Consider the following 223,600-nt stretch of genomic DNA (forward strand, 5'->3'; position numbering starts at 1 on the left):
TCACCGCGTTCACGGCTTGCGGGACCCTGGGCATCGCCCTCCATCGCACGACGTTCCGATGCCATCGGATCGTGCTCGAGGATTTCGCCCTTGAAGATCCAGACCTTTACGCCGCAGATGCCGTATGCGGTTTCGGCTTCAGCCGTACCGTAATCGATGTCTGCACGCAGGGTGTGGAGCGGAACGCGACCTTCGCGGTACCATTCGGTACGAGCGATTTCGGCACCACCGAGACGGCCGGCGCAGGTGATCTTGATGCCTTCGGCACCCAGACGCATGGCCGACTGAACGGCGCGCTTCATGGCGCGACGGAATGCGATACGACGCTCGAGCTGCTGGGTGATCGACTGAGCAACCAGCGTTGCGTCGACTTCCGGCTTGCGCACTTCAACGATGTTGAGGTGCGTTTCCGAGTTCGTCATCGTCGAGATCTTCTTACGAAGCTTCTCGATGTCTGCACCCTTCTTGCCGATGATCAGACCCGGACGAGCCGAGTGGATCGTGACGCGGCACTTCTTGTGCGGACGCTCGATGACGACCTTGGCGATGCCGGCCTGCTTGAGCTCTTCCATGAGGTAGGCGCGGATCTTCAGATCTTCATGCAGAAGCTTGCCGTATTCGGCGTTGTCTGCAAACCAGCGGCTATCCCAGGTGCGATTGATCCCGAGACGGAAGCCAATCGGATTGATTTTCTGACCCATTATGCGGCCTCCCCTTTGGCTTCGACTTCACGCACCACGATGGTGAGGTGCGAGAACGGCTTTTCGATGCGCGAAGCGCGGCCGCGGCCACGAGCGTGAAAACGCTTCATGGTGATCGACTTGCCAACATAGGCCTCGGCGACGATCAGCTGATCGACGTCGAGATCATGGTTGTTCTCAGCGTTGGCGATCGCGGACTCAAGGGTCTTGCGGACCGTGCCTGCGATGCGCTTACGGGAGAATTCCAGGTCAGCGAGAGCGCGCTCGACCTTCTTGCCGCGGATGAGCGCGGCAACCAGGTTGAGCTTCTGGGGGCTGACGCGGATCGTGCGGGCGACTGCCTGCGCTTCGTTGTCTTTCAGCCGGCGTTCGGCTTTTGCCTTGCCCATCGTTACTTCCTCTTCGCCTTCTTGTCCGCACCGTGACCGTAATAGGTCCGGGTGGGAGCGAATTCACCGAACTTGTGGCCGACCATGTCTTCGTTGACAGAGACGGGCACATGCTTGCTGCCGTTGTAGACGCCGAAGGTGAGACCTACGAACTGCGGCAGGATGGTGGAGCGACGGCTCCACATCTTGATCACTTCATTACGACCTGTCTCGCGAACCTTCTCAGCCTTCTTGAGAAGATAGCCGTCGACGAACGGGCCTTTCCATACTGAACGAGCCATTTCTGACTACCTCTCTTACTTCTTCTTCAGGTGGCGCGAGCGCATGATGAACTTGTCGGTCGACTTGTTCGAGCGAGTCCGCTTGCCCTTGGTGGGCTTACCCCACGGGGAAACCGGGTGGCGACCACCGGAGGTGCGGCCTTCACCACCACCGTGCGGGTGGTCGACCGGGTTCATGACGACACCGCGGTTATGCGGGGTCTTGCCGCGCCAGCGGGTGCGACCGGCCTTGCCGTCGTTGGTGTTGCCGTGGTCCGGGTTGGAAACGGCGCCGATGGTGGCCAGGCAGGAGCCCGGAACCAGACGCTGCTCACCCGAGTTCAGGCGCAGGATCGCCATGCCGGCATCGCGGCCGACGAGCTGGACGTAGGTGCCAGCCGAACGTGCGATCTGACCGCCCTTGCCGGGCTTCATTTCGACGTTGTGAACGATCGAACCAACTGGGATGTACTGCAGCGGCATGGTGTTGCCAGGCTTCACGTCAACGGCCTTTTCAGACGCGATGACCTTGTCGCCGGCAGCGATACGCTGCGGTGCCAGGATGTAAGCCTGTTCGCCGTCCGTGTAGGTCACGAGAGCGATGAAGGCCGAACGGTTCGGGTCGTATTCCAGGCGCTCGACGGTGCCTTCGACGTCGAACTTGCGACGCTTGAAGTCAACCAGACGATAGGTGCGCTTGTGACCACCACCGATGAAGCGAGCGGTGATGCGACCGTAGTTGTTACGGCCACCGCTCTTGGAGAGACCTTCCGTCAGCGCCTTGACCGGCTTGCCCTTCCAGAGGCCAGAGCGGTCGACGATGACCAGCTGACGCTGGCTCGGGGTCGTCGGATTGTAGCTTTTCAATGCCATTGTTCTTGTTCCCTACCTCAGACGCCCGTCGACACGTCGATGGACTGACCTTCGGCGAGCGTCACGACGGCCTTCTTGACGTCCTTCTGCTTGCCGGCGAAGCCGCGGAAACGCTTAGTCTTGCCCTTGCGGACGAGCGTATTGACGGCGGTGACCTTGACGCCGAAGAGAGCCTCGACAGCAGCCTTGATTTCCGGCTTGCTGGCACCCTTGGCGACGTTGAAGACGACCTGGTTGAACTCAGACACCATGGTCGACTTTTCCGTGATCGACGGAGATACGATCACGTCGTAGTGGCGAAGATCCGTCATTTGAACCGCTCCTCCAGAGCTTCCACAGCAGCCTTCGACAGGACGAGCTTGCCGCGGCGCAGGATGTCATAAACGTTGATGCCCTGAACCGGCAGAACATCGATGTTCGGGATGTTCGAAGCGGCGAGCTTGAAGTTGCTGTCGATTTCGGCACCGCCGATGACGAGAGCGTTGGTGAGGCCGAGCGAGGCGAAGGTACCGACGAGCAGCTTGGTCTTGGCTTCAGCCGCAACAAGGTTGTCGACGATGATCACGTCTTCCGACTTCATCTTTGCAGAGAGGGCGTGGCGCAGAGCGAGCGCACGAACCTTCTTCGGCAGGTCATGGGCGTGGCTGCGAACAACCGGGCCATGAGCCTTACCACCGCCGCGGAACTGCGGAGCGCGGGCCGAATGGTGACGAGCACGACCGGTGCCCTTCTGCTTGTACATCTTCGAACCGGTGCGGGAAACTTCCGAACGGCCCTTGGTCTTGTGCGTACCCTGGCGCTTCTTGGCCAGCTGGTAGCGGATCATGCGCGCGATCAGATCTTCGCGGGGATCCAGACCGAAGATTTCGTCCGACAGAGAAACCTTGCCGGCGTCCTTGCCCTCGAGGGTCTTGACGTTGAATTCCATGTTCTTGGCTCCCTTACTTCGCCGACTTGACGGCGTCGCGGACGATGATCCAGGAACCCTTGGAACCGGGAACAGCGCCCTTCACAAGGATGAGACCACGATCTTCATCGGTCGAAACGACTTCGAGGTTCTGGGTGGTGACGCGGGTCTGGCCCATGTGACCAGCCATGCGCTTGCCCTTCCAGACCTTGCCCGGATCCTGGTTCGAACCGGTCGAACCATGCGAACGGTGCGAAACGGAAACACCGTGGGTCGCGCGCAGACCACCGAAGTTGTGGCGCTTCATGGCACCAGCAAAACCCTTACCGATCGTCGTGCCCGTGACGTCGACCAGCTGGCCGGCTTCAAAATGGCTCGCGGTCAGCTGTGCGCCGACATCGATGAGGTTGTCTTCGGAAACGCGAAATTCGACGAGCTTGGCCTTGGGCTCAACGCTCGCAGCGGCGAAGTGACCACGAAGGCCCTTCGACGTGTTCTTGACCTTCGACGTACCGGCACCGAGCTGAAGCGCTACGTAGCCGTTCTTGTCGGCCGTGCGCTGAGCTACGACCTGTACGTTATCCAGACGCAGAACTGTTACCGGGATATGTTCGCCGGCGTCGTTATAGACGCGGGTCATTCCCACTTTCTGTGCAATCACACCTGAACGCATTGGTTCATTCCTCTTGAGAGTCGCGGCCGGGAAAAGTGATCCAGGCCTTTCCTCTTTGTTTAAGGATTCCACTCAGGCCCTTCCGAACCATCGGGTTTCCCGTTTCGAGAAGTCGTTGGCAGGTCTTGCCACGTACCTTCCTTGTTATTACGGCTCTCGCCGGAATCTCTTCTTAGAGCTTGATCTCGACGTCTACGCCGGCAGCCAGGTCGAGCTTCATCAGCGCGTCCACGGTCTGCGGGGTCGGGTCTACGATGTCGAGAAGACGCTTATGCGTACGCATTTCGAACTGTTCGCGGCTCTTCTTGTCGACGTGAGGCGAACGGTTGACAGTAAATTTTTCAATGCGTGTCGGGAGCGGTACCGGGCCGCGAACGCTTGCACCGGTGCGCTTGGCGGTCGAGACGATCTCCCGCGTAGAGGCATCGAGAACCCGGTGATCAAACGCCTTGAGGCGGATGCGGATATTCTGGCCGTTCATTCGACTTGTCCTTGTTTCTTTTCTTGCGTCCCGCATACGCAGAGACAGTGAATTACCATGACTGGCCGGCCCCAAATTTTCAAAAATCACAGCGGACACGCTTGGCGCCGCTGTCACTCTTTGTCGTCATGAGGAGCCCTGCCGAACTCGACCCGTCACCAGGCCTTAAAAACTGCAGCGCTTAGAACTGCGGTGCAAATCACCGCGCGATTCTGATCGTGGCCGGCGACATACACCGCAATCGGCCGCTCGTCAATCCGCCTAGCCAGACGAATTGGCGACATGCGCATTGTCTGCATGACTGGCTTGCACCAACATTCAGACGGAAACGAAAAGCGGCCTCGGACACGAGGCCCGAGGCCGCTCTTTAAAAGGCTTACTCGATGATCGAGGCGACGATGCCGGCGCCGACGGTACGGCCACCTTCGCGGATAGCGAAGCGCAGCTTTTCTTCCATCGCGATCGGAACGATCAGCTCAACAGCAACCGTGACGTTGTCGCCCGGCATAACCATTTCCGTGCCTTCCGGAAGCGACACGATACCGGTCACGTCCGTCGTGCGGAAGTAGAACTGCGGACGGTAGTTCGTGAAGAACGGCGTATGACGGCCGCCTTCTTCCTTCGTCAGGATGTAGGCTTCTGCCATGAACTTCTTGTGCGGCTTGACCGAACCCGGCTTGCACAGAACCTGACCACGCTCGACGTCGTCACGCTGAATACCACGAACCAGTGCGCCGATGTTGTCGCCGGCCTGGCCCTGGTCGAGCAGCTTGCGGAACATTTCAACGCCGGTAACCGTCGTCTTCTTGGTGTCGCGGATGCCGACGAATTCGACTTCTTCGCCAACCTTGACGATACCACGCTCAACGCGGCCGGTCACAACCGTACCACGGCCAGAGATCGAGAACACGTCTTCGATCGGCATCAGGAAGGGCTGGTCAACCGGACGCTCAGGCGTCGGGATGTAGGCGTCAACAGCGGCCATCAGCGCGCGAACTGCGTCTTCGCCGATTTCCTTGTTGCTGTCGTTCAGAGCAGCCAGAGCCGAGCCCTTGACGAACGGGATGTCGTCGCCGGGGAAGTCGTAGGACGACAGGAGTTCGCGAACTTCGAGTTCGACGAGTTCCAGAAGTTCTGCGTCGTCGACCTGGTCAACCTTGTTGAGGAAGACAACGATCGCGGGAACGCCAACCTGACGGGCGAGCAGGATGTGCTCGCGGGTCTGCGGCATCGGGCCGTCGGCTGCCGAGCAAACCAGGATCGCGCCGTCCATCTGGGCAGCACCGGTGATCATGTTCTTGACGTAGTCGGCGTGGCCGGGGCAGTCGACGTGCGCGTAGTGACGGTTGGCCGTCTCATACTCGACGTGTGCCGTCGAGATGGTGATGCCGCGTGCCTTTTCTTCCGGAGCTGCGTCGATCTGGTCGTAGGCCTTGAACTCACCGAAGTACTTGGTGATTGCTGCCGTCAGAGACGTCTTGCCGTGGTCGACGTGGCCGATCGTGCCGATGTTGACGTGCGGCTTGTTGCGCTCAAACTTACTCTTTGCCATTTTCGGCTCTCCATTTCTTGGTCCCCATCAGGGGAAATTCAGTATTCAATTGGATGGGCGGGGTATCCCGGTCACTTCTGACCGGAATACTTTGCCTGGATTTCAGCAGCAACGTTCGACGGGACCGGTGCGTAGTGATCGAAGGTCATCGAGTACTGGGCGCGGCCCTGCGACATGGAGCGCAGGTTGTCGACGTACTTGAACATGTTGGCGAGCGGGACGTGAGCATTGATCACGATCGCGATGCCGCGCTGTTCCTGGCCCTGGATCTGGCCACGACGGGAGTTCAGGTCACCGATTACGTCACCGACGTAGTCTTCCGGCGTCACGACTTCCACCTTCATCATCGGCTCCAGCAACTGGGCGCCGGCCTTCTTGGCTGCTTCACGGAAGCAAGCACGCGAGGCGATTTCGAATGCGAGAACCGAGGAGTCGACGTCGTGGAAGGCACCATCGATGAGGGTGGCCTTGACGCCGAGCATCGGGAAGCCTGCGAGCGGACCCGAAGACAGAACGCTTTCGATGCCCTTCTGGACGCCCGGGATGTATTCCTTCGGAACAGCACCGCCGACGATCTTGGACTCGAACTTGAAGTCTTCGCCATCCGGGTTCGGTTCGAAGACGAGCTTGACACGCGCGAACTGACCGGTACCACCGGACTGCTTCTTGTGCGTGTAGTCTTCTTCGTGCGTCTTCGTGATGGTTTCGCGGTAAGCAACCTGCGGAGCACCAACGCTGGCTTCGACCTTGAACTCGCGACGCATACGGTCAACGAGGATGTCGAGGTGAAGTTCACCCATGCCGGCGATGATGGTCTGGCCGGATTCCTGGTCGGTCTTGACGCGGAACGACGGGTCTTCAGCAGCGAGGCGATTGAGCGCGAGGCCCATCTTTTCCTGGTCGCCCTTGGACTTCGGCTCGATCGCGATCTGGATGACCGGCTCCGGGAATTCCATGCGCTCAAGGATAACCGGCTTCAGGGGATCGCAGAGCGTGTCACCTGTGGTGGTTTCCTTGAGGCCTGCGAGAGCAACGATGTCGCCTGCGAAGGCTTCTTCGATGTCTTCACGGGAGTTGGAGTGCATCTGCAGCATACGGCCGACGCGCTCGCGCTTGTCCTTGACCGTGTTCAGAACCGACACGCCCTTTTCGAGCTTGCCCGAGTAGATGCGTGCGAAGGTGAGCGAACCAACGAATGGGTCGTTCATGATCTTGAACGCGAGCATAGCAAGCGGCTCGGCATCATCTGCATGACGCTCGATTTCGGCTTCCGTCTTGAAGTCGATGCCCTTGATCGCCGGAATGTCCAGCGGAGAAGGCAGATATTCGACAACGGCGTCGAGGAGCGGCTGAACGCCCTTGTTCTTGAAGGCAGTGCCGCAGAACATCGGGTGGAACTTGACGTCGATGGTGCCGCGGCGAACCAGGGCACGGATCTTGTCGTTGTCCGGCATGATGCCGTTCAGGTAGTCTTCCATCGCCTGTTCGTCGATCTCGACAACGGTCTCGATCAGCTTTTCGCGATATTCGTCTGCCTTGGCCTTCAAGTCTTCCGGGATCTCGACAACGTCCCAGGCAGCGCCGAGGGACTCGTCACGCCATACGAGGGCGTTCATCTCGATCAGATCGACAACGCCCTTGAATTCGGTTTCTGCACCGATCGGGAGCTGCATGACAACAGCGGTGGCGCCGAGACGGGTCTTGATCATCTCTACCGAGCGGTAGAAGTCAGCACCGGTCTTATCCATCTTGTTGCAGAAGATCATCCGCGGGACGTTGTACTTTTCAGCCTGACGCCAGACGGTTTCGGTCTGCGGCTCAACGCCAGCATTGGCGTCGAGGAGAGCAACTGCACCGTCGAGAACGCGCAGCGAACGTTCGACTTCGATCGTGAAGTCAACGTGGCCGGGGGTGTCGATGATGTTGAAGCGGCGCATCTTGCCGTCGCGACCCTTCCAGAAGGTCGTCGTGGCAGCGGAGGTGATCGTGATGCCACGCTCCTGCTCCTGCTCCATCCAGTCCATGGTGGCTGCGCCGTCATGAACTTCGCCGATCTTGTGAGACTTACCGGTGTAGTAGAGGATACGCTCGGTGGTCGTGGTCTTGCCGGCGTCGATGTGCGCCATGATACCGAAGTTGCGGTAGTCTTCGATTTTATATTCGCGAGCCATAACGGACTGCCTTTCAATATTTAATCGGTGGATTACCAGCGGTAATGCGAGAAGGCGCGGTTTGCATCGGCCATCTTGTGGGTGTCTTCGCGCTTCTTGACGGCGCTACCGCGGTTGTTCGCTGCGTCGAGCAGCTCGCCGGAGAGGCGGTCAACCATAGTCGTCTCGTTGCGCTTGCGGGCAGCAGTGATGAGCCAGCGGATCGCGAGAGCCTGACGGCGCTCCGGACGAACGTCGACCGGGACCTGGTAGGTTGCACCGCCGACGCGGCGCGAACGAACTTCAACATGCGGCGCGACGTTGTCGAGCGCCTGATGGAAGATCGCAATCGGTTCCTGCTTGGACTTGTTCTGAACGACGTCGAAGGCACCATAGACGATGCTTTCAGCCACGGACTTCTTGCCGTGAAGCATGATGGCGTTCATGAACTTGGTGACGACGAGATCGCCGAACTTCGGGTCCGGATTGATTTCGCGCTTTTCTGCACTGTGGCGACGGGACATACTATTTGTCTCTCAACGGTTAGGACGCTTTAGAACGCGGAGGACCTCGCGCAGCGCCGGTATCTGATTAGATGAAGAGCCGAAGCTTACTTCGGACGCTTCGCACCGTACTTCGAACGGCGCTGCTTGCGGTTCTTGACGCCCTGGGTGTCGAGTACGCCGCGGATGATGTGGTAACGAACGCCCGGCAAGTCCTTTACGCGGCCGCCACGGATCATGACGACAGAGTGTTCCTGCAGGTTATGGCCTTCACCCGGAATGTAGCCGATGACTTCGAAGCCATTGGTCAGACGGATCTTGGCAACCTTACGGAGAGCCGAGTTCGGCTTCTTCGGGGTCGTTGTGTAGACGCGGGTGCAAACGCCGCGCTTCTGCGGGTTTTCCTGCAGAGCAGGAACCTTATTGCGCTTTACCTGTGCCTGACGCGGCTTGCGGATCAGCTGGTTTACGGTAGGCATATACCCATCCCTTGCAAAATCTAGTCTCAAGCCCTTTCAGGCCCTTGTGGTTTGCCGTTTCCGGCGGCGGCCGCACAGTTTTCTTCATGCGCAAAATGTGGCCCGATCCGTTTTCGCGGATGGACCACAAAGAACAGAGGACGCACTGCTGGAGTGCGTCGTGCGAGCAGCATTTCTGTCGTCAACGTGCGTTTGGAGACCTGTTTGAGACGAACTTCAGGACGCGTCGTCCCGAAAAACCCGGTCTCACATGGGCTCCGATGGCCGGGGTACTACTGTTTTCCCCCCTCAACGTCAAGTCACATCTGAGAATTAATGGCCACAGCGCCCTGCTCCGCCGGGAGTCTCGGCCTTTCCGCGGGGGAAAATGACGGGGTCGAGACGATTTGGCTTGGCTTGCGGTTGGAAACTTCTAGATAGGTACAGGCAGAGGGTCAATCACCCTGCCCGGCTGGTCGAATCGGCCAAAGCCCGAGAATCGATCGCCACAACAGGAAGACCAGGCGCCATGATCACCAGTCCCGACAATGACAACAACCGCGACGAGCCGATGGTGTTCATCGTGATTGCCAAGGCCTACGAGACCGAAGGCGGCCAGCCGGTCGACCTGCACGTGATGCTGACGGCCCCCGATGACGATTCCGCCGTGCGGCTAACGCTGAACGCGCTGTCCGAGGAAGGCTTCATCGAGGCTGATCTCGACCAGATCGGCATGATCACCGGCGCACCGGACGAAGAGCCGCATGCTTCTGCCTATCAGGGCGCGCTCGAAGGCGAAGTCGCGATCATCCGCTTCACCTGAGCTTGCCAGCACAGCCCTGTCTAGCCTGAGGCCGGTCGTCTTGACCGGCCTTTTTGTTTGTCCGCTCCAGGGCCTGCTCTCATCGCCTGAGATGCGTTCTCGAGGCGCCTCACCGCCGATCAGCATCGTTGCCAAGCCAAAACGGAAAAGGCCGCCCGGATTGCTCCGGGCGGCCTTTGATCTTTGAACCCCTGTCGCCGATTACTCGGCGGCCGGTGCGCTTTCGCCGGCGAGGTTCTGCAGCATCGGGGTCGCAACGTCTGCGCCCGTGCCCTTCTTGCGTTCCTCGAGGATGAGGTCGTCGCGCGAAGAGGCGATGCGGCGGATCTGTGTCATGGTGCCGCCGGTACCAGCCGGGATGAGGCGGCCGACGATGACGTTTTCCTTGAGACCCTGCAGCGTGTCGGTCTTGCCGGCGATCGCAGCTTCCGTGAGAACCTTGGTGGTTTCCTGGAAGGATGCGGCCGAGATGAACGACGGCGTCTGCAGCGAGGCCTTGGTGATGCCGAGAAGGACCGGATCGCCGTATGCGGGCTTCTTGCCTTCTTCAGCCAGGCGGTCGTTGTTGTCATCGAGCTCGATGCGGTCGACGTTGTCACCCACGATGTAGTGGCTGTCGCCCGCGTCGGTGATCTCGACCTTCTGCAGCATCTGGCGAACGATCACCTCGATGTGCTTGTCGTTGATCACAACGCCCTGCAGTCGGTAGACTTCCTGGATTTCGTTGACCAGGTACGAGGCGAGTGCCTCGACGCCCTTGATCGCCAGGATGTCGTGCGGAGCCGGGTTACCGTCGAGGATGTAGTCACCCTTTTCGATGTAGTCGCCTTCCTGAAGGTGGAAGGGCTTGCCCTTCGGGATCAGGTATTCGACAGGCTCGACACCGTCTTCTGCCGGCTCGATGATGACGCGACGCTTGTTCTTGTAGTCGCGGCCGAGGCGGATCGTACCATCGATCTCAGCGATGATGGCGTGGTCCTTCGGACGACGGGCTTCGAACAGTTCGGCAACGCGCGGCAGACCACCGGTGATGTCCTTGGTCTTGGCGCTTTCCAGCGGCGAACGTGCAAGCACGTCACCCTGGGAAACCTTCTGACCAGGCTCGACCGACAGGATCGCTTCGACGGACAGGTGGAAGCGGGCTTCGCCACCACGTGCAACCTTCAGAACGTTTCCGCTCGCATCCTTGATGACGATCGCCGGCTTCAGGTCGGCACCGCGTGGCGTCGAGCGCCAATCGATAACCTGACGCTTGGTGATACCGGTGGATTCGTCGGTTGCTTCGAGCACGGAGAGACCGTCGACGACGTCCTCGAAATGCACGATACCCTCGACTTCCGTCATCATCGGGCGTGTGTACGGATCCCACTCGGCCAGACGCTGGCCGCGCTTCACCTTGTCGCCATCGTCGACGAAGACCTTCGAACCGTAGGCTACACGCTGCGAGGACCGCTCGACACCACGTTCGTCGAGGAGCATCACGGCCATGCTGCGGCCCATGGCGATCAGGGTGCCATCGGAATTGCGCAGCATGTTGCGGTTCTTGATCTGAACCGTACCTTCGTACGAGGCTTCCAGGAACGACTGGTCGACCACGGTCGCGGTGCCGCCCAAGTGGAAGGTACGCATGGTCAGCTGGGTACCCGGCTCACCGATGGACTGTGCAGCGATAACGCCGACGGCCTCACCCATGTTGACAGGCGTACCACGAGCCAAGTCGCGGCCGTAGCAGATCGAGCACACACCGGTCTGAACTTCGCAGGTCAGAGCAGACCGGATGCGGATCGACTGGATGCCAGCCTTCTCGATATCCACGACATGCGGCTCAAGGATCATCTGGCCGGCATCGACAATGCGCTCACCCGTGACCGGATGATCGATGTCGTCGAGAGCCGTACGACCGAGGACGCGGGCGCCGATGGAGGCAACGACCTGACCGGCATCGACGATCGCCGTCATGGTGAGGCCCTTGTCGGTGCCGCAATCCACGAGGTTGACGATGCAATCCTGGGCCACGTCGACGAGACGACGGGTCAGGTAACCAGAGTTCGCGGTCTTCAGAGCGGTGTCTGCGAGACCCTTACGGGCACCGTGGGTCGAGTTGAAGTACTCGTTAACGGTCAGACCTTCCTTGAAGTTCGAGATGATCGGCGTCTCGATGATTTCACCCGACGGCTTGGCCATGAGGCCGCGCATGCCGCCCAGCTGGCGCATCTGGTTCGGTGAACCACGGGCGCCCGAGTGGGACATCATGTAGATGGCGTTCATCTGCTTCTGGCGACCCGTTTCCGGATCGAACTCGACGGCCTTAATGCGGGCCATCATGTCCTCGGCGACCTTTTCGGTTGCCTTGCCCCAGGCGTCGACGACCTTGTTGTACTTTTCGCCCTGAGTGATCAGACCGTCATTGTACTGCTGCTCGTATTCCTTGACCAGCGTTTCGGTGTCGCCAACGATCTTCGCCTTGGTTTCCGGGATGATCATGTCGTCCTTGCCGAACGAAATGCCAGCCTTGCAGGCGTGGGTGAAGCCGAGCTGCATGATCCGGTCGCAGAAGATGACCGTGTCCTTCTGGCCGCAATGACGGTAGACCGTGTCGATCATCTTGGAGATGTTCTTCTTGGTCATTTCCTGATTGCAGGTTTCGAACGGCACGTTGACGTTCTTCGGCAGAAGTTCGCCGATGATCATGCGGCCAGGCGTGGTCTCATAGATCTTCGAAACCGGCTTGCCTTCGGCATCGACGGTCTTGAAGCGGCCACGGATCTTGGCATGCAGGGTGACGACCTTGTTCTCCAGAGCATGGTGCAGTTCGCCCATGTCGGAGAAGGCCATGCCTTCGCCCGGCTCGTTCTGGTTCTGGATCGACAGATAGTAGAGGCCGAGAACCATGTCCTGCGACGGAACGATGATCGGTGCACCGTTGGCCGGGTGCAGGATGTTGTTCGTCGACATCATCAGGACGCGGGCTTCAAGCTGAGCTTCGAGCGACAGCGGCACGTGAACGGCCATCTGGTCGCCGTCGAAGTCGGCGTTGAAGGCCGTGCAGACGAGCGGATGCAGCTGGATGGCCTTGCCTTCGACCAGGATCGGTTCGAAGGCCTGGATGCCCAGGCGGTGCAGCGTCGGTGCGCGGTTCAGGAGAACCGGATGCTCGCGGATGACCTCGTCGAGGATATCCCAGACTTCCGGCTTTTCCTTTTCAACCAGCTTCTTGGCCTGCTTGACGGTCGAGGAGTAACCCTTGGCGTCGAGGCGAGCGTAGATGAACGGCTTGAACAGTTCGAGCGCCATCTTCTTCGGCAGGCCGCACTGGTGCAGCTTCAGTTCCGGACCGGTCACGATGACCGAACGGCCGGAATAGTCGACGCGCTTGCCGAGAAGGTTCTGGCGGAAGCGGCCCTGCTTGCCCTTGAGCATGTCGGACAGCGACTTCAGCGGACGCTTGTTGGCACCGGTGATGACGCGGCCACGGCGGCCGTTGTCGAAGAGCGCGTCTACAGATTCCTGCAGCATGCGCTTTTCGTTGCGGATGATGATGCCAGGAGCGCGCAGTTCGATCAGGCGCTTCAGACGGTTGTTGCGGTTGATGACGCGACGATAGAGATCGTTCAGGTCAGACGTCGCGAAACGGCCGCCGTCCAGCGGAACCAGCGGACGCAGGTCCGGCGGGATGACCGGCACGACCTTCATGATCATCCATTCCGGGCGGTTGCCGGATTCCATGAAGTTCTCGACGATCTTCAGGCGCTTCATCAGTTTCTTCTGCTTGAGATCCGAGGTGGTCTCGGCAAGCTCAGAACGCAGGTCGCCAGCGATCTTCTCGAGGTTCATCGAGGCCAGCATCTCATAGATGGCTTCAGCGCCGATCATGGCGGTGAACTGGTCCTCGCCGAACTCGTCGACGGCGATCATGTATTCTTCTTCGGAAAGAAGCTGGTTTTCCTTGAGCGAGGTCAGGCCCGGCTCAGTGACGATGTAGTTCTCGAAGTACAGAACGCGCTCGACATCCTTCAGCGTCATGTCCAGCAGCGTGGAGATGCGCGACGGCAGCGACTTCAGGAACCAGATATGGGCAACGGGAGCAGCGAGCTCGATATGGCCCATGCGCTCGCGGCGAACGCGCGACAGCGTGACTTCAACGCCGCACTTTTCGCAGATGATGCCCTTGTACTTCATGCGCTTGTACTTGCCGCACAGGCACTCGTAGTCCTTGATCGGTCCGAAGATACGCGCGCAGAAGAGACCGTCACGCTCGGGCTTGAACGTACGGTAGTTGATGGTTTCCGGCTTCTTGATCTCGCCGTAGGACCACGAAAGGATCTTCTCCGGGCTCGCGATCGAGATCCGGATGGAGTCGAAGTGCTGAGCCGGCACCGACGGGTTGAAAAGGTTCATGACCTCTTGGTTCATGCCTGTCTCCTTTTGGGGCTAGAAGCCCTCTTTCGGGTCTCGGTGGCGGCGGATTCCCGGGATGCCGCACCAGACCCTCAAATGACAATAACCGCGAAATGCGGCGAAACTCCCCTTCCCGTCCCGTATTTGGCCGCGGGTCAGTCAGGGGATGGCGTGCGCGGCTTGAACCACGCACGCCTTTGTCAAAGCGTTATTCGGCTGCGTCCGGCAGCTGACCGTCTTCCGGCAGGAGCTTGGAGTTCTCGAGTTCCACGGAAAGGCCGAGAGAGCGCATTTCCTTGACGAGAACGTTGAAGCTTTCCGGAATACCGGCCTCGAAGGTGTCGTCACCGCGGACGATCGCTTCATAGACCTTGGTACGGCCGGCCACGTCGTCCGACTTCACCGTCAGCATTTCCTGCAGGGTGTAGGCGGCGCCGTAAGCTTCCAGAGCCCAGACTTCCATTTCCCCGAAGCGCTGACCGCCGAACTGCGCCTTACCACCGAGCGGCTGCTGGGTGACGAGCGAGTACGGACCGATCGAACGAGCGTGGATCTTGTCGTCGACCAGGTGGTTCAGCTTGATCATGTACATGTAGCCAACGGTGACCTTACGGTCGAAGGCTTCGCCGGTACGACCATCATACAGAACCGACTGACCCGACGGATCGAGACCAGCACGCTCCAGCATCGAGGAGACGTCGCTTTCATGCGCACCGTCGAAGACCGGGGTGGCGATGGATACGCCACGCTTGGCTTCTTCGGCGAGCTTGACGAGCGCGTCGTCATCGAAGTGCTTCACTTCGTCATGGGCTTCCGACTCGTAGATCTCCGTCAGTTCCTTGCGAAGATCGGTGATGTCGAGGTGCTTACGGTAGTCTTCAAGCATCTGACCGATCTTCTTGCCCATGCCGGCGCAAGCCCAGGCAAGGTGGGTTTCGAGGATCTGACCGACGTTCATACGCGAGGGAACGCCGAGCGGGTTCAAGACGATGTCGACATGGGTGCCGTCTTCGAGGAACGGCATGTCCTCGGCCGGTACGATGCGCGACACGACGCCCTTGTTGCCGTGACGGCCGGCCATCTTGTCGCCTGGCTGGATCTTGCGCTTCACAGCGACGAAGACCTTGACCATCTTCATGACGCCCGGGGGCATTTCGTCGCCGCGCTGGACCTTCTCGACCTTGTCCATGAAGCGCTGTTCAAGGCGCGACTTGGATTCGTCGTACTGGCCACGGAGCGCTTCGAGTTCGCCCTGCACCTTTTCGTCTTCGACTGCGAACATCCACCACTGCGAGCGGGGATACTCGGAGACGACGGCGTTGGTGAGTTCGACGCCCTTCTTGAAGCCCTTCGGGCCTGCAATCGAGACCTGGCCACGCAGCATGTCGATCAGACGGCCGTAGACGTTACGGTCGAGGATCGCCTGCTCGTCGTCGCGGTCCTTGGCGAGGCGTTCGATTTCCTCGCGCTCGATCGCCATCGCACGTTCGTCCTTTTCAACGCCGTGGCGGTTGAAAACGCGAACTTCGACGACGGTGCCGAAGGTGCCCGGAGGCATGCGCATCGAGGTGTCGCGAACGTCGGAGGCCTTTTCACCGAAGATGGCGCGCAGAAGCTTTTCTTCCGGCGTCATCGGGCTTTCGCCCTTCGGGGTGATCTTGCCGACCAGGATGTCACCAGGAGCAACTTCCGCACCGATGTAGACGATACCGGCTTCGTCGAGGTTCTTCAGCGCTTCTTCCGAAACGTTCGGAATGTCGCGCGTGATTTCTTCCGGACCAAGCTTGGTGTCGCGGGCCATGACTTCGAATTCCTCGATGTGGATCGAGGTGAAGACGTCTTCCGAGACGATACGCTCCGACATGAGGATCGAGTCCTCATAGTTGTAGCCGTTCCAGGGCATGAACGCGACGAGCGCGTTGCGGCCGAGAGCCAGGTCGCCGAGGTCGGTCGACGGACCGTCCGCGATGATGTCGCCCTTGTTCAGGATGTCACCGACGGTGACCAGCGGACGCTGGTTGACGCAGGTGTTCTGGTTCGAACGCTGGAACTTCTGCAGACGGTAGATATCGACGCCCGACTTGGACGGATCGAGATCTTCCGTGGCGCGGATAACGATACGCGTCGCGTCGACCTGGTCGACCACGCCGCCGCGACGGGCACCGATGGCGGCGCCGGAGTCACGGGCCACGATCGGCTCCATGCCGGTTCCAACGAACGGGGCTTCGGCACGCAGAAGCGGCACGGCCTGACGCTGCATGTTCGAGCCCATGAGAGCGCGGTTGGCGTCGTCGTTTTCGAGGAACGGGATGAGAGCGGCCGCAACCGAAACCAGCTGCTTCGGCGAAACGTCCATCAGGTTGATGGTGTCGCGCGGGGACAGCATAACTTCGCCAGAGTGACGGCAGACGACGAACTCTTCAACGAACTGGCCATCGGCCGTCAGTTCAGAGTTGGCCTGGGCGACGTAGTACTTCGCTTCTTCCATAGCGGAGAGATAGACGACGTCCTTCGTCACCTTGCCGTCGATGATCTTGCGGTACGGGCTTTCGATGAAGCCGTACTTGTTGACCCGGGCAAAGGTTGCGAGCGAGTTGATCAGACCGATGTTCGGGCCTTCCGGCGTTTCGATCGGGCAAATACGGCCGTAGTGGGTCGGGTGAACGTCGCGGACTTCGAAGCCTGCGCGCTCGCGGGTCAGACCACCCGGTCCAAGAGCCGAGAGACGGCGCTTGTGGGTGATTTCCGAAAGCGGGTTCACCTGGTCCATGAACTGCGACAGCTGCGAGGAGCCGAAGAATTCGCGGACGGCAGCAGCAGCCGGCTTGGCGTTGATCAGGTCCTGCGGCATGACGGTGTCGATTTCGATCGACGACATGCGTTCCTTGATCGCGCGCTCCATGCGGAGCAGGCCGAGACGGTACTGGTTTTCCATCAGCTCGCCGACGGAGCGAACACGACGGTTGCCGAGGTTGTCGATGTCGTCGATCTCGCCCTTGCCGTCACGCAGTTCGACCAGCATCTTGACGACGGCCAGGATGTCGTCCTTGCGCAGAACGCGGACGGTATCCGGGCAATCGAGGTCGAGACGCATGTTCATCTTGACGCGACCAACGGCCGACAGGTCGTAGCGCTCGCTATCGAAGAACAGCGACTGGAACATGGCTTCCGCCGAGTCCATGGTTGGCGGTTCACCCGGACGCATGACGCGGTAGATGTCGAACAGAGCGTCCTGACGGTTCTCGTTCTTGTCGGCCGACAGCGTGTTGCGGATGTAGGCGCCAACGTTGATGTGGTCGATGCCGAGGATCGGGATTTCCTCGAAGCCGGACTCGAGGATCTGCGGAAGCGACTTTTCGTCGATTTCCGCACCGGCTTCCATGTAGATTTCACCGGTCGACATGTTGACCAGGTCTTCGGCAAGGTAGTTGCCGAACAGGTCTTCGTCGGAGGCCTTCAGGAACTTGATGCCCTTGTCGGTCAGCTGACGCAGAAGACGCGGGGTGAGCTTCTTGCCACCTTCGACCACGACTTCGCCGCTATCGGCGTCGACGAGATCGGAAATGGCCTTCGCACCCTTGAGGGTCTCCGGGTTGAACGGGAAACGCCAGCCCTTGCCATCACGCTCGTAGACGGACTTCGAGTAGAAGGTCGACAGGATTTCTTCGCCGTCCATGCCAAGCGCCATCAGCAGCGAGGTCACGGGGATCTTGCGGCGACGGTCGATACGGGCGTGCACGATGTCCTTGGCGTCGAATTCGATGTCGAGCCAGGAACCGCGATACGGGATGACGCGGGCAGCGAACAGAAGCTTGCCCGAGGAGTGGGACTTGCCCTTGTCGTGGTCGAAGAAGACACCCGGCGAACGGTGCATCTGCGAGACGATAACGCGCTCGGTGCCGTTGACGATGAAGGTACCGTTGTTCGTCATGAGCGGCATGTCGCCCATGTAGACGGACTGTTCCTTGATGTCCTTGATCGAGCGTGCGCCCGTATCCTCGTCAATATCGAACACGATGAGGCGCAGCGTGACCTTCAGCGGTGCGGCATAGGTCAGATCGCGCTGGCGGCATTCATCGACGTCGAACTTCGGCGGCTCGAATTCGTAGGACACGAATTCCAGCATGGACGCGCCGGAGAAATCGGTGATCGGGAATACAGATTTGAAAACGGATTGAAGCCCCTCTTCGGGACGGCCGCCCTGCGGCTCGTCGACCATGAGGAACTGGTCATAAGATGCCTTCTGAACCTCAATGAGGTTCGGCATTTCTGCGACTTCTGGAATTTTTCCGAAAAACTTGCGTACGCGCCTGCGACCGTTAAAGGTAAGGGTCTGAGCCATCGTCGCTCCTTGTCAGTTTGCACCCGGGCCTGCAACAGACGGTGACCGCTGGCCAGGCGGCTCCGTCAAAAAATGGATCGCTCAATCTCGTCTCGAGATCCGGGCGGCCGGCCGGTTTGCCGGGCACGCGGGTCAAGACCATCCTCTTGAGAACCCATTACCCAGGAACCGGTTTCATACGGTTCCTGGGTAATATGTTCGGAGGAAACGGGCGGGAGAAGGAAACCTTCCCCCGCCGCATTCCGATATTACTTAACGTCGACCTTAGCGCCGGCGTCTTCAAGCTTCTTCTTGAGGTCAGCAGCTTCAGCCTTCGAAACGGCTTCCTTGACAGCCTTCGGAGCGCCTTCGACGAGATCCTTGGCTTCCTTGAGGCCCAGGCCGGTGATGGCGCGGACTTCCTTGATGACGTTGATCTTGTTGGCGCCGGCATCCGTCAGGATGACGTCGAATTCAGTCTTTTCTTCTTCAGCCGGAGCAGCAGCAGCGCCACCGCCAGCAGCAGCAACGGCTACAGGAGCAGCAGCCGAAACGCCCCACTTTTCTTCGAGCAGCTTGGAAAGCTCAGCGGCTTCCAGAACGGTCAGAGAGGAGAGGTCTTCAACGATCTTTGCGAGATCAGCCATGTTACTATTTCCTTATAGATGTTCGGTTCGACACGAACGGGTTAGGGTATGAACAGCGAAAAACCGCCTTACGCGGCTTCGTCCTTCTTTGCATAGGCCGCAAACACGCGAGCAAGCTGAGCTGCCGGTGCTGCCACAACGCCTGCGATGCGGGTTGCCGGGGTCTGAATCATGCCCAGCAGCTTTGCACGCAGTTCGTCCAGCGAAGGCAGGGTCGCAAGCGACTTGACTGCATCTGCGGACAAGGTGGTTGTTCCCATGGCGCCACCGAGGACAACGATCTTGTCGTTGGTCTTGGCGAAATCCATGACGACCTTCGGAGCCACAATCGGATCAGCGCTGAATGCAATCAGCGTCTGGCCCTTGAAGAGATCAGTGATCCCTTCGGCTTCCGTGCCCTGAAGAGCGATCTTGGCCAGGCGGTTCTTCGCGACTTTGACGGTGCCGCCAGCAGCGCGCATCTTCGAACGAAAATCGTTCATCTGCGCAACCGTGACACCAGCATAGTGGGCCACAACAACCGAACCGGAAGCCTTGAAGACTTCGTTCAGTTCTGTGACGAATTCGCGTTTTTCCGCTCTTTCCACTGTCTGTCTCCAGTTGATGGGACCGCAATCCTGCAGGCCCCACCGGGTTTGCCTTTGCCTCAGGGGATCTATTGAGAGATCCCAAGCGACGCTTGAGGATCCTGTCCCCTCCGGTTGGACTTAAGCGTCCAGCCAAAAGGCGAATAAGGCTCGAACCGAACTTCAAGACGTCATCAGACGTTTAAATACCGGATCTCACCCGTCTCATGCAGGCAAATATTAAGGCCCTTCGGCCGCCCACAATCTCGGACAGGAGTGCCTGGCTTTTGACACCAGGCATTTCCGGCCCCGAAAGGCCGGAAACTTGGTCAGGCCGGAGTTTGCACTCCGGCCGAATTCATGATCAGGCGACCGTGGACGGGTCGATCTTGACGCCCGGGCCCATGGTCGAAGAGATCGCTACGCGCTTGACGTAGTTGCCCTTGGCGCCAGCCGGCTTTGCCTTGACGACGGCGTCAGCGAAAGCCTTGATGTTTTCTTCGAGCGCCTTGGCGTCGAAGGAAGCCTTGCCGATGCCGGCGTGGATGATACCAGCCTTCTCGACGCGGAACTCAACGGCACCGCCCTTGGAAGCCTTGACGGCGCCAGCGACGTCCATGGTGACCGTACCGACCTTCGGGTTCGGCATCATGCCACGCGGGCCGAGAACCTTACCGAGGCGACCGACGAGCGGCATCATGTCCGGGGTGGCGATGCAGCGATCGAAGTCGATCTTGCCGCCCTGGACGATTTCCAGCAGGTCTTCGGCGCCGACGATGTCTGCACCAGCAGCCTTGGCTTCATCAGCCTTGGCGCCACGTGCGAAGACGGCGACGCGAACGTCACGGCCGGTACCGTTCGGCAGGTTGACCACGCCGCGGACCATCTGGTCTGCGTGACGCGGGTCAACGCCGAGGTTCATGGCGATTTCGATCGTTTCGTCGAACTTGGCGACGGCACGTTCCTTGACCATCGAGATGGCGTCGGAGAGGGCGACCAGCTTGGTCGGGTCCACGCCTTCGCGGATCTTCTGAATACGCTTTGCTACCTTGGCCATGATCAACCTACCACTTCCAGGCCCATGGAGCGGGCAGAGCCCTCAACCATCAGCATTGCGCCCTCGATGTCGGCGGCGTTCAGATCCTTCATCTTGCCTTCGGCAATTGCGCGGACCTGCGCCTTGGTGATCGTACCGACCTTCGCACCCTTGCCCGGAGTCTTCGAGCCAGAGGTGATCTTTGCTTCCTTCTTCAGCCAGTAGGTGACCGGCGGCTGCTTCATTGCGAAGGTGAAGGACTTGTCCTGGTAATAGGTGATGACGACCGGGATCGGCATACCCTTTTCCATTTCCTGCGTGGCGGCGTTGAACGCCTTGCAGAATTCCATGATGTTAATGCCACGCTGACCAAGAGCCGGGCCGATCGGCGGGGACGGGTTAGCCGATCCTGCCTTGACCTGGAGCTTGAGCTGGCCTGCAACTTTCTTAGCCATTACTCTCTGCCTTTCATTTCAGACCGGTTGCCCGATCCCATATGCCAGCATTCGCTGGCGGCTGCGGTTGCGTGGTACGTCTGGACGGTCCGGCTTAGAGACCGCCATCCTCCCACGCGGGTCGGGGAGCTGCCTCCCCTTCTCCGATCAGACCTTCTCGACCTGACCGTATTCGAGTTCGACGGGGGTCGCACGACCGAAGATCGAGACCTCGACCTTGAGGCGCGAACGCTCTTCGTCCACATCCTGGACGATCCCGTTGAAGGAGGCGAAGGGACCGTCGGAGACGCGAACCTGTTCGCCGATTTCGAAGGATACGGAGGACTTCGGACGCTCTACGCCTTCCTGGACCTGGCCCAGGATGCGCTCAGCCTCGAAATCCGGGATCGGAACCGGCTTGTTGTCGGAACCGAGGAAGCCCGTAACCTTCGGGGTATTCTTGATCAGGTGGTAGGCTTCGTCGGTCAGGTTTGCCCGCACCATGACATAGCCTGGGAAGAACTTGCGTTCGCTATCCACCTTGCGGCCGCGACGAACCTCGACGACCTTTTCGGTCGGAACGAGGATCTTTTCGAAGAGATGATCAAGACCCTTCTGCTTGGCCTTGTGCTCGATGTCTTCCGCGACCTTCTTTTCAAAATTTGAATACGCGTGGACGATATACCAACGTGCCGCCATGTTCGTTCCCGCCCGATTAATTGCCGACGCTCAGCACGAGGCTGAGCAACCAGCTGATCAGCTGGTCCGCGCCGAAGAAGAACAGCGCAGCGAAAAACACCATCGCCAGGACCATGAGCGTCGAAATCATGGTCTCGCGACGCGAGGGCCACGTCACCTTGGACGTCTCGGAGCGAACCTGCTGCAGAAACGCGAATGGATTACCCTTGGATGCCATTTAATGCCCACGCATTTACGGCGCGTAAAGCCGACCTTGGTCAGCCCCACGCACCGCGTGTCTGTTTGAACCCTACATAGAGACCGTTTCCCCTTTTCACAAGAGGAAATGTTCTCCAGCACTTTTTCGGCTTTGCCAGATATTTACGCTCGTCGCGGCCCTAAAGCGCGCCGTGCGACTTGGCAGGGGCAGCCGGGCTTGAACCGACGACCTGCGGTTTTGGAGACCGCCGCTCTACCAACTGAGCTATACCCCTAAGCCTTACACCGGACAGAAACGCTCCCGTCCGAGGCATGACGCACCCTTTAAGGCGGGCGCGCCGGATTGGCAAGTGTCTTTTTTCGGCTTTTCACCACTGCCGTCAGTGACATCGCTTACCACTGGCGCTCGAAGCGCGCATTGAGGCGGGCGTTCGGCTTGTGGGCCAGATCAGACAGCGTCGCATTGAGCCGGATACCGGGGCGAAGGTTCTTTTCCAGGCCGACCTCCGCCCGAAATGGTGCCTTGTTGTCCATGAGAATGCCGCCGGTCACGATGGTGTCAATATCACTGAATGCCAGGCGCAGATCCTGCCTTGCCAGGAAGGCTGATTCTCCGTTGCTGCGTCGTCCGGCTTCGAATGTCCGGTTGAGCGACACGACCGCCGGCCCCTCGGCGGTGATGGTCCGAGACTGGCGCAACGCCGCCCGGGCAGCACCACTCACGAGATCAAGGCGGACACCGACGGACGCCGGCGCCACATCGCTCTTTCTGACGTCTACCTCGCCCCACAGACGCAGCGGCGGATGGACGGTCCCGGATTGGCTTCCCGTTGATAGGCGCAGATTTGATTCGGAGCCGAATCGCGGACGCCCGGGCAAGTCGAGCGCAAGGCCGGTGCGGATGCCGAGATCCTCCGGCGAGCCCGTGGCGCTCCAGACAAACGGGCTCTCCTCCGCCTTGGCCGCGGTCGAAGAAAGAGCGAGCGACATCAACAGGGAGATGCAGACAGCGGCGACTGGTGATTTCAGGGCCATGTTTTGCGGGTCCACAGAATGGAGCGCGGACTTGGCCACACTCGCGAATCACGATCGTTTCAGTGGTAACCACATCTGGACCGGACCAGAAGGACCGCTCCTGCATGGGAGCCATGCGGCGGCTCCGTCAGGAAATTCCCGACACGATCCGTGTTGAAAAATGGTCAGAGAGCCGCCGCTTGCCAGACTCTCCGCTTTGACTGATACTCGTCTGCGGCGCCCCGCGGAGGACAGACATGATCCGTATCAGCAATGCCGCCCTGCCCGGCTCGGAATTCGACGACAGTGACCTGACTGAAGCGCGCTTCACCGATGTGTCGTTGAAGGAGGCAGTGTTCAGCAATGTGGATCTCGGGCGCTGCCTGATCACCGATGCCAATGCCGACCAGATGGTCGTGCGCAACGTCGCCATGAACGCGGTGGTGATGGAAAATGTGGTGATGCATACCGCAAGCGTCACCCATGTGGATCTCAATGGCAGCACGATCCGCTTTGCGAGCCTTGCCGATACTTCGATCGCCGAATGCGATCTCACCGGAATGACGATCAATGGTTATCTGGTGACGGATCTGTTGCGGCTTGCAGAAGAGCAGCTCCTCGAAAGGGCGTGAGCTTCCCTCACCCATCAGACGAGACGGCTCACCTCATAACCGCGCTCTCGGTAGCGGTCCCTCATTTTTGCAAACATGGGGTAGAGTCGAGCGCCTCTCCTGAACCATGAAAGATAGAGTGTGGGATTGGCCAACCACCATCCGGGCTTCAACTGTCTGGACGCCTCTGCACGATCCCAGAACTCTTGATCAGGCACGCCTGTATAGGACACACCAGCGAGCCACGGTGTGATCAAGGGGTTATGTGCGGCAGTGAATTTCTGTCTGTATCTCAATGAGACATCGTCACCCGTCGAGCAAACCGCGACATCTCGCCCCTCGCCGAACTGGTCGGCTGTGCCGTCCAAAATGACACCATCATCAAGCATATTCCAGGAGTGGTAGAAGATCGGGCGGCCATCCGGCAATGCGTACACCCCATCAACCCGCCGCCAACCGAATTGATGCTCAATGAAGCAGGCCACCTCGTAACAGGCGCCCCAGCACCCGGCGCCCCTCATTTCGTGGCGAAAGCTCTGGATCGAATTGGTTTGCCCGGCGCTGATCTGCATCTTGATCCCTAACGAAAAAAGGCCCCGCTGTTTCCAGCGGGGCCTCATTATCCCTTGCGGGACAGTATTACTCGATGATCGAGGCGACGATGCCGGCGCCGACGGTACGGCCACCTTCGCGGATAGCGAAGCGCAGCTTTTCTTCCATCGCGATCGGAACGATCAGCTCAACAGCAACCGTGACGTTGTCGCCCGGCATAACCATTTCCGTGCCTTCCGGAAGCGACACGATACCGGTCACGTCCGTCGTGCGGAAGTAGAACTGCGGACGGTAGTTCGTGAAGAACGGCGTATGACGGCCGCCTTCTTCCTTCGTCAGGATGTAGGCTTCTGCCATGAACTTCTTGTGCGGCTTGACCGAACCCGGCTTGCACAGAACCTGACCACGCTCGACGTCGTCACGCTGAATACCACGAACCAGTGCGCCGATGTTGTCGCCGGCCTGGCCCTGGTCGAGCAGCTTGCGGAACATTTCAACGCCGGTAACCGTCGTCTTCTTGGTGTCGCGGATGCCGACGAATTCGACTTCTTCGCCAACCTTGACGATACCACGCTCAACGCGGCCGGTCACAACCGTACCACGGCCAGAGATCGAGAACACGTCTTCGATCGGCATCAGGAAGGGCTGGTCAACCGGACGCTCAGGCGTCGGGATGTAGTCGTCAACAGCGGCCATCAGCGCGCGAACTGCGTCTTCGCCGATTTCCTTGTTGCTGTCGTTCAGAGCAGCCAGAGCCGAGCCCTTGACGAACGGGATGTCGTCGCCGGGGAAGTCGTAGGACGACAGGAGTTCGCGAACTTCGAGTTCGACGAGTTCCAGAAGTTCCGCGTCGTCGACCTGGTCAACCTTGTTGAGGAAGACAACGATCGCGGGAACGCCAACCTGACGGGCGAGCAGGATGTGCTCGCGGGTCTGCGGCATCGGGCCGTCAGCAGCCGAGCAAACCAGGATCGCGCCGTCCATCTGGGCAGCACCGGTGATCATGTTCTTGACGTAGTCGGCGTGGCCGGGGCAGTCGACGTGGGCGTAGTGACGGTTGGCCGTCTCATACTCGACGTGTGCCGTCGAGATGGTGATGCCGCGTGCCTTTTCTTCCGGAGCTGCGTCGATCTGGTCGTAGGCCTTGAACTCACCGAAGTACTTGGTGATCGCTGCCGTCAGAGACGTCTTGCCGTGGTCGACGTGGCCGATCGTGCCGATGTTGACGTGCGGCTTGTTGCGCTCAAACTTACTCTTTGCCATTTGAATGCTTCCTGTGAACGAAACGGGGTTGCCCCGGCGAACCGGTTTGGTCCCGCCGTTTAAGGCTTTCATGCGCAATGCGCAAGCGTTAAATGACAAGCCTTCCGGAGGCCGAAATACAGGGTTTCCACAGCCGAATCCTGCCGCCGCGCAAAGCACTTCACGCAAGGAGAGGCAACGGTGGAAAACCGTTTAAAAATCAGATGTTAGGGCTGGAAGGTGTCTGGAGCGGGTAACGGGAATCGAACCCGTGTATTCAGCTTGGAAGGCTGCTGCTCTACCATTGAGCTATACCCGCATATTCAGATCCGAGGACGAATGGTGGAGAGAGTTGGATTTGAACCAACGTAGGCTGAGCCAACGGATTTACAGTCCGTCCCCTTTAACCACTCGGGCATCTCTCCATTCTTTCGTCCGGATCTGGCGACCAAGCTTTGTAGTCCAGACCAGAGTGCGTCGCCCCCTGATCTGCGGCGGGTATATGACGGCCCAACCGGCTCATGTCAACACGAAGTTTGACGAAAAATTCCGAAAAGTTTCATAGGCCCGACACACACGGGATTTTCCGCACAGGTCTATGCCCGCCCCTTGCCCATGGTTATAAGAGCGCATGGCCAAAGATCCGAAAATCGACAAAACCGCCCGTGACACCCATTATGCGACGCTGCGCCGACAGGTGCGCGATGCCAAGCGTGAGCGGGGCGAAATCCCCACTCCCGGGCCGCAGAAGCCGCGCAAGAGCAATGCTGACTGGACGCCGCCGAAGCTCGCGCCGGAGCAGGTTTTGCTCTACGGCCTGCACACCGTGCGCGCCGCTCTCGACAATCCCGAACGTAAGCTGATCAAGCTTTCGGCGACGCAAAATGCATTGGTGCGGCTTGAGATTCCATCTGTGGAAAACCTCGGCATTCCCTTCGAGACGGTGACACCGCAGGATCTCGACAAGATCCTCGGACCGGAAGCGATCCATCAGGGTGTCATGCTCGAGACGCGGCCCCTGCCCCCGCGCCGGCTTGAGGCACTGAAGGACAGCCCGCTGATCCTCGTGCTCGACCAGGTGACAGACCCGCACAATGTCGGCGCGATCATGCGCTCCGCGGTCGCCTTCGATGCAGGCGCCGTCATTACCACGCAACGGCATAGCCCGACGGAATCGGGTGTGCTGGCGAAATCTGCCTCGGGCGCGCTGGAACTGATCCCCTATATCCAGGTGACCAATCTCGCCGATGCGCTGAATGAGCTGCACAAGCTCGGTTTCTTCTCGGTCGGCCTTGATTCGGAAGGTCCGGCACCGATGGAAGGCACGCTGACAGGCGACCGCATTGCGCTGGTGCTGGGATCCGAGGGCAAGGGGCTGAGGCAGAAGACGCGGGAAACCGTCTCCGCCCTCGCCCGCCTCGACATGCCCGGTGCGATCAAGTCGCTCAACGTATCGAACGCCGCTGCGATCGCGCTCTATGCATCGCGCCAGCATCTGGCGACCAAGGGCTGATGAAGCTCGTCTTCACCGACCTCGACGGAACGCTGCTCGACCATGACAGCTATTCCTTCGAGGCGGCATGGCCGGCGCTTGACCTCCTGCAGTCACGGGGCATTCCCCTGATCCTGGCGAGCAGCAAGACGGAAGCCGAGATGCGTCCGATCGCGGAAGCGATCAGGATTTCCTATCCGATGATCGTGGAAAACGGCGCGGGCGTTGTCGGCCTTGGCAAAGACGATGCGCCTCACGATCGGCATTCGTCGAGTCCTTACAGCCACCTGCGTTCTTTTCTTAGGGAATTACCTAAGGAGCTCGGCGCCTGTTTCGAAGGCTTTGGCGACTGGGACGTTGCGCGTGTTTCCGAGGAGACGGGACTGCCACTCCGCGCAGCCGAACTCGCGCGCCAACGGCACTTTTCCGAGCCGGGGCGCTTTACCGGCACCGAGGCGCAGAGAGAGGCCTTTATCGGACTTCTTGACGCGCGGGGTCTCACAGCCGTTCAAGGCGGGCGCTTCTTCACCCTGATGCCTAAGACCTCGAAGGCCGAGCGCATGGCGGAGGTGGTCTCGCATTTTCAGCGCCAAGTGGCAGAACCTGTCCGCACCGTGGCGCTCGGCGATGCGCCGAATGATCTCGCCATGCTGGAAGCCGCCGATTGCGGCATCATCATCGCCAATCCCGCACACAAGGCCTTGCCGGTCACGGAACGGGAAAGACAGGGGGCGATCCTGCGCTCGGAACAATCCGGCCCGGAGGGCTGGAACATCATGATCCATCAACTCGTTGCCACGGGGTTTCTCTGAGCCGGCCGCAACCGGCGTCATCACGAAAGGACTAGAACATGGCGGATTTTCACCAGAATGGCGTGGTTGCCACCCTGCACAATCTCAGGGAGCGCTCGCTGGAACGGATGGAGAAGGAGCTCTCAGTCTTTTCGGCATCGCGACCGATCACGCTTATCCTGCCGTCGCTCTATTCCGAGCTCGAGGCCCCGGCCCTCGAGAACATTGTTTCCGAACTTTCCCAGGCGCCCTACATCGCGGAAATCGTCATCGGCCTCGACCAGGCGGATGAGGACCAGTTCCGGCGCGCCAAACAGTATTTCTCACGCCTGCCGCAGAAGCATACGATCCTCTGGCATGATGGGCCGCGGCTTCGCGCCGTGGACGAGAAGCTGAAGGCGGAGGACCTTTCGCCCGACCAGCCGGGCAAGGGGCGCAATGTCTGGTTCTGCATGGGTTATGTGCTGGCGTCCCGCCAGGCAGGCGTCGTGGCCCTTCATGACTGTGACATCACCACTTATTCGCGCGACATGCTGGCGCGGCTCGTCTATCCCGTCGCCAATCCGCGTTTTCCTTACGTCTTTTCCAAGGGCTACTACCCGCGCATTGCCGATCGGTCGCTGAATGGCCGGGTGACGCGGCTGTTGGTGACCCCGCTGCTGCTCAGCCTCGAAAAGGTTGTCGGTCACCATCCCTACATCGATTACCTCAAGGCCTTCCGCTATCCGCTGGCCGGCGAATTCGCCATGCAGACGCAGATCCTCTCCGACATCCGTATTCCATCGGACTGGGGGCTGGAGATCGGCGTGCTGTCGGAGCTGTGGCGCAATTATTCCAACCATTCGATCTGCCAGGTGGATATTGCTGACGCCTATGACCACAAGCACCAGCCGCTGTCGCCCGAAGATGCGGCCAAGGGCCTGTCGCGCATGTCTGTCGACATCACCAAGGCGCTGTATCGCAAGCTTGCGACCGATGGCGTGGTGTTCAGCCAGGATTCGTTCCGCACGCTGAAGGCGACCTATTACCGGACAGCACTGGATCTGGTGGAAACCTATTATCACGACGCGCGGATGAACGGGCTGACGACCGATCGCCACCGGGAAGAACAGGCGGTTGAGCTCTTCGCCGCCAATCTAATCGAGGCGGGTCAGGTCTATCTCGACAAGCCGAACGCCACACCCTTCATGCCGAGCTGGAACCGCGTGCAGAGCGCCCTGCCCGACCTGTTGCGCGACATCCAGGAGGCCGCGCGCCTCGACGCAGAGGATTGATTCTCGAGCCTTCCTGTCGCCCTGTCACATGGACGGGCGGCAGGTGAGTTCGCCGTCGACGGCGACAAGCGACGTACCGGTGGTCGAAAGCTTGCGCTCGACGGGGTAGTCGATGACGCTCGGCCAGGCCTCGATGTCCTTGGCTGCGTTCGGATCCGCGTCGATGGCCGGCTGGTAGGCGGCGCGGCAATCCGGCATGGCGCGATCGGGCTTGAGGCCAAGCTCCTGACGAATGGTTGCCGCGCAGGTATCTGCGGCAGCGATGAGCGAGCAGGACGCCGCGTAGGTGCGCCTGTAGCGCAGGGTGAGATCTTCGCCGACCAGCGTCAGGCCGGCAAACTCGCCAGCCACCACATCATCCATCAGGCGCGTCCCGGTGCGGGCATCATAGATCACGAACGGCAAGCCACCATTCCAGCCATCGGCACCGCGGAAGAAGGCGTAAGGGCCGACTGCGCCCCAGATATAGCCAGCCGTATCATCCTCGATCTTGCGATCGAGCGTGGGGTTGAGCTGGCATGGGCCTTCCGAGGAGGCGATGTAGAGACCGGCAGCTCCCTTTTCGCCGAGGTCGAGTTGCTTCAGGGCGAAATTCGGGTAGCGCAGACAGGTGAGCTTGCCCTTCATGTCGAAGCCGGTGTCCTTCTCGGCCAGTTCCACCTCGGCGCGTGTCGCGCGATCGAACTGTCCGGTGGCTTCTCCGGCATCGCGACAGGTGACGGGCGCCATACGGCCGACGGCGAACTGCAGTTCCTCGCCCTTGCCGCGCAATTCATAGCGACCGTCCGAATACCAGAAACCGCTGGCAGCGGTCTGCTGCGGAAGCGAGAACTTCAATCCATCGGGAAGCGTGACGTCTGCCGCCTTTTCGCTGAAGGTCACGGTCAGGGAGGTGCCGTCCTCACAGCTGTATTTGATGTTTGCCGCCCGGCTTTCCACCGGAAGGATCAAAACGGCTGTCGCGGCCAGAGCCAGGCCGGCCAAAATCGGTACGCGCATCGGGTCTCCCTCGGCTGTTGGCCGACCATGCCAAAGAATTGCCCGCAAGGACAATGGCAAATGCGATCAATTCTGATGAGAAGTGGTGCCCCCGGCAGGGTTCGAACCCGCGACCCCCTGATTACAAATCAGGTGCTCTACCAACTGAGCTACAAGGGCAGTGGCCGCTGTTTAGGCGGAAATCGATTTGCGGTAAAGCAAAAAATCAGCGCAAGGTTAGCGCAGATGGTGAATATCCACGCCTCTCCCAGGCTGATCACGCCACCGGGAGCCGAACCGTTTTGGGGGCGAAACGGCTTGTGGTTACAGGTAGATGTCATGTACCACTTGGCGACATTTCATCAGGGCTCGCCATGTCTCGCACGTTCCGGTCGCTCGCCTTCATCGCTTCCAACACGGACGAAGCCCAGGCTTCGTGCCAGGAACTGATTCGCCTCTACGGCCATACCGAACCGGCCGAGGCCGATGTGATCGTGGCGCTGGGCGGCGACGGCTTCATGCTGCAGACGCTGCATGACACGATGAACAGCGGCAAGCTGATCTACGGCATGAACCGGGGCTCGGTCGGCTTTCTGATGAACGAGTATTCGACGGACAATCTCACCGAGCGAATCGCGGTCGCTGTCGAGAATGATTTTCACCCGCTGAAAATGACCACCAGCAATGCCGATGGTTCGAGCTCGTTTGCGCTTGCGATCAACGAGGTCTCGGTGCTGCGGCAATCCTATCAGGCGGCAAAGCTGCGAGTGGTGATCGACGGCAAGGTGCGGCTCGAGGAGCTGATCTGTGACGGGCTGATGGTGGCAACACCCGTCGGTTCGACCGCCTATAACCTTTCCGCCCATGGGCCGATCCTGCCGCTGGAAGCACCGCTTCTCGCGCTCACGCCCGTCAGCGCCTTTCGTCCGCGCCGTTGGCGTGGAGCGCTGCTGCCGAACAAGGTGACGGTGGTGTTGGAAGTGCTTGAGCCGGAAAAGCGTCCGGTGAACGCGGTGGCGGATCATACGGAGGTCAAATCGGTTCTGAGGGTGGAGATTTCGCAGTCGGAGGAAACTACGGCACGCATCCTCTCCGACCCTGATCGATCCTGGTCCGACCGGATCATCGCCGAACAGTTTTCCGATTGAGGTTCTGATGAAGGTATTCAGCTCGGCCGCATTGCTGCTCTCGCTCATGCTCTCGTCTCCGGCGGTCGCAGACGAGATCGACCAATTGCCGCTGACGGCGACTTTCGTGATCAGCGGCGGCTATTGGGAATCGGGGCCCGAGGGCGTGGCCGGTGTCGAGACTGATGTCACGGCCGGCGAGCGCGGCTATTACAAGCTGGTCGCCATCCGCCAACCGGACCGGACGGCGCGCATTCATCTGCAGATGGTCGCCTCTGCCGAAAGCGGCTTGCGGCTTGTCGAGAGCGTGGAGCTCGAAGAATTAACCGCGCTCAAGCCGTACGTCACCGGCATTCGACCGGAAAGCATGACCGGGGTCTCCGGCACGCCCGGCTTTTTCGCCACCGTTTATCTCAAGACGACGCCAGACACCGACCGGGTCGAGGAATGGACCGTGTTGATCGACGAGCTCGGCGACATCAGGGTGGAACGGGCGAGCAACTGAACGGCTGCCCTGTCGACCGGATACAAAAAAGGCGGAGCGCCCGGCGCCCCGCCTTTTGTCATTCAAGAGCCGATCACTAACATCAGTCGATGTCTGAAACCTCGGAGGCCTTGCCGCTGATGCGGTGCGCAAGCGCTGCTTCCATGAACTCGTTGATTTCGCCGTTCAGTACGCTATCCGGATCCGTGCTTTCGACGCCTGTACGCAGATCCTTGACCAGCTGGTAGGGCTGCAGGACGTAGGAGCGGATCTGGTGACCCCAGCCGATATCCGTCTTGGAGGCGGCTTCGGCATTGGCGGCTTCTTCGCGCTTCTTCAGCTCGACCTCGTAGAGACGGGCACGCAGCATGTCCCAAGCCTTGGCACGGTTCTTGTGCTGCGAGCGTTCCTGCTGGCAGGCAACCGCGATGCCGGTCGGGATATGGGTGATACGCACGGCCGAGTCGGTCGTGTTGACGTGCTGGCCGCCGGCGCCCGACGAACGATAGGTATCGATGCGGCAGTCGCTTTCGTTGATCTCGATGTTGATCGAGTCATCGACAACCGGATAGACCCAGATCGACGAGAAGGACGTGTGACGGCGGGCGTTCGAGTCGTATGGCGAGATGCGGACCAGGCGGTGAACGCCGGATTCCGTCTTCATCCAGCCATAGGCATTGTGGCCCTTGACCAGAATGGTCGCGGACTTGATGCCGGCTTCTTCGCCGTCATGCACTTCCAGCACTTCCACCTTGAAGCCCGAGCGTTCGGCCCAGCGGGTATACATGCGCAGAAGCATGTTCGCCCAGTCCTGGCTCTCGGTGCCACCGGCGCCGGAGTGAACTTCGATATAGGTGTCGTTGCTGTCGGCTTCGCCAGACAGCATGGCCTCGACCTGGCGGCGAGCCGCCTCGGTCTTCAGCGCCTTCAGCTGGTCTTCGGCGTCCTTGACGACGCTTTCGTCGCCCTCTTCCTCACCCATCTCGATCAGCTCGATGTTGTCGTTCATCGCCTGTTCGAGACGCTTCACGCCAGCAATGCTGTCATCCAGCTGCTGGCGCTCGCGCATCAGCTTCTGGGCTTCCTGGGCATCATTCCAGAGGTTCGGGTCCTCTGCCTTGTTATTCAACCAGTCCAGTCGTCTTATCGCCTGGTCCCAGTCAAAGATGCCTCCTCAGCAGGCTTATGGCCTGCTTGATTTCGTCGACGACATTCTCGATTTCATTGCGCATGCGTTGCGTTCTCAACCTCTGAAACTGGTGAAAATCTGGCCCCTCGCATAGTTGCGCCCGGCTCTGATGTAAAGAGCCGGGCAGCGACTGATGGCAAGGAGGGGGTTAGAACAGGCCGCCGGAACCCGAGGTCACGGCCTGATTGGCCTGCGGCGAGTCGCGCAGGATCTCTTCCGGCGGCGCATAGCCGTCCATGCCGATGATCGAGAGCGTATCGGCCGGGCCGGTGCCGGGTTTGAAGGCTTCGATGATCGTGTCCTGCTCGCCCTCAAGAGCAAACATGCCGGTGGTGCGATTGACCGGGATGAAGCTCATGCCTTCCGGAACGAAGAACTTGCCCGGCGGCGTATTGGCGGTCGCCATCTGCATGAAGTCGTTGAAGACGGGGGCTGCAAGCGAGCCACCGGTCGAGCCACGGCCGAGCGGAGCCGGCGTGTCGAAGCCGATATAGACCCCGGCCACGAGATCCGGCGTGTAACCGACGAACCAGGCGTCCTTTTCGTCATTCGACGTGCCCGTCTTGCCAGCGACCGGACGGTCGAGCTTGATCTTGCCGGCAGCCGTTCCGCGCGTGACAACACCTTCCATCATCGAGGTGATCTGGTAGGCGGTCATCGGATCGAGAACCTGATCACGGTTGTCGACGACGAGAGGCTCTTCCTGGCCGTTGAAGGCCTCGGCGTTACAGGCCTCGCAGATCCGGTCTTCGTGGCGGAAGATGGTCTTGCCGTGACGGTCCTGAATACGGTCGATCAGCGTCGGCTTGATCTGCTTGCCGCCGTTGGCGAACACGGCATAGGCTGAAACCATGCGCAGCACGGTGGTTTCACCAGAGCCGAGCGACATGGCAAGCACCGGGTTCATCTTGTCGTAGATGCCGAAGCGTTCGGCATATTCCGCCACCAGGTTCATGCCCATGTCATTGGCAAGCCGAACCGTCATCAGGTTTCGCGACTTCTCGATGCCAAGACGCAGCGTCTGGGGACCGGCCGAGCCGCCGCCGTAGTTTTGCGGACGCCAGACCTGGCCGCCCGAGACAAACTCGACAGGAGCGTCGAGAATAACCGAAGCCGGGGTGTAGCCGGTGTCGAGCGCTGCCGCGTAGACGAAGGGCTTGAAGGACGAACCGGGCTGGCGCATGGCCTGGGTGGCGCGGTTGAACTCAGACTGTGAATAGGAGAAGCCACCGGCGAGCGCGAGTACGCGGCCGGTATGCGGGTCCATGGCGACGAGACCGCCCTGTACCTTCGGTAGCTGGCGCAGACGATAGGCGCTTGCACCTTCTTCCAGGGCTTCGACATAGACGACGTCACCCGGCGCGAGGACGCCTTCCGGCGACTTCGCAGATTTGCGGTCACCGGTTGCCGAGCGATAGGCCCATTCCATGTTGTCGGGTGCAATGCGACCACGGGCGCGTTCGGCAACCACCTTGCCGCCTGCTTCCTTGGCGGGCTGCAGGCCGATATCGACGCCATCTGCGGCCACGTCGAGGACGACGGCTACCTGCCACTCCGGCACATCGGCAAGTGCCGGGATTTCGGCGAGAGGAACGCCCCAGTCGCCTTCGACCGGGATCTGCTTGATCGGGCCGCGGAAACCACGACGCTGATCATAGGTCAGCAGTGCCGACTGCAAAGCCTTGCGGGCCGAGATCTGCATCTGCGGGTCGAGCGACGTGCGGACCGAGAGGCCACCTTCGTAAAGCGACTTGTCGCCATACTTCTCGATGATCTGGCGACGGACTTCTTCAGCAAAATAGTCGGAGGCGAAGAGTGACGAGCCGGAGCGGCGCAGATTGACGCCGAGCGGCTGCTTCTTGGCATCCTCGGCTTCTTCGCGGGCGACGAAGCCATTCTCCACCATGCGATCGATGACCCAGTTGCGGCGCTCGAGCGCTGCTTCGGTGCGACGGAAGGGATGATAGTTGTTCGGTCCCTTGGGCAGGGCCGCGAGATAAGCCGTCTCGGCAATCGTGAGTTCGGTGACCGACTTGTCGAAATAGGTGAGTGCCGCGCCCGCGATCCCATATGCGTTCAGGCCGAAGAAGATCTCGTTGAGATAGAGTTCGAGGATCTTGTCCTTCGAATAGGCCTGCTCGATGCGGAAGGACAGGATCGCTTCCTTGATCTTGCGGTCCATGGTCTGGTCCGACGACAGAAGGAAGTTCTTCGCCACCTGCTGGGTGATCGTCGAAGCACCGACCGGGCGGCGGCCGGAACCGAGGTTCTGGACGTTGACCAGGATGGCGCGACCGAGGCCGTAGATATCGACGCCCGGGTGGTTGTAGAAATTCTTGTCTTCGGCCGAGAGGAAGGCAGCCTTCACACGGTCCGGGATCGCCTGGATCGGCAGGAAGAGGCGGCGCTCGCGGGCGTATTCCGCGACCAGCGCGCCGTTGCCGGCGTGGATGCGCGTTGTCACCGGCGGCGAGTAGCTGGCCAGAACCTCATAATTCGGCAGGTCCTTGGTCACCCCGTTCAGATAGACGGCGACGACGGCCGCGACGCCGAGCGCCAGCACGGACGCCAATCCGAAGAGATATCCAATCAGTCTGATCATGTTTCCGCTACCGGCTCTGCTTCAGGTTTCGCGCGCCGCGACGAGCTTCGCACACCCTGTGGCGTTTTGCACGTCATGCCATGGTTGGCAAGTCATGCAGATTTCCTGCACATGCAGGACGATTCGACAATGCCCGGCCCGTGCGATCTTCCTGAATAACGGGCACAATGTGAGGAAAATAGGGCCGCCCGCCGCCGAAGCGCGGCTCGCTCACAGGTTCATTCCGGGGTGTGGCCTAACCGCCATTGGCGAGATCAGGCTGCCGATAGCGCTTGATCGCGTCGACCAGCAAACCGGCTACCTTCTCCCGCCAGACAGGATCGAGCAGCAGCTTCTCGTCGTCCTTGTTGGAGAGGAAACCGAGCTCGAGCAGCACCGAGGGCACATCGGGCGCCTGGAGCACGCGGAAGCCGGCATGACGGTGGGGATTGTTGATCAGCGAAATCTGGCCGTCGAAGGAGCCGACCACCGCCTGGGCCATGGCGATCGAGAAGGCCTGGGTCTCGCGCCGGGTCAGGTCGAGCAGGATGTCGCCGACCTCGGCTTCCGTTTCGGTCGGAAGCTCGACGCCACCGATCGTATCGGAGAAGTTTTCGCGCTCGGCGAGCTGGGCGGCCATATGGTCGGACGCCTTGTCGGAGATCGTGTAGACGGTAGCACCTCGGATATCGGCCTGGCGCAGCGTGTCGGCATGCAGCGAGATCAGGAGATCCGCGCCCTTCTGCCTTGCGATCAGGACCCGCTCGGACAACGACAGGAACTTGTCGGTGTCGCGCGTCATGACGGCGCGGATGCCGGGCAGGCCTTTGAGCTTTTCGTTGAGGATCTTGGCAAAGGCGAGCGTGATGTCTTTTTCCGACGCCTTGGTCGACGCCCCCGTGGCGCCGGCATCAATGCCGCCATGACCCGCATCGATCGCGATGACGAACTCGTCAGCCGCTGCTGCAGCGACGGGCACCGCGTCGGTCACGGCCGCGTCTGACGACTGCCCCGTCCAGGCCTGGCCGGACACGAGTGCTGCGAAATCCTGTTCGGGAACCAGCTCAGCATCGAGCACCAGTCGGTAGCCATCACCATTCTCGTTCGGCTTCACGTCTGCCGTCACAAGGCGTGCGGGACGGGCAGCCGTCAGGACGAGACGGGCGGAGGCCGCGTCCATTGATCCGTAGCGAATGTCGCTGAACAGGCCGGTGGCCTTCAGGTCGGCCTTGGCAAAGGCAAAGGCGGTCGCCGGCAGATCGACGACGATCCGGTCCGGATTGGCGATGTAACGGGTCTCGATGGTCGGTGGCCGGTCGAAGTCCAGAACGATGCGGGTGCGAGCTTCGTCACCGGCAATCCGCGCGCCAAAGGCGACCAGCCGGTCGGATGGCACGACGGCCGTCACGGCCCGGGCGAGATCGGGCACGACCGACAGGGGCGCCACGACAAACAGGCTCGTCGCCAGAACGATTCGGCTCCAGAGCGCGAGTTTTCGTCCCGCCGACCGCGCCAAAACTCTTCTCAAATCCTGCCCCCCGTCATGGTCGCAACAAAACTGTGACCTTAATCACAAGTCGCACAGTGCGCCATTTTCCCAGATTGTCCGCCGCATGCTTCGTTGTGCCGGCCCGATGGCTGTTAAAATTGCGGTTAACAACCGCTTTTTCCCTCGGAATCACACAGAGTGAAGCACTTCCCCTAATTCACTGCCATTATGGCATAAATCCGTTTGCTCTTGCTATTGTGACGTAGAAAACATACAAGGCAAACGAGGGATAAAAGTGCAAACGGGATAGAGTTTCCGCCTACGGCTGCCAACCTCAGACAATGGAATTGGCGCCTGTTCAACCGGACATTCATCTGCCGTCTCCGCATTTTTTCCTGAAACTGGTTCAACACGCCGGCAAGGGTCGGCACAGCATCGGTGGCTCTCCACCAAAAGCTCTTCACCGAGCATTCATCGGACCCCGAGGGGTCCATATCATTGTCGTTGACGTACGGTTTTTGATGTCTTTGCAGCAGGTTGACATGACCAGGAACGGATCGGGATCAGAAAGTGTCCCGTTGTCCGTCCGTATGCTGCAAACCCGGTCCTCCGTGCGTCTACATCTATATCCGGCGCACAGTCCGCTAGGTTCCAGCCGCTTTAAAGTTCAGCGCGCGGGTGGACCACCGACCGAGGGCGCCGAGGAGCACAGCTTAAATGGCAGACAAAATGCTAATCGACGCGTCTCACGAAGAAGAGACGCGCGTTGTCGTCGTTCGCGGTAACCGTATTGAAGAATTCGACTTCGAATCCCAACACAAGAAGCAGATACGCGGCAACATCTATCTGGCGAAAGTAACGAGGGTCGAGCCCTCGCTGCAGGCCGCTTTCGTTGACTACGGCGGCAACCGCCACGGCTTCCTGGCCTTCGCCGAAATTCACCCCGACTACTACCAGATCCCGCTCGCCGACCGTCAGGCGCTGCTTCGTGCGGAAGCCGAAGAGCATCGCAAGGAAAACGACGTCGAGGGCGACGAGGTCTTCAACGACCCTGCCCTGCAGGATCAGCCTGACATCGGCATCAACACCATCAATTCGGTTGCCTCGGCAATCGTCGACGACGTTGCGGCAGAACTCGCGGCCGAAGCCGACGCAGATGTCGCCGCTGCAGCCGCTGTCGAGGAAGAACACGTCGCCGAAGAGCCCGCTGCCAAGGCCAAGCCGAAGCGCGTTCGCAAGCCGCGCGCCAAGAAGGCAGCCACTGAGGAGACCGCTTCCGAAGAGGGCAGCGAAGGTTCCGACGATGCTGAAGGCGGCACGATCGCTGCCATGGTCGACATGGACGAAATCTCCGAGGAAGCCGGCGGACGCCGTGGCGGCCGTCGTGACGATGATGACGGCGACGATGATGACGACGATCACATCGAGGAAAAGGAAGAAATCGAATCCGTTGGCGCAGAAGACGCCATGGAAGAGGTTCCGGATCGCGTCCAGCGCAAGCCGCGCAAACAGTACCGCATCCAGGAAGTGATCAAGCGCCGGCAGATCCTGCTGGTGCAGGTTGCCAAGGAAGAACGCGGCAACAAGGGTGCAGCGCTTACCACCTATCTGTCGCTCGCCGGCCGTTACTCGGTCCTGATGCCGAACACGGCGCGTGGCGGCGGCATTTCCCGCAAGATCACCCAGCCGACAGACCGCAAGCGTCTCAAGGAAATCGCTCGCGGCCTCGAAGTGCCGCAGGGCATGGGCGTGATCCTGCGTACCGCCGGTGCAAACCGCACCAAGGTCGAGATCAAGCGCGACTTCGAATATCTGATGCGCCTTTGGGAGAACGTCCGCACGCTGACGCTCGCTTCGACTGCGCCGTGCCTGGTTTATGAAGAAGGATCGTTGATCAAGCGCTCGATCCGAGACCTCTACAACAAGGACATTTCCGAGATCATCGTCTCGGGCGAAGAAGGCTATCGTGAAGCGAAAGACTTCATGAAGATGCTGATGCCGAGCCATGCCAAGGTGGTTCAGCCGTATCGCGATCTGCATCCGATCTTCGCGCGCTCGGGCATCGAAGCCCAGCTCGACAAGATGCTGCAGCCGCAGGTGACGCTGAAGTCCGGTGGTTACATCATCATCAACCAGACGGAAGCGCTCGTCTCCATCGACGTCAACTCCGGTCGCTCGACCCGCGAATACTCGATCGAGGACACAGCCCTCCAGACGAACCTGGAAGCCGCGGAAGAAGTGGCTCGTCAGCTTCGTCTGCGCGACTTGGCCGGCCTGATCGTCATCGACTTCATCGACATGGAAGAAAAGCGCAACAACCGCGCTGTCGAGAAGAAGCTGAAGGATTGCCTGAAGAACGACCGCGCCCGCATCCAGGTCGGCCGCATCTCGCATTTCGGCCTGCTCGAAATGTCGCGCCAGCGCATTCGCGCCTCGGTTCTGGAATCGACCACGCAGGTCTGCCCGCATTGCGCAGGCACCGGCCTCATCCGCTCGCAGTCGTCCGTTGCCCTGCATGTCCTGCGCGGCATCGAGGAGTTCCTGCTGAAGGCGACGACACACGACATCATCGTGCACACGACGCCTGAGACTGCGCTCTACCTGCTCAATCAGAAGCGTGACACGATCGTCGATTACGAAGGCCGCTTCGGCGTTTCGATCGTCATCGACGGCGGCATGCCGGCGCAACATGGCGGCTCGCAGCACTTCACCATCGAGCGCGGCGAAGCCGTCGAGAACCCGGTGAAGATCGAAAGCCTGATGTCGCTCCTCCCCGAGATCGAGGAAGAAGACGACTATGTTCCGGAGCCGGAGGAAGAAGACGAGGAAGAAGTCGTCGTCGCTGCTGCCAAGGCCGAGAGCGCACCGCAGCCGGCGCGCGCCGACAGCGAAGAAGGCAATCGCAAGCGCAAGCGTCGTCGTCGTCGTCGCGGCAAGAATGGCCAGAACGGCAATGGCACCCATGCCGATGCCCAGAATGGTGACAACGGTGCCGACCTCGATGACGAGGATGGTGACGAGGGCGAGGACGATGCCGGCGAAAGCAATGGTGAGATCCGCGCTGTCGAGGCCGAAGGTGATGGCAATGGCGACGACGCCCAGAAGCGCAAGCGCCGCCGTCGCGGCAAGCGCGGTGGCCGTCGCAATCGTCCGGGCGAAGAGGGCTCGCTGGAAGCTTCCGACGAGAACGACGACAATGGTGACGGCGACGATGCCGAAGACCAGTCGGACGACGCCGTAGCCGCAGAAGCCGTCGAGGCAGTTGTCGCCGACGTCGCCGCGGAGGCTCCGGCAGCTGACAAGCCGAAGCCGCGCCGCACACGCAAGGCAAAGTCTACCGCAGAGCCCGAAGCTGTGGCCGAGGTGGCACCTGCCGCTGTTGTCGCTGCGCCGGTGGCACCTCTCGCCGAGACCGTCGTCGAAGAAGCACCGGTTGCCGCACCGGCTCCGGTCGCTGCACCGGCCCCTGCTCCGGCCGCCGAAGAGGCAAAGCCGGCCCGCGCCAACCGCGAATCCAACGTGGCATCGTCCGAACCCGTCGTGACCTCGGTCAAGGCTACGGAAGACAGCACCGATGCCAAGCCCAAGAAGGGCGGTTGGTGGCAGAAGCGCGGTGGTTTCTTCTGAAACCCGCGCGGTTGTGATTGAATGCAGAAAGGGCCCTTCACGGGGCCCTTTTTTTGTCTCCAGGATCCGGCCAATCAGGCGCGGAGACGTGCGCGTTTCATCACCGATGTCGGACCACCGGCGAAGGTGGTGTCATAGGCGTGGGCATAGCCGCATTTCTCGGCCACGCGGATCGATGCCGCGTGCTCCGGCGCCAGGATACAGAGCGTGTGGTCATGAGGATTGTGTGCGTCCATCCAGGCGTGGGCAGCCAGCATGACCTCGGTCGCAAGCCCGCGGCCATGGACAGATGACACCAGGGCCCAGCCGGCTTCGGGTTCCGGCCCGAGCGGCGGATCCATGTCCCGACGGAAATCGGCGAAACCCGCTTCTCCGATATAGTGGCCATTCACCCGGTCCTCGATCACCCAGTAGCCGAAGCCGAGCGCGTGCCAATGGCCGATGTAGCGGAGAAGCCGCGACCAGGATTCGCTCGCGGTCGAGGGGCGGCCAGTGATGTGGCGATAGATGGCTTCCTCCTGCCACATGGTGACCATCGGCTCGAAATCGTCGACGCGGTGGGCCCGCAGACGTGTGCGTTCGGTCAGAATGTCAGGCGCCGCGGCGAGCGAAGTGATCCGCTTGATTGTCATGTCCGGATCCCCTTTCAGTTCAGGCCACTGACTTCAGAGACTGAATCACCTGGCTCTCACTCTGATTCAGAAACTCGCGCGAAGCCGTTGATCGTGAATCCATTTCGCTCAATGCCTAAGCGCTTTTCGGGAGCCAATTTTCCAGCCGATCGGTCGCCTCGACCATCTCCGCCATGGTGCCGGCGTAGGATAGCCGCATCGCCAGATGGCCCTCCACCGGGTCGAAGTCGCGGCCGGGTGTGACCGCCACATCCGTTTCGGCGAGGATGCGCCTGGCAAAACCCATGCTGTCATTGGTGAAGCTGCTAGCATCGACATAGGCGTAGAAAGCGCCGTCCATTGGCGAGAGCAGCGGCAGGCCAAGCGCCGGCAGGCGGGCCATCAGGAAGTCGCGGTTGGCCTGGCAGGCGGCCTTGTAGTGCTCCAGCTCGTCGGTCGCGCTCAGGGCCGCGAGCGCTGCGATCTGCGAGAGTTCCGGGGCCGAGATATAAAGGCTCTGGGCGACGCATTCGACTGGGCGCACCAGCTCTTGCGGCAGCACCATCCAGCCGATGCGCCAGCCCGTCATGCAATAGTATTTGGAGAAGGAGTTGATGATGACGGCATCGTCGCCGATCTCCAGCGCCGTCGCCTCTTCCGAACCATAGGTCAGGCCGTGATAGATCTCGTCGGAGATCAGCGTGATCCCCTGCCCCTGGCAATAGTCATAGACCGCCTTCAGCTGCGCCTTGGTCGTCACGGTGCCGGTCGGATTGGCGGGGCTTGCGAGCAGCACGCCCTTGAGGCGGACACCCGCCTCGGCTTGCGCCTTTTCCAGGCTTTCCGGCGTGAGCGTAAAGCCGGTGTCCGGGCCGACGGCGACTTCGATTACCTTCAGGCCGAGGGCTGACAGGATGCTGCGATAAGCGGGATAGCCGGGCCTTGCGATCGCTACGGCATCGCCAACGTCGAACAGCGACAGGAAAGCGAGGTTGAAGCCTGCAGACGAGCCGGTGGTGACGACGATGCGGGTCCAGTCGACGGAGACATTGTGACGGCGGCGGTATTCCTCGGCGAGCGCCTGGCGAAGGCCAGTCATGCCCAGCGCATCGGTATAGCCTATGCGGCCGCCTTCCAGTGCCTTGCGGGTGGCTTCAAGCGCTGCCTGGGGTGCCGGATGGCCAGGCTGGCCGACGGCCATGGAGATGACCGGGCGCCCTTCCTGCCGCCGGCGGGTGGCTTCCGCCAGGATATCCATGGCGTGGAAGGGTTCGACAGCACTGCGCTTGGAAATGGAAATCAACGGAAGGCTCCTCGGTCACATGCCAGACATTTGCCGCAAAGCGCGTGGCATCACAATGGAGAGGCTGGACAAGGCGGTGCAAAAAAGCCATTCCGCAGGAAAGCATCAGGCTTTAGGCTGGGCGAAAGCCGGCCTGCGGGATGAAACGCCTGTGGTTGAAGACGACAGACGGCAGCAAGGACGAGGAACGACATGGCCCTGAAATTCAAGATGATCGCCAGCGCGGGTATCGCGCTTCTCCCGGCCCTGATGCCGCTTCCGGCAAGCGCGCTTGACGAGGCGCAGAAGAAGGAATTCGGCGAGTTCATCCGCGAATACCTGATCGAAAACCCGGAGATCATGCTCGAGGTACAGGACGCCCTGCAGAAAAAGCAGGACGAGATCCGCTCGCAGCGCTCGGCCGAGGCTCTCTCGACCAATCAGGATGCGATCTTCAACTCGGCTTATGATCTGGCCATCGGCAATCCGAAGGGCGACGTCACCGTCGTCGAGTTCTTCGATTACAATTGCGGTTATTGCCGCCGTGCCCATGCCGACATGGAAGCCGTGATCGAAGAGGACAAGAATGTCCGCTACGTCCTGAAGGAATTCCCGATCCTCGGACCCGACAGTGAAGCGGCCCACAAGGTGTCGGATGCCGTGCGCAAGCTGTCGCCTGACGATTACGGCGCCTTCTTCCGCGCCATGATGACCCAGGACGGCCGCGCCTCGGAAGAGAGCGCGATTGCCATTGCCGGCGAGCTTGGCATTGCCGAAGAGGCGATCCGCGCCAAGATGGAAGAAAGCCCGAACACCGACCAGGTGCAGGAAGCCTACAAGCTGGCGACCAGCCTCGGCATCACTGGCACGCCCTCCTACGTGATCGGCGACGAGACCGTTCCGGGTGCCGTCGGAAAAGAAGCGATCGAGGCCAAGGTCGCCAATATCCGTACCTGCGGCAAGGCCACCTGCTGAGACAGATCCTGCACCACCTTACCCTCCGATCTTAACCCTTCCCCGGTTTTCCGGGGACGGTTTGGCGTGATCACGGCAAAGGGCTTTCCCTGCAGGGGCTCTCGGTCTATAGGAGGCGGTTGAAAGTCGACGGAAGCGTAGATGAGCAAAACCATTTTCGTGCTGAACGGCCCCAATCTCAACATGCTGGGAAAGCGGGAACCCGGGATCTATGGCGGCAAGACGCTCGCCGACATCGAGGCGGAGTGCATCGCCGCCGGTGCCGAGCTCGGCCTCACCATCGACTTCCGCCAGTCCAATCACGAGGGCACCCTTGTGGACTGGCTGCATGAGGCTGCCGACAAGGCTGCCGGCGTCGCCTTCAATGCTGGCGCCTATACGCATACCTCGGTCGCGCTGCATGACGCGATCCGTGCCATCTCGCCGATCCCGGTGATCGAGGTGCATATTTCCAACGTGCATGCACGCGAGGAATTCCGCCACAAATCGATGATAGCGCCCGCGGTAAAGGGCGTCATCTGCGGTTTCGGACCTCATAGCTACATCCTGGCGCTTCAGGCGCTGAAAACAATCACGCAATAACAGGAATACAGGACATCCACCCATGGCTGAAAAGAAGTCGGGCATCGATCAGAAGCTGATCCGCGATCTCGCAAACATCCTCAACGACACGGATCTCACCGAGATCGAAGTGGAGCAGGACGACCTGCGCATCCGCGTCTCGCGCAACGGCACCCCTGTGATGATGCCGCAGCAGATGCAGGGCTATGCCTTCCAGGCGCCGGCCGCACAGGCTGCTGCTCCGGCCGCCGTCGCTGCACCCGCTGCCCCTGCCGCCCGCGACCTCTCCAACGCTGTCACCGCACCGATGGTTGGTACCGTTTACCTGTCGCCTGCTCCGGGCGCGCGCGCCTTCGTCGAAGTCGGCCAGATGGTCAAGGAAGGCCAGACGCTGCTGATCATCGAAGCCATGAAGACCATGAACCAGATCCCCTCGCCCAAGTCCGGCAAGGTCGTCGAGATCGTTATCGATGATGCAAGCCCGGTCGAATACGGCGAGCCTCTCGTGATCATCGAGTGATCAGATGAGCGGTATCTCGAAGATCCTCATCGCCAACCGAGGCGAAATCGCGCTGCGCGTGCTTCGCGCCTGCAAGGAGCTCGGCATTGCGACCGTGGCGGTTCATTCGACCGCCGACGCCAATGCCATGCATGTGCGCCTTGCCGACGAAAGCGTGTGCATCGGCCCGCCGCCGTCGCGCGACAGCTATCTCAACATCCACCAGATCGTCGCGGCCTGCGAAATCACCGGTGCTGACGCAGTCCACCCGGGCTACGGCTTCCTGTCGGAAAACGCCAAGTTCGCCGACATTCTCGATGCCCATGGCATCACCTTCATTGGACCGACGGCGGAGCATATCCGCCTGATGGGCGACAAGATCACGGCGAAGAAGACCGCGGTCGAACTCGGCATCCCGGTCGTTCCGGGTTCTGCCGGCGAAGTGAAGCCGGAAAACGCGCTGGAGATCGCCCGCGAAATCGGCTTCCCCGTTCTGATCAAGGCGACTGCCGGTGGCGGTGGCCGCGGCATGAAGGTGGCCAAGACCGAAGAAGAGCTGGAAGAGGCCGTTTCGACCGCCCGTTCCGAAGCGCTCGCTGCCTTCGGCAACGACGCCGTCTACATGGAAAAGTATCTCGGCAAGCCTCGCCATATCGAAGTTCAGATCGTCGGTGACGGTGCGGGCAACGCCATCCATCTCGGTGAACGCGACTGCTCGCTGCAGCGCCGCCACCAGAAGGTCTGGGAAGAGGCGAATTCCCCTGCCCTCAATGTCGAGCAGCGGATGAAGATCGGTTCGATCTGCGCCGAAGCCATGAAGAAGATGAAGTACCGGGGCGCCGGCACGATCGAATTCCTCTACGAAAACGGCGAGTTCTATTTCATCGAAATGAACACCCGTCTGCAGGTGGAGCATCCGATCACCGAAGCCATTACCGGCATCGACCTCGTGCATGAGCAGATCCGCGTCGCTTCCGGCGCCGGCCTCTCCGTCACGCAGGACGAGATCGTCTTCTCCGGTCACGCCATCGAATGCCGTATCAATGCCGAGGATCCGCGCACCTTCGTGCCGTCGCCCGGCACGATCACGCATTTCCATGCACCGGGTGGTCTTGGCGTTCGCGTCGATTCCGGCGCCTATGCCGGCTACAAGATCCCGCCTTACTATGACAGCCTGATCGGCAAGCTGATCGTGCATGGACGCACCCGCGTCGAATGCATGATGCGTCTGCGCCGCGTGCTCGACGAATTCGTCGTCGACGGCATCAAGACGACGCTGCCGCTCTTCCAGGATCTCGTGTCCAACCAGGACATCGCCAATGGCGACTACGACATCCACTGGCTGGAGAAATACCTGGCCGAAACCTCGGCCAAGTAAAGACAATGGCTGGGCGACGCAGCAGGGACCGAAGCATTACGCCGGAGCTCCTGCTGCGCGCCTATTCCATCGGGATGTTCCCGATGTCGGATGCCGCCGACGACCCCGAACTGTTCTGGGTCGAGCCGGAGATCCGGGGGATCATTCCCCTCGACGACTTCCACGTCTCCTCAAGCCTGGCCAAGGCGATCCGTAAACGCCCCTTCGACATCCGTTTCAACACCGCCTTCGACCAGGTGGTGGACAAATGCGCCGAAGCCGCGCCTGACCGGCCGAGCACCTGGATCAACCAGACCATCCGCGAACTCTACGGCGCCCTGCATCGCCTCGGCCATGCGCACAGCGTCGAGGCATGGGAGGGCGAGGAGCTGGTCGGCGGTCTCTACGGGGTTTCGCTGGGGTCTGCGTTTTTCGGCGAGAGCATGTTTTCGCGGCGTACGAATGCGTCGAAGATCTGCCTCGTGCACCTCGTGGAGCGCTTAAGAGAACGCGGGTTTACGCTGCTCGACACGCAGTTCACCACTGAGCATTTGAAGACGTTCGGGGCGGTGGATATCCCGAAGGAAGCCTATGGGCTGTTGCTGGACAAGGCGATGGAGAGCGAGACGGTTAGGTTTTGAGGGTGGGTGTAGCTATGATTGCCCAGTGTAACTGGTTAGCAATTTGGAGCCGTCTTGAATCTTTGACAATCCGAAGGAACCACAACCTACCGAAATCAAACTTCTTTTTGATGAATTCGTTTAAACAATGCGGCCGCCCAAAATGCCAACGCCACAGAATAAAGACATCACAATCCTTCAATTAAAAATTGTCATCGTGGCCGTTGTAATTCCGTTGCTGTTTTTCGCTTTCTCTTTTGTTTTCAATATAAATTATGTTCTAAATTCCATTTATTTCATCATACAAAGCGCAATATGCGTCCTTATCCCATTTTTTAGCAAGGGCGCTCCATCTCTGAGAGTATCTCTGAACAACATGGCTTTATCCTCTGCCTTCTTGGTAGTTCAGTATTTTGTTTTAAGTGAAGAAATAGGCTTCCCGTTTGTTCTATCGTCAATTCGAATTATTCATCCCTACGATCTACTTTTTTCGAACATATTTACAGGTTATTTTTTTTCATCCTTGGGACTTACACTGTCTTTAGCCCAAAGAACTTTATTCAGGAACGAAGATTCCGACTCGAAAAACCTTTAACGGTGTCGGAACCCGTCGTCCTGCATTTGAGGGCCTGATCGCGGCATGGCAAACGCACCCGAAATCCCCGCCCAATACGTGATTGCTCAAACCTCCGGCTGGTCGATCAACCATCGCGTCAATTCTGCGCTGCCCGGATATCTCATGATTGCCTCTTTGCAGAAGACGAATGACCTCTCAGACTTGCCCGCAGATGCGCTGGCAAACATGGGCAGGGTGTTCGCATGGGTGCAGTCCGCACTGATGGGCCTCGGTGCTCGCCGGGTGTACATCGCCCGATACGGCCACTCGCCGGGCTATCCGATCCACTTTCACGCCATCCCGATCTACGATTGGGTCGAGGAGCTTTTCTGGACGGACGTTCGCTATCGAGCGCTTGGGCAATTTGCCGAGGGTCCGGGCGAAACACCGACAGATGGGGCAGAATTGACATTCTTCGTGTGGCGGGAGTTTTGCGAGCGCGCCGATCCACCTGCCATAGAAGGCCCCTCTGTCTCCGAGACGATTCGAATTCTCAGGGATGCCATCAAGCTCCAGTGATGGGCTGGCACACAGTAAATCTACCCACGCACAAATGCCGACCGCTCCCTCAAATTTTCTCCTTGAGCCGGACCCAAGGTCATAGCCTAAAACCGTCTCAACCGATGACGGAGGTGACATGGCTGACGACTGGACAAACGGGATCTGACTGACCGGCAGCGCAGTGTGCCAAGCGCGCTGGACTGACCGTGCGGGCGCTCAGGATCTATGAGGCGACGGGGCTTCTTGCTCCTCGGCGGACGGAGAAGAACTGGCGGCTTTATGGGGCGCAGGATCTGGCGCGGCTCACCGAAATCCTTGCGCTGAAGCCTTTAGATGAGCGTCGCCTAACCGGCCTTCCGCCTCCTCGGCCGCTTCAGCCTCCCCCGAAACAGCCCCCGCTTCTCGATCGGCTCAAAGACCGCTTCAGATCCTTCCGGATCCAGGATCTCGTTGTCGGCGAGCCAGCGTTCGATGTCGGACATTTCGGGGGTCTCGTACGGCTTCAGTGTCTCGACATGCGATCCTGCATTCTGCGCCCGCAGCATCTCGATTGCGGCAATCAGCGAGCCGAATTGATGGATCGCCTGATCGATGGCGTCAGGCGTAGTGCCCAGATGCTCTGCCAGCAGATCATTCCTGAAGCTCACGATCCTCATGGAAAGCTGTTCTGAATTGCCCGCCTCCAGGGCGACGTCGCATTCCTGGTCGAAGCGCATCGATCGGTTGTTGATGTTGGACGAGCCGACGCGAAGGTATTGGTCGTCTGTGATCATCAGCTTTGCGTGCACGTAAATCGGCTGACCCTTTGCCGTGATCGGGTGATAGATCCTGAAACGTCCGAACTTGTCGTGGCGGCGCAGGGATTCGACGAGGCGCGCGCGGGCCGTGTCCATGGCGATCTGGCCCAGCCAGTTGTCCGAGGTGGTCGGATTGATCAGGACGAATTCCGGCCCATCCGGCTCGGCGAGCCTTCGTGCGATCGTTTGCGCCACGGCGCGCGAGGCGAAGTACTGGCTCTCGGCATAGACCATGCGTTGGGCGGCGTTGATCATGTCGATCGTGAGATGCTCGATCTCCGTGACGGCGGTCTCGTCCTGATAGGCCGGACTTGTGCGGGCAATGGCGAGGTCGACCGTGCCGAAGGAGAAGTGCGGGGCGCTGTCCTCAGGGGTCGGAACCGTCTCCACCAGTGGCACGTCCTTGCCGCCTGCGCGGGTCCACCGTTGGCGACAGAGTTCGCCGAGCGCATGGGCGGCCGGCCCCGTGAACCGGCTCGATATGTCATGCCAGGGACCATAGGGCTTGCCGTTGGGGCGGCGGCGGTCGGGATTGTCGTCGAGATGCTCGCGCGTGTCCCATCGATCGAGCGTCACGTCGATACCGCCGCAATAGGCAACGGCATCGTCGATCACCAGCATCTTCTGATGATGGGAGCTGCCCAAAGGGTGCTTGCCATCCAGGCGAACGGAGATCTGCCGGTTCCATTTCCAGCGCAGAAGATAGGGAAGGTTGGACGGCCTTGCCCAGCTGGCGAGCGGTGCCGGGCTCCACAGCAGGATCCTGATTTCGAGACCCGGCGTGCGACGCGCAAGCCAGAGGAGGAAGTCCCCCACCCCACGCGGGGCTCCATCATCGACCTTGGGGTGACCAAGCGTGATGGACGCATCGAAATCCCAGCCGACAAAAAAGATCGACCGCTTGGCCGCCATCATCGACGCCCGGACCGAGGCGAAATAGTCATTGGCATCGATGAGGATCGAAAACTCGTCGGCTTTCTCGATGCGCCAGCAGTTCTGGGAAGGCGAGAAGATCGTGGGAAGCGCCATCGGATACTCCAGACACGGGGTCGCCACACTCGGCTAGCGCAATGGGGGCGATCCGTCCAGTCCGCAAAACACGGTCTGAACACGACGGGGAATGAAGTTCGATGCTTAGCACGCCTCTGAATGGCTATTGGCTTAGGTGACGCTCAAAGCTAGGCCAAATCAATAACTCTCGATGCTACCATCAGCGAACACCGCCTTGGTCACCCGCAGTATCGCTTTCGCTACGCCGGTAGATACAGGCCCCTGCAGTTTGTCAAAAGGCTCATTTGAAATAAAAGGATTGTCTTGCCAAAAGTAAAAAGAGTCGCTTTCGGCTGTTCCCCCTGGCGCAATCTTGATGTCTAGTTGTGAAGTCCCGTCAATGATAAGAACTCCGAATGCATCCTTGATCTGGAGGGTGTGCTCGACAGCGACCAAGGTTTTACCTGAGGCATTTTTAAACGTTGGCTGCAACTCCACCCGGCGATTGAAAACTTGCTTGTCAAAGTCCTTTTCTTGCACCCGCAGCGCCACATTCACCAACTCGATCTGGCCAGCGCTTCTATTCCCGTCACCATCAGGCGCCGCAACCTTTCCCGTAGCGATGGAGGTATCTATCGCATCGTAACATGTAAGCCTCTTGAGGGAATCCGCCTCCGTCTTGCAACGAGAAAGGTCCGCTTCAACATCAGCGAATGCCGGAAAAGTGCCGAACGACAGCACCGCAACTATTACAAAACGACGCATATGCTCCCCCTACTTATACGAATGGTTGCAAGTTTACAGACTGCGAGTCAAGGCGCCGTAATGCGCGATGGCGGCGGGAGACTGGACTAAGAACACTGCCGGACGTGTTTGTAGCCCCGGTGCAGCTCGTGAAATATGCAGTCTTCCCCACCCGCGCAACCAAACTCTTCCCCAGTCGTTCCCCCTTCGAAGCACCAGACGCGAAGGGAGCAGACGATGGCAAAAAATGATGCGACGGTGACGTATGATGGACCGGCCGGTGGGTGGGGGTCGCTTCGCGGGATTGCCCGGATCGTTGGCAAGGAAGGCATCAGCCCGGGGGCCATCGCCACCCTTCTGGAGCAGAACAAGCCGGGTGGCTTTGCCTGTGTCTCCTGCGCCTGGACGAAATCGGCCGACCACAAACCCGTCGAGTTTTGCGAGAACGGCGCCAAGGCAACGCTTTGGGAGCTGACCGGGCGGAAGGCGGGGCCAGACGTCTTTGCCCGGCACAGTGTGACGGAGCTCAAGTCCTTCAGCGATTACGATCTCGAGCAGCTCGGGCGGCTGACGCACCCAATGCGTTATGACCGGGCGAGCGATCATTATGTGCCCTGCTCCTGGGATGAGGCCTTTGCCGCGATCGGGCAGGAGCTTCGGAGCATGGATCCGAAGAAGACGGTGTTTTACACCTCCGGGCGGGCGAGCCTGGAGACGGCCTATTGCTGGGCGCTGTTTGCCCGGGCCTATGGCCACAACAATCTGCCCGACAGCTCCAACATGTGCCATGAGACAACGTCGGTCACCTTGAAGAAGGTGATCGGCTCGCCTGTCGGCACTGTCGTGCTCGATGATTTCAAGCATTGCGATGCGATCTTCTTCTTCGGCCAGAATACCGGCTCGAACAGCCCGCGCTTCTTGCATGACCTGCAGGCGGCGGTGAAGCGCGGCTGCCGGATCGTGACCTTCAACCCCGTGCGTGAGCGCGGGCTGGAGCGCATGATCAATCCGCAGGATCCGGTGGCGATGGTGAGCGGTCGCGAGACCGAGCTTTCCTGCCAGTATCATCAGGTCAAGCCGGGCGGCGATATCGCCGTGCTACTCGGGCTTTGCAAGCATGTGCTCGCCGCCGATGATGCGGCGCAAGCCGATAATCGCGCGGTTATCGACCGCGCCTTCATCGCCGAGCATACGGTCGGGTTCGAAGCGTTCGAAGCGCGCGTGCGGCAGGTCGAGTGGTCGGAGATCGAGGCTGTTTCCGGGCTCACCCGGGCGGCGATCGAGGCGGCGGGCGCGGTCTATGTCGAGGCTGACAGCACCATCGGCATCTATGGCATGGGGCTCACCCAGCATGTGCACGGCTTCGAGAATATCGCGACCTATATGAACCTGCTGCTGATGAAGGGGAATATCGGGCGCAAGGGGGCCGGCATGTCGCCGGTGCGCGGGCATTCGAATGTGCAGGGGCAGCGCACGGTCGGCATTGCCGAGAAGCCGGAACTGGTGCCGCTCGACCGGCTGGCAGAGCTCTTCGATTTCGAGCCGCCGCGCGAAAAGGGCATGAACACGGTCGAGGCCTGCGAAGGGATCCTAAAGGGCGAGGTGACCGCCTTCATCGGGCTTGGCGGCAACTTCCTGCGGGCGATCCCGGAACAGCGGGCGATGGAGGAAGCCTGGCCGCGTATGCGGCTGACGGTTCAGATCGCCACCAAGCTCAATCGTGGTCATCTGATCAATGGCGAGGTCGCCTATCTCCTTCCCTGCCTGGGTCGCAGCGAGATGGATCTGCTGACCGGCAAGCCGCAGGTGGTGTCGATGGAGGACAGTCTGAGCTCGGTTCACGGCTCCGTCGGCAAGCGCAAGCCGGCGAGCGATCAGCTGAAGTCCGAGATCGAGATCGTCAGCCGGATTGCCCAGGCGACGCTGCCGGAAAACCCGAAGATGATGTGGAGCCGCTGGGCGCGGGATACCGCTCTGGTGCGGGACCTGATTGAGCAGACCTATCCGGACCAGTTCAAGGACTTCAATGCCCGGATCTTCACGCCCGGTGGTTTTTACCGGGGCAATTCCGCCCGCGAGCGGCAATGGAAGACGGAGAGTGGCATGGCGGAGTTCGTCACGCCCGAGATGCTCTCTGCCACCGGTTTTGATGCGGCACCGGGCCGGATGAGCCTGATCACCATGCGCAGCAACGACCAGTTCAACACGACGATCTATGGCTATAGCGACCGGTTGCGCGGCATCGAGGGTAAGCGCGACGTGCTGCTGATCAGCCCTCGCGAGATCGAGCGCCACGGATTGACGGTCGGGGAACGAGTGACGCTGGTCACCGATGCCGGGGACGGTATCGACCGCCGGGTCGGCGGGCTGGAAGTGCTTCCCTTCGATCTGCCGGATGGCTGTGTCGGTGGCTACTATCCGGAGCTCAATCCGTTGGTGCCCCTCTCCCACCATGACCGCGCCTCCAAGACTCCGGCCTACAAGTCGGTGCCTGTGCGGATCGAACGCCTCGGCTGATCCGCCCCAGCGGACCGGCGAAATCCGGACCAGACATCAAAAGATGGAACAATGTCGCTCCGCGCGTGTTGCGCCGAAAGGTCGCAAGTGCCGCGGGGGGACAGTGTGCTCGGGGCAAACGACGAATTCTACGCCGGACTGGGGTGGCAAGCATGAACCTGGATATCTATTGCGGCCCCGCGCCGTCGCCTGAGACACTGTGGAGCACCTGGAATTTCGATCCGCCGCTGCTCGCCGCCATCGGCGCCGTCTTTGCGCTGCTGGTCATTTCCGCCGACAACGGGCGTCAGCGGCTGGCGGCCATCACCGCCCTTGTCGTCATGCTGATCGCCTTCGTGTCACCGCTCTGCGCGCTGGCATCCGCGCTGTTTTCGGCACGAGTGCTGCATCACATCCTCCTCGTGACCTTCCTTGCGCCGCTCGTCGTGCTGTCGATCCCGCCACGCTCGAGGGAGCGCCAGCTTCTGCCGGCACAACTCTCGTTCATCGTGCACACGATCCTGATGTGGGTCTGGCATGCGCCGGGTCCCTATCTCTTCGCCCTCTCCTCGCCTGCCGCCTACTGGTTGATGGAGCTGACGCTGATAGGCTCTGCTCTCTGGCTCTGGGCGGATATTCTGTCACCGCGTCGCTCGGCGGGGGCAGCGCTTGCGCTTCTGCTCGGCACCACGATCCAGATGGGCATGCTCGGGGCACTTCTCACGTTTTCGCGCGAGCCCCTCTTTGCAGCGCATATGGATACGACGCATCCCTTCGGGCTTTCGCCGCTTGCCGACCAGCAGCTGGCGGGACTTCTGATGTGGGTGCCGGCCGCCCTTCCCTATCTGCTGGCCGCTTTGCTCAGACTGCGCAGCGTCTTTGCAGGGCGAAGCTTCGATAGCGAGGCGCCACGCTGATGATTGCGCTTCTGAAGTTCGTGCATATTGCGGCCATCGCCATCTGGACGGCCGGGCTGATCAGCCTTCCGAGCCTCTATGTGCAGCGGGCGCATGTGACAAGCGATGATGCGCTCTATCGCATGCAGCGCATGACGCGCTTTGCCTTCGTGGCGCTGATCTCGCCGGCGGCCTTCATCGCGGTCGCAAGCGGCATCGGCCTCAGCTTCCTGAGAGATGTGTTCTCCCCATGGTTTTCCTGGAAGCTCGCCTTTGTCGGCCTGCTGTCAATGTTCCACGTCTATTCGGGGCTGGTGGTGATCCGGCTGTTCAAGGACGGCGAGGTTTATCCGGCCTGGCGCTTTGTGCTGGCGACCGCAAGCTGCTGCGCCGTTGTTTTGGCGATCCTGGTGCTGGTGCTTGCCAAGGAGGCGCCTCAGGTCTCCCTCCCGGCAGTGATGTACGAGCCGGGTGGGCTGAAGCGCCTGCTCGATCCGATCAATCCTTGGGCGACACCATGAGGCCGATACCGTGATCGAAGATCAGCTTGCCGCCATGCCAGCCGGCAATCCCCGTCAGAATGGCTGCCAGAACCGAGAGCAACATCCCATGCGGCAGAACAACGTTTGCATCGATGAGGCGCAGGCCCCAGTTTGCACCGGCAACCGAAATCAGGGTGATGGCCGCAATCGCATGAGCCCAGCTGGCGGCGCGGGCGCGAATGCCAGGCACGAGCAGCAGTTCCGCCGTTCCGACGAGGCCCGCGGCGACACCCGCCCCAAAGGCCGTGCCGGAGGACCAGAGGCCGACACGCAGCCAGAAGGGGTCCGCCGTGAACCAGTAGAAGACATCGACGGCGAGCGTGCCGAAGACGAGGGCAATCGGGAAATGCACGCTCATCGCATGCAAGGGATGACCGGCGACGGCTACCGCGGAGGTCTTGTCCTTTTCTTCCAGCTGTTCAATGACGGGATTGGCAGCGTCGGTCTGAGATATTTCGGCCATGGGGGTTCTCCGTTTGCGGGGAAAAGGTCGGTGACCGGCGGAATGTTCCATCGCCTTGCGCCGCTCTCTCTGGGCGCTCTGTTTCTCACCTCCTGTTCCGGCGATCTCTCGGCACTTGATCCGGCCGGGCCTTATGCAGGTGCGATCGCCAATCTCTGGTGGATCATGCTTTTCGGGGCCGGATTGATCCTGTCGCTGGTGCTTGTCCTCTTCTGCCTCGTCTTCTTCAAACCAGGCTTCGGTCGCAGCCTCTCGCCCAAGGGCTGGATGATTGCCGGCGGCCTGTTCCTGCCTGTTCCCGTGCTCATCGCGTTGATGACCTATGGCATGGCGCAAGGGGAATATCTGATCGGCGCCTGGCAAAACGAGCCTGTTGTCGCCCGCGTCGAGGCGCGCGGCGCCATGTGGCGCTGGGAGTTCGGCTATCCTGACATGGGCGCCGATATCGCAACCGACGGGACGCTGCATATTCCGGCTGGTGGCGTGGTCGAGGTTCGGGTCACCAGCGCCGATGTCGTGCACAGTTTCTGGATCCCCAGGCTTGCCGGAAAGATCGATGCCGTGCCGGGACATGAGACCGTTCTGCGCATCCGGGCCGATGTGCCGGGGCGCTATGGCGGCATCTGCGCCGAATATTGCGGCACCGGCCATACCGGCATGCGCTTTGCCGTCGAGGCCCATCCGCCCGAAGTCTACCGCCAACGCCTGACCGCGCTTTCCGCAGGAGTGCCCGCACCATGACCGACGCCAGACCCGAGACCGGGTATCAGACACCAGGGTCGGCGATCCGGCTGCACCATCAGCTGGATGCGATCTGGGGATCGGGGCGCGGATGGCAACGGTTTTCGGCCGTGAACCACAATGTCGTCGGCATGCGCTTCATGGTGACGGCGCTGGTGTTCTTCGCCATTGGTGGCGTGCTCGCCATGCTCATCAGGGCGCAGCTTGCCTCGACCAACAGCGCCTTCCTCGATGCCGCCCAATATGCCCAGGTCTTCACGATGCATGGCGTCATCATGATGTTCCTGTTTGCGATCCCCTTCTTCGAGGGACTGGCGATCTATCTGTTGCCGAAGATGCTGGGCGCACGCGATCTCGCCTTCCCGCGCATGTCCGCCTATGGCTACTGGTGTTATCTCTTCGGCGGCTCTTTCCTGGTCGCAGCGCTAGTGTTTGGCATTGCGCCCGATGGTGGCTGGTTCATGTATACGCCGCTCTCGTCCAGGCCCTATTCGCCGGGGATCAATGCCGATGTCTGGCTGCTCGGCATTACCTTTGTCGAGATTTCGGCGCTGTCTGCGGCCATCGAGATCATGGTGACCATCCTGAAGGTTCGCTCACCGGGCATGTCGCTCACCCGCATGCCGATCTTTGCCTGGTACATGCTGGTGGTGGCGGCGATGATGCTGATCGGCTTTCCGCCGCTGATCCTCGGCTCGATCCTGCTCGAAGTGGAACGGGCCTTCGACCTGCCTTTCTTCGACCCGACGCGGGGCGGCGATCCCCTGCTTTGGCAGCATCTGTTCTGGCTGTTCGGCCATCCCGAGGTCTACATCATCTTCCTACCCGCCGCCGGCGCGCTCTCGACCATCATCCCGGTGCTGTCGCGCACGGGACTTGAAGGCTACGGCCTGATCGTGGCGGCGATCGTTGCCATGGCGTTCCTGTCTTTCGGGCTGTGGGTGCATCACATGTATACGGTGGGCATTCCGCATGTGGCGCTTTCCTTCTTTTCGGCGGCAAGCGCGCTGGTTGCCATCCCCACGGGGATCCAGATCTTTGCCTGGCTTGCCACCATGGCGCATGGCAAGCCGCGTTATTCGATCCCGATGCTGCATGTGTTCGGGTTCTTCTTTGTCTTCGTGGCCGGCGGCCTCACCGGTGTCATGCTGGCGATGGTGCCCTTTGACTGGCAGGCGCATGACACGCATTTCGTCGTGGCGCATCTGCATTACGTGCTGGTGGGCGGCTTCGTCTTTCCGATGATGGCAGCGGCCTATTACTGGCTGCCGCACATCACCGGGCGCCAGCCGGTGCAGCATCTGTCGAAACCCGCCTTCTGGCTGATCTTTATCGGCTTCAACGTCACCTTCTTCATCATGCACCTGACGGGCCTGCGCGGCATGCCGCGACGGGTGTTCGAATATCCGCAGGCGGCCGGATGGGAGGTTTTGAACTTCATCTCGTCGGTCGGCGGCTTCGTCATGACCATCGGCTTTGCGCTGGTGGCGCTCGACCTGATCATGCTCATTCGTCACGGCCGACCATTTCGCCGTGATCCCTGGGAGGCCGGCACGCTGGAATGGGCAACACCCACGCCGCCGCCGTCCTACAATTTCGGCTCCCTGCCGCATATCGACCGCCGCGCCGATGCGCTCGAGCCGCAGACCCTTGGCCCGGAGCTTGCCGCTGGGGGTGGCTATCTCGGCTTCGTGCGCAATGGCTGGATGGAAACGCTCACCGTCGACATGGTGACCGGGCGGCTCGACCATGTCGTGATCCTGCCCCGTCCGACCTATCTGCCGCTCTGGACGGCGATCGCGACAGCCGTCTTCTTCGCGAGCCTGCTGACCAAGCTCTACTGGCTGACGCCCGTCGCCCTCGTCGCCGTCATCATCTTCTTCTTCCTCTGGACGCCGGATACGGGGCTGAAACAGGAGATCGGCCCGCTGGACATCGGCCTTGGCGAACGGGCACTGCATCACCAGGAAGTGGCGCAACCACCATCGTGGTGGGCTGTCGTCTTTGCGCTTGCGGCGGATGCAACGGCCTATACCTCGCTCATCTTCGGCGCATTCTTCCTGTGGCTTTCCGCCCCGAACTGGCCGCCGCCGGATCTCGATTTCACCTTCGTGGCGCCCTCGCTGGTCGGGGGACTGGCGCTGGTTACAGCCGCCGTCGCCGGACGGCTCGCCGACGGGACACCGGGCCGGACGGTCGCGAGCCTCTCGCTTGCGCTTGCAGCCCATCTCGCAAGCGTTGCAGCCGTTGCCGTCATCCTGATGTCGATCCCGGCACCGACGGGACATGCCGCCTCAGCCGCTGCCTTTGCGGTTGCCGCTTATGTGGTACTGCATACGGGCATCGGGGCAGTGCTGGCACTCTATGGGCTGTGGCGCTGGCGAGCCGGGTTTATCGGGCCGGCGCGGGTGCTGGACCTCAGGATCGGTCAGCTCTGGCACGACTATACGGCGGTCGCTGGCCTCATCGGGCTTGCCTTCCCCTTCGTGCTGCAAAGCCTGACCGGGATCGGAGGGCGATGAGATGAAGGCTCCCGCTTTTGTACTTCTGCTGACAGGCTTCGTGCTCTGGGCCGGCGCCTTCCTACTGCTCTACGCCGCCCAGGCGACCGGCTGCCACCTCGGCTGGCACCAGATCGAATTCGGACCAATCTCGGGGCTGCGGCTGCTTCTGGCAGTGATGCTCGTCCTGGTGCTGGTGCTGATCGGCGGGCTTCACTGGTATGGGAAGCGAACGCTCGGTGAACCGCAGACGGATGAGGCGAAACTGCTGATGAAGATTGCGGGCATGCTGCAGGCGGCAGCCCTTGTGTCGACGCTGATCACCTATGGCGGGGTGTTGTGGCTGACCTTGTGTTGAGTGGGGCAATCATCCCCGTCTAGCGGCATCGATCTTCGCCAGATCGATCTTGCCCATCTCCATCATCGCTTCGAAGGCGCGCTTCGCCTCCGCGCCCCCGGCAGCCATGGCTTCGGTCAGGGTTCGCGGCGTGATCTGCCAGTTGATGCCCCATTTGTCCTTGCACCAGCCGCAGGCGCTCTCTTGACCACCATTGCCGACGATGGCGTTCCAGTAGCGGTCGGTCTCCTCCTGGTCTTCGGTCGAGATCTGGAAGGAGAAGGCTTCCGAGTGCTTGAAGGCGGGGCCGCCGTTCAAGCCCATGCACGGAATGCCGGCGACTGTGAAGTCGACGGTCAACACGTCCCCCGCCTTGCCCGAGGGATAATCAGAAGGGGCGCGATGAACGGCTTTCACCGCTGAGTCGGGGAACACGGTCGAGTAGAAGCGCGCCGCCTCTTCGGCGTCGCGGTCGTACCAGATGCAGATGGTGTTCTTTGCAACGGTCATGGCTTTCCTCCCCGATGAGATTTCCAGTCACTCCAGGTGACGCCACCCGAATCGAGCGCCGGCTGCACAGGGTCGCCGTGATCCCGCTTATTGCGGGATCGGCGCTCTCATCGTGCAGACGAGGCCGGTCGGGAGGTATTCGACGCTGACCTGGCCGTCGAAATCGGCGGCGAAGATCCGCGAAATGAGCTTCGAACCAAATCCTTCCGTCTTGGGCAGATGGACATGCGGTCCGCCGCTTTCCTGCCAGACGAACTGGAAGGCTTCGTCGGGATTGTCCGCCTTGCGATCGACCTGCCAGCGAATGTCAATCTTGCCATTGCCATCGGAAAGCGCGCCGTATTTGGTGGCGTTGGTGGCAAGCTCGTGGATGGTGAGCGCTACCGTCAGGGCGTGTTTGGCGGTCAGGTCAAGATCGTGACCTGAAATCGAGAAACGCTGCTCACTCTGCACATGCGGGCGCAGCGCGTTTTCGACCACCGCACGGATCGGTGCATCCTGCAGGGCCTTGGTCGAAATCATGTCATTGGCCTCGGCGAGTGCCTGCAAGCGGCCGGTAAAGGCATCGCGACGATCGCGGATATCGTCGCCTTTCAGCGTCTGACGGGCGATAGCGCTAACCACGGCGAGCGTGTTTTTGATGCGGTGTTGCAGTTCACCGTTCAATAGCTCGAGCCGCTGCCGGGCATCGGTGACGTCGGAGATGTCCTTGGATATCGACAGGATGTGGGAAGGACTGCCATCGGCGTTGAAGATCGGCGCCACCTGAACATCCCAGAAGCGGCTGTTGCCCTTCACGGTGTTTGCTTCACCCACAAAGCGGGAGGGCTTGCCGGCAATTGCCGCTTCCACGGCCTGCCTGGCGGCGGTGTTGCCATCGCCACTCCAGAAATCCGGCCAGGGGCAGCCCTTGAGCGGCGCGAAATCGTCGACTTCCATGACCCGCTTGCCGCCTTCGCTCATGAACTGCAGGCGGCCCTGGAGATCGAGCACCTTGATGCAGTCACCGCAGCCACTCAGGACCGCTGCAAGAAATGCGTCGTTGCCGACCAACAGCGGATCAGCCGCCGTCAGTTCGCCTACCATGCTGTCAACGGAACCAGCCGTCGTTGTGGACTGCATCACAGGGTCAGTCATTTCTCATATCAGCCCAATTGAGACAGAAAATCTCTGCCGGAATCCTTGCTATCAAAAACGACAAGTAGCAACCCAGAAACGTCACTCCGGGGCACGTGAAGGCTCCGTCAGTTCACGGTCAGGTCTGCCGTTTCGCCGAAGGCGATGATCAGCTTGGGGCTCGTCATGTCGCCGCTCTCCTCGTCGACCTGGATGGAATAGGCGGCAACGCCAAGGTGGCGGGCGGACATAGCGGTGGCGATCTTCTCTGCCGAGGCGGCGCTAGAGGCTTGCCGCATCTCGCCGGGCACGATGTTGCCGCGGTTCTTCTTGAACGGCAGGACGATGAATTTTTCGGAGAGAGACATGGGAGAACTCCTGTTCGTTCGCTTCTTGTTCTCCCTATTGGGGAGGAAGTCAACCACGAAGCGTCTTGCAGTTGAGGCGCCGGCAGGGAGCCGCTGTCGTTTATCCGAGAACCCTTGTTCTCCGGTCACAGACCGGTCGAAGGGCGGTTTGCGGGAAAAACACGTGCCCCGTCCGGTGGTCCGGGATTGCAGCTATCGCGCCTGGCTTGGCCGACCTTGATGGCCTCAGAAGAGGCCGACGCCCGGAGGTGGGGTCACAGGGGTCGTCGGCGGCGGCAGGGGCTGGCCTTCAGGGACCAGATCGTCCTGCTGGAGGATGTCAGCCTCCGGCAGAGGGCCGCCGATCACCTCGCTGGGGACTTCCACCGGCGCATCAAGCGGCGGCAAAGCCGTCTGGTTGGGATCTCCGCCCGGGACAGTCGCGAGGGACGGGTCTGTGGCAGGCTGTGTCGGATCGGTGGTCGGTGCCGGCGCTGTCGCCGAAGCCGGTTTGGCGGGCTCAGGAGCCGGCTTTGCCACGGCCTCGACGCCCGGCGGTGGCGGAACCTCCGACGTCGTCTTGCAGCCGGTCAGCCAGACGTCATAAATCGGGTGTTCGACGGCGTTGAGTGCCGGGCTATCGGCGAACATCCAGCCGGAGAAGATGCGGCGGATCTTGCGGTCGAGCGTGATCTCGTCGACCTCGATGAAGGCATCGATCTTCTGGGCTTCGCTTTCGTCACGCGAATAGCAGATCTTCGGCGTCACCTGGAGGGCGCCGAACTGGACCGTCTCGTTGACATAGACGTCGAATGTGGTGATGCGGCCGGTGATCTTGTCGATGCCGGCGAATTCGGCGACGGGATTCTCGAGGCGGGCGGCATCGGCCTTGCCGGCCAAGCCGACTGATGCTGCGGCGGCAAGTCCGATAACCGGAACGGCCCATGCCCATGCACTCAATTTCATCGTCACGCTCGCTTTCGTGGATCCACTGGCCCAAATCGACCGGAAGCCAGATACAAGAAGGGCCTCGTTCAAGAGGCCCTAATGCCGGATTATGGCCAAATCGGGTATCAGCCGCCCGGCGTCCATGCGTCGTAGTCGCCGGTGACACGCGGACGCTCGCCGGTGGCGGAGATGGAACCCTGCGGACGGTAAGCGGCAGCCGTGCCCGTCGGGTTCGGGCGATGCGCCTTTTCCCACTCGCGAGGCTTGTAGTCTTCCTTCGACGGCGGGGTGTCGGTGCGGTAATGCATCCAGCCGTGCCAGCCGGAGGCAATCTTCGAGGCTTCGGCATAACCGTTGTAAATGACCCAGCGCTTCGGCTGGCCCCAACTCGTCATCGGGCCTTCATAGTACACATTGCCAAACTCGTCTTCGCCGACGCGCTTGCCATGACGCCAGGTGAAGAAGCGGGTCCCCATGGTCTGACCGTTCCACCAGGTGAAGATCTGCAAGAGAAGCTGCTTCATCGTGTATCCTTGGGCAATTACCGCAGGCCGCAGGACGGCCTTGTCGATCCTGTCTCGCTTATGCCGCCTCACTCTCGGCTTGTCCAGTGATTCCCCGTCGCACCCCCTTCATTTCAGCTTCAACTTGAAGCCGATATGGGAGGGCGTGAAGCCGAGCCGCTCGTAGAAGCGGTGAGCGTCCGTGCGCACCGCATTCGAGGTAAGCTGTACGAGACGCATGCCGTCGGCGCGGGCCTTGTCGATGGCGAAATTGATCATGACAGCCCCGATGCCCCTGCCCCGCATGTCGGCCCGTGTCTGCACGGCCTCGACGATCAGCGAGGATGCACCCCGCGCCGTCATGGTTGTTGTCACCATGGTCTGGAAGGTGCCGACGACTTCGCCGTCAAGCTCCGCGACATAGAGCGTTTCATTCGGGGACGTCGCGATCTTGCGGAAGGCGGCGCGGTAGTCGGGCAGCGCCTCTGGATGGGTGGTGTCGCCATGGCCGCCGAGCGGGTCATCGGCGAAAAGGGCGATGATCGCCTTTAGATCATTCTCGGTGGCTTCCCGGATCGTCGCTGTTTGCACTTGCATGCCTACCCTGTCCTTGCGCTAGTTAGGCTTTCCATAGCGATCCCGGGGGACTTCTTGATGACAGGCATGCGACGACTGGTGACAATTCTGTGCGTAACCCTTTCTGCCATGGCGGCCGAAGCGCAGGAGGGCGGACGCAAGGCGATTGCCTATGTGCAGGCGCCGGAGATGAGCTCCGGGCTCTGCGCGGAAAAGGATGCGGCCAGCGCCATCGACTGCGCCGTCAAGCAGTGCATCGAGGGCGGCGGGACGGTCGAGGCCTGCGAGGTGAATGCGGTCTGTTCTCCCGGCAACTGGAGCGTCGACATCTTCATGATGGCCGATGGCGGGCCACACTGGCACCAATTCTCTTGCGGCTGGCAGACGAAGGAACTCGCCATCAAGGCCGCCGACCTCGCCTGCAGCAATGCCAAGCAAGACGGCCTCATCGAGTGCACGGCCGTGCAACTGATCGACGAAGACGGCAAGGTGACGGAACCGCCCTTCAACTGAGCGAAAGGCAGACAAGAAAAAAGCCGCTCACTTGAGCGGCTTTTCCATGATCACAGCCTCGATCCCGCTGTCGGGACCGCCGCAGTTCTCGGTACGGTCGACCTCGACGAAATCATGCGCCTCATAGAAGGCGATCGCGCCGGCGTTCTGAGGCTCGACTTCCAGCCGCAGGATTTCGGCATCGGGAAAGCAGGTCTCGATCTCGGCGAAGAGATCGCGGCCGATGCCCTGGCGCTGGTGGTCGGGATGGACGTAAAGCTGGTGCAGGATTGCGGTCTTGGTCAGCTTTTCCGACACTGCCGCGAAGGCCATGCCGCCGATCCGCTTGCCGTCGTCGGCGACGAGATATTCGCCGCCCTTGACGTGAATACGCCGCTTGATCTCGGCCGGCGAATGCCAGGCGGCGATCAGCTCGGCGACTTTGGCCGGTCCGTAGAACCGGTCATAGGTCGCGTGGAAACTCTGCGTCAGCAGGGCGCGGAGCGGTTCGACATCCCGGTCGTTGGCCGTGCGGACGAAGAACACCGATCTTACTCCTCGACGATGCCGAGCTTGGCCTTGACGAGTGCCTGGACGGCCTGCGGATTGGCCTTGCCGCCGGTCGACTTCATCACCTGGCCGACGAACCAGCCGGCAAGCGTCGGCTTGGCCAGCACCTTGGCGACCTGGTCGGGGTTAGCGGCAATGATCTCGTCGACGGCCTTTTCGATGGCGCCGGTGTCGGTCACCTGCTTCATGCCGCGGGTTTCGACGATTTCGGCTGGGTCACCCCCCTCGTTGAAGACGATCTCGAAGAGGTCCTTGGCGATCTTGCCGGAGATGGTCTCAGACTTGATCAGGTCGATGATGCCGCCGAGCTGGGCGGGCGAAACCGGAGTCTCTTCAATGGTTTTGCCAGCTTTGTTCAAGGCGCCCAGCAAGTCGTTGATGACCCAGTTGGCGGCCGTCTTGCCGTCGCGACCGTCGGCCACGGCTTCGAAGTAATCGGCAATCGCCTTTTCCGAAACGAGCACGGAAGCGTCGTAGACGGAGAGGCCGAGTTCGGCAACAAAACGTGCCTTCTTGTCATCGGGCAGTTCCGGCAGGTCCTTCTTCATCGCTTCGATGAAGGCGTCGTCGAATTCGAGCGGCAGCAGATCCGGATCGGGGAAATAGCGATAGTCATGCGCATCTTCCTTCGAGCGCATCGAGCGGGTCTCGCCCTTGCCCGGGTCGAAGAGACGGGTTTCCTGGTCGATCGAGCCACCATCCTCAAGGATCGCAATCTGGCGACGGGCTTCGTATTCGATGGCCTGGCCGATGAAGCGTATCGAGTTGACGTTCTTGATTTCGCAGCGCGTGCCGAATTCGCCGCCCGGCTTGCGCACGGAGACGTTGACGTCGGCGCGCATCGAGCCCTCGTCCATGTTGCCGTCGCAAGTGCCGAGATAACGCACGATCGAGCGCAGCTTGGTCATATAGGCCTTGGCTTCGTCGGACGAGCGCATGTCGGGCTTCGACACGATTTCCATCAGCGCGACGCCGGAACGGTTCAGGTCGACATAGGACATGGTCGGATGCTGGTCATGCATCGACTTGCCGGCATCCTGTTCCAGATGCAGACGCTCGATGCCGATCTCGATATCCTCGAAGTTGCCCTGGCGGTCGGGGCCGAGCGAGATGATGATCTTGCCCTCGCCGACGATCGGATCCTTGAACTGCGAGATCTGGTAGCCCTGCGGCAGGTCCGGATAGAAGTAGTTCTTGCGGTCGAAGATCGAGCGCTTGTTGATCTGCGCCTTCAGGCCGAGACCGGTGCGCACGGCCTGGGCCACGCATTCCTCGTTGATGACGGGCAGCATGCCGGGCATGGCGGCATCGACGAGTGAGACGTTGGAATTGGGCGCATTGCCGAAGACGGTCGAGGCGCCGGAAAACAGCTTGGAATTCGACAGCACCTGGGCATGGACTTCCATGCCGATGATGACTTCCCAGTCACCGGTGGCACCGGGGATGAAGCGTTTCGGATCGGGCGTGCGGGTGTCTACCAGGGTCATCGGATGCTCGTGTCATGCGTGGACGTGTTGTCTCGTGAGGTAGAGCAATTGGGCCGAAGGTGCAAGGCTGGAGAGGCCTCAACAGCCTGCGTTTCAGGACTGAGCCAAGCGAAGTCAAACATTAAGGCATCACGGGCTAGGAAGCATCATGTCTGTCACCACACTCCCCTTGCCAGCCTTGCTGGGCATCCTCATCATTGCCTGGAACTTGGGCGTGCTCGGCCTCTTCGGTCTCGATAAGCGCGCAGCGATCCGTGGCCTGTGGCGCGTGCCCGAGCGACGGCTTGTGATCGCGATCATTCTGTTCGGGGCCCTCGGCGCCTTCATCGGTCAGCGATTGTTTCGTCACAAAACGCGCAAGGCACCGTTCAACTGGTTGGTCCCGGCGATGCTGACGATCCAGATCATCGCGTTGGCAGCGCTCGGCCTCATGCGCTTCTCTCAGAATTCCTGGCCGTAGCCGGTGCCGCCTTCGTCCGACAGCAACTTCGAAAGACCGACCGATTGCACATCCCGATCGAGCTTCGGATTGTAGCTGACCGTCAGCCAATTCACCGAATAGCCGCGCTTCTCGAAGAATTTCAGCGCATCACCGTTCATGGCGTGGGTCTGGAGCCGGGCGACGGAGAAGCCTTGCGCCTTCATGCCCTCCTCCACCGCATTAAGGAGAGCCGTGCCGAGACCCCGCCCCTCAAAATGCGGATCGATCCAGAAGTCAGTGATCGTTTCATCCATGTCCTCCCGGGCGGCCCAGCCAGCGGGGATGCCTGATGCGTCGACGATCGTGATGGTGATCCAGCCCTCTTCCGCAAAGCGCGCAAAGGCATCGCGGGCGTTGGCGGCCATCTCGGCAGCCTCGCCGACCGAGGCCATCGCCTTGCGCCAGGCGCGCATGCCGATCTCCGTCAGGAGCCCTGCGTCGCCCTCGCGAGCCTTGCGGATCGTGACCATCCTCACCTCTTCGTTGTGACCAGTAAAACACCAGTGATGATTCTTGACCAGAGTGTGTGTCCTCAACGCAATGGACGCGAAAGTCGGCGCCATGTTATCTGCATTCCGTCTACAGGAGTTTTGATGTTCGGTTTGTCCGAGTCCCGGTAAAGGCCCTGCCCCGCCCCTTTGGGAGCGTACGGCCAGGGCCAGAAAACGAAGCCCCGACGCCACGCGGCGCCGGACACGTTTTCATGCGCGCTTTTCAGCGCGCTTCTCCGGACATCACACCATGGACATTTCCCGCACGGATCAGCGTATCCTTCATCTCATGGCTCAGGGCGGATGGATCGAACTCCACCGCGATGACAGACGCAAGATCGAGAAGGCCTTGTGCTTCTCCCGAGACGGCTGGCTCTATCCCGGCTTCGACATCGAACTCTTCCGGCGGCTGAAACGCCTGAAGGCGATCAGCTCGAAACAGGGAAAGCCTTATCGGATCACCGAACGGGGCTTGAGGCTTGTGAGGGCTGAGCTGGATAACAGGTGAGCGCTGCCTACAGGGCACTTGCCTGACACTACACGCGTAGTTACATTATAGCATGAGCTACGCATGGGACGCCGGGAAGAACGTCGCCAATCAGATCAAGCACGGGATATCCTTCGAGGAAGCCTGCCTGATCTTCGACGGAGACGTTCTGACCGGTGTCGACAGCCGCCGAGATTACGGCGAGACCCGCCGCATCAGCATTGGCGCGATTGAGGGGCTTATCGTGATCGCGGTCGTTCATACGGATCGAGACGGTGCCATCAGGATCATCTCAGCGCGACTGGCGAACCGGAAAGAAAGGCAGAAATATCATGACCATCTCCGCCGCGCGTCTTAAAGAGCTGCAGGCGCGGGCCGATAAGGATATCGACTACAGCGACATTCCGGAGCTCGATGATGCCTTTTTCGAGACCGCAGAGCTCGTTACGCCGTCGGCCAAGACGCAGATTACGGTTCGCGTCGACAGCGATGTGCTGGAGTGGTTCCGCCAGCAGGGCAAAGGCTATCAGACGCGCATGAACGCCGTGCTGAAGGCTTACATGGAGAGCCAGCGCCGCCGCTCCCGCTAGAACACCTGCTGCATCTTCACCTTCTCCACCATCATGCCCATGGATGGGGAATGCTGCATGCCGCGCCAGACGATGGAAAATCCTAAGTCCTTGTAGAGCCGGATGGCGCTTTCGTTTGCGGCGTGGGTATCGATCCTCGCCCGCTTCAGACCTTCGGAGCGCATCTCGCGTAGCGTCGCCGAGACAAGGGCGGAACCGATGCCCAAGCCCTGATGGGCGGGGCTGACCCAGAGATCGGAGATATAGTCCCGCGCGCCTTCGCGGGCGGTCCAGCCGGCGATCTCGCCACCGAGTTCGCCGATGGTGATCAGGCTGAAACGGTCCTGAGCAAAGCGGCGGAAGCTTAGGCGAATACGCACCATCATGTCGACGCCATAGGCGTTCAACACCGGATTGGCCGCCCATGCCTCGAAACCGACACGGCCGACGCTTTCTGCATCGGCCGCGGTCATGTCCCTGATGACGAAGTCCTTTACCACCACTTGGCCGGCGTGAACTTGCCGGCTGCCTGTTCGATGACATGGGCGGTCTTGAAGAGGGTTTCCTCCTCAAAGGGCTTGCCGATGACCTGAAGGCCGAGCGGCAGGCCCTTGCTGTCGAGGCCGGCGGGAACGGAGATACCCGGCAGGCCCGCCATGTTCAGCGTGATGCTGAAAACGTCCTGCTGATACATCTTGACCGGATCGGCCGCGAGTTCCTTGTCGCCGATGGCGAAGGCAGACGACGGCGTGATCGGCGTCAGGATCGCGTCGACGCCGGCTTCGAAGGCGAGTTCGAAGTCGCGCTTGATCAGCGTGCGGACCTTCTGGGCCTTCAGGTAATAGGCGTCGTAATAACCGGCCGACAGCACATAGGTGCCGATCATGATGCGGCGCTGAACTTCCTTGCCAAAGCCGGCAGCCCGGGTCTTTTCGTACATGTCGGCAATGTCTTTGCCATCGACGCGCAGGCCGTAGCGGACGCCGTCGTAACGGGCGAGGTTCGACGAGGCTTCGGCAGGTGCCACGATGTAATAGGCCGGAAGCGCGTATTTCGTGTGCGGCAGGGAGATGTCGACGATCTCGGCACCAGCTTCCTTCAGCCAGGCGATGCCCTGTTGCCAGAGCGCCAGGATCTCTTCCGACATGCCGTCAATGCGGTATTCGCGGGGGATGCCGATTTTCATGCCCTTCACGGAGCCGCCGATGGCCTTTTCATAGTCCGGCACGGGCAGGTCGACGGAAGTCGTGTCCTTCGCATCGGTGCTCGCCATGGACTTCAGCAGGATCGCGGCATCGCGCACGTCACGGGCGATCGGACCGGCCTGGTCGAGCGACGAGGCGAAGGCGACGACACCCCAGCGCGAGCAGCGGCCATAGGTCGGCTTGATGCCGACGGTGCCGGTGAAAGCAGCCGGCTGGCGGATCGAGCCGCCGGTGTCGGTTGCGGTCGCACCTGCGCAGAGATGGGCGGCGACGGCAGCGGCCGAACCGCCGGACGAGCCGCCCGGAACCAGCTTGTCGTCGGAGCCCGTCGCTTTCCACGGGTTCACGGCCGGGCCATAATAGGAGCTCTCGTTGGACGAGCCCATGGCGAATTCGTCCATGTTAAGCTTGCCGAGCATGACGGCGCCGGCGTCCCACAGATTGGTGGTGACGGTCGATTCATATTCCGGCTTGAATCCATCGAGGATGTGGCTGCAGGCCTGGGTATGCACGCCCTTGGTGGCGAATAGATCCTTGACGCCGAGCGGAATGCCTTCCAGCACGCCGGCCTTGCCGTCGGCGATGCGCGCGTCGGACGCCTTTGCCATGTCGCGGGCGATGTCGGGCGTGACCGTAACATAAGCGTTCAGCGCGCCATTCGCCTGATCGATCGCGGAGAGATAGGCATCCGTCAGTTCGACGGCCTTGATCTCCTTTGCGGCGAGTTTCGCGCGGGCTTCGGCGATGGTGAGGCTGGTCAGTTCGCTCATGGTCGTTTCACTTCAGACTGTCTTCGCCCATAGGGGCGGGAAATTCGGGAGGCTGGCTCAGGGGGTAGAGGTCGGCCTTATTCGACGACCTTCGGCACCTGGAAGAAATTGCGGTCGGTGGCCGGCGCATTGGCGACAATGGCATCGGCCTTGTTACCGTCGGTGACGACGTCTGCGCGCTTCTTCATCGCCATGGGCGTAACCGAGGTCATCGGCTCGACGCCCGTGACGTCCACTTCGTCCAGTTGCTCGACGAAGCCCAGAATGCCGTTCAACTCTCCGGTCATGCGCGCGGCATCCTCCTCACTCACAGCGAGGCGGGCAAGGCGGGCGACGCGCTTGACGGTGGCGAGGTCAACAGACATGGCATTCTCCGGATAAGCTGTTTTCTTCGCTATAATGGCCGTCAAGCGCTGAGGCAACGGGGTTTGTCAGACCTCGACGGCGGAGCCTGCCTGCGGGGCGACGACGCGGGTGCGGGTTCCGTCCATGCCAGCGACGAATTTCTCCGGCGTCTGGTCGATGATCGGGAACGATCCGTAGTGGCAGGGGATCGCGGTCTTGAAGTCGAAGAAGCGCTGGCAGGCCAGTGCCGCGACTGCGCCGCCCATGGTGAAGCGGTCACCGATCGGAACGAGACCGACATCCGGCTGATGCAGTTCGTTGATCAGTTTCATGTCCGAGAAGATGTCGGTGTCGCCCATGTGGAGGACCGAGGCTTCGTCCTCGAAATGCATCATCAGGCCGTTTGCATTGCCGAGCGCGTGGGAAACGCCATCTTCGGTCACTTGCGCTGAGGAATGAAGTGCATTGGTGAAGGTGACCGTGAAGCCTTCGAAATGGATCGTTCCGCCGGTATTGCCCATTTCCAGCTTGTCGACACCCTTGGTGCCGAGCCAGGCAGCAAGATCGGCATTGGCCAGAACCGTGGCGCCGGTTTCCTTGGCAAGCTGGACAGTGTCGCCGACATGGTCGCCATGACCGTGGGTCAGCAGGATATGGGTGATCCCCTTGGTCATGTCCTTCCGGTCGAGACCGGCAAAGCCCGGATTGTGGGTCAGGAAGGGGTCGATGAGGATCGAGGCCTTGGCCGAGTCGAGGCGGAAGGCGGCATGGCCGAGCCAGGTGATTTTCATGATGTCAGTCTCCGGTCTTGAAATGTCGTTCGGAATATATGGCAAGCCGGGCCTTCGGCAACGGGGCGTCGAGTTGCCTCGCCGGTCCGGACGGTTTAAGCGACGAGCATGACAGCCGTAGCGCTGAGTGCAAGAAAGGAACGACCATGGCCGATGACGACTACGTGTATGACGAGGCGACCGGCGAATGGCGGCCTGCATCCGAACTTGCAGCAGCGGCTGCGGCCAAGCCCACTGCCCGCGACGCCTCCGGGACTGAACTTGCCGATGGCGATTCGGTGGTTCTGATCAAGGACCTCAAGGTCAAAGGTGCCGGCCAGACGCTGAAGCAAGGCACAGTCATCCGCTCGATCCGGCTGACGGATGATCCCGAGGAAATCGACTGCCGCTTCGACGGGATCAAGGGCCTCGTGCTCAGAACCGAATTCGTGCGCAAGCGCTAAAGAACAGGACGGGCGGCATGGCGACGCTGACGATCGAGGAACTGGCGGCACAGTTGAAACCCGGCGAGGCAATTGCCGGGCTCGACCTCGGCACGAAAACCATCGGGCTGTCGGCCTCCGATCTCGGTCGGCGCTTTGCCACCCCTCGCCCCGTTATCAAGCGTGTGAAGTTCACGCAGGATGCCGAGGTGCTTCTCGCCTTTGCTGCCAAAGAGAAGATCGTCGCCTTCGTGATCGGGCTGCCGGTCAACATGGACGGCTCGTCAGGGCCACGCGTACAGGCGACGCGGGCCTTCGTGCGCTCGATGTCGGAAAAGACCGATATCCCCTTCGTCTATTGGGACGAGCGGTTGTCGACGGTGGCTGCCGAACGGGCGCTGCTTGAAATGGACGTGTCACGCGCCAAACGCAGCGAACGGATCGATTCCGCCGCTGCGAGCTTCATTCTTCAGGGCGCGCTGGACAGGCTTTCGGGGCTTGCCCGCACTTCGGACAGTGCTGCCGACTTTTCCTGACGGGCAATCCACCAGGCCTTGATCTGCTTGCGGCGGCGGAAGCCAATGATCGCAAATAGGATCAGGCTGTCGACGATGATCGCGCGCAGCACCAGCGGCGGGATTGTTTCGGGCGCGATGCCGAGCACGTTTCCATAGATCTGGAAGACAAGATCATGGGCGTCGCGCGTCAGCATGAAGATGCCGAAGCTCATGTCGTAGTAGGACAGACCGTACCAGGCGCCCAAGATCGTGATGGGCAAAGCCCACAAGAGCAGAAGTGTCTTCATGCCGTTTCCGCCTTTTGATCAAACGACAAATCATTTGCCGCCGGCCAGCTTTCCACCAGCCATTTCAGTGACGCCATCGCCGTCAGCACGGTCGCAGGGACGGCGATATCGAGCGCCAACCCCGAGAAAAACACCATCATCATGATGGTCGCTACCGGCCGTGCACAAACAGCGTCCGTCACCACTGTACCCTTTAACGTCTGTCCCGCCCAAAAGGTGGCCCGTTCGGCGTCACGACGCAACGTAAACCCTTTGTTAAGGTTAACGGCGCCTGTGGATGAGCAGTTTCAGCCACTTGGCTGAAAATGTCGCTGGGACACGAATTTCGATTGAATGCAGGGTTTTCCGGGTCTACCCCTCCCCTGCCCGCCATCCTGGACCCGCCATGCTGATCATCTTCGAAAGCATCCTGCCGATCTTCCTGCTCGTGATTCTCGGTTTGGTGCTGAAGCGCACGTCACTGATCAATGAGAGCTTCTGGGGCGGGCTCGAGCAGTTCGGCTATTTCGTCCTCTTCCCGGCGCTGCTGTTCCAGACGCTGTCATCGGCTGACTTTTCGGCCTTGGACAGTGGTAGCGTGGGTTTTGTCTCCCTGCTCGCCGTTGGCGTGATGACGGGTCTCGTGCTGGCACTTTGGCCGCTTCTCAAGCGGAGCGGCATGGGTGGGCCCGCCTATACGTCCGTCTTCCAGACCTCCACGCGCTGGAACGGGTTCATGGCGCTCGCTATTGCGGAAAAGCTTACCGGTGCGACAGGTCTGACGGTGATCGCCGTGATCATGGCCTCCATCATCGTGCCGCTGAATTTGATCAATGTCGGCATCATGGTCTGGTTTTCCGGCGAAAGCCGCAATCTCAAAACCTTCGTCGTGCGAATCGTCACCAACCCGATCATCATCGGTGCGGCACTCGGGGTTGCGGTGAACCTTGCTGGCTTGAAGGTATATGCGCCATTGATGACTGCGGTTGACCTGGTCGCCAGCGCCTCGCTTGGCTTGGGTCTTGTGACCGTCGGTGCGGGGCTCAGGATTGCCGACGCGCTGAAGCCACAGCCGAGCGTGTTGCTTACGCTGCTGCTCAAGCTGATCGTGTTTCCGGTGGTCGCAGTGGCGCTTGCCCTTGCCTTCGGGCTCTCAGGCGAGATCGTCGTGATGATTGCATTGGGTGCAGCTGTGCCCACTGCGATGAACGGCTATGTTCTGGCCAAGCAGATGGGCGGGGATGCCGATCTCTATGCGGCAGCGGCCACCGTGCAGACGGTCGCTGCCTTCTTCACGATCCCTGTCATCCTCTATCTCGCCGCTCAGGTGGCGGGCGGATAGAGCAGATCCAGCACGTAGCGGGAATCGAAGCGCGCATCGAGCACGCCGTAGGTATGGCGCCAGCCACCGGCCAGGCGTGATTCGAGGAAGGCATCGGCGATCTTGCCGGCGCCCAGGCGATAAAGCTCGGCGGCACCGGCGGCGAGCGCCAGTTGCTCGATCAGCAGGCGTCCGGCGGCCTCGTCGCGTTCGGCAAGCGCCGTTGCGGCACGCAGCACCTCCACTGTCTTCTTGCCAGAGGGGCCAAGATCCCGCTCGAGACCGGCGAAGAGCGTTTCGAAGAGATCCTTGCCGCGGCTCAGCACGCGCAGGACATCCAGCGCCATGACATTGCCGGAGCCTTCCCAGATCGCATTGACCGGGGCTTCGCGATAATGCCTCGCAATCGGGCGTTCCTCGACATAGCCACTGCCGCCGATGCATTCCATGGCTTCGTAAATCAGACCGGGTGCGATCTTGCAGATCCAGTATTTGGCGACTGGCGTCATGACGCGGGCGTAAGCTGCATCGACCGGGTTTTCACGCGCCTTGTCGAAGCTGTCGGCCAAGCGGAAGGCAAGTGCGGTGGCAGCAGCAACATCGAGCGCCATGTCGGCCAGGACACGGGTCATCATCGGCTGGTCGATGAGGTTCTTGCCGAAAACGGCGCGGCCGCGCACGTGATGTACGGCCTCAGCCATCGATGCACGCATCATGCCAGCAGACGAGAGCGCGCAGTCGAGGCGTGTCAGCGTCACCATGTCGAGGATGGTGCGCACGCCATCACCCGGCGTGCCGAGGAGGAAGCCAAAGGTCTCGGAGAACTCCACTTCGGAAGAGGCATTCGAGCGGTTGCCGAGCTTGTCCTTCAGGCGCTGGAACTCCAGCCCGTTGGCGGAGCCATCCTCCAGCAGGCGCGGAACGAGGAAGCAGCCCATGCCGTCCTTGGTCTGGGCGAGCATGACGAAGGCATCGCTCATCGGGGCTGACATGAACCACTTGTGGCCAGCGAGGCGGTAGATCCCCTCGCCGACCCGCTCCCCGGTCGTGGTGTTGGCGCGCACATCCGTGCCGCCCTGCTTCTCGGTCATGCCCATGCCGATGGTGACGGCGCTCTTCTGCATCGGCGGCTTGTTGCTGCTGTCGTATTTGCGCGAGAGTATGCGCGGCGTCCATTCCTTCTGGACGGCGGGCGAAGCGACGAGGGCTGCGACCGAGGCACTGGTCATGGTGAGCGGGCAGAGATGACCCGATTCGAGCTGGGCGGTGAGGAAGAAACGGACGGCACGCGCCTTGTGCTCATGGCCACGGGCTTCCGGCGCATTTTCCCAGACGGAGGAGTGCAGGCCAGAGGCCATCGAGCGGCGCATCAGGGCGTGCCAGGCGGGGTGAAATTCGACGACGTCGAGGCGTTCGCCGCGCACGCCATGGGTTCTGAGCTGCGGCGGGCTGGCATTCGCCATACGCGCAAGTTCCTGGGCTTCCGGCGAGGTCACATATTTGCCGATGACGTCATATTCCTCGCGCAGCGGGCGCGACAGCGAGGATGTCAGATCGACGAGCAACGGATCGGACCGGTAGGCATTGACGCCGGACCAAGGCTTGGGCTGGTTCAGCGCTGCGAGTTTTTCTTCCGTCCGGTTCATCAATCCTGCCGATCTCATGAGAAGACGCGTGCTGGGCCGCCAACGCTTCGCCTTCATAATTCCACTGCGGTCGAAGCATCCAGGGCGCATCAAGGCGCCGGTGTTCCCTACCTTCTGTTCGCTCTATTACATGGGGACCGTGCGTCAATCCACCTAGCATGTGCTTGCCCGGCCCGATCCCACACTTTATAGACCGCGTGACATCTCAGGAGGACGTCCATGGTCTTCTTTCCCCATCGCCATCTCATCGGCATCAAGGGCCTTACCGAGCAGGACATCACGTTCCTTCTCGACAAGGCAGACGAAGCCGTCAAAATCAGCCGCCAGCGGGAGAAGAAGACTTCCACGCTGAGGGGCCTTACCCAGATCAACCTCTTCTTCGAAGCCTCGACGCGGACGCAAGCCTCGTTCGAGCTCGCGGGCAAACGTCTTGGCGCCGACGTGATGAACATGTCGGTCGGCAATTCGTCTGTCAAAAAGGGCGAGACGCTGATCGACACGGCCATGACGCTGAACGCCATGCGGCCGGATGTGCTCGTGGTGCGCCACTCCTCGGCGGGGGCAGCAGCGCTGCTCGCCCAGAAGGTCGCCTGCTCGGTGGTCAATGCCGGTGACGGTCAGCATGAGCATCCGACCCAGGCGCTGCTCGATGCGCTGACCATCCGCCGCGCCAAGGGCAAGCTGTCGCGCATCATCGTCGCGATCTGCGGCGACGTGCTTCATTCGCGCGTCGCGCGCTCCAACATCCTGCTGCTCAACGCCATGGGCGCCCGCGTCCGCGTCGTCGCCCCTGCAACGCTGCTGCCGGCCGGCATTGCTGACATGGGCTGCGAGGTTTTCCATGACATGAAGGAAGGGCTGAAGGATGCTGACGTCGTCATGATGCTGCGTCTGCAGCGCGAGCGCATGTCCGGCTCCTTCGTGCCGTCGGTGCGCGAGTACTTCCACTTCTACGGCCTCGACGCCGAAAAGCTGAAGGTCGCCAAGGAGGATGCACTCGTGATGCATCCGGGACCGATGAACCGCGGCGTCGAGATCGCCTCTGAAGTCGCCGACGGTCCGCAGAGCGTGATCGAGAGCCAGGTCGAGATGGGGGTCGCGGTTCGCATGGCCGTCATGGAGACGCTGCTGGTGTCGCAGAACCAGGGACCGCGTTCGGAGGGAATGGGCGCATGAGAAAGCCGCTTGTCCTCAAGAATGTCCGGATCGTCGATCCTTCGCGCACGCTGGATGAAGTCGGCACCATCATTGTCGACGATGACGGGCTGATCGTCGCCTCAGGTGCCGATGCGCAAAACCAAGGGGCACCCGAGGGCGCCGAAATTCGGGATGCCCGAGGCCTCACCGCCGTTCCGGGTCTCGTCGATGCCCGCGTCTTCGTCGGCGAGCCGGGTTCGGAACATCGCGAGACGATCGCATCCGCCAGCCGTGCGGCAGCGGCCGGTGGCATTACGTCCTTCATCATGATGCCGGAGACGGACCCTGTCATCGACGACATCGCGCTCGTTGAATTTGTGAAGAAGACGGCCCGCGATACGGCTGCTGTCCATGTCTATCCGGCAGCGGCTCTGACCAAGGGCATGACGAGCGCCGAGATGACCGAGATGGGGCTGTTGCAGCAGGCCGGTGCGGTTGCCTTCACCAATGGCCGCTATGGGCTGAACGATACGCAGGTTCTGCGCCGGGCGATGACTTACGCCCGCGAATTCAACGCCGTCATAGCACTGGAAACGCGGGAAAAGTATCTCGCCGCCAATGGCGTGATGAACGAAGGGCTGCTCGCAAGCTGGCTCGGTCTCGGCGGCATCCCGCGCGAAACCGAGATCATCCCGCTGGAGCGTGACCTGCGCATCGCAGCACTGACGCGGGCCAAATATCACGCCTCGCAGATCTCGGTGCCGGAATCGGTCGAGGCGATCCAGATAGCACGCAAGCGTGGCGCCAAGGTCACCTGCGGCATCTCGATCAATCACCTGAGCCTCAACGAAAACGACATCGGCGAGTACCGGACCTTCTTCAAGCTCTATCCGCCGCTGCGCTCGGAAGACGATCGCATGGCGATGGTCGATGCGCTGGCGAAGGGGCAGATCGACATCATCGTCTCCTCGCATGATCCGCAGGACGTCGACACCAAGCGCCTGCCCTTCGGCGAGGCTGCCGATGGGGCAATCGGGCTCGAAACCATGCTGTCCGCAGCCCTTCGGCTGCACCATGCCGGCCATGTGCCGCTGATGCGGCTGATCGATGCCATGTCGACGCGGCCGGCGGAGATCTTCGGGCTGCCGGGTGGCACGTTGAAGTTGGGGGCACCGGGAGACATCGCGCTGATCGATCTCGATGAACCGTGGCTCGTGTCGCGCGACAGCCTGCTTGCGCGCTCGAAGAACACGCCCTTCGAAGACGCCCGCTTCTCGGGCCGGGCCGTTGCGACCTTTGTCGCCGGCCAATGCGTCCATAGCCTTTAACGAACAGGGACACGGATACCCATGATCGACTTTTCCGCTCTCGGCTGGGCCAATCTCGCCATCGTTCTCCTGTTCGGCTACCTGCTCGGCTCCATCCCCTTCGGCCTCGTGCTCACGAAGATGGCCGGCCTCGGCGATTTGCGCTCGATCGGCTCGGGCAATATCGGTGCGACCAATGTTTTGCGGACCGGCAACAAGAAGCTTGCGGCCGCGACGCTTCTTCTTGACGCACTCAAGGCGACGGCGGCAGCGCTGATCGCCCATGCGGTGTTCGGGCATAATGCGGCGCTGTTCGGTGGTTTCGCTGCCTTCATCGGTCACCTCTTCCCGGTCTGGCTTGGTTTCAAGGGCGGCAAGGGTGTCGCGACCTATATCGGCACGCTGCTCGGCGTGGCGCCATTGATGGTACTCGTCTTCGCCGTCGTTTGGCTCTCGGTTGCCTTCATCACCCGCTACTCTTCGTTGTCCGCACTCGTCGCCACACTTGTCATTCCGGTTGTATTGTGGATACTCGGGGTTGAAGAGGCGGCCGTCGTGACAGCCGTGATGACGGTCATCACCTACTGGCGTCACAAGCAGAATATCGAGCGGCTGATCGCGGGAACCGAGAGCAAGATCGGCAAAAAAGGCTAGAGGAAAGCCATGGGGTCAGACAGCGCAAGACGAAAAGGGATTGCGCTGACGGACCGCCAGAGGATCGCCTGGCTCAGGCTGATCCGCAGCGACAATGTTGGCCCGGCCACCTTCCGGGACCTCATCAATCATTTCGGTTCGGCTGAGGCCGCACTCGACGCGCTTCCCGAACTCTCCAGGCGGGGCGGCTCGACCCGCGCCATTCGCATCGCGACGGTTGCCGATGCCGAGCGCGAGATCGAAACGGCCCACCGCTTCGGCGCCCGCTTCATCGGCATCGGCGAGCCTGACTATCCTGCAGCACTCAGACAGATCGATGCCGCCCCTCCCCTGATTGCGGCCAAGGGTGACCTCAGCGTCGCGAACCTGCCCTCTGTCGGCATGGTCGGATCGCGCAACGCCTCGATCAGCGGCGCCAAGTTTGCAGCGATGATGGCGCGGGAGATCGGTCGCGCCGGCTATTCCATCGTGTCGGGCCTGGCGCGGGGGATCGATGCGGCGGCGCATCGGGCGAGCCTTGAGACCGGCACGATCGCGGCCATGGCCGGCGGGTTGGACCAGCCTTACCCGCCCGAGAATGTCGATCTGCTCGACCAGATCTGCAGCGGACGGGGACTGGCAATTTCCGAAATGCCCTTTGGCTGGGAGCCGAGGGCGCGGGATTTTCCCCGGCGTAACCGCTTGATCGCCGGTGTTGCGCTCGGAGTCGTGGTGATCGAGGCGGCGGCCCGCTCAGGGTCTCTAATCACGGCAAGGCTTGCCGGTGAGTTCGGGCGGCTGGTCTTTGCCGTGCCCGGCTCGCCGCTCGATCCCCGTTGCGAGGGGACAAACGGGCTGCTCAAGGATGGTGCGACGGTTACTACCAAGCCACAGGACGTGCTGCAGGCACTTGCCCCGATTTCTGAGCTCGACCTCTTCAGTGCAAGTGAGGCCGACGAACCCGGGGGAGACGATGGCGTCGAGCGGCCGCTGGCGCCGCCCCCGAATGATGACGAGCGCCTGGTCATCATCCAGGCGCTGGGCCCGACACCGGTCGAGATCAACGACATCATCCGGCATACGGGGCTCGCTGCCTCTTCCGTCTATCTGGTGTTGCTGGAGCTGGATATCGCCGGACGGCTAGAGCGGCATGCGGGAGGCTTTGTCTCGCTCAGCATGATGGATTGAGAGCGCGCGACGGCCGGACTGGACGTCTCCTGCCTCCACATAGGCCATCTCGATCAGGTAGCACAGCATCTCGGCGCCTTCGTTTTCCGCAACCAGCCGCAACTCCGCGAGCATCTGGCGGATGTAGGCAATATTCTCCATCGTGCGGGTACCGCGACCATTCGTCTCGACTGTGTCTCGTGCCATCGCTCTCGCCCGTCAACAACGGAGGCCGTTACAACCTGGCCTCGCCATTCCCTGCAAAATACAATAGAGCATTTATCCCAGATTGCAATCTACCCAGCATCTCCCACAGGTTGCATTTCGTTGTATTGCGAGCCAGTGCCAGAGATCATCGATCAAAAATAACAAGGTTTCGGCAGTTTCGGGTTCATCCCCGGAAAAATGCGGGCGGAGCGGAAAGGCCCGGCCTCGAAATTCGGCAACAGCTGGACACCAAGGGCGAACTGCCCTTTGGGCAATCTGGAAATCGGCAACCTGAGGGCGTCGGTCTCGTCAGGAGGTGCGGGTTGCTCGCTGTCCCGTTTGCTGTCCCCGGAGGCTCAATTCAGGGTTATTGCATGGGTTCTAATCCACGATCTTTGGTCTCAGCCTCTTGACCGCAGGCGTTTCGCCCTCCATGTCGGAAAACCGTGTTCCGAAGACTGTGGTGCGGTGCCGCGGATCGGATGCGTTGAAGGTACATCTGTCCAATGAACGTCGTAGTCGTAGAATCCCCAGCCAAGGCCAAGACGATCAACAAGTATCTGGGTCCCGGATACAAGGTGCTCGCCTCGTTCGGCCATGTGCGCGATCTGCCAGCCAAGGATGGCTCCGTTCTGCCGGACCAGGATTTCGAGATGTTCTGGGAGGTCGACACGGCCTCGCAGAAGCGGATGAAGGACATTGCCGATGCGGTGAAGTCCTCTGACGGACTGTTTCTCGCGACCGACCCGGATCGCGAAGGGGAAGCCATTTCCTGGCATGTGCTCGACCTCCTGAAGAAGAAGCGCGTGATCGGCGACAAGCCGGTGAAGCGCGTCGTCTTCAACGCCATCACCAAGAAGGCCGTGCTCGACGCCATGGCCAATCCGCGCGACATCGACACGCCGCTGGTCGATGCCTATCTCGCGCGCCGTGCTCTGGACTATCTCGTCGGCTTCAATCTCTCGCCGGTTCTCTGGCGCAAGCTTCCCGGCGCTCGCTCCGCTGGCCGCGTGCAATCGGTGGCGCTGCGTCTCGTCTGCGACCGCGAAACCGAGATCGAACGCTTCGTTGCTGAGGAATACTGGAATATCTCCGCGCTTCTGAAGACGCCGCGCGGTGACGAGTTCGAGGCGAAGCTCGTTTCGCATCAGGGCAAGCGCATGCAGCGCAACTCGGTCACCAATGGTGATCAGGCAGCCGGCATCAAGGCCCTGCTTGAGGGTGCAGCCTTTGCCGTCGACAGCGTCGAGGCAAAGCCGGTCAAGCGCAATCCGGGCCCGCCCTTCACCACCTCCACCCTACAGCAGGCGGCGTCCTCTAAGCTCGGCTTCTCAGCATCGCGCACCATGCAGGTGGCGCAGAAGCTTTATGAAGGCATCGATATCGGCGGTGAGACCGTCGGTCTGATCACCTATATGCGTACCGACGGCGTGCAGATGGCGCCGGAAGCGATCGAGGCTGCCCGTTCGGCTGTTCTCGATCAGTTCGGTCCGCGCTACGTGCCGGAAAAGGCGCGCATCTATTCGACCAAGGCTAAGAACGCCCAGGAAGCCCACGAAGCGATCCGCCCGACCGACTTCAACCGCTCGCCGGACAAGGTGCGCCGCTTCCTCGATGGCGACCAGCTGCGTCTCTACGACCTGATCTGGAAGCGCGGTATCGCGAGCCAGATGGCGTCTGCCGAAATCGAGCGTACGACAGTCGAGATCCTGGCTGACAACAAGGGCGACAAGGCCGGGCTTCGCGCCGTCGGCTCGGTCATCCGCTTTGACGGCTTCATTGCCGCCTATACCGACCAGCGCGAAGAGGGCGAACCGGCGGAGGACGGCGACGACGAGGATGGCCGTCTGCCGGAGATCAATGCCCGCGAGGCATTGGCCAAGAACAAGATCAATTCGAGCCAGCATTTCACCGAGCCGCCGCCGCGTTATTCGGAAGCCTCGCTGATCAAGAAGATGGAAGAGCTCGGCATCGGCCGTCCGTCGACCTATGCCGCGACGCTGAAGACGCTCAGCGACCGCGAATATGTCATCATGGACAAGCGCAAGCTAATCCCGCATTCCAAGGGACGGCTGGTCACGGCCTTCCTCGAAAACTTCTTCACCAAATATGTCGAATACGACTTCACGGCCGATCTCGAAGAGAAGCTCGACAAGATCTCCGCCGGTGAGCTGAACTGGAAGGACGTGTTGCGCGCCTTCTGGCAGGACTTCTTCGCCCAGATCGAAGATACCAAGGAACTGCGCGTCACCAATGTGCTTGATGCCTTGAACGAGGCTCTCGCCCCGCTGGTCTTCCCGAAGCGCGAAGACGGGTCTGATCCGCGCATCTGCCAGGTCTGCGGCACGGGCAATCTTTCGCTGAAGCTCGGCAAATACGGCGCATTCGTCGGCTGCTCGAACTATCCGGAATGTAACTTTACGCGTCAGCTATCCTCTGAAGGTGGTGCCGAGGCAGAGGCCAATGGCAGCAACGAGCCGCGGGCACTGGGCAAGGATCCGGTGACCGAGGAAGAGATCACGCTGCGCTCCGGACGTTTCGGACCTTACGTCCAGCGTGGCGATGGCAAGGAAGCCAAGCGCTCCTCGCTGCCGAAGGGCTGGGCGCCGGCTGACATCGACTTCGAGAAGGCGCTCTCGCTGCTGTCGCTGCCGCGCGACGTCGGCGCGCATCCGGAAACCGGCAAGATGATCTCGGCCGGGCTCGGTCGCTACGGACCCTTCGTGCTGCATGACGGCACCTATGCCAATCTCGAAGGCATCGAAGACGTGCTGTCGATCGGCCTCAACCGCGCCGTCACCGTGCTTGCCGAAAAGAAAGCCAATCTGGGCGGCCGTGGCCGCACAGCAGCGGTGGCTCTCAAGGAACTCGGCGACCATCCCGATGGTGGCGCGATGACCGTTCGTGATGGCCGTTTCGGCCCCTATGTCAATTGGGGTAAGGTCAACGCTACTTTGCCGAAGGGCAAGGATCCGCAGGCGATCACCGTCGAGGAAGCGCTTGTGCTGATCGCCGAGCGTGCCGCCAAGGATGGCGGCGGCAAGGCCAAGGCAAAGAAGGCTCCGGCCAAGGCTGCCAAGGCAAAGTCGGAAGACGGTGCAGCGGCAAAGCCGAAGAAGGCTGCCGCCAAGCCAAAGGCGACAGCCGCCAAGAAGGCTCCGGCCAAGGCCGCTGCCAAGGCGAAAACAACAAAGAAGAGTGCGACTTGAGCAAGAGATTCCGCGCCCCCTCCGAGACACCCGGCTCCGGCAACCGCAAGAGCCGGCGTGCGGAAGGCGCGGCCAAGGCCAGGAGCGAGAACCCCACCGCCCTGATCCACGGTGAAGTCCCGCCACGTGAAGTGCTGATGCAGTTCATCACGGACAATCCGGAGCGCGCTTCGAAGCGGGAGATCGCCAAGGCCTTCGGGCTCAAGGGCGAACAACGCGTCGAACTCAAGCAAGCGCTCAAGGATCTCGAAAACGACGGGTTGGTGCAGAAGAGCCGCAAGTCTCTGACCCGACCGGGCGCCCTGCCCCCGGTCACGGTGCTCGACATCACCACCCGCGACAAGGACGGCGAGCTGATCGGCCGCCCGGCGGAATGGCCTGATGAGGCCGGTGCGGCTCCTGCCGTGCTCATCCGCCAGTCGAGCTCGGACCGCTCGAAGGGCAAGACGCCCGTCGGCGGCCTGGGCGACCGGGTCCTTGCCAAGATTTTCGCCAACAAGGACCGCTCCGGGCCTGCCTATACGGCCCGCGTGATCAAGATCCTCGACCGTCAGGTCGGTGCGGTCATGGGCGTCGTGCGGATGATGCCGGATGGTGGCGCACGCCTGATGCCGATCGAACGGCGCGGCGAGGAAATGCATATCGACTCGACCGATATCGGCGAGGCCAAGGATGGCGATCTGGTCGAGGTGGAAGTCGGGCGTGCCAGCCGTCTTGGGCTGACGCGGGCCAAGGTGCTCAACGTCGTCGGATCGGTCGCCTCGGAAAAGGCGATCTCGATGATCGCGATCCATGCGCATGGCATTCCGCATATCTTCCCGCAATCGGTGATATCAGAGGCCGAAGAGGCCAAGCCCGCCTCCATGTCGCATCGGGAAGACTGGCGCGACCTGCCGCTCATCACGATCGACCCGCATGATGCGAAGGACCACGACGACGCCGTCTTTGCCGAGCTCGACACCTCGCCCGACAATCCCGATGGCGTGATCGTGACGGTGGCAATCGCCGACGTCTCCTATTACATTCGGCCTAAATCGGCGCTGGATCGCGAGGCGCTGAAGCGCGGCAATTCCGTCTATTTCCCGGACCGCGTCGTGCCGATGCTTCCCGAACGGATCTCCAACGATCTCTGCTCGCTGCGCGAGGGCGTCGACCGGCCGGCGCTTGCCGTGCGCATGGTCTTCTCGCATGAGGGCCGCAAGGCGAGCCACACCTTCCACCGCATCATGATGAAGAGTGCTGCCAAGCTCTCCTACCAGCAAGCACAGGCGGCGATCGACGGCAAGACGGACGAGAAGACCGGCCCGCTGCTGGAGCCGATCCTTAAACCCCTGTGGCATGCCTATGAGGTGATGAAGCGCGGGCGCGATCGGCGCCAGCCGCTCGAGCTCGATATGCCGGAACGCAAGATCATTCTGCGGGAAGACGGCACGGTCGACCGCGTGCATGTTCCGGAACGTCTCGATGCGCACAAGCTGATCGAGGAAATGATGATCCAGGCCAACGTCTCGGCTGCCGAGACGCTGGAGAAGAAGCGCCAGGCGCTCATCTACCGCATTCACGACGCGCCGACGCTTGCCAAGCAGGAAGTGCTGCGCGAGTTCCTCGCCACGCTCGGCATGTCGCTGGTCAAGGGCGGCAATATGCGGTCCAATTCGTTCAACGGCATTCTGGCCAAGGCGCAGGACACGCCGCACCAGACCATCGTCAACGAGATGGTGCTGCGCAGCCAGAGCCAGGCGATCTACAGCCCCGACAATATAGGCCATTTCGGCCTCAACCTGATGAAGTACGCCCACTTCACCTCGCCGATCCGCCGGTATGCCGACCTGATCGTGCACAGGGCGCTGGTGGGGTCTCTGGGCTTGGGCGAAGGTGGGATCACGCCAGACGAGGAAGCGAGCCTCGAGGATATCGCAGCCGAGATCTCGACTTTCGAGCGCCGCGCGATGGCCGCCGAGCGTGACACCGTCAACCGACTGATCGCGCATCACCTTGCCGGGCGCATCGGTGATGAGTTCGAGGGACAGATCCGGGGCGTGACGAAGTCCGGTCTGTTCGTCGCCCTGCCGCAATTTGGCGCAGATGGCTTTATCCCGGTTTCAACACTGGGCCGGGACTACTATATCTACGACGAAGCGCATCAGGCCCTGACGGGCGAAAAGTCCGGGCTCGGTTACCAGCTCGGTGATACCGTCGAGGTCAAGCTGGTGGAGGCCGTGCCTCTTGCTGGTGCGCTGCGCTTTGAAATGCTGAGCGAGGGGCGCAAGATGCCAGCGGGCACGCGGTCCTTCCACAAGTCGGGACGACGTGGCCAGAAACAGCCAGGCACACGCCCGCCGCGCTCGCGACGTTGACACTTTCGCCCCGGAGGCAAACATGACCGCCAACCAGACCCATGTGACGATCCAATACGGCGCAGAGGAGAAGATCGAACGTCCGCTCGGCCGGTCGATCAAGCGCGGCATGCTGAACCAGTGCCCGGCCTGTGGCTCGGGCAAGCTGTTTCGCAGCTATCTGAAGGTCGTCGACAACTGCGGGGCCTGCGGCGAGGACTATCACCATCATCGCGCGGACGATCTGCCGGCCTATTTGGTGATCCTGATCCTCGGCCACGTGCTCGTCGGCGGCTTCATGGCGACCGATCTGGTCTTCGTCCTGCCGGCCTGGGTGCATTTCGCAATCTGGGCGCCGATCGGCGTGGTGACCTCGCTCCTTTGCCTGCAGCCGATCAAGGGCGGCGTCGTGGGCTTGCAATGGGCTCTGCGCATGCATGGCTTTGGCGGCGAGACTGACGACGTCGAGCCGTCCTGACGGCCGGCTTGAGCCCACAAAAAGCCGTCACCTGACTTTGGTCGTTTACCGATAGGACTGAGATTTACGGTACACCGTGATTCGCGGTGCCGGGTGCCAAGCAACTTGACAGTCGGACCATTTCCAGTCTGAACATGCCGCGCCGATCATGGACGCCTCGGGAGCTCGTAAGCGAAAATGCCATTGACCATGCCGACATCTTGCCCGCAGCCGGCCGCTGTCTCCCCCGAGGTCCAGTCGGTTCGCGAGGTGACAGATGTCTGAGACCAATGGGCTGAACGGTCACCGCGAGGAAATCCACTGGCCTTCGCTGGTTGCGGCCATCTCGGCGATCTCCGCCGTCGGCATTGCGATCGGCCTTGGCCTTCCACTGCTCAGTATCATCCTGGAAAAGCGCGGCATCTCGTCAACCCTGATCGGGCTGAATTCCGCGATGGCCGGCATTGCCGCCATGGCGGCAGCACCCGTCACCACCAAGCTTGCACACAAGCTGGGCGTCGTGCCGACCATGCTGTGGGCGGTCGTGCTGTCCGCCATCAGTGCCATCGGTTTCTACTATGCCACCGAATTCTGGATGTGGTTCCCGCTGCGCATCGTCTTTCATGGCGCGACGACCACACTCTTCATCCTGTCCGAATTCTGGATCAATGCAGCGGCTCCATCGCGCAAGCGCGGGCTTGTCATGGGTATCTACGCCACCATGCTGGCGGTCGGCTTTGCCTGTGGCCCCCTGCTCTTCTCCGTGCTCGGCAGTGATGGCCTTCTTCCCTTTGCGGTCGGCGCCATCGCCATCATGGCCGCTGCCATCCCCATCTATATCGCGCGAAACGAAAGCCCTGTCCTGGGCGACAAGCCGGAGATGCATTTCCTGCGATACATCTTCCTGGTACCGACCGCGACGGTGGCCGTCTTCGTGTTCGGAGCAGTCGAGGCGGGCGGTTTGTCGCTCTTTCCGATTTACGCGACCCGCACCGGCTTCACGGAGACGGAGGCAGCCCTGCTGTTGACCGTGATGGGCATCGGCAACATGGTCTTCCAGATCCCGCTCGGGCTTCTCTCGGACCGCATGCGCGACCGGCGCCTGCTCTTGTCAATCCTCGCGGCCGTTGGCCTTGCCGGCTCGCTAACGCTTCCGTGGCTGTCGGGCCATTGGCATCTGATGGCGATCGTGCTGCTGTTCTGGGGCGGATGCGTGTCTGGTCTCTACACCGTGGGCCTCAGCCATCTCGGTTCGCGACTCACTGGCGCTGATCTCGCAGCCGCCAATGCCGCCTTCATTTTCTGCTATGCGGTGGGCACAGTTGCTGGTCCACAGGCCATCGGGGCTGCCATCGACATCACCGGGAATGACGGATTCGCCTGGGCAATCGCGGGTTTCTTCGCACTCTACGTGGTGCTTTCCCTGGGTCGCCTGCTTTTTCGCCCGAAACGCACTTGACTTTTCGGGCGCGATTTGTAGTTTCGCGCCAGATTTGCCGTGGGCCTCGTTCGGTCGTCCACGGCTTCGTTTATTAGAGGCAGGACGACCATGGCCAAGGCTACAACCATCAAGATCAAGCTTCTGTCGACGGCTGACACGGGTTTCTTCTACGTTACCACGAAGAACAGCCGCACCATGACGGACAAGATGACGAAGACCAAGTACGACCCGGTTGCTAAGAAGCATGTCGAGTTCAAGGAAACCAAGATCAAGTAAGACTTGATCTCAGGCTTTTCAAAAAAGGCGTGCCGCTTCCTGCGGCGCGCCTTTTTCTTTTGGCCTGTTCCCTGCCCCACCACGCCGATCGACATGAGCCCAAACGAAAAACACCGGCCTCCTTGCGGAAACCGGTGTCTTTACAATAGGGGGTCGGTCGGCATGTGACACGGCACGAGGAACCGTTTTGACGTCGCATACCAACCGACCGACCCCACGACCCAGGAGATGCGGCGGACCTGAGCATCATGGGGTATCCAGAACCTCCGTAGAGGCCTTGTCTGCTGGGTTCAAGTTCTCCCAAGTAGAGACAAAAATCAACAGTTTATTAACTGGTTGGCCGAACATCGCTTCAATATGGTTAAATTAGCCTCCTTTGAACTTGCGATATGCAGACGATAGTCAGTTCTACACACATTAAAACTTGAGAATACCGTCAGTGATTTCTCGAAAGCTCAAGATTAGTTTTGAGCCCGCAGAGAGAGAGCCGCGCGACCGGCATGTCTTCCCCACGAAGCAGAGCCTAATATTCAATTAAATACAAAACAGACTAAGCACATGTGGGCACCTGTGGGCTGAGGCCAACCTCCCGGACGCCAAAGACTATTCCGAAGGCAAGAGATAACTCCCTTTGTAACTGCTCAAAAACGCAGCAAGATTTGACCGGCATGCCCATGGGACCGGCACGGAGAAATCTGTGTACATTGTCTGTGATTGCTGTCCGACTTTGCGGACTGGAGGCTTTGCTGAATGGCTCGGGTCAGGCTGCCGCGGCGACAACCCTGTTGCGGCCGGAATTCTTGGCCTCATACAGGGCGCGGTCCGCCTGCTTCAGGAGCTGCTCCGGCGTGTCGACGCCCGGGCCCAATGTGGCAATGCCCATGGACGCCGTCAGCATCAAAGGGGTTTCACCGGACCGCAGCTGGAAGGGCCGCGCCTCGATCATGCCACGCAGCCGCTCGGCAACGGAGGCTGCCATTTCCGCTGGCGTGTCTGGCATGACGACGACGAACTCCTCGCCACCGAAACGGCAGGCGAGATCGGCGCCGCGCACGGTGGAGCGGATTCGACCGGCAAACTCCTTCAGCACCTCGTCGCCGGCATCGTGGCCATAGACGTCGTTCACCTGCTTGAAGCGGTCGATATCGGTGATGCAGATCGTTAGCGGTCGGCCACGGACCTTGGCGCGGGCAAAGAGCGTGCGCAGATGCGTGTCGAGATAGCGGCGATTGTGGAGGCCTGTCAGTCCGTCGGTGACAGCGAGTTCGATTGTCTGGCGGACACTGTTGCGCAGGCGATCATTGTAACGCTTGCGGCGAACCTGGGTGAGCGTGCGGGCAATCAGCTCGTTGGGATCAAGCGGCCGGACGATATAGTCGTTCACGCCGAGGTCGAGCGCGCGGATAATCATCTGTTCGTCGCCCTGCTCGGTGATCAGCAGGATCGGGATGAAGCGGGTACGCTCCAGCGACCGGATCTGCGAGCACAGACGGAGGGGATCGTAGTCGTCGAGATTGCCGTTGACGATCACGAGATCGAAGGCGTTTTCGGCCGCTTCAAAGACGGCTGCTTGCGGATCGGACATGGCCGCGACTTCGGCGATCGGCTTCAGGGCCTTGATGATGCGCTCCTGGGAGGCGCCGCGACTATCGACCAGCAGAACCTGCGCCTGCTCTTCCAGCCGGCCATCCTGGAGCCGCAGCACGTCGCCGATGCCCGCCTCGCGGGTTGTGTCGTGACGCATGCGCAGTTCATCGCTCAGCGTCTTCAGACGGACCAGGCTTTTCACACGGGAGATGAGCTGCAGGTCATTGACCGGCTTGGTCAGAAAATCATCGGCACCGGCTTTCAGGCCGCGAACACGGTCTGACGGCTGATCGAGTGCGGTGACCATGACAACAGGGATATGGGCCGTGCGTGGATTGGATTTCAGGCGCTCGCAGACTTCAAAGCCGTCCATCTCCGGCATCATGATGTCGAGCAGGATGACATCAACCTGAGTCCGGTCACAGATATCGAGCGCGTCGCGACCATTGCTCGCGGTCAGGACGTCGAAATACTCCGCCATCAGCCGCGCTTCGAGCAGCTTCACATTGGCAGGGATGTCGTCGACGACCAGGATGCGGGCAGTCATGTCACTTAATCCTCACGCATCTCCGAGATAGGTCTTGATCGTCTCGATGAATTTCGGAACGGAAATCGGCTTGGAAACATAGGCCTCGCAACCACCCTGGCGGATACGCTCCTCATCGCCCTTCATCGCAAAGGCGGTGACGGCGATTACGGGGATGACGTGGAGCTCAGGATCGTCCTTCAGCCACTTGGTGACCTCAAGCCCTGATACTTCCGGCAACTGGATATCCATCAGGATGAGATCGGGATGATGGCGACGCGCGAGATCCATGGCTTCCATGCCATTGCGGGTCTGCACGGTTTCATAGCCGGATGCCTCGATCAGATCGCGGAAGAGCTTCATATTCAGCTCATTGTCTTCGACAATCATCACCTTTTTCGGCATTCACCCGGTCCCTTGTCCCGCGCTTGAAGGCTTCCGGGGAATGGGTTTCCCGGCGCGAGTTGTTTCTTCCGTCATCAAGCATGCTAGTGCAATTTGGTTTCGAAATCGGTAATTTGCCAGAGCAACAGGAAAAGACTTTATGAAAAACAGAGATATACCGGCCGATGCCGAAGCGACTGCCGTGGCAGTGCTCGGCTGGCTGGCCAATGAACCGGATATGCTCTCGCGTTTCCTCTCGCTGTCCGGCGTTCAGCCAGGACAATTGCGCCAGGCGGTGGGCGACCCGGCGTTCCTTGCGGGCATGCTGGAATTCCTGATGCAACACGAGCCGACACTGATGGCATTTTGTGAGGCGACCGAAACCAAACCCGAATCGGTGGTTGAGGCGTATCACCGCTATGCCGGTCCGAGCTTCGATTCGGCAGACTTCTGATGCTGACGGATCTCGATCACATCCGTCTTTCGGATCGGCCACTTGTTGTCTGCGACGTTGATGACGTTGTGCTGCAGTTCGCAACACCCTTTGAGGCCTTCCTCGAAACGCGCGGCCACCGGCTTTTGCCCCGCTCTTTCAAGCTGACCGGCAATATCGTGAACGGGACCGACGAAAGCGTGGTGGAAGCGCCTGCGGTCAAGGCGCTGATCGACGACTTCTTCATGGAGCAGGAGCGCTGGCAGACACCGTTTGCCGATGCTGTCGACAGTCTTCATGGTTTGGGCAAGGATGCCGATCTCGTCTTTCTCACCGCAATGCCACCGCGCCATGCCGAGGTGCGGCGCCGCTTGCTCGACCAATTGACGCTGAGCTTCCCGATGATTGCCACCGAGGAAGCCAAGGGGCCGGTGCTGGCCGCTCTCCATGGCGCGAGGCCCCTGCCCGTCGCCTTTGTCGATGACATGGTCCACAATCTGCACTCGGTCGGCGATCATGTGTCCGATTGCCTGCTGGTCTATTTTCCGCCGCCGCTGGAGATCTTCCGCTTCGCGCCCAAGCCGCAGGAGACAGTCCAGCGTGTCGAGACCTGGCCGGAGGCGGCCACAGTGATCAAAGCGCATTTCGAAGCTTAGTGACGGCAAGCCGGGGTCATTGCCACGGGGTCTCTTGCCTCGCCTCGTTGACCGGCCTATGGTCGAAATGTTCAACCTTTGTTCCTGCCATGACCCGCGTCGACCCTGTTCATTCCGGCTTCTGTCGAGACTGCCTGACCGGGCAGGCTGAAGCTGCGCGCCGTTGCCGATCCTGCGGCAGCCCGAGGCTCGTCTACCATCCCGAACTCTTTGATCTTTCGATCGCCCATATCGACTGTGACGCCTTTTATGCCTCGGTGGAGAAGCGGGACAATCCGGACCTGATCGACAAGCCTGTTATCATCGGTGGTGGCAAGCGTGGGGTTGTCTCCACCGCCTGCTATGTGGCGCGCATCCACGGCGTGCGCTCGGCCATGCCGATGTTCAAGGCGCTGGAAGCCTGTCCGCAGGCGGTGGTGATCCGGCCCGACATGGAGAAGTATGTGGCGGTTGGTCGCCAAGTACGGGCCATGATGGAGGAACTGACGCCGCTCGTGCAGCCGATCTCGATCGACGAAGCTTTTCTCGATCTGAGAGGCACGGAACTGCTGCATCATGACCCGCCGGCACGGGTGCTCGCCCGGCTTGCCCGACGCATCGAACAGGAGATAGGGATTACCGTCTCCGTCGGTCTCTCCTACTGCAAGTTCCTCGCCAAGGTCGCGTCCGATCTGCAGAAGCCGCGCGGCTTCTCGGTGATCGGCGAGGCAGAGGCTCTGACATTCCTGGCGGACAGGCCGGTGACGATGATCTGGGGCGTCGGCAAGGCATTTGCGGCGACGCTGCAGGCGGATGGCATCAGGACGATCGGACAGCTGCAGATCATGGACGAGACCGAGCTGATGCGGCGCTACGGCGTCATGGGGCAACGCCTCGCGCGGCTATCCCGTGGCATCGACGATCGCACCGTGCATCCGAACGACCCAGCCAAAAGCGTTTCGGCAGAGACCACGTTTTTCGAGGACATCCACCGGCTTGACGACCTCGTCATCCATTTGCGCGCGCTTTCCGAGAAGGTTGCCTGGCGGCTGAAGCGCCACGAGATTGCCGGGCAGACTGTCGTCCTGAAACTGAAGACCGCCGACTTCAAACAGCGCACCCGCAACAGGCGGCTGGATGATCCGACACAGCTTGCCGACCGGATCTTCCGGACGGGCATGGCACTGCTGGAGAAGGAGACGGACGGGACGAAGTTTCGCCTGATCGGGATCGGGGTCAGCGACCTCGGGGATCCCGCACGCGCCGATCCACCCGATCTCGTCGACGAACAGGCGACGCGGCGGGCAGCGGCGGAAGCGGCGATGGACAAATTGCGCGACAAGTTCGGCAAGGGTACCGTGCAGACGGGTTATACCTTCCCATCCAAACGATAGGCCCACCCGTGACGCATACAGCCATCGGTATCGACAAAGACCAGCCTCGGCGAACCGGCAGCCAGACCGGGCGGCTGCGGCTGTTTCGGATTACCGCCGCCCATCGACGCACGGGCCGCAACGACCTGATGCTTGGCGCAATCCTCGCCTTCGTCGCCGGCGCCATGAATGCCGGCGGCTTCCTCGCAATCGGGCACTATACCTCGCATATGACCGGCATCGTCTCCTCGATCGCCGACAACCTGGCACTCGGGATCTTTGGCCTTGTTGGCTCAGGCATCGCACTGCTGCTCAGCTTCACGCTCGGGGCTGCCTGCTCGGCCATCCTGATCAACTGGGCACGGCGCCATGCGCGGCGACAGCAATATGCCTATCCGCTGGCGCTCGAATCCGGGCTGCTCATTGCCTTTGCAGGGATCGGCGCGGTCGTTTCCCCTGCTGCCGCCGCTCCGGTTACCGCGGTGCTGCTCTGCTTCGTGATGGGCCTGCAGAACGCGACGATCACCAAGATATCGGGCGCGCGGATCCGCACCACCCACCTCACCGGCATGATCACCGATATGGGGATCGAGCTTGGTAAGCTCGCCTATCGTGCGCTCGCCCGTGTTCTCGACCACCCACCGATCGTGGCTGACGGCCGAAAGCTCTCCATTCTGCTGCCGATTGTCGGCATGTTCTTCCTGGGCGGGCTTGTGGGGGCGCTGGGCTTCAAGCATCTCGGCCATGCGTTTTCGCTGCCGATCGCTGCTCTGCTGCTGGCGGTTGCCTCTCCGCAGCTTAGGCCACGCCCGACTGCTGGCCTTTGATCTCGAAGCTCGATGTGACATCTGTGGACAATTGATCACAGCGACGTGACAGGGCAAAGCGCCGCCGTTTCACAAAACTTTTCTTAAACATCGTCTCATACACTTCGAGCGTTCAGTTTTGCGTTTCAAGTGGTCGACCATGTTCCAGCGTTTCGTCCTTGCCTTCAGCCTTTCCCTCATGGCCAGCACGGCTCTTGCCGCAGACGGCCCCCTGCAGATCTATGTGTCCAAGGCGGACCAGACGCTCACCGTCTATGACGGCGATGTGGTGGTGGCGACATCGAAGGTCTCGACCGGCAAACCGGGCCATACGACGCCATCGGGCATCTTCTCGATCCTGGAAAAGCGCAAATATCACGAGTCCAACCTCTATTCGAACGCGCCCATGCCCTTCATGCAGCGGCTGACCTGGTCCGGCATCGCTTTGCACGAGGGGAAGGTGCCGAACCATCCGGCCTCGCATGGCTGCGTACGGCTGCCGAATGGGTTTGCGAAGACACTCTTTCAGATGACCGAGCGCGGGGCGCATGTAATCATCACCGATGATCCGGTGGCGCCGCGGCCGATGACCCATGCCAACCTCTTCACGCCGAGGCTACCCGTGGACGACGGAGGGCTGCTGTCGGATGTCGAATTGCGTCCCGGGCGCGTGGAGGCCGGGCTTAAACCGGTGGAAGTGGCGATGAATTCCGTGCCGCCGCGCAGCGGGGCCGAGGCGAAGCTGGTGATCGAGGAACCGCCGCCGCTCCGGATCCTCATCACCCGCCGCACCCAGCGTGATGTGGCAATGGACGTCCAGCGGCTGCTGAACCACCTCGGTTTCGACGCCGGCATTCCGGACGGCTTGCTGGGCACGCGTACGATTGCAGCGATCAAGGCCTTCAAGGAAAAACATGCCGTCGCCAAGGACGGCGAGATCCTGTCGAAGCCTTTCCTCGCCGCGCTCTATACCGAGGCCGGCGAAGACCATCCGCCGATGGGTCAGTTGATGATCCGGCAAAAGTTCCAGCCGCTCTTTTCTGCGGCGATCGATATCAAGGAACCGGAAAAGGCGCTCGGCACGCATTTCCTTGAGGCTACCGCCGTCGACCGCTTCAAGCGCAAGGCCGACTGGCGCGGCGTGACGCTGGACGACCACCTGGCCGCCTCCACCCAGAAACGGCTCGGCATTACCGAGCCGGCAGACGACCCTGCAATCTTCACGGCTGAAGCCGCGCTCTCGCGGATCGTCATTCCGGACGAATTGCGCGCCCGCATCGAGACCATGCTGAGCGAGGGATCGTCCATCACGATCCAGGATACGGGCCTTGGACCCGAGACTGGCGATGGCACGGATTTCATCACGGTGACCCGGAGCAAGCCGCGGGTTTAAGCCTCACACAAGCTCCACATCGAGCACGCCTGGAGTTGAGCGCATGGCGGCGGCGATTTCCGGTGAGATGCGGAAGCGCTCTGTCAGTTCGACCTCGATCTCGCGCTGTCCCTCGTCCTTGATGACGATGAAGGAGACGAGGCCGTCGCCTCTCGCATTCAGACGCGCTGCCACGGCGCGCAAGGGGCCGGAATCGCGGACATAGACGCGCATGGCCTTCTGCATGCGGATCGACTGCTCTTCCAATGACTGAGCCGTCTGGACACGCAGGCCAATGCCCTCGGGGCGCTCCTCGGCCTGAACGGTGAGCACCAGCGACTTACCGGGCTCCAGCAGATCGCGGTACTGATTGAGCCCTTCGGAGAAGAGCACCGCTTCATATTGTCCGGAGGCATCCGAGAAGGTGATGATGCCCATCTTGTTGCCGGTTCGGGTCTTGCGCTCCTGGCGGGAGATGACGGTGCCGGCGAGACGGCCGGCGGAAGCGCCCTGCTTCACCGCGACCGAGAAATCCGCAAAATTCTGGACGCGCAACTTGTCGAGCAAATCCCGGTAAGCATCGAGCGGATGGGCGGACAGGTAGAAGCCGAGCACCTGGAATTCACGCATCAGCTTTTCCGAGGAGAGCCAGGGCGTATAGGGCGCAAAGGCGATCCGCTCGGGGCCGCTTGCACCGCCAGAGCCAAACATGTCGGACTGGCCGCTGACGGCATTTTCCTGGGCGCGCTGGGCATAACCCATGATGCGGTCGATGCTGCCGACGAGTTCGGCGCGGTCGCGACCGAAGCAATCGAAGGCGCCGGCGGCGATCAGGCTTTCAAAGACGCGCCGATTGATCTGCTTCGGGTCGATCCTCAGGCAGAAATCCTCGATGCTCTCGAAGGGCGCCTCTCCGCGCACCTGGACGATATGGTCGACCGCACCTTCACCGACACCCTTGAGGGCGGCGAGCGCGTAGTAGATCCGGTTCGGCCCGGTCTGGAAGTGCCGGTAGGAGGTCTGGACCGAGGGGGGCACGACTTCGATGCCAAGGCGGCCGGCGTCCTGGCGGAAGTCGACCAGCTTTTCGGTGTTCGACATGTCGAGCGTCATCGATGCGGCGAGGAACTCGACCGGATAATGCGCCTTCATATAGGCCGTCTGATAGGAGACGATGGCGTAGGCTGCAGCGTGTGACTTGTTGAAGCCGTAGTTCGCGAACTTCGCCAGCAGTTCGAAGATGTTGTTTGCCTGCGGCTTGGAGACGCCATTCTTCATCGCGCCGTCGACGAAACGGGCCGACTGCTGGTCCATCTCCGCCTTGATCTTCTTACCCATGGCGCGGCGCAGAAGGTCGGCTTCGCCGAGCGAATAACCCGACAGGACCTGCGCGATCTGCATGACCTGTTCCTGGTAAACGATAACGCCCTGCGTTTCCTTGAGCAGATAGTCGATCTTCGGATGGATCGAGGCGACTTCTTCTTCGCCGTGCTTGCGGGCGTTGTAGACCGGGATATTCTCCATAGGACCCGGGCGATAAAGCGCCACCAGCGCGATGATGTCCTCGATGCAGTCGGGCCGCATGCCGATCAGGGCCTTGCGCATGCCGGCACTTTCCACCTGGAAGACGCCGACCGTTTCGCCGCGTGACAGCATCTCGTAGGTCAAGGTGTCATCGAGCGGGATGGCTGCCAGATCGACCTTGATGCCGCGCTGCTCCTCAACGAAGTCGACGGCCGTCTTCAGAACCGTCAGCGTCTTCAGGCCGAGGAAGTCGAACTTCACGAGGCCGGCCTGTTCTACCCACTTCATGTTGAACTGCGTGACCGGCATGTCGGAACGCGGATCGCGATACATCGGCACCAGCTTCGATAGCGGGCGGTCACCGATCACGATACCGGCGGCGTGGGTGGAGGCGTGGCGGTAAAGGCCTTCGATCTTCTGGGCGATTTCGAGCAGACGCGCGACAACAGGCTCTTCGGCGGCGGCCTCCTGCAGCTTGGGCTCCTCCTCGATCGCCTTTGACAGAGGCGTCGGGTTGGCCGGATTGTTCGGCACGAGCTTGCAGATCTTGTCGACCTGGCCATAGGACATTTCGAGCACGCGGCCGACGTCGCGCAGCGCCGCGCGGGCCTGCAGCGATCCGAAGGTGATGATCTGCCCCACCTGCTCGCGACCGTATTTCTTCTGCACGTAGCGAATGACCTCTTCGCGACGTTCCTGGCAGAAGTCGATGTCGAAGTCGGGCATTGAGACGCGTTCCGGATTGAGGAAGCGTTCGAAGAGAAGCGAAAACCGCAGCGGGTCGACGTCAGTAATCGTTAGTGCATAGGCGACCAGCGAGCCCGCACCCGAACCACGGCCCGGGCCAACCGGGATGTCATGCTGCTTCGCCCATTTGATGAAGTCCGCAACGATCAGGAAGTAGCCGGGAAACTTCATGCGCTCGATAACGGAGAGCTCGAATTCCAGGCGTTCGCGATATTCTCTCTCTTCGTAGCCGGGCGCCATGCCGAGGGCTGCAAGACGGTGGTCGAGCCCCTCCTCCGCCTGACGGCGGAGTTCGAGCGCCTCTTCGCGTTCGGCTTCTTCCGGATCATCGCTGCCGCCGGTGAAGCGCGGCAGGATTGGCTTGCGGGTATCCAGCACGAAAGAGCAGCGACGGGCGATCTCGACCGAATTCTCCAGCGCCTCCGGCAGATCGGCGAAGAGCTTCATCATGTCCGCCCGGCTCTTCAGGTAGTGATCCGGCGTCAGGCGGAAGCGGTCGTCATTCGAGACGATGGCGTTGTGGGCGACGGCCATCAAAGCGTCATGGGCGTCATAGTCGTCACGCGACGGGAAAAAGGCCTCGTTGGTTGCGACCAGCGGCAGGTCATGTTCATAGGCGAGCTGCACCATGCGCCGCTCATGAGTACGGTCGTAATCACCGTGGCGCTGCAGCTCGACATAGAGGCGATCACCGAACAGTCGCTTCAGCGACAGAAGACGGCTTTCGGCCTGGGCCTTGTGGCCATCCTTGAGGATACGATCAATTGGTCCGCCGCCCGCGCCCGTGAGCACGATCAGGCCTTCGGTCCCGCTCTCCTCGAGCCAGGAGAGCTTCACATGGGTCGGCTGACCCGCATCGCCGCCGAGATAGGCACGGCTGACGAGATCGACGAGCCGCTCATAGCCATCGGCATCCGACGCCAGGACGACGACGGCCGGCAGATCAGGCATATGGCCATTGCCGCCACGCTTCTCGCCGGTCGAATCCTCCATGTCGATCGACAGCTGGCAACCTATGATCGGCTGTATGCCATCGCCGAGCGCCTTCTGGGAGAACTCGAGCGCGACGAAGAGATTGTTGGTGTCCGTGATCGCGATCGCCGGCTGGTCGTCGGCGACTGCCTTGCCGAGGATCTTCTTGAGCGGCAGGGCGCCCTCAAGCAGCGAATAGGCGGAATGCACCCGCAAGTGCACAAAACCTGGGCCATCACCCAGTCCACCGGACGCCTGCCTGTCGACGTTGTCCTCGCCCATACCGCTTCATTCCTCATTACCTGAATCGGTCGGGATTTTCGGTCTTTGCGGCTGTGAAGTCCAGAAGGAAGTCGGGCGGCAAGAGCTTGGTCACCAGCTTTGCCGCTCCGGAATGTCAGAGCGCCATCATCAGCAAAGCCATGCTGGATACGAAAACCGCCATCGAGGCAAATGCAGCAACGTCACGAAGAATTTCGGTCATTTCTGTCTCCTTGTCCCTTTATGTTTTTAGTTTGTTCTTCTCTTGTTCCAATGTCAACCTAAAAAAACCGCAGCCTCGGTGGAACAAAATCCACCGAGGCGCAGCGGCATCAGGAAAGGAAAGAAAAAAGGGGACTGAGATCAGACGTCGAGTTCGACGACCTTGCCGTCGACCAGGGTCACGCAGCGGTCCATCCGACGGGCGATGTCGTGATTGTGGGTCGCGATCATGGCTGACAGTCCCGACTGGCGTACCAGCGCCTCAAGTGCCGAGAAGACGTAGCTTGCCGTTTCCGGATCAAGATTTCCGGTTGGCTCGTCGGCGAGCAGCACGAGCGGCGCATTGGCGACGGCGCGGGCGATTGCCACACGCTGCTGCTCACCGCCGGAGAGTTCGGCCGGACGATGTTCGGCGCGATGGCCGACACGCATGTAGTCGAGAAGCTGCTTGGCCCGTTCCGCGGCTTCGCCCTTGGACAGGCCAGCAATCAGCTGCGGCATCATGACGTTTTCCAGTGCCGAGAATTCCGGCAGGAGGTGGTGAAACTGGTAGACAAAGCCAACCGACTTGCGGCGGATCGCAGTGCGCTCTTCGTCACCGAGCTCCTGGCAGGCGACGCCACCAAGTGTGACCTCACCGCCATCAGGATGCTCAAGCAGGCCGGCGACATGCAACAGCGTCGACTTCCCCGTGCCCGAGGGTGCGACCAGTGCGACCGTCTCACCGGTCCGAAGCGTGAAGTCGGCGCCCTTGAGGATCGACAGCACTGTCTCACCCTGACCATAATGACGATCAATGCCGGCGAGCGAGAGAACCACGTCTTTTGCCATTGAATTCGGCATCCTCATTCGTAACGCAGGGCTTGGACGGGATCCAGGCGCGAGGCCCGCCAGGCCGGGAAGATGGTGGCCATGAATGACAGGCTGAGCGCCATGATTACCACGGACACGGTTTCACTGGCATTCATGTCGGCCGGCAGCTGGCTCAGGAAATAGAGTTCAGGATCAAAGAGCACGGTGCCCGAGACCCAGGAGAAGAACTGCCGGATGCTCTCGATATTGAGACAGACGACCACCCCCATCACGACACCGGCAAGCGTACCCGCCGTGCCGATAGCTGCCCCGGTCATGAAGAAGATCCGCATGATCGCGCCTGAGGTCGCCCCCATGGTGCGCAGGATGGCGATGTCGCTCGACTTGTCCTTCACCAGCATGATCAAGCCCGAGATGATGTTGAGGGCCGCCACAAGCACGATCAGCGTCAGGATCATGAACATGACGTTGCGCTCGACCTGGAGGGCGGAGAAGAAGGTCTGGTTGCGCTGGCGCCAGTCGGTGAGGAAGATCTGGCGACCGGCGGCTTCCTCGATCAGCGGGCGCAGTTCATCGACGGCATCAGGATCAGCGATGAACAGCTCGATCGACTGAACGATGCCTTCGACGTTGAAATAGAGCTGCGCCTCCTCGAGCGGCATATAGATGATCGAGGCGTCGTATTCGGACATGCCGATCTCGAAGATCGCCGAAACCGGATAGGATTTGACGCGCGGATTGACGCCGAGCGGCGTGACGTCGCCTTCCGGCGAGACCAGTGTGATGGTGTCGCCGGCGGAGAGCCCGAGCTGGGCTGCCATGCGCGATCCGATCAGAACGCCCTGCCCCGTGGCAAAGCCGACCATGTCGCCCGAACGGATGTTGGACGACACGACCGACAGCTTGGTGAGATCGTCAGGACGGATGCCGCGGACGAGAGCGCCGGTGCCGGCACCTTCTCGACCGGACGCAAGCGTCTGCCCCTCGACCAGCGGAAGCGCCATGGTGACACCCGGGACAGCGGCGAAGCGCTCGGCGAGACCGGCATAGTCGCTCAGCGGCTGGTCGACCGCCTGGACGATCATGTGGCCATTGATGCCGAGAATGCGCGACACAAGTTCGGTGCGGAAACCGTTCATCACCGCCATGACGATGATCAGGGTCGCCACACCGAGCATGATGCCGATGAAGGAGAAGCCGGCGATCACGGAAATGAAGGCTTCCTTGCGGCGGGCGCGCAGATAGCGCCAGGCCACCATGCGCTCAAAGCCGGAAAAGGCACGCGCCGATCCAGCCTTGCCCGTTTCCACCGTCTCGTTGCCAGCGGCCGTCGTCGCCATGGTCTCTCCTTGCCTCGGGATCCCGGTTTCGGTCACCCAACCTCAATCCGGCCTGAGTTTACCTCAGGCCGTCAGCTTGTTGATCGCGGCTTCGATCGTCAGCGTCTCGCGAGCGCCGGTCTTGCGATCCTTGAGCTCGACCTCGCCGGCGGCAACAGCGCGCGGACCGGCGATGACCTGCGTCGGAACACCGATCAGGTCTGCTGTCGCGAACTTGGTGCCCGCACGATCGTCGGTGTCGTCATAGAGCACGTCCTTGCCGGCGTTCTGCAGGGCGACATAGAGACGATCGCAGGTGGTGTCGCAGCCTTCGTCGCCCGGCTTCATGTTGATGACAACGGCATCGAAAGGCGCGACCGAGGCCGGCCAGATGATTCCGTTCTCGTCATGCGAGGCTTCGATGATGGCGGGAACAAGGCGCGTCGGGCCGATACCATAGGAGCCCATGTGGACAAGGTGTTCCTTGCCATCCGGACCCTGCACCTTGGCGCCCATCGGCTCAGAGTATTTGGTGCCGAAGTAGAAGATGTGGCCGACCTCAATGCCGCGCGCGGAGAGACGTTCAGTCTCGCCGATGGCGTCGAAGGCGGCTTCGTCATGCATTTCCGACGTGGCGGCATAGACCGAGGTCCACTTGTCGAAGATCGACTGCAGGCCATCGACGCTGTCGAAATCGGTGTCAGCGGCCGGAATGTCGAAATCGACGAAGCTCTTGTGGCAATAGACCTCGGACTCACCGGTGTCGGCGAGGATGATGAATTCGTGGCTGTGATTACCGCCGATCGGGCCGGTGTCGGCGCGCATCGGGATGGCGCGCAGGCCAAGGCGATCGAAGGTGCGCAGGTAAGCGACGAACATCTTGTTGTAGGAATGGATGGCGTCGGCCTGGGTCAGGTCGAAGGAATAGGCGTCCTTCATCAGGAACTCGCGCGAGCGCATGGTGCCGAAGCGCGGGCGGATCTCGTCTCGGAACTTCAGCTGGATGTGGTAGAGGTTGAGCGGCAGGCTCTTGTAGGACTTCACCGACGAGCGGAAGATGTCGGTGATCATCTCCTCATTGGTCGGGCCGTAGAGCATCGGGCGGTCCTGCCGGTCGCGAATGCGCAGCATTTCCTTGCCGTAATCCTCGTAACGGCCGCTTTCCTGCCAGAGTTCTGCAGACTGCAGCGTCGGCATGGAAAGCTCGATGGCGCCCGCACGGTTCTGCTCTTCGCGGATGATCGCGTTCACCTTGTCGAGCACGCGCTTGCCGAGCGGCAGCCAGGAATAGATGCCCTGGCTCTGCTGGCGGATCATGCCCGTCCGCAGCATCAGGCGGTGGGAGACGATCTCGGCTTCCTTGGGGTTTTCCTTCAGGATCGGCATGAAATAGCGCGACAGACGCATAACGAATTCCAGATGGTTGTCGATGCCGCCAGATCAGCGGAATCAGCGATTGAAACGGGTTGTCAGGAAGCGTTCATAGCCGGTTGAACATGAGAAGAAAACCCGCAAGCGCCGTTCGGAGCGCTCGCCCACAGACAGGCCTTGGCTAAGGCCATTCTGGATTGGTGGACGACCGTGCGCGGGCCGACAAACACGAGAAAACCGGTGCTTAAGTGACCGCCATGCGACAAAACGATGACGTTAATTTTTTTTGGATGAGTGTAACAATTCTGCAAGATTCAGGGGTGACAACGGTCACTGATTGGGCTAGGTTCAGCCCATAAAAGAGGCAGGGAGTACAAATCTTTGCCACACTCGCGGTCAAGTCTTGGGAGGATCAGATCTAGGCGCGCCCGTTCGCAGCCCCTTAATTGGTGAAGGATCACGCGAAGCTTCGAACAAGGTCTTTTGACCTTGTTTTTTTTTGCCTTGTTGTCAGATTTGCTAGTTCTGGCTGCCTAAGGGCGGCCTTTTAAGACTCGACGCCCGGCATGATGATCGGCAGGTCCTTGAAGCCGATGCCGAAATAGGTGCCGGCAACATACCAGGCGCCATAGATCAGACCTGAAACAACAGTCGTGGTGAGGAAGATCCGGGCCGCCCGGAATCGGGTCGGAGCGCTTGCCACCGTACCAGGCACGACATTTTCGTCCTCATCCTGGGTGCGCAGGCCGATTGGCAGGACGGCGAACAGGGTCAGCCACCAGATCACAAAATAAACCGCCAGTCCCGACAGGATCGCCATGATGTCTCGCTCCAGACTTGATCCGGCATAGGCTCGCGCGCTCCTGCCGTTTATCACCCTATAATCGCGGAAACCGGCGGGCACAAAGACAAAAGCGTCGCAGGCAGCCGCGCTCCCCGATCAACAAGATATCAGCACTGCGTGATTGCAGCGTCAGACCTGTTCGAGTTCAATGAGAGTGCCGAAGAAATCCTTCGGATGAAGGAACAGCACCGGCTTGCCATGGGCGCCGATCTTGGGCTCACCGCTTCCGAGCACGCGAGCGCCGGTGGCAGAGAGCTGGTCACGGGCGGCCAGGATGTCGGTCACCTCGTAGCAGATGTGGTGCATGCCGCCGGATGGGTTCTTTTCCAGAAAGGCCGCAATCGGGGAAGCTTCGCCGAGCGGCTCCAGCAGTTCGACCTTGGTGTTTTCCAATTCGACGAAGACGACGGTCACGCCATGTTCTGGCAGGGCCTGTGCCTGGGACACCTTTGCGCCGAGCGTATCACGATAGCTTGCGGTCGCGGCCGTGAGATTCGGGACAGCGATGGCGATGTGATTGACGCGGCCGAGCATGGTTTCCTCCTGGCGTTGCGGGCAAAGATTAGGTCATCCCTGCCCGCCTCGTCCCTCAGACTTTGGTCAGGAACACCGTGACGATCGGCTTCTTACCCCAGACCTCGTTGGCCGTTGAGCGAACCGCACGGCGAATGGCTTCGCGAACGGTGTCCAGATCCTTGCGGCGGCTGCGCGGAATGCTTTCGACGGCGCCGAGGACAGCGTCATACAGCGTGTCTTCCATCAGCTCACCCTCGTGATCCACTTCCGGCAGGCCGAAGGGGACGACATCGGGATCACCGAGGAAGTCGAAGCGGCTGTCGAGAAGCACGCTCACGGCGACGTGGCCGACATAAGAGAGCTTCTTGCGATCGGCGATGCCCATTTCCTCGATATCGCCGACGAGCTTGCCGTCCTTGTAGACGCGGCCGAAGGGAGCGTGGTCGATGACCTCGGCCGGACCCGGCGCGATGCGCAGGATATCGCCATTGCGGACATGGGGAACGGTCGGGATGCCGGCCTGCAGTGCCAGATCCTTCTGGGCGACCAGGTGAGCTGCTTCGCCATGGACGGGAACGAGCATTTGCGGGCGGACCCACTCGTACATCTTCAAAAGTTCATTGCGGCGCGGATGGCCCGAGACGTGAACCAGCGCTTCACTGTCCGTGATGATGTGCACGCCCTGCTCGATCAAGCCATTCTTGATCTCGAGTATCGCCTTCTCATTGCCGGGAATGGCGCGCGAGGAGAAGACCACGGTGTCGCCGGCGGTCAGCGCCACGTTGCGCATCTCGTCACGCGAGAGCTTGGCGAGCGCTGCACGTGCCTCGCCCTGGCTGCCCGTCAGGATGACGACGACCTTGTCGCGCGGGATGAAACCGTATTCGTCCTCGGCGATGAAGGGGCGAATACCCTCCATGATGCCGATGTCCTGGGCCACATTCGTGACGCGCTTCAGCGAGCTGCCGAGCAACAGGACTTCACGACCTGCGGCTTCCGCTGCGAGCGCGATCGAGCGGATACGGCCGACATTCGAGGAGAAGGTGGTGATGGCGACGCGACCTTCGGCGGCCTCGATGATCTTCTGAAGGCCCGCGGAGACCTCTTCCTCGGACGGAGAGACACCATCACGCATGGCATTGGTGGAATCGCACAGCAATGCGAGGACGCCTTCGTCGCCGACTGCGCGGAAGCGGCCTTCGTCGGTCAGCGGCCCCAGCGAGGGGTTATGGTCGATCTTCCAGTCGCCCGTGTGCACGACATTGCCGAGCGGCGTGCGGATGACCAGCGACATCGGCTCGGGGATCGAATGGTTGACGCCGATCGCCTCGATCTCGAAGGGACCGACATTGATGCGGTCGCCCTGCTTGAAGGGCGTGATCGGGATTTCGGCGCGCGAGCCTTCGTAGTCACGCTTGGCTTCCAGCATGCCGGCGGTGAAACGCGAGGCATAGACCGGCACGTTCAGGCCTGGCCACAGGTCGTTCAAGGCGCCGTAGTGGTCTTCGTGGGCATGGGTGATGATGATGCCCTTGAGGTTCTTATTCTGCTTCTTGATGAATTCGATATCGGGAAGCACGAGGTCCACTCCCGGCAGATCGGGACCGGCGAAGGTCACGCCGCAGTCGACCATGATCCACTGGCGATTGGACGGCGGGCCATAGCCGTACAATGCGAGGTTCATGCCGATTTCACCTACGCCGCCCAGCGGCAGGAAAACCAGTTCGTCGTTCTTGGCCATTCTTCTTTCCGATCCAGTCTACCCGAAAAACACATCTCCGGCGGCAACCGACATCATTCCGTCGGGGCCCCGGTCGAGCAATAAAATTCCCTTATCATCGATTCCGGAAAAGATACCGGAAATCGAGCGATCCGGCAGGTTCACCGTGATTTTCTCGCCGATGCCGCAGGCGACAGCGCGCCACCGCCGGACGATCTCGGCAATGCCCCTGCCCTCGTCCCAGACGTCAAGCACGTCCGCCATCTCGGCGAAAAGGCGGGCGAAGAATTCCGGCGGCGAGATCGACACACCCTGATCGGCGAGCGACGTGACCGGATAGAGCGTCAGATCCGGACGATGGGCGATGTTGATGCCGATGCCGATCGCAAGTGCCATGCGGCCCTCGGCGACGCGTTCGGCTTCCAGCAGGATGCCCGAGGTTTTCTTGCGGCCGATCAAGACGTCGTTCGGCCACTTGATGTCAACGGGCTCACCACCAGGCGGCATCACCGACTGAACGGCGGCATGGACCGCAAGCGCCACGGCAAGCGGCAAGGAGCCGAGTTGCTCTGCTGGGGCCGGATCGATCAACAGCAGGCTCGAGTAAAGATTGCCACGCTCGGAGACCCAAGGGCGACCGCGACGGCCACGGCCTCCGGTCTGGCGCTCGGCTGTCAGCCACAGAAAACCGGAATCGCCCGCGCGAGCGCGGGCGAATGCTTCCGTATTGGTGGACGAGACTTCGTCTAAGGCTTCGTGCCGGAAATCATCGAGAGAAATCCGGCGCGGTCTTCCGAGGCTGGTCAATTAAACAACGTCTTTGCAGCTGCTTCCGCAGCGGTCCCGAGCGGGCCACCGAAGAGAACATAACCGAGGACGAAGAAACCGGAAAGGCCGAAGACGAGGCGCAACTCGACCGACGTGCGGGCGAATTCACCCTTGGCTTCGTCGAACCACATGACCTTGATGATGCGCAGGTAGTAGTAGGCACCGATGACCGAGGCGAGAACGCCGATGATGGCGAGCGCGTAGAGCTTGGCTTCGATGGCCGCCACGAAGACGAAGTACTTGGCAAAGAAGCCTGCCAGCGGCGGAATGCCGGCGAGCGAGAACATCAGCGCGGTCAGCACGAAGGCCATGAAGGGACGCGTGGTCGAGAGGCCAGCGAGATCGTCGATGCTCTCGACATTGCCGCCTTCCTTCTGGCGCATCGCCATGATGCAGGCGAAGGTGCCGAGCGTCATGACCAGGTAGATCATCATGTAGATCAGGACGCCGGCAACACCGGTGTCATTGCCGGCAGCGAGGCCGACAAGTGCGTAGCCCATGTGACCGATGGACGAATAAGCCATCAGTCGCTTGATGTTCTTCTGGCCGATGGCGGCGACAGACCCCAGCACCATCGAGGCGATCGCGATGAAGACCACGATCTGCTGCCATTCGGCGAAGATGGGCAGGAAGGCGTCAATGACGATACGGACGAAGATGGCCATGGCGCCGATCTTCGGAGCAGCCGCGAGGAAAGCGGTGACCGGGGTCGGGGCGCCTTCGTAAACGTCAGGCGTCCACATGTGGAACGGAACGGCCGAGATCTTGAATGCCAGACCGGCGAGGACGAAGACCAGACCGAAGATCAGGCCGAGCGATGGTTCGCCCTGCGAGAGAACGGCAGAGATCTGCTCGAAGCCCGTGTTGCCGGTGAAGCCGTAGACCAGCGACATGCCATAGAGCAGCATGCCCGAGGAAAGCGCGCCGAGCACGAAGTACTTGAGGCCAGCTTCCGTCGAGCGCAGGCTGTCGCGGTTGATGGCAGCGACGACGTAGAGCGCGAGCGACTGCAGTTCGAGCGCCATGTAGAGCGTGATCAGGTTGTTGGCCGAGATCATCAGCATGACGCCGAGGGTCGCGAGCACCAGCAGGACCGGGAATTCGAACTTGTCGAGGTGGTCGAAGCGGGCGTGACCGACCGCCATGATCATCGCCGTCACCGAACCGATGATGGCGAGGATCTTCATGAACTTTGCATAGCCGTCGGCGATATAGGCGCCGTTGAAGGCCTGGCCTTCGGCGCCCGAGAAGACAAGCCAGGCGCCGGAGAAGATCAGAAGCGCGATCGCGAGCCCCGTGACGACACTGTTCGACTTATCGCCCGAAAACACGCCGATCATGAGCAGCACCATGGCGCCCACGGCCAGGATCAGTTCCGGCGTGACCAGATGCAGGCTTGCAATGAGAGTTTCAACGGTCATGTCCAAAGGATCCTGTCGTCAGTTCGCAATCAGCGCCAGAGACTGGGCTGCTTGCAAGGCTGCGGAGTAGTTGTTCACCAGATTGTCGACGGAGGCTGCGGTCGCATCGAGGATGGGAGCCGGGTAGACGCCGAAGAAGATGGTGAGTGCGATCAGCGGGTAAAGCACGAGCTTTTCGCGGGCATTCAAGTCGAGCATGGCCTTCAGGCTCTCCTTCTCAAGCGCACCGAAGACGACCCGGCGATAGAGCCAGAGCGCATAGGCAGCCGAAAGGATGACGCCGGTGGCGGCGAAGAGCGCGACCCAGGTATTGACGCGGAAGACGCCGATCAGGGTGAGGAATTCACCGACGAAGCCCGAGGTACCCGGCAGGCCGACATTGGCCATGGTGAAGACCATGAAGGCAAGCGCATATTTCGGCATGTTGTTGACGAGGCCGCCATAGGCCGCGATCTCGCGGGTGTGGAGACGGTCGTAGATCACGCCGACGCAGAGGAAGAGCGCGCCGGAGACGAAGCCGTGGCTGATCATCTGGAAGATCGCACCCTGCACGCCCTGCTGGTTGGCGGCGAAGATACCCATGGTCACGTAACCCATGTGGGCGACGGACGAGTAGGCGATCAGCTTCTTGATGTCTTCCTGCATCATCGCGACCAGCGAGGTGTAGATGATGGCAATGACCGACAGCGTAAAGACGAAGGGCGCGAAGAAGTCGGACGCCAGCGGGAACATCGGCAGCGAGAAGCGTAGGAAGCCGTAGCCGCCAAGCTTCAGCAGGATACCCGCCAGGATGACGGAACCGGCCGTCGGTGCCTGAACGTGCGCGTCCGGCAGCCAGGTATGAACAGGCCACATCGGCATCTTCACCGCGAACGAGGCGAAGAAGGCAAGCCATAGCCATGTCTGCATCTGCGGCGGGAAATCGTGCTGCAGCAGCGCTGCGATATCGGTCGTGCCGGCATCCCAGTACATTGCCATGATGGCGAGCAGCATCAGCACCGAGCCGAGCAGCGTGTAGAGGAAGAACTTGTAGGACGCGTAGACGCGATCCTTGCCACCCCAAACGCCGATGATGATGAACATCGGGATCAGGCCGGCTTCGAAGAAGACGTAGAAGAGCACGATGTCGAGCGACACGAAGACGCCGATCATCAGGGTCTCGAGGACCAGGAAGGCGATCATGTATTCCTTCAGGCGCTTCTCGACCGAGGTCCAGCTCGCGAGAATGCAGAAGGGCATGAGCAGCGTCGTCAGGATGACGAACAGCATCGAGATGCCGTCGACGCCGACATGGTAGGAGATGCCGGTCCCGAGCCAGGCGTGCTTTTCCACCATCTGGAAGCCGGTGTTCGAATTGTCGAAATTGATCCAGATGAAGAGCGACACGACGAAGGTGAAGACCGTCGTCAGCAGCGAGACGTTCAGGATGTTGCGGCGGCCGAGAGAGGTGTCACCACGGGTCAGCAGAAGCAGAGCCACGCCGACCAGGGGAAGGAAGGTGACCGTCGAGAGAATGGGCCAATCGGTCATCAGAGGGAGCTCCCGAGCATCATCCAGGTAACGAGGGCCGCAATGCCGATCAGCATCGCGAAGGCATAATGGTAGAGGTAGCCAGACTGCAGGCGAACGACCCTCTGGGTCAGGCCGCCGACGGCCGAGGCGACACCGTTCGGGCCATAGGCGTCGATGGTGGCAACGTCACCCTTCTTCCAGAGGAAGCGGCCGAGCGCCTTGGAGGACCGAACGAAGAGGAAGTCGTAGAGCTCGTCGAAGTACCACTTGTTGAGCAGGAACTGGTAGAGCATCCACTGCTGTTCAGCGAGCTTCTTCGGCGCTGACGGGTTCTTGATATACATGTACCAGGCGGTGACGAAGCCGAGTGCCATGGCGACGAACGGGCTCCACTTCACCCACTTCGGCACTTCATGGAACTCTTCGAGAACCGTGTTGGTCGGCAGCGTGAAGAGCGCGCCCTTCCAGAAATCGGCATAGTGATGACCGAAGAAATAGTCGTGGAAGATCACGCCAGCAACGACAGCACCGATGCCGAGCAGCAGAAGCGGCAGCAGCATGACCATCGGCGACTCGTGCACGTGGTGCATGACATCGGCGGAAGCGCGCGGCTTGCCGAAGAAGGTCATGAACGCCAGGCGCCACGAGTAGAAGCTGGTGAAGAGAGCGGCAATCACGAGCAGGGTGAAGGCGAAGACGCCGACCGAGCTATGCGAAGCGAAAGCCGATTCGATGATGGCATCCTTCGAGAAGAAACCAGCAAAGCCGATGATCGTGCCGGGGATGCCGACGCCGGTCAGCGCCAGCGTACCGATGGTCATCGCCCAGAAGGTATAGGGGATGTGCTTACGCAGACCGCCCATGTAGCGCATGTCCTGCTCGCCATCGACAGCGTGGATGACGGAACCGGCACCTAGGAACAGGAGCGCCTTGAAGAAGGCGTGCGTGAAGAGGTGGAAGACGGCCGCGCCATAGGCGCCGACACCGAGCGCCACGAACATGTAGCCGAGCTGCGAGCAGGTCGAATAGGCGATGACGCGCTTGATGTCGTTCTGAACCAGACCGACGGTCGCGGCGAAGAAGGCCGTGATCGCACCGACGATGGTGACGACGGTCAGCGCATCCGGCGACAGTTCGAACACCGGCGACATGCGGGCGACGAGGAAGACGCCTGCGGTAACCATGGTTGCGGCGTGAATCAGCGCCGAAACCGGGGTCGGGCCTTCCATGGCGTCCGGCAGCCAGGTGTGCAGCAAGAACTGCGCAGACTTACCCATCGCGCCCATGAAGAGCAGCAGGCAGGCGCCGGTCAGCGCATGGCTGCGGTCGAGCTGCATGCCGAAGAGGTTGAGGACAACTTCCGGAGCGGCTGCAGGATCGGTCGGCAGATAGGACTGGGCCGAGGCGAAGATCGTCTCGAGGTTGATCGAGCCGAACATCACGAAAAGGGCCGAGATGCCGAGGATGAAGCCGAAGTCACCGACGCGGTTGACGATGAAGGCCTTCATGGCGGCAGCCGAAGCCGACGGCTTCTTATACCAGAAACCGATCAGCAGATAGGACGCCAGGCCCACGCCTTCCCAGCCGAAGAACATCTGCAGCAGGTTGTCCGACGTGATGAGCATGAGCATCGCGAAGGTGAAGAGCGAAAGATAGGCAAAGAAGCGCGGCCGATGCGGGTCGTGATGCATGTAGCCGATCGAGTAGAGGTGCACGAGGCACGACACCGAGTTGACGACCACGAACATAACGGCGGTCAGCGTGTCGATGCGGAAGGCCCACTCGACGTCGATGCCGCCGGACTGGATCCAGCGCAGCACGGGCACCTTGATGACCTCGTGGGCCTCATGGCTCATGGCGACGTTGAAGAAGACGATCCAGGACAGAACGGCCACGATGATCATCAGACCGGTGGTCACATATTCCGACGCCTTGGCACCGATCTGGCGGCCGAAAAGGCCGGCGATCAGGAAGCCGATCAGGGGGAGAAAGACGATAGCCTTGTAGATCATGACCCGATCAGCCCTTCATCATGTTGACGTCTTCGACGGCGATGGAGCCGCGATTACGGTAGAAGACCACCAGGATCGCGAGACCGATAGCCGCTTCGGCGGCTGCCACCGTCAGGATAAACAGCGCGAAGACCTGGCCGACGAGATCGCCGAGGAAGGTCGAGAAGGCGACCATGTTGATGTTGACCGCGAGCAGGATCAACTCGATCGACATCAGGATGACGATGACGTTCTTGCGGTTCAGGAAGATGCCGAAGACCCCGAGGGTGAAGAGCATGGCACTGACCGTGAGGTAGTGGGAAAGACCGATTTCCATAATTCTGTTCCTTGACCTCTTGCTCGGCTCAGACGCCCTGGCCCGGCTTGACCTTGACCACCTTGACGGAGGTCTCTGGCGTGCGGGCGACCTGGGCGGAGATGTCCTGGCGCTTGATGTTGGTGCGGTGGCGCAGGGTCAGCACGATCGCGCCGATCATGGCGACGAACAGGACCAGGCCCGCGATCTGGAAGAAGAAGACGTAATCGGTATAGAGCACGTCGCCCAGCGCCTGCGTGTTCTGACGTTCCGCCACAGCCGGGATCGGCTGGGTGATCGCATTCAGCGCCTCGGGGCTGATCGTGCTGCCGCCGATGACGACAACAAGTTCAACCGCAACGATAAGGCCGATCAGCGCGCCGACGGGCGCGTATTTCGCAGCCCCTGCCCTCAGTTCCGTGAAGTCGATGTCGAGCATCATCACGACGAAGAGGAAGAGAACCGCAACCGCGCCGACATAGACGACCAGAAGGATCATCGCCAGGAATTCAGCCCCCGTAAGGAGCAGAAGGCCCGAAGCGTTGATGAAGGTCAGAATGAGGAACAGGACCGAATGGACCGGGTTCCGAGCCGATATCACCATGAAGGCCGAAGCCACCGCGACAAAGGCGAAGAGATAGAAAAAGAGAGCCTGAAGACCCATGTTGGTGCCTTTTCATCTTCCCCCGGACGAGGGCCCTGCCCCGCCGCCCGATAAGGCGTGACCGATATCCCCATCGGCACGCCCGTTACAAATTTCATTCATGTGCCCCGGCGAAGCCCCGCGCTCCGCCCAAGGCGATCGATCCCTAAGGGATCAGCGGTAGGGAGAGTCCATCGCGATGTTGCGCGCGATTTCACGTTCCCAGCGGTCGCCATTGTCAAGCAGGCGTGCCTTGTCGAAATAGAGCTCTTCGCGGGTCTCGGTGGCGAACTCGAAGTTCGGTCCCTCAACGATCGCGTCGACCGGGCAGGCTTCCTGGCAGAAACCGCAATAAATGCACTTCACCATGTCGATGTCGTAACGCACCGTGCGGCGCGTGCCGTCATTGCGGCGCGGGCCAGCTTCGATGGTGATGGCCTGGGCAGGACAGATCGCCTCGCAGAGCTTGCAGGCGATGCAGCGCTCTTCGCCGTTCGGATAGCGGCGCAGCGCATGCTCGCCGCGGAAGCGGGCCGATACCGGGCCCTTTTCGAACGGGTAGTTGATCGTTGCCTTCTGCTTGAAGAAGTAGCGCATCGACAGGAAGAATGCGCCGACGAACTCCTTCAGGAAGATCGAATTGATAGCCTGGGTCAGAGCAGCCATCTTGTTCTCCTAATCAGCCAAGTGTCCGGGAGGGCGTCATTACGCCCAACCCATCAGCTTCAGCACGAATGCAGTGATGATGACCATGGCGAGCGAGATCGGAAGGAAGACCTTCCAACCGAGACGCATCAGCTGGTCATAGCGGTAGCGCGGAACGAATGCCTTCACCATGGCGAACATGAAGAAGACCATGGTCGCCTTCAGCACGAACCAGATGATGCCCGGGACCCAGTTGAGGAACCAGACGTCGACCGGCGGCAACCAGCCTCCGAGGAAGAGGATCGTGGTCAGCGAGCACATCAGGACGATGGCCGCGTATTCGCCGAGCATGAACATCATGTACGGGGTCGAGCCGTATTCGACCATGAAGCCGGCGACGAGTTCGGATTCGGCTTCCGGAAGGTCGAAGGGCGGACGGTTGGTTTCTGCCAATGCCGAGATGAAGAAGATCACGAACATTGGGAAGAGCGCCAGCCAGTGCCAGTCGAGGAAGGAGGCCGGAAGACCCATCATCGTGCCGAGGCCGTTGTTCTGGGCCACGACGATGTCGGTCAGGTTGAGCGAACCGACGCAGAGCAGAACGGTGACGATGACAAAGCCCATCGAGACTTCGTAGGACACCATCTGCGCTGCCGAGCGAAGGGCACCGAGGAACGGGTACTTCGAGTTCGAAGCCCAGCCGCCCATGATGATGCCGTAGACTTCGAGCGACGACACCGCGAAGACGAACAGGATGCCGACATTGATGTTGGCGATCACCCATCCGGCGTTGACCGGGATAACTGCCCAGGTTGCGAGCGCGAGCGTCACGGCAACGAGCGGGGCCAGCAGGAAGACGCCCTTGTTGGCGCCCGCCGGAATGACCGGCTCCTTGAAGACGAACTTCAGTAGGTCGGCGAAGGACTGGAAGAGACCCCAGGGGCCTACGACGTTCGGACCGCGACGCAGCTGAACGGCTGCCCAGATCTTGCGGTCTGCTAGCAGGATGTAGGCGATGAAGACCAGAAGGCAGACGAGCAGCAGAAGGGACTGCCCGATCATGATGGCCGCCGGCCACACATAGGTGGAAACGAAATTATCCATGGTCCCCTGCCCTTACTCTGCCGCGGCCTTGAAATTGTTGCGGGCCAATGCCGAGCACTCTGCCATGACGGCCGAAGCGCGTGCGATCGGGTTCGTCAAATAGAAGTCTTTGACCGGCGACGCAAACAGAGACTTGCCCATCTTCCCGGGTTTTTTCGCCAGTGCAGCAATATCGGCCGAAGAGCCGGCTGCGATCTCGTCGATCTCGGCGAAATGCGGGTAGGCTTCATAGAGCTGGCCACGCAGCTGCGACAGCGAATCGAACGGCAGCTTCTTGCCGAGCACATCGGAAAGTGCACGCAGGATCGCCCAGTCTTCGCGAGCCTCGCCCGGCGCGAAGCCGGCGCGGTTGCCCATCTGGACGCGGCCTTCGGTGTTGACCCAGGTACCCGACTTCTCGGTATAGGTCGCGCCCGGCAGGATGACGTCGGCGTAATGCGCGCCGTTGTCGCCGTGGCTGCCGATATAGACGACGCACTTGGCTGTCTTGGCCGAGAAATCGAGTTCGTCGGCGCCGAGCAGGAAGACGACGTCGAGCGAGGACAGCATCTGACCGGCAGCAACTGACCCCTCGCCCGGCACGAAGCCAAGGTCGAGCGCGCCGACTCGCGAGGCTGCGGTGTGCAGGACACAGAAGCCATTCCACTCATCGGTCACTGCGCCAACATCGGCTGCCAGCTTGGCGGCGTTCGCGAGAACGGCCTGGCCATCAGGGCCCGACAGAGCGCCCTGGCCGATGATGATCATCGGGTTCTTGGCGGCCTTCAGCGTTTCGGCGAAGTTGTTCTTGCCCGAGACAAGCTCGGCCAAAGTCTCGGTGCCGGCACCAAGGTAATCATAGGGGTAACGCAGGTCGCCGCCTTCGCCGATCAGGGCGATCGGCAGGCCACCGCGGCGCCAACGCTTGCGGATGCGGGCGTTCAGAACAGCGGCTTCATAACGCGGGCTTGCACCAACGATGAGGATCGCATCGGCGGCTTCGATGCCTTCGATGCCGGCGTTGAAGACGTAGGTCGAGCGGCCGAGCGACGGATCGAGTGCCGTCCCATCCTGGCGACAGTCGGTATTGCCAGACCCCAGAGCGTTGACGAGCGACTTCAGCGCGAAGATTTCCTCAACGGAAGCGAGGTCACCGGCGACAGCACCGATCTTGTCAGCCGAGGTCGAGGCAACAGCCGACTTGATGGCGGCGAATGCTTCAGCCCAGCTTGCAGGCTGCAGACGGCCATCCTTCTTCACGTAGGGGCGGTCGAGACGCTGGGTCTTCAGGCCATCCCAGATGAAGCGGGTCTTGTCGGAGATCCACTCTTCGTTGATCTGCTCGTTGACGCGCGGCATGATGCGCATCACTTCGCGGCCGCGCGTATCGACGCGGATCGCTGAACCCAGCGCATCCATGACGTCGACCGATTCGGTCTTGTTCAGTTCCCACGGACGGGCCGTGAAGGCGAAAGGCTTGGAGGTCAGCGCGCCGACCGGGCAGAGGTCGACGACATTGCCCTGGAGCTCAGACGTCATTGCCTGCTCGAGATAGGTCGTGATCTCGGCGTCTTCGCCACGGCCGATCAGGCCGAGTTCGGCAATACCGGCCACTTCGGTGGTGAAGCGGACGCAGCGCGTGCAGTGAATGCAGCGGTTCATCACGGTCTTGACCAGCGGTCCGATATACTTGTCTTCGACGGCGCGCTTGTTCTCGGTATAGCGCGAGCTGTCGATACCAAATGCCATGGCCTGGTCCTGCAGGTCGCATTCGCCACCCTGGTCGCAGATCGGGCAATCCAGCGGATGATTGATCAGCAGGAATTCCATCACGCCTTCGCGGGCCTTCTTGACCATCGGCGTGTTGGTGAAGACTTCCGGAAGTTCGCCGTTCGGGCCGCCGCGCACGTCGCGCACGCCCATGGCACAGGAGGCTGCCGGCTTCGGCGGGCCACCCTTCACTTCGACAAGGCACATCCGGCAATTGCCGGCAACCGACAGTCTTTCATGGAAACAAAAGCGCGGAACCTCGGCGCCGGCTTCCTCGCACGCCTGCAACAGCGTGAAATGATCCGGAACCTCGATCTCTTTACCGTCGACCTTCAGCTTTGCCATATTCGCCTTCCTGCCTCACGCTTCCGCGCATCTTGCCGTGGCATTACTGCCGCGACTGACGACCCTCGTCCCTTCCGGATGAAAAGCCGCCCGTTTTATCCCTCAAGCCCAGCGCATCGCCCCCGCGCCGCCGGACCCTAATCTCACTTGCCTGACCGAGCCTTGCCGCCCGCCAATCGGCGCGCCTGGCCTGCCCAGTCGTCTCGCAGCACACGGCCGTCGAGACCCAATTCCTTGTCCAGCGCTGTTAGCGCCGCCTCGTCCATCGCCACCAGATCCTGATAGCGGGTGATGCCCCTGCCCTTCAGGACCTGCTCGACCTTCGGGCCGATACCGTCGATCTTCTTCAGATCGTCGGCCCTGCCGGAGGCCTTTTTCGGCTTCGGTGCCGGAACGGCGACCTCGACCTTCGGTTCAGGCTTTGCCTTGACCTTCGGCGCGGCCGCAGGTTTAGCGACCGCCTTTGCCTTTGGTGCCGGCTTCGGCTTTTCCACCTTGGCGGCGACCGGTTTAGCCGGCGCTTCAGCCTTGGCCTTCACCTTCGACGCGACCGGCTTTTCCGCCTTCACCTTCGCCGGAGTAAGCGCTGGTTCTGACGTTTCAGCCGCCGCCTCGACCTTGGTCTCGGGCTCGGCGACCGAATCAGCCTCCGCCGCCTTGCGTTCTTCTTCCAGCTGCCGCGCAAGCTGGCCTGTCACTTCCATGGCACCCTGGAGGGAGCCGAGGAAAAACTTGCTCATCTGCGCCGCCATGCCGAAGCCGAAGGCGGTTGCGGCGGCCATTGCGGCCGCCGGATTGGTCATCAGGTCGTCGAGACCTTCGGGAGCGCGAGTTTCCGACGCCGGTTCGTCCGGCCCCTTCTTCCCGCCCTTGTCCGAAGAGCTCGTCATCCCTTTTGTCCCTTACTCTGCCGCTTCCATGACCACCCCGTGGGCGATCGCGTTGCGGGTGTACTGGTCGATGCGCTTTTCCATCTCGGGACGGAAATGCTTGATCAGGCCCTGGATCGGCCATGCGGCCGCGTCACCCAACGCACAGATGGTGTGGCCCTCGACCTGCTTCGTCACCTGGAAGAGCATGTCGATTTCACGCTTCTGGGCATTGCCCTTCACCATGCGTTCCATAACGCGCATCATCCAGCCCGTGCCTTCACGGCACGGCGTGCACTGGCCACAGCTCTCGTGCTTGTAGAAGGCCGAGAGGCGCCAGATGGCCTTCACGATATCGGTCGACTTGTCCATGACGATGACAGCGGCGGTGCCGAGGCCGGAGCCCAGCTCGCGCAGACCGTCATAGTCCATGATGGCGTCCTTCATCTGGGCGCCCGGTACGCAAGGTACCGACGAGCCGCCCGGGATGACGGCAAGCAGGTTGTCCCAGCCGCCGCGGATGCCGCCACAGTGCTTTTCGATCAGCTCCTGGAAGGTGATCGACATGGCTTCTTCGACCGTGCACGGCTTGTTGACGTGACCGGAAATCGAAAACAGCTTAGTGCCGGCATTGTTCGGACGACCGAAGCTCGAATACCAGGACGCACCGCGACGCAGGATGGTCGGGGCAACGGCGATCGATTCGACGTTGTTGACCGTGGTCGGGCAGCCGTAGAGACCCATATTGGCCGGGAACGGCGGCTTCAGACGAGGCTGGCCCTTCTTGCCTTCAAGGCTTTCCAGAAGTGCTGTTTCTTCGCCGCAGATGTAAGCGCCGGCGCCGTGATGCACGACGATGTCGATGTCGTAGCCGAGCTTGTTGTTCTTGCCGAGCAGACCGTAGTCGTAGCACTCGTCGATCGCGGCCTGCAGGGCTTCGCGTTCGCGCATGAATTCGCCGCGAACATAGATGAAGGCGTGATGCGCGTTCATGGCGAAGGAGGCGATGACGCAGCCTTCGATCAGGGTGTGCGGATCATGGCGCATGATCTCGCGGTCCTTGCAAGTGCCGGGTTCCGACTCGTCGGCATTGACCACGAGGTAGTGCGGGCGACCGTCCGATTCCTTCGGCATGAAGGACCACTTGAGACCGGTCGGGAAGCCTGCGCCGCCGCGACCGCGAAGACCGGAGGCCTTCATCTCGTTGATGATCCAGTCCCGGCCCTTTTCGAGGATTTGCTTGGTGCCATCCCAGTGGCCACGGCTCATGGCGCCCTTCAGGGACTTGTCCTTGAGGCCGTAGATATTGGTAAAGATGCGATCCTGATCTCTCAACATAACCTAACCTCTCAGCGTGGCTTCTTGCCGAAGACCTTGATGTATTCCGCTTCGCCACCCTTGGCGAGCGCCTTGGCCTGCTTGACCCAGTCGTCCCGCTCGATGCGGCCGTAGAACTTGAGGTAGGTGTCGACCCACTCGCGTTCTGCCTTCTTCCACTTGGCGATCTGATCGAACGTGTAGACGCCGAGGCCGTTCAGTGTCGCTTCGATCTTCGGACCGACGCCCGAGATCATCTTCAGATCATCGGGAGCTGCCGGACGCTCGATGCCTTGAGGACGGTTCTTTTCGTCCATGACCGGAGCGGGAGCCGGTGCAACTTCCTTTTCGACCGGGCGCGCCGTATCGGCGGAATCGCCCTTCTGCTTGACGTTCTCGGCAGCCGCCTTCTTGGCGGTTGCCGGTGTCTTCAGGCTCTTGTCCGTTTCGGGCGCATCGGTCACCGGCTTTGCGGCATTGGCCGGCGGAACCGATGTTTCCTCAGGCTTGGCCGCAGCGGGCGTGTCGCTGAAGCGGATCGGCTGGATGTCACCGGTCAGCGTCGTCGGACCACCAACGGGTGCCGAGAAGATTCGATCAACCTGCGGACCCGGCTTGACGTCGGAGCCCTTGCCTGCGGCAAAGCGATCGATGATGTGCTCGAGCTGGGTCACGGTCAGGTCTTCATAGGCGTCCTTGAAGATCATCACCATTGGCGCATTGACGCAGGCGCCCTGACACTCAACCTCTTCCCAGGAAAGCGTGCCGTCGGCGTTGCGCTCGAAGGGCTCCGGATGGATCTTCGACTTGCAGACGTGGATCAGATCTTCCGCACCGCGCAGCATGCAAGGCGTCGTGCCGCAGACCTGGATATGGGCCCGGGTACCGACAGGCTTCAGCTGGAACTGGGTGTAGAAGGTCGCGACTTCCAGGACGCGGATGTAAGCCATGTCGAGCTTTTCAGCGACATACTCGATCGCAGCCTTGGTGACCCAGCCTTCCTGTTCCTGTGCGCGCATCAGCAGCGGAATGACAGCCGATTGCTGGCGCCCCGCCGGATACTTGCGAATGGTGGCCTCAGCCCAGGTGGCGTTTTCCGGATTGAAGGAAAACGCTGCGGGCTGGAATTGCTCTTCGGCTAGTCGACGAACGGACATACTTCCTCACGCCTTGTCTCAGTTTATGGAACCACACCGCGTATTCGTCACATTGGCGAATTCGCAGGCATAGGCCGAATTGTCTTTCTGAACGAATACGAAGAGCTTCGAGCCGGTCCAGCTGGAGCTTTTAATCTCGTATCCATCCTGGATCAGCTTGGCCATCGATACTGTCTCGCGCGACGATACGTTACCCTGTTCCTGGGCCACCACCTGGGTGGCACCGAGACAGATCAACGTTGCGGCAAGTACCTTCAGCATCAGCGGTCAACTTCCCCGAACACGATGTCGAGCGAGCCGAGGATTGCCGAGACGTCGGCCAGCTGGTGGCCGCGGCACAGGAAATCCATGGCCTGCAGATGTGCGTAACCCGGGGCGCGGATCTTGCAGCGATAGGGCTTATTTGTGCCGTCGGAGACGAGGAAGACGCCGAACTCGCCCTTGGGGGCTTCGACAGCGGCATAAACCTCACCGGCCGGCACATGATAGCCTTCCGTGTAGAGCTTGAAGTGGTGGATCAGGCCTTCCATAGAACGCTTCATCTCGCCACGCTTCGGCGGAACGACCTTGCCGTCCAGCGACGAAACCGGGCCGGTCTTGGCATCGCCGAGCAGACGGTTGACGCACTGCTTCATGATCTTCACCGACTCGCGCATTTCGAACATGCGGATCAGGTAACGATCGTAGCAGTCGCCGTTCTTGCCGACCATGATGTCGAAGTCGAGATCGGCATAGCACTCGTAGGGCTGCGACTTGCGCAGATCCCAGGCAGCGCCCGAACCGCGGACCATCACGCCCGAGAAGCCCCAGGCCCAGCAGTCATCCAGGCTGACAACGCCGATATCGACGTTACGCTGCTTGAAGATGCGGTTGCCGGTGAGAAGATCGTCGATGTCGTCGAGCTTTTCCGGGAACTGGTCGCACCACTTGCCGATATCCTCGACGAGATCATGCGGCAGATCCTGATGGATGCCACCCGGACGGATATAGGCGGCGTGCATGCGGGCACCGGAGGCGCGCTCGTAGAACACCATCAGCTTTTCGCGCTCTTCGAAGCCCCAGAGGGGCGGCGTCAGCGCGCCGACGTCCATGGCCTGCGTCGTGACGTTAAGGAGGTGCGAGAGGATACGGCCGATTTCCGAATAGAGAACGCGGATCAGCTGACCACGGATCGGGATCTGGATGTCGAGGAGCTTTTCGACGGCCAGCGAATAGGCATGTTCCTGGTTCATCGGCGCGACATAGTCGAGACGATCGAAATAGGGCAGCGCCTGCAGATAGGTCTTGGTCTCGATCAGCTTCTCGGTGCCGCGATGCAGCAGGCCGATATGCGGATCGACGCGCTCGACGATTTCACCGTCAAGCTCCAGCACGAGGCGCAGAACGCCGTGGGCGGCCGGATGCTGCGGACCGAAGTTAATGTTGAAGTTGCGGACGTTGTGTTCGTTCATGGTCTCTGCCCTTCCGCTCACTTGGCCGCTTTTTCATCGCCGGGCAGCACGTAATCCGTGCCTTCCCAGGGCGAGAGGAAGTCGAAATTGCGGAATTCCTGCTTGAGCTCCACCGGTTCGTAGACGACGCGCTTGGCGTTGTCGTCGTAGCGAACTTCGACGAAACCGGTCGTGGGGAAGTCCTTGCGCAGCGGATGGCCTTCGAAGCCGTAGTCGGTAAGGATACGACGCAGGTCCGGATGATCCGTGAAGAGGATGCCGTACATGTCCCAGGTTTCGCGCTCGAACCAATCAGCGCCGGGGAAAACCGAACAGGCGGACGGGACCGGCTTGAACTCGCCGGTCGCGACCTTGATGCGGATGCGCAGGTTCTGGCGCGGCGACAGCAGGTGGTAGACCACGTCGAAGCGGTCTTCGCGCTTCGGGTAGTCGACGCCGCAGATGTCGATCAGGTTGACGAAGCCGCACTGGACGTCGTCGCGCAGGAAGGTCAGGAGCGAGATCAGGTTTTCCGACTTCGCCGTCAGCGACAGCTCGCCGAAACGGATTTCGCTCGACGCGATCAGCGCACCGCGCATCTCTGCGAGGTAGGAGGCAAGCTCGTTCAGGGCTTCACTCATGTTTTCAGTCCCTTCGCCTTACCGCTCGATCGTGCCCGTGCGCCGGATCTTCTTCTGCAGGAGCATCACGCCATATAGCAGAGCTTCTGCCGTGGGGGGACAGCCCGGCACGTAGATATCGACCGGCACGACGCGGTCGCAGCCGCGCACGACGGAATAGGAATAATGGTAGTAGCCGCCGCCATTGGCGCAGGAACCCATCGAGATCACGTAACGCGGTTCCGGCATCTGGTCATAGACCTTGCGGAGCGCGGGCGCCATCTTGTTGGTCAGCGTGCCGGCGACGATCATGACGTCGGACTGACGCGGTGAGGCGCGCGGCGCAAAGCCGAAGCGCTCTGCGTCGTAACGCGGCATGGAGAGCTGCATCATTTCGACGGCGCAGCAGGCCAGACCAAAGGTCATCCACATCAGGGAGCCAGTACGGGCCCAGTTGATCAGCTCGTCGGTCGAGGTGACCAGAAAGCCCTTGTCGGCGAGCTCGTTGTTGATCTCGCCGAAGAAGCGGTCATCGGCGCCGATTGGCTTGCCGGTGTTGGGATCGATGATACCCTTCGCCTGCGGCGCGATCATCGTCGTATCGGACTGGATCACTCCCATTCGAGCGCCCCCTTCTTCCATTCATAGATAAAGCCGACGGTGAGAACACCGAGGAAAACCATCATCGACCAAAAGCCGAACCAGCCGATCTCACCGAATGAGACTGCCCAAGGGAACAGGAAGGCGACTTCGAGGTCGAAGATGATGAAGAGAATCGACACCAGGTAGAAGCGGATGTCGAACTTCATGCGGGCATCGTCAAACGCATTGAAGCCGCACTCGTAGGCCGAAAGCTTCTCCGAATCGGGCGCCTTGTAAGCCACGGCAAACGGCGCCACCAAAAGCGCGATACCGATAATCAAGGATATGCCGATGAAGATGGCGATCGGAAGGTAAGAACCGAGCAGTTCAGTCATCATATCACCCTGCTTGTCTCGCATGCCATGAGGCATCTAGGGCGGAGTCGACAAGCCGTAAAGAGAGTTGCAACGCGCCGTGGTTAGCGCAGGCAGCCACCCAGCGCAAGTCCAACCAAAGCCTTTTCACCCGATACCGGAGAGCACCTTACCAGCGGGTAAAATGCCTGTCTCGCGCAATCGCGCGTGCAGTGCAAAAAGACACAGCAATGATGCCGGCGCCAGAGGCGCAAGTCATCAGAAAATCACCTGGAGAAAAGAAGTGGCGCGAGTGACGGGGCTCGAACCCGCGACCTCCGGCGTGACAGGCCGGCACTCTAACCGACTGAGCTACACCCGCGCATTTCATGGGGTTGGCCCCATGTCTTCGCTGCCTTAAGCAGCATGCCCTGAAGGCTTTGGAATGGCGCGAGTGACGGGGCTCGAACCCGCGACCTCCGGCGTGACAGGCCGGCACTCTAACCAACTGAGCTACACCCGCGCATTTCCAAATCGGGGTTCAAGGCGATCCCCGTCGAGCGGCTTGCCGTTCGATGAGCGGCTCTCTACGGGGTTCATCTGGAGGTGTCAAGCAGCTTTCAAGACAAAACCGTGACCGCCCGATTTTTTGCCCAGCCCCCTCCCCCGGGCTTTCAAAGAGCCTGCGGTTCGCGACAACGCGCCGCAGGCGGAGAACAAGGATTCTCGTCGCTTATCCACATGGCGCAGATGGCCGGATGACAAAAAAACAAAAAATCTGCACAAACGCTCTTGCAGATTTTGCGCGATCCGCATAGATCACGGCCACCGACGCGGCGGACATGATCCGGTCAGCGCACGGGCGATTAGCTCAGTTGGTAGAGCGCCTCGTTTACACCGAGGATGTCGGGAGTTCGAGTCTCTCATCGCCCACCATTTTTCCTTCACACTGCATGCTGTTGGTTCGCTTATGCTTCCTGCGCGTTGCGTTAAGCTATCGGCTAGTGTGTCTTTCTCCGCAAAACGCAAAACGGACGACACCCTTCGGTCCCGTCCGTTCGCTGATGTCTATGTGGGGCGAACGATTCGTCGGCCCCTTTCTCGCCCTCAGTCCTGCGCGAGGACGATCACCATGTCCTTCTCTGTGTAAGCCAGCAGCTCTAAACGGTTCGGGTTCACGACGACGCCGCCGAGATTGCGCTCATCTGCATCCCCTGCCCGCTGGCGGCGGTGGCCGATGGCGATTTCGCCGCGACGGAGCGCCGAGAGGGCGACCGTGAAGAAATTCACAGGCTGCGAGATATCCACATAGTCGCTCATGGGGCGCATGTAGATCTCGGAGCCTTCGACATCCAGCAACTCATCGAAGATCGCCGCCATGAACTCGTTCTCGGAGGCCTGGGCCAGCATCAAGCTGACCAGCTTGTTGCTGACGACGAAATCGTCGGCGCGGGTGACTTCCGCAAGCTCGCGGTTGCGGACATCCGTCATCTCGCTCACTACATTGATGTGGAGGCCGGCGCGCTCGGCGATCTTGCGCAGGTGCAGGAGCGTGATCAAGGTGCGGGTATCGGCCGATTGCATCGACATGTCGTCGCTGTAACCCAGCACCAGCACGTGATCGTAGGACGGGATGTCGAGCGCTTCGAGTGCCGACCGGCTGCTGGTGTCGATCACCACATGCGAGACGCTCATATTGTCGTTCGGCAAGGTCAGCGCGGCGATATCGGCCTCGAATTTCGGCGTGCTGGCAGCCACCGTGAGAACGGATCCCGGGGCGACATAGCGACCGAGCTCGGACGCGATAATCGGACCACGGCGGTTCCAGCCGAGGACCAGCGTACGTTCTGCGGTCGGGGCTTGAGGAGTAGCCTGCAGGATCGCGCCCTGGGCAATCTGCGGGGCGCCGTTCCAGGTCTGAATGGATGCGTCGTCCTCGGCGATGATCACCAGCCGCTCACCGGAAGCGATCGTGCGATTCGGAGACGGATTGAGATGGATCTTGCCCTCTGCATCGCAGATGCCGATCAGGGTGCTCGTCTCGTAAGACATCACCGCCGCACCGAATGGCTTGCCCTCGAGGGCCGGCTGGGGAAGCGTGTAGATCTCGCAGCCGTCGAAATCGAGCAGTTCGGTATAGACTGCGGACAGGCCCGACTGGCGGCTCGTATGCACGACGATCCGGGAAATGAGATCGTCGGCCAGCACCAGCTGCAACTCGTTGCCGCCAACGATTCGCGCGACCTCCGTATTCTGCGCATCACGGATCTCGCCCGCGATCATGTAAGGCTCAGGGCGGCGGTTGGGGTCGTTCACCAGAGCGAGAACCGACTTGATGACCTGGGAATCCGGGTCCTCGCTCTCCGGCGAGAGCACGATGATCGAGCGGGACGTGTGCGGGTTGACGATCGACAGATCGAAGAGATCGGTCGGGTCGCCGCTGCGGCAGATGATCTTGGTGTTCTTGAGATCGCCCACCTTGTCGGCGATCTCCTCCTCCATCTCCACCTTGTCCTTGTTTGCCATGATGACAATGCGCGGACGGTGGCGGCTCTGGTTAGCGATGACGAGCTCGGAAATGACGTCGAAAATCGAGGCCGACCAGTTGAGGATGATGGTGTGGTCGCTTTCAAGGACGCGCGAGCGGCCCTTGCGCAATTCGTCGAGCTTGTTTTCGAGGCCTGAGCTGATGACACCGATCAAGGCTGAGAAGACGAAGATGCCGGCCAGCGTCACGACCAGTGCGACGAGCCGGAAGCCCCAACCCTGGTCGCCGCCCATGGTGCCTGCATCGAAGGTTCGCATCAGCGATTCCCAGGTGCCTTCGATGAAGCTCACCGGTTCGCCACCTTCCGGCGCAATGCCGGTAAGCGCAAGGAAGGCGCCAGCCAGGCTGATCACCACCAGCGAGATCAGCGCCAGCCAGCCAATCAGTGCGATCGCACCACCGGCCATGCTCTTGTCGAACTCATAGCGCAACCGCGCGCGCCAGCCTGCACTCGTCTTCTTCGTCATATTTCGACCCCCTGATGGAACGTAGAAAGCCGGGATCGCAGGCGGGCCGTTAACATTCGGTGAGAATGGGAAGCTGGGTGGCCGATGGACCCTGAAAAAGTCACAGGCGCGTGAGTTGCTGGTGATCAAGAGGCTGCCGGCAAATGCGAGACCCACGAAAAAGACCCGCAGACTTGCATCTGCGGGTCCACAAATTTCCAAAGCCTCTCGAGCCTTACTTGCCGCCGATCGGGCGGGTCGCGGCTGCCTTTTCGACCATGGCAGTGACTTCTGCACGGCGGGCACCCTGAAGCGGCATGCGCGGCATGCGGACGCGTTCGGAGCCGCGGCCCATGATCTGTTCGGCGAGCTTGATCGACTGGACGAGGTCATGCTCGGCATCGAGATGCAGAAGCGGCATGAACCAGCGGTAGATGCGGCGGGCTTCCATCCAGTCGCCACGGTCGGCGGCAGCGACCAGCGCCACCGATTCGGCCGGGAAGGCGCTGGTGAGGCCGGAGACCCAGCCCTTGGCACCGAGCATCAGGCCTTCGAGCGCCACGTCGTCGAGGCCGGCGAAGATGTCGTAGCGGTCACCGAAGGCGTTGATCAGGTCGGTGAAACGGCGCGGATCGGGCGCGCTTTCCTTGACGGCCTTGATGTTCTTCACGCCGTCGAGCGCTTCCAGCACTTCCGCGCCGATGTTGACGCGGTAGGCCGGCGGGTTGTTGTAGAGCATGATCGGCAGGCCGGTCGCGTCTGCCACCGTCTTGAAATGGGCAATCAGTTCATGCGGCTTCGGCACGTAGACCATGGCCGGCAGCAGCATCAGGCCATCGGCACCGATCTTTTCCGCATCGCGGGCATAGGCCGAGGCGCGGCGGGTGTCGAATTCCGACACGCCGGTGACGATCGGCACACGGCCATTCACCACCTCGACGGCGGCCTTCAAGATGGTGCGCTTCTCTTCCGGATCGAGCGAGTTGTTCTCGCCGCAGGTGCCCATGACGATCAGGCCATTGACGCCGTCGTTGACGAGGGCGTCGAGCACGCGCTGGGTGGCGTCGATGTCGACAGAGAAATCTTCATGGAATTGAGTCGTTGCGGCGGGGAAAACGCCGTGCCAGCCAGTGGTCATGGGAAGCTCCTGTTGATGATGTGAATTCACCGTATACAGTTTGTCGACAAAAGCAAGGGGCGTGTTTCAGGGACTGCTGAAACGGTTGATTAGCGGGGTCAGAGGTTCGGGAGTTTGGCGGCTGCAGTGATGTTGCGCGCCACGTAATCCTGGATCTGGCGGACGATCTGGTCGGCATGGGCGATCGACAGCCTGTCCGCCTCCTCCACATCCCCTAATCGGATCGCCTCGATGATCTTCTCATGCTCCTCGACATAGCGGCGCGGCAGACGGTCATCGAAGGTCTGATAGTAGAGGCGCAGGATCCGGCGCCCCTCGTCGAGCAGGCGGGCGAAGAAGGATGTATAATAGGGATTGCCGGCACGTTCGGCGATGGCGACGTGGAATTCCCTGTTCGCCTCGATCATGGCAAAGGCGTCCTGCGCCTCGACCGCCTGCGCGAAGGCCTCCTGGTGGCGGACGATCTCTGACATCCATGCCTCGCCGGAGCGCTGGGCAGCCCCCCGCGTGGTGACGCGGTACATCAGGCAGAGCGCCTCGAAATAGGTCGGCAGGCTGGAGAAATCGATTACGGCGACGATCGTGTTGCGATTGGGCAGGCTCGTGACCAAGCCTTCGGAGGTCAGCCTCAGCAGCGCTTCGCGAATCGGTGTGCGCGACATGCCGAAATGTTCGGAGAGACGCGTTTCGTCGAGCGGGCTGCCCGGTGGGCGCTCCATGGTCAGGATTTCGTGGCGCAGCGCCTTGTAGACCGATTCGGTGCCAGAGCCGCGGGCGCGCGGCCCCTCGCCTTTCATGGTCTCGGTGTCTGCGCTGCTTGCCTCGTCCATGCCTGTCGTCCCGCTCTATCGGCAACCGCCGCAGCCTACCGTTCGGCGCCAGAACAGCTGTTAACGGTCACGAAAGTCAAGGCTGGCATTCACGGGACAGAGTGAGGCCCTTACCCCTGCAGTTCGGGGCGAGCCTCGAGATACCATTCGACGAAGGCCTTTACGCCGTCTTCGAGCTTCGTGGTCGGCGTGTAGCCGGTCAACGCCTGCAGGAGATCCGGGGCCGCATAGGTGCGCGGCACGTCGCCCTTCTGCATCGGCAGCATGTGGCGGATCGCGGACTGGCCGAGCGCCTTTTCCACCAATGCGACGAAGTCCATCAGGTTTTCCGGCTGGCCGCCGCCGATATTGACCAGGCGGAACGGCGCCTGGCGGGAGAGCGTCTCGATCCCATCATCGGCAACGCGATTTGATTCGTCCGGGATGACATGCGAGATTCGCACGATCGCCTCGACGAGATCGTCGATATAGGTGAAATCGCGGCTCATCTGGCCTTCACCATAGATCTCGATCGGCTGGTCGTTGAGCATCAGATCGACGAACTTGAAGAGCGCCATGTCAGGCCGGCCCCAGGGGCCATAGACGGTGAAGAAGCGGAAGGCCGTGGTCGGCGTCTTGTAGAGATGGGCATGGGCATGCGCCATCAGCTCCATCGACTTCTTGGTGGCGGCATAGATGGTCAGCGGCTCGTCGGCGCGATCCGTCTCACGGAACGGCACCGTCGGGTTGGCACCGTAGATCGACGAGGTGGAGGCGAGCATCAGGTGCTTGACCTTGTGGCGCTCGGCAAGCTCGATGATGTTGTAGGAGCCCGTAACGTTGGACGTCAGATAGGATTGCGGGTTTTCCAGGCTGTAGCGCACGCCCGCCTGGGCCGCGAGATGGATCACCACATCCGGCTTCGCCATCGCCATGGCTTCTTCGACGGCGCTGCGATCCTCCAGCATCGCGATCACGGGCCGGAAGGCCGGATACTGCGCAAGTGCTGCATGGCGCATCTGCTTGAGCTTGACGTTGTAATAGGGCGTCAGGCCGTCGAAGCCGGTGACCTCATGTCCGTCGGCCAGCAGGCGACGGGCGAGATGAAAACCGATGAAGCCGGCGGTGCCGGTGATGAAATAATGCATGCTCAGTTCTTTGCCTTGCGCTTGCCGATCGGGAAATGGCTGAACCCGTATTTGGCCATTTCGTCCGACTTGTAGATGTTGCGCAGGTCGACGATGACGGGCGCCTTCATCTCCTGCTTCAGGCGGCGGAAATCGAGCGCGCGGAACTCGTCCCATTCGGTGACAACCACGATCGCCTCGGCACCGGACGCGATCTCGTATGGATTCTTGCCGTAGGTCACGGGCCCGAGCACCGCCTTGGCCGCCTCCATGCCTTCGGGGTCGAAGACATGGACGTCAGCGCCGCCGTCGAGAAGGGCCTGGATGATGGTGATGGCCGGGGCATCGCGCATGTCATCGGTATTCGGCTTGAAGGTCAGGCCGAGCACGGCGATCTTCTTGCCGCGGACATTGCCGTCACAGGCGGCGATCACCTTGCGGCCCATGGCGCGCTTGCGGTTGTCGTTGATGGCAACGGTGGTCTCGATCAGCCGCATCGGGCTGCCGAAGTCCTGGGCCGTCTTGACCAGCGCCAGCGTGTCCTTCGGGAAGCAGGAGCCGCCATAGCCGGGACCCGCATGCAGGAACTTGTCGCCAATGCGCTTGTCCATGCCGATGCCCTTGGCGACCTTCTGCACATCCGCGCCGATATGTTCGCAAAGATCGGCGATCTCGTTGATGAAGGTGATCTTCATCGCGAGGAAGGCGTTGGCGGCATATTTGATCAGTTCGGAGGTCCGACGTTCGCAGAAGTAGAGCGGCGCTTCGTTGAGATAGAGCGGACGGTAGACTTCGCGCATGAGTTCGGTGGCGCGTTCGTCGCCCGTGCCGATGACGATGCGGTCGGGACGCTTGAAGTCCGAGATGGCAGCACCTTCGCGGAGGAATTCGGGGTTCGAGACGACAGCGATGTCATTCTCGGGGAATTCCTCACGGAAGATGCGCTCGATCTCGTCACCGGTCCCGACCGGTACCGTGGACTTGGTGACGACCACCGTGAAGCCGGTGACGGCAGCGGCAATCTCGCGGGCGGCGGCGTAGACGTAAGTGAGGTCAGCATGGCCGTCACCACGACGCGAGGGCGTGCCGACGGCGATGAAGACGACATCGGCATTGGCGACCGGACCTGCGAGGTCGAGCGAGAAACTCAGCCGTCCGGAGGCGCGGTTATGCGCTATGATGGCCTCGAGGCCCGGCTCGAAGATCGGCACTTCGCCGCGCTCCAGCGCCTCGACCTTCTCGGTCGACTTGTCGACACAGATCACCTCGTGACCGAAATCCGCCAGACAGGCTCCCGACACCAGGCCGACATAACCCGAACCGATCATCACAATGCGCATTCAACACCTATATCGACCAAATATTGCACCCGAGCCCACGGCTTTGCCGGTTGTGGAGCATAAAACACGACACAGAGATGACAAACCGTGAACGCCAACAGCGTTCTGCGATGAAACTGAACAAAGTAGTCAGTTTGCCGCGCGCCGATAGCTTAAGGTGCCGATCTACCGGCCAGCTACAGATCTGTCAAAGACGCTGGAGCGCTCGGGTCTTGCCTTCAACGCTCGACCGCAGCCTTTGATGGGCCGCCTCATCGAGGGAAAAATTCCACATCAGGGCAATGGCTGCGAGTTTCGGGAGAATGGGCAGGAAGGCATAGAGCGCGGTCAGCGTGGTCAGTGCCTCCGGCGTCTGGGTCGCGGTCTGGTCGCCAATGAAGCCGGCGAGATCGAGGAGCGGGAAGACGATACCTGCGGAAAGGGCGACCGCAAGCTTGGTGATGAAACTCCAGGCGGCGAAATAGAGGCCGGAGCGCTGTTCGCCTGACGAGACCGTATCATTGTCAATGACATCAGCCTGGATCGCCGGGGGCAGCGTCAGATCGAAGCCGAGCAGCAGGCCAGTGACGACGCAGACGACGGTGAAGGCGAGAACATCGCCCTCCCCGAGGAAACCCGCGACCGAGAAAACGGCGCAGGCAAGGATCATCGCGAAGCACCAGGCGCGGTGTTTGCCCAGCCGTTTGGCCGTGGCGACGGCCAGGGGGACGCCTGCGATGGCGCAGAGGAAATAGGTGAAGAGCAGCGGGCCCTGCATGGCGGGAGCACCCAGCCGCTGCCCGACGAAATAGATGAAAAGCGATGCGGGGATCGCATTTGCGAAACTGTTCAGCAGGAAGGCGGATGCGAGCCGCAGGAAGGGGCCGTTGGCGCACAGATGGCGGAAGCCTTCCCGCAAGGACAGCTTGCGCCGGGAGAAGTCGACCGGCTCAGCTACATTTGCCACGGCAAGCAGGCCGGCGAGAGGCAGGGCAATGGCGATGAAAACGGCGATCCATGCAAGACCATGGAAACCGACCGCCGTGTCCAGGCCGCCGACGAAGGGCAGCGTGATGGCGATCAACGAGCCGACGAGGGTCGCCCCTTCCCGCCAGGCGGAAAGCTTTACGCGGGCCTGATATCCCGTCGCGAGTTCCGCACCCCAGGCCGTGTAGGGCAGCAGAGACCATGTAGCGCCGATCGAGAGCGCCACGCCCCAGAAGGCGAGATAGCCGATGCCGGCATCTTCGGGAGGCCAGAACAACATGAAAGCCGCGAGCGCCGTCAACGGCGTCGAGATCAGAAAGAAGAAGCGGCGACGACCGAAGCGGGAGCGGACACGATCGGAAAGCCAGCCGAACAGGGGATCGGTGATCGCATCGATCAGGCGGATACCGAGCAGGACGGCCCCAATCGTCGCCAGCGACATGGCGAAGTGGTCGGCATAGAAGGTCGGCAGCACGATGTAGAAGGGAAGCGCGATCGCAGCCATGGGGATCGCCGGAAGCGCGTAAAATGCGAGGCGCGCGGAGGCCGGGGCTTGGTCTGTCATGGGTATCCGATCACTGGTGTGTCTGGAGTGGTCTACGGCTTGTCGGCGCTTCCGGTTTTGCCAGTCCGGCGGCATCGTTCGGAACAGTAGACGACGTTCTCCCAATCCCGCTCCCACTTCTTGCGCCAGGCGAAAGGTTTGCGGCAGACGGGACAGGTTTTCTGGGGCAGATCGCCCTTGCGGATCATCTTCGGCATTCGTGTCTCTCGCTTCCTGTGATGCAATTCGCATCTTGGGCCGAAGCGGATCACTTCAAGACATCCGAGCGGTTGAAGCTTGCCACCCCCTGCCCCACTTGCTAGCTCGAAACCGCAATCACGGGAGAGACATGACGATGCGAGAACATAAATTCGGCCGGACGGAGTTTACCGTCAGCGATATCGGTTTCGGCGCCTGGCAGATCGGCGGATCCTGGGGCGAAGTGTCGGAGGCCGACGGCCGTGCTGCGCTCAATGTGGCCCTGGACGCGGGCATGACCTTCATCGACACGGCAGACGTCTATGGCGACGGTCGTTCGGAGAAGATCATCGCCGAGGTGCTGAAGGCGCGTGGCGGCAAACGGCCCATGGTGGCGTCCAAGGCCGGTCGGAGGCTCAACCCGCATGTGGCTGATGGCTACACCAAGGCCAATATCGAGGCCTTCATCGATCGGTCGCTGCAGAACCTCGAAATCGACAGCCTCGACCTCGTGCAGCTGCACTGCCCGCCGACCGACGTCTACTATCGTCAGGAGATGTTCGAGGGGCTCGAAGAGATCCGCAAGGCCGGCAAGATCAAGCATTACGGTGTGTCGGTCGAAAAGGTCGAGGAAGCGCTCAAGGCGATCGAATATCCGGGCGTCGTCTCGGTGCAGATCATCTTCAACATGTTCCGCCAGCGCCCGGCTGCCCTGTTCTTCCAGGAAGCCAAGCGCCGCAACGTCGCGGTCATTGCGCGCGTGCCGCTGGCAAGCGGTCTGCTTTCGGGCAAGATCAACGCCAACACACAGTTTGCAGCAGAAGACCATCGCAACTTCAACCGCAATGGCGAAGCCTTCGATGTGGGCGAGACCTTTGCGGGCGTTCCCTTCGAGACGGGTCTCGCAGCGGTTGAGGAAGTCCGCAAGCTGGTCCCCGCAGGCGCGTCCATGGCGCAGTTCGCACTCCGCTGGATCCTGATGCACGAGGCCGTCACGGTCGTCATTCCTGGCGCCCGCAACGGCGAGCAGGCCAAGGCAAATGCTGCCGCCTCCGATCTCGCCGCCCTGTCTGCCGATGTCATGGCAGCGTCGCGCGAGGTCTATGAGCGGCTGATCGCGCCGCATGTGCACCATCGCTGGTAAGACGCTAAAGGGTTCAAAGAAAGAGGCCGGGTGAGCGATCACCCGGCCTCTTTTGTTTTACGTGCTCTGATCTTTCGATCAGTTGGTACCCTGCAGGTTCACTTCCCAGAACAAAGTCTCGCCCGAGGAGTCATCCACACCGTCGTTGTCGGTGACGGCGAAGGCCTTGCCCGAGGCGTCGAAGGCGAAGCCTTCGAGCTTGTCGACGACGTAACCGTTCGTGGCGGCCTTCAGGTCCGGGATGAAGTCGTGGACTTCTTCCTTGGTGACCGTCGGCAGCTCTTCGCCGATCTTGGCAGGCTTCAGGTCGGCGATGGCGACGCGGTAGAGCTTCTTCAGCTTCGCATTGTCACCCACCTGGTTGTCGCGCTCGACGATGTAGACATGGTCGCCATGAGCGGTGATTTCCGACAGGCCGACCCAACCTTCGCCAGCAGCCTCGAGCGGATAGCGAACAGCGCCCCATTCCTTGGACTTGGGGTTGTAGGAGAGAAGCTTGACCGAGCCCTTCTCGTCATCGCCCCATTCGCGCTGAACGGCCATCCAGAGCGTCATGTCGTCGCCGGAACCGATCGCGGTGATGCCTTCTAGGCCGAAGCGGGTCTGGCCGGCGAGCAGTTCAGTGGGGAAGCCGATCTCGGCCTTGATCTCACCCTTGGCGTCGACATTGTAGAGACCGTGGCCGACGAGCTTGGCCGGATCGCCTTCCGATGCCAGCCAGAAGCCGCCCTTGCCGTCGAGGGTGATGCCCTCGATGTCGAGCTTCTGGGCCGCAGAGCCACCACGGGTGATCGGCAGCGCCGAGGTGATGACAGCAGGCTTCTGCGAAGCATCGATCGTGAAGATCGACGGCTGCATGGCGTAGAAGCTGTCATTGACGGCGTAGAGCGTGCCTGCCTTTTCGGCATCGCCGACGAGACCCGAGAGAGCGCCCCAGCCGATCGGTGCGCCATCGACCATGGCAGACTGGATCATCGGATAGGCGGGCGTGCCTTCTGCCAGCTCATAGAGCATGACATGCGAACGCGGGCCGCCGTCTTCGCCGAGGTCAACTTCGTTGGCGGTGACCAGCAGGTTGCGCGAGGGGATGGCGACGGCACCTTCCGGGGAGACGCCCGACGGCAGAAGCTGGGTGAGTTCCGGCTCGGCGCCCGTGTCCTTGTAGACAGCGGCGACCGAGGAACGCTCGGCGAGGACGAAGAAGTAGTTCTGATCGCCGAAGGTTGCGGCTTCCAGGCCTTCCGGCTCGACGCCCTTGGAGCGGGCGCGCTTGTCGGGGAAGTGGCCGATCTGGGCGATCGCCATTTCGAGCGAAGCGCCGGCTTCGTAAGTAACCTTGCCGGTCTTGTCGAAGATGGTGAAGCCACGCGAACCGCCGTTCCAGTCACCTTCGTTGGCAACGACCAAGCGGTTATCGTCGAGCCACTTCACGGCGTCAGGCTCGCGCGGAACGCCTTCCTTGGAGCCTGAGAACTTCAGAGCGCCTTCCGACTTGGTGTCGATACCTTCAAGGTCAACGGTGCCGGCGGAGAAATGGGCCTTCACCTCACCCGTCTTGCCGTCAACGATGGCAATGTGGTTGTTTTCCTGCAGCGTGACGGCGATTTCGCCGAGGCTGTTGATCGCGACGAATTCCGGCTCCGGATCATCAGGGGCGACTTCAGCGAGACCGGTCAGTGCGACGCGCTTCATGGTACCGCAATCGGCAACGCCGTCCTTCAGCGAGATGATGACGAGGTCGCCGGCCGGCATCTGTGGCAGGGCGCCGTCGTTGACTTCCTCGTCACGCTCGTTCTCAATCGCGATCGCGACGAAAGAGCCGTCCTTGGAAACGGCAACAGAATCCGGCTGACCGCCGATGTCGCAGGTGGCGTCGATCGCCTTGGAGGCGATGTCGACGACAGCGAGCTTGCCCGACGGGCTGGTGAAGCTCTCGGACGTGTTCACGCCGACAAGAACCTTAGCGCCAGCCACGTAAACGGATGTCGGCTCGCCGTCCATCATCAAAGCGCCGGCAGCCTTCGGTGCCTTTGCGTCGGTGATGTCGATGAAGCCGATGCCGCCGAGCGGGCTGTCGGAATAGATCAGCGTGTTGCCGTCTTCCGAGGCCGTGATGATCTCGGCCGAGGTCGTCGAGAGCTTTTCCTTGTCGGCCGGCAGGTTGGCGGCGACGGGGAAAGTGGCGATACGGTTGAAGACCTGTTCGGCAGCGGCCGGCAGGGCCACGGATGCAAAGAGCGCCGCCGTCAGGGCGACGCGGGAGAGACCATGGGTCATCGGGAAACCTCCAGTATCCAGAAATGGAACAAGAGGTTTCTGAGCCAGTCCGATGACAGTCGGATGACAGCACGATGTCGATCCGACATTTACCTGCTGATCAGGCTGGCGATGTTTCCTTGCCCGCCTCACGCAGCATCAGGAACAGCGACGCACCGAGGATGAGCAGCGCGCCGAGCCACAGATAGCCGCTCGGTGCATAGCCGAAAACGATCCAGCCGGCGAAGACATTGAGTGGCAGTTTCAGATCGTCAAACGGCTGCACATAGGCCGCATCGGCAGCGTTGTAGGCGAGCGTCAGCAGATACTGGCCGAGGGCTGTGAGGAGGCCTGCGCCCAGAAGCAGCCAGAGTGTCAGCCCCTCCGGCACGACGAAGCCACCCGCGACCGCCAGGCCGGCATTGATCGGGGTCAGCAGAACCAGAAGCCAGACGGTCACGGTTTCCGGCGCCTCGTAATGGGTGAGGTTCTTCATGATCAGAGACGAGCCACCCCAAAGCAGCGCGGAGAGCACCGGCAGGAGGGCTGCCAGGGTGAACGTGTCCGACCATGGCTGGAGGATGATCATTGCACCGACAAAGCCCGTCAGCGTCGCCAGCCAACGGTCGCGACCGACGGTCTCACCAAGGAAGAGGCGTGCGCCGATGATGATGAAGAAGGGCGAGGTCATGACGAGCGCGATGGCCTGCCAGATCGGCACGGTGGCAAGGCCCGTCACCCAGGCTTGAACGCCGAAGGCGGCGAGCAGGACGCGCAGGATGTGGCGGACCGGATAGGCGGTCTTCATGGCGCGCAGGCCGAGCCGGAAGAGCAGCGGAAGAGAGAGGACGAGAGCAAAGCCGTATTGCCAGAAGGCGGTCGAGGCCGGCGGAAAGCCGAGCGTCATCGAGAGCCACTGCGTGACGACATTGAGAATGGCAAAGGCAACGCCTGCCAAAACCATAAATCCGGCACCGACAACGGCCCGGGAGCGCAGAATTGAAACCGAGCTCTGATTCATGTCATTTTTCCTTAATCCAAAGGACCAACACAAATCAGGACAGATGAGGACGCTAAGACCGGCCCCGAACGGGGAACGGCAGCACGCAGCAGGGCCCACACCGGATCCGAGGAACCGACGAAGGCACAGCCTGACCTCATTCTCTTTCATCCGGACTTTAACCGTCGGCTCCGGAGTTACACCGGATCTGCTGACCCTGCCCTCCCCTTGAGGAGAAACAGGCGCTCGCGGGCTTGGGGCTACCCCTTTACCGCCGGTGGGGAGTTTCACCCCGCCCTGAGAACGAATGCCGGACAATCCGGCGCAATAGAAATATGACAGCCCATGCTGCAGCGCAAGAGCGCAAAAAGAAAGCCCGGCACGGGGCCGGGCTCACCAGAGATGTCAGCTGACCATCGGCACCGAAGGGTGGCGACGGTCACGACGGATCAGCTGTTGACAGCGTCCTTCAGGCCCTTGCCGGCCGTGAACTTCGGGACGTTACGAGCCGGGATATCGACTTCAGCGCCGGTGGACGGGTTGCGGCCCTTGGAGGCTTCGCGACGGGCGACGGTGAAGGCGCCGAAGCCAGCGAGACGAATGTCGCCGCCGTTCTTCAGTTCAGCCTGGACCGTTTCAAAAACGGCATCAACGGCAGAGGCTGCGTCAGCCTTGGTGAGGCCAGCCTTCTCGGCGACCGCGGATACGAGTTCGTTCTTGTTCATGTTTCCACCCTTTCTGATTGGTATGAAACGACTCAAATGATTAAGTCGGGCGGAGAATACGAAAGCTTCTGCCCTTCGCAACTCAAAAGCACCCGAAAGCCCCGGAAAACAAGCCTTTTAAGCGGCTTTTCACAAAAAAGGCTGGCAAAAATGCCAGCCTTTTTGTCGGTTTTGGAGCTTTGTGGCTCACTTATGGCAGAATTGCCTCAGTGAGCGACTGTTGCACCGGTTTCGTCGGTTCCATCAACCACGCCGATTGCCGGCGTTTCGACGGTTCCGTCCCATTCAATCGGTTCAGGCACGCGAACCAGCGCATGACGGATCACCTCGCCCATACGGGACACAGGGATGATCTCCATGTTGTTCTTCACGTTGTCCGGGATGTCTGCCAAATCCTTGGCGTTCTCTTCCGGGATCAGAACCTTCTTGATGCCACCACGAAGTGCTGCGAGCAGCTTTTCCTTGAGGCCACCGATCGGCAGGACGCGGCCACGCAATGTGACTTCGCCCGTCATTGCGACATCCTTCGAGACCGGAATGCCGGTCATGATGGAGACGATGGCGGTTGCCATGGCGATACCGGCCGACGGACCATCCTTCGGAGTTGCACCTTCCGGCACGTGGACGTGGATGTCCGACTTGTCGAAGCGCGGAGGCTCAATGCCGAAATCGACGGCGCGCGCACGGACATAGGATGCCGCAGCGGAAATCGATTCCTTCATCACTTCCTTCAGGTTGCCCGTGACCGTCATGCGGCCCTTGCCGGGCATCATGACGCCTTCGATGGTGAGCAGTTCGCCGCCCACTTCCGTCCAGGCAAGACCCGTGACAACGCCCACCTGGTCTTCGCCCTCGGCTTCGCCGTGGCGGAAGCGCGGAACGCCCAGGTATTCGTTGATGTTCTCACCGGTCACGGCAACCGAGGTCACCTTGCCCTTGATGATTTCGGTGACGGCCTTACGGGCGAGCTTCATCAGCTCGCGCTCGAAGGAACGCACGCCGGCTTCGCGGGTATACTGCTGGATGATCGCCATGATCGCCGAATCCGCCACGGAGAACTCTTCCGGACGCAGGGCGTGTTCCTTGATCGCCTTGGGCAGCAGGTGCCGCTTGGCGATCTCGAGCTTCTCATCCTCGGTGTAACCGGCAATACGGATGATCTCCATACGGTCCATCAGCGGACCCGGGATGTTCAGCGTGTTGGCGGTCGTCACGAACATGACGTTCGACAGGTCATATTCCACTTCGAGATAGTGGTCCATGAAGGTCGAGTTCTGTTCCGGATCCAGCACCTCGAGCAGAGCCGACGAAGGGTCGCCACGGAAATCCATGCCCATCTTGTCGATCTCGTCGAGCAGGAAGAGCGGGTTGGACTTCTTGGCCTTCTTCATCGACTGCACGATCTTGCCGGGCATGGAGCCGATATAGGTCCGGCGGTGACCGCGGATCTCGGCTTCGTCACGGACGCCACCGAGGGCCATGCGCACGTATTCGCGGCCGGTCGCCTTGGCGATCGACTTGGCGAGCGAGGTCTTGCCGACGCCCGGAGGGCCGACGAGGCACAGGATCGGGCCTTTCAACTTCGTCGCACGGGCCTGGACGGCCAGATATTCGACGATGCGTTCCTTGACCTTGTCGAGACCGAAATGGTCCTCATCGAGGGTCTTTTCAGCCGCGTTGAGGTCGATCTTGACCTTCGACTTCTTGCCCCAGGGAAGGCCCAGCAGCCAGTCGAGATAGTTGCGCACGACGGTGGCTTCCGCCGACATCGGGCTCATGTGACGCAGCTTCTTCAGCTCGGCATCGGCCTTTTCCTTGGCTTCCTTGGAAAGCTTGGTCTTGGCGATGCGCTCTTCCAGTTCGGCCATCTCGTCACGGCCGTCTTCGCCGTCGCCGAGTTCCTTCTGGATCGCCTTCATCTGTTCGTTGAGGTAGTACTCGCGCTGGGTCTTCTCCATCTGGCGCTTGACGCGCGAGCGGATACGCTTCTCGACCTGGAGAACGGAGATCTCGCCTTCCATGAAGCCGAGCGCCTTTTCAAGGCGCGTCTTCACGCTCACCGTTTCCAGCATTTCCTGCTTTTCGGTGATCTTGATAGAGAGATGCGAGGCGACCGTGTCGGCAAGCTTCGAGTAATCCTCGATCTGGCTTGCGGCACCGACAACCTCGGGAGAGATCTTCTTGTTCAGCTTCACGTAGTTCTCGAACTCCGAGACCACCGAGCGAGACAGGGCCTCGATCTCGACGGCATCTTCATCCGGCTCTGCCAGGATACGGGCCTTCGCCTCGTAGTAATCTTCGCGGGCCGTGTAGGCCTCGACCTTGGCGCGCGCACGTCCTTCGATCAGCACCTTCACGGTGCCGTCGGGCAGCTTCAGGAGCTGGAGGACATTGGCGACGGTGCCGACTTCGTAGATGGCGTCCGGGGCCGGATCGTCGTCACTGGCATTGATCTGCGTGGCCAGCATGATCTGCTTGTCGGAGCCCATCACCTCTTCCAGAGCGCGAATGGACTTTTCACGGCCGACGAACAGCGGAACGATCATGTGAGGAAACACCACGATGTCGCGCAGAGGCAGCACCGGATAGGTGTTCACCTCGTTTGCAGCTGACGTATTCGTCATTTCACTTCCTTTCAAACGTCCCGGGGAAACCGGGACTCCATGCCGACCCAGAAGAGGCGTCAGGCATATTTTTCGATCCTCCAACAAGTGGAGTGGCGTTCCCGCCAATTCAAGCCTGCTGCCCGTGCCCAACCCGAATCTGTGACATCAGCATGACAGACCCTGCCCGCTTTCACACTACATTGCGGACCTGATGCGAACCATGCGCGTCACTTCGTCGCCTGAAAGGCAGCCGGTCGTCGCATGGATGATCGGGGACGCGGATACGCGGTTAACGGCGACGCAGAACTCAAGCGTTCACTCACCCCTGTTCTAGCCCAATCGACGGGCCTGACAACAGCGGAATACCGTAAATGGACAAGGGGTCCGGAGATAACCACAGGCAGCACCAAAAAAGATCGTCTGAAACGGAAAAGCCCGCCACAAGGGCGGGCTTTTCGCTGCAATCGATCCGGACCGATCAGGCGGAGGCGTTGGCCTTCTCTTCCTGGCGATCGGCATAGATGTAGAGCGGGCGGGAATTGCCGTTGACGACGTCGTCGGAGATGACGACTTCGCGAACGCCTTCCAGTTCCGGCAGTTCGAACATCGTGTCAAGCAGGATCTTTTCCATGATCGAGCGAAGACCACGGGCGCCGGTCTTGCGTGTGATCGCCTTGCGGGCGATCTCGCGAAGTGCGTCCTCGTGGAACGTCAGTTCCACGTCTTCCATCTCGAACAGGCGCTGGTACTGCTTGACGAGCGCGTTCTTTGGCTCCGACAGGATCTGGATCAGCGCATCCTCGTCCAGATCTTCGAGCGTTGCCAGAACCGGCAGACGACCGATGAATTCCGGGATGAGGCCGAACTTGACCAGGTCTTCCGGCTCCAGTTCGCGCAGGACTTCGCCAACGCGACGATCGTCTTCCGCCTTCACCGTTGCGCCAAAACCGATCGAGGTCTTTTCGCCACGGGCAGAGATGATCTTGTCGAGGCCGGCAAATGCGCCGCCGCAGATGAACAGGATGTTGGTCGTATCCACCTGCAGGAATTCCTGCTGCGGATGCTTGCGGCCACCCTGCGGAGGAACGGAGGCAACCGTACCTTCCATGATCTTCAGAAGCGCCTGCTGAACGCCCTCGCCTGACACGTCGCGGGTGATCGAAGGATTGTCCGACTTGCGGGAGATCTTGTCGACTTCGTCGATGTAGACGATGCCGCGCTGGGCGCGCTCGACATTGTAGTCCGCGGACTGAAGGAGCTTCAGGATGATGTTTTCGACGTCTTCACCGACATAACCGGCTTCGGTCAGGGTCGTGGCATCCGCCATGGTGAAGGGCACGTCGATGATGCGGGCCAGCGTCTGGGCAAGATAGGTCTTGCCGCAGCCGGTCGGGCCGACGAGCATGATGTTCGACTTCGCCAGTTCGACGTCACCGCCCTTTGAGGCGTGCGAGAGGCGCTTGTAGTGGTTGTGCACGGCCACAGACAGGATCTTCTTCGCCTGCTTCTGACCGATCACGTATTCGTCGAGGATCTTTATGATGTCCTGCGGCGTGGGAACGCCGTCGCGGGACTTGACCATCGAAGACTTGTTCTCTTCGCGGATGATGTCCATGCAGAGTTCGACGCATTCATCGCAGATGAACACAGTCGGTCCGGCAATCAGCTTGCGGACCTCGTGCTGGCTCTTGCCGCAGAAGGAACAATAAAGGGTATTCTTGGAGTCACCGCCGTTGCTTCCGCTGACTTTGCTCATGTCTTTATCCTTCCAGCACGCCGCGCCACCGCAGTCACGGCAGGGCGGTCACTCACACTGTCCGGTTCCCTCCGCCGCCGTTGGGGGGAACCTCTTCCGATCCGGAGCTACTAGCCGATCCGACCTTGTCGGAGCGGCGGCAACGAAAACTCCCAGTCTCGGCAGACTATGTCACAAAGATTCAACATAGCCTTAATCTTACTATTAGCGCTTTTGCGCCGACTTTAAACCCTGCTTGCCATCACGTCTGCCGGCATCGACCCGATACCGGCATATGGCTCGCCTGGATCAGGCCGACGGCGCAACGCCTTCCATTTCGGCACGCGAGGTCAGGATGCGGTCGATGATACCCCAGTCCTTGGCTTCGCTCGATTCCATGAAGTGGTCACGATCAAGCGTGTTCTCGACTTCGTCATATGTCTTGCCGGTGTGCTTGACATAGACCTCGTTCAGGCGACGCTTCATCTTAATAATGTCACGAGCATGGCGCTCGATGTCGGATGCCTGGCCCTGGAAGCCGCCCGAAGGCTGGTGAACCATGATACGCGAGTTCGGCGTTGCGAAGCGCATGCCCTTTTCGCCAGCGGCGAGCAGCAGCGAACCCATGGACGCGGCCTGACCGATGCAGAGCGTCGATACGGCCGGACGGATGAACTGCATCGTGTCGTAGATCGCCATACCGGAGGTGACGACACCGCCCGGCGAATTGATGTAGATGGCGATTTCCTTCTTCGGGTTCTCGGCTTCGAGGAAGAGAAGCTGGGCGCAGACGAGCGACGCCATCGTGTCTTCGACCGGCCCCGTCAGGAAGATGATCCGCTCCTTCAGCAGTCGAGAAAAGATGTCGTAGGAGCGCTCGCCACGGTTGGTCTGCTCGACGACCATCGGCACCAGAGCGAGAGCGGTATCAACGGGATTTCTCATGTCGGTCCTTTTTAAGCCTCTCCCCGGCACATCCGGTGGCGGGAATCACGTAATCTTTGTCAATCCCTACATAGAGTGTCCGCACCCCGACATTCAAGACATGAGGACCGGATATCCTTAATGGTCGGATTGCGCTCAGCACTGCAGATCCTGAGTTTCCGGCCACGCACCTGCACTACGGGAGGGATCGCGTCGCATCGATGCACAAGAAAAGGCTAACATGGTGAAATTTCGGTAACTCCGCCGACGGCGCAGTTCGAATAACCCACCAAATCCTGCAGGTTTTCATAGTGACTGTTTAACCGGCATGGGCCATTCTGGTGCGATAGTCTACCGAAATCATTTCAGGAACTGCATCGTGATCGACGTGAAGACCGCGTTCTTGCTGTGGGTCGTCCAGACCAGCACGTTCGCAATTCTGCTTATGGCCATTTGGCTGCACGCGCGGGATCACAAGTATTTCCTGTGGTTCGGTATCGGCTTCCTCATCCACGCCAGCGGCCTTGGACTCGTTGGTCTTCGCGGCCAAATCCCGGATTTCATCTCGATCCAGGTCGCCAATACCATCTCGCTTCTCGCCTTCGGCCTCTGGGCCAAGGGGCTTTCGACGCTCGACCATCGCCGGCTCCCGCTGGTTGCCTGGGCTCCGACGCTGGTGTGGTTCCTCGGCAATCTCGTGCCCTTCATCCGCGCCGACTTCGCGCTTCGGGTTTCGCTCTACAATGTCGCGGCGACCCTCGGCTTTGCGATACTCGCCTTCATCGCCGCACGGGCCAGCTTCAGTTCCGGTCGCTACCGCGCCTTCCTGACGATTAACTGGGTGACCCAGGCGGTTGCCTGCGCGGGCTTCGCCGTCTTCGTCGTCTTCCGCCGTCCGACCAGTTTCGCCGATAACTTCGTCGGCGTGTGGATGGGAACGATCGCGCTGATCGGCTTCATCACGTCAGTCGTCATCCTGGCGAAGATCATGATGGACCGGTCGCAGGAGCAGTTGCAGGCGCTGGTCCGGACAGACCCGCTCACGGGCGTGCTGAATAGACGCGGCTTTTCCGAGGCCTATCAGGGACTGGTGGAGAGCTCTCCCCTCGACACGCTCGGGGTCCTGGTTTTCGACCTCGATCACTTCAAGCAGATCAATGATCGGCATGGACACACGACCGGGGACCGCGTGCTGCAGGAATTTGCCGATGTCTGCCTGTCGCTGCTTCCGCAGCGAGCGGTCTTCGCGCGCACCGGCGGCGAGGAATTTGCGGCCGTGCTTGCGATCTCGGAGCCACGGGATGCGGCGCTGTTTGCCGAAACCGTGCGGCTCGCGCTTGCCGACCGCAGCATTCCGACCGGTGAAGAGCCGATCTCGGTCACCACCAGCGTCGGCATCTCGATCAGCCCACTTCGGACGGCCAATCTGGACCATCTCCTGTCGGAGGCGGATCTCGCGCTTTATACGGCGAAGGCGCAGGGGCGAAACCGCACCTCGGTTCGGGCCGGCAACCGGATCGTGACCGTTCCGCCATCCCGCGAAGAGCGCCCCCTCGACGACGTCGACCGCCAGGCCGACCGGCAGGTGGCCATTCTCAATCGCATCTCCGCCGTTGCCCACAAGCTGGACGACTGAGCGCCGCCCCTTCCCCTTGCGCGACGGACTGCAAAGACTAAACAGGACAGCATGACACAGACTTCCTTTCTCTCCATCGATCCGGCCACCCGCCGGGTTTCGCTCGATGCTCGTGATCCCGCCTTCTATGGCGATCCGAACCGCACTTACGCAGCGCTCCATGCGCAATGTCCGACCTTCTACTGGGAGGAGCAGAAGCAGTGGTTCTTCACTGGCTATGACCATGTGAATGCGCTGCTGCGCGATCGCCGCTTCGGCCGGCAGATCCTGCATATTGCGACACGCGAGGAGCTGGGCATGCCAGAACCCGCTGAGCACACCCGGCATTTCGACAAGGCCGAGGAGCATTCGCTGCTCGAAATCGAGCCGCCGGAGCACACGCGGCTGCGCACGCTCGTCAACCGCGCCTTCGTCTCCCGCCATGTCGAGAAGATGACCCCGGAGATCGAGGCACTTGCCAACCGGCTGATCGACGATTTCGAGAGGGATGGCAGGACGGAGCTTCTGGCGAGTTTCGCCGACATCATTCCGGTAACAATGATCGCACGGATGATCGGCATACCCGAAGACATGGGTCCGCAGCTCCTGAAATGGAGCCACGACTATGTCGGCATGTACATGTTCAAGCGGACACGCGCCGACGAGGAGGCCGCGGATCGCTCTGCCAAGGAGTTCGCGGACTATGTGCGCGAAGTGATCGCCGAGAGACGGGCCGAGCCGCGCGACGATCTGCTCAGCCATATGATCCACACGGAGCACAAGGGTCAGTTCCTCACCGAGGACGAGCTGATCTCGACAACCATAGTGCTGCTTAATGCCGGCCACGAGGCAACCGTGCACCAGATCGGCAATTCGGTCCGCGTGATCCTCGAAAGCGGGATCGACCCGTCGACGCTCTTCACCGACGAGAAGACGACGGAGCGGACTGTCGAGGAGACGCTTCGGATCGGCGCGCCGGTGCATATCTTCCAGCGCTGGTGCCTGGAGCCCTGCGAAATCGACGGCGTGTCCTTCAAGCGCGGAGACAAGGTGAGCCTGATTCTCGCCGCCGCCAATCTCGATCCGCAGAAATTTCCGGATCCGCTGACATTCAAGCCGGGTCGCGATGAAGGGGCCAATCTCTCCTTCGGCGCCGGCATTCATTTCTGCATCGGTGCGCCGCTTGCGCGGCTCGAACTCAACATCGTGCTGCCGCTGCTTTTCAAGCGGTTGCCGGGGTTGAAGATTGCAGAAACGCCGACGGTCAAAGACGTCTATCATTTCCACGGTCTGGAGCGGCTCGACCTCACCTGGTGAGGTCGGCTGCGTCGACATAGCGGGCCGTCAGGGCTTCAACGGCCTGACGCATGGCGAGACGCAGATCTGGCGGGTTGAGGACCTCGACTTCCGTTCCCAGCTTCAGCATTTCCGACACGGCCATTCGCTCATGTGCCACGGGGAGCCGGACCGTGCGCCAGCCGCGCTCGTCGGCTTCTCCGATGAATTCGAGGTTGGCGCGTACGTAAGGCGGCGCCATGTGCTCGATTTCCTTCAGGCCCCAGGGCGAAAGGCGAATGGTCGCCCAATTGGGGTAAAGCTCCAGTTCAAGCCGACGCGTGTTTTCGTTCCAGTATTCGGCGAGATCAAAATCTCTCGGCCAGTCGAAGCGCTCCTCGGTGACGAGGAGATCGAGCACTCGTGAGATGCGATAAGTGCGCGGTGTGTCGTCGACCCGCGCCACGAGATACCAGGCGCCACCCTTCATCACGATGCCGAGCGGTTCTGCGACGCGTTTCTTCTCCGCCTTCCACGAGCGATAGTGCATGCGGATGCGCTTGGAGTTCCAGACCGCATCCGCAATGGCCTGGAGATAGACGGGCTGCTCACCCTCCGCGAGCCAGGCGGGCGCATCGAGATGAAACTTCGACTGCATGCGCCGCGCGCTTTCACGCAGATCCTCCGGCAAGGCAGCGGTGAGCTTTTTCTGGGCGCCGGCCATCAGCGAGCCGAGGCCAAGATCGGCAGCGGCACCGGGGATACCGGAGAGGAACATGGCCTCCGCCTCTGCAGGGGTGAGGCCGTTCAGACGGACGCGGTACCCGTCCAGCAGGCGGTAGCCACCGTCGGAGCCGCGTTCGCTGTAAACGGGGATACCTGACAGCGAGAGGGCATCGACATCGCGGTAGATGGTGCGCACCGAGACGTCGTTTTCCTCGGCCAGCGCCTCGGCGGTCACCAGTCCCTTGGCTTGCAGCGTCGTCAGTATGTTGATGAGCCGGCTCGCCCGCATCGAAAAATCCTCGTTTCGACGATTATGCTAATCCAACCTGACATAATCTGACAGGTATGCCGGCGCATTCTCCCTTCAACGCCTTCATGGCGTGGTGCATTTCAAAGGGAGACACACGATGACCAAGAACCAGCCGATCACCCTCTTCTACTCGCCCCAGACCCGTGCCACCGGCGCACGCGTGCTGCTTGAGGAACTGAAGGTGCCGTACGCCATGCATGTTTTGAACATGAAGGCGGGCGAGCAGCGGCAGCCGGCCTATCTGGCGATCAACCCGCTCGGCAAGGTGCCGGCGGTGCGCGTCGGCGACACGCTCGTCACCGAACAGGGCGCCATCTACCTTTATCTCGCGGATCTTTTCCCCGAAGCGGGTCTCGCGCCTGCGCTTACAGATCCGGAACGCGGCGCCTATGTGCGCTGGCTGTTCATCTACGGCAGTTGCTTCGAACCGGCGGTCGTCGATCGGTACATGAAGCGCGAGCCGGGATCGATGAACGAGACCCCCTATGCCAGCTACGGATCGCTGATCGACATGCTGGAGGAAGCGCTGAAGACAGGCCCCTACCTGCTCGGCGAGCGCTTTACGGCCGCGGATCTGCTCTGGGGGATCGCGTTGCGCTGGACGACCATGTTCGGCCTTGTCGAGGCACGCCCGGCCTTTCAGGCCTATATGGCCCGCATCGACGGCCGCGTGAGTGTTCAGAAGGTCTCGGCCGAAGATGCCGCGATGGCAGCAGAACACGAGGCGGCAGCGGTCCGTCTGAAAGCGGGTTGATTACCTATTGGTCCGCCCGCAGTCGTTCAGATCCAGCTCCGGCTATCCGGGGCGCCGCAACCGTAGGGCGGGACACTATCCGGAAAAGACTGCTGCAGCCGGTCACATCCCCATTTGCGGAAAATGTGCGGAAGTCGGCTGTTAATCTCGATTCCCACTTCGTCATAGGGGCTGCTGGTGTTGCTGACATAGGCATACCAGCGGCCACCGACGGTTAGCGACAGTCCGACGATGACGATGAGGGCGACGCGAAATATTTTCATTCAAATGACCTGGCGCTGCAAGATGATGGCAGCCTCCTAGCGCGACCGTTGATCCACCGTCAGTGACCTGCCGCACATCCGATGCCAGGAAATGTCATGCCAACCTAAAGGCGGATGACGTAGTCCTTGCGAGTCGTTTCAAGCACTTCCCAGGTTCCCTTGAAGCCGGGTCTGAGGATCAGGCGGTCGCCTGCCTTGAGATGGATCGGCTCACCGCCGTCTTCGGTGACAACAGAGTGGCCTTCGAGAATGTGGAAGTATTCCCATTCATCGTAAGAGATCCGCCACTTGCCGGGCGTCGACTGCCAGATGCCGGCATAGATGCCACCGTCCGCTTCCTCGATGTTCCAGGTGGTGAAGCGCGGGTCGCCTGAAATCAGGCGGTCCGGCGCAGGCGCGCCCTCTTCCGGCATGACGGTGGAGGGATCGAATGGCAGGGACAGGCTCATCATGGTCTCCAGGTAAACGAGCGGCGGTGTTTTGCACCGCCGCTGAAAGGTCGATCAGGCAGAGGCCAGCGCCTGCTCGAGATCGGCGATGATGTCTTCGGCGTCCTCGATGCCGATGGACAGGCGCACCACGTCAGGCCCGGCACCGGCTGCGATCTGCTGGGCTTCGGAGAGCTGCGCATGGGTCGTCGACGCCGGATGGATGATCAGCGAGCGGGTGTCGCCGATGTTGGCCAGGTGAGAGAAGAGCTTCAAGCCACCAACCAGCGCCTTGCCGGCTTCGAGCCCGCCCTTGATGCCGAAGGTGAAGACGGATCCGGCGCCCTTCGGCGAGTAGCGCTTCTGCAGCGCATTGTTCGGATCGTCGGGAAGGCCAGCATAGTTGACCCAGGCGACCTTCGGGTGGCTCTTCAGCCAGGTCGCGACCTTCATGGCATTGTCGCAGTGGCGCTGCATGCGCAGCGGCAGGGTTTCGATGCCGGTCAGCAGGAGAAAGGCGTTCATCGGGGCGATCGCGGGCCCGAGGTCACGCAGGCCGAGGACGCGGCAGGCGATGGCGAAGGCGAAGTTGCCGAAGGTCTGGTGCAGGACCACGCCGTTATACTCCGGGCGCGGCTCCGACAGCATCGGATATTTGCCCGGCTTAGCCGACCAGTCGAAGGTGCCACCGTCAACGATGACACCGCCCATCGAATTGCCGTGACCGCCGAGGAATTTGGTGACGGAATGCACGATGATGTCGGCGCCGTGTTCCAGCGGACGGATGAGGTATGGGCTCGCCATGGTGTTGTCGACGATCAGCGGCAGACCGTGGCGATGGGCCACCTCGGCGATGGCTTCGATGTCGACGAAGGTGCCGCCGGGATTTGCCAGGCTTTCGATGTAGACGGCCTTGGTCTTGTCATCGATCTGAGCGGCGAAGCTTTCCGGATCGGCGGGATCCGCCCAGCGAACCTGCCAGCCGAAATTCTTGAAGGCATGGCCGAACTGGTTGATCGAGCCACCATAGAGCTTCTTCGCCGCAACGAAGTTGTCGCCAGGCTGCATCAGCGAGTGGAAGATCAGGAGCTGGGCTGCATGACCGGACGCAACAGCAAGTGCTGCGGTGCCGCCTTCGAGAGCCGCAATTCGCTCTTCCAGAACGCCCTGGGTGGGGTTCATGATGCGGGTGTAGATATTGCCGAACTCCTTGAGGGCAAAGAGATTTGCGGCGTGGTCCGAATCGTTGAAGACGTAGGCCGTGGTCTGGTAGATCGGCGTAATGCGCGCGCCCGTGGTGGGGTCCGGCTGTGCACCGGCATGGATGGCAAGCGTGGCGAAACCCGGATTGTTCTCCGACATTGTTTGGTCCTCCCTTTTTGACTTCGGGCCGGATCATAATCAGTCGCCGCCCGATGTCAGCCCGGATTATTCCAAAGTGCGGGGGTGATCGGGAATTTCATACTTGATCGAGGTCAATGCGACCCCGCGACTTGCTGGCATTCTCTTCCCAGTCGAAGGAGAGACCCATGACACTCACGATCGCCGATCCGGTCCGCCACACCGTGCAGCAAATCCTCTCCTGGTTCGCCCAGGGTTTCGAAACCGCCAATGAAAGCGACATGCTTGCCGCCTTGTCCGATGCAGAAATCGCAGCGCTCGCCGATGATTGTGGCATCAGCGCCCATCAATTGCTGGCGCTCGTGAAGGCAGGCCCGCATGCCGCCGACGAAATGCCAGCCATGATGCGGGCCCTCAACATCGATCCGGCAGAAGTCGAATTCCGCATGCGCCGGGTGTTTCGCGACATGCAGGTCACCTGTGCGCAGTGTTCGTCCAAGGACACCTGCCGTCAGCACCTGCACCAGGGCAAGGCCGAGCAGACCTTTGTCGACTATTGCGGCAATGCTGATACGCTGAACGCGTTGCGCGCCAATCCGGATTTGCTGGTCGGGGCCTAAGCCGTCAGAGCCCGAGCCTAGGGATTTCGATCGCCGGGCAGCGGTCCATGACCACGCGGATGCCGTCCTCTTCGGCCGGAATGACGGCTTTATCGTCGCGCACGGAAAGTTGGCCCCAGATCACCTTGGGCCGGTTCGGCAGGGCAAGTGCCTCCGTGACCACCTCGCCCAGATATTCCGGCGCGCGGAAGACGTCGACCATGTCGATCGCCTCTGGAATATCGGCCATTGTGGCGTAGACGGTCTGGCCGAGAATTTCCTTGCCGGCCTGGCCCGGATTGACCGGATAGACCGTGTAACCCTTTGACAACAGGAAACGCATGACGCCGAAGCTCGGACGGTCCGGCTTGGGCGACGCACCGAGCAATGCGATGGTTTTCACCTCGCCGAGAATGTCCTTCAAATATTCTGGACTATAATGATTGTGGTCAGCCATCTGCATCTCCTCAACTGTCGTAACATGAGGATTAGATGGTGTGGCAATCGGCAGCAACAAGGCGGAACCGCCCTGCCCGCCCACACGTTGATCGAGCGCCAGAAGGAGAACGGCCATGCGCATGACCCAGCTTGCCATCCTGACGATCGCCACCACCGTGCTGGCAGAGCCGGCTTTGGCGATCTCGCGTTACAATTCAACGGCGCTCACCTGTGACCAGGCGCGTCAGCGCGTCATCAACGAGGGCGCCGTCATCCTGCGCTACCCGTCGACGCGGGTCCAAGGCATGACGCTCTACGATCGCTACGTGACCCGGAGCGCGATGTGCTCGCCACACGAATATGCCGAGCGCGCCTATGTGCCGACGCAGGATACCGATCGGTGCCCGGTCCTCAACTGCCAGCCTTATGACCCCGAACCACGACGCTTCGGCAAGCCGATCGTCCGGTTCTGAGGCCTTCCAGTTGGCTCAGGCCGCATGACCATGGGCAGAGCTTGCATGCATGCGCTCGTAGACCAGCGGATATTCGCAAACCAGCGCGCGGTTCATCACCACCTTGATGCCGGCGGCCTCGGCCCGTGCCGCAGCGTCATCGTTGCGGATACCGAGCTGACACCAGATTGCCTGCGGGCGTGGCGACATCGCCAACACGTCGTCGACGATGCTGTCGAGATGCTCCGGACGGCGAAAGACATCGACAAGGTGGATGGGTTCCGGGATCTCTGCGAGCGAGCCATAGACGCGCTTGCCGAGGATCATCTCTCCCCGATGCAGCGGATTGACGGGGAAAACGTGATAGCCCTTGCCGAGCAGAAATCCTGAAATCCAGTGGCTGGGCCGCTTGTCGTCGGTCGATGCGCCAACGACGGCCACGTTCTTGGCCGTGGCGAGAATGTCGGCGAGATAGCTGTTCAGGTAGGTGTCATGGTTCATGGACGTTCCTCCCGGCCTGCGAAGGCCATTGGTTTACCCGTCCATCTTGTCCCGAATACAGCCTAGCGCAGGCCGCTTAACGACCGCGCACCGAATTCCCTCAAATACCGTGGATCAGTCCGGAAGCACCACATGCCCGTGTTCGTCATGCGGGAAGAAGGGATTGTAGGCGATTTCCCAGAGGTGGCCATCCGGGTCGGCGACATAGCCGGAATAGCCGCCCCAGAAGACTTTTTCGGGTGCCTTCACCAGACGCGCACCACAAGAGATCGCAAACTTCACCACAGCGTCGACGCCGATTTCGCTCGTGACATTGTAAGCCAATGTCACGCCCGAAAACCCAGGAGGCGTATCCTCGACATGGGCGTCGGCGGCCAAGCTGGCGCGCGAAAACAGCCCGAGCACGATTCCCTTCAACTGGATAAAGGTCACGTCGTCATTGGATGCGGAGGACCGCGTCCAGCCCAGTCGGCCGTAGAATTCAGTGCTGCGGGCGACGTCAGAAACGCCAAGGGTGATAAGCGAGATTCGGCGTTCCAGCGACATGGCGATCTCCGTATAAAGGTGCCTGCCGATACGTTCGGTTTATGTTTTCATTATGTTCGTGCACATATTAGCAAAATCATAGGTTGAGACAGGCACTCGTGATACTCCCGTTCCATTTTGTGTGGTTGGTGGAATAATCTCTTTCTTTACGGATTTTCGCCGAGTTCGGCGTATCACGACCCTTGTGCGCCGGCGCCGACATGCGGTAAAATAATACCACATATCTAAGTGATTGTTATTGCTTGTGTTATAGAGACGCCCGCCGGATACAGCTATCTTGACGTTCCAGGTCACTGGTTCTATACCCCTCCCCGGAACGCGGCCCTTCGGGACCGCTTTCTTTTTGCGTCGAAAACGGCGCTTACAAGCAACAAGAAACGCCTGCAGTTTCCTTTAAAGGGGACCGCAGGATCACACGGAAAGAGACCTCAATGTCTACCTTCGTTCAGAAGCCTGCAGAGGTGGAGAAGAAGTGGATCCTCATCGACGCCGAAGGGCTCGTTGTCGGCCGCCTCGCCACCATTATCGCCATGCACCTGCGTGGCAAGCACAAGGCCACCTACACCCCCCACGTTGACGACGGCGACAACGTCATCGTCATCAATGCCGAGAAGGTCGTTCTGACCGGCAAGAAGTACTCCGACAAGAAGTACTACTGGCACACCGGTTATCCGGGCGGCATCAAGGAGCGTACGGCTCGCCAGATCATCGAAGGCCGCTTCCCGGAGCGCGTTCTCGAGAAGGCCGTCGAGCGCATGATCCCGCGTGGCCCGCTCGGTCGTCGCCAGATGAAGAATCTGCGCGTCTACGCCGGCGTCAACCACCCGCATGAAGCCCAGCAGCCCGTCGCTCTCGACGTCGCTTCGCTGAACAGCAAGAACACAAGGAGCGCCTAAGTATGGCCGATCTTTCTTCCCTGAAGGACCTTGCCCCGGCACAGGACGCAGCTCCGGCTCACGTCCGCAAGGTCGACTCGCTGGGTCGCTCCTACGCCACTGGCAAGCGCAAGAACGCAGTCGCCCGCGTATGGGTCAAGCCGGGCACCGGCAAGATCACCGTGAACGGCCGCGAATTCCGCACCTACTTCGCCCGTCCGGTCCTGCAGATGATCCTGCAGCAGCCGATCGTCGCAGTGGCCCGTGACGGCCAGTTCGACATCATCGCGACTGTCGCTGGCGGCGGCCTCTCCGGCCAGGCCGGTGCAGTTCGTCACGGTCTCTCGAAGGCCCTCACCTACTTCGAACCGGGCCTGCGTCCGGTCCTGAAGAAGGGTGGCTTCCTGACCCGCGACAGCCGCGTTGTCGAGCGTAAGAAGTACGGCAAGGCGAAGGCCCGTCGTTCGTTCCAGTTCTCCAAGCGTTAATCGCTGGACAACCGGAAACGGAAATCAAGGCGGGGCTTCGGCTCCGCCTTTTTTTTTGTTTTCCTCCGCCCCCAACCATGTCGCCAAGGATCAAGGCTTGACCGGGGAAGCCGACCGTCTAATTTGATCAAATTTTTCAGAGGGAGAAGAACATCATGGCCAGCAAATCGATCGACAACGCGTTTACCGCAAAGAGCTTGCGCGGTGCGGCGACCGATCCGACCTATGCGGGCGTGCTGTCCTTCATGCGCCGGAAGTATTCGAAGGACCTCGCCGACGTCGATGCGGTTGTGCTTGGCATTCCCTTTGATGCCGCCGTCTCCAACCGGCCTGGCGCGCGTTTCGGGCCGCAGGCGATCCGGCGCGCCTCGGCAATCTTCGACAACGACCCGCAATATCCCTTCGCCCGTGATCTCTTCGAGCAGATGGCTGTCGTCGACTATGGCGACGTGCTGCTCGACTACGGCAATCACCAACACACCCCTGGCCTGATCGAGCAGGAGGCAGCCAAGATCATTGCCTCCGGCGCCTATCTACTCGGCCTCGGCGGCGACCATTTCGTCACCTGGCCCCTGCTGAAAGCTCATGCGGCCAAGCACGGACCGCTGGCGCTCGTGCATTTCGACGCGCATCAGGACACCTGGGACGATGACGGCCAGCGGATCGACCATGGCTCCTTCGTCTGCCGCGCCGTGCGCGAGGGCGTCATCGATCCGAAGAAGTCGATCCAGATCGGCATCCGCACCGAAGCGCCTGAGGATTTCGGCATCCGGATCATCCCAGGCTACGATGTCGAGGACATGGGCGCGCAGGCGATTGCCGATGCGATCCTCTCTCATGTCGGCTCGGCTCCGACCTATCTCACCTTCGACATCGACTGCCTCGACCCGGCCTATGCGCCCGGCACGGGCACACCGGTCGCGGGCGGCCCCTCCTCGGCCAAGATCCTTTCGGTCCTGCGTAAGCTCGGGGCCCTTGACATCCGCGGCTCTGATGTCGTCGAGGTGGCGCCGGCCTATGACCATGCCGACATCACCGCAATTGCCGGTGCAACGGTTGCAATGTATATGCTGGGCCTGCGCGCGGAGAAGCTTGCGACACGCGCCTGACACATTGATTCAACACACTCACAATCAGATTCCGCAATCTCATCCAAACCTCTGACGGGACTAGACAAATGGCAGCGAAGATCTTCATCGACGGCGAACACGGCACAACGGGTCTGCAGATCCGCACGCGCCTGGCCGACCGCCGTGATCTGGAGCTTTTGTCTATCCCGGAAGCCGAGCGGCGGAACGAGAAGATGCGCGAGGACATGCTCAACAGCGCAGACATCGCCATCCTCTGCCTGCCAGACGATGCGTCGAAGCAGGCCTATGAGATGACGGCCGCGAACAACAATGTCCGCCTGCTGGACGCCTCCACGGCATTCCGGGTGCATCCGGACTGGGCCTATGGCTTTGCCGAAATGGACAAGGCGCAGAAAGCCAAGATCCAGGCGGCGCGCTATGTCTCCAACCCAGGCTGCTATCCGACGGGTGCGATCGGCCTCATCCGGCCGCTTCGGGCTGCCGGCATCCTGCCGGACGGCTATCCGGTCTCGGTCAATGCCGTTTCGGGCTACACAGGCGGCGGCAAGCAGATGATTGCGCAGATGGAGGATGTTGATCATCCCGAGCATCTGGCCGCGAACAACTTCCTTTACGGGCTGACGATGAAGCACAAGCACGTGCCGGAAATGCAGACCCATGGGTTGCTTGACCGCGCACCGCTTTTCGCCCCCTCCGTCGGCCGCTTCGCGCAGGGCATGATCGTGCAGGTGCCGCTCTTCCTCGAAGACCTCGCCGCCGGAACAACGGTGGACAGCATCCATGCGGCACTCGTTGCCCATTATGCGGGCCAGGACATCGTCAGCGTCGTTCCGCTGGCCGATAGCGCCAAGCTGCCGCGCGTCGATGCCGAAGAACTGGTCGGCCAGGACACGATGAAGCTCTTCGTTTTCGGCACGCCCGGTGGCGCGCATGTCAATCTCGTCGCGCTGCTCGACAATCTCGGCAAGGGCGCTTCGGGAGCTGCGGTGCAGAACATGGACCTGATGCTGTCGGCCTGAGGTCGAGGAACAGAATGGCTTGCGAGGATCGACCGCGTCGACCTCGTAATCCCTCCGGCGTTCACAAATAGCGAACGAAATGTCGATCAACCGCCTTATTCTAGGTAACGATCGAGGGTGGTAGTGTCCTTGCGAAAGTGAGGAACCTCAATGAGCCAGCGTCTTCCGGTTTATTTCATCCCCCATGGCGGCGGCCCGTGGCCGTTCATGGAGTTCCCGCGCGATGCCGAAGGCAAGGCGCATTGGGATGACCTGCGCGCTTTCCTGCAGGGGCTTGATGCTGAGATCGGACATCGGCCGAAAGCCGTGCTCGTCGTGTCGGGCCACTGGGAAAAGGAACCGGTTCCGACTGTGAGCACGGCTGCAAAGCCCGGCATGCTCTTTGACTACTACAATTTCCCGCCGCACACCTACGAGCTCTCCTACCCTGCCCCAGGCTCGCCGGACCTTGCCGCCCGCGCAAGGGCCTTGCTCGCCAAGGCCGGGATCGACAGCGCCGAGGATGACAAGCGCGGCTTCGACCACGGCGTGTTCATTCCCTTCATGCTGGTCTACCCGGATGCGGATGTCCCGATCACTATGATTTCGCTGCAGAACTCGCTTGATGTCGAAAGCCATGTGGCGATCGGCAAGGCGCTGGCGCCGCTGCGCGACGAGGACGTGCTGATCATCGCCTCGGGCATGAGCTATCACAACATGCGTATGTTCCGGCAGGCCGAGCCCAACCATGTGGAACAGGCGATCCGGTTCGACGACTGGCTGACGGAAGCTGTGGCTTCTCCAGACAGCGAGCAACGTGAGACGGTGCTCTCGACCTGGGACCAGAACCCGGACGCGCTGGCCTGCCATGTGCCTGACCACGATCACCTTGTGCCGCTGTTCGTGGCGTCGGGTGCTGCGGGTTCCGATCCCGGGCAGCAGGTCTTCCGCGGCGAGTTCCTCGGAAAGCCCTATTCCGCCTATCGCTTCGGATAGCTCAGTCGCGGACCTCGACCAGAACCGGCTTCGAACGCTCGCCGTAGAAGCCGCGCAGATGGGCGACCGCGAAAGCCAGCACCACGAGTGCCATGCCCTGATGCGTGACGCCGGCATGGAGGGGGACTTGCGTGACGAGCGTGACGATGCCGATCACCGCCTGGATGCTGATCAGCGCAAAAAGTACCCCGCTGCGGCGGGCATGGGTCGTCTGAGGAGCTGCCCGCAGACATTGGACCATGTGCACGAGTGCTGCCGCCCAGAGGATATAGGCGCCGATGCGGTGGATATACTGCACGGTCTTCGGGTTCTCGAAGATATTGATCCAGGCGGGTGCCTGGACGAAGAGCCCCTGCGGCACCCAGGCGCCGTCCATCAGCGGCCAGGTATTGTAGCTGTAGCCGGCATCCAGGCCCGCGACGAGCGCACCGAGATAGATCTGCAAGAAGGTCATGATCAGCAGCACACCGGCAAAGAGGCGGCTCTTTTCCGTCGGCGCATCATCATCCGTGTGCGGATAAAGACTGCGGAAAATCCAGACACAGCTCGCAAAGATGAAGCAGGCCATCATCAGATGCACGGCAAGGCGATACTGGCTGACATCAACGCGCTCGCTGAGGCCGGAAGACACCATCCACCAGCCGATGAACCCCTGCAGGCCGCCGAGGCCAAGCAGACCGACCAGCGGCGCGCGCAGGCTGGGCTCGATCTTGCCACGCAGCCAGAAGTAAGCCAGCGGCAGCGCAAAGATCAGGCCGATCATTCGGGCGAGCAGGCGATGCGCCCATTCCCACCAGAAGATGAACTTGAACTCGTCGAGGCTCATACCCTTGTTGATCTGCTGATATTCCGGAATCTGGCGATAGAGTTCGAGCTCTTCTTCCCATTCGGCCACAGTGAGCGGCGGGATGACGCCATGGATCGGCTTCCACTCGGTGATCGAAAGGCCCGAGTCGGTCAGCCGCGTCGCGCCGCCCACCAGCACCAGACAGAAGAGTGCAAAGATCACCACACCGAGCCATATGCGCACCGCCTTGCGGTCGGCATCCACGCGGGCAATATCCTTGCGCACCTGCAACTCGGTTCCGGTCAACACAGCTGTCATTCGTCAATCCTCTTTTCGCCCGTTGATTTGCATCAGTCAGCCGTGCAAAACAAGCCCGCCGGTTTGCGGCAAGCGGTCGCGTCGCGGAACTGCGCGACGTTCGATAGGACAATGGCATGACGAAGCGCCCGAAGTTCAGATCCTTCATCGGTACGATCCTGATCATCCTGATCGTGTCGATCTATGCCCTTCTCGCGACCACGATCGCCACGGCAACGCTCGCCACCGCTCCGTGGTGGGGGCATCTGCTCTACTTCCTGCTGACCGGCCTGCTCTGGGTGATCCCCGCCATGCTGGTGATCAAATGGATGGCGGGTCCGTTCAACAAGCCGGACAAGGATTAACTCCGCCTTTACCCTCGCATGCGGCCATTGGCCGGATTCTCACGGCGATAACCGTTTGTTCGCAGTGTCGACCTAAGCTCCCGCTCGTCTCTCAAACCGGACGGGATAGGGTACATGCGGGCCCATATGCGCCATGATGCAATGGCTTTTGCCGAAGATCTGCCTGAGGACCGCGTCGCTGTCGGCCGGGACCGGGCGACGCTCGATATTGCGGCGGGTCGGCTTACCCTCACAGTACACCACCGGATGGCACCGCTTGAGCGCCAATGGCGGATGCTTGAGTCCGATCCGTGGAACTCCCTGCATCAGGGATATGACTGGTGTCGCGCCTGGACTGAGACGCATGGAAACCCGCTCGCCATCGTCGAAGGCCGCCTGAACGGCGACATCGCTTTCCTGCTGCCGCTCGAGATCCAGCGCCACTATCTGGTGCGCAGCGCCCAGTTCATCGGTTCGCCTTTCACCAACTTCAACAGCGGCCTTTTCAGTGCCGCTTTCCGCCGTGCTGCGGTCGACATTCCGGCGCCCGACCTCGAGGCGCTGCTTGTCGAGGTCCTGCGCGACGATGCCGACCTTCTCAGCCTCACCAATGTGCCGCTCGTCTGGCGCGGTGAGCGACATCCGTTTGCCGGCCTTCCCGGCATCCGCAACCAGAACGCCTCGTTCCAGTTGCCGCTGGCCGCGACCATGGACGAAACGATTGCGCCGCTCAACGCAAAGAGCCGGCGCAAGAAGTATCGGTCCCAGACCCGCAAGCTGGAAGCGGCCGGCGGCTTCGACCATATCCGGCCGAAGAAGCTCAGCGACCAGCAGGCCCTGCTCGAATGTTTCTTCCAGCAGAAGGCCGCCCGATTTGCCGTAGGCGGCCTGCCGAATGTCTTCCAGCCAGCGGAAACGCAGGCCTTCTTTCACATGCTGCTCGAAAGCGACCATGGCTCGAGCGACGTTCCGCTCGAACTGCATGCGATCCGGCTAAAGGGGGAACACGAAGGCCAAATCGCAGCGATCACCGGGCTTTCCCGCAAGGGGAACCATGTCATCTGCCAGTTCGGATCGATCGACGACAGCCTGATGCCCGATGCGAGCCCGGGGGAATTGCTGTTCTGGCTGGTGGTCGAGCGCAGCGCCCTGACCGGCGGCGCACTGTTCGACTTCGGGATCGGCGATCAGGACTACAAGCGGCGCTGGTGCACGATCGAGACGGTCCACCACGACCTTCTGCTGCCGCTTCGGCCCGCCGGCCATATCGCGGCGATGACCCATCGCAGCCTGACCAGGACAAAGACCCTGATCAAGGGCAATCCGCATCTCTATGCGCTGATCCAGAGGCTGCGTGCTCAAGGCACGATCGCCCAGGCGCCAAAAACCGGCGACTGACCGAGTGTCTGCAGGCCCTATGCGGGCCTGCCTACTTCCCATTCAGGCGGCGTTGCGCGTCCTGCGTTCCGGCGGGTTCTTCACCGAGAGCAGGATCAGGTCCCTGTAGCCGACATCCTCGAAGGCAATCATGATCTCGGCCAGTTCCTGCGCCTCAGGCTGCGGAGCGGAGAGAATGATTTCGTGACGATCGTTGCGGCTTAGCCGTGCGACACCCTCGGCATTGGCAGGGCCACATTCCACCAGCACCAAATCATAGACGTCCGAGAGCGCATCGACGATCATCGAAAGGCGATCTGCCCCCCGCATCGCCTGACGGATGTCGGCATTGCCCTGCGGTACGATATCGGCGGCCGATGCGCGGTCCGGATGGATGCAGTCCGCGAAAGCGGCCTCGCCGGTCAGGAGATCGGTGATGCCGGAGAGATCGCGCCACGATGCCATCAGGCGCGTCGGGCAGGCCGAACCGGTCATGTCAACGAGCACCGTCCGACGACCGCGGTCGGCAAGCTCACGCGCCAGTGCCACGGTGCCCTCGGAGCCATCGTCACCAGATGGCGAGATGGCAAAGGCGATGCGTGTCTGCTGCTCGAGAAGAAAATCGGCGACGGAAGCGACAGAGAATTCGTCCGGCTCTTCCGCCGGCTGAGCTGGCGGCACATCCATGGCGACGGCCTGCTCCATCTCGTCGACGAGATCCTCATCGGCGGAGACATTCAGAAGGCTTGCGGGCGTATCATCGACGGGTCGCGCGCGGGGCGCCTCGACGGGTGTGACCTGTTCTTCGGTCTCATCCTCGTCGCGACGGGCAAGCATCGGCGCAACCGCCCCGGTCGGACGCAGGGCGCGACCACTGAAGAGCTCGGCCAGCATGACGGCTACGGCTGCAAGGATCAGTGTCGACAGCGTTGCGACGATGGTGATTGGCAGGACCTTGGGGAAGCTCGGTTCCTGCGGCTCGATGGCGGTGGAAATCACCCGGGCATCGGCGGGGCTCGAGCCCTTTTCCAGACGCGAGGATGCTTCGCGATAGCGTGCAAGATAGGTTTCGAGCAGCTGGCGCTGCGCGGTTGCTTCGCGCTCCAGCGACTTCAGGCCCACCTCGTCCTCGCCTGCCCGGGCGGTGTCCGCCTTGAGGGTGTTCATCTGGGCGAGCAGCTGGGTTTCGCGCTCGCGGGCAACGGCTGCCTGGTTGTCGAGGCTTTCGGCGACCCGCAGCGATTCGGACTGCACCTGGTCGCGAATACCGGCGAGCTGGGCGCGCAGCGCCTTCATCTGCGGATGACCCTCCAGCAGACGCGTCGACAGATCAGAAATCTGACCGCGGATCAGCGATTCCGTCGCTTTCAGGCGCTGGATCGATTCGGAGCGTGCGATGGCGTCGAGGGTTTCGGTCGGCTTGCCGGCCTTGATGCTCGCGCGGAGGTTTTCGGCCGTCGCTTCGGCACTTGCGCGTTCACCGCGCACCCGGGCAAGCTCCGTCGAGATGTCGGAGAGCTGTTTGCCGGTGAAAGAGCTCTGGTCGGAGCCAAGCGACATCAGGCCCGCTGCCGAGCGATACTCAGCCACCTTCTGCTCTGCCTCGCGCACCTTTTCGCGCAGATTGGCGATTTCTGTCTCCAGCCAGCGCACGGCATCGGAATTGCTGTCGAGCTTGGCGCCGCTCTGCAGGGAGCGGTAGACGTCCATCATCGCGTTCGGCACGGCGGCTGCGAGCTTCGGATCCTTCGAGGTGAACTCGATCCCGATCACACGCGACTTGTCGACCTGGTAGACGTTGAGCTTTTCCTTGAAGGCTTTGATCACCCGCTCCTCGGGCGGCAGTTCGAGCGGATTGCTGGTCAGGCCGAAGAGGACGAGAAAATCGGTCATCGCAGAGGGGCTGGAATCCGGATCGAATTCAGTCCTCTCATGCAGCTTCAGGTCACGGGCCACCTGCTTGATGAGATCGACCGACTGGAGAAGCTGGACCTGGCTTGCGATGTTCAGCTCATCGGGCATCGGCTCGACGGCGGAAGACGCGGTCCCCGAGGCGGAGAAGTTCGGCTCGCGCGGCTCGATCAGCAGCTTGGCGTCACTCTTGTAGCTCGGCGAAATCGCATTGGCGCCGACAAAGGCCAGCACACCGACCAGCGCAGTCGCCGCAAGGATCCTCCCCTTCCGCTGCCAGACGGCGCGAAAAAGCTGGGCGAGGTCGATATCGACATCATGTTGATCGCGGTCCACACTCGGCATCACAGACTCCCCGTACATCTCGCCCGCGAAAGTAAAGGATCATGGTAACTCAAGGGTTAATCATCATCCCCCCAGTTTTGCGCCATGGTTTAGGGTCTTTGGCCGTCGGGTGTTTACCCGGCATTAACCCTAACCATTCGATAACAGGCCAACGAAGATGTGAATTCAGTGGGAGCGCACAGGCGCATGGCGATGGTCGGCAAACAGGCGATGGTACTGGTCGCGAGCGCGTTCCTGTCGGTCGCCCTGACGAGCTGCGCGAGCTACAAACCCGCGCCGAAGGTCTTTCACGAAGCGACCATTCAGCCCTATCGCCTGGACAGCGGTGACCGGTTGAGGATCACTGTCTTCGAACAGGCGAGCCTCACCAATACCTATACCGTCGATCAGGCCGGCTATATCGCATTCCCGCTGGTTGGGCAGGTCGCCGCCCGTGGCGCCACCCTCACCCAGCTTGAAGGTGCAATCGCTCTGAAGCTGAAGCAGGGCTTCCTCCGGGATCCTGACGTCTCGATCGAGGTGGATCGCTATCGCTCGATCTTCGTCATGGGCCAGGTCGGCCAGCCAGGCCAGTATGCCTATGTGCCTGGCATGACGATCCTCAACGCGATCGCCGTTTCCGGCGGCTTCAACAGCCGGGCGAACCAGCGCGATGTCGACGTGACGCGCAAGATCAACGGCCAGATCATCACCGGCCGCGTGCCGATCACCGATCCGATCCTTGCCGGCGACACCGTCTACGTTCGCGAGCGGCTGTTCTGATCGATGGCCGAAGCCCAATCCCTGCGGATCGTGCATTGTTTTCGATCGCCCATCGGCGGGATCTTTCGTCATGTGCGCGATCTGGCCGAACTGCACAGTGCAGCCGGCCATCAGGTCGGCATCCTCTGCGACAGCTCGACGGGCGGCGCGCATGAGGACCGGCTTTTCGACCAGATCATGCCCTTTCTCTCGCTCGGCGTCACACGCTTCCCGATCGGCCGCTCGGTCGGCCTCGGGGACATGGCGGCGCTCATCGAAGCGTACAAACTTATCAAGGAATTGCAGCCGGACATCCTGCATGGTCATGGCGCCAAGGGCGGCGTGATCGCACGATTGATCGGCTCACTGCTGCGGGTTCGAAGGTATCGCGTCGCCCGCCTCTATTCGCCCCATGGCGGCAGCCTGCACTTTTCGAGCGGGTCACTGTCTGGCCAGGGGGTGTTCATGGCCGAGCGCATTCTTGAGCGCATGACCGAGTCGATCTCTTTCGTCTGCGACTACGAGCGCGCCACCTACGAGACCAAGATCGGCAAACCGCGCTCAGCGGCCACACGGATCTACAACGGCATCAGCGAACGCGACTTCGGCCGGATCCCTGTCGAGGCAGATGGAGTCGACTTCGCCTATATCGGCATGCTGCGCGACCTGAAGGGTCCCGATGTCTTCATCAACGCCTTTGCCGAAGCTGAACGCCTGGTCGGTCGCCCGTTAAGCGGTGTGATCGTCGGTGATGGCCCGGATCTCGAGCGTTATCGCCAGATGGTCGAGCAGAAGGGTCTCGGCCGCAGGCTGACCTTCCGCCCGGCCATGCCGATCGCCCAGGCCTTTACCCTCTCCGACATCGTCGTGGTTCCGTCGCGTGCGGAAGCCATGCCCTATATCGTGCTCGAGGCACTGGCTGCCGAAAAGACGATCATCGCATCGCGTGTCGGCGGGATCCCCGAGATCCTCGGCAGCGACAGCGAAGCCCTAATCGAGCCCGGGCGCGCCGATCTCTTCGGCGCTACCATGGCCAAGGCGCTCACCGACGCCAGTTGGTCAAAGCGGACCATGCCGACCGCCGACGCCTTTCGATCCCGTTTTTCGGCTGTCGTCATGGCCCAGGAAATGGAAGCGCTCTACAGGGCACAACTCGCGCGGATTTGAAGGGCCGATGTGCCGGAGTGGGACATCTCCACCCTGTTTTTGAGGGGTCCTAAAGCGTTTCTTAGGACCTTGGCCCTAGTCTCTGCGCACACACGTGCGAGATCCAGATATGAACAAGGTCGACAAACCCGAGGCATTCGATCTTGACGCCCTGCGTCGCGGTCAAACGACGGGCGGTGCTCACGACAATGTAGGCGGAGAACGCAAGGCCGAGATCAGTGCGCTTGCCCGCCAGATCGCCGGCCAATACGCCATGGCGAACTATTCGCCGTCGATCGTGATCGGCCAGCTGCGGTTTCTGGAATTCTTCAGCCTGCTCGGGATTGCACTCGCGACCAATTATTTCCTCGCCGAGGATCCCGGCGCACATTTCCTCGACACCAGCATCAGCGGCTTTGCAGGCGCCCTCCTCGCGCTGCTCCTCATGCAGGCGAGCGACTGCTATCACGTCTCGATCCTGCGCTCGCCCATGGGCTCGATGGCGCGCGTGCTTGGAAGCTGGATGGCATCGCTCGGCGTCGTTGCGCTGGTCAATCTGCTCTTCGTCGACCATGACCCCTATTATCGCGGCGTGCTTGCCGCCTGGTTCGGGGTCGGTGCTGTCTATCTGCTCGTCGAACGCAATCTGATCGGCCTTGCGATCCGCCGCTGGGGACGCAATGGCGTGATGGAGCGGCGCGCCGTGATCGTCGGTGGCGGCAAGCCCGCCAAGGACCTGATCCGTGCGCTGGAGCAGCAGCCGGAGAACGACATCCGTATCTGCGGTATCTTTGACGACCGCAGCGCTGCGCGCTCGCCAGACGTGGTTGCCGGATATCCGAAGCTCGGGACCGTGGCCGAGCTCGTCGAATTTGCCCGCCTTGCGCATATCGACATGCTGATCATCTCATTGCCGCTGAGCGCCGAGGCGCGCATCATGCAACTCCTCAAGATGCTCTGGGTGCTGCCGGTCGATATCCGCCTTGCAGCCCACTCGAACAATCTGCGTTTCCGCCCGCGTGCCTATTCGCATGTCGGTGCGGTGCCGCTGCTCGATATTCTCGACAAGCCGATCCGGGATTGGGATTCGGTCGCAAAGCGCGCCTTCGACATCTTCTTCAGCCTGCTGTCGCTGAGCCTGCTCTGGCCTGTGTTCATCGCGACGGCAATTGCCGTCAAGACAACCTCAAAGGGCCCGATCTTCTTCGTCCAGAAGCGCCACGGCTTCAACAACGAGGTGATCAACGTCCTGAAATTCCGGTCGATGTATACCGAGATGAGCGATCCGACGGCCAAGAACGCCGTGACCAAAGGCGACCCGCGCGTGACACGGGTCGGTCGCTTCATCCGCAAGACGTCGATTGACGAGTTGCCGCAACTCTTCAACGTGCTGCGCGGCGATCTTTCGCTGGTGGGACCCCGCCCGCATGCCATCCTCGGCCAGACGCGTGACAAGACGTTCGGCGAAATCGTCGAAGGCTATTTCGCCCGCCACCGGGTGAAGCCCGGCGTGACCGGCTGGGCGCAGATCAATGGCTGGCGCGGCGAGATCGACACCGACGACAAGATCAAGTTCCGCACGGCCTATGACCTCTACTACATCGAGAACTGGTCGCTCTGGTTCGACCTGAAGATCCTGTTCCTGACGCCGATCAAGCTCCTGAACACGGAAAACGCTTATTGAGTGCCGTCGACGCCCAGATCCGGCCGTTCAACCCCCAGGCCGCTGCCGTCCAGCTGATGGTCTCCTGGATCATGGCGCTCGGCGTCTTCCTGTCGGGCTTCGTGATTTCCGAGCCTGCCCCTTATGAACTGCTGATGGTCGGCCAGGTCGCCTTGTGGTTCCTGTTCGGTCTCAAGATCTCCCGCCCGGTTGCTCCCCTGCTCGCCCTCCTGCTGATCTTCAATGTCGGCGGCCTGCTGGCGATCACGATGCTGCCGAACATTCTGACCGAGCAGGTTCTCTATGTTGCGGTGTCGATCTTTCTCGCGCTGACGGCAGTGTTTTATGCCGCTGTCATCGAAGACCGGCCCCAGCGGCTGAAACTCATCTTCCAGGCCTGGGTGGCGGCTGCGATCATCACCGGCATGCTCGGCATCCTCGGCTATTTCCATGCCTTTCCGGGCTCCGAGGTTTTCACGCGCTACGACCGCGCCATGGGCGCTTTTCAGGACCCGAACGTCTTCGGCCCGTTTCTTGTCGCACCCATGCTCTACCTGCTGCACGGCATGCTGAAAGGCCGGTTGCTGGAATCACCGCTTCGGATCCTCGGCATCCTGATCCTGTCCTTTGCCGTCTTCCTCTCCTTCTCGCGTGCCGCCTGGGGGCTCTTCCTCTTCTGCGCGATGGCGCTGGTCTTCGTGATGCTTCTGAAGGAGCGCACCAATGCGTTTCGCCTGAAGATCCTGGTCCTGTCGCTGACGGCCGTCATTGCCATGGTCATGGCCTTGCTGGTGGCGCTGCAATTCGAGAAGGTGCGCGGTCTCTTCGAGACCCGAACCCAGCTCGTGCAAGAATATGACGGCGGCCATCTCGGCCGGTTTGCGCGCCACCGCCTGGGCTTCGAGATGGCGATGGAAAAGCCACTCGGGATAGGCCCGATGATGTTCGGCAAGATCTTTCCCGAGGACGAGCACAACATCTATCTGAAGTCGCTGATGGCCTATGGCTGGATCGGATTCCTGTCCTACATCACGCTGGTCGGCTGGACCGTAGCTATGGGCTTTCGGTACATGCTGCGGGACAGGCCGTGGCAACCCTATCTGATGATCGCCTGGATCGTGCTGCTTGGTCACATGCTGATCGGGGCTGTGATCGACACCGATCACTGGCGGCATTTTTACCTCGTGCTCGGGATTGTCTGGGGCTGTGGCGCCGCAGAATGGCGGCATCAGCGCGCCCTCCGACGACGTGCCTGATCGATACGGGACGACTGTGGATTGAATTAATCTCTCAGCGCCCCATACTTCATAGATGATAACTCCCGCCCAGATACGCGCCGCTCGCGCCATGCTCGACGTCACCATCGACAGGATCGGTCAAGAAAGCGGCGTGCCGCCACTCCTCATCCTGCAGATCGAGGCTGAGAACGGCCATGACGCGACCCCGCAGCAGCATGCAGCGTTGAAAGCCGCCCTGGAGCGCCTGGGTGTCAGTTTTCTGGAAGCGGGCGAAGCCGGCCCGGGCGGCGAAGGTTTGCGCTTGTCGGCACAGGTCAGCGACGACGGCATGCGGCCGGAAGAACTGACGGCCGCCAACGACGATTGAGTTTTTCCGTTATGGCGATGGAACAATAAGGGGCTTTGCGGCTTTTCCTGTCCGAAACAATCGAACAGGAGATTTTCATGAGCCGAAACAATGGCCTCTACCTCATCATTGGCGCTCTCGTCGTTGCCGTCATCGGCCTCGGCATCTATGTCTACCAAGAAGAGCAGCAGCCCGATGGTGTTGAACTCAAGATCGGCCAGAACGGCGTTTCGATCGAGGAGAACTGATCGATTGCCCCCTGGCAGCCACGACACGCTGCCGGATAAAGGTTTCATAGAATTGCTGGGGGGCGCCGATGGCGCCCTCAAGCATATATGGCTGGCGCTTCTGGCTCGCATGGCGGGCGATCACCGGCAAGCCATGGTCGAGCCCTTCGAGAAGGCGGTACTCGACCAGCGTCTTTCCGTCGGCATCCCGCCAGAGCAGGCTCGTCCCCTGCGGGCCTGTCTTGCGCTCTCCAGCGTCCTCATCCAATCCATGCAGGTCAAGCCATTGGCACAGCGCCGCCTCCGCATTGAGCGGGGATACCACGCGATCTGCCCTGCCCTGCCAGATCGAAACGGCGGGTAGCGCACTCTCCCCCTCGCCGCTCGCCGCCCGTGCCAGGTCACCCCATTCCTGCCTGCTACGCCGGCTGCCGGACTTCATGACCGACAGCGCCGACAGCGCATCGCGCGCCGCGCCATAGGGCAGCGCCCCGACCACCTGACCGGCTGCGAAGAGATACGGATAGGTGACCAGCATGGCATTGGCCATGGCACCGCCGGCTGAGAGGCCTTGGATGAAAATGCGGTCGCGGGCGATGCCGTGCCGCTCGACGCTGTGCTCGATCATCTGGCGGATCGACATCAACTCGCCGCGATCCCGCGCGACCATGCTTGGCCGGAACCAGTTGAAACACAGGTTGTGATTGTTGGACTTGGTCTGCTCGGGATAAAGCAGCACGAACCCCTTGTCCCTGGCGATCCGGCTCCAGCCACTGCCCCGATGATATTGCTCGGCCGTTTGCAGGCAGCCATGCAGCACGACCACTAGCGTTGCCGGCTCCCGCCGGACCGCGGGCGCGTATTCCAACATCCGCAAGCGTCCTGGATTGCTGCCAAAGGCGTGGACCTCGACCAGCGTCGAGCGCGAGGTGCGCGGCTTCGGCGCCTTGGGCACCTCCGGCAGCCGTATCTTCGGCAAAGCCTTTTCAAGGCTGCGGCGAAGACGCTTCTGACCGCGCAGCATGGCGGAGAGCGGAAACATGGAGAACTTGAAACGCATGGGATCATGGCTTTCGTCGAACCTTCCTCCAATATAATGCTGCAATGCAGCAAACGAAGGACGTCCCGTCAAGAAAACCGGCAATTTCTAATGTTGCGCGCTAAGTGGTTCACAATGCGAGCATAAAAAAAGACCGGGCATCTTGAAGATACCCGGTCCTTAGACCTGTTCGACGGGACCAACTGCTTGATCCATCGAGCAAAATGGTCGGAATGGCGGGATTCGAACCCACGACCCCTTGACCCCCAGACGGTGCGCCGTGCGCCAAATTTGCAATTGATTTCATTGTTCAAGCCGATGCCTTCTGTGATGTCGTGGGGATAGTTGTGGGATTTGAGAGTGCAGCCAGAGCTTCCGCCACTTCGTGATCGTGGACGTGGGCATACTTCACCGTCGTCTTGATGTCCGAGTGGTTCAGCGCCTTCTGTACGATCTTGAGGTTTCCGGTTTGGCGGAGGAGCTTCGTCCCCACGTCGTGACGGATGTCATGGAAGCGGAAGTTCTCTACCCCTGACCGCTTCCTCAGCCGCCGCCATTGGGTCTTAGCCCCCTCTTCCGTGATCGGGTAGCGCTGCCCCTTCACCTGCCCCGGCAGCGGGCGCTTGCATACGTAGGTGAAAACATATTCCGGGTGATTGCCCTCACTCTGCTTCAAGATCGCCGCCACGGCTGGCGTGATCGGGGTATGGACTTCCTTTCCCTGCTTCCCCGGCGTGGTGATCCTCTTCGCGAAGACGTTGACCGCTGACCACTTGATGAGCGTTTCCTTGCGGCGAAGTCCGGTCACGCGGGCGAACTCGAACCACAGGGCGTAATCGTCCCGGACTGACTTGTCCAAGGCGACGGCCTCATGGGTATCGAGTTCCCGCACCCGCTCCTTCGGTTCCTTGAGCATATGCTTCTTCCACTGCGGTGGCCGTGGGAAGTGATGTCCCAGCGTCGCCGCATGGTTAAAGATGGCCTTGAGGAGGATCGTGCAGGATCGGTTCACGGTGGCGTTTGAGAGCGTCGGGACCGCTTCCCCGTCCTTCGTCTCCTTCCGGCCATTGCGGGTATCATTTCGCCTTCTGGTCACGAGCGCCGTCACGTCAGCATCAGTCAGTTGGTCCAACCGTTTGGTGCTGCCAAGGTAGCTGATCAGCCTTTGAATATCTGTCCACGTCGTATCGCTGTTGACGTGATACTGACCCTTGTCTGTCCAAAAGTGACCGGCGGCGATGTCGAGGGTAATCGGTGCGTTTCCGGTCACCCGGGCCTGTTTTACGTCCTCCTCGATCTGGGCCTTCCACTGCCGCTCGACTAGCTCAGCTTCTTTTTTGGTTTTGGCTTTTGTAGACTTGTGAACGCGATGACCGTGGAGCTGGAATTCGGCGTAGTAATATGGGGAGCTTGCGGGCTTGTAGACGGGCATGGGGCTTTCTCCCGACGCTTATTATTGGTGATGAACTGCTCAAGAATGTAGTCGGTGAAACGGTACTGTTTCCGCTTCTCAGTCCCGACGTTGACATATCGGATGCGGCCATCCTTCACGTGCCGCATCAGCGTTTTCACAGATATCCCAAGCTTCGCCGCTGCTTCTTCTGCGGTGAACATTGGCTCCTTCGGGAGGGGGCGGTTCATCATCACAGGAACTCCGCCAACTCCTCATCGGGGGCATCCGTGAGGTCTAGAACGAAGTTCGGGTCCCGCTGGTGCTCACTTTGAAACTCTCGAGCTGCAAGCAGCGCATCTAGTTTTCTGGCGAACGGGCCAATGTGTTGGTCAGGCGTTGTGCCAGCCGCGACGTAGTAAGAGGCAATGTGGCGGAAAACAGCAGCGTACTTTCTATCGGTCATGTGAGTGCTCCTCTGTGTTGGGGTTAAGCAGCTTGCTGTCCGCGTTTGCGGGGTTGTGCTTCCGCTTGAATAGCCTTGAGGATTTGGACGATCTCGCTATTCATGGACCGGCCGTTTTCCTCTGCACGTGCGTCTAACCAATCTTTCAATTCGACGGGCAGGCGTAAGCTGAGGGCAGAAAGGTCTTTCATTGGCTGAACCTCGTGGTTTAATTTTGAACCAGTTTGGTTTACCTTTGTGAGGCGCGCGGGTCAACACCAATTTGGTTTAAAAATGCACCATGACTGAAGACACTCAAATGAAGATTAGGCTCCCGGCGGCGCTGAAGGAGCAAATTGAGGAAGCTGCTAAAAGAGGAAAGCGTTCGCTCAATGGCGAAATCATCGCTCGTTTAGAGTTCTCGTTTGCCGCCAAGGCCGTCGTGCAGTCAACGGGATGGGATGTGGACCTCGGTCATGACACCCCCGAATTCCGTCTGGCCTACCAGCGGAGCCAACCACTGGAAAAGCGTGTTGCCGACCTTGAGGATCAGGTTGTATCGCTGTTAAGCTTATTCAAGAAATAGTAGAAAAACGAAACGCGTTCGCATTTGAAATCAATTTCACCGGGGGACGGATGCCGCTCGATAAACCGTACTATCTGACATACCGCCCGATGATCGACGGACCTAATGCCGACTACAGCCGATGGGCGTATATCCGCGATCCGTACTACGCGAACTCACCGGGGCATTATGTGCGAGCGTATCTCCTCATTCAGAAAGACCTTGAACGTCTTTTTGAATACGTGGAACCTAGTCCAGAAGCTGAGCTAACGTTCTCGTTCCGCATCCACGAGCTATTGATGAGAACCTGCATCGAGGTGGAAGCTAATTTTAAGGCGATACTGGACGCGAACATCTATACCCCAACGATAAACAGATTTCAGCAGCCCGTTTATAACATGAGCGTCTACAAGAAGGTGAATGTCAGCCACCATCTGTCAAGCTACGAGGTAATACTTCCGGTGTGGAATGGTCCGCGCAAGATTTGGAAGCCTTTTGAAGGCTGGGACACGGGCAAAGGGATAGAATGGTATCAAGCCTACAACGCCAGCAAGCATGACCGATTACAAGAGTTTAAGCAGGCTAATCTAAGCGCTCTCATTTCGGCGGTAGCGGGGCTGCTAGTGCTAATATCATCGCAATATCAGGACCAAGATTTTTCAGCTAGCGATGATTTGATCAGTCTAGGTGGTTTGGACTACCACGACATGGCTGCTGCAACTGGATCACTTTTCCGAATCGCCTATCCCAATGACTGGCCCGACGCTCAGAAATACCATTTCGACTGGTCCAAGCTAAAGCGAGACCCGGACCGATTTGAGCGCTTCAATTATGATGCTCTTCCGTAAATGGTCGCTTCAAATACCAATGAACCTGAGGGCTCAATGACCAGCCACAGCGGTGAACCGTTTGACTATGATAAGGCCGTCGCAGAGCTACCTATTCTCCGTGATTTCATCGACTTCTTAAACAAGCAAGTCGGAGTTTATACGGACAGCCTCTCTGGTTTTCAGGGTACGAAGATCAAGGTTGAACGGCAGGTCGCGAGGATTATGCGTCCCGTCCGAAAGTTCAAGGATGGCGAGTGGGTGATGAGCCATACCAGCCTTGAGGACCCCTCTTCGCCGGATGTGATCCATGTTCGGATCATACGGGCCGACGATCTCATAGAGGTGAACTCACCTCAGGGCTTCAACGAAACGCAAATTTGCTGGTCCATCATCGTCTTTATCTTCACCTATTGGGAGGAGACGGTACGATCACAGATAGCCCGGGTACGCGGCATACACCATGACAAAGTACGCGTGAACGTCTTCGGCGATCTTAGGCTGATCCGCAACGCCATCATCCATCATAAGGGCGTACTTTCTAGAGCCGACTTCGAGAAGCTTGTGGTGATGAAGGGCCTCTTTAGACCGGAAACACGCATTCAACCGTCACACGACGAAATGCATAAGATCTTCACCGCCATGAAGCAGGGCATCGCTGAGATCATATTGCACTATGTGGGGCACCTACCTGGGGCGCCCAAAGACATCGGCAAGATCAGTGGTCTTGGTATCATGCTGGGTGGCGGGACTTAGTCAGACAAACCCTCGTTTTCCCATCATTGCCCCCGGGCGCTGCTGTTTCTGGACGAACTCGGTCATCTTGTTATCCAACATCGTATCCATTTCGGCTGCCAGACGGTCAGACATGGCTGCATCTGTCTCCCGGTTTCCGCTTGCCTGGACGGTGATCGGGATGGTTGGTGAGAAGACATTGCTGACCTGATTTGTGGTCGCTCGGATGTTGCCCTTGCCCATAGCGGCGGCATCGAGGCTGAGAGCCTTCCCGCTGTTGATCGCCTCCAGAGCTGCACGGTTCTTGCTCGTGGCATCCGCATTTACGACAAACTCACCATCGCTGAGCATGGCCGGGATGCTATCTGATCTGGAGGTGCCGGGGCCACGGACATTACCGCCACGGGCGAAGCGCTGGACGCCTTTGGGGGTGATGAAGCCACCATCCTTGGCACCCACAATAGCGCTGAACAGTGTACCCAGCAAACCACCCCCGCCACCTCCGCTGCCACCCATCAAACCGGCAAGAGGTCCCTGCCCCAGCAAGGCTGCTTGAAGGACCGCCTGCGCAAGGCTGGCGATGAGCTGCTGGAGTGCCTGCTCTGCCGTCATGGTCCCACTGATGAGGCCGGTCAGAGCATCGGCAGCGGTGGAGGCGAAGAAGCCGCTCACCTGTTGGGCTTGATCCTGCGTCATGGCGTATTGCTGTGTTGCAGCCTCAGCGGTGGCCATGCCTTGCGCTAGACGGGTGATCTCTTGCCGCTGCTGAGCAGTCAGCGTGATCCCCTGACGCGTTGCCTCTTGGAGCATCTGCTGTTCATAGCGGTAGGTCATGGCAGCCTGTCCCGTCATGGTCAGGGCCTGCTGTTCGGACTGCTGCTCTGTCGTGAACTGCTGAGCCTCGGTCACGATCTGCCGGTATGCATCGGCCTGCTCGGTCAGTGCGGTGGTCTGGCGCTGGATATCCTCAGCGCGTCCAGCGGAGCGAGCATCTTCGTCTTCCACGTGCCACGGTTCATGGCTCATCGGGAAGGAAAGGCCATAGTTCCTCGCGTTCTCGTGCACCCACTTCCGTGCAGTGTCGGACTGGTAACCCAGATCAGCAGCGTTGCCCTTGTTGTGCTGGCTATTGCCGGGAGGGGCCACCCACTTGCGTGCCGCTTCCGGGGACCCGTACTTCTGCAACGCCTCCAGCCAAAGCTCTTGCTGCCGTTCTGGCGAGCGGTAACCGCTGTTGATAGTGACGCTACCCTTCAAATCATCTGGCATGCTGGCGAGCATCGTGGCCAGCTTCTGCTGGAACGTGGATGCCATGCCGGTGATATGCGTCGAGGCCTTGCCCGATGCCAGCACGTTGGACAGGTACATTTCGGGATCATCGGTGGCGGATTTGACCCCCACGGCCTTGAGCGCTGCCCCGCGAAGCTCATTCGCCTGATACACCTCACCCATGGTGCGGGCCTTCCCCAGCGCCGCGTTATAGGCCGTGTTGATGCGGGCTTGCGCGTCGAGCTGTGACAGGCTGCTGGCGAGGTCGGGGATTTCATCTTTCAGCGCACGGACGGCACCGGCAAAGGTATTCAGGCCGCTTGCACCCTTGGCGGCAGCGGTGCCGGTCTTGTCGAGCGCACCATAGAGGTTTTCCATTGACGGGGTGGCCTGCTTGGCATCCTCACCCGCCTTGTAAACGAAGTTTTCGTCGTAGCCGTTGCGTCGGTCGAGGATATCCCGAAGCTTCACCGCTTCATTGGTCAGGCGTTCAATCTCCCGCTCGGACTGACGGATGTTCATGACGTCAGCCGGGGTGCCCATGCTGATCTGCTGGAGGTCGGCAAGGCGCTGCTTCTCTGCCGCAAGGTCACCATAGACGCCGACAAGGCTATCCTGCACGTTGCGGGTGGATTGCTCCTCCAGCTTATTCCAGCGGTCTAGGAAATCATCCATCGCACCGACGAGGCCCACCACTGCCTGCTTCGTCCAGGTGGAGATCGTCGTCCCGATTTGATTGAACTTGCGGTCCAGCTCATCGGCACGGGCAATGACTTCCTCATCCATGACAGCGCCGAACTCATGGGCTTCGTCGATGAGCTGACGGACGCCCGCTGCCCCACGGTCCAACAGCTCCACGAAGCGCTCACCGCCTGTCCCGCCAAACAGCTCATCCGCGATCCTGATCTGTGCGGCGCGGTCCAGATGCTCCAGCTTGCCGATGATCTCCACGAGCAATGCGGATGGGTCCTGTAGCTTCCGCTTCAAGTCCTCTGCCGTGTAACCCAGCCGCTGGAACGCTTCGGCAGCACTACCCTGCCCCGTGACGATGAACTCATCCGCCCGAAGGTTCAGCTCCTTCATCCCGTCCACGAGCGCGTCTACGGGGATGCGGTTCTGCTGGGCGACGTAACCAAGTTCTTGAAAGGCCTTGGTGCTCAGACCGGCCCGCTTCGCTTCGTTGCCGACGCTGGCGATGTTCTTGGTGATGTCACCGATACGGGAGGCGATGCCCTCCAGCGCACCAATGCTCAGGCCGGTGATGAGACCAGCAACGCCACCCTTCAAGGCAGCCATGGCCATGTTCACGCCCTTGCCCGCACCGGACATGGATGCTTCCAACGCATCGGCGGATCGCTTGGCCTGATTTTCGATGGCCTTGAAGTTCTGGCCTGCGGTGCGGTTTGCCCGTTGGAAGTTTCGTTCAAAGTCCCGGATGCGAGCTTCAAGGGAGACCACGAGCTGTTCGGTATCGGTCGGCATAGCGGCTCCTTAGAAGATCAACAGGCCTTCGGCCCGTTCGTCAGTGTCATAGATTGAACGGGTATCCTCACCCAGCGAGGCACGGCCCACGGCCATTGCAGCGGCAACGGCACCGTCTATGCGGTCCCGGCTCTTGCCCTTGTGGAAGGCCTTGTTTCCAGCCTTATCCGTCTCCACCGCTACGTTGTCGAAGTTCCAACGAAGAACGGGGTGACCGCCATGCCGGAAGCGTCCCGCGATGATGGCACGCTCAAGCTCCTTGATCGCCGGGGCCATGGTGATCCATCCCTGTCGCATCTCGATTGCCGGATAGCCATCATCGGCAAGGTTGGCCATCATGACGCGGGCAAGGTGCGGATCGAATGCAATCTCTCGGACTTCGAAGCGTTCGCAGATTTCCCGGATAGTGTCTTCCACCGCACGGAAGTCCACGACGTTGCCCGGGGTCGGCTCGATGAAGCCTTCATCCGCCCATTGCGGATAGGGCACGCCGTCCCGGTCAGCTCGCTTGTGCAGGTTATCGGCGGGGCAGAAAAACCACGGGTGGACGATGTAGCCTTCTTCCCCGTCTCGCCACGCGGCCACAATCACGGTGAGGTCCGAATTGCTGGAGAGGTCCACGCCTAGCCAGCAGGGTTGGTGCTCCAGCTCATCGAGATCGAAGGCAGCAGCGCCCTTGTCATAGATGGACATTTCCACGAACGGGTCAGAGCTGTGGCCAAGCCAGACGTTCAAATGGAGCTGCCGGAATGCCTCCCGGTCGGCTGGACGTTCGGCAGCCTCACGGGCAAGCTGGCGAAGTCCGTTCAAGTCTGGATAGCCATGGACGAGGCCCGGGTTTGCCGCCTTCCAAACTTCCTCATCCTGCCAATCAGCATCGGGAGAGGTTTCGAACAGAATGGGCAGAGTGGCGGGATCGTTGATTTTCCCGGAAGCCACTTTGCGGGCGTAGTCGATCACCTCAAACGCGATGTTTTCCTGTCCCCTGCCTGCCGTGGTGATGACGATGCAAAGGGAGTTCGGCACCTTTACGAGGCCGGTTTTGATGACGTCCCAGAGGTCTCGCTTCTTCCAAGCGTGGATTTCATCGATCAGTGCAAAGACGGGCGTTCGGCCATGTTGCGTTCCGGCATCGTTGGACAGGCTTTCGAGGAAAGACCCATTCGGGAACGTCATCCGGTTCTTGTACTCTTGGAGCTTAATCGTTCGGCCTTCCTCGAAACGACGGCTGGCCTGCCCCTTCCTCCACAGCTCATCGCTGCCCGCTTGAATGATGCTCTGCGCTTCCGTGAAGGCCAGTTTTGCCTGTTTCCGGTCAGCGGCAGCGGTCAGCACCTCCCCACCGGGAACGGCTTCCGGTCCCATCGTATGGAGTAGAGAGAGCGCAGCACCAAGCGAGGTCTTGCGATTGCCACGGGGCAGCATGATCGTCACCTGCTTGATGATCCTGTTACCGTGCTCATCGCATGGCCCATACACCTTGCGGACGATCTCTTCCTGCCATGGGTCCAGCTGGAAATTCCGCTCAGGGTGACGGGACTTCGGATGCTTCAAAGAGCGGAGGAAATCCACCGCTCGCTGCCCATAGCCGAACGGGTCCGGGATGTCCGGGAATGGGTTTGTGCAATCAATTGCACTTTTCTTCATCTTGAGGATGAGACCCATGTCAGCCTCCCGCCGCCACACAGCGGAGGTCTAGACCTTCACGGCGACCAAGCTCTTTGATCTCCTTCACGTCATAGGCTTGGCCCTGATAGGTGACGCGATCCGATGTCAGCAGATCGTCCCGGTAGCGGATGCGGAAGACGGTGGCTGTTTCAGCCGATGAGCCGAAGCTGTTCATGAACTCTTCCGTGCTGGACTGCACGAGCTGAGCACGAAGAGTGGCAACGGGTGCCCATGCTTCGGTTTCCGTCCCGTAGTCATCCACGGTTCGGCTGAGGCGTTGGATATCGATGATCCGGTCTAGCTTTCCTGCACGCATCAGGCAGCCTCCACCACGTTAGCGGACAGGCTGAGGATGCCGTGGGAATGCTCGCCTTTCGGGTCGCGGAGGAAGCGGCTTGAAGCCACGTAGAGATCAGCGACGTGGAGGCCGGTGGCGCTCCAATTCGTGTCTTGAAGCGCATCCCGGATGGCACCGGCCACCTGCTTTGCGAAGGCAAGTCCCGTCTCCCTCTGCCAGATGTGCAGGTCCAGTGCCACGTCGTGACGGGTGCGGGCAATGTCACCACCGGGAAGGGTCTGCCCCTCGCCTATGATGATGCTGGGGAAGGTCGCCGGGGTCCCGTTCCGATCCACGATATTGGCGACGGGCACGAGCACCGTCACTGCCGTGGCAGCCACGAGACGCGCGCGGATCGCCTTCTGGAGTTCAAGGGAAGCTTCCATCACCTCGCCTCCTTCACGGCCTTGCGGATGGCGCTCTTGATCCTGTTAGCCAGCTTCTTGTTCATCAGCCGGTACCCCGGCCAGAAGTAAGGTTGAGCCGCTGTGTCAGCGGTGCCGTATTCCACGAGGTGCGGATATCGAACATCGTTGTTTCCCACCGTCACGAGCACCTGATTTTCACGTGCCAGGGTGGACCCTCCCGGCTGGCTGTAAGGCGGGGTCTGCTGTCCCGGTCCCGTGACCGCGATGCTGTCTTGCAGAGCGCCCGTGTCACGCGGGGCAAGGATGCGCTGCATGTTGGCGAGGTCACCACCGGCCTTAGTGAGTGCCGGGGCAACCGCTGCCCTTACGTTGCGGGGGATGGCCTCCAATCGCCGGGAAAGGCTTTGCGTCTGCTTGCTCATCAGAAGCTCCATTCCCGGTAAGGTGCCATGAGGTCATAGAGACCCAGCGGCATCAGCTCGGCGCTGACCGCCACGATGGATGCTTCCCGGTTCTCATAGAGGTGCGCCACGAGCTGCCGCACGGCTTCCTTTAGCGGTTCGGGGGTCCCATCGGGGAAGGCCGTGGCATCGTCCAGCGGGGTGCCGATGAACTTCCCAACCCACGCCTCAGCAGCCGCAATCTTCCCCTCCAGCAGGGTGTCATCCTCGCTGATGGTGATGTTCGCATGCGCCTTAACGTCCGCGACTGACACGATGCTCATGGGCTGTTCTCCAAATTCGTTTGCAAATCGCGCACGTCTCTCCCTCCGCCGGTCCCTTTGGTACTCTTGGAAGTTTGGATGTACCCCGGGGGTTTGTTGCCCGGGCTGGGAGGGACAGTGAGGGCGTCCTCTAAGGTCCATCCTGCTTCGAGACGGCCACGAATGGTTCTGTGATGGATGCCCTTCTCAAGGCCCCATTCCCTCAGGGTGCGCTGTTCTCCGAAGGCTGTGTATTTCTTGGCTCTGGCCTTTGCCCCGCTGCCCCAACTGGACTTGGTCTCTTCTTGCTCGGGTCGCTTGAGCCACTTCTCCACCCGTGGGTCACGGGTAGGCTTGGCGCTGAGCTTGGCCAGTGCACGCTTCCTGATGGCCGCGCATTCCGCCTCGAACTCTTCACGATCGACCTGCCGTGCTCGCTCCGCTCGGGTCATCGCCGCTTCTCCTGCGATTGCAGGGGGCCATCGTGGCAGGGCTGGCATGCAGGCACCCACTTTGAGCGATCCCAGAAAATGGCCTTGTTTCCCCGATGCGGGGTGCTGTGGTGAACGATGGTAGCGGATGCCCCGCAACGGGCGCACTTGGGGTGCTTGGCTAGGAAGCCTTTGCGCGCTGCTTCCCACTTGGTGTCATAGCCACGCTGGCGAGCGGTAGGACGTTGGGCATCGAAGCGGGCCTTGCGCTCACGATCACGAGCTATGGAGTGCTCACAGCTCTGCCCGCTGGACAGCACACAGCCACAGATGCGGATCGATGGTGCGCGATAGGGCATCAATACCCCCTATCGCAGCCAACAGCTTTGATGAGCTTCCGCAAGCTCGCATCGTGTCCCACAAAGCGCATCTTCTGCTTTCGAAGCATCTCGGACGGCTCAGAGGTCAGGTTCATGGAGATGGAATAGCCGAACGTAGAAATAAGCTTTTCCACCACATCAATGCGAGGACTGCTCTTCCCGTGAAGGCAGCGCTTGATTGTCGATCGACTGACCCCTGAAACGGCTTCCAGCTCACGCTGGGTGACCCGCTTCGCCTTCATCAGGTCACGGATGATCGGTCCCCACTTGCTCATGCTGCGGCCTTTCGGGTCACCTTGCGCGTGCCGAAGCTGCCAAAGGCCACCTTGAACTTGTCATCGAGGCTGAGGGCGCTTTCCGGCTTCTCTTCACCGCCATAAATGGCCTTGAGCATGTCCAGCCTACCCTCATAGGCGAGGATGATTTCAGCCGGGGTAGCATCAAGGGCCACGTCTGGGGTCCAGCCAAGCCAGCCGGTCGCCTTCTTGTAGAGGTCTTGGAGGTAATCGCGGAAAGGCACGGATTTCGCAGCCTTCCCCTTAGGTCCCGCCTTCTGGGCATCGGCACCGTCCACCCCAGCGCAGGCCATCACGTAACGCAGCAATGCAGGCTTGATGGTCCCCAGCTCATCCAAGATGCGGTTGGGCAGGAAGTCGAGGTCTGTGTGAGGCTGGATGATTTCCACGGCAGCGGTCAAACTCCCGTCGATGATGTCACGGGTCAGCTTCTGGAATGACCCTTCCCGCCTCTCCAGTTCGATGGCAAAGCGCAGAGAAGGCCGCAACGTGACGGCCCTCCCTGCAATGGTGACGGTGATTTCCTCAGCCAGCCTCATGGATCGCCTCAAGCGGCTGCTTCGATTTCGAGGATTTCTCCGTCGATGCCGATGGTGAAGGTGGTCTTGGTGATGTCGTTCACCGTGCCAAGGCTGTTGCGGGCGCTGAGAACGACGGCACTGAAATAGAACGTGGACGGCGTGCCGGTCGGGGTCGGCTTGTCGGCCAGAACCACCTTGAAGTTATAAGGCAGCTCATCCTTGACCGCTTCGCGGGCCTTCTGCTGGCCGGGGTCGGCAGGATCACGGGCGCAGATCAGCTCCATCGAGCCGCTGTCCGTCACGCCTGCACGACGGCGAACGAAAGCGTCACCGACGCCGGAAAAGGTGATTTCTTCGCGGCTCGCGCCGAACTCGCCAAGGTCTTCCGTCTCCTTGATCTCGGTCCAGCTTTCAGCCTCGTATTCGGTTTCCGAAGTCGCACGGTCATTGGTGCCGATGTAGACTTTCGACTTTGCAGTGGAATGGATTGTCATGGCGCTTGCCCTTCAACAGTTAGAACGAGGGAGACGGACGGCGAACCGCCCGTCGTGTTTCGTCACTTCGTGATCTTGAGGATCTTGAAGGCTTCGGTTTTGGTGACGGCACCACCGACACGGCGACGGGCGTGGAACCGCACAAGGCCCTTCGTCTGCACGCTGTAGGGATCGCGAAGAACCACGAGGCTCTTGCGGTCGAAGATGCGGAAACCGGACTGGAAATCACCGAAGACCAGCGGAAACGTGCCTTCGCCTGCGTCCTCCGGGAGGTCATCCATATCCGGCATCTCGATCACCGGACGGCCAAGGATGGTCGGCGGGTTGCCAGCGGTCAGGGCGTCCTGCCACAGGTAATCGCCACTGGCGTTCTTGAGCTTGCGGATAGCGCCGATGGTGCGGCGGTTCATAGCCCACGTGGCGCGACGGGCGTAGGCGGTCGGGAGGGCATGGTAGGTATCGATCAGGTCATCTGCCTTGAGATCGGTCCCGGCAATGTTCTCCAGCGTCTCGATGCCAGCCGTTTCCAGCAAACCCTTCGGCTTGCCTGTTCCGTCGCCGGTAACGAAAGCAGCACCCTCAGCGCGACCGAACTCTTCCGCGAAGTCGTAGGCCAGTTCGTTTTCGAGGTCGAAGGCGCTGTCTTCCAACAGCATGTTGGAAACATCCACATAGGTGCGCAGCTCGAAGACGTTGATCTTCTGCTGGCCATAGGTCGGCTCGCTCTGCGTAGTATCAGCCGTTTCGCCGGTCCACGTTGCCGACATGGTGCCGGTGCGCTTCGGCAGGATGAGTTCCCCGGCAGAGACGGGCGTAACCCGTGCCACTTCGCGCAGCGGCGAGAACTCGACAAGATTGCGGTCCAGCTCAGCGATGAACTGTTCGGGTGCCAGGTATCCGCCTGCGGTGTCGGTGGAGACGGACAGCGCGCGGACTTCTTCCGGCTCCATGCGCTCGACGCCGTAGCGAGCGAAGGAGTTAAAAGCACGCTGTTCGATGGCCGGTTCGTTGCGCTGTTCCTGCTGAGTGCCGGGACGGTTCAGGCGCGTTTCCATGGCCGCGATCCGCTCTTGCAGGCCACGGACTTCCGTCTGGTGCGAGGTGTGGCGCTGTTCGGCAGCGGCACGGAGTTCTTCCACGGCAGCCGTTGCGACGGCAAGCGGGTCATCTTCGCGGGTCTCAATCGGCACCGCCGAACGGACTTCGATATTCATATGCTTCGTCATCTTCAATCCTTTCGAAGCGTTGCGATTGTGGCCTGTACGGCCCGGGTGAAAGCCGAAACATCGGCCATGGACCGCACCTGTTTGATGCGGGCGTTGCCTGCGGATGGCAGGGCGACGAGGGAGATTTCGACCAGATCGATGTCGGTGAGGATGCGGAGGCCGTTGGCGGCTCGCTCTGCCCCACGAGCGCGAAAACCGATGCTGAGACCGTTCAAGGCACCCGCCTTGAGGAGCGCGTGGGCTTCCTTGCCCTTGGCTGTTTCCGTGACCAGTTTTCCGGTGACTGCAAGGCCGGTGGCATCTTCGCGAATATCGGTCCAGACGCCGATCACCTCATCCGTGCGGTGGCTCCATAGCATGGGCGGGCGAAGGTTGCGGGTCTGATGCTCAGCTAGGGTGCGGGAGAACGCGCCCCGCTTGACCACCTCATTGAAGCTGTTCCGCTCATCGAAGATCGCCGCATGACCGGTGAAGCTTCCCGCGTCATCGGCAGAGAACCGGATATCGAAATCCAGCGCCTCGCGTGTCTGAGCTTCGCGCACTGCGAAAAGTGAAATTGATTGCACAAGCTCACGCATTCGATTTCTTCCGGGACTTGGGTGTTGGCTGGGGTTTGCCGAACATCAGCGCCTCGATGATCGGGAGGGCCGCGCCGTAAAGCTCTGTCACCGCCATGCGAGCGGCGTAGGTGCTGATCAGTGCGGCTGCGTCTTCGGGGTCCGTGCCGCCGCCGATGAGGCCAAGGCGGATGACTTCGGTTAGTTCGCGATAGGAGAAATCGCCCGCGAAGAAGCGGCGGGACAGACCGCCAATGCCTGAACCGGTCTTGCGCTCAAGCTCGATGATTAGATCAGGGGTGAGCAGAAATGCCCGCTCAGCGTCACCGAAGAAACCGCGATGTTCATTCATCGGAATTGCCCTCCTCAGGCTTGGAGGAAGGCGACGAGGTGTAGGGATTGGAAAGGCTGTTGCCATCCGGCAGCGGGGGCAGGTTGAGACCCGCCCTCACTTCGTTGGCGGTCATGGCACCCATGCTGCGATACTGGCCATAGGCCGTGGCACGGGTGGCGAAGTCGGCACGAAGGAGCGCATCTGTCAGGTGCTCAACGAACAGCGTGTCGCGATCTTCCGGGGCGATAAGCTTTAGGGTGACTTCGGCTTCCCAGCGGGAGAGCCAAGGAGCCAGCGAGTAGGTCAGGAACTGCTGGCCACCCGTCTCCGCATTGGCCCACGTCTGACGGCTGTAATCCATCAGCAGGACGGGAGGAACGCGAAGCACGCGGGCAACTTCCGTGATGGACAGTGCCCATATTTCCATGAACTGCGCATCGACGCTGGAGAACTGGAGGCCTTGCCACTTGGCTCCCTCCTCCAGAACTGCCGTGCCACCGGATTTGCTGCCGCTGTTTGCAGCCTGCCAGGACAGTTTCACGCGCTTGGCGACTTCGGCCCCCAGCTTGCCGGGAAAGGACAGGATGCCAGACGGACGGCCTCCGTTCGCGAACAGTCGGCAGGCATGCTGCTGGAGGGTGATCAACAGGCCGATGGCATCCCGGGCCTGCATGATCGGGCTCTTGCCGCTGACAGCGTCGGTGCAGAGCGGAGACGGTGCACGAAGGTGGATGATGTCACGAAAATCGAGGAACCGCTGTCCAGCGCCTGCGCTGACCCGATAGCGCGGCTCACCTGTCACGGTGTCGGTCTCGATGGAAACGGCAGTCGGTGCGAGGCGATGCAGCTCACGGGGCTGCCGGTCACCATCACGAACGATCTCCGCAAAACCGTTGCCGTGACAGAGGGCATCAGCCGTCAGCAGCTCACGAAGCTGCTGACCACGGGTCCACGGATTGGCATCCCCATTCAGCAGCCGATAGCCGACGTGGTCCGTATCCCGCTCACGGCTTCCGTCGCTGGTGCGAACGAAGGCATGCAAGGGGAGGATCGAAACCGCCTCAGAGATCGCTTTGACGCCTGCGGCGACTGCGGGCACTTGCAAGGCCGTGGAGGGGGTAACCGCCACGCCTGCGGCAGACGAGGTCACGCCGAAAATTTCCAACAGGAAGTCATCGGGGGAAGCAAGGCTTTCCCGTTGTTCATTGGCTTCTACAGCCGTCGTCTCTGTCTTCTGGGGTTTGCGCCCTAGTCCGAACATCTATCAGGTCACCGAAGCAAGTTGCTGTTGGTGCCTGCCGATGGTCTACGGCTCTGACTGCGCGAAGCGCGTCCCGCTGGGTGCGGTTATCTAGGCAAATTTAAAGTAGTCGATTTGGTGGAATCGGTCAATCGACGCCCGTTCTTCTCCACTCCTACGGGAAGGCGGCAGATATACCGAGATCGACGACCATGAAGAATACTTCAAGGCTCGGCATTAAAAACAAGACCGCCCCCCACATCATGAAAATATTGCTGGCCAAACTCGCAAACCAACGCGTTCTGTTGGTCGCCTCATAGTAAGCAGCTAGTCCCGGATATATCGTGCCCGGGGGCTTTCTCCCGTCAAATAGCTCGTAGACCGAGCGAAATCCTGCTGTAAAACGAGCGGCGTTGAATACGGCCTGAGCCGGGAACTCACCGAAGTAATATTCATCTGGTTCTTTTGGCTGATCTATCAACAATTTCGTCAGGCATGCGTTCATGAAGTCCATTTGCTTGTAGTCGGACGTTTCCATCACGTGTCGAATATATTCGTTCCGCGTCTTATACTGACGAATTATTGATGGGCAAAAAACGTAGAAAATTAGCAGCCCAACTAAAACGAAGATCCCGCCCACATAGAGAAGGCAGATGCGCTGAAATGGGGTGAACAAGACATCGGGACCCAGCAGGCTGTATTTCATCAGCAGGTTCTGGAACTGGTCGCCGTAGAGAATGGCGTATCCCAAGATCGGGACGAGGCTGATCACCTGCGGGAGTTTCGTCTGTGTGATCGCTGCATTCGTGGACCACCTGACAGAGTGATAATGCGTGTCCTTCATGAAGTGCTTCCCCGTCTTAAGCGCGTGGGATGAGGCTCGCCCGAATTCCCCACCCCTTTTCTATTATGAGCGATACTATCTTCACCCGTGAGATGAATAATAGAGAAGGGTTTTAATGGGTTGAACTGGGGGTAAAGATACATTCGCTCAAAATGCGCAATTCCGGGGTGATCTCGTGCGCCCTTGCCTGTTGCTCCATTACGTATAGCTCGACTGCTGGCTGGGGATATCTCCTAAGCACGCTCATTGATGCGAACTCAAAGAATAGCTCCCGGTCGCTGTACGTCTTCCATACCTCAATCTTCTGCCCTGCCATGTAAGCGGGCCAGTCGCTGAGGACGAGTTTGAAGATTGCAAGCTGATGCCCTTCGGGCCAGACTTCCATCAGACCGTTGATCAACCCGTACTCGGGATGCGTGGTGAGGTCTGGCATTTTCTCCAACAGCGCGTCGATCTTCTCGATCCGAACGGCCACGGCGGGATCGTCGCAGCCATTCATCAAAGTCTCACGCTCATAGACCAATGCAGCACGACACTTGCGGCGATAGTCCCGCAACGCCTTTGACATCGAATTAGCAAGATGCTTCGGGGTAATCTGCCCCGGCTCACCTACGCGGAGCAGGGTGAAATTCGTTCCACCGATTCGGGCACGCTCCCGCACGAACGGAGGCCGACTAATCATGCGGCGCAATGTTGCGGGAGATACGCACAATCTTCCACATATCTCCAGCTGTGGGATTGCAGCCCACTGAAAGCCGCCGCGCTCAACAGGAGCCGTAGCAACTACTTCACAGACGATGTCGCGCAGAGCTGAAACGAACTTATCAATTTTGCTCATGGAAGCGTCTCCAATGATGAATTTCTGTTGCATCATCCAAGAGCCGTGATAACTTCTGAGCGTGAATGTTCCTCAGAGCTTTAGAGCGGCTCGATGGCATGAGAAGCCCCGGGGGTTGCTGCCCGGGGCTTTTTCTATTCAGCGGCCAAGGATCATCGATATGCGCGCATGCGAACAAGCACGGAACAGCATCGACTGAGTCGTGGGGAAACTCGGGGGATTTTGAGGGATATTCGGGGGATTTGTGTCCCTTTCGTTCCCCTGTAGGCTTTGAGGCTCTACAGGGGAAGAAAGGAATAGTCCTTTATTTTCAAGGACTTTAAGACTCGGAATGGCGGGATTCGAACCCACGACCCCTTGACCCCCAGTCAAGTGCGCTACCGGGCTGCGCTACATTCCGTCACCGGCAAATCGACTGAGCCTGTTGTTCCGAAATCCCCCAAGACCAATTGATCTCAAGAAAATGTCGGTCATGACAGACCCGTCCGACAGCAAGTTCCCTTTAGCCAGTGAACTATTCCCGCGCAAGGGGAAACTCCCGGCGACGGGAAAAAATGCGCGGATTATCAGTCGAGCCTTAGCATCAGGGCGCGGACTTCTTCGAAGCGTCGACGCTGTTCGGGCTCTTCGCTGTTGGCAGCGTAGCAGGTCGAATCCATGCAGAAGCTGGTGACCTGAAGAGGATCGGCTCCGCGCTCGAACTGGCATTCGATCTCGTCCGAAATATCATCCGGCTCGGAATCCATACGCGTCGAATAGGTCAGGCGGGCGCCTGGCGGATCAAGTTCCGGGAAGGCCTGCACCACGCCAATCTTGAGATCCTTGACCATCAGCACGCTCTTGGCGACGAAGGCGCAGGCATCCTCGACGGTTGCGGGCCTTGTCTCGGTCGAACCGGTGGCCGTGGCCGCCCCTTGCGTCTGCTGGGCATGGGCCGGGATCACGGCGAGAAGAGAGAGGACGGGGATCGTTATCAGGAGACGCTTCATGGAACCTCGCAGGGGTTGCGTTTGGTGCCAGAACGCCCCGGAGCGCTTCGATGTTCCACTGGGGAACGCCGGGCGGGCTTTACGCCCGCGCCGTCAGCGCACTTGGTCGAGCAGGCGCTTGCATTCCAGGAGATCGAAGAGCGCTTCCTGCAGCAATGCGCGATCTTCCTTGCCGACCGAACCCTTGCCGACCGAGATCTCCGGAGCGTCGTCGTTGGCGCTGCCGCCGAAGCCGAAGAATCGACCGCTGGCACGGACCTTGGGGCGGCCGACGACCTGATCCTCGTCGAGATTGACCTTGGGCTCATCCGCTTTGGACGCGTTGGCGGCCACCAGGGCCTCCATGGTCGCGACATCGCCTGTGGCGACCGCCATGACGAACTTGTTGCCATTGGTCTTCAGAAGCTTCTGCACGCCCTTGATCGTGTAGCCCTGATCATAGAGCAGGTGGCGAATGCCCTTCAGCAGTTCCACATCATCAGGGCGGTAATAGCGCCGACCACCGCCGCGCTTCAGCGGCTTGATCTGCGGGAAGCGGGTTTCCCAGAAGCGCAGCACGTGCTGGGGCAGATCGAGATCATCTGCCACCTCGCTGATGGTACGGAAAGCATCCGGGCTCTTGTCCAACTGCATCACGGCGCGCTCCTCGATCATCACGCGGGCGCGCGACTCGGGTCATATTTCAACGGTTTGAGGATGGCTTTTCAAGCGCTGGGTGGCCGGCGAGCGAATGCTCCACCGGTTTTGGCCGATATCAGGCCGCTGGGTTCGCGGGCTTCTGCTTGGCCTTGCGGGCGATGTGGGCCCGCAGGATGCGCTGCTTGAGGACGTTCGACGCCTTGAAGGTCATGACACGACGCGGCGAGATCGGCACTTCCTCGCCCGTCTTCGGGTTGCGGCCGATGCGTTCGTTCTTGCTGCGGACCTGGAAGGTCGCGAAAGACGAAAGCTTGACGGATTCGCCACGCACGATGGCGTTGCAGATCTCGTCAATCACGGTCTCGACCAGCTCGGCAGATTCCGTTCTGGAAAGACCGACCTTGCGAAAGACTGATTCTGCCAGATCCGCACGCGTCACTGTCTTCCCGGCCATTGTTCTCGCCCGCCTAAATCAATGATCTTGTTGAATTGGGCAGAGACTATTGCCCTTGGCCGCGACGGTCAAGTCCTTGTCGGTGCGCAATTTTTAGGGTTTCAAATGCTACCAGCGAACGAGCACGGCGCCCCAGGTGAAGCCACCACCCATCGCTTCCAGCATCACGAGGTCACCCTGCTTGATGCGGCCGTCGCCGGCTGCGGTGGCGAGCGCCAGCGGAATCGAGGCCGCCGAGGTATTGCCGTGCTGGTCGACGGTGATCACGACCTTGGCGTCGGGAATGCCGAGCTTCTTCGCGGATCCATCGATGATGCGCTTGTTGGCCTGGTGCGGCACCAGCCAGTCGATATCGCCAGCCGTCGTGCCGGTTGCCGTGAAGGCAGCCTCGATGACGTCGGTGATCATGCCAACGGCATGCTTGAAGACCTCGCGGCCCTCCATGCGCAGATGGCCGACGGTTCCGGTCGTCGACGGACCACCGTCGACATAGAGCTTTTCGCGGTGGGCGCCGTCGGAGCGAAGGTTTGAGGTCAGCACGCCACGGTCTGCGACGGTCCCCTCGCCTTCCGCCGCCTCGAGGATGAGCGCGCCTGCGCCATCACCGAAGAGCACGCAGGTCGTGCGGTCGGTCCAGTCGAGGATGCGGGAAAAGGTTTCCGCGCCGATGACGAGCACGCGCTTGGCCATGCCGCCACGGATGTAGAGATCGGCGGTCGCCATCGCATAGACGAAGCCGGAACAGACAGCCTGCACGTCGAAGCCGAAGCCATGATGCATGCCGAGACGGTTCTGGATGTTCACGGCGGTCGCCGGGAAGGTGTTGTCAGGCGTAGAGGTCGCGCAGATGATGAGGTCGATGTCGGCTGCGGTCAGGCCAGCGCGGTCGAGCGCTTCCTGGGCCGCGGCAGCGCCGAGCGACGCGGTCGTCTCGCCTTCGCCGGCAATGTAACGCTGCTTGATGCCGGTACGCTGGACGATCCATTCGTCCGAGGTCTCGACCATGCTTTCGAGATCGCGATTGGTCACAACCCGTTTCGGGAGCGCCGCTCCGAAACCGCGAACTACAGAACGGATCATTGAAGTTTCCTACCTTTCACGCCGCTTCGGGGCCGGCCGGAGACGGGTGCCGCGCGTGATATTTTTTCAAGTCGTTTTCGATCTTCTGGGTGAGACCGTTTCGAGCCATGTCATAGCCCACATCGAGAGCGGCCGCAAAGCCCTCGGCATCCGTGCCGCCATGGCTCTTGATGACGATGCCATTCAGGCCGAGGAACACGCCGCCATTGACCTTGCGCGGGTCCATCTTCTCGCGCAGGCGATCAAAGGCGCCCTTGGCAAGGATATAGCCAAGCTTCGCCATCCAGGTGCGCGACATGGCCGCGCGCAGGTATTCCGCGATCTGCTTGGCGGTGCCTTCCGCAGTCTTCAGGGCAATATTGCCGGTGAAGCCTTCGGTGACCACCACATCCACTGTGCCCTTGCCGAGGTCATCGCCCTCGACGAAGCCATAGTAGTCGATCGTGTCGAGACCCGCTTCGCGGATCAGGCGACCGGCTTCCTTCACCTCTTCCTGACCCTTAATCTCTTCGACGCCGACATTGAGCAGGCCGACCATAGGCTTTTCGATTTCAAACAGGGCGCGTGCCATGGCACCACCCATAACGGCGAAATCGAGCAATTGCTGGGCATCGGCACCGATGCCGGCGCCGACGTCGAGCACGATGCTTTCACCTGACAGCGTCGGCCAGATCGCGGCAATCGCCGGGCGCTCAATGGTCGCCATCGTGCGCAGGCAGAACTTGGCCATGGCCATCAGCGCGCCAGTATTGCCGGCAGAGACCGCAACATCCGCCTGTCCCGTCTTCACCGCCTCGATCGAACGCCACATGCTGGACACGTAGCGGCCACGGCGCAGGGCCTGGCTCGGCTTCTCGTCCATGGTGACGGAGATGTCGCAGTGGTGGAAGGTCGACTTTTCCTTGAGCTTCGGAAACTGCGCAAGGATCGGCAGGCAGCGTTCCTGCTGGCCGTAGAGAAGGAAGGTTACATCGGGGTGACGCTCGAGTGCCTTGGCAGCTCCGGGGATGACGACTTCGGGACCGAAGTCTCCACCCATGACGTCGACAGAAATTCTGATCACTTAGACCTGACCCTTCTTCATCGCTGGCCAGCGATATTTTCGGCCAAAATACCGCTTTTCATTCGGCATACAACCCACCCGCAGGTGCAGATGGGGGATGATCAATCCTTTTTCCAGTCCTTCAGGACAGCAAAGGGCGATGGCTTCTTCTCCTCTTCGACCTTGCTTTCGATATGCCCGGAGAAGGCGACGCCTTCCTTCTTCGGGTACGGGTCGATGTCGAGGGCGGCAAATTCAGCGATCAGGGCACCTGCGTCGATCGTGTCGCCGGTGAACTGTTCGGGAAGGTCCGGACCGTCAGGATCGAGCACCATCTCACCTGCGCCGTCGAGCACGATGCGCGCAAGCTTGGAGCCCTCCGGCACGAAGATCTGATCGATCTCCTGGTCGATATGCGAGACGACCGGCTCCAGCGTCACGACGCATGCCTGGACCAATTCACCGGACACACGCCCCGTGATCCGGACGCCGTCCTTTTTCCAGCGCGCGACCTGCAGATCCGCGGAGAGCTTGTTGACGGCTTCCACCCGCCACAGGTCGGCAAGGCCCGCGCGCTCACGCTCGTCGGCCTCCACACGCACCCGCACTGGATTAGCCGAGATATGGCCGACCTTCACGAGATAGCTGAACTCGCGGCTGTCTCTGGTTTCTTTGCTCGTCATGTCGTCTGTTCCTCGTTTTGCCATCGGGCCTGATGCGTCTGCGCCCTGGGGCGACCGACGTCGATCAAGCAGCCGGGACGGCAATGCGGGCCAAGCCCGTCTCGATGTCATTTTCATCCACGGCGCCAAGCGCCTGTTCGGCCGCAAACATCCAGTCGGCCAGCGCCTGCATGGAGGGTGCCGCCTCCCCTTCTTCGGGATGGATGTTGCGCTTCAGCGCGGCTTCGAGCGCTTCCCGGTCGTTGCGATCAAGGGCGCCAGCATAGGATTCCAGCCGGCCATAATACATGCCGGCAAGCTTTTTCATGCGTTTCGGCACACCGGGATCGCCGACGCCCAGCTCGCGAATGGAGTGATCCACATCCTCGAAAAAGGCATCGATAATGTTCTGGGCGATCTCCTGGCCGCTGCGCGGAGACTTCGCGGTGCGGCGGAAATACAGAATCAGCATGATCGTCAGCATCTCGAAGCGGCCGATCACGGTGTCGGGCACATGCATGTCGAGATAGAAGGCGGGCGTGCGTGCAGCCGCCGTCAGCGCGCCATACTGACGCTCGACAATCACCTGATTGTTTCTTTTCTGCCGAAAGAAGCCGAATACCATCCAATATCACCAAAAAGAGCCGACCGAAGTGGTGAGCCCGGACGTGGTCGTGTTGCATGATTGCGAAAGCTGGTTTACCGAAGCAGGCGTGAATTGCAATGCCGTTATCCGGCACGAATGCCGCATCCTGCGGCAGATTGACCGGCAAATCGGCAGCGCAGACATTGCGGCAGCTTTCCCCGGAAAGGCCACAATGCTATGCGCAGAAGCATGCGGCATCGTCAGGTGCCATCGACACTCATGGGAGACGTTTGCGTGGACATTCGGATTTTCAAGTCGGACAGGAAGCTCCTGAGCACGACCGCTCTTGCGGTTGCCGTCATCGTCGGCCTTTCCGCCTGCCAGACCTCCGAGGTCTTCCATAACGGCTATGTCGTCGATCAGGCAGCGCTCGACCTCGTTCCGGTCGGCTCCAGCCGCGAGCAGGTGCTGCTCTCGCTCGGTACGCCGTCGACCACGGCGACCTTCGATGGTGAGGTGTTCTACTACATCTCCCAGAAGCGCACCCGGACTGTCGCCTTCATGAAACAGCGTCTGGTCGACCAGCAGATCCTCGCGATCTACTTCGACAAGGACGGCGTCGTCGCGCAGCGCGCCAATTACACCCTGCAGGACGGCAAGGTGTTCGACACGATTTCCCGCACCACCCCGACCGGTGGTCGCGACCTCACCTTCCTGCAGCAGCTGCTTGCTGGCGGCGGCGGTGCGGCCAACAGCGTCCGCAACATTCTCGGCGGCCAGTAAGGCCGCCTCACCTGGGGGACTTCAGTGTCCACCGAAACGCAGACATGAAAAGACCGCGGAAGTCGCCTTCCGCGGTCTTTCTTTTTTGTTTGCTGCCTCAGCCTGCCAGGACGGCCAGAAGCAGAAGCGCGACGATATTGGTGATCTTGATCGCAGGGTTCACAGCCGGGCCGGCCGTATCCTTGTAGGGGTCGCCAACGGTATCGCCGGTGACGGAGGCCTTGTGGGCGTCAGAGCCCTTCAAATGCTTCACCCCATCCTTGTCGATGAAGCCGTCTTCGAAGCTCTTCTTGGCATTGTCCCAGGCACCACCGCCGGAGGTCATCGAAATGGCGACGAAGAGGCCATTGACGATGACGCCGAGCAGCGAGGCGCCGAGAGCGGCAAAGGCGGACGCCTTGGAGCCGGAGATCAGGAGCACGCCGAAATAGACCACCAGAGGTGCCAGAACCGGCAGCAGCGAAGGGATTATCATTTCCTTGATCGCAGCGCGGGTCAGGATGTCGACCGCCCGGCCATAATCCGGCTTTTCCGTGCCCTGCATGATGCCCGGCTTTTCGCGGAACTGCCGGCGGACTTCCTCGACGATAGAACCCGCCGCACGACCAACGGCCGTCATGGCGATACCGCCGAAGAGATATGGGATCAGGCCGCCGAAGATCAGACCAGCAACAACGTAGGGGTTGGAGAGATCAAACGAGATCGGCCCCATGTCGGCAAAGTAAGGATACTGGGCGCTGTTTGCGGCGAAGTAGGCCAGGTCGTTGGAATAGGCGGCGAAGAGCACGAGTGCACCAAGACCGGCAGAACCGATCGCGTAGCCCTTGGTGACGGCCTTGGTGGTGTTGCCGACGGCGTCGAGCGCGTCGGTCGACTTGCGCACTTCCGGCGGCAGGTGGGACATTTCGGCGATACCGCCCGCATTGTCCGTGACCGGGCCGAAAGCGTCGAGGGCGACGATCATGCCCGCGAGGCCGAGCATGGTGGTGACAGCGATCGCCGTGCCGAAGAGGCCGGCAAGCTGGTAGGTCGAGATGATGCCACCGACGATAACTATCGCCGGAAGGGCGGTCGATTCCAGCGATACGGCGAGACCCTGGATAACGTTGGTGCCGTGGCCCGTGACCGAAGCTTGGGCGATTGAATTGACCGGGCGCTTGTTGGTGCCGGTGTAGTATTCGGTGATCACGACGATGAGCGCGGTCACCACAAGGCCGAGAATGCCGCAGATGAACAGGTTGACGCCGGTGATCTCCATGCCGGCGACCGTGCCGATCGTGCCCCAGCCGATGGTCAGCGACGTGGCGAGTGCCAGGCCAGCCACTGACAGGAGGCCGGTGACGATCAGGCCCTTATAGAGCGCACCCATGATGGAGCCATTGGTGCCCAGCTTGACGAAGAAAGTGCCGATGATCGAGGTGATGATGCAGGCGCCGCAGATCGCGAGCGGATAGATCATCGTGATGTCGAGGACGGCCGAACCCGCAAAGAAGATCGCAGCCAGAACCATGGTGGCGACCACGGAGACGGCATAGGTTTCGAAGAGGTCGGCGGCCATACCGGCGCAATCGCCGACGTTATCTCCGACGTTGTCGGCGATGGTGGCCGGGTTGCGCGGATCGTCTTCCGGAATACCGGCTTCCACCTTGCCGACGAGGTCCCCACCAACGTCAGCGCCCTTGGTGAAGATACCGCCGCCGAGACGGGCGAAGATCGAGATCAGCGAGGCGCCGAAGCCGAGCGCAACCAGCGCATCGATGACTTCTCGCGAGCCGCTTTCGTGCCCCAGGATCGCGGTTAGGATGTAGAAGTAGATGGAGACGCCGAGCAGGGCGAGGCCCGCAACCAGCATGCCGGTGATGGCGCCGGACTTGAAGGCGATGTCGAGACCGGCGGCAAGGCTATGGGACGCGGCTTGCGCCGTGCGCACATTGGCGCGGACCGAGACATGCATGCCGATGAAGCCGGCGGCACCCGAGAGCACGGCGCCGATCAGGAAGCCGATTGCGGCTGTGCCGGACAGAAGAAACCATGTGCCGACAAAAACGACGGCGCCGACGATCGCGATGGTCAGGTATTGCCGAGTGAGGTAAGCCTGAGCACCCTCGCGAATATAGCCTGCAATTTCCTGCATTCGGGCATTGCCCTGGTCCGCCGCCAGGACCGAGCGCGTCGCCCAGACCGCGTAGACCACGGACAGAAGCCCGCATAAAATTACGCCTAGAAGAACCGTCATTCGCAATACCCTCCCGTATTGCCCGCGCCTCACTCATCGCGGGCCGTGACTCGCAGACTCAGGCCCCCTCCTCCGAGACCTCGTCAACGCGTGGCGAGATTGCGTCGCGCTTTTCACGGCGTCAAGTACGCATATTTTGCAGGATGGAGGGAACTCAGGCGGGTTTGCGGGCGGCTGCACGGAGCTGGAGAAGCACCAGGATCAGGCAGAGGATCGTCACCGGCCAGATGACCAGATTCATCACTGACCAGCCAAAAGCCGTGAAGACCTTGCCCGAGGAGAAGGACGAAAGGGCGACCGTCGAAAACAGGATGATGTCGTGGAAACCCTGCACCTTGTCGGCCTCGGCAGGGCGATAGCTTGAAGCCACAATGGCCGTCGCGCCGATGAAGCCGAAGTTCCAGCCGATGCCGAGCAGGACGAGCGCGCCCCAGAAATTCCAGAGCGCGATGCCCCAATGGGCAACCACGGCGCAGGACATCAGGATCAGCAGGCCGGCGGCCACGACCTTTTCGGCGCCGAAGCGGGTAATCAGGACGCCGGTGAAGAAGCTCGGGGCGAACATGGCAATCACATGCCACTGGATGCCGAGCGTTGCGAGTTCGGATGAGAAACCGCAGCCGATGACCATGGCGAGCGGGGCGCCGGTCATCATGAAGGTCATCAGGGCGTAGGAGCTGATGCCGCAGATCATGCCGGTCATGAAGCGCTGGGTCATGACGATTTCGCTGAGCGGTCGCGTCGGTCCGCTCGCTTCCGCCTTCTTCTCGGCGATGGTCGGCAGCTTCAGAAAGAAGAGGACTGCAATCGCGCAGAGCAGCAGCGGCACCATACCGAGGAACGCACCGGCGAAGGTCACGGGAGCCAGCGCATCCTTCAGCCATATCGCGATCTGCGGGCCTGCGATGGCGGAAATGATGCCGGCGGCGAGGATCCAGGAGATCGCCTTGCCCTTGTAGAAACTGGGCGACGCATCGGCGGCGGCGAAGCGGATCTTCTGGGTGAAGCCGCCGGAGACGCCCATCAGCAGCAGCGAGAAGGCAAAGAGCCAGAAGTTGGACTGGATGAGGGAAAAGGCGGCAAGCGCGCTGCCGAGCGCGCCCATCAGCGCACCGACCATGAAGCTCTCGCGGCGGCCGAGAACACGGGAGGCCGCAGCGACCACGATTGCGCCGATGGCCACGCCGACGTTGAAGCCGGTCAAGGGAGCGGTCGCCAGCGACTTGTCAGCGCCGAGCATCTGGAAGCCGGCGAGGCCGCCGACCGCGAAGGCCAGAGGTGGTGCAGAGCCCAGGATCGCCTGGGCCACTGCGAGCAGACCGACGTTGCGCTTGGCTGCCGAAAGTTGTCCGTCCAGCCCTGCTCCCGTCGTCGCGTCCATCTGCCTATTCCTATTTCTGCGCCGGGGCGCGAACCTGCTTTGCAATGCGGTCGAGAACGGCGTTGACCAGCTTCGGCTCGTCGTCTTGGAAGAAGGCCTGAGCGATCTCGACATACTCCGTTACAATAACGGCGATGGGCACATCCTTGCGCTCGATCAATTCGAACGTGCCCGCACGCAGAATAGCGCGGACCGTGCTGTCCATGCGTGACAGCGACCAGTCGTCCTGCAATGCGCCGCGGATCATCGGGTCGATCTTCGCCTGGTCGCGGACGACACCGGCGACGATCGAGCGGAACCAGGAGGCGTCCGCCTTCAGATAGGTTTCACCATCGACTTCCTGGCCGAGGCGATGCGCCTCGTATTCCGCCACCACTTCGAGCACGCCGGAGCCGGCGATGTCCATCTGGTAGAGAGCCTGGACGGCCGCGAGGCGCGCTGCGCCGCGCTGGTTGGCCGGTTTTACTGGATGCTTGCCTTCGTCCGACATCACTCAGCCACCCAGTTTCTTCTTCAGTTCGATCATCGAGAGTGCTGCACGGGCCGCAAAGCCGCCCTTGTCCTTCTCGCTGCGCTTCACGCGCGCCCAGGCCTGCTCATCATTTTCAACGGTCATGATACCGTTGCCGATTGCGAGCGATTCCGAGACGGCAAGATCCATCAGGGCACGCGAGGATTCGTTGGCGACGATGTCGAAGTGATAGGTCTCGCCGCGAATGACCATGCCAAGCGCGATGAAGCCGTCGTAATGCGTGCCTTCGTCGTCCATGGCATCGAGCGCCATGGCGATCGCCGGCGGGATTTCGAGCGCGCCAGGAACGGTGATGAGGTCGAAGGTCGCGCCGACCTCTTCGAGTGCGTGCTTGGCACCGTCCAGAAGGGCGTCAGACATGTCGTCGTAGAAGCGTGCCTCGACGATCAGCAAATGCGGCGAAGCCGTCTTGTTTCCCATGGGTCCGATCCGATCTTGAAATGTGATTGCGGCCGCTGGCCGAACAGAAACGCGGTCAAACCACGCCATATCGAGGAAGGCAAGTGTTTTTGCGTCGGGGCGGGGATGCGCCGGGCGGGCGGCTTGGCCGGGCTTCAAGCCCACCGTCGCCAGCCCCTTGTTCCAAGCTCGCTAATATTGACCGAAATCGGGCGAGTTACGTGACAAATGTTTAATGGAAATCAGACCTTTAAGGCCTGGATCCCGCCACAAATCGATCCCAACTTCAGTCTTGCAAGCGAGCGACGGAATCCCCCGCCATCGCAAACATCCTCGAAAGGATCAGGACCATGAATCGCTTTGCAACCATCTTCAGCGCATCCGCACTGTCCGCCATCGCCTTTGGTGCTGAAAGCTATGCCGCCATGCCAGCCGCCAGCGGCATGCCCGACAGCAAGATCGAAAGCACGATCCAGACGATGTCACCCATGGACTTCAATGTCGTGCGCATCGATTCGCTGAAGACCCATGACCCGGCCAATGAACGCTTTGGCAGCCTCGCCCCCACCTCCCAGGAAGCAAGGCTCGTCCAGGCCTCTGTCATCGCCAATCGTCCGCTCGCCCAGAAACTGCAAGCACAGGCCGTAGAGCTCACCAACATCGTCGGCGCAGAACAGGCCGCGGATGGCGGCGTCACCTTCTACGTTCGCTGATCTCCAAGTCTCCTCCCTGTCCCCCACCTTGCCCCGCGTCATTGGCGCGGGGCTTTTTGTCGGTGCGGAACATTTGAAGGCTGCGCGGTGTTGTAAACGCAGAAGGGCACCTGCAGGAGGCTGCCCCGCAATTCAGACCTGGAGGCACCCCATGGGCCGCGGCATACTTCTCTGGTTGATCGGCGTACCGATCCCCCTGATCATCATCTTCCTGCTGTTCTTCCGTTAAATCCAGGCAGAGGCAGGCAGCCGATCGAAGATCTGCAGCCTGTCAGCGCCCACCTGCCGCTCGTCCACGCGGACGAAGCCGGCGGGCAGGCGGTCGGCGGTAATCGGTGATGCGATGCCGTCCGAGCCGATCGTGACCGAGGAGTCATAGAGGTGGATGCGATCGACCAGTCCCCGGCCTAGTAGGTCAGACGCGATACGCGCACCGCCTTCCACCATCAGGGAGGATACGCCTCTCTGCGCGAGCAGGGCGAGCAGGTCCTCGACCCCGGTGATTTCGACAATTTCCACCCCGCTGTTCGCAAGCTCAGCGCGATGGCCCTTTGAGCCCGGCGCGACTGCGACGAGCACCGGCACTGTCTGTGCGCTCTTCGCAAGCTTCGAGGTTGGCGACAGTTCAGCCTTGCGATCGAGCACGACCCTGAGCGGCGATGTGCTTTCCAGTCCCGGCAAGCGCACCGTCAACTCCGGATCGTCGGCAAGTGCCGTCCCGATCCCGACAAGGATCGCGTCGCTTTCCGCTCTCAACCGATGGACGGATTCTCGCGCTTCTCGTCCGGTGATCGCCACCTGCCCTGCACCCTTGCGGCCGAGCATGCCATCGGCGGAAACGGCAAGCTTGAGAGTCACTTGCGGGCGACCCTTCGTCTGGCGCGTCAAGTAGCCGGACATGGCGCGGCGGGCATCCTTCTGAAGAACACCGATGGTGACCTCGATGTCCGCGTCCGCCAGGATCTTCAGCCCTTGCCCCGAGACCCTTGGATCCGGATCGGCGACGGCCACGACGACGCGGGCAATGCCGGCCTGGATGATGGCATTGGCGCAGGGCGGGGTCTTGCCGTGGTGCGAACAGGGCTCAAGGGTAACATAGGCGGTTGCCCCCCTCGCCTTCTCACCTGCCTCGGCAATCGCCTGCGGTTCGGCATGCGGTCGACCGCCAAGCGCTGTCACGCCGCGGCCGACGACTTCGCCATCTTTTACGATCAGGCAGCCAACCGAGGGATTGGGGCCGGTTCTGCCGACATGGGTCAGGGAAAGCGCGATCGCTTCGCGCATGAAGGTCTCGTCACGGGCGGTGATCGACACGCCTCAGTCCGCGGTGCTGTCGCGGGAGATCTTGGCGTTGATCTCGGCGATCACGTTTTCGAAGTCCTCGGCATGGGAGAAATCCCTGTAGACCGAAGCGTAGCGCACGAAGGCGACGTCATCGAGCGTCTTCAGGGCTTCTAGTACCTGCAGGCCAATTTCTTCGGATGAGATTTCGGTCTCGCCGGAGCTTTCGAGGCGGCGGACGATACCGGACACGGCACGCTCTATGCGGTCAGGATCGACAGGGCGCTTGCGCAGTGCGATCTGGAAGGACCGCACCAGCTTGTCGCGATCGAACGGCGCCTTGCGGCCGGTCTTCTTCAAGACCATCAACTCACGCAGCTGCACACGTTCGAAGGTGGTGAAGCGCCCCCCGCAATCCGGACAGATACGCCGCCGGCGGATGGAGGTGTTATCCTCCGCCGGTCGCGAGTCCTTGACCTGGGTTTCATCCGATCCGCAGAAGGGGCAGCGCATCAGCCTAATGCCTTACATGTAAGGGTACATCGGGAAGCGGTCCGTCAGGGCCACAACCTTGTCCCGCACCGCAGCCTCGACGGCGGCATTGCCTTCATCCGAGTTGGCGACCTTCAGACCATCGAGGACCTCGACGATCAGGTTGCCGATTTCGGTGAATTCGGCTTCCTTGAAACCGCGGGTCGTGCCGGCCGGCGTGCCGAGACGGATACCGGAGGTGACGAAGGGCTTTTCCGGGTCGAAGGGGATGCCGTTCTTGTTGCAGGTGATGTAGGCGCGGCCGAGGCCGGCTTCCGCACGCTTGCCGGTGGCGTTCTTCTTGCGCAGGTCGACCAGCATCAGGTGGTTGTCGGTACCACCGGAGACAATATCGAGATTATGCTTGATCAGCGTCTCGGCCAGAACCTTGGCGTTCTTGACGACCTGGGCGGCGTAGTCCTTGAATTCCGGCTTCAGCGCTTCGCCGAAGGCGACGGCCTTGGCGGCGATGACATGCATCAGCGGACCACCCTGGAGACCCGGGAAGACGGCCGAGTTGAACTTCTTCGCCAGATCCTCGTCGTTCGTGAGGATCATGCCGCCGCGCGGACCACGGAGCGACTTGTGGGTCGTCGAGGTCGCAACATGGCAATGCGGGAACGGCGACGGATGCTGGCCACCGGCCACGAGACCGGCAATGTGGGCCATGTCGACCATGAGATAGGCGCCGACCGAATCGGCAATCTCGCGGAAACGCTTCCAGTCCCAGGTGCGGGAATAGGCGGTGCCACCGGCGATGATCAGCTTCGGCTTGTGCTGCTCGGCCTTCCGGGCCACGTCTTCCATGTCGAGCTGGTGGTCGTCTTCACGCACGCCGTAGGAGACAACGTTGAACCACTTGCCGGACATGTTGACCGGCGAACCATGGGTCAGGTGACCGCCAGAGTTCAGGTCGAGGCCCATGAAGGTGTCGCCCGGCTGCAGCAGCGCCAGGAAGACGGCCTGGTTCATCTGAGAACCGGAGTTCGGCTGCACGTTGGCGAAGTTGACGCCGAACAGCTTCTTGGCGCGGTCGATCGCGAGTTCTTCAGCGATGTCGACGAACTGGCAGCCGCCGTAATAGCGCTTGCCCGGATATCCCTCGGCATACTTGTTCGTCATGATCGAGCCCTGGGCTTCGAGCACGGCGCGCGAGACGATATTTTCAGAAGCGATCAGCTCGATCTCGTGACGTTGACGACCGAGTTCCTTCTCGATCGCACCGAAAATGTCCGGATCTGCATCGGCGAGAGAACGAGAAAAGAAGGCATCGTTGTTCGACATGATCGCTGGCTCCTCAAAAGCGTTTGATGCTGTGGGGTCTTAAACTTCCGCAGTCACGAGAGCAATACGGAGAACGACATTTGCGGATCAATTGGCGCGCTTGGGCGAAAGGCCGCAGCCTCCAAGCAAAAAGCCGCGCACGAGGCGCGGCTTGATGAGGTTTGGCTGCAAGTAGCTGCTTACTGCAGCGGGACAAAATCTTCTTCGACCGAGCCTGCGAACTGCTCGACGCCGATATTGGCCTGCAGTGCCAGCTGGGCGTCGCCGTCCTTCTGATAGATGTCGTCACGGAACTGGACGATATTGTCGTTCGTCGACCAGGCCGAGATGTAGACGATGTAAACCGGCACTTCTTCGGCCAGCTTGATCGGATTGTTCTGGCGGGTCGTGATGACGCGCTCGATTTCCTGGCGCGACCAGCCGGGCGTGTCGCGCAGCAGCCAGGTAACCAGGTCGCGAACGTTCTGCACGCGGATGCAGCCCGAAGATTCGAAGCGCATCAGCTTGTTGAACAGGCCCTGCTGGGGCGTGTCATGCATGTATTCGTTGTTCGGGTTGTGGAAGTTGATCTTGGTGGATGCCATGGCGTTGATCTTGCCCGGATCCTGACGGAACATCAGGTTCGGTGCCTTGGCGGCGTTCCAGTCAACCGTTTCCGGCGCCACTTCAGTGCCGTTGCCGTCGAACAAGCGGATGCTGTTGCGCGTCAGGTAGGTCGGATCCTTGCGCATCAGCGGCACGATGTCCTTTTCGACGATCGAGCGCGGCGCGGTCCAGTACGGGTTGAGGATGACCTCGTAGATCTTGGAATTGATCATGTGGGTCGGACGATCGATACGACCGACAACGGCAGTGTTGCGCAGTGCCACGCGATCATTTTCGACGGCTTCGACGGAGGCACCGGGAACGTTGACCATCACATAACGACGGCCGAGGTCGCCCGACATGGACTGCAGACGGACCAGGTTGGTGTTCAGCTGGTTCAGGCGAACATCGGCGCCGACATTGAGCGCCTTGACGGTGAATTCGCCGAGCACGCCGTCTTCCGGCAGACCATGGCGCGCCTGGAAACGCTTGACGGCAGCGTCGACGTAGGAATCGTAGGAATTCGAAAGGCCAGCTTCGCGCGGAAGGTCGCCCGAGATCATCAGGCGCTGACGCAGACTCTGGACGGCCGGATCCATGGCGCCGATGCGCAGGGCGTCCGGTGCATTGATGGTCGGCCAGCCACCGTTGGAGACGATCGTCTGGTGCTGGCTGATCGCCTGCTGCATGTACATCAGATTGCTGGCGCTGAGGATCGGCGTGTTGGACACGACGGCTGCAGCCGTGCGGGAAGCCTGGGCATCGAACTGGTCGTCCCAGTTGCCACGACGCGGCGCGTTGATGAGGTCGTTGATCGCGTCCTGCGCCACGGCCTGACCGGCGATCGCCGCGGCACCAGCGGCAGCCGCACCGCGAAGCAGCGAGCGGCGCGAAAGAGCAACAATTCCAGACGTCTTGGACATATTCCCTACCGTTTCATCCTGAACCTGAACCAGACGCATATCGCGCCATGGTTAACAAAGCGCCGCCACGAGGGCTGAAATGTGCGCTGTGGGGTCGATCGGAGGCTGTCGAAACGCCCCCTTTTCTCTCTCCGGCGGTCCCATATCAATATGGCCAATTCGTGTCACCAGGGGGTTGTGTCACGGGAGTGTGTAGGGCCCGGCGCGTGTCGTGAGGGCAAGAACGCGAAAACCGGACGCTTCGGGAGAAGCATCCGGTTTCGAGCGGTGGATCGCTTTGGAGGTCGTCTAATGAAGCCTCAGAGGCGATACAGGATCTGGTCGTTCCAGAAGCGGTCGAGGCGCTGCAGGAGCTTGTTCATCTGGGTGAACTCGTCGGTGCCGATGCCGCCGACCTTCTGGATCGAGCCGATGTGGCGCTCATAGAGCTTGGCAACGGTTTCAGCGATCTCCTGGCCGGCATCCGTCAGGCTGATGCGGACCGAGCGACGGTCAACGCGCGAGCGCTGATGGTTGATGAAGCCGAGGTCGACAAGCTTCTTGACGTTGTAGGAGACGTTCGAGCCCAGATAGTAACCGCGCGAGCGCAGTTCACCGGCGGTCAGTTCCGAATTGCCGATGTTGAAGAGCAGGAGTGCCTGGACGGCGTTGATGTCGGAGCGACCCTTGCGGTCGAACTCGTCCTTGATGACGTCGAGAAGGCGGCGGTGAAGACGCTCGACGAGGTGGAGGGATTCGAGGTAGAGCGAACGGATCGCTTCTTCCTGCGGGTCGAGAGTGGCCGGCTGCGGCTTGAGCTTGGTGTTCATATCGGTCTGCCTCACTGTTTTGTTTGGCGGTGTTGGTTTTTTCTCCCGCCTTGGTGAGGACCGTATCCAATGCGCATAAAATTCTATTTAAAACGCAGGCTTAACAGAGGCTTACCAGAGCCTCTCCTGCGATCAGGGTAAATCAACCGTTATACCCTGCTGCTTGTGTCTCCCTTCGAGCCACAACGCCAGGCGGAATACCACATAGACGACGAAGACTGCCGAATGCATGGTGACGGCGAGCGTGTTGTAGCCGAAGACATCTGGCCACACGGTGAACATCAGCATCTGCCCGCCGGCTGCAAGAAGCCACATGACCGGGCCCCAGGAGCCCGCGAGCCAGAGGCCGAGGGCTGCGACCGGAAAGACGACGGCAAGGCCGGTCGCCGCGACACGCCAAGGTGTGGAGAGAAGATCGAAGCGACCCAGCCCATCATGGCTGTAGCCGACGATCAGCGCCCAGTATTGCAGGCCGAACCAGAGGCAGGCGAGCGCCACAACGCGCAGAAACAGGACGAAAATGGCTTCCGTCAGGCTGCGAAGGGGCGTGTTGGTCGAATCAGCTTCCATGGCTTGGAGGATAGGCTTGTGCCAAGGTCTCCGCCAGCTTGGCGCTCGCGCCCTCCCCTGCTGATCTTGCTCGCCCGCTGCGACGGTTTGATCGGGGAGTCTTCGCCGCCTTCCGTTTTGCAAGCTTTCGGCATCGTGCTAATCAGCAGCCGGAACATAGACGAGGATCAGGCTGATGACGGACAAGACACATCTGGTAGACGCGGTTACCGGACACCGGCGCATGCGCCGCCTGCGCAAGGCCGACTGGCAGCGTCGGATGGTCCAGGAGAACCGTCTGACCGTCAACGACCTGATCTGGCCGATCTTTGTTGTGCCAGGATCGAACATCATGGACCCGATCGCCGCCATGCCTGGCGTTTTCAGGATGAGTGTCGACAAGGCTGTTGAGGCTGCAAAGGAGGCCGCCGATCTCGGGATCCCCGCACTGGCGACATTTCCGAATGTCGAAATGGAACTGCGCGATCAGACCGGCTCGGAAGTCCTGAAGAGCAACAATCTCCTCAATCAGGTGACGGCGGCGATCAAGAAGGCGGTCCCGAACATCGGCGTGATCACCGATGTGGCGCTCGATCCGTTCACCAGCCACGGCCATGACGGCATCCTGCGGGATGGCGAGATCGTCAATGACGAGACCGTGGACCAGTTGGTGCGGGCGGCGATTGCCCAGGCCGATGCTGGGTCCGACATCATCGCCCCATCCGACATGATGGATGGCCGGATCGGCGCGATCCGCCGGGGCCTCGATGCAGCCGGGCATCAGGATGTCGGCATCATGTCCTATGCCACCAAATTCGCCTCCTGCTACTACGGCCCCTATCGCGAGGCGATCTCGACAAGCGGACTGCTGAAGGGTGACAAGAAGACCTATTACATCGACCCGGCCAACAGCACGGAAGCCGTGCGGGATGCCGCCCTCGACGTCGAGGAAGGCGCCGACATGCTGATGGTGAAGCCCGGCCTGCCCTATCTCGACATCTGCTGGCGCCTCAAGGACAGCTTTGGCCTGCCGGTCTTTGCTTACCAGGTCTCCGGTGAGTACAGCCAGATCAAGGCTGCGGCGGCGAATGGCTGGATCGACGGCGAGCGGGCGATGCTCGAAACGCTGCTCTGTTTCAAGCGCGCCGGCTGCGACGGCATCCTCACCTACTTTGCGCCTGAGGTGGCCCGTCTGCTCGCAAAGCAGGGCTGATCCTCACGGATTATTGTATTCGGCATCGGGCTCCCCATATCAGAAACACAACCGAACAAGGAGCCCGACATGAGCCTCGACAGCAACTCGTCCTATGCCGCCCCGGATGATTGGCGTGCCTATAGCGGCGTGCTTTCGCGGCGCGTCTTTGCCTTCCTGGTCGACTATCTGTTCATCGGCCTTCTGTGGATCCCGGCGGCAGTCGTCGTGTTTTTCCTCGGCGTGCTGACGCTTGGCCTTGGCTGGCTGCTCTATCCGATCCTGTTCTTCGTAGTCGCCGGCCTTTATTTCGGCATGTCTCTGGCAGGCCCCTCGCAGGCGACGCCGGGCATGCGGATGATGGGCATTGCCATGGTCCGTCTCGACGGTCGCAAGATCGACTTCGTCACCGCGATCGCGCATCTGGCGCTGTTCTGGATCCTGAACTCGGTGTTGACACCGCTGGTGCTGCTTGCCGGCCTGTTCATCGAGCGCTCGCGTCTCGTCCATGACCTGCTCCTCGGAACGGCCGCCGCGCGCACCTACTAAGTTTCCCGGCGCTTTTCGCCCCCGATACACTCCGGCATCCAAGCCGGAGTGTTGACCTTTTTCATTCTTGCGCCATCCTAGCTTCAACAGGACTGGCTAAAGGATTCTCTTCGGCGGCAGATGAACACGCAGACATCCCCCTCCCCGCAATTCTACCTGACGGCGCCTGCGCCTTGCCCGTATCTGGCGGGAGAATCGGAGCGGAAGGTCTTCACCCATCTTGTGGGTCCGCGTGCCACCGAAATGAACGACCTTCTGACCCAGGGTGGTTTCCGCCGATCCCAGAACATCGCCTATAGACCTGCCTGTGAATCCTGCCGGGCCTGCGTGTCCGTGCGGGTTCTGGTCAACGAGTTCGAGCTCAGCCGGGGCTTCCGCCGTATCGAGGGCGTCAACAGCGACGTCATCTCGACCATCTACCCGGCACAGCCATCCACCGAACAGTTCTCGCTCTTCCGGCGCTATCTCGACCACCGCCACCAGAACGGCGGCATGTCGGACATGTCGGCGCTGGATTACGCGATCATGGTCGAAGACAGCCATGTCCAGACGCGGGTCATCGAATATCGCCTGCGCACCCCCGGCGACGGGATCTCGGCCCAGCCGCGCGGCGAACTCATCGCAGTCGCCCTGTCGGACCTGATGAGCGACGGGCTATCGATGGTCTATTCGTTCTACAACCCTGAACTGGAGAAGCGGTCTTTGGGCACGATGATGGTGCTCGACCACATCCGCCGCGCCAAGGCGCTCGGCCTGCCGCATGTCTATCTCGGCTACTGGGTGCAGGGTTCAAAGAAGATGGGCTACAAGACCCGCTTTCAGCCGCAAGAGCATCTGATGAACCAGGGCTGGACGCGTTTTACCCCGGAAGTTGAGGGGTAAGCAGAGAAATCTCCGCCTCAGACCAGTCCCATTTTGGGACGTTCAGCCCTCCGCAGCGCAATTGCAGCGGAGGGCTGTTTCATTTCAGGACAGCTTGCGAATGATGCCGTAGACGACATTCCGGTTCTCACCGAAGCGCACCGTCGCTTCAACTGGCATATCCCCGACACTGCCCTTGATAATCCGGAGCATGTCTTCTTCTGAACGCAGGAGCAGTGCCCAGTTCATGAAGGTTTCCATGTAACCGTCGACCTTGATGTCCGTTGCGAAGTTGGCAAACAGGAAGACACCATTCGGCTTCAGCATGTCGAGGCAGCGCTGGGTCAGCTTCATCGACACCTTGTCATTCAGATAATCGTAGAGACCCGCTGCGTAAACGAAGTCGAACTTGCCGAAGTCGTGGCGTCCGCCAAGAATGCCGCGTACGGACCCGTCGACAGCTTCAATGCATGTACCGGCAAAGTCACGGCTGATGGAGCCTACGCTGAGCGGGTCCTGGTCGAGGGCCACCCAGCGCTTCAGGCGACCTTCCTTCAGAGCAACAGATCGATTTGCCTCACGCAGGTGGCCGGCGGCGATCGTCAAAACCTCGGCCTCGCTGCCACGGGAAGATGCAATCTGATCAACATGTTGCGTCAACAGATCTCGACGCTCGCGTACCGCGACCGACGATGATGCGTCCTTGGTATAATCATAGAGCGCCTTACCCAAGGGAGACGCCTCGTTGATCTTATCGGCAACGCTCGGATGGCCGTAGATGAAATCCAACAGTTGCGCGTCCCCGGAATAACCACGCGGCTTTTCGGAAGACCACCGTGTGAAGGGATCCTCCAGGAAGTAGCGGGCCACCGGGTGTTGCTGCGCAATCGGGATCAATTGCTGCCAGACACTCGGGGAATAACGCGCCCGCAGTTCATGCAGCGACCCCGCGATGCGATGAATTATATGCCGGGGTTCCGCACCCTGCTCGAATTGCTGCATTGCGATGGCGAGTGTCAGCCCGAGCCCCGTCCGCGCCGTTTCGAGCTCTTCATTCTTCCATGTCGTACCGGGAGCTACGACATGGGCCGCAATCGATTCTGGAGTAATCAGGCTCTCGCCGTCTAAAGAAATTTCAAACTGTCTCATACGCCGCACCACCGTGAAGAACGATAACCTCGTTAATACTTCAGTTACCATATGTGCAGATGTGAGATCGCGCGACTCCATTTGGTAACTTTTGAGGAGTTTGGTTAACAGCGCGAATGTCCGAGCTCCAGCAGGTTCGGGGATGAGCCCGGAGACTTGAAAATCCGGACGCGACAATGTCAGTCGGGTCTGTCGCAGGTGCGAGAGAGCTCCCGGTTGTTAGAGAAAGTACATGGTGGATAATGGCTGAGAGACGGATCGACGAGCCGGCCAGGCATGTTCCTGATCGCGAGGCTGTGGAGACCGATGGGACCGATCATGTCGCACGCCGCGCTGAACGCTCTTGAAGCGACGGGCAAGACCTGCCCGACCCTCGCTCCCGCCGCCACACTGCGCACCATCTACAAAACCCATACGGGACCTGCACGCGTCACCGCGGCCCGCCAGGGACTTTGGGTGGCCGTGTTCGTCTACATGCTGTTTGCAGTGAGCGATTTCATCCTCATTGCCGATGTAGCACCGACGACCATTTTTGCCCGCCTGATGGTTGGCGTCACCTCGCTTGTGATCCTCGAAGTCTGCTGCTGGGGCAAAGCCGGCGCCAGGGTCATCGAGGGCATTTCGGCAGCAGCAATCGTCGCAGGCTATCTGTTCTGGCTCCTGCCCGCCCTCCATACCACAGCCGTCGAAAGCATCCGGCTCTACATGATCTTCGGCACCATCTTCATGATGGGTGCGAACCTCTTTTTCATCTTTCCCTTCGTGCTCTCAGTGGTCACGTCAATCGTCGTGTTGGCCATCCTGCTTGGCAGCATGGTCACGATGTTCCCCAACGACCCGATCTACATGATCAATTTCGGGCTGTTTTACATCTCCTGCTTCATCTTCACGTCCTATGTGAACTGGAAGCTCAACGGAGAGCGTTACAACGTGTTTCTCAACGCGCTCGAGGCTGCCCATCAGCATCGCGAAGCGGAAAAGCGCGGGGTTGCGCTTGAGCGGCTTTCGAACACTGACTATCTGACCGGCGTCGAAAATCGGCGCGCCGTTGACAAGCGTCTGAGGGATTTCTGGAACGACTGGCAGACCAACGGCACGTCTTTTGCCGCTATCCTGGTCGATGTCGACTTCTTCAAGAAGTACAATGATTTCTACGGTCACCAGGCCGGTGATCGCTGCCTGATCCTGGTGGCAAGCGTGCTCAACGACACGCTGAAGCCGCTCAATGCCTCCGTCGGTCGTTATGGCGGCGAAGAGTTCATCGTGCTGTCTCGTGTCACCGGGCGCGATCAGGTCATGGCGCTGTGCGAAATCATCCGGAGTGCCGTCGAAGGCCTGCATCTGGTTCACGACCAGCGCCGCGACGGCCAGGCTTTCGTGACGGTCAGTGTCGGCGCGTCCTATACCCGTGCGCAGACCGGCCCCAAGCTGGAGCGCATCATCAATGAAGCGGACCGGGCGCTCTATTCGGCGAAGGCGAATGGCCGCAACTGCATCCGGCTCTTCAATCCGAATGATCCGCTGACCAGCGACGACAACGAGAATATCGCCGCGACGCTGCGCATGGCGATCAAGAACGATCTCGTCCACCTCGTCTATCAGCCGATCCAGAACCTTCGCACCGGGCGCGTCGAAGCGGTGGAATCGCTGATGCGCATGAAGATGATCGACGGCACGCCCTTGTCGCCGGCCCAGTTCATCCCGGTTGCCGAACGCACCGGCGCGATCCTCGATCTCGGTCTCTGGGCCATCCGCCGCGCCTGCACGGAGGTGCTGGCAACAGGCATCGCGCCGATGGCCAGCGTCAACGTCTCGGCCATCCAGCTCAAATCGCGCGGGTTTGCGCTCGCCGTCTCCACGATCCTCGAAGAGACCGGTGTGTCCGGTTCGCAGCTCGCCTTCGAGATCACCGAAGGCATCGACATGGAGGGGCAGTCGGATGTCATCCGCTGCATCACCGACCTGCAGGCGCTCGGGATCCGGATCTGGCTAGACGACTTCGGCACAGGCTTTGCCGGCCTCTCCTGGCTTCGCCTCTTCCCCTTCGACACGGTCAAGATCGATCGCTCCTTCCTGCAGGACGCCCGCCGTCCGGCTGGCCGCGCCATGCTGGAAGACATCATCCGGCTGATCCGCAACCGCGGCTTGAAGATCCTAATCGAAGGCCTGGAAACCGCCGACCACGTCGAACTGATGCACGAACTCGGCATCGAGCTCGGCCAGGGCTATTACCTCGGCCGCCCCGTGCCGATCGACGAGGTCAAGATCAAGGCTTTCCCACGGCTCGCGAGCATCGCCGTTCGCTGATCGGAGATTAAGTAATCGGCCCCAGATTTGGCCGATTGCCGCATCTGCGATCTTCAAACGAAATCAGTAGTATCCGCCCGCATATTCAAGAGGTCGGATACACGTATGAGCACGGTCGACGCGCAAGATCTGGCGGGCAGCCAGGACTTTTCAGAAACGCTTCTCAAGCACACCACCATCCGGGTGAGCGACGACTATCTCGACGATTTCCGCCGCCATGTCGAAGCCGTGCACTATGCGGCAAACGCGGTCATTTTTCGCAAGGGCGACGAGAGCGATTTCGCCATCCTGATCGGCACGGGCGAGGTCGAAGTCTATGACGAGCAAAGCGGCACGGTACTCGCCGTCTCCGGCGAAGGTGCTCTGATCGGCGAACTCGGCATGATCAGTGGCGATCCACGCAGCGCGTCCGCCCGGGCGCTCACACCACTTACGGGCTGGAAGATCGACCGCTCGGACTACCGCGAATTCCTGAGCGACCGGCCGGAACTGGCCACCCTCTTTTTCCGCAAGATCTATGCCCAGCTTTCCCAGAGCTATGGCAAGCTCCGGCAACAGTTCGTGGCGCTGGAAGAGGCGGACCGGCGCTATCACGCGCTCGCCTTCATGTTCGTCACCATCGTGCTGATGGTCAACGTCTATGCCCTGGTGAATGGCCTCATCCTCGGCGGCCTTCGAGAAACCCACCAGGAGCAGATGATCTTCTGGACCTCCCGCGCCATGGAGCTCTGGGGCGGCTTCATCCTCTGGGGGCTGACCGTGCGCTGCGGCCTGACACGCCACGATATGGGCATCCGGATGGGCAATCTGTGGCGGTCGATCGCCGTCGGGCTGTCGATCAGCGTTCCGGCGCTCGCGGCCATGGCCTATTTCCGCACCCGCCTCTACCCGGAGCTTGAGGGCACGCCCCTCCTCGACCCACGGCTCATCTCGCTCAGTGTCTATACCTACATCCTGATCGCAGCCTTGCAGGAGTGGATCTGTCGCGGCGTCTTCCTCACCTCGATTGCGAGCCTGATGCCGGGCAAGACACGCCCGATGGCGGCGATCGTCATCTCATCCCTGGTGTTCTCTACGCTCCACCTGCACTACTCGTCGTCGCTTGCGGTGGTCGCTCTGTTGACCGGCATCGTCTGGGGCTGGCTGTTCCTGAAATACCGCAATCTCGCCGGACCAATCATTTCGCATTTCATCCTTGGCAATGCGGCAACGCTGATGGGGCTCTGGGCGATCTGGCAGCGTGGCTGACATGGAAAAGCCGGCCGCAGATGCGGCCGGCTCTAAAAACTGCGGATCTGGGTGCGGCTTAGCCCGAGAACTTGCCGCTGCGCGGGAAGCCCTTCGGCACAAGGCGTCCAGCCGAGGCGCGATCGCCCTGCCATTCGACCAGTTCTTCCTTCGTCTTGGTGAAGGTGCGCCCGGCGCTGTCGGCCCAGGTCAGGCCGTCGGCGATCGTGAAGAACTTCACGTCGGAGATGCCGCCATCCTTGTAGCGCTGCAGGCGCACGCCCTTGCCGCGGGTCATTTCCGGGATCTGTGCAAGCGGGAAGACGAGCAGTTTACGGTTTTCGCCGACGACCGCCATATGGTCGCCACTCACGGGCACCACGAGCTTGGCTTCGTCCGGCATGCCGACATTCATCACCTGCTTGCCTTTGCGGGTGTTGGCGACGACTTCACCTTCGGGCACGATAAAGCCATTGCCGGCGGTCGAGACGAAGATCAGCTTGCGGCTGGAATCGTGGACGAAGGCGGTCAGCACGTCCTGGTCGTTTTCCATGTCGACCATGATGCGCAGCGGTTCGCCATGGCCACGGCCACCGGGCAGCTTGTCACCACCCAGTGTGTAGACCTTGCCGCCCGTGGTCACGAGCAGGATCTTGTCCGTGGTCTGGGCCGGGAAAGCAACCTTCAGCGCGTCGCCTTCCTTGAAGGTCAGCGCTGACGTGTCGGAGATGTGGCCCTTCAGTGCGCGGATCCAGCCCTTTTCAGAGATGACGACGGTGATCGGTTCCTTTTCGATCATCGCCTGCTGGATGGCTTCGACATCGGCATCGGGAGCGTCGGAGAAGACGCTGCGGCGGCGTCCGAGTTCGGTCGCCTTCGCGTATTTCTTCTTCACCTCGCCGATTTCCCAGGCGACCGTCTGCCACTGCTTGTCGGTGGAGGCGAGCAGGGATTCGATCTCGGCCTTCTCGGCGGAGAGCGCGTCATGCTCCTTGCGGATCTCAAATTCCTCAAGCTTGCGCAGGTTGCGCAGGCGCATGTTGAGGATGGCTTCAGCCTGGTTGTCGGTCAGATCCCATTTGGCGATCAGGACAGGCTTCGGCTCGTCCTCCTCACGGATGATGCGGATCACCTCGTCGAGGTTAAGATAGGCAATCAGCAGGCCGCCGAGGATTTCGAGACGGCGGTCGATTGCAGCCAGTCGGAACTTCGAGCGGCGGACGAGCACGTCCTTGCGGTGGTCGAGCCACTCGGTCAGCACCTCGTTGAGGGCCATGACCTTGGGGACCTTGCCCTGCGAAAGCACGTTCATGTTGAGCGGAATCCGGCTTTCGAGCTCGGTGAGCTTGAACAGCGATTCCATCAACAGCGTCGCATCGACCGTGCGGCTCTTCGGCACGAGCACGAGGCGGATGTCCTCGGCGCTCTCGTCGCGCACGTCTTCGAGCAGCGGCAGACGACGGGCGATCAGGAGTTCGGCGATCTTCTCGATCAGGCGCGACTTCTGCACCTGGAACGGGATTTGGGTAACGATGATCTGGTAGCCGCCACGGCCGAGATCCTCGATCTCCCACTTGGCGCGCACCCGGAAGCCACCGCGGCCGGTGCGATAAGTCTCGAGCATCGAGGCACGGCTCTCGACGATCACACCGCCGGTCGGGAAATCAGGGCCCTCGATGCCGCCGCGTTCCGGATGCCCAGGATCGGCAAACAGTTCCTCGACGGGAGCGCCGGGGTTCTTGATGAGGTAGAGCGCGGCGTCGCAGAGCTCATGAGCATTGTGCGGCGGAATGGAGGTCGCCATGCCGACTGCGATGCCCGAGGCACCGTTCGCCAGAAGGTTGGGGAAAGCACCCGGCAGAACCGTCGGCTCGTCATCTTCCTCGTTATAGGTCGGGCGGAAATCGACGGCGTCCTGATCGATGCCTTCCAGCAGAAGGGCCGCAACGTCGGTCATGCGGGCTTCGGTGTAACGATAGGCGGCAGCACTGTCGCCGTCGATGTTGCCGAAGTTCCCCTGCCCGTCGACGACGGGATAACGCTGGGAGAAGTCCTGCGCTAAGCGCACCAGCGCATCATAGACCGACTGGTCACCATGCGGGTGGAACTTACCGATGACGTCACCGACGATACGCGCGCATTTCTTGAAGGCCGAATTCGGCCGGATGCCCATTTCGCTCATCGCGTGGATGATGCGGCGATGCACCGGCTTCAGTCCGTCACGGACGTCCGGCAGCGCGCGGTGCATGATCGTCGACAAGGCATAGGCGAGATAACGCTCTTCGAGCGCCGCCTTCAGGTCGACCGGAAGAATGTTGTCGCCACCCTCTTCGGGCGGAAGCTGATTTGTCCCCATGGGTCTCCCCTATCGGAGAAGACCCGGAACGGCAAGGAAACCGGGAATTCTGCCTGTGGATTAAGGGGCTGTGACCGTCATCACGCCACAATCCCCCCGCACCGGTCTATGGCGAAAATCGGTGGACGTTTTTTCAATCCCCCTTATAAATATCGCCGACCTTTTGGGCACGCTCAATGCGGCCAACAGCAACAGAGGACCTCGTCATGACCTTGTACCGTTCCACCCGAATTCTGCTCGCGGGCGCGGCGCTCTGCGCGTTCACCGGCCCTGCGCTTGCGCTGGACGGACAGGATTTGCTCAAGAAGATCAATGCTGCCTTCGCAACTGGCGGCACCAACATCACCGCCGACAGCGTCGAGGTCGATGGATCCAACGTGATCCTGAAGGGCCTCAAGCTCGGCGTCGAAGCTGAGCCGACGGACAAGCCGCTGATGCTTCAGGAGCTGACGCTCGAAGGCGTCACCGAGGAAGAAGGCGGCGCCTATTACATCGAACGGGTCGAATTCCCCGAGGTGAACGTCTCGGAAGAGAAGTCGACCTTCAAGGTTCAGGATCTCTACCTCTCCGGCGTTTATGTCCCCGGCGACGCCAATGCTGAGGGCATCGATTCGCTGATGTTCTACGAAGAGGCTCATAGCGGTCCGGTGGAAGTGACCGTCGACGGCAAGCCGGTTTTCTCGATGGCGGAAGCCGTCGGCACGATGGGACTGTCCGAAGACGAGACCACGATCACCTTCGAGGGCACGGTGACCGGCGTGAAGGCCGATCTCAGCACCGTCGAAGATCCGAAGGCAAAGGAATCCATCGAAGCGCTCGGCCTCACCAGCCTCGACGGCAACATGAACATGTCCGGCAGCTGGGAAGTCGAGAGCGGCACGATCGACATCGAGGACTACTCGATCGATTTCGCCAATGTCGGCAAGCTTTCGCTGGCCTTCTCGATGTCCGGCTACACGCTCGATCTCGTCAAGCAGATGCAGGAACAGGCCCGCATGATGCAGGCCCAGCCGCAGAACGAGCAGGCACAGCAGGCCGCCGGTCTTGCCATGCTCGGCCTTGTCCAGCAGCTGTCGCTGGTCGATGCGCAGGTTCGCTTCGAAGATGCCGGCATCACCAAGCGCGGCCTCGACTATGCCGGCAAGAGCCAGGGTGCCGACGGCGCCCAGATGGGGCAGATGGTCAAGGGTATGGTTCCGATCCTGCTTGCCCAGGCCAAGCTCGGCGCGCTGCAGAACGAGGTCTCGGCCGCAGTCAACAGCTACATCGACAACCCGAAGGCGCTGACCATCGCCGCGGCCCCGGCAAGCCCGGTCGCCTTCCCGATGATCATGGGTGCTGCCATGGGAGCGCCGGAAACCATCCCAGGCCTGATCGGCCTGAAGGTCACTGCCAACGACTGATCTCAGCCTTAGCTGAGACACTGAGCCCGGCCCGCGAAAGCGGCCGGGCTTATTCTTGGCCTTGAGGTCAACAAAAAAGGCCGGGATCACTCCCGGCCTCTTCCGTTCAATGCATCGAACCCGATCAGTCCTTCTTCGGCTGCGGCACAACGCGCAGCGCCAGTTCGCGCAGCTGCGTCGGGGTGGCCGGCGACGGGGCGTTCATCAGCAGGTCCTGGGCCTGCTGGTTCATCGGGAAGAGCGAGATTTCGCGCAGGTTCTTCGCACCGACGAGCAGCATGACCACGCGGTCGATGCCGAAAGCGCAGCCGCCATGCGGAGGAGCGCCGTACTGGAAGGCACGGTACATGCCGCCGAAGCGTTCCTCGACATCCGCCTGGGACAGGCCAACCTTTTCGAAGGCCTTGACCATCAGTTCCGGCGACTGGTTACGGATCGAGCCCGAGGCGATTTCGAAGCCGTTGCAGACCGCGTCATACTGATAGGCCTTGAGCGACAGCGGATCCTGGCTTTCCAGCGCTTCCAGACCACCCTGGGGCATCGAGAATGGGTTGTGGGCGAAGTCGATCTTCTTTTCTTCCTCGTTGTATTCGTAGAACGGGAAGTCGACGATCCAGCACATTTCGAAACGGTCGCGATCGACGAGGTTCAGTTCCTCGCCAGCGCGGGTGCGGGCTTCACCGGCAAACTTGTAGAACTTGGCCGGGTCGCCTGCGACGAAGAAGGCAGCATCGCCCGGCTCAAGGCTGAGCTGCTGACGGATCGCTTCGGTGCGTTCTTCGCCGATGTTCTTGGCGAGCGGACCGGAGCCGGCAATCTTGCCGTCCTCTTCCTTCCAGAAGATATAGCCGAGGCCCGGCTGGCCGGTCGATTGCGCCCAGGCGTTCATGCGGTCGCAGAATGCTCTGGAGCCACCGGTCTTAGCGGGGATCGCCCAGATCTCGACCTTCGGGTTGGACGCGATCATGCCGGCGAAAACCTTGAAACCGGAATCGCGGAAGTGGTCGGTGACGCCTTCCATGACGATCGGGTTGCGCAGGTCCGGCTTGTCGGAGCCATACTTGCGGATCGCGACGTCATACGGGATGCGCGGCCATTCCTTGGTGACCGGCTTGCCTTCGGCGAACTGCTCGAAGACTTCAGTCATCATCGGCTCCATCGTGGCCCAGACGTCTTCCTGGGTGACGAAGCTCATCTCGACGTCGAGCTGGTAGAACTCGCCCGGCAGACGGTCAGCGCGCGGGTCTTCGTCGCGGAAGCAGGGTGCGATCTGGAAATAGCGGTCGAAGCCGGCGACCATCAGGAGCTGCTTGTACTGCTGCGGTGCCTGCGGAAGCGCAAAGAACTTGCCTTCATGGATACGGCTCGGCACGAGGAAGTCGCGCGCACCTTCCGGCGACGACGCCGTCAGGATCGGGGTCGAATACTCGGCAAAGCCGGCAGCGGCCATGCCTGATCGCATCGACGAGATGATCTGCGTGCGCTTGACGATGTTCTTGTGCAGCGTGTCGCGGCGCAGGTCGAGGAAGCGATACTTCAGGCGCACGTCTTCCGGATAGTCGGGCTCGCCGAAGACCGGCAGCGGCAGTTCCTTGGCAGCCGAGAGAACCTCGATTTCCTGGGCGTAGAGTTCGATCTCGCCGGTTGCCATGGCCTTGTTGGTGGTCTCTTCCGAACGGGCCTTGACCAGGCCGTCGATGCGGATGACCCATTCGCCGCGCACGGTTTCCGCCAACTTGAAGGCCGGGCTGTCCGGATCGGCCACGACCTGGGTGATGCCGTAATGGTCGCGCAGGTCGATGAAGAGCACGCCGCCATGGTCACGGACACGATGGACCCAGCCCGAGAGGCGGACGGTCTGACCGACGTCGGATTTGCGAAGAGCGGCACAGGTGTGGCTGCGGTAACGATGCATGATGTCGTGCTTTCCTGGACTGGTAGACGGCTGGCGGGAATTAAGAATTCGGCACACGGCCAGCCGATAGAAAATCGGGCGGAAAAGCGCATGGTGCGCCTGATTTGTCAAGGCTGCGTGGTGTTGGGCGTGGCCGAAGCTGTTTCTCAGGTTGGGTGCTGGGCCTTGCTCATTAGAGGGCGCGGCGGCGAATTGAATGTAATTTCTTCGCAAAAGGGGAGACGGACCCGAACAGCTGGTTGCGCTCATAGCCGCTACGGGGCCGCGAGGGGACTGTCAGATTTTGGATTGCCGAGAAGCAAGAACGGCCCGGCAGATCCACTTCAGGAGATGCATGATCTGGCTCTGATCGAAACACCCGATGCGAGATCGTATCTGGTAGACGCCGCCTTGCGAAACTGCTCGAATGCCATGTTGCAGGGATACGTCGATCAGGCTTCCCAAACAGAGGAGAGAAGAGCGCATGGATGTGTTTCGGGCCATCTACTCGTCAGAACCCTTCGGCTATGACAGCGCAATTTTAGACGGGATCCTGATGGAGGCCCGGCGCGCAAATCTCCGTGACGGCATCACAGGTGCACTTATCTGCCGCGCAGACATCTACCTGCAATGGCTTGAAGGCCCCGAGCTGGAGGTCCGGAAGACCCTGGAACGCATTGAGCGCGACGACCGCCACCTCGAGGTAAAGGTACATGTCGCAGAACATGTCCCAGAGCGAGCGTTCGGAGAATGGGCGATGTTGCACGATCCGGCGGCAACATGGATCTGGACGCAAAGCGAGATTGCAAGTGGCGCCCTCAAGCGATCGACACCGGAAGAGATAACGGAGTTCTTCTTACGTCTTCGACGCACTGGGGTTGCTGACGGTAAGTGATGTCCCTAACCGCCAGCAGTGTCGGACGTAGGCCTCCATGAAACTAGTTGTATTGGGTGACGAAGTTGCAGAGTTTTAAGAACGGACGGTGGCTCAATGAGCCCACAAAAACAGATGCTTCGGATACCGAACTCTCCGTAACGACTGACGCCAACACGGATTTTTGGCGAGAGACACACTATGGTTTTGTGCGCGACAGTGGCCACTTCTACGCATTCCAGGCCGAAAGCGATTTCACTGCCCAGGTTCGTGTCCAGGCGCATTTCGAACATCTATACGACCAGGCTGGCCTCATGGTCAGGCTCGACGAAAGACGGTGGGTCAAGACCGGGATCGAGTTTTCGGACGGATATGGCTTGCTCGGCAGCGTGCTGACGGATGGAGCCTCCGACTGGGCAACAGGGCGATACGGCGGCGACCCATCCGATTTCTGGATCAGGGTGACCGTACAGAATGGCGTATTGCGGATACAGGCATCAGCCGATGCAAAAACGTGGGCATTGGTCCGCCTCTGCCCATTTCCAGAAGCGGAGTATTATCTCGTTGGCCCAATGTGCTGCACTCCCGAACGTGCCGGCTTGGAGGTAAGATTTAGTGAGTGGCAATTAGGGCGGGCCTTGGGCAAAGACCTCCACGACCTGACGTAGCCGTCAGAGCGCTTTATTGAGAAGCCGCAGCGTTTGCTTCTGGCGCAAAAGCGAGAAAACTTTGCTGAGAATGATGATGCTTCAGGAACGGCAAAGGACGGCGTGTTTGGCCTGAACGGAGGCGCCTCCCCCTCACTCCGGCAAAAGCACACTCGCCAGATCCAGCGGCGCCGCAAAAGGCTCGGAGCCAGTGCCGCCATCGCCCTCCGGTGGCAGCTTGCCGTCGATCATCAGGTGGGCATGGCCGTGGATCTGCGACCAGACGAGTTGCTCCACCGCCGCCCTGCCCTCCGGCGTATCCAATTTCATCCGCTTCGCCACCGGCCACGAGATTTCCTCGAGCACGGCATGGGCGGCGTTCGCCGGCGGGCCGATGGCCGGGTCGTCCCAGTCGAGGCGATTGGCGGTGAACATCAGGCGGAAGAGATGCGGGCGGGACCTGGCAAAGTTCAGATAGCCGCGTGAGGCCGCGCGTAGCTGCTCTGCCGGATCATCAGGGGCTGCCGCCATGGCCTCGCGCATCGACGCGGCAAACAGCCGAAAGCCTTCGACGGCAAAGGCGGTCATCAGGTGCCGCAGGGTCGGGAAATGGTGTTCGGGGGCTGCATGGGACACGCCGACCCGGGCGGCGAGTTTGCGCAGCGTCAGGCCTTCGAGGCCCTGCTCTTCGAGCATGTCGAGCCCGTTGCCGATCAGCGCCTGGTGCAGGTCGCCATGGTGATAGGATTTCTGTCTTGCCATGCCCCTTCATAAACGCTCGAAACCGGATCGTCAAAATCAATCTTGACATTGCCAAGTTATGGCGCATGCTTATCTTGTCACCGTCAAGATGAGGCTCCCATGTCCGCCGATACCGTGTTTTCGATCACCAGCAGCACTGCCATGGCCGGCTGGTTGCTGCTTATCCTCGCGCCGCGCTGGGCAGCCCTCATCGCCTTCATCCGTTTCGGCCTGATCGGCGCGCTGTCGCTCACCTATGCCGTCTTGATCCTCGTCTACTTCTTCCGCGTCGAGGGCGGCGGCTTCGGGTCGATCGCGGAGGTGCGGGCGCTCTTCATGAGCGATCCGATGCTTGTCGCCGGCTGGGTGCACTACCTCGCCTTTGATCTCTTCATCGGCACCTGGATTGCCGTCGAGGCAGACAAGCGCGGCTACAATCGCCTGCTGCAGGCGCCGATGCTGGTTGCGACCTTCATGTTCGGGCCTCTGGGCCTCCTGCTCCTTTCTCTCACCCGCGCGACCGAAACCGCGCTCAGCCCCCGAAAGGCCTGACCGATGACCATGCTCTTCAACGACAGTGTTGCGCTCGCGCCATCGCCGGATCTCGCTGCTGCCGAACAAAGAACCCGCCTTGTGCTGATCGTCGGTATCGGGCTGTCGGTGGCGCTGGCCTTTCCGAGCGTCATTGCGCTTGGCCTCGACGACCGGCTGATCAACGGTATCAGCGTCTGGAGCAAGCCGCTGAAGTTCCAGGCGTCGCTCACCATGATGCTTCTGACGCTCATCCTGCTCCTGCCACTGATCGAGACGCGAACGCGGGCCGGGCTCGGCGTTTTTCTGGCGAGCCTCATGGCAGCGATCACGGCAAATGGCGAGGTCTTCTACATCACCCTGCAGGCCGCTCGGGGCCGGGCCTCGCATTTCAACGACAGCACAGCTTTCGAGGCCACGGCCTATAGCGTGATGGGCGTGGCGGCGGCCCTGCTTGTGCTCTCGAGCCTGGTGATCGGGGTCTATATCCTGCGCCGACCGCGTGCCGGTTCGCCCGCCGGCTTGCGGCTCGGCGGCGGCTGGGGTCTCGCGCTCGGCAGCGTGGCGACCCTGATCACCGCCTTTGCGCTCGGCGGCGGCCAAATCGACGGGCCAGGTCACTGGGTCGGCGGCATCAAGACGGATGTAGGCGGTGTGCCGCTGTTCGGCTGGTCGCGCACCGGCGGCGATCTGCGGGTGCCGCATTTCTTCGCCACCCACATCATGCAGGCCTTGCCGATCCTGGGTGTTGGCCTCGACCGCGTGGCTCCACGCTTCGCAAGGCCCGGCATCGCACTTGGCGCCTTCATCTCCATCGCCGTGGTCGTCGGCACTTTCGTTCAAGCCGTCCAGGGGCGACCCTTCCTCTGACGGTTAAATCTGGGCGCGTGGCGGCAGGCTGGGATTTTGGCCTGTCGTCACCCACCAAAGAGGTTTAGGAATTCGGACCTGCCACGGCACCGACTCAAACACCACTCGCCCTCGCCGCGGCCCGCAGGCCCATTCATGCAAGACATCCGTCCCCTCATCCCGCTTCTCATCACCGCCGGCATCCTGATCGGCGGCAACGGATTGCAGGGCACCTTCATCGCGCTGCGCGGCATCGAGGAAGGCTTCAGCACCTCCGTGATCGGCATGGTCGGTGCGGGCTATTTCATCGGCTTCGTGTTCGGCTGCGTTTACATCACCAAGATCATGCGGGCGATCGGGCATATCAGGGCTTTCTCGGCGCTCGCGGCCATCGCATCCGCGGCCTCGATCATGATGGTGCTGGTGATCGACCCGATCTCCTGGTTCCTGATGCGTCTCGTGCAGGGTGTCTGTTTTGCTGGCCTCTTCGCCGTCGTCGAAAGCTGGCTCAACGCCCGCGTCACCAATGCCACCCGAGCGCGTACGCTCTCCGTCTATCGCTTCGTCGATCTCGGCTCGGTGACGGCGGCGCAGTACATGATCCCGCTCTTTGGGGTCTCCGGCATCGATCTCTTCGCGATCATCGCCATGGCACTCTCGCTGTCTCTGGTGCCGATCTCGTTTGCCGACAAGTCGAGCCCCGCCCCGCCGAAGGACGTCAAGTTCGACATCAAGGTCCTGTGGTCCGTCTCACCGCTCGCGACCGTCGGCTGCATCGTCATCGGGCTCACCAATTCGAGCTTCCGCTCACTTGGCCCCATCTATGCCGACGGCATCGGCATGTCGGTGACCTCGATCGCCACCTTCATGAGCATCGGCATCTTCGCCGGCATCGTGCTGCAATATCCGCTCGGCCACTACTCCGACAAACTGGACCGCCGCGTCATCATCCTCGTCTCGACGATCGGGGCGTTGCTTGCTTCGCTCTACCTCGCCTTCCTCGCAGGCGATGGCGAACTCGCAAACTTCATCGGCATCTTCACCTTCGGCGCCTTTGCCCTCCCCCTCTATTCGCTGTGCTCAGCGCATGCCAATGACCATGCGGCACCGGGCCAGCATGCGCTGGTTTCGGCCGGCACCCTGTTTTTCTGGTCGATCGGCGCTGTCGTCGGTCCGCTGATTGCCTCTTTCCTGATGGATGCCTTCGGGCCGCATGCGCTGTTTGCCTATACGATCGTGGTCCTCACCTTCTTCGTCGCCTATACCCTTGCCCGCATCCGGGCGCGCGATGCGGTGCCGACCGAGAAGCGGCGCATGCGCTTCCGCAGCCTGCTGCGCACCTCGGCCTTTTTCAGCAAGCTCGCGACCCCGCCCAACGAGAAGGATGGCGGCTGAGATGATCATCGTCACACCTGCGACAGCATGGCGCCCCTGCACTATTGCTGATCAGTCGTCTCAACTTTAAAAACGGGACGATCAGTGAGAGTTCCGACCGTGACCTTTGTTTCCCGCCGCACCCTTCTCAAATCTGCTGCCGTGCTCGGCGCCTATAGCACCGGCCTTGCGGTAATGCCGCGCCTCAGCCAGGCGCTGGCCGCCACAGACCCGATCGAAATCGAGGCGATGACCGGCGATGTACCGCTCGACGGCAAGCAGGCGACGCGTGGAGTGATGCGCTATGCGCTTGCCGGGCAGACATCTGCAGATCCCTCCCCGCCCATCCTTCGTGCCAGACGCGGCGAAGCCTTCAAAGCGCAGCTGATCAACCGGCTGGACGAGCCGACCACGATCCACTGGCACGGCATCCGGTTGCCGAACGATCAGGACGGTGTGCCCTTCGTCACCCAGCCTTACGTCTATACCGGCGACCGCTTCGACTACGCCTTCTCGCCACCGGATGCCGGCACCTTCTGGTATCACCCACATTGCAACACGCTGACGCAGATGGGCCGAGGGCTGGCCGGTGTGCTGGTGGTGGAAGACGATCGCGATCCTGCCTTCGATGGCGAGGTGGTGCTGAACCTCAGGGATTTCCGGCTCGGCGGCGACAGTCAGTTCATTGAGCAGTTCAAGCCGCGCGATGCGGCGAAGACCGGCACGTTCGGAACGCTGCGCACCGCCAACTGGCACCCCGAACCGCGCTATGACGTTCCGGCCGGTGGCCTCGTGCGTGTGCGCATCCTCGCCGCCGATGTGACGCGCATCTACAATCTCAAGCTCGCCGGCGCCGAGGCGCAGATCATCGCGATCGATGGGCATCCGGTGCCAGAGCGCATGGCCCTCGACATGGCTGTCGTCTCGCCGGGGCAGCGACTGGATCTCGCCATTCGCGTCGCCGACAGCGAAGGTGCGGAGATGGTTCTGGAAGACATCAGACCCTCGACGGCGAAGGTGGTGGCGCGGCTCAGGGCCGTTGGCTCATCGCTCAAACGCAATCTCGGGGATCTCGGGCCGCTCGCCGAAAATGCCGGCGTCGATGCGGATCTCTCCAACGCGACCGAGATTCCGCTCGTGCTCAGCGCCACTGCCGAAACTGCCGCCCGCGATTCGATCTGCGGTACGCTCGGCTATTCCTTCTGGGCGATCAACAAGGTGCCCTACCCGGGCGACACACCTGATCCGACCGCACCGATCGCGGAGCTGAAGTTGGGCCAAACCTATCTGCTCAATGTCGAGAATGTCACGCCGCACGCCCATCCGATCCATCTCCATGGCATGAACTTCAAGGCCATCTCTTCGAACAAGCGCGAGGTCCAGCCGCTCGTCTCGGATACCTACCTTGTGCTGCCGGATGAAAAGGTCCAGCTTGCGCTGGTGGCCGACAACCCGGGCGACTGGGTCTTCCATTGCCACATCATCGAACACCAGAAGACCGGGATGACCGGCTATTTCCGAGTGACATGACATGAGCCTTGCCGAGACGATGCGCATCCACGAGCCCTATCCGGGGCTGTATGCCTATTACGACGGACGCATCCTCGGCAAACGTCTGCATTCCGACAAGCCGAACTGGCTCGACGACGGCGCTTACGGTCTCGGCGTTGCGAGCTATGCGATCGTTTCGGGGCGCGAGGCGCTGGTCTATGACACGCATATCTCCTTCGATCACGCGCGCGCCATCCGCAGCCATCTCTCCAGCCTCGGCGTCACCAGTATCCGGGTCGTGCTCAGCCACTGGCATACCGACCATGTCGCGGGCAATGCGGGCTTCATCGACTGCCCGATCCTGTCGAACAAGCTGACGCGGGACACGCTGATCGAGAAGCGCAAGGTGCTTGTCGCCAAGGACCCGCCGATCAATCCGGTCGTCATGCCGACCGAGACCTTTGACGGCGAGATGCCCCTTGAGGTCGGCGACATCACGGTAAAGCTGATGCAATTCGACATTCACAGCGCCGACGGCACCGTGCTCCTTTTGCCGCATCTCGGCGTGCTGCTGGCGGGCGACACGCTCGAAGACACCGTTACCTATATCTCCGAGCCCAATAATACGTCTCGGCACATCGCCGAACTCGACCGGCTGGCGACACTCGATTTTGTCAGGATCCTGCCCAATCACGGCGACGAGACGGTCATTGCCGCGGGCGGCTATCCGCCATCGCTGATTACGGCCACACGCGATTATCTGACGCGGCTGCTCTTGCGTCTCGACGAACAGGAACTGTCCGACGAGAGCCTTGAGCGCTTCATCGCACCGGAACTGAGCGCCGGAACCCTTACCTATTTCGCGCCCTATGAGGCGGTCCACAGCCAGAATATTGCCGCGCTGAAGGCTGTTTCAGCCGACGATTAAGGGACTTCACCCTTTGAAGAGGGCTTACAGGCCCCGTTTCCCGGTCGTTCATATTGACAAGGAAGGCCAGAAGGGAAACTAAGGTTGATCCTTTAGTTTCCATGACCGAGCCGAAATGATCGATACCACTGCCGCGCTCGAAGAGGCCTGCCGCCTCCTCGCTCAATCCGATTTCATCACGATCGACACGGAATTTCTCCGCGAAACGACCTTCTGGCCGGAACTCTGCCTCATCCAGATGGCGAGCCCGGAACATGAATACATCGTCGACCCGATGGCCAAGGGCCTGGACCTCAAGCCCTTCTTCGAGCTGATGGCCAATTCCGCCGTCGTGAAGGTCTTCCATGCGGCACGCCAGGACATCGAAATCATCTTCCATCTCGGCGATCTGATCCCGCATCCGATCTTCGATACGCAGGTTGCGGCGATGGTCTGCGGCTTTGGCGACTCGGTCTCCTATGACCAGCTCGTTCAGAAGGTGAAGAACGTTCATATCGACAAGACCTCACGCTTCACCGACTGGAGCCGCCGTCCCTTGTCAGAGAAGCAGCTCGATTATGCGCTCGCCGATGTCACCCATCTGCGCGACGTCTATCTGAAGCTGAAAGGCCAGTTGGACGCAGAAGGCCGGGCGGAATGGCTGACCGAGGAGATGGCGATCCTCGAATCCCGCGAGACCTACGACCTTCCGCCGGAACAGGCCTGGCAGCGGCTGAAGATGCGGCTGCGCAAGCCGACCGAACTTGCCGTCATGCAATATGTCGCAGCCTGGCGCGAACGCGAGGCGCGTGCCCGCAACGTACCGCGCTCGCGCGTGTTGAAGGACGATGCGATTTACGAAATCGCGCAGCAGCAGCCGAAGGACGTGGAGGCGCTTGGGCGCCTGCGCACCATCCCGAAGGGCTGGGAACGGTCCAGCTCGGGCGCTGCCATCCTTGAACAGGTCAATGCGGCGCTCGCACTTCCGAAGTCGGAGATGCCGCATCTGGAGCGCCACGCCCATGCGCCTGAGGGCACGCAGTCGGCGGTCGAACTGCTCAAGGTTCTGCTGCGCCTCACCTCTGAAAAGCACGGAGTCGCCTCCAAGGTGATCGCCAACAGCGATGATCTGGAGAAGATCGCGGCCGAAGGCGAAAAGGCCCAGGTGGCAGCACTTCAGGGCTGGCGCAAGGAGCTGTTCGGCGACCTCGCGCTCAAGCTGATCTCCGGCGGCGTCGGCCTGCGCTTCGTCGACAAGCGCGTCGAAGCGGTGGAGTTCTGATCCGTGACGGCGCTTTCCCTGCGCCGTGCAACGGAGGCCGATATCCCGTTCATCATGGAGACCGAGCGCAAGCCGGGCTATGACCAGTTCATCGGACGCTATGGCGTTGACGAGCACATGGCGCAGCTTGCGAACCCCTCGTTTGCGTATCTGATCGGCGAGAACGCCGAGGGCGCGTCCCTCGGCTTCGTCATCCTGATGGATCTCAACCGGCGCGACGGCAATGCCTGCGTCAAGCGCATCGCCGTTGCGAGCCCGGAAAAGGGCGTGGGCACACCACTGCTGGCAGGCGCCGTCGACTTTGCTTTTCTTGAAACCAATGCCCACCGCCTCTGGCTCGATGTGGTGAGCGGCAACCTGCGTGCGCAAACGGTCTACCGCAAGATCGGCTTCATTCAGGAAGGCGTGCTGCGCGAGGCAGCGCTTCTGCCCGACGGCAGCCGCGCAGATTTCCTCCTGATGTCCATTCTCCGCCCCGAATGGGCGGCGCGGCGCGGCTGAGGACACCCCATGGAACTTCCCGCCCCGCTTCGCTCCGCCGTCGACCAGATGCTCCAGGGCGAACCGCTGGAACGGCTCGCCAAGGCGAGCGCCATTCTCTCGGATCGCTATCGACGCGAGGTGCGCGACGGGCGGTTTCACATCGATGATGGTCTCGCCGCAAAGGCCTATCTTGCGACCCGCCTGCCCGCCACCTTTGCTGCGGTGCGCGCGGCACTGGCTATGGTCGAGGATGCGGCACCGGATTTCCAGCCGGAGACCCTGATCGATCTCGGCTGCGGACCGGGCACAGCACTCTGGGCGGCCGCCGACACCTGGGGCAGCCTCAACTCCGCCGAGATGGTGGAAGCGAGCGGCGCGATCCGCAGCGTCGGTGAAAAACTAGCCGCCTCCGGCAGCGTCAAGAGCCGCTGGCAGGCCGGCGACGTCACAGCCAGGATCCCGACGCTTGGGCCAGCCGATCTTGTGACACTCGCCTATGTCCTGGACGAACTTCCGCCGGCAACCATCGGATCCGTCACTGAAAAACTCTGGACGCTGACCAAAGGCATGCTCGTCGTCATCGAGCCGGGTACACCGGCCGGATGGCAGCGCATTCTCGCCGTCCGTGACAAGCTCCGATCCCTCGGGGCGCATCTCGTGGCGCCCTGCATGCATGCGGAAAACTGTCCGATCGTGGCACCGGACTGGTGCCACTTCTCAAGGCGTGTGGCGCGCTCGCGGGTGCATCGGATGGCCAAGGGCGCCGAAGTGCCGTGGGAGGATGAGAAGTACGTCTTCATCGCCGCTTCGCGCGAGCCTGTCACGATCAGCGGCGACCGGGTGCTGTCTCCGCCGCGCGTCAATGGCGGTGTCGGGCGGGTCAAGCTCTGTCGGACCGATGGCACTGCCACCGAGCTGACGCTCAGCAAACGCGATGGCGAGGCCTTCAAGGACATACGCCGGGCAGACTGGGGCGACCGGCTGGAATTGGGAGATAAGGGATGACCACGCGGCTGACATCCGAGCTTGCCTCCCGCTTTGCGACCATCGCGCTCGGCCATGTCACCCGCGAATATCCCAACCATATCCTGCATGGGCTCGAAGGGCCTGAGGATGCGAAGACGCCATCCGAGCTTCATCCAGTCTTTTACGGCAGCTATGACTGGCATTCCTGCGTGCATGGCTACTGGATGCTGGCGCGGCTTTTGCGCCTCTATCCCGAGATGCCGGAGGGGCTGGCGATCCGTGATCTCTTCTCAACGATGCTGGTGCCCGACAGGATCGTCGGCGAATGCGGCTATTTCGACCGGCCGATGGCGCGCGGATACGAGCGTCCCTATGGCTGGGGCTGGTTGCTGAAGCTTGCCGCCGAGTTGCACGGCCACGAGAATGCAGCCTGGGCCAAGGCCTTGTCGCCGCTGACGGAGCGGATCGTCCAGCGCTTCCGCGACTTCCTGCCGCTTGCCACCTATCCAGTGCGAACAGGCACGCATTACAACACCGCCTTTGCGCTGAGGCTCGCCGCCGACTATGCCGACACCGTCGCAGATGACACTTTCTTCGATCTGCTGCGCGCCACGGCGCAACGCTGGTACGGCTCTGACACCGCCTGCCCTGCCTGGGGCGAACCTTCAGGCGATGACTTCCTGTCACCGGCGCTGATCGAGGCGGAATGCATGAGACGGCTTCTGCCGGCTGGCGAATTCGCCCACTGGTTCGATGGTTTCCTGCCAGACATTGCAGCCAAGCAGCCGCGCACGCTCTTTGCCCCCGCCTCCGTCTCCGACCGCTCGGATGGCAAGATTGCCCATCTCGATGGCCTAAGCCTCAGTCGCGCCTGGTGCTGGGCCTCTCTGGCAGGCATTCTGCCGGACACGGACCCGCGCCGACCCGTGATGATCAAGGCCGCGCATGGGCATCTCGAAGCCGGGATCGCGCATGTGGCTGGCGACTATATGGGTGAACACTGGCTGGCGAGTTTTGCGGTCCTGGCGCTTACGGAGACGGAATGATGAGCAGCCTCCA

General features: G+C 60.9%; 222 protein-coding genes, 8 tRNA genes, 2 pseudogenes and 1 riboswitch (2 of these 233 only partly in view). Of the genes and pseudogenes, 86 read left to right on the plus strand and 146 right to left on the minus strand.

Features of this window, described 5'->3' with window-relative positions; genetic code table 11:
• From rpsC to rpsL, 12 genes are all read right to left on the minus strand, one after another.
• Positions 1-701, minus strand: partial view of a 30S ribosomal protein S3 gene (rpsC, locus tag AC02Y0_RS09800; RefSeq protein WP_102019768.1) — the 5' portion only. It extends 31 nt beyond the left edge of the window; the window shows 701 of its 732 coding nt (coding positions 1-701); it begins with the start codon at positions 699-701; the stop codon falls past the left edge of the window.
• Positions 701-1,090, minus strand: a complete 390-nt coding sequence (gene rplV / locus AC02Y0_RS09805) for a 50S ribosomal protein L22 (protein WP_113462302.1) — start codon at positions 1,088-1,090, stop codon at positions 701-703. The genes rpsC and rplV overlap by 1 nt, the downstream gene beginning before the upstream one ends.
• Before the next feature lie 2 nt (positions 1,091-1,092).
• Entirely contained in the window at positions 1,093-1,371 is a 279-nt protein-coding gene (gene rpsS / locus AC02Y0_RS09810; protein WP_102019766.1) for a 30S ribosomal protein S19, read from the minus strand.
• Between the two features lie 15 nt (positions 1,372-1,386).
• A complete protein-coding gene (gene rplB, locus AC02Y0_RS09815) occupies positions 1,387-2,223 on the minus strand; it encodes a 50S ribosomal protein L2 (protein ID WP_006728684.1) in 837 nt (278 codons plus the stop codon).
• Between the two features lie 17 nt (positions 2,224-2,240).
• The gene (locus AC02Y0_RS09820) at positions 2,241-2,534 is read right to left on the minus strand and encodes a 50S ribosomal protein L23 (protein ID WP_006728685.1); all 294 of its coding nucleotides are present in this window, start codon (positions 2,532-2,534) and stop codon (positions 2,241-2,243) included.
• A complete protein-coding gene (rplD, locus tag AC02Y0_RS09825) occupies positions 2,531-3,151 on the minus strand; it encodes a 50S ribosomal protein L4 (RefSeq protein WP_102019765.1) in 621 nt (206 codons plus the stop codon). Before rplD ends, AC02Y0_RS09820 begins: the two co-directional genes overlap by 4 nt.
• 13 nt (positions 3,152-3,164) lie before the next feature.
• A complete protein-coding gene (gene rplC, locus AC02Y0_RS09830; RefSeq protein WP_006728687.1) occupies positions 3,165-3,803 on the minus strand; it encodes a 50S ribosomal protein L3 in 639 nt (212 codons plus the stop codon).
• 172 nt (positions 3,804-3,975) lie between these two features.
• A complete protein-coding gene (gene rpsJ / locus AC02Y0_RS09835; protein ID WP_006728688.1) occupies positions 3,976-4,284 on the minus strand; it encodes a 30S ribosomal protein S10 in 309 nt (102 codons plus the stop codon).
• 376 nt (positions 4,285-4,660) lie between these two features.
• Entirely contained in the window at positions 4,661-5,836 is a 1,176-nt protein-coding gene (tuf, locus tag AC02Y0_RS09840; protein ID WP_476383678.1) for an elongation factor Tu, read from the minus strand.
• A gap of 71 nt (positions 5,837-5,907) precedes the next feature.
• Positions 5,908-8,007, minus strand: coding sequence for an elongation factor G (gene fusA, locus AC02Y0_RS09845; RefSeq protein ID WP_476383679.1), 2,100 nt, complete (start codon positions 8,005-8,007; stop codon positions 5,908-5,910).
• A 32-nt stretch (positions 8,008-8,039) separates the two neighbouring features.
• Positions 8,040-8,510, minus strand: coding sequence for a 30S ribosomal protein S7 (gene rpsG, locus AC02Y0_RS09850; protein ID WP_006728778.1), 471 nt, complete (start codon positions 8,508-8,510; stop codon positions 8,040-8,042).
• Positions 8,511-8,596: 86 nt separating this feature from the next.
• The gene (gene rpsL / locus AC02Y0_RS09855; RefSeq protein ID WP_003507760.1) at positions 8,597-8,968 is read right to left on the minus strand and encodes a 30S ribosomal protein S12; all 372 of its coding nucleotides are present in this window, start codon (positions 8,966-8,968) and stop codon (positions 8,597-8,599) included.
• 508 nt (positions 8,969-9,476) lie between these two features.
• On the opposite strand from rpsL, the gene AC02Y0_RS09860 reads away from it, so the two are divergent.
• Entirely contained in the window at positions 9,477-9,770 is a 294-nt protein-coding gene (locus tag AC02Y0_RS09860; RefSeq protein WP_102019762.1) for a transcriptional regulator, read from the plus strand.
• Between the two features lie 201 nt (positions 9,771-9,971).
• On the opposite strand, the gene rpoC is transcribed toward AC02Y0_RS09860, so the two are convergent.
• The 10 genes from rpoC to AC02Y0_RS09910 all read right to left on the minus strand — a co-directional run bounded on the left by rpoC (position 9,972) and on the right by AC02Y0_RS09910 (position 23,104).
• Positions 9,972-14,183: a DNA-directed RNA polymerase subunit beta' gene (gene rpoC / locus AC02Y0_RS09865; RefSeq protein ID WP_476383681.1), complete on the minus strand. Its 4,212-nt coding sequence runs from the start codon at positions 14,181-14,183 to the stop codon at positions 9,972-9,974.
• A gap of 193 nt (positions 14,184-14,376) precedes the next feature.
• The gene (gene rpoB / locus AC02Y0_RS09870; RefSeq protein ID WP_476383682.1) at positions 14,377-18,510 is read right to left on the minus strand and encodes a DNA-directed RNA polymerase subunit beta; all 4,134 of its coding nucleotides are present in this window, start codon (positions 18,508-18,510) and stop codon (positions 14,377-14,379) included.
• Positions 18,511-18,758: 248 nt separating this feature from the next.
• The gene (rplL, locus tag AC02Y0_RS09875) at positions 18,759-19,136 is read right to left on the minus strand and encodes a 50S ribosomal protein L7/L12 (protein WP_076395903.1); all 378 of its coding nucleotides are present in this window, start codon (positions 19,134-19,136) and stop codon (positions 18,759-18,761) included.
• 68 nt (positions 19,137-19,204) lie between these two features.
• On the minus strand, positions 19,205-19,723 hold the full coding sequence (gene rplJ, locus AC02Y0_RS09880; RefSeq protein WP_076395901.1) for a 50S ribosomal protein L10: 519 nt from the start codon (positions 19,721-19,723) through the stop codon (positions 19,205-19,207).
• Positions 19,724-20,066: 343 nt separating this feature from the next.
• Positions 20,067-20,759: a 50S ribosomal protein L1 gene (gene rplA, locus AC02Y0_RS09885; RefSeq protein ID WP_476383683.1), complete on the minus strand. Its 693-nt coding sequence runs from the start codon at positions 20,757-20,759 to the stop codon at positions 20,067-20,069.
• A gap of 2 nt (positions 20,760-20,761) precedes the next feature.
• On the minus strand, positions 20,762-21,193 hold the full coding sequence (gene rplK / locus AC02Y0_RS09890) for a 50S ribosomal protein L11 (protein ID WP_006728786.1): 432 nt from the start codon (positions 21,191-21,193) through the stop codon (positions 20,762-20,764).
• Positions 21,194-21,340: 147 nt separating this feature from the next.
• On the minus strand, positions 21,341-21,871 hold the full coding sequence (gene nusG / locus AC02Y0_RS09895) for a transcription termination/antitermination protein NusG (protein WP_102019757.1): 531 nt from the start codon (positions 21,869-21,871) through the stop codon (positions 21,341-21,343).
• Positions 21,872-21,887: 16 nt separating this feature from the next.
• Entirely contained in the window at positions 21,888-22,088 is a 201-nt protein-coding gene (gene secE / locus AC02Y0_RS09900) for a preprotein translocase subunit SecE (protein WP_102019756.1), read from the minus strand.
• 180 nt (positions 22,089-22,268) lie between these two features.
• Positions 22,269-22,344 (minus strand) — tRNA-Trp (locus AC02Y0_RS09905).
• A gap of 118 nt (positions 22,345-22,462) precedes the next feature.
• On the minus strand, positions 22,463-23,104 hold the full coding sequence (locus AC02Y0_RS09910; RefSeq protein ID WP_476383684.1) for a hypothetical protein: 642 nt from the start codon (positions 23,102-23,104) through the stop codon (positions 22,463-22,465).
• A 236-nt stretch (positions 23,105-23,340) separates the two neighbouring features.
• Between AC02Y0_RS09910 and AC02Y0_RS09915 the strand changes: the two genes are divergently transcribed.
• The gene (locus tag AC02Y0_RS09915) at positions 23,341-23,715 is read left to right on the plus strand and encodes a pentapeptide repeat-containing protein (protein ID WP_102019754.1); all 375 of its coding nucleotides are present in this window, start codon (positions 23,341-23,343) and stop codon (positions 23,713-23,715) included.
• A 14-nt stretch (positions 23,716-23,729) separates the two neighbouring features.
• On the opposite strand, the gene AC02Y0_RS09920 is transcribed toward AC02Y0_RS09915, so the two are convergent.
• From AC02Y0_RS09920 to AC02Y0_RS09935, 4 genes are all read right to left on the minus strand, one after another.
• On the minus strand, positions 23,730-24,266 hold the full coding sequence (locus tag AC02Y0_RS09920) for a hypothetical protein (RefSeq protein ID WP_476383686.1): 537 nt from the start codon (positions 24,264-24,266) through the stop codon (positions 23,730-23,732).
• A gap of 67 nt (positions 24,267-24,333) precedes the next feature.
• Complete coding sequence (tuf, locus tag AC02Y0_RS09925) at positions 24,334-25,509, minus strand: elongation factor Tu (protein ID WP_102019752.1); 1,176 nt, start codon at positions 25,507-25,509, stop codon at positions 24,334-24,336.
• A 224-nt stretch (positions 25,510-25,733) separates the two neighbouring features.
• Positions 25,734-25,807, minus strand: a tRNA-Gly gene (locus AC02Y0_RS09930).
• Between the two features lie 21 nt (positions 25,808-25,828).
• Positions 25,829-25,913: transfer RNA gene (locus tag AC02Y0_RS09935), tRNA-Tyr, on the minus strand.
• 206 nt (positions 25,914-26,119) lie between these two features.
• Between AC02Y0_RS09935 and rlmB the strand changes: the two genes are divergently transcribed.
• Genes rlmB through AC02Y0_RS09950 form a run of 3 tightly spaced genes read left to right on the plus strand, consistent with a single transcriptional unit; the run spans position 26,120 to position 29,045 of the window.
• Complete coding sequence (gene rlmB, locus AC02Y0_RS09940; RefSeq protein WP_102019751.1) at positions 26,120-27,001, plus strand: 23S rRNA (guanosine(2251)-2'-O)-methyltransferase RlmB; 882 nt, start codon at positions 26,120-26,122, stop codon at positions 26,999-27,001.
• Complete coding sequence (locus tag AC02Y0_RS09945) at positions 27,001-27,792, plus strand: HAD-IIB family hydrolase (RefSeq protein ID WP_476383687.1); 792 nt, start codon at positions 27,001-27,003, stop codon at positions 27,790-27,792. Before rlmB ends, AC02Y0_RS09945 begins: the two co-directional genes overlap by 1 nt.
• A 38-nt stretch (positions 27,793-27,830) precedes the next feature.
• Complete coding sequence (locus tag AC02Y0_RS09950; RefSeq protein WP_476383688.1) at positions 27,831-29,045, plus strand: glycosyltransferase family protein; 1,215 nt, start codon at positions 27,831-27,833, stop codon at positions 29,043-29,045.
• Positions 29,046-29,069: 24 nt separating this feature from the next.
• Here the strand turns inward: AC02Y0_RS09950 and AC02Y0_RS09955 are convergent, their stop codons facing one another.
• Together AC02Y0_RS09955 and AC02Y0_RS09960 are read right to left on the minus strand one after the other, a co-directional pair.
• Complete coding sequence (locus AC02Y0_RS09955) at positions 29,070-30,044, minus strand: MliC family protein (protein ID WP_476383689.1); 975 nt, start codon at positions 30,042-30,044, stop codon at positions 29,070-29,072.
• Positions 30,045-30,127: 83 nt separating this feature from the next.
• A tRNA-Thr gene (locus AC02Y0_RS09960) sits at positions 30,128-30,203 on the minus strand.
• A 194-nt stretch (positions 30,204-30,397) separates the two neighbouring features.
• Here AC02Y0_RS09960 and AC02Y0_RS09965 point away from each other — a divergent pair.
• Positions 30,398-31,171, plus strand: a complete 774-nt coding sequence (locus AC02Y0_RS09965) for an NAD kinase (protein ID WP_444558884.1) — start codon at positions 30,398-30,400, stop codon at positions 31,169-31,171.
• Positions 31,172-31,178: 7 nt separating this feature from the next.
• Positions 31,179-31,655 carry a hypothetical protein gene (locus AC02Y0_RS09970; RefSeq protein WP_476383690.1) on the plus strand — a complete coding sequence of 159 codons (477 nt, stop codon included), beginning with the start codon at positions 31,179-31,181 and terminating at the stop codon, positions 31,653-31,655.
• 82 nt (positions 31,656-31,737) lie between these two features.
• On the opposite strand, the gene prfB is transcribed toward AC02Y0_RS09970, so the two are convergent.
• The 3 genes from prfB to AC02Y0_RS09985 form a co-directional block, all read right to left on the minus strand.
• Positions 31,738-32,866 (minus strand): peptide chain release factor 2 gene (prfB, locus tag AC02Y0_RS09975; protein WP_172450113.1). Its coding sequence is split into 2 segments (ribosomal slippage): positions 31,738-32,796 and positions 32,798-32,866, totalling 1,128 coding nucleotides; the frame shifts between segments, so codons are not numbered across the junction.
• A 105-nt stretch (positions 32,867-32,971) separates the two neighbouring features.
• The gene (locus AC02Y0_RS09980; protein WP_476383691.1) at positions 32,972-35,425 is read right to left on the minus strand and encodes a penicillin-binding protein 1A; all 2,454 of its coding nucleotides are present in this window, start codon (positions 35,423-35,425) and stop codon (positions 32,972-32,974) included.
• Positions 35,426-35,660: 235 nt separating this feature from the next.
• Positions 35,661-36,932 (minus strand): N-acetylmuramoyl-L-alanine amidase, encoded by a 1,272-nt coding sequence (locus AC02Y0_RS09985; protein WP_476383692.1) that lies wholly within the window; start codon positions 36,930-36,932, stop codon positions 35,661-35,663.
• 678 nt (positions 36,933-37,610) lie between these two features.
• On the opposite strand from AC02Y0_RS09985, the gene AC02Y0_RS09990 reads away from it, so the two are divergent.
• Positions 37,611-40,520 (plus strand): Rne/Rng family ribonuclease, encoded by a 2,910-nt coding sequence (locus tag AC02Y0_RS09990; RefSeq protein ID WP_476383693.1) that lies wholly within the window; start codon positions 37,611-37,613, stop codon positions 40,518-40,520.
• A 74-nt stretch (positions 40,521-40,594) separates the two neighbouring features.
• Here AC02Y0_RS09990 and AC02Y0_RS09995 read toward each other — a convergent pair whose 3' ends face one another.
• A complete protein-coding gene (locus AC02Y0_RS09995; RefSeq protein ID WP_476383695.1) occupies positions 40,595-41,152 on the minus strand; it encodes a GNAT family N-acetyltransferase in 558 nt (185 codons plus the stop codon).
• 115 nt (positions 41,153-41,267) lie between these two features.
• Complete coding sequence (locus AC02Y0_RS10000) at positions 41,268-42,434, minus strand: pyridoxal phosphate-dependent aminotransferase (protein ID WP_476383696.1); 1,167 nt, start codon at positions 42,432-42,434, stop codon at positions 41,268-41,270.
• 192 nt (positions 42,435-42,626) lie between these two features.
• Here AC02Y0_RS10000 and AC02Y0_RS10005 point away from each other — a divergent pair, with 192 nt between their 5' ends.
• From AC02Y0_RS10005 to AC02Y0_RS10035, 7 genes and pseudogenes are all read left to right on the plus strand, one after another.
• On the plus strand, positions 42,627-43,388 hold the full coding sequence (locus AC02Y0_RS10005; protein WP_476383697.1) for a DsbA family protein: 762 nt from the start codon (positions 42,627-42,629) through the stop codon (positions 43,386-43,388).
• A 141-nt stretch (positions 43,389-43,529) separates the two neighbouring features.
• Entirely contained in the window at positions 43,530-43,970 is a 441-nt protein-coding gene (gene aroQ, locus AC02Y0_RS10010; RefSeq protein ID WP_102019739.1) for a type II 3-dehydroquinate dehydratase, read from the plus strand.
• A gap of 22 nt (positions 43,971-43,992) precedes the next feature.
• Entirely contained in the window at positions 43,993-44,469 is a 477-nt protein-coding gene (gene accB, locus AC02Y0_RS10015) for an acetyl-CoA carboxylase biotin carboxyl carrier protein (RefSeq protein ID WP_102019738.1), read from the plus strand.
• A 4-nt stretch (positions 44,470-44,473) separates the two neighbouring features.
• Positions 44,474-45,826: an acetyl-CoA carboxylase biotin carboxylase subunit gene (gene accC, locus AC02Y0_RS10020; protein WP_444559499.1), complete on the plus strand. Its 1,353-nt coding sequence runs from the start codon at positions 44,474-44,476 to the stop codon at positions 45,824-45,826.
• A 5-nt stretch (positions 45,827-45,831) separates the two neighbouring features.
• On the plus strand, positions 45,832-46,446 hold the full coding sequence (aat, locus tag AC02Y0_RS10025; protein WP_476383698.1) for a leucyl/phenylalanyl-tRNA--protein transferase: 615 nt from the start codon (positions 45,832-45,834) through the stop codon (positions 46,444-46,446).
• A 619-nt stretch (positions 46,447-47,065) separates the two neighbouring features.
• Positions 47,066-47,560: an HIT family protein gene (locus AC02Y0_RS10030; RefSeq protein WP_476383699.1), complete on the plus strand. Its 495-nt coding sequence runs from the start codon at positions 47,066-47,068 to the stop codon at positions 47,558-47,560.
• A 188-nt stretch (positions 47,561-47,748) separates the two neighbouring features.
• A pseudogene (locus tag AC02Y0_RS10035) lies at positions 47,749-47,808 on the plus strand (hypothetical protein); the annotation flags it as partial.
• 78 nt (positions 47,809-47,886) lie between these two features.
• Here the strand turns inward: AC02Y0_RS10035 and AC02Y0_RS10040 are convergent.
• Both AC02Y0_RS10040 and AC02Y0_RS10045 read right to left on the minus strand, forming a co-directional pair.
• Complete coding sequence (locus tag AC02Y0_RS10040; RefSeq protein ID WP_476383700.1) at positions 47,887-49,368, minus strand: phospholipase D-like domain-containing protein; 1,482 nt, start codon at positions 49,366-49,368, stop codon at positions 47,887-47,889.
• A gap of 159 nt (positions 49,369-49,527) precedes the next feature.
• Positions 49,528-50,094, minus strand: a complete 567-nt coding sequence (locus tag AC02Y0_RS10045; RefSeq protein ID WP_476383701.1) for a hypothetical protein — start codon at positions 50,092-50,094, stop codon at positions 49,528-49,530.
• 216 nt (positions 50,095-50,310) lie between these two features.
• Here AC02Y0_RS10045 and AC02Y0_RS10050 point away from each other — a divergent pair, with 216 nt between their 5' ends.
• The 3 genes from AC02Y0_RS10050 (at position 50,311) to AC02Y0_RS10060 (ending at position 53,986) form a co-directional block, all read left to right on the plus strand.
• Positions 50,311-52,590, plus strand: coding sequence for an FdhF/YdeP family oxidoreductase (locus tag AC02Y0_RS10050; RefSeq protein ID WP_476383702.1), 2,280 nt, complete (start codon positions 50,311-50,313; stop codon positions 52,588-52,590).
• A 152-nt stretch (positions 52,591-52,742) separates the two neighbouring features.
• Positions 52,743-53,486 (plus strand): cytochrome c oxidase assembly protein, encoded by a 744-nt coding sequence (locus AC02Y0_RS10055; RefSeq protein ID WP_476383704.1) that lies wholly within the window; start codon positions 52,743-52,745, stop codon positions 53,484-53,486.
• Positions 53,486-53,986, plus strand: a complete 501-nt coding sequence (locus tag AC02Y0_RS10060; RefSeq protein WP_476383705.1) for a CopD family protein — start codon at positions 53,486-53,488, stop codon at positions 53,984-53,986. Before AC02Y0_RS10055 ends, AC02Y0_RS10060 begins: the two co-directional genes overlap by 1 nt.
• Here the strand turns inward: AC02Y0_RS10060 and AC02Y0_RS10065 are convergent.
• A complete protein-coding gene (locus AC02Y0_RS10065) occupies positions 53,964-54,470 on the minus strand; it encodes a DUF2231 domain-containing protein (RefSeq protein ID WP_476383706.1) in 507 nt (168 codons plus the stop codon). The genes AC02Y0_RS10060 and AC02Y0_RS10065 overlap by 23 nt on opposite strands.
• 30 nt (positions 54,471-54,500) lie before the next feature.
• Between AC02Y0_RS10065 and coxB the strand changes: the two genes are divergently transcribed.
• The 3 genes from coxB to AC02Y0_RS10080 are packed head-to-tail and all read left to right on the plus strand — an operon-like array spanning position 54,501 to position 58,070.
• Positions 54,501-55,211 carry a cytochrome c oxidase subunit II gene (gene coxB / locus AC02Y0_RS10070; RefSeq protein WP_476383707.1) on the plus strand — a complete coding sequence of 237 codons (711 nt, stop codon included), beginning with the start codon at positions 54,501-54,503 and terminating at the stop codon, positions 55,209-55,211.
• Positions 55,208-57,733: a cytochrome c oxidase subunit I gene (gene ctaD / locus AC02Y0_RS10075; RefSeq protein ID WP_476383708.1), complete on the plus strand. Its 2,526-nt coding sequence runs from the start codon at positions 55,208-55,210 to the stop codon at positions 57,731-57,733. Before coxB ends, ctaD begins: the two co-directional genes overlap by 4 nt.
• A gap of 1 nt (position 57,734) precedes the next feature.
• Positions 57,735-58,070 carry a hypothetical protein gene (locus tag AC02Y0_RS10080; RefSeq protein ID WP_476383709.1) on the plus strand — a complete coding sequence of 112 codons (336 nt, stop codon included), beginning with the start codon at positions 57,735-57,737 and terminating at the stop codon, positions 58,068-58,070.
• Positions 58,071-58,079: 9 nt separating this feature from the next.
• Here the strand turns inward: AC02Y0_RS10080 and AC02Y0_RS10085 are convergent, their stop codons facing one another.
• The 6 genes and pseudogenes from AC02Y0_RS10085 to AC02Y0_RS10110 all read right to left on the minus strand — a co-directional run bounded on the left by AC02Y0_RS10085 (position 58,080) and on the right by AC02Y0_RS10110 (position 62,070).
• On the minus strand, positions 58,080-58,559 hold the full coding sequence (locus AC02Y0_RS10085; protein WP_476383710.1) for a VOC family protein: 480 nt from the start codon (positions 58,557-58,559) through the stop codon (positions 58,080-58,082).
• A gap of 87 nt (positions 58,560-58,646) precedes the next feature.
• A complete protein-coding gene (locus AC02Y0_RS10090) occupies positions 58,647-59,696 on the minus strand; it encodes a sensor histidine kinase (RefSeq protein ID WP_476383711.1) in 1,050 nt (349 codons plus the stop codon).
• A 107-nt stretch (positions 59,697-59,803) separates the two neighbouring features.
• Positions 59,804-60,043 carry a hypothetical protein gene (locus tag AC02Y0_RS10095; RefSeq protein WP_076395840.1) on the minus strand — a complete coding sequence of 80 codons (240 nt, stop codon included), beginning with the start codon at positions 60,041-60,043 and terminating at the stop codon, positions 59,804-59,806.
• 510 nt (positions 60,044-60,553) lie between these two features.
• A pseudogene (locus AC02Y0_RS10100) lies at positions 60,554-60,988 on the minus strand (DUF2155 domain-containing protein); the annotation flags it as partial.
• Between the two features lie 107 nt (positions 60,989-61,095).
• Positions 61,096-61,494 carry an NADH:ubiquinone oxidoreductase subunit NDUFA12 gene (locus AC02Y0_RS10105; protein WP_102019722.1) on the minus strand — a complete coding sequence of 133 codons (399 nt, stop codon included), beginning with the start codon at positions 61,492-61,494 and terminating at the stop codon, positions 61,096-61,098.
• A gap of 108 nt (positions 61,495-61,602) precedes the next feature.
• Positions 61,603-62,070, minus strand: coding sequence for an N-acetyltransferase family protein (locus AC02Y0_RS10110; RefSeq protein ID WP_476383712.1), 468 nt, complete (start codon positions 62,068-62,070; stop codon positions 61,603-61,605).
• Positions 62,071-62,127: 57 nt separating this feature from the next.
• Between AC02Y0_RS10110 and AC02Y0_RS10115 the strand changes: the two genes are divergently transcribed.
• A complete protein-coding gene (locus AC02Y0_RS10115; RefSeq protein ID WP_476383713.1) occupies positions 62,128-62,562 on the plus strand; it encodes a hypothetical protein in 435 nt (144 codons plus the stop codon).
• Positions 62,563-62,589: 27 nt separating this feature from the next.
• Here the strand turns inward: AC02Y0_RS10115 and AC02Y0_RS10120 are convergent, their stop codons facing one another.
• Together AC02Y0_RS10120 and gatB are read right to left on the minus strand one after the other, a co-directional pair.
• Entirely contained in the window at positions 62,590-63,087 is a 498-nt protein-coding gene (locus tag AC02Y0_RS10120) for an N-acetyltransferase family protein (protein ID WP_476383714.1), read from the minus strand.
• 5 nt (positions 63,088-63,092) lie between these two features.
• Complete coding sequence (gene gatB / locus AC02Y0_RS10125; protein ID WP_476383715.1) at positions 63,093-64,598, minus strand: Asp-tRNA(Asn)/Glu-tRNA(Gln) amidotransferase subunit GatB; 1,506 nt, start codon at positions 64,596-64,598, stop codon at positions 63,093-63,095.
• A gap of 148 nt (positions 64,599-64,746) precedes the next feature.
• Between gatB and AC02Y0_RS10130 the strand changes: the two genes are divergently transcribed.
• Positions 64,747-65,058 (plus strand): DUF1294 domain-containing protein, encoded by a 312-nt coding sequence (locus AC02Y0_RS10130; RefSeq protein ID WP_476383716.1) that lies wholly within the window; start codon positions 64,747-64,749, stop codon positions 65,056-65,058.
• On the opposite strand, the gene AC02Y0_RS10135 is transcribed toward AC02Y0_RS10130, so the two are convergent.
• Entirely contained in the window at positions 65,040-65,549 is a 510-nt protein-coding gene (locus tag AC02Y0_RS10135) for an N-acetyltransferase family protein (RefSeq protein WP_476383717.1), read from the minus strand. The genes AC02Y0_RS10130 and AC02Y0_RS10135 overlap by 19 nt on opposite strands.
• Positions 65,550-65,820: 271 nt before the next feature.
• Here AC02Y0_RS10135 and AC02Y0_RS10140 point away from each other — a divergent pair, with 271 nt between their 5' ends.
• The 3 genes from AC02Y0_RS10140 to AC02Y0_RS10150 are packed head-to-tail and all read left to right on the plus strand — an operon-like array spanning position 65,821 to position 66,647.
• Positions 65,821-66,078 carry a YjhX family toxin gene (locus AC02Y0_RS10140; RefSeq protein WP_054150665.1) on the plus strand — a complete coding sequence of 86 codons (258 nt, stop codon included), beginning with the start codon at positions 65,821-65,823 and terminating at the stop codon, positions 66,076-66,078.
• Between the two features lie 52 nt (positions 66,079-66,130).
• Entirely contained in the window at positions 66,131-66,415 is a 285-nt protein-coding gene (locus AC02Y0_RS10145) for a BrnT family toxin (RefSeq protein WP_476383718.1), read from the plus strand.
• Positions 66,390-66,647, plus strand: coding sequence for a BrnA antitoxin family protein (locus AC02Y0_RS10150; protein ID WP_476383719.1), 258 nt, complete (start codon positions 66,390-66,392; stop codon positions 66,645-66,647). The genes AC02Y0_RS10145 and AC02Y0_RS10150 overlap by 26 nt, the downstream gene beginning before the upstream one ends.
• Here the strand turns inward: AC02Y0_RS10150 and AC02Y0_RS10155 are convergent.
• The 4 genes from AC02Y0_RS10155 to AC02Y0_RS10170 form a co-directional block, all read right to left on the minus strand.
• Positions 66,644-67,126 (minus strand): GNAT family N-acetyltransferase, encoded by a 483-nt coding sequence (locus AC02Y0_RS10155; protein WP_476383720.1) that lies wholly within the window; start codon positions 67,124-67,126, stop codon positions 66,644-66,646. The two genes, AC02Y0_RS10150 and AC02Y0_RS10155, sit on opposite strands and share 4 nt — an antisense overlap.
• Positions 67,120-68,601 carry an Asp-tRNA(Asn)/Glu-tRNA(Gln) amidotransferase subunit GatA gene (gatA, locus tag AC02Y0_RS10160; RefSeq protein ID WP_476383721.1) on the minus strand — a complete coding sequence of 494 codons (1,482 nt, stop codon included), beginning with the start codon at positions 68,599-68,601 and terminating at the stop codon, positions 67,120-67,122. The genes AC02Y0_RS10155 and gatA overlap by 7 nt, the downstream gene beginning before the upstream one ends.
• Before the next feature lie 77 nt (positions 68,602-68,678).
• On the minus strand, positions 68,679-68,966 hold the full coding sequence (gatC, locus tag AC02Y0_RS10165; protein ID WP_307373385.1) for an Asp-tRNA(Asn)/Glu-tRNA(Gln) amidotransferase subunit GatC: 288 nt from the start codon (positions 68,964-68,966) through the stop codon (positions 68,679-68,681).
• A gap of 66 nt (positions 68,967-69,032) precedes the next feature.
• Positions 69,033-69,737 carry a metal-dependent hydrolase gene (locus AC02Y0_RS10170; RefSeq protein WP_102019711.1) on the minus strand — a complete coding sequence of 235 codons (705 nt, stop codon included), beginning with the start codon at positions 69,735-69,737 and terminating at the stop codon, positions 69,033-69,035.
• A 146-nt stretch (positions 69,738-69,883) separates the two neighbouring features.
• Here AC02Y0_RS10170 and AC02Y0_RS10175 point away from each other — a divergent pair, with 146 nt between their 5' ends.
• A complete protein-coding gene (locus AC02Y0_RS10175) occupies positions 69,884-70,180 on the plus strand; it encodes an alkylphosphonate utilization protein (protein ID WP_166602155.1) in 297 nt (98 codons plus the stop codon).
• A 17-nt stretch (positions 70,181-70,197) separates the two neighbouring features.
• Entirely contained in the window at positions 70,198-70,695 is a 498-nt protein-coding gene (gene ruvX, locus AC02Y0_RS10180; RefSeq protein ID WP_102019709.1) for a Holliday junction resolvase RuvX, read from the plus strand.
• Here the strand turns inward: ruvX and AC02Y0_RS10185 are convergent.
• A complete protein-coding gene (locus tag AC02Y0_RS10185; RefSeq protein WP_102019708.1) occupies positions 70,629-70,964 on the minus strand; it encodes a DUF6105 family protein in 336 nt (111 codons plus the stop codon). The two genes, ruvX and AC02Y0_RS10185, sit on opposite strands and share 67 nt — an antisense overlap.
• Positions 70,961-71,146, minus strand: coding sequence for a hypothetical protein (locus AC02Y0_RS10190; protein ID WP_476383723.1), 186 nt, complete (start codon positions 71,144-71,146; stop codon positions 70,961-70,963). Before AC02Y0_RS10190 ends, AC02Y0_RS10185 begins: the two co-directional genes overlap by 4 nt.
• 203 nt (positions 71,147-71,349) lie before the next feature.
• Between AC02Y0_RS10190 and AC02Y0_RS10195 the strand changes: the two genes are divergently transcribed.
• Entirely contained in the window at positions 71,350-72,285 is a 936-nt protein-coding gene (locus AC02Y0_RS10195; protein ID WP_476383724.1) for an AEC family transporter, read from the plus strand.
• On the opposite strand, the gene AC02Y0_RS10200 is transcribed toward AC02Y0_RS10195, so the two are convergent.
• Positions 72,267-73,910, minus strand: coding sequence for an acyl-CoA dehydrogenase family protein (locus AC02Y0_RS10200; RefSeq protein ID WP_476383725.1), 1,644 nt, complete (start codon positions 73,908-73,910; stop codon positions 72,267-72,269). The two genes, AC02Y0_RS10195 and AC02Y0_RS10200, sit on opposite strands and share 19 nt — an antisense overlap.
• A gap of 219 nt (positions 73,911-74,129) precedes the next feature.
• Here AC02Y0_RS10200 and AC02Y0_RS10205 point away from each other — a divergent pair, with 219 nt between their 5' ends.
• From AC02Y0_RS10205 to dprA, 4 genes are read left to right on the plus strand one after another with little or no spacing between them, the layout of a single operon-like run.
• Complete coding sequence (locus AC02Y0_RS10205; protein ID WP_102019704.1) at positions 74,130-75,086, plus strand: aspartate carbamoyltransferase catalytic subunit; 957 nt, start codon at positions 74,130-74,132, stop codon at positions 75,084-75,086.
• Positions 75,083-76,375 (plus strand): dihydroorotase, encoded by a 1,293-nt coding sequence (locus AC02Y0_RS10210; protein ID WP_476383726.1) that lies wholly within the window; start codon positions 75,083-75,085, stop codon positions 76,373-76,375. The genes AC02Y0_RS10205 and AC02Y0_RS10210 overlap by 4 nt, the downstream gene beginning before the upstream one ends.
• Positions 76,376-76,396: 21 nt before the next feature.
• Positions 76,397-77,008, plus strand: a complete 612-nt coding sequence (plsY, locus tag AC02Y0_RS10215; RefSeq protein ID WP_444557906.1) for a glycerol-3-phosphate 1-O-acyltransferase PlsY — start codon at positions 76,397-76,399, stop codon at positions 77,006-77,008.
• Between the two features lie 9 nt (positions 77,009-77,017).
• Entirely contained in the window at positions 77,018-78,175 is a 1,158-nt protein-coding gene (gene dprA, locus AC02Y0_RS10220; protein ID WP_476383727.1) for a DNA-processing protein DprA, read from the plus strand.
• Here the strand turns inward: dprA and AC02Y0_RS10225 are convergent.
• Positions 78,128-78,361: a hypothetical protein gene (locus tag AC02Y0_RS10225; RefSeq protein WP_476383728.1), complete on the minus strand. Its 234-nt coding sequence runs from the start codon at positions 78,359-78,361 to the stop codon at positions 78,128-78,130. The two genes, dprA and AC02Y0_RS10225, sit on opposite strands and share 48 nt — an antisense overlap.
• 506 nt (positions 78,362-78,867) lie before the next feature.
• Here AC02Y0_RS10225 and topA point away from each other — a divergent pair.
• The 5 genes from topA to rpmG all read left to right on the plus strand — a co-directional run bounded on the left by topA (position 78,868) and on the right by rpmG (position 86,080).
• On the plus strand, positions 78,868-81,570 hold the full coding sequence (gene topA, locus AC02Y0_RS10230) for a type I DNA topoisomerase (protein WP_476383729.1): 2,703 nt from the start codon (positions 78,868-78,870) through the stop codon (positions 81,568-81,570).
• Positions 81,571-81,707: 137 nt separating this feature from the next.
• Positions 81,708-83,927: a ribonuclease R gene (rnr, locus tag AC02Y0_RS10235; protein WP_476384006.1), complete on the plus strand. Its 2,220-nt coding sequence runs from the start codon at positions 81,708-81,710 to the stop codon at positions 83,925-83,927.
• 22 nt (positions 83,928-83,949) lie between these two features.
• Complete coding sequence (locus tag AC02Y0_RS10240; RefSeq protein WP_476383730.1) at positions 83,950-84,384, plus strand: DUF983 domain-containing protein; 435 nt, start codon at positions 83,950-83,952, stop codon at positions 84,382-84,384.
• Between the two features lie 256 nt (positions 84,385-84,640).
• Positions 84,641-85,822: an MFS transporter gene (locus AC02Y0_RS10245; protein ID WP_476383731.1), complete on the plus strand. Its 1,182-nt coding sequence runs from the start codon at positions 84,641-84,643 to the stop codon at positions 85,820-85,822.
• A 90-nt stretch (positions 85,823-85,912) separates the two neighbouring features.
• Positions 85,913-86,080, plus strand: coding sequence for a 50S ribosomal protein L33 (rpmG, locus tag AC02Y0_RS10250; RefSeq protein ID WP_003547442.1), 168 nt, complete (start codon positions 85,913-85,915; stop codon positions 86,078-86,080).
• A 760-nt stretch (positions 86,081-86,840) separates the two neighbouring features.
• Here the strand turns inward: rpmG and AC02Y0_RS10255 are convergent.
• Together AC02Y0_RS10255 and AC02Y0_RS10260 are read right to left on the minus strand one after the other, a co-directional pair.
• On the minus strand, positions 86,841-88,214 hold the full coding sequence (locus AC02Y0_RS10255; RefSeq protein WP_476383733.1) for a PleD family two-component system response regulator: 1,374 nt from the start codon (positions 88,212-88,214) through the stop codon (positions 86,841-86,843).
• Positions 88,215-88,226: 12 nt separating this feature from the next.
• Positions 88,227-88,598: a response regulator gene (locus AC02Y0_RS10260; RefSeq protein WP_102019694.1), complete on the minus strand. Its 372-nt coding sequence runs from the start codon at positions 88,596-88,598 to the stop codon at positions 88,227-88,229.
• 139 nt (positions 88,599-88,737) lie between these two features.
• Between AC02Y0_RS10260 and AC02Y0_RS10265 the strand changes: the two genes are divergently transcribed.
• The 5 genes from AC02Y0_RS10265 (at position 88,738) to AC02Y0_RS10285 (ending at position 93,217) form a co-directional block, all read left to right on the plus strand.
• Positions 88,738-89,031, plus strand: a complete 294-nt coding sequence (locus tag AC02Y0_RS10265) for a DUF3572 domain-containing protein (protein WP_444557903.1) — start codon at positions 88,738-88,740, stop codon at positions 89,029-89,031.
• Positions 89,031-89,666, plus strand: a complete 636-nt coding sequence (locus AC02Y0_RS10270; RefSeq protein ID WP_476383734.1) for a hypothetical protein — start codon at positions 89,031-89,033, stop codon at positions 89,664-89,666. The genes AC02Y0_RS10265 and AC02Y0_RS10270 overlap by 1 nt, the downstream gene beginning before the upstream one ends.
• A gap of 89 nt (positions 89,667-89,755) precedes the next feature.
• Positions 89,756-91,039, plus strand: coding sequence for a DNA polymerase IV (locus AC02Y0_RS10275; protein WP_476383735.1), 1,284 nt, complete (start codon positions 89,756-89,758; stop codon positions 91,037-91,039).
• Positions 91,040-91,047: 8 nt separating this feature from the next.
• Positions 91,048-91,845 (plus strand): YoaK family protein, encoded by a 798-nt coding sequence (locus AC02Y0_RS10280; protein ID WP_476383736.1) that lies wholly within the window; start codon positions 91,048-91,050, stop codon positions 91,843-91,845.
• 139 nt (positions 91,846-91,984) lie between these two features.
• A complete protein-coding gene (locus tag AC02Y0_RS10285; protein ID WP_476383737.1) occupies positions 91,985-93,217 on the plus strand; it encodes a L,D-transpeptidase family protein in 1,233 nt (410 codons plus the stop codon).
• Between the two features lie 3 nt (positions 93,218-93,220).
• Here AC02Y0_RS10285 and dnaE read toward each other — a convergent pair whose 3' ends face one another.
• The 26 genes from dnaE to AC02Y0_RS10415 form a co-directional block, all read right to left on the minus strand.
• A complete protein-coding gene (dnaE, locus tag AC02Y0_RS10290) occupies positions 93,221-96,721 on the minus strand; it encodes a DNA polymerase III subunit alpha (protein ID WP_476383738.1) in 3,501 nt (1,166 codons plus the stop codon).
• Between the two features lie 342 nt (positions 96,722-97,063).
• Positions 97,064-97,753: an ABC transporter ATP-binding protein gene (locus AC02Y0_RS10295; protein ID WP_102019688.1), complete on the minus strand. Its 690-nt coding sequence runs from the start codon at positions 97,751-97,753 to the stop codon at positions 97,064-97,066.
• Between the two features lie 14 nt (positions 97,754-97,767).
• Positions 97,768-99,075, minus strand: a complete 1,308-nt coding sequence (locus tag AC02Y0_RS10300; RefSeq protein ID WP_476383739.1) for a lipoprotein-releasing ABC transporter permease subunit — start codon at positions 99,073-99,075, stop codon at positions 97,768-97,770.
• A 63-nt stretch (positions 99,076-99,138) separates the two neighbouring features.
• Entirely contained in the window at positions 99,139-100,461 is a 1,323-nt protein-coding gene (proS, locus tag AC02Y0_RS10305; RefSeq protein WP_476383740.1) for a proline--tRNA ligase, read from the minus strand.
• A 511-nt stretch (positions 100,462-100,972) separates the two neighbouring features.
• Positions 100,973-101,245, minus strand: a complete 273-nt coding sequence (locus tag AC02Y0_RS10310) for a DUF1467 family protein (protein WP_476383741.1) — start codon at positions 101,243-101,245, stop codon at positions 100,973-100,975.
• A 153-nt stretch (positions 101,246-101,398) separates the two neighbouring features.
• Positions 101,399-101,803, minus strand: coding sequence for a methylmalonyl-CoA epimerase (gene mce / locus AC02Y0_RS10315; protein WP_476383742.1), 405 nt, complete (start codon positions 101,801-101,803; stop codon positions 101,399-101,401).
• Between the two features lie 55 nt (positions 101,804-101,858).
• Entirely contained in the window at positions 101,859-103,526 is a 1,668-nt protein-coding gene (locus tag AC02Y0_RS10320) for a ribonuclease J (RefSeq protein WP_476383743.1), read from the minus strand.
• Between the two features lie 18 nt (positions 103,527-103,544).
• A complete protein-coding gene (locus AC02Y0_RS10325) occupies positions 103,545-104,312 on the minus strand; it encodes a biotin--[acetyl-CoA-carboxylase] ligase (protein ID WP_476383744.1) in 768 nt (255 codons plus the stop codon).
• A complete protein-coding gene (gene nuoN / locus AC02Y0_RS10330; RefSeq protein ID WP_476383745.1) occupies positions 104,309-105,754 on the minus strand; it encodes an NADH-quinone oxidoreductase subunit NuoN in 1,446 nt (481 codons plus the stop codon). The genes AC02Y0_RS10325 and nuoN overlap by 4 nt, the downstream gene beginning before the upstream one ends.
• Before the next feature lie 18 nt (positions 105,755-105,772).
• Complete coding sequence (locus AC02Y0_RS10335; RefSeq protein WP_102019680.1) at positions 105,773-107,284, minus strand: NADH-quinone oxidoreductase subunit M; 1,512 nt, start codon at positions 107,282-107,284, stop codon at positions 105,773-105,775.
• A complete protein-coding gene (gene nuoL / locus AC02Y0_RS10340) occupies positions 107,284-109,278 on the minus strand; it encodes an NADH-quinone oxidoreductase subunit L (protein ID WP_476383746.1) in 1,995 nt (664 codons plus the stop codon). The genes AC02Y0_RS10335 and nuoL overlap by 1 nt, the downstream gene beginning before the upstream one ends.
• A 7-nt stretch (positions 109,279-109,285) precedes the next feature.
• Positions 109,286-109,594, minus strand: a complete 309-nt coding sequence (gene nuoK, locus AC02Y0_RS10345; RefSeq protein WP_102019678.1) for an NADH-quinone oxidoreductase subunit NuoK — start codon at positions 109,592-109,594, stop codon at positions 109,286-109,288.
• Between the two features lie 28 nt (positions 109,595-109,622).
• A complete protein-coding gene (locus AC02Y0_RS10350) occupies positions 109,623-110,237 on the minus strand; it encodes an NADH-quinone oxidoreductase subunit J (protein ID WP_476383747.1) in 615 nt (204 codons plus the stop codon).
• Positions 110,238-110,390: 153 nt separating this feature from the next.
• A complete protein-coding gene (gene nuoI, locus AC02Y0_RS10355; protein ID WP_102019676.1) occupies positions 110,391-110,882 on the minus strand; it encodes an NADH-quinone oxidoreductase subunit NuoI in 492 nt (163 codons plus the stop codon).
• A gap of 39 nt (positions 110,883-110,921) precedes the next feature.
• Positions 110,922-111,965 carry an NADH-quinone oxidoreductase subunit NuoH gene (gene nuoH / locus AC02Y0_RS10360; protein ID WP_102019675.1) on the minus strand — a complete coding sequence of 348 codons (1,044 nt, stop codon included), beginning with the start codon at positions 111,963-111,965 and terminating at the stop codon, positions 110,922-110,924.
• Between the two features lie 12 nt (positions 111,966-111,977).
• Positions 111,978-114,059, minus strand: a complete 2,082-nt coding sequence (nuoG, locus tag AC02Y0_RS10365; RefSeq protein ID WP_476383748.1) for an NADH-quinone oxidoreductase subunit NuoG — start codon at positions 114,057-114,059, stop codon at positions 111,978-111,980.
• 143 nt (positions 114,060-114,202) lie between these two features.
• Positions 114,203-114,949: a 5' DNA nuclease gene (locus AC02Y0_RS10370; protein ID WP_476383749.1), complete on the minus strand. Its 747-nt coding sequence runs from the start codon at positions 114,947-114,949 to the stop codon at positions 114,203-114,205.
• A 12-nt stretch (positions 114,950-114,961) separates the two neighbouring features.
• Entirely contained in the window at positions 114,962-116,266 is a 1,305-nt protein-coding gene (gene nuoF, locus AC02Y0_RS10375) for an NADH-quinone oxidoreductase subunit NuoF (protein ID WP_476383750.1), read from the minus strand.
• Between the two features lie 11 nt (positions 116,267-116,277).
• Positions 116,278-117,402 carry an NADH-quinone oxidoreductase subunit E gene (locus AC02Y0_RS10380; RefSeq protein ID WP_476383751.1) on the minus strand — a complete coding sequence of 375 codons (1,125 nt, stop codon included), beginning with the start codon at positions 117,400-117,402 and terminating at the stop codon, positions 116,278-116,280.
• A gap of 18 nt (positions 117,403-117,420) precedes the next feature.
• On the minus strand, positions 117,421-117,663 hold the full coding sequence (locus tag AC02Y0_RS10385) for a hypothetical protein (protein ID WP_476383752.1): 243 nt from the start codon (positions 117,661-117,663) through the stop codon (positions 117,421-117,423).
• Positions 117,663-118,853, minus strand: coding sequence for an NADH-quinone oxidoreductase subunit D (locus AC02Y0_RS10390; RefSeq protein WP_444557885.1), 1,191 nt, complete (start codon positions 118,851-118,853; stop codon positions 117,663-117,665). The genes AC02Y0_RS10385 and AC02Y0_RS10390 overlap by 1 nt, the downstream gene beginning before the upstream one ends.
• Before the next feature lie 17 nt (positions 118,854-118,870).
• Entirely contained in the window at positions 118,871-119,473 is a 603-nt protein-coding gene (locus tag AC02Y0_RS10395; RefSeq protein WP_444557884.1) for an NADH-quinone oxidoreductase subunit C, read from the minus strand.
• An 18-nt stretch (positions 119,474-119,491) separates the two neighbouring features.
• Positions 119,492-120,073, minus strand: coding sequence for a NuoB/complex I 20 kDa subunit family protein (locus tag AC02Y0_RS10400; protein ID WP_054150616.1), 582 nt, complete (start codon positions 120,071-120,073; stop codon positions 119,492-119,494).
• A complete protein-coding gene (locus AC02Y0_RS10405; protein WP_006727567.1) occupies positions 120,064-120,429 on the minus strand; it encodes an NADH-quinone oxidoreductase subunit A in 366 nt (121 codons plus the stop codon). The genes AC02Y0_RS10400 and AC02Y0_RS10405 overlap by 10 nt, the downstream gene beginning before the upstream one ends.
• A gap of 263 nt (positions 120,430-120,692) precedes the next feature.
• Positions 120,693-120,769, minus strand: a tRNA-Asp gene (locus AC02Y0_RS10410).
• A 64-nt stretch (positions 120,770-120,833) separates the two neighbouring features.
• Positions 120,834-120,910, minus strand: a tRNA-Asp gene (locus AC02Y0_RS10415).
• Positions 120,911-121,247: 337 nt separating this feature from the next.
• Here AC02Y0_RS10415 and AC02Y0_RS10420 point away from each other — a divergent pair.
• Positions 121,248-121,323: transfer RNA gene (locus AC02Y0_RS10420), tRNA-Val, on the plus strand.
• A 171-nt stretch (positions 121,324-121,494) separates the two neighbouring features.
• On the opposite strand, the gene AC02Y0_RS10425 is transcribed toward AC02Y0_RS10420, so the two are convergent.
• From AC02Y0_RS10425 to AC02Y0_RS10455, 7 genes are all read right to left on the minus strand, one after another.
• Positions 121,495-123,402, minus strand: coding sequence for a CASTOR/POLLUX-related putative ion channel (locus AC02Y0_RS10425; RefSeq protein WP_476383753.1), 1,908 nt, complete (start codon positions 123,400-123,402; stop codon positions 121,495-121,497).
• A gap of 214 nt (positions 123,403-123,616) precedes the next feature.
• Positions 123,617-124,519: a dihydrodipicolinate synthase family protein gene (locus AC02Y0_RS10430; protein WP_476383754.1), complete on the minus strand. Its 903-nt coding sequence runs from the start codon at positions 124,517-124,519 to the stop codon at positions 123,617-123,619.
• A gap of 98 nt (positions 124,520-124,617) precedes the next feature.
• Positions 124,618-125,349 carry a GntR family transcriptional regulator gene (locus AC02Y0_RS10435; RefSeq protein WP_476383755.1) on the minus strand — a complete coding sequence of 244 codons (732 nt, stop codon included), beginning with the start codon at positions 125,347-125,349 and terminating at the stop codon, positions 124,618-124,620.
• Between the two features lie 110 nt (positions 125,350-125,459).
• A complete protein-coding gene (locus AC02Y0_RS10440; RefSeq protein ID WP_476383756.1) occupies positions 125,460-126,476 on the minus strand; it encodes an NAD-dependent epimerase/dehydratase family protein in 1,017 nt (338 codons plus the stop codon).
• A gap of 2 nt (positions 126,477-126,478) precedes the next feature.
• Positions 126,479-127,795, minus strand: a complete 1,317-nt coding sequence (locus tag AC02Y0_RS10445; RefSeq protein ID WP_476383758.1) for a UDP-glucose dehydrogenase family protein — start codon at positions 127,793-127,795, stop codon at positions 126,479-126,481.
• 187 nt (positions 127,796-127,982) lie between these two features.
• Complete coding sequence (locus AC02Y0_RS10450) at positions 127,983-129,326, minus strand: MFS transporter (RefSeq protein ID WP_476383759.1); 1,344 nt, start codon at positions 129,324-129,326, stop codon at positions 127,983-127,985.
• A gap of 32 nt (positions 129,327-129,358) precedes the next feature.
• Positions 129,359-129,523, minus strand: coding sequence for a DUF2256 domain-containing protein (locus AC02Y0_RS10455; RefSeq protein WP_112242683.1), 165 nt, complete (start codon positions 129,521-129,523; stop codon positions 129,359-129,361).
• Between the two features lie 137 nt (positions 129,524-129,660).
• Here AC02Y0_RS10455 and AC02Y0_RS10460 point away from each other — a divergent pair, with 137 nt between their 5' ends.
• Positions 129,661-130,647 carry an aldo/keto reductase gene (locus AC02Y0_RS10460; protein ID WP_476383760.1) on the plus strand — a complete coding sequence of 329 codons (987 nt, stop codon included), beginning with the start codon at positions 129,661-129,663 and terminating at the stop codon, positions 130,645-130,647.
• Between the two features lie 78 nt (positions 130,648-130,725).
• Here the strand turns inward: AC02Y0_RS10460 and AC02Y0_RS10465 are convergent, their stop codons facing one another.
• The 6 genes from AC02Y0_RS10465 to AC02Y0_RS10490 all read right to left on the minus strand — a co-directional run bounded on the left by AC02Y0_RS10465 (position 130,726) and on the right by AC02Y0_RS10490 (position 139,914).
• Positions 130,726-132,924 (minus strand): esterase-like activity of phytase family protein, encoded by a 2,199-nt coding sequence (locus AC02Y0_RS10465; protein WP_476383761.1) that lies wholly within the window; start codon positions 132,922-132,924, stop codon positions 130,726-130,728.
• Between the two features lie 100 nt (positions 132,925-133,024).
• Positions 133,025-133,924, minus strand: a complete 900-nt coding sequence (locus AC02Y0_RS10470; protein WP_476383762.1) for a DMT family transporter — start codon at positions 133,922-133,924, stop codon at positions 133,025-133,027.
• Positions 133,925-134,058: 134 nt separating this feature from the next.
• Positions 134,059-134,212: riboswitch (FMN riboswitch) on the minus strand.
• Between the two features lie 140 nt (positions 134,213-134,352).
• Positions 134,353-134,628 (minus strand): DNA-binding protein HupB, encoded by a 276-nt coding sequence (gene hupB / locus AC02Y0_RS10475; protein WP_006727558.1) that lies wholly within the window; start codon positions 134,626-134,628, stop codon positions 134,353-134,355.
• Positions 134,629-134,834: 206 nt separating this feature from the next.
• Positions 134,835-137,252: an endopeptidase La gene (gene lon / locus AC02Y0_RS10480; protein ID WP_476383764.1), complete on the minus strand. Its 2,418-nt coding sequence runs from the start codon at positions 137,250-137,252 to the stop codon at positions 134,835-134,837.
• Positions 137,253-137,712: 460 nt separating this feature from the next.
• Positions 137,713-138,990 (minus strand): ATP-dependent Clp protease ATP-binding subunit ClpX, encoded by a 1,278-nt coding sequence (gene clpX / locus AC02Y0_RS10485; protein ID WP_102021304.1) that lies wholly within the window; start codon positions 138,988-138,990, stop codon positions 137,713-137,715.
• Between the two features lie 288 nt (positions 138,991-139,278).
• The gene (locus AC02Y0_RS10490; protein ID WP_076395723.1) at positions 139,279-139,914 is read right to left on the minus strand and encodes an ATP-dependent Clp protease proteolytic subunit; all 636 of its coding nucleotides are present in this window, start codon (positions 139,912-139,914) and stop codon (positions 139,279-139,281) included.
• 358 nt (positions 139,915-140,272) lie between these two features.
• Between AC02Y0_RS10490 and AC02Y0_RS10495 the strand changes: the two genes are divergently transcribed.
• Both AC02Y0_RS10495 and AC02Y0_RS10500 read left to right on the plus strand, forming a co-directional pair.
• The gene (locus AC02Y0_RS10495; RefSeq protein WP_476383765.1) at positions 140,273-141,529 is read left to right on the plus strand and encodes a GGDEF domain-containing protein; all 1,257 of its coding nucleotides are present in this window, start codon (positions 140,273-140,275) and stop codon (positions 141,527-141,529) included.
• Between the two features lie 51 nt (positions 141,530-141,580).
• On the plus strand, positions 141,581-142,825 hold the full coding sequence (locus AC02Y0_RS10500; RefSeq protein ID WP_476383766.1) for a cytochrome P450: 1,245 nt from the start codon (positions 141,581-141,583) through the stop codon (positions 142,823-142,825).
• Here AC02Y0_RS10500 and AC02Y0_RS10505 read toward each other — a convergent pair.
• Positions 142,815-143,798 carry a helix-turn-helix transcriptional regulator gene (locus tag AC02Y0_RS10505; protein ID WP_476383767.1) on the minus strand — a complete coding sequence of 328 codons (984 nt, stop codon included), beginning with the start codon at positions 143,796-143,798 and terminating at the stop codon, positions 142,815-142,817. The genes AC02Y0_RS10500 and AC02Y0_RS10505 overlap by 11 nt on opposite strands.
• 118 nt (positions 143,799-143,916) lie before the next feature.
• Here AC02Y0_RS10505 and AC02Y0_RS10510 point away from each other — a divergent pair, with 118 nt between their 5' ends.
• On the plus strand, positions 143,917-144,573 hold the full coding sequence (locus AC02Y0_RS10510; protein WP_476383769.1) for a glutathione S-transferase family protein: 657 nt from the start codon (positions 143,917-143,919) through the stop codon (positions 144,571-144,573).
• A gap of 26 nt (positions 144,574-144,599) precedes the next feature.
• Here the strand turns inward: AC02Y0_RS10510 and AC02Y0_RS10515 are convergent, their stop codons facing one another.
• The 3 genes from AC02Y0_RS10515 to AC02Y0_RS10525 all read right to left on the minus strand — a co-directional run bounded on the left by AC02Y0_RS10515 (position 144,600) and on the right by AC02Y0_RS10525 (position 146,626).
• Positions 144,600-144,836, minus strand: coding sequence for a hypothetical protein (locus AC02Y0_RS10515; RefSeq protein ID WP_476383770.1), 237 nt, complete (start codon positions 144,834-144,836; stop codon positions 144,600-144,602).
• Between the two features lie 104 nt (positions 144,837-144,940).
• The gene (locus tag AC02Y0_RS10520; protein WP_476383771.1) at positions 144,941-145,285 is read right to left on the minus strand and encodes a cupin domain-containing protein; all 345 of its coding nucleotides are present in this window, start codon (positions 145,283-145,285) and stop codon (positions 144,941-144,943) included.
• 54 nt (positions 145,286-145,339) lie between these two features.
• Positions 145,340-146,626: an O-acetylhomoserine aminocarboxypropyltransferase gene (locus AC02Y0_RS10525; RefSeq protein ID WP_444557869.1), complete on the minus strand. Its 1,287-nt coding sequence runs from the start codon at positions 146,624-146,626 to the stop codon at positions 145,340-145,342.
• 167 nt (positions 146,627-146,793) lie between these two features.
• Here AC02Y0_RS10525 and AC02Y0_RS10530 point away from each other — a divergent pair, with 167 nt between their 5' ends.
• Positions 146,794-147,225 carry a DUF6455 family protein gene (locus AC02Y0_RS10530; protein ID WP_476383772.1) on the plus strand — a complete coding sequence of 144 codons (432 nt, stop codon included), beginning with the start codon at positions 146,794-146,796 and terminating at the stop codon, positions 147,223-147,225.
• 4 nt (positions 147,226-147,229) lie between these two features.
• Here the strand turns inward: AC02Y0_RS10530 and AC02Y0_RS10535 are convergent, their stop codons facing one another.
• Positions 147,230-147,661 (minus strand): CoA-binding protein, encoded by a 432-nt coding sequence (locus AC02Y0_RS10535; RefSeq protein ID WP_476383773.1) that lies wholly within the window; start codon positions 147,659-147,661, stop codon positions 147,230-147,232.
• A gap of 115 nt (positions 147,662-147,776) precedes the next feature.
• On the opposite strand from AC02Y0_RS10535, the gene AC02Y0_RS10540 reads away from it, so the two are divergent.
• On the plus strand, positions 147,777-148,115 hold the full coding sequence (locus AC02Y0_RS10540; RefSeq protein ID WP_476383774.1) for a hypothetical protein: 339 nt from the start codon (positions 147,777-147,779) through the stop codon (positions 148,113-148,115).
• Positions 148,116-148,130: 15 nt separating this feature from the next.
• Here AC02Y0_RS10540 and AC02Y0_RS10545 read toward each other — a convergent pair whose 3' ends face one another.
• The gene (locus AC02Y0_RS10545; protein WP_476383775.1) at positions 148,131-148,595 is read right to left on the minus strand and encodes a CoA-binding protein; all 465 of its coding nucleotides are present in this window, start codon (positions 148,593-148,595) and stop codon (positions 148,131-148,133) included.
• 114 nt (positions 148,596-148,709) lie between these two features.
• Entirely contained in the window at positions 148,710-149,141 is a 432-nt protein-coding gene (locus AC02Y0_RS10550; protein WP_476383776.1) for a VOC family protein, read from the minus strand.
• Between the two features lie 431 nt (positions 149,142-149,572).
• On the opposite strand from AC02Y0_RS10550, the gene rplM reads away from it, so the two are divergent.
• From rplM to AC02Y0_RS10575, 5 genes are all read left to right on the plus strand, one after another.
• The gene (gene rplM / locus AC02Y0_RS10555) at positions 149,573-150,037 is read left to right on the plus strand and encodes a 50S ribosomal protein L13 (protein WP_102021316.1); all 465 of its coding nucleotides are present in this window, start codon (positions 149,573-149,575) and stop codon (positions 150,035-150,037) included.
• Between the two features lie 2 nt (positions 150,038-150,039).
• Positions 150,040-150,504: a 30S ribosomal protein S9 gene (gene rpsI, locus AC02Y0_RS10560; RefSeq protein WP_476383777.1), complete on the plus strand. Its 465-nt coding sequence runs from the start codon at positions 150,040-150,042 to the stop codon at positions 150,502-150,504.
• A 155-nt stretch (positions 150,505-150,659) separates the two neighbouring features.
• Positions 150,660-151,613 (plus strand): agmatinase, encoded by a 954-nt coding sequence (gene speB, locus AC02Y0_RS10565; protein ID WP_476383778.1) that lies wholly within the window; start codon positions 150,660-150,662, stop codon positions 151,611-151,613.
• Positions 151,614-151,681: 68 nt separating this feature from the next.
• Entirely contained in the window at positions 151,682-152,614 is a 933-nt protein-coding gene (argC, locus tag AC02Y0_RS10570) for an N-acetyl-gamma-glutamyl-phosphate reductase (protein ID WP_476383779.1), read from the plus strand.
• A 150-nt stretch (positions 152,615-152,764) separates the two neighbouring features.
• A complete protein-coding gene (locus AC02Y0_RS10575; RefSeq protein ID WP_476383780.1) occupies positions 152,765-153,589 on the plus strand; it encodes a DODA-type extradiol aromatic ring-opening family dioxygenase in 825 nt (274 codons plus the stop codon).
• A 1-nt stretch (position 153,590) separates the two neighbouring features.
• Here AC02Y0_RS10575 and AC02Y0_RS10580 read toward each other — a convergent pair whose 3' ends face one another.
• Entirely contained in the window at positions 153,591-154,694 is a 1,104-nt protein-coding gene (locus AC02Y0_RS10580) for a COX15/CtaA family protein (protein WP_476383781.1), read from the minus strand.
• A gap of 116 nt (positions 154,695-154,810) precedes the next feature.
• On the opposite strand from AC02Y0_RS10580, the gene AC02Y0_RS10585 reads away from it, so the two are divergent.
• Entirely contained in the window at positions 154,811-155,038 is a 228-nt protein-coding gene (locus tag AC02Y0_RS10585) for a DUF2842 domain-containing protein (RefSeq protein WP_476383782.1), read from the plus strand.
• Between the two features lie 114 nt (positions 155,039-155,152).
• Positions 155,153-156,415 (plus strand): GNAT family N-acetyltransferase, encoded by a 1,263-nt coding sequence (locus AC02Y0_RS10590; RefSeq protein WP_476383783.1) that lies wholly within the window; start codon positions 155,153-155,155, stop codon positions 156,413-156,415.
• Between the two features lie 42 nt (positions 156,416-156,457).
• Here AC02Y0_RS10590 and AC02Y0_RS10595 read toward each other — a convergent pair whose 3' ends face one another.
• On the minus strand, positions 156,458-158,650 hold the full coding sequence (locus tag AC02Y0_RS10595) for a GumC family protein (protein WP_476383784.1): 2,193 nt from the start codon (positions 158,648-158,650) through the stop codon (positions 156,458-156,460).
• 210 nt (positions 158,651-158,860) lie between these two features.
• Between AC02Y0_RS10595 and AC02Y0_RS10600 the strand changes: the two genes are divergently transcribed.
• The 6 genes from AC02Y0_RS10600 to AC02Y0_RS10625 all read left to right on the plus strand — a co-directional run bounded on the left by AC02Y0_RS10600 (position 158,861) and on the right by AC02Y0_RS10625 (position 164,032).
• Positions 158,861-159,412, plus strand: coding sequence for a polysaccharide biosynthesis/export family protein (locus AC02Y0_RS10600; RefSeq protein WP_476384008.1), 552 nt, complete (start codon positions 158,861-158,863; stop codon positions 159,410-159,412).
• 3 nt (positions 159,413-159,415) lie between these two features.
• Positions 159,416-160,558: a glycosyltransferase family 4 protein gene (locus AC02Y0_RS10605; protein ID WP_476383785.1), complete on the plus strand. Its 1,143-nt coding sequence runs from the start codon at positions 159,416-159,418 to the stop codon at positions 160,556-160,558.
• Positions 160,559-160,667: 109 nt separating this feature from the next.
• Positions 160,668-162,221, plus strand: a complete 1,554-nt coding sequence (locus AC02Y0_RS10610; RefSeq protein WP_476383786.1) for an undecaprenyl-phosphate glucose phosphotransferase — start codon at positions 160,668-160,670, stop codon at positions 162,219-162,221.
• On the plus strand, positions 162,218-163,456 hold the full coding sequence (locus AC02Y0_RS10615) for an O-antigen ligase family protein (RefSeq protein ID WP_476383787.1): 1,239 nt from the start codon (positions 162,218-162,220) through the stop codon (positions 163,454-163,456). The genes AC02Y0_RS10610 and AC02Y0_RS10615 overlap by 4 nt, the downstream gene beginning before the upstream one ends.
• Before the next feature lie 91 nt (positions 163,457-163,547).
• Positions 163,548-163,805, plus strand: a complete 258-nt coding sequence (locus AC02Y0_RS10620) for a hypothetical protein (RefSeq protein WP_476383788.1) — start codon at positions 163,548-163,550, stop codon at positions 163,803-163,805.
• Positions 163,806-163,882: 77 nt separating this feature from the next.
• Positions 163,883-164,032, plus strand: a complete 150-nt coding sequence (locus AC02Y0_RS10625; protein ID WP_172450219.1) for a hypothetical protein — start codon at positions 163,883-163,885, stop codon at positions 164,030-164,032.
• Here AC02Y0_RS10625 and AC02Y0_RS10630 read toward each other — a convergent pair.
• The 5 genes from AC02Y0_RS10630 to AC02Y0_RS10650 form a co-directional block, all read right to left on the minus strand.
• Entirely contained in the window at positions 163,992-165,071 is a 1,080-nt protein-coding gene (locus tag AC02Y0_RS10630; protein ID WP_476383789.1) for an extracellular catalytic domain type 1 short-chain-length polyhydroxyalkanoate depolymerase, read from the minus strand. The genes AC02Y0_RS10625 and AC02Y0_RS10630 overlap by 41 nt on opposite strands.
• Positions 165,072-165,360: 289 nt before the next feature.
• Positions 165,361-166,482 carry a tyrosine-type recombinase/integrase gene (locus AC02Y0_RS10635; RefSeq protein ID WP_476383790.1) on the minus strand — a complete coding sequence of 374 codons (1,122 nt, stop codon included), beginning with the start codon at positions 166,480-166,482 and terminating at the stop codon, positions 165,361-165,363.
• Entirely contained in the window at positions 166,371-166,694 is a 324-nt protein-coding gene (locus AC02Y0_RS10640; RefSeq protein WP_476383791.1) for a helix-turn-helix domain-containing protein, read from the minus strand. Before AC02Y0_RS10640 ends, AC02Y0_RS10635 begins: the two co-directional genes overlap by 112 nt.
• On the minus strand, positions 166,694-166,906 hold the full coding sequence (locus AC02Y0_RS10645) for a hypothetical protein (protein ID WP_476383792.1): 213 nt from the start codon (positions 166,904-166,906) through the stop codon (positions 166,694-166,696). Before AC02Y0_RS10645 ends, AC02Y0_RS10640 begins: the two co-directional genes overlap by 1 nt.
• 23 nt (positions 166,907-166,929) lie before the next feature.
• Complete coding sequence (locus tag AC02Y0_RS10650) at positions 166,930-167,097, minus strand: Arc family DNA-binding protein (protein WP_476383793.1); 168 nt, start codon at positions 167,095-167,097, stop codon at positions 166,930-166,932.
• An 89-nt stretch (positions 167,098-167,186) separates the two neighbouring features.
• Between AC02Y0_RS10650 and AC02Y0_RS10655 the strand changes: the two genes are divergently transcribed.
• From AC02Y0_RS10655 to AC02Y0_RS10665, 3 genes are read left to right on the plus strand one after another with little or no spacing between them, the layout of a single operon-like run.
• The gene (locus tag AC02Y0_RS10655) at positions 167,187-167,471 is read left to right on the plus strand and encodes an Arc family DNA-binding protein (protein WP_476383794.1); all 285 of its coding nucleotides are present in this window, start codon (positions 167,187-167,189) and stop codon (positions 167,469-167,471) included.
• A 50-nt stretch (positions 167,472-167,521) separates the two neighbouring features.
• Complete coding sequence (locus AC02Y0_RS10660) at positions 167,522-168,298, plus strand: hypothetical protein (RefSeq protein ID WP_476383796.1); 777 nt, start codon at positions 167,522-167,524, stop codon at positions 168,296-168,298.
• A 36-nt stretch (positions 168,299-168,334) separates the two neighbouring features.
• A complete protein-coding gene (locus AC02Y0_RS10665) occupies positions 168,335-169,033 on the plus strand; it encodes a hypothetical protein (protein ID WP_476383797.1) in 699 nt (232 codons plus the stop codon).
• Here the strand turns inward: AC02Y0_RS10665 and AC02Y0_RS10670 are convergent, their stop codons facing one another.
• The 24 genes from AC02Y0_RS10670 to AC02Y0_RS10785 form a co-directional block, all read right to left on the minus strand.
• A complete protein-coding gene (locus tag AC02Y0_RS10670) occupies positions 169,034-171,763 on the minus strand; it encodes a M15 family metallopeptidase (protein ID WP_476383798.1) in 2,730 nt (909 codons plus the stop codon). It abuts the gene before it with no gap.
• Positions 171,764-171,772: 9 nt separating this feature from the next.
• The gene (locus AC02Y0_RS10675) at positions 171,773-173,428 is read right to left on the minus strand and encodes a terminase large subunit (RefSeq protein WP_476383799.1); all 1,656 of its coding nucleotides are present in this window, start codon (positions 173,426-173,428) and stop codon (positions 171,773-171,775) included.
• 1 nt (position 173,429) lies between these two features.
• Positions 173,430-173,747, minus strand: a complete 318-nt coding sequence (locus tag AC02Y0_RS10680; RefSeq protein ID WP_476383800.1) for a phage head closure protein — start codon at positions 173,745-173,747, stop codon at positions 173,430-173,432.
• Positions 173,747-174,154, minus strand: a complete 408-nt coding sequence (locus tag AC02Y0_RS10685; protein WP_476383801.1) for a DUF3168 domain-containing protein — start codon at positions 174,152-174,154, stop codon at positions 173,747-173,749. The genes AC02Y0_RS10680 and AC02Y0_RS10685 overlap by 1 nt, the downstream gene beginning before the upstream one ends.
• A complete protein-coding gene (locus AC02Y0_RS10690) occupies positions 174,154-174,558 on the minus strand; it encodes an HK97-gp10 family putative phage morphogenesis protein (protein WP_476383802.1) in 405 nt (134 codons plus the stop codon). Before AC02Y0_RS10690 ends, AC02Y0_RS10685 begins: the two co-directional genes overlap by 1 nt.
• A complete protein-coding gene (locus tag AC02Y0_RS10695; protein ID WP_476383804.1) occupies positions 174,558-174,860 on the minus strand; it encodes a head-tail connector protein in 303 nt (100 codons plus the stop codon). The genes AC02Y0_RS10690 and AC02Y0_RS10695 overlap by 1 nt, the downstream gene beginning before the upstream one ends.
• Entirely contained in the window at positions 174,857-175,291 is a 435-nt protein-coding gene (locus tag AC02Y0_RS10700; protein ID WP_476383805.1) for a hypothetical protein, read from the minus strand. Before AC02Y0_RS10700 ends, AC02Y0_RS10695 begins: the two co-directional genes overlap by 4 nt.
• 337 nt (positions 175,292-175,628) lie before the next feature.
• Positions 175,629-175,925 carry a helix-turn-helix domain-containing protein gene (locus tag AC02Y0_RS10705; protein WP_476383807.1) on the minus strand — a complete coding sequence of 99 codons (297 nt, stop codon included), beginning with the start codon at positions 175,923-175,925 and terminating at the stop codon, positions 175,629-175,631.
• Positions 175,922-176,485, minus strand: a complete 564-nt coding sequence (locus tag AC02Y0_RS10710) for a hypothetical protein (RefSeq protein ID WP_476383808.1) — start codon at positions 176,483-176,485, stop codon at positions 175,922-175,924. Before AC02Y0_RS10710 ends, AC02Y0_RS10705 begins: the two co-directional genes overlap by 4 nt.
• 8 nt (positions 176,486-176,493) lie before the next feature.
• Positions 176,494-176,961, minus strand: coding sequence for a phage tail tube protein (locus AC02Y0_RS10715; protein WP_476383810.1), 468 nt, complete (start codon positions 176,959-176,961; stop codon positions 176,494-176,496).
• 62 nt (positions 176,962-177,023) lie between these two features.
• Positions 177,024-178,187 (minus strand): phage major capsid protein, encoded by a 1,164-nt coding sequence (locus tag AC02Y0_RS10720; protein WP_476383811.1) that lies wholly within the window; start codon positions 178,185-178,187, stop codon positions 177,024-177,026.
• Positions 178,188-178,189: 2 nt separating this feature from the next.
• A complete protein-coding gene (locus AC02Y0_RS10725; protein ID WP_476383812.1) occupies positions 178,190-178,765 on the minus strand; it encodes an HK97 family phage prohead protease in 576 nt (191 codons plus the stop codon).
• On the minus strand, positions 178,758-179,096 hold the full coding sequence (locus AC02Y0_RS10730) for a gene transfer agent family protein (protein WP_476383813.1): 339 nt from the start codon (positions 179,094-179,096) through the stop codon (positions 178,758-178,760). Before AC02Y0_RS10730 ends, AC02Y0_RS10725 begins: the two co-directional genes overlap by 8 nt.
• Positions 179,089-180,339, minus strand: coding sequence for a phage portal protein (locus tag AC02Y0_RS10735; RefSeq protein ID WP_476383814.1), 1,251 nt, complete (start codon positions 180,337-180,339; stop codon positions 179,089-179,091). Before AC02Y0_RS10735 ends, AC02Y0_RS10730 begins: the two co-directional genes overlap by 8 nt.
• A gap of 154 nt (positions 180,340-180,493) precedes the next feature.
• Positions 180,494-181,162 carry a hypothetical protein gene (locus AC02Y0_RS10740; RefSeq protein WP_476383815.1) on the minus strand — a complete coding sequence of 223 codons (669 nt, stop codon included), beginning with the start codon at positions 181,160-181,162 and terminating at the stop codon, positions 180,494-180,496.
• A gap of 112 nt (positions 181,163-181,274) precedes the next feature.
• Positions 181,275-182,000 carry a hypothetical protein gene (locus AC02Y0_RS10745; RefSeq protein WP_476383816.1) on the minus strand — a complete coding sequence of 242 codons (726 nt, stop codon included), beginning with the start codon at positions 181,998-182,000 and terminating at the stop codon, positions 181,275-181,277.
• Positions 182,001-182,326: 326 nt separating this feature from the next.
• Positions 182,327-182,400 (minus strand) — tRNA-Pro (locus AC02Y0_RS10750).
• A gap of 166 nt (positions 182,401-182,566) precedes the next feature.
• Entirely contained in the window at positions 182,567-182,989 is a 423-nt protein-coding gene (locus AC02Y0_RS10755) for a hypothetical protein (protein WP_476383817.1), read from the minus strand.
• Positions 182,990-183,082: 93 nt separating this feature from the next.
• The gene (locus AC02Y0_RS10760) at positions 183,083-183,616 is read right to left on the minus strand and encodes a MerR family transcriptional regulator (protein ID WP_476384009.1); all 534 of its coding nucleotides are present in this window, start codon (positions 183,614-183,616) and stop codon (positions 183,083-183,085) included.
• 127 nt (positions 183,617-183,743) lie between these two features.
• Positions 183,744-184,082: an integration host factor subunit alpha gene (locus AC02Y0_RS10765; protein WP_006727522.1), complete on the minus strand. Its 339-nt coding sequence runs from the start codon at positions 184,080-184,082 to the stop codon at positions 183,744-183,746.
• Between the two features lie 108 nt (positions 184,083-184,190).
• Positions 184,191-185,162: a beta-ketoacyl-ACP synthase III gene (locus AC02Y0_RS10770; RefSeq protein WP_476383818.1), complete on the minus strand. Its 972-nt coding sequence runs from the start codon at positions 185,160-185,162 to the stop codon at positions 184,191-184,193.
• 16 nt (positions 185,163-185,178) lie between these two features.
• A complete protein-coding gene (plsX, locus tag AC02Y0_RS10775; RefSeq protein WP_102021334.1) occupies positions 185,179-186,225 on the minus strand; it encodes a phosphate acyltransferase PlsX in 1,047 nt (348 codons plus the stop codon).
• A gap of 101 nt (positions 186,226-186,326) precedes the next feature.
• Positions 186,327-186,887, minus strand: a complete 561-nt coding sequence (locus AC02Y0_RS10780; protein WP_476383819.1) for a YceD family protein — start codon at positions 186,885-186,887, stop codon at positions 186,327-186,329.
• Positions 186,888-186,951: 64 nt separating this feature from the next.
• Entirely contained in the window at positions 186,952-187,491 is a 540-nt protein-coding gene (locus AC02Y0_RS10785; protein ID WP_476383820.1) for a ubiquinol-cytochrome C chaperone family protein, read from the minus strand.
• Between the two features lie 240 nt (positions 187,492-187,731).
• On the opposite strand from AC02Y0_RS10785, the gene AC02Y0_RS10790 reads away from it, so the two are divergent.
• On the plus strand, positions 187,732-188,235 hold the full coding sequence (locus AC02Y0_RS10790; RefSeq protein ID WP_476383821.1) for an outer membrane protein assembly factor BamE: 504 nt from the start codon (positions 187,732-187,734) through the stop codon (positions 188,233-188,235).
• 97 nt (positions 188,236-188,332) lie between these two features.
• Here the strand turns inward: AC02Y0_RS10790 and AC02Y0_RS10795 are convergent, their stop codons facing one another.
• The 4 genes from AC02Y0_RS10795 to ribH form a co-directional block, all read right to left on the minus strand.
• Complete coding sequence (locus tag AC02Y0_RS10795; RefSeq protein ID WP_476383822.1) at positions 188,333-190,471, minus strand: sodium-translocating pyrophosphatase; 2,139 nt, start codon at positions 190,469-190,471, stop codon at positions 188,333-188,335.
• A 154-nt stretch (positions 190,472-190,625) separates the two neighbouring features.
• Positions 190,626-191,852: an MFS transporter gene (locus AC02Y0_RS10800; protein WP_476383823.1), complete on the minus strand. Its 1,227-nt coding sequence runs from the start codon at positions 191,850-191,852 to the stop codon at positions 190,626-190,628.
• Positions 191,853-191,862: 10 nt separating this feature from the next.
• Positions 191,863-192,342: a transcription antitermination factor NusB gene (gene nusB / locus AC02Y0_RS10805; RefSeq protein ID WP_205911289.1), complete on the minus strand. Its 480-nt coding sequence runs from the start codon at positions 192,340-192,342 to the stop codon at positions 191,863-191,865.
• Between the two features lie 3 nt (positions 192,343-192,345).
• Positions 192,346-192,804, minus strand: coding sequence for a 6,7-dimethyl-8-ribityllumazine synthase (gene ribH, locus AC02Y0_RS10810; RefSeq protein WP_102021340.1), 459 nt, complete (start codon positions 192,802-192,804; stop codon positions 192,346-192,348).
• A gap of 329 nt (positions 192,805-193,133) precedes the next feature.
• Here ribH and AC02Y0_RS10815 point away from each other — a divergent pair, with 329 nt between their 5' ends.
• On the plus strand, positions 193,134-193,496 hold the full coding sequence (locus AC02Y0_RS10815) for a hypothetical protein (RefSeq protein WP_476383824.1): 363 nt from the start codon (positions 193,134-193,136) through the stop codon (positions 193,494-193,496).
• 225 nt (positions 193,497-193,721) lie between these two features.
• On the opposite strand, the gene ribD is transcribed toward AC02Y0_RS10815, so the two are convergent.
• The 6 genes from ribD to AC02Y0_RS10845 form a co-directional block, all read right to left on the minus strand.
• The gene (gene ribD / locus AC02Y0_RS10820; protein WP_476383825.1) at positions 193,722-194,810 is read right to left on the minus strand and encodes a bifunctional diaminohydroxyphosphoribosylaminopyrimidine deaminase/5-amino-6-(5-phosphoribosylamino)uracil reductase RibD; all 1,089 of its coding nucleotides are present in this window, start codon (positions 194,808-194,810) and stop codon (positions 193,722-193,724) included.
• Between the two features lie 3 nt (positions 194,811-194,813).
• Positions 194,814-195,290 (minus strand): transcriptional regulator NrdR, encoded by a 477-nt coding sequence (gene nrdR, locus AC02Y0_RS10825; RefSeq protein ID WP_102021343.1) that lies wholly within the window; start codon positions 195,288-195,290, stop codon positions 194,814-194,816.
• 12 nt (positions 195,291-195,302) lie between these two features.
• A complete protein-coding gene (gene glyA / locus AC02Y0_RS10830; RefSeq protein WP_444557846.1) occupies positions 195,303-196,592 on the minus strand; it encodes a serine hydroxymethyltransferase in 1,290 nt (429 codons plus the stop codon).
• 179 nt (positions 196,593-196,771) lie between these two features.
• Complete coding sequence (locus tag AC02Y0_RS10835; RefSeq protein WP_476383826.1) at positions 196,772-198,100, minus strand: L,D-transpeptidase family protein; 1,329 nt, start codon at positions 198,098-198,100, stop codon at positions 196,772-196,774.
• Positions 198,101-198,399: 299 nt separating this feature from the next.
• Positions 198,400-198,909, minus strand: coding sequence for a transcriptional regulator LdtR (gene ldtR / locus AC02Y0_RS10840; RefSeq protein WP_102021346.1), 510 nt, complete (start codon positions 198,907-198,909; stop codon positions 198,400-198,402).
• Between the two features lie 132 nt (positions 198,910-199,041).
• A complete protein-coding gene (locus AC02Y0_RS10845) occupies positions 199,042-199,479 on the minus strand; it encodes a DUF6163 family protein (protein WP_102021347.1) in 438 nt (145 codons plus the stop codon).
• A gap of 175 nt (positions 199,480-199,654) precedes the next feature.
• Between AC02Y0_RS10845 and hemB the strand changes: the two genes are divergently transcribed.
• The 3 genes from hemB to AC02Y0_RS10860 all read left to right on the plus strand — a co-directional run bounded on the left by hemB (position 199,655) and on the right by AC02Y0_RS10860 (position 202,081).
• The gene (gene hemB, locus AC02Y0_RS10850) at positions 199,655-200,671 is read left to right on the plus strand and encodes a porphobilinogen synthase (RefSeq protein WP_476383827.1); all 1,017 of its coding nucleotides are present in this window, start codon (positions 199,655-199,657) and stop codon (positions 200,669-200,671) included.
• Between the two features lie 69 nt (positions 200,672-200,740).
• Positions 200,741-201,199, plus strand: a complete 459-nt coding sequence (locus AC02Y0_RS10855) for an RDD family protein (protein WP_476383828.1) — start codon at positions 200,741-200,743, stop codon at positions 201,197-201,199.
• 120 nt (positions 201,200-201,319) lie between these two features.
• Positions 201,320-202,081: an arginyltransferase gene (locus AC02Y0_RS10860; RefSeq protein WP_476383829.1), complete on the plus strand. Its 762-nt coding sequence runs from the start codon at positions 201,320-201,322 to the stop codon at positions 202,079-202,081.
• Positions 202,082-202,165: 84 nt separating this feature from the next.
• Here AC02Y0_RS10860 and AC02Y0_RS10865 read toward each other — a convergent pair whose 3' ends face one another.
• A complete protein-coding gene (locus tag AC02Y0_RS10865; RefSeq protein WP_476384010.1) occupies positions 202,166-203,209 on the minus strand; it encodes a class I SAM-dependent methyltransferase in 1,044 nt (347 codons plus the stop codon).
• 318 nt (positions 203,210-203,527) lie between these two features.
• Between AC02Y0_RS10865 and AC02Y0_RS10870 the strand changes: the two genes are divergently transcribed.
• Positions 203,528-205,516, plus strand: coding sequence for a putative bifunctional diguanylate cyclase/phosphodiesterase (locus AC02Y0_RS10870; RefSeq protein ID WP_476383830.1), 1,989 nt, complete (start codon positions 203,528-203,530; stop codon positions 205,514-205,516).
• A gap of 105 nt (positions 205,517-205,621) precedes the next feature.
• Positions 205,622-206,764 carry a cyclic nucleotide-binding domain-containing protein gene (locus AC02Y0_RS10875; RefSeq protein WP_476383831.1) on the plus strand — a complete coding sequence of 381 codons (1,143 nt, stop codon included), beginning with the start codon at positions 205,622-205,624 and terminating at the stop codon, positions 206,762-206,764.
• Between the two features lie 58 nt (positions 206,765-206,822).
• Here AC02Y0_RS10875 and parC read toward each other — a convergent pair whose 3' ends face one another.
• Positions 206,823-209,099 (minus strand): DNA topoisomerase IV subunit A, encoded by a 2,277-nt coding sequence (parC, locus tag AC02Y0_RS10880; RefSeq protein ID WP_476383833.1) that lies wholly within the window; start codon positions 209,097-209,099, stop codon positions 206,823-206,825.
• A 206-nt stretch (positions 209,100-209,305) separates the two neighbouring features.
• Between parC and AC02Y0_RS10885 the strand changes: the two genes are divergently transcribed.
• Positions 209,306-210,502: a hypothetical protein gene (locus AC02Y0_RS10885; protein WP_476383835.1), complete on the plus strand. Its 1,197-nt coding sequence runs from the start codon at positions 209,306-209,308 to the stop codon at positions 210,500-210,502.
• A 124-nt stretch (positions 210,503-210,626) separates the two neighbouring features.
• Here the strand turns inward: AC02Y0_RS10885 and aspS are convergent, their stop codons facing one another.
• A complete protein-coding gene (gene aspS / locus AC02Y0_RS10890; RefSeq protein ID WP_476383837.1) occupies positions 210,627-212,417 on the minus strand; it encodes an aspartate--tRNA ligase in 1,791 nt (596 codons plus the stop codon).
• A 463-nt stretch (positions 212,418-212,880) separates the two neighbouring features.
• On the opposite strand from aspS, the gene AC02Y0_RS10895 reads away from it, so the two are divergent.
• Together AC02Y0_RS10895 and AC02Y0_RS10900 are read left to right on the plus strand one after the other, a co-directional pair.
• Positions 212,881-213,291 carry a BLUF domain-containing protein gene (locus AC02Y0_RS10895; protein WP_476383839.1) on the plus strand — a complete coding sequence of 137 codons (411 nt, stop codon included), beginning with the start codon at positions 212,881-212,883 and terminating at the stop codon, positions 213,289-213,291.
• Between the two features lie 65 nt (positions 213,292-213,356).
• Entirely contained in the window at positions 213,357-213,938 is a 582-nt protein-coding gene (locus AC02Y0_RS10900; protein WP_476383841.1) for a DUF1349 domain-containing protein, read from the plus strand.
• Positions 213,939-214,070: 132 nt separating this feature from the next.
• On the opposite strand, the gene AC02Y0_RS10905 is transcribed toward AC02Y0_RS10900, so the two are convergent.
• Positions 214,071-214,679, minus strand: a complete 609-nt coding sequence (locus AC02Y0_RS10905) for a TetR/AcrR family transcriptional regulator (protein ID WP_476383843.1) — start codon at positions 214,677-214,679, stop codon at positions 214,071-214,073.
• A 99-nt stretch (positions 214,680-214,778) separates the two neighbouring features.
• Here AC02Y0_RS10905 and AC02Y0_RS10910 point away from each other — a divergent pair, with 99 nt between their 5' ends.
• The 10 genes from AC02Y0_RS10910 to lhpI form a co-directional block, all read left to right on the plus strand.
• On the plus strand, positions 214,779-215,210 hold the full coding sequence (locus tag AC02Y0_RS10910) for an ABA4-like family protein (RefSeq protein WP_476383845.1): 432 nt from the start codon (positions 214,779-214,781) through the stop codon (positions 215,208-215,210).
• A 3-nt stretch (positions 215,211-215,213) separates the two neighbouring features.
• Positions 215,214-216,059 (plus strand): hypothetical protein, encoded by an 846-nt coding sequence (locus AC02Y0_RS10915; protein WP_476383847.1) that lies wholly within the window; start codon positions 215,214-215,216, stop codon positions 216,057-216,059.
• Positions 216,060-216,194: 135 nt separating this feature from the next.
• Complete coding sequence (locus tag AC02Y0_RS10920) at positions 216,195-217,433, plus strand: MFS transporter (protein ID WP_476383849.1); 1,239 nt, start codon at positions 216,195-216,197, stop codon at positions 217,431-217,433.
• A gap of 99 nt (positions 217,434-217,532) precedes the next feature.
• A complete protein-coding gene (locus AC02Y0_RS10925; RefSeq protein ID WP_476383851.1) occupies positions 217,533-218,942 on the plus strand; it encodes a multicopper oxidase family protein in 1,410 nt (469 codons plus the stop codon).
• A 1-nt stretch (position 218,943) separates the two neighbouring features.
• Complete coding sequence (locus tag AC02Y0_RS10930) at positions 218,944-219,831, plus strand: MBL fold metallo-hydrolase (protein WP_476383853.1); 888 nt, start codon at positions 218,944-218,946, stop codon at positions 219,829-219,831.
• Between the two features lie 115 nt (positions 219,832-219,946).
• Positions 219,947-221,092: a ribonuclease D gene (rnd, locus tag AC02Y0_RS10935; RefSeq protein WP_476383855.1), complete on the plus strand. Its 1,146-nt coding sequence runs from the start codon at positions 219,947-219,949 to the stop codon at positions 221,090-221,092.
• A gap of 3 nt (positions 221,093-221,095) precedes the next feature.
• Positions 221,096-221,593 carry a GNAT family N-acetyltransferase gene (locus tag AC02Y0_RS10940; protein ID WP_476383857.1) on the plus strand — a complete coding sequence of 166 codons (498 nt, stop codon included), beginning with the start codon at positions 221,096-221,098 and terminating at the stop codon, positions 221,591-221,593.
• A gap of 9 nt (positions 221,594-221,602) precedes the next feature.
• Positions 221,603-222,580: a small ribosomal subunit Rsm22 family protein gene (locus tag AC02Y0_RS10945; protein WP_476383859.1), complete on the plus strand. Its 978-nt coding sequence runs from the start codon at positions 221,603-221,605 to the stop codon at positions 222,578-222,580.
• Positions 222,577-223,587, plus strand: coding sequence for a DUF2891 domain-containing protein (locus tag AC02Y0_RS10950; protein WP_476383861.1), 1,011 nt, complete (start codon positions 222,577-222,579; stop codon positions 223,585-223,587). The genes AC02Y0_RS10945 and AC02Y0_RS10950 overlap by 4 nt, the downstream gene beginning before the upstream one ends.
• On the plus strand, positions 223,587-223,600 hold the 5' portion of the coding sequence (lhpI, locus tag AC02Y0_RS10955; protein ID WP_476384011.1) for a cis-3-hydroxy-L-proline dehydratase. 1,672 nt of this gene lie beyond the right edge of the window; 14 of the gene's 1,686 nt are visible here — the first part of the coding sequence; its start codon is at positions 223,587-223,589; the stop codon falls past the right edge of the window. Before AC02Y0_RS10950 ends, lhpI begins: the two co-directional genes overlap by 1 nt.

Source organism: Allorhizobium sp. nf9_anc (assembly GCF_056323085.1).

Excerpts from the sequence above, each read along its gene's own strand:
- aspS (WP_476383837.1), bottom strand. The coding sequence starts at position 212,417 with ATGCATCGTTACCGCAGCCACACCTGTGCCGCTCTTCGCAAATCCGAC.
- AC02Y0_RS10380 (WP_476383751.1), bottom strand. The coding sequence starts at position 117,402 with ATGTCCGTTCGTCGACTAGCCGAAGAGCAATTCCAGCCCGCAGCGTTT.
- AC02Y0_RS10525 (WP_444557869.1), bottom strand. The coding sequence starts at position 146,626 with ATGTCGGAGAACAATCCGGGTTTCGCCACGCTTGCCATCCATGCCGGT.
- AC02Y0_RS09860 (WP_102019762.1), top strand. The coding sequence starts at position 9,477 with ATGATCACCAGTCCCGACAATGACAACAACCGCGACGAGCCGATGGTG.
- AC02Y0_RS10115 (WP_476383713.1), top strand. The coding sequence starts at position 62,128 with ATGACAGGCATGCGACGACTGGTGACAATTCTGTGCGTAACCCTTTCT.
- rpmG (WP_003547442.1), top strand. The coding sequence starts at position 85,913 with ATGGCCAAGGCTACAACCATCAAGATCAAGCTTCTGTCGACGGCTGAC.
- gatC (WP_307373385.1), bottom strand. The coding sequence starts at position 68,966 with ATGTCTGTTGACCTCGCCACCGTCAAGCGCGTCGCCCGCCTTGCCCGC.
- AC02Y0_RS10740 (WP_476383815.1), bottom strand. The coding sequence starts at position 181,162 with ATGAAGGACACGCATTATCACTCTGTCAGGTGGTCCACGAATGCAGCG.
- AC02Y0_RS10050 (WP_476383702.1), top strand. The coding sequence starts at position 50,311 with ATGGCAAAAAATGATGCGACGGTGACGTATGATGGACCGGCCGGTGGG.
- nuoH (WP_102019675.1), bottom strand. The coding sequence starts at position 111,965 with ATGGATAATTTCGTTTCCACCTATGTGTGGCCGGCGGCCATCATGATC.
- AC02Y0_RS10755 (WP_476383817.1), bottom strand. The coding sequence starts at position 182,989 with ATGAAGCGTCTCCTGATAACGATCCCCGTCCTCTCTCTTCTCGCCGTG.
- rpoB (WP_476383682.1), bottom strand. The coding sequence starts at position 18,510 with ATGGCTCAGACCCTTACCTTTAACGGTCGCAGGCGCGTACGCAAGTTT.
- AC02Y0_RS10390 (WP_444557885.1), bottom strand. The coding sequence starts at position 118,853 with ATGAACGAACACAACGTCCGCAACTTCAACATTAACTTCGGTCCGCAG.
- AC02Y0_RS10605 (WP_476383785.1), top strand. The coding sequence starts at position 159,416 with ATGGCCGAAGCCCAATCCCTGCGGATCGTGCATTGTTTTCGATCGCCC.
- AC02Y0_RS10140 (WP_054150665.1), top strand. The coding sequence starts at position 65,821 with ATGGACATTTCCCGCACGGATCAGCGTATCCTTCATCTCATGGCTCAG.
- nusB (WP_205911289.1), bottom strand. The coding sequence starts at position 192,342 with ATGTCGGACGAAGGCAAGCATCCAGTAAAACCGGCCAACCAGCGCGGC.
- AC02Y0_RS09950 (WP_476383688.1), top strand. The coding sequence starts at position 27,831 with ATGGCGGATTTTCACCAGAATGGCGTGGTTGCCACCCTGCACAATCTC.
- AC02Y0_RS10710 (WP_476383808.1), bottom strand. The coding sequence starts at position 176,485 with ATGAGGCTGGCTGAGGAAATCACCGTCACCATTGCAGGGAGGGCCGTC.
- AC02Y0_RS10735 (WP_476383814.1), bottom strand. The coding sequence starts at position 180,339 with ATGTTCGGACTAGGGCGCAAACCCCAGAAGACAGAGACGACGGCTGTA.
- AC02Y0_RS10385 (WP_476383752.1), bottom strand. The coding sequence starts at position 117,663 with ATGCTGAAGGTACTTGCCGCAACGTTGATCTGTCTCGGTGCCACCCAG.
- rpsG (WP_006728778.1), bottom strand. The coding sequence starts at position 8,510 with ATGTCCCGTCGCCACAGTGCAGAAAAGCGCGAAATCAATCCGGACCCG.
- AC02Y0_RS10225 (WP_476383728.1), bottom strand. The coding sequence starts at position 78,361 with ATGGCACGAGACACAGTCGAGACGAATGGTCGCGGTACCCGCACGATG.
- AC02Y0_RS10130 (WP_476383716.1), top strand. The coding sequence starts at position 64,747 with ATGTCTGTCACCACACTCCCCTTGCCAGCCTTGCTGGGCATCCTCATC.
- AC02Y0_RS10350 (WP_476383747.1), bottom strand. The coding sequence starts at position 110,237 with ATGGGTCTTCAGGCTCTCTTTTTCTATCTCTTCGCCTTTGTCGCGGTG.
- AC02Y0_RS10595 (WP_476383784.1), bottom strand. The coding sequence starts at position 158,650 with ATGCCGAGTGTGGACCGCGATCAACATGATGTCGATATCGACCTCGCC.
- AC02Y0_RS10580 (WP_476383781.1), bottom strand. The coding sequence starts at position 154,694 with ATGACAGCTGTGTTGACCGGAACCGAGTTGCAGGTGCGCAAGGATATT.
- AC02Y0_RS09820 (WP_006728685.1), bottom strand. The coding sequence starts at position 2,534 with ATGACGGATCTTCGCCACTACGACGTGATCGTATCTCCGTCGATCACG.
- AC02Y0_RS10800 (WP_476383823.1), bottom strand. The coding sequence starts at position 191,852 with ATGGACGCGACGACGGGAGCAGGGCTGGACGGACAACTTTCGGCAGCC.
- AC02Y0_RS10915 (WP_476383847.1), top strand. The coding sequence starts at position 215,214 with ATGACCATGCTCTTCAACGACAGTGTTGCGCTCGCGCCATCGCCGGAT.
- AC02Y0_RS10445 (WP_476383758.1), bottom strand. The coding sequence starts at position 127,795 with ATGCGCATTGTGATGATCGGTTCGGGTTATGTCGGCCTGGTGTCGGGA.
- rlmB (WP_102019751.1), top strand. The coding sequence starts at position 26,120 with ATGGCCAAAGATCCGAAAATCGACAAAACCGCCCGTGACACCCATTAT.
- AC02Y0_RS09990 (WP_476383693.1), top strand. The coding sequence starts at position 37,611 with ATGGCAGACAAAATGCTAATCGACGCGTCTCACGAAGAAGAGACGCGC.
- aat (WP_476383698.1), top strand. The coding sequence starts at position 45,832 with ATGGCTGGGCGACGCAGCAGGGACCGAAGCATTACGCCGGAGCTCCTG.
- AC02Y0_RS10255 (WP_476383733.1), bottom strand. The coding sequence starts at position 88,214 with ATGACTGCCCGCATCCTGGTCGTCGACGACATCCCTGCCAATGTGAAG.
- AC02Y0_RS10460 (WP_476383760.1), top strand. The coding sequence starts at position 129,661 with ATGCGAGAACATAAATTCGGCCGGACGGAGTTTACCGTCAGCGATATC.
- glyA (WP_444557846.1), bottom strand. The coding sequence starts at position 196,592 with ATGTCGAACAACGATGCCTTCTTTTCTCGTTCTCTCGCCGATGCAGAT.
- AC02Y0_RS10770 (WP_476383818.1), bottom strand. The coding sequence starts at position 185,162 with ATGATCCGTTCTGTAGTTCGCGGTTTCGGAGCGGCGCTCCCGAAACGG.
- AC02Y0_RS10135 (WP_476383717.1), bottom strand. The coding sequence starts at position 65,549 with ATGGTCACGATCCGCAAGGCTCGCGAGGGCGACGCAGGGCTCCTGACG.
- AC02Y0_RS10510 (WP_476383769.1), top strand. The coding sequence starts at position 143,917 with ATGACCAAGAACCAGCCGATCACCCTCTTCTACTCGCCCCAGACCCGT.
- AC02Y0_RS09995 (WP_476383695.1), bottom strand. The coding sequence starts at position 41,152 with ATGACAATCAAGCGGATCACTTCGCTCGCCGCGGCGCCTGACATTCTG.
- AC02Y0_RS10910 (WP_476383845.1), top strand. The coding sequence starts at position 214,779 with ATGTCCGCCGATACCGTGTTTTCGATCACCAGCAGCACTGCCATGGCC.
- AC02Y0_RS09955 (WP_476383689.1), bottom strand. The coding sequence starts at position 30,044 with ATGCGCGTACCGATTTTGGCCGGCCTGGCTCTGGCCGCGACAGCCGTT.
- AC02Y0_RS10200 (WP_476383725.1), bottom strand. The coding sequence starts at position 73,910 with ATGAACCGGACGGAAGAAAAACTCGCAGCGCTGAACCAGCCCAAGCCT.
- AC02Y0_RS10610 (WP_476383786.1), top strand. The coding sequence starts at position 160,668 with ATGAACAAGGTCGACAAACCCGAGGCATTCGATCTTGACGCCCTGCGT.
- AC02Y0_RS10785 (WP_476383820.1), bottom strand. The coding sequence starts at position 187,491 with ATGGTATTCGGCTTCTTTCGGCAGAAAAGAAACAATCAGGTGATTGTC.
- AC02Y0_RS10950 (WP_476383861.1), top strand. The coding sequence starts at position 222,577 with ATGACCACGCGGCTGACATCCGAGCTTGCCTCCCGCTTTGCGACCATC.
- ldtR (WP_102021346.1), bottom strand. The coding sequence starts at position 198,909 with ATGAACACCAAGCTCAAGCCGCAGCCGGCCACTCTCGACCCGCAGGAA.
- AC02Y0_RS10905 (WP_476383843.1), bottom strand. The coding sequence starts at position 214,679 with ATGGCAAGACAGAAATCCTATCACCATGGCGACCTGCACCAGGCGCTG.
- speB (WP_476383778.1), top strand. The coding sequence starts at position 150,660 with ATGGCCAGCAAATCGATCGACAACGCGTTTACCGCAAAGAGCTTGCGC.
- AC02Y0_RS10440 (WP_476383756.1), bottom strand. The coding sequence starts at position 126,476 with ATGCATTATTTCATCACCGGCACCGCCGGCTTCATCGGTTTTCATCTC.
- AC02Y0_RS09920 (WP_476383686.1), bottom strand. The coding sequence starts at position 24,266 with ATGCAGATCAGCGCCGGGCAAACCAATTCGATCCAGAGCTTTCGCCAC.
- AC02Y0_RS10895 (WP_476383839.1), top strand. The coding sequence starts at position 212,881 with ATGGATGTGTTTCGGGCCATCTACTCGTCAGAACCCTTCGGCTATGAC.
- hemB (WP_476383827.1), top strand. The coding sequence starts at position 199,655 with ATGACGGACAAGACACATCTGGTAGACGCGGTTACCGGACACCGGCGC.
- AC02Y0_RS10065 (WP_476383706.1), bottom strand. The coding sequence starts at position 54,470 with ATGGCCGAAATATCTCAGACCGACGCTGCCAATCCCGTCATTGAACAG.
- AC02Y0_RS10550 (WP_476383776.1), bottom strand. The coding sequence starts at position 149,141 with ATGTCGCTGGAACGCCGAATCTCGCTTATCACCCTTGGCGTTTCTGAC.
- AC02Y0_RS10455 (WP_112242683.1), bottom strand. The coding sequence starts at position 129,523 with ATGCCGAAGATGATCCGCAAGGGCGATCTGCCCCAGAAAACCTGTCCC.
- AC02Y0_RS10700 (WP_476383805.1), bottom strand. The coding sequence starts at position 175,291 with ATGACCCGAGCGGAGCGAGCACGGCAGGTCGATCGTGAAGAGTTCGAG.
- AC02Y0_RS10860 (WP_476383829.1), top strand. The coding sequence starts at position 201,320 with ATGAACACGCAGACATCCCCCTCCCCGCAATTCTACCTGACGGCGCCT.
- AC02Y0_RS10110 (WP_476383712.1), bottom strand. The coding sequence starts at position 62,070 with ATGCAAGTGCAAACAGCGACGATCCGGGAAGCCACCGAGAATGATCTA.
- rpsS (WP_102019766.1), bottom strand. The coding sequence starts at position 1,371 with ATGGCTCGTTCAGTATGGAAAGGCCCGTTCGTCGACGGCTATCTTCTC.
- AC02Y0_RS10425 (WP_476383753.1), bottom strand. The coding sequence starts at position 123,402 with ATGACGAAGAAGACGAGTGCAGGCTGGCGCGCGCGGTTGCGCTATGAG.
- dnaE (WP_476383738.1), bottom strand. The coding sequence starts at position 96,721 with ATGGGCGAGGACAACGTCGACAGGCAGGCGTCCGGTGGACTGGGTGAT.
- ribH (WP_102021340.1), bottom strand. The coding sequence starts at position 192,804 with ATGGGAAACAAGACGGCTTCGCCGCATTTGCTGATCGTCGAGGCACGC.
- topA (WP_476383729.1), top strand. The coding sequence starts at position 78,868 with ATGAACGTCGTAGTCGTAGAATCCCCAGCCAAGGCCAAGACGATCAAC.
- rplL (WP_076395903.1), bottom strand. The coding sequence starts at position 19,136 with ATGGCTGATCTCGCAAAGATCGTTGAAGACCTCTCCTCTCTGACCGTT.
- AC02Y0_RS10320 (WP_476383743.1), bottom strand. The coding sequence starts at position 103,526 with ATGGCCAAGAACGACGAACTGGTTTTCCTGCCGCTGGGCGGCGTAGGT.
- AC02Y0_RS10335 (WP_102019680.1), bottom strand. The coding sequence starts at position 107,284 with ATGACCGATTGGCCCATTCTCTCGACGGTCACCTTCCTTCCCCTGGTC.
- AC02Y0_RS10295 (WP_102019688.1), bottom strand. The coding sequence starts at position 97,753 with ATGGCAAAAGACGTGGTTCTCTCGCTCGCCGGCATTGATCGTCATTAT.
- AC02Y0_RS10695 (WP_476383804.1), bottom strand. The coding sequence starts at position 174,860 with ATGAGCATCGTGTCAGTCGCGGACGTTAAGGCGCATGCGAACATCACC.
- hupB (WP_006727558.1), bottom strand. The coding sequence starts at position 134,628 with ATGAACAAGAACGAACTCGTATCCGCGGTCGCCGAGAAGGCTGGCCTC.
- accC (WP_444559499.1), top strand. The coding sequence starts at position 44,474 with ATGAGCGGTATCTCGAAGATCCTCATCGCCAACCGAGGCGAAATCGCG.
- AC02Y0_RS10920 (WP_476383849.1), top strand. The coding sequence starts at position 216,195 with ATGCAAGACATCCGTCCCCTCATCCCGCTTCTCATCACCGCCGGCATC.
- nrdR (WP_102021343.1), bottom strand. The coding sequence starts at position 195,290 with ATGCGCTGCCCCTTCTGCGGATCGGATGAAACCCAGGTCAAGGACTCG.
- AC02Y0_RS10780 (WP_476383819.1), bottom strand. The coding sequence starts at position 186,887 with ATGACGAGCAAAGAAACCAGAGACAGCCGCGAGTTCAGCTATCTCGTG.
- AC02Y0_RS10835 (WP_476383826.1), bottom strand. The coding sequence starts at position 198,100 with ATGTCCAAGACGTCTGGAATTGTTGCTCTTTCGCGCCGCTCGCTGCTT.
- nuoG (WP_476383748.1), bottom strand. The coding sequence starts at position 114,059 with ATGGCAAAGCTGAAGGTCGACGGTAAAGAGATCGAGGTTCCGGATCAT.
- AC02Y0_RS10175 (WP_166602155.1), top strand. The coding sequence starts at position 69,884 with ATGGCCGATGACGACTACGTGTATGACGAGGCGACCGGCGAATGGCGG.
- AC02Y0_RS10300 (WP_476383739.1), bottom strand. The coding sequence starts at position 99,075 with ATGGCGACGACGGCCGCTGGCAACGAGACGGTGGAAACGGGCAAGGCT.
- ctaD (WP_476383708.1), top strand. The coding sequence starts at position 55,208 with ATGACCGACGCCAGACCCGAGACCGGGTATCAGACACCAGGGTCGGCG.
- secE (WP_102019756.1), bottom strand. The coding sequence starts at position 22,088 with ATGGCATCCAAGGGTAATCCATTCGCGTTTCTGCAGCAGGTTCGCTCC.
- AC02Y0_RS10395 (WP_444557884.1), bottom strand. The coding sequence starts at position 119,473 with ATGAGTGAAGCCCTGAACGAGCTTGCCTCCTACCTCGCAGAGATGCGC.
- AC02Y0_RS09980 (WP_476383691.1), bottom strand. The coding sequence starts at position 35,425 with ATGATCAGACTGATTGGATATCTCTTCGGATTGGCGTCCGTGCTGGCG.
- mce (WP_476383742.1), bottom strand. The coding sequence starts at position 101,803 with ATGCTCGGCCGCGTCAATCACATCGCCATCGCTGTCCCGAATCTCACG.
- rpoC (WP_476383681.1), bottom strand. The coding sequence starts at position 14,183 with ATGAACCAAGAGGTCATGAACCTTTTCAACCCGTCGGTGCCGGCTCAG.
- rplB (WP_006728684.1), bottom strand. The coding sequence starts at position 2,223 with ATGGCATTGAAAAGCTACAATCCGACGACCCCGAGCCAGCGTCAGCTG.
- AC02Y0_RS09965 (WP_444558884.1), top strand. The coding sequence starts at position 30,398 with ATGTCTCGCACGTTCCGGTCGCTCGCCTTCATCGCTTCCAACACGGAC.
- fusA (WP_476383679.1), bottom strand. The coding sequence starts at position 8,007 with ATGGCTCGCGAATATAAAATCGAAGACTACCGCAACTTCGGTATCATG.
- AC02Y0_RS10270 (WP_476383734.1), top strand. The coding sequence starts at position 89,031 with ATGCTGACGGATCTCGATCACATCCGTCTTTCGGATCGGCCACTTGTT.
- AC02Y0_RS10150 (WP_476383719.1), top strand. The coding sequence starts at position 66,390 with ATGACCATCTCCGCCGCGCGTCTTAAAGAGCTGCAGGCGCGGGCCGAT.
- AC02Y0_RS09915 (WP_102019754.1), top strand. The coding sequence starts at position 23,341 with ATGATCCGTATCAGCAATGCCGCCCTGCCCGGCTCGGAATTCGACGAC.
- clpX (WP_102021304.1), bottom strand. The coding sequence starts at position 138,990 with ATGAGCAAAGTCAGCGGAAGCAACGGCGGTGACTCCAAGAATACCCTT.
- proS (WP_476383740.1), bottom strand. The coding sequence starts at position 100,461 with ATGCGTCTGTCGCGCTATTTCATGCCGATCCTGAAGGAAAACCCCAAG.
- AC02Y0_RS10625 (WP_172450219.1), top strand. The coding sequence starts at position 163,883 with ATGAGCCGAAACAATGGCCTCTACCTCATCATTGGCGCTCTCGTCGTT.
- nuoI (WP_102019676.1), bottom strand. The coding sequence starts at position 110,882 with ATGGCTGCTCTGACCCAGGCTATCAATTCGATCTTCCTGAAGGAGTTC.
- rplA (WP_476383683.1), bottom strand. The coding sequence starts at position 20,759 with ATGGCCAAGGTAGCAAAGCGTATTCAGAAGATCCGCGAAGGCGTGGAC.
- rnd (WP_476383855.1), top strand. The coding sequence starts at position 219,947 with ATGATCGATACCACTGCCGCGCTCGAAGAGGCCTGCCGCCTCCTCGCT.
- AC02Y0_RS10080 (WP_476383709.1), top strand. The coding sequence starts at position 57,735 with ATGAAGGCTCCCGCTTTTGTACTTCTGCTGACAGGCTTCGTGCTCTGG.
- AC02Y0_RS10515 (WP_476383770.1), bottom strand. The coding sequence starts at position 144,836 with ATGAAAATATTTCGCGTCGCCCTCATCGTCATCGTCGGACTGTCGCTA.
- AC02Y0_RS10680 (WP_476383800.1), bottom strand. The coding sequence starts at position 173,747 with ATGCGTGCAGGAAAGCTAGACCGGATCATCGATATCCAACGCCTCAGC.
- AC02Y0_RS10640 (WP_476383791.1), bottom strand. The coding sequence starts at position 166,694 with ATGATGAACCGCCCCCTCCCGAAGGAGCCAATGTTCACCGCAGAAGAA.
- AC02Y0_RS10470 (WP_476383762.1), bottom strand. The coding sequence starts at position 133,924 with ATGAATCAGAGCTCGGTTTCAATTCTGCGCTCCCGGGCCGTTGTCGGT.
- AC02Y0_RS10370 (WP_476383749.1), bottom strand. The coding sequence starts at position 114,949 with ATGACGAGCTCTTCGGACAAGGGCGGGAAGAAGGGGCCGGACGAACCG.
- rnr (WP_476384006.1), top strand. The coding sequence starts at position 81,708 with ATGCAGTTCATCACGGACAATCCGGAGCGCGCTTCGAAGCGGGAGATC.
- AC02Y0_RS10645 (WP_476383792.1), bottom strand. The coding sequence starts at position 166,906 with ATGACCGATAGAAAGTACGCTGCTGTTTTCCGCCACATTGCCTCTTAC.
- AC02Y0_RS10210 (WP_476383726.1), top strand. The coding sequence starts at position 75,083 with ATGAGAAAGCCGCTTGTCCTCAAGAATGTCCGGATCGTCGATCCTTCG.
- AC02Y0_RS10600 (WP_476384008.1), top strand. The coding sequence starts at position 158,861 with ATGGTACTGGTCGCGAGCGCGTTCCTGTCGGTCGCCCTGACGAGCTGC.
- AC02Y0_RS10690 (WP_476383802.1), bottom strand. The coding sequence starts at position 174,558 with ATGAGCAAGCAGACGCAAAGCCTTTCCCGGCGATTGGAGGCCATCCCC.
- AC02Y0_RS09945 (WP_476383687.1), top strand. The coding sequence starts at position 27,001 with ATGAAGCTCGTCTTCACCGACCTCGACGGAACGCTGCTCGACCATGAC.
- AC02Y0_RS10505 (WP_476383767.1), bottom strand. The coding sequence starts at position 143,798 with ATGCGGGCGAGCCGGCTCATCAACATACTGACGACGCTGCAAGCCAAG.
- AC02Y0_RS10535 (WP_476383773.1), bottom strand. The coding sequence starts at position 147,661 with ATGGCTGACCACAATCATTATAGTCCAGAATATTTGAAGGACATTCTC.
- AC02Y0_RS10865 (WP_476384010.1), bottom strand. The coding sequence starts at position 203,209 with ATGAGACAGTTTGAAATTTCTTTAGACGGCGAGAGCCTGATTACTCCA.
- AC02Y0_RS10030 (WP_476383699.1), top strand. The coding sequence starts at position 47,066 with ATGGCAAACGCACCCGAAATCCCCGCCCAATACGTGATTGCTCAAACC.
- AC02Y0_RS10660 (WP_476383796.1), top strand. The coding sequence starts at position 167,522 with ATGCCGCTCGATAAACCGTACTATCTGACATACCGCCCGATGATCGAC.
- AC02Y0_RS10435 (WP_476383755.1), bottom strand. The coding sequence starts at position 125,349 with ATGGACGAGGCAAGCAGCGCAGACACCGAGACCATGAAAGGCGAGGGG.
- AC02Y0_RS10845 (WP_102021347.1), bottom strand. The coding sequence starts at position 199,479 with ATGGAAGCTGATTCGACCAACACGCCCCTTCGCAGCCTGACGGAAGCC.
- AC02Y0_RS10045 (WP_476383701.1), bottom strand. The coding sequence starts at position 50,094 with ATGCGTCGTTTTGTAATAGTTGCGGTGCTGTCGTTCGGCACTTTTCCG.
- AC02Y0_RS10855 (WP_476383828.1), top strand. The coding sequence starts at position 200,741 with ATGAGCCTCGACAGCAACTCGTCCTATGCCGCCCCGGATGATTGGCGT.
- AC02Y0_RS10145 (WP_476383718.1), top strand. The coding sequence starts at position 66,131 with ATGAGCTACGCATGGGACGCCGGGAAGAACGTCGCCAATCAGATCAAG.
- gatB (WP_476383715.1), bottom strand. The coding sequence starts at position 64,598 with ATGACCCTGGTAGACACCCGCACGCCCGATCCGAAACGCTTCATCCCC.
- AC02Y0_RS10635 (WP_476383790.1), bottom strand. The coding sequence starts at position 166,482 with ATGCCCGTCTACAAGCCCGCAAGCTCCCCATATTACTACGCCGAATTC.
- AC02Y0_RS10170 (WP_102019711.1), bottom strand. The coding sequence starts at position 69,737 with ATGAAAATCACCTGGCTCGGCCATGCCGCCTTCCGCCTCGACTCGGCC.
- AC02Y0_RS10590 (WP_476383783.1), top strand. The coding sequence starts at position 155,153 with ATGCGGGCCCATATGCGCCATGATGCAATGGCTTTTGCCGAAGATCTG.
- nuoF (WP_476383750.1), bottom strand. The coding sequence starts at position 116,266 with ATGTTGAGAGATCAGGATCGCATCTTTACCAATATCTACGGCCTCAAG.
- AC02Y0_RS10405 (WP_006727567.1), bottom strand. The coding sequence starts at position 120,429 with ATGACTGAACTGCTCGGTTCTTACCTTCCGATCGCCATCTTCATCGGC.
- nusG (WP_102019757.1), bottom strand. The coding sequence starts at position 21,871 with ATGGCGGCACGTTGGTATATCGTCCACGCGTATTCAAATTTTGAAAAG.
- AC02Y0_RS10060 (WP_476383705.1), top strand. The coding sequence starts at position 53,486 with ATGATTGCGCTTCTGAAGTTCGTGCATATTGCGGCCATCGCCATCTGG.
- AC02Y0_RS10490 (WP_076395723.1), bottom strand. The coding sequence starts at position 139,914 with ATGAGAAATCCCGTTGATACCGCTCTCGCTCTGGTGCCGATGGTCGTC.
- AC02Y0_RS10085 (WP_476383710.1), bottom strand. The coding sequence starts at position 58,559 with ATGACCGTTGCAAAGAACACCATCTGCATCTGGTACGACCGCGACGCC.
- AC02Y0_RS10400 (WP_054150616.1), bottom strand. The coding sequence starts at position 120,073 with ATGGGAGTGATCCAGTCCGATACGACGATGATCGCGCCGCAGGCGAAG.
- AC02Y0_RS10885 (WP_476383835.1), top strand. The coding sequence starts at position 209,306 with ATGACCTTGTACCGTTCCACCCGAATTCTGCTCGCGGGCGCGGCGCTC.
- accB (WP_102019738.1), top strand. The coding sequence starts at position 43,993 with ATGGCTGAAAAGAAGTCGGGCATCGATCAGAAGCTGATCCGCGATCTC.
- parC (WP_476383833.1), bottom strand. The coding sequence starts at position 209,099 with ATGGGGACAAATCAGCTTCCGCCCGAAGAGGGTGGCGACAACATTCTT.
- ruvX (WP_102019709.1), top strand. The coding sequence starts at position 70,198 with ATGGCGACGCTGACGATCGAGGAACTGGCGGCACAGTTGAAACCCGGC.
- AC02Y0_RS10245 (WP_476383731.1), top strand. The coding sequence starts at position 84,641 with ATGTCTGAGACCAATGGGCTGAACGGTCACCGCGAGGAAATCCACTGG.
- AC02Y0_RS10725 (WP_476383812.1), bottom strand. The coding sequence starts at position 178,765 with ATGCGTGAGCTTGTGCAATCAATTTCACTTTTCGCAGTGCGCGAAGCT.
- rpsL (WP_003507760.1), bottom strand. The coding sequence starts at position 8,968 with ATGCCTACCGTAAACCAGCTGATCCGCAAGCCGCGTCAGGCACAGGTA.
- rpsJ (WP_006728688.1), bottom strand. The coding sequence starts at position 4,284 with ATGAACGGCCAGAATATCCGCATCCGCCTCAAGGCGTTTGATCACCGG.
- AC02Y0_RS10540 (WP_476383774.1), top strand. The coding sequence starts at position 147,777 with ATGCGCATGACCCAGCTTGCCATCCTGACGATCGCCACCACCGTGCTG.
- AC02Y0_RS10005 (WP_476383697.1), top strand. The coding sequence starts at position 42,627 with ATGGCCCTGAAATTCAAGATGATCGCCAGCGCGGGTATCGCGCTTCTC.
- AC02Y0_RS10095 (WP_076395840.1), bottom strand. The coding sequence starts at position 60,043 with ATGTCTCTCTCCGAAAAATTCATCGTCCTGCCGTTCAAGAAGAACCGC.
- aroQ (WP_102019739.1), top strand. The coding sequence starts at position 43,530 with ATGAGCAAAACCATTTTCGTGCTGAACGGCCCCAATCTCAACATGCTG.
- AC02Y0_RS10675 (WP_476383799.1), bottom strand. The coding sequence starts at position 173,428 with ATGGGTCTCATCCTCAAGATGAAGAAAAGTGCAATTGATTGCACAAAC.
- AC02Y0_RS10945 (WP_476383859.1), top strand. The coding sequence starts at position 221,603 with ATGGAACTTCCCGCCCCGCTTCGCTCCGCCGTCGACCAGATGCTCCAG.
- AC02Y0_RS10795 (WP_476383822.1), bottom strand. The coding sequence starts at position 190,471 with ATGACGGTTCTTCTAGGCGTAATTTTATGCGGGCTTCTGTCCGTGGTC.
- AC02Y0_RS10430 (WP_476383754.1), bottom strand. The coding sequence starts at position 124,519 with ATGACCACTGGCTGGCACGGCGTTTTCCCCGCCGCAACGACTCAATTC.
- AC02Y0_RS10575 (WP_476383780.1), top strand. The coding sequence starts at position 152,765 with ATGAGCCAGCGTCTTCCGGTTTATTTCATCCCCCATGGCGGCGGCCCG.
- rplK (WP_006728786.1), bottom strand. The coding sequence starts at position 21,193 with ATGGCTAAGAAAGTTGCAGGCCAGCTCAAGCTCCAGGTCAAGGCAGGA.
- lon (WP_476383764.1), bottom strand. The coding sequence starts at position 137,252 with ATGACGAATACGTCAGCTGCAAACGAGGTGAACACCTATCCGGTGCTG.
- AC02Y0_RS10745 (WP_476383816.1), bottom strand. The coding sequence starts at position 182,000 with ATGAGCAAAATTGATAAGTTCGTTTCAGCTCTGCGCGACATCGTCTGT.
- rplD (WP_102019765.1), bottom strand. The coding sequence starts at position 3,151 with ATGGAATTCAACGTCAAGACCCTCGAGGGCAAGGACGCCGGCAAGGTT.
- AC02Y0_RS10055 (WP_476383704.1), top strand. The coding sequence starts at position 52,743 with ATGAACCTGGATATCTATTGCGGCCCCGCGCCGTCGCCTGAGACACTG.
- AC02Y0_RS10790 (WP_476383821.1), top strand. The coding sequence starts at position 187,732 with ATGGGAGACGTTTGCGTGGACATTCGGATTTTCAAGTCGGACAGGAAG.
- rplV (WP_113462302.1), bottom strand. The coding sequence starts at position 1,090 with ATGGGCAAGGCAAAAGCCGAACGCCGGCTGAAAGACAACGAAGCGCAG.
- AC02Y0_RS10285 (WP_476383737.1), top strand. The coding sequence starts at position 91,985 with ATGTTCCAGCGTTTCGTCCTTGCCTTCAGCCTTTCCCTCATGGCCAGC.
- AC02Y0_RS09970 (WP_476383690.1), top strand. The coding sequence starts at position 31,179 with ATGAAGGTATTCAGCTCGGCCGCATTGCTGCTCTCGCTCATGCTCTCG.
- AC02Y0_RS10450 (WP_476383759.1), bottom strand. The coding sequence starts at position 129,326 with ATGACAGACCAAGCCCCGGCCTCCGCGCGCCTCGCATTTTACGCGCTT.
- argC (WP_476383779.1), top strand. The coding sequence starts at position 151,682 with ATGGCAGCGAAGATCTTCATCGACGGCGAACACGGCACAACGGGTCTG.
- AC02Y0_RS10765 (WP_006727522.1), bottom strand. The coding sequence starts at position 184,082 with ATGGCCGGGAAGACAGTGACGCGTGCGGATCTGGCAGAATCAGTCTTT.
- AC02Y0_RS10500 (WP_476383766.1), top strand. The coding sequence starts at position 141,581 with ATGACACAGACTTCCTTTCTCTCCATCGATCCGGCCACCCGCCGGGTT.
- AC02Y0_RS10275 (WP_476383735.1), top strand. The coding sequence starts at position 89,756 with ATGACCCGCGTCGACCCTGTTCATTCCGGCTTCTGTCGAGACTGCCTG.
- AC02Y0_RS10815 (WP_476383824.1), top strand. The coding sequence starts at position 193,134 with ATGAATCGCTTTGCAACCATCTTCAGCGCATCCGCACTGTCCGCCATC.
- AC02Y0_RS10545 (WP_476383775.1), bottom strand. The coding sequence starts at position 148,595 with ATGAACCATGACACCTACCTGAACAGCTATCTCGCCGACATTCTCGCC.
- gatA (WP_476383721.1), bottom strand. The coding sequence starts at position 68,601 with ATGAGCGAACTGACCAGCCTCACCATCGCCGAAGCCCGCGCGAAACTC.
- AC02Y0_RS10265 (WP_444557903.1), top strand. The coding sequence starts at position 88,738 with ATGAAAAACAGAGATATACCGGCCGATGCCGAAGCGACTGCCGTGGCA.
- rplM (WP_102021316.1), top strand. The coding sequence starts at position 149,573 with ATGTCTACCTTCGTTCAGAAGCCTGCAGAGGTGGAGAAGAAGTGGATC.
- AC02Y0_RS10530 (WP_476383772.1), top strand. The coding sequence starts at position 146,794 with ATGACACTCACGATCGCCGATCCGGTCCGCCACACCGTGCAGCAAATC.
- AC02Y0_RS10870 (WP_476383830.1), top strand. The coding sequence starts at position 203,528 with ATGTCGCACGCCGCGCTGAACGCTCTTGAAGCGACGGGCAAGACCTGC.
- nuoL (WP_476383746.1), bottom strand. The coding sequence starts at position 109,278 with ATGATCTACAAGGCTATCGTCTTTCTCCCCCTGATCGGCTTCCTGATC.
- AC02Y0_RS10185 (WP_102019708.1), bottom strand. The coding sequence starts at position 70,964 with ATGAAGACACTTCTGCTCTTGTGGGCTTTGCCCATCACGATCTTGGGC.
- AC02Y0_RS10875 (WP_476383831.1), top strand. The coding sequence starts at position 205,622 with ATGAGCACGGTCGACGCGCAAGATCTGGCGGGCAGCCAGGACTTTTCA.
- AC02Y0_RS10090 (WP_476383711.1), bottom strand. The coding sequence starts at position 59,696 with ATGACTGACCCTGTGATGCAGTCCACAACGACGGCTGGTTCCGTTGAC.
- AC02Y0_RS10620 (WP_476383788.1), top strand. The coding sequence starts at position 163,548 with ATGCTCGACGTCACCATCGACAGGATCGGTCAAGAAAGCGGCGTGCCG.
- plsY (WP_444557906.1), top strand. The coding sequence starts at position 76,397 with ATGATCGACTTTTCCGCTCTCGGCTGGGCCAATCTCGCCATCGTTCTC.
- AC02Y0_RS10520 (WP_476383771.1), bottom strand. The coding sequence starts at position 145,285 with ATGAGCCTGTCCCTGCCATTCGATCCCTCCACCGTCATGCCGGAAGAG.
- dprA (WP_476383727.1), top strand. The coding sequence starts at position 77,018 with ATGGGGTCAGACAGCGCAAGACGAAAAGGGATTGCGCTGACGGACCGC.
- AC02Y0_RS10465 (WP_476383761.1), bottom strand. The coding sequence starts at position 132,924 with ATGACCCATGGTCTCTCCCGCGTCGCCCTGACGGCGGCGCTCTTTGCA.
- rpsI (WP_476383777.1), top strand. The coding sequence starts at position 150,040 with ATGGCCGATCTTTCTTCCCTGAAGGACCTTGCCCCGGCACAGGACGCA.
- AC02Y0_RS10040 (WP_476383700.1), bottom strand. The coding sequence starts at position 49,368 with ATGGCGCTTCCCACGATCTTCTCGCCTTCCCAGAACTGCTGGCGCATC.
- AC02Y0_RS10205 (WP_102019704.1), top strand. The coding sequence starts at position 74,130 with ATGGTCTTCTTTCCCCATCGCCATCTCATCGGCATCAAGGGCCTTACC.
- AC02Y0_RS10105 (WP_102019722.1), bottom strand. The coding sequence starts at position 61,494 with ATGAAGCAGCTTCTCTTGCAGATCTTCACCTGGTGGAACGGTCAGACC.
- AC02Y0_RS10655 (WP_476383794.1), top strand. The coding sequence starts at position 167,187 with ATGACTGAAGACACTCAAATGAAGATTAGGCTCCCGGCGGCGCTGAAG.
- AC02Y0_RS10240 (WP_476383730.1), top strand. The coding sequence starts at position 83,950 with ATGACCGCCAACCAGACCCATGTGACGATCCAATACGGCGCAGAGGAG.
- rplC (WP_006728687.1), bottom strand. The coding sequence starts at position 3,803 with ATGCGTTCAGGTGTGATTGCACAGAAAGTGGGAATGACCCGCGTCTAT.
- AC02Y0_RS10630 (WP_476383789.1), bottom strand. The coding sequence starts at position 165,071 with ATGCGTTTCAAGTTCTCCATGTTTCCGCTCTCCGCCATGCTGCGCGGT.
- AC02Y0_RS10685 (WP_476383801.1), bottom strand. The coding sequence starts at position 174,154 with ATGGAAGCTTCCCTTGAACTCCAGAAGGCGATCCGCGCGCGTCTCGTG.
- AC02Y0_RS10670 (WP_476383798.1), bottom strand. The coding sequence starts at position 171,763 with ATGCCGACCGATACCGAACAGCTCGTGGTCTCCCTTGAAGCTCGCATC.
- nuoK (WP_102019678.1), bottom strand. The coding sequence starts at position 109,594 with ATGGAAATCGGTCTTTCCCACTACCTCACGGTCAGTGCCATGCTCTTC.
- AC02Y0_RS10930 (WP_476383853.1), top strand. The coding sequence starts at position 218,944 with ATGAGCCTTGCCGAGACGATGCGCATCCACGAGCCCTATCCGGGGCTG.
- nuoN (WP_476383745.1), bottom strand. The coding sequence starts at position 105,754 with ATGACCGTTGAAACTCTCATTGCAAGCCTGCATCTGGTCACGCCGGAA.
- tuf (WP_476383678.1), bottom strand. The coding sequence starts at position 5,836 with ATGGCAAAGAGTAAGTTTGAGCGCAACAAGCCGCACGTCAACATCGGC.
- AC02Y0_RS09910 (WP_476383684.1), bottom strand. The coding sequence starts at position 23,104 with ATGGCCCTGAAATCACCAGTCGCCGCTGTCTGCATCTCCCTGTTGATG.
- AC02Y0_RS10705 (WP_476383807.1), bottom strand. The coding sequence starts at position 175,925 with ATGAGCAAGTGGGGACCGATCATCCGTGACCTGATGAAGGCGAAGCGG.
- AC02Y0_RS10665 (WP_476383797.1), top strand. The coding sequence starts at position 168,335 with ATGACCAGCCACAGCGGTGAACCGTTTGACTATGATAAGGCCGTCGCA.
- AC02Y0_RS10650 (WP_476383793.1), bottom strand. The coding sequence starts at position 167,097 with ATGAAAGACCTTTCTGCCCTCAGCTTACGCCTGCCCGTCGAATTGAAA.
- AC02Y0_RS10730 (WP_476383813.1), bottom strand. The coding sequence starts at position 179,096 with ATGAATGAACATCGCGGTTTCTTCGGTGACGCTGAGCGGGCATTTCTG.
- AC02Y0_RS10720 (WP_476383811.1), bottom strand. The coding sequence starts at position 178,187 with ATGACGAAGCATATGAATATCGAAGTCCGTTCGGCGGTGCCGATTGAG.
- AC02Y0_RS10585 (WP_476383782.1), top strand. The coding sequence starts at position 154,811 with ATGACGAAGCGCCCGAAGTTCAGATCCTTCATCGGTACGATCCTGATC.
- tuf (WP_102019752.1), bottom strand. The coding sequence starts at position 25,509 with ATGGCAAAGAGTAAGTTTGAGCGCAACAAGCCGCACGTCAACATCGGC.
- AC02Y0_RS10715 (WP_476383810.1), bottom strand. The coding sequence starts at position 176,961 with ATGACAATCCATTCCACTGCAAAGTCGAAAGTCTACATCGGCACCAAT.
- AC02Y0_RS10260 (WP_102019694.1), bottom strand. The coding sequence starts at position 88,598 with ATGCCGAAAAAGGTGATGATTGTCGAAGACAATGAGCTGAATATGAAG.
- AC02Y0_RS10195 (WP_476383724.1), top strand. The coding sequence starts at position 71,350 with ATGCTGATCATCTTCGAAAGCATCCTGCCGATCTTCCTGCTCGTGATT.
- AC02Y0_RS10310 (WP_476383741.1), bottom strand. The coding sequence starts at position 101,245 with ATGGCGATCCTGTCGGGACTGGCGGTTTATTTTGTGATCTGGTGGCTG.